At 34.3% G+C, this 230,686-nt stretch carries 227 protein-coding genes and 1 tRNA gene (2 of these 228 only partly in view); 135 read left to right on the top strand and 93 right to left on the bottom strand.

Translation table 11 applies throughout. The features are described 5' to 3' along the window. On the bottom strand, positions 1-674 hold the 5' portion of the coding sequence (locus tag SUDEN_RS08300) for an HsdM family class I SAM-dependent methyltransferase (RefSeq protein ID WP_011372330.1). 919 nt of this gene lie to the left of the window's left edge; the window shows 674 of its 1,593 coding nt (coding positions 1-674); it begins with the start codon at positions 672-674; its stop codon lies beyond the left edge, outside the window. A gap of 173 nt (positions 675-847) precedes the next feature. Between SUDEN_RS08300 and tnpA the strand changes: the two genes are divergently transcribed. Beyond that, on the top strand, positions 848-1,204 hold the full coding sequence (gene tnpA, locus SUDEN_RS08295) for an IS200/IS605 family transposase (RefSeq protein ID WP_011372329.1): 357 nt from the start codon (positions 848-850) through the stop codon (positions 1,202-1,204). A gap of 10 nt (positions 1,205-1,214) precedes the next feature. On the opposite strand, the gene SUDEN_RS08290 is transcribed toward tnpA, so the two are convergent. Genes SUDEN_RS08290 through SUDEN_RS11095 form a run of 4 tightly spaced genes read right to left on the bottom strand, consistent with a single transcriptional unit; the run spans position 1,215 to position 5,789 of the window. After that, a complete protein-coding gene (locus SUDEN_RS08290) occupies positions 1,215-2,351 on the bottom strand; it encodes a TniQ family protein (RefSeq protein WP_011372328.1) in 1,137 nt (378 codons plus the stop codon). Further along, positions 2,348-3,289, bottom strand: coding sequence for a TniB family NTP-binding protein (locus tag SUDEN_RS08285; protein ID WP_011372327.1), 942 nt, complete (start codon positions 3,287-3,289; stop codon positions 2,348-2,350). The genes SUDEN_RS08290 and SUDEN_RS08285 overlap by 4 nt, the downstream gene beginning before the upstream one ends. Positions 3,290-3,292: 3 nt before the next feature. Next, positions 3,293-5,149 (bottom strand): Mu transposase C-terminal domain-containing protein, encoded by a 1,857-nt coding sequence (locus tag SUDEN_RS08280; RefSeq protein WP_011372326.1) that lies wholly within the window; start codon positions 5,147-5,149, stop codon positions 3,293-3,295. After that, entirely contained in the window at positions 5,142-5,789 is a 648-nt protein-coding gene (locus SUDEN_RS11095; RefSeq protein ID WP_011372325.1) for a heteromeric transposase endonuclease subunit TnsA, read from the bottom strand. Before SUDEN_RS11095 ends, SUDEN_RS08280 begins: the two co-directional genes overlap by 8 nt. Positions 5,790-6,081: 292 nt before the next feature. Between SUDEN_RS11095 and SUDEN_RS08270 the strand changes: the two genes are divergently transcribed. The 8 genes from SUDEN_RS08270 (at position 6,082) to SUDEN_RS08235 (ending at position 15,040) form a co-directional block, all read left to right on the top strand. Beyond that, the gene (locus tag SUDEN_RS08270; RefSeq protein ID WP_011372324.1) at positions 6,082-7,479 is read left to right on the top strand and encodes a DUF262 domain-containing protein; all 1,398 of its coding nucleotides are present in this window, start codon (positions 6,082-6,084) and stop codon (positions 7,477-7,479) included. After that, positions 7,476-9,128 (top strand): hypothetical protein, encoded by a 1,653-nt coding sequence (locus SUDEN_RS08265; RefSeq protein ID WP_011372323.1) that lies wholly within the window; start codon positions 7,476-7,478, stop codon positions 9,126-9,128. Before SUDEN_RS08270 ends, SUDEN_RS08265 begins: the two co-directional genes overlap by 4 nt. 252 nt (positions 9,129-9,380) lie before the next feature. Beyond that, positions 9,381-10,196, top strand: coding sequence for an SDR family oxidoreductase (locus SUDEN_RS08260; protein WP_011373215.1), 816 nt, complete (start codon positions 9,381-9,383; stop codon positions 10,194-10,196). After that, positions 10,197-11,390, top strand: a complete 1,194-nt coding sequence (locus SUDEN_RS08255) for a cytochrome-c peroxidase (protein ID WP_011373214.1) — start codon at positions 10,197-10,199, stop codon at positions 11,388-11,390. Beyond that, positions 11,387-13,174, top strand: coding sequence for a multiheme c-type cytochrome (locus SUDEN_RS08250; RefSeq protein WP_011373213.1), 1,788 nt, complete (start codon positions 11,387-11,389; stop codon positions 13,172-13,174). The genes SUDEN_RS08255 and SUDEN_RS08250 overlap by 4 nt, the downstream gene beginning before the upstream one ends. Further along, on the top strand, positions 13,171-13,551 hold the full coding sequence (locus SUDEN_RS08245; protein ID WP_011373212.1) for a thioredoxin family protein: 381 nt from the start codon (positions 13,171-13,173) through the stop codon (positions 13,549-13,551). The genes SUDEN_RS08250 and SUDEN_RS08245 overlap by 4 nt, the downstream gene beginning before the upstream one ends. A 110-nt stretch (positions 13,552-13,661) precedes the next feature. After that, positions 13,662-13,826 (top strand): rubredoxin, encoded by a 165-nt coding sequence (gene rd, locus SUDEN_RS08240; RefSeq protein WP_011373211.1) that lies wholly within the window; start codon positions 13,662-13,664, stop codon positions 13,824-13,826. A gap of 8 nt (positions 13,827-13,834) precedes the next feature. Further along, complete coding sequence (locus tag SUDEN_RS08235; RefSeq protein WP_011373210.1) at positions 13,835-15,040, top strand: anaerobic nitric oxide reductase flavorubredoxin; 1,206 nt, start codon at positions 13,835-13,837, stop codon at positions 15,038-15,040. Here SUDEN_RS08235 and SUDEN_RS08230 read toward each other — a convergent pair. The 4 genes from SUDEN_RS08230 to SUDEN_RS08215 form a co-directional block, all read right to left on the bottom strand. After that, positions 15,032-15,643 carry a trimeric intracellular cation channel family protein gene (locus tag SUDEN_RS08230; protein ID WP_011373209.1) on the bottom strand — a complete coding sequence of 204 codons (612 nt, stop codon included), beginning with the start codon at positions 15,641-15,643 and terminating at the stop codon, positions 15,032-15,034. The two genes, SUDEN_RS08235 and SUDEN_RS08230, sit on opposite strands and share 9 nt — an antisense overlap. After that, positions 15,644-16,171 carry a gamma carbonic anhydrase family protein gene (locus tag SUDEN_RS08225; protein WP_011373208.1) on the bottom strand — a complete coding sequence of 176 codons (528 nt, stop codon included), beginning with the start codon at positions 16,169-16,171 and terminating at the stop codon, positions 15,644-15,646. 1 nt (position 16,172) lies between these two features. After that, positions 16,173-18,275, bottom strand: a complete 2,103-nt coding sequence (locus SUDEN_RS08220) for an RNA degradosome polyphosphate kinase (RefSeq protein ID WP_011373207.1) — start codon at positions 18,273-18,275, stop codon at positions 16,173-16,175. Between the two features lie 94 nt (positions 18,276-18,369). Further along, positions 18,370-19,608, bottom strand: coding sequence for an apolipoprotein N-acyltransferase (locus SUDEN_RS08215; protein ID WP_011373206.1), 1,239 nt, complete (start codon positions 19,606-19,608; stop codon positions 18,370-18,372). A 104-nt stretch (positions 19,609-19,712) separates the two neighbouring features. On the opposite strand from SUDEN_RS08215, the gene yajC reads away from it, so the two are divergent. From yajC to SUDEN_RS08135, 16 genes are all read left to right on the top strand, one after another. Continuing rightward, positions 19,713-19,979: a preprotein translocase subunit YajC gene (gene yajC / locus SUDEN_RS08210; RefSeq protein ID WP_011373205.1), complete on the top strand. Its 267-nt coding sequence runs from the start codon at positions 19,713-19,715 to the stop codon at positions 19,977-19,979. Further along, positions 19,969-21,534: a protein translocase subunit SecD gene (secD, locus tag SUDEN_RS08205; RefSeq protein WP_011373204.1), complete on the top strand. Its 1,566-nt coding sequence runs from the start codon at positions 19,969-19,971 to the stop codon at positions 21,532-21,534. The genes yajC and secD overlap by 11 nt, the downstream gene beginning before the upstream one ends. A gap of 2 nt (positions 21,535-21,536) precedes the next feature. Next, positions 21,537-22,508 (top strand): protein translocase subunit SecF, encoded by a 972-nt coding sequence (secF, locus tag SUDEN_RS08200; protein WP_011373203.1) that lies wholly within the window; start codon positions 21,537-21,539, stop codon positions 22,506-22,508. Between the two features lie 104 nt (positions 22,509-22,612). Continuing rightward, positions 22,613-22,951, top strand: a complete 339-nt coding sequence (locus tag SUDEN_RS08195; RefSeq protein WP_011373202.1) for a DUF6394 family protein — start codon at positions 22,613-22,615, stop codon at positions 22,949-22,951. A gap of 9 nt (positions 22,952-22,960) precedes the next feature. Then, positions 22,961-25,429 (top strand): leucine--tRNA ligase, encoded by a 2,469-nt coding sequence (leuS, locus tag SUDEN_RS08190; RefSeq protein WP_011373201.1) that lies wholly within the window; start codon positions 22,961-22,963, stop codon positions 25,427-25,429. Between the two features lie 2 nt (positions 25,430-25,431). Further along, entirely contained in the window at positions 25,432-25,956 is a 525-nt protein-coding gene (gene lptE, locus SUDEN_RS08185; protein WP_011373200.1) for an LPS assembly lipoprotein LptE, read from the top strand. A 9-nt stretch (positions 25,957-25,965) separates the two neighbouring features. After that, positions 25,966-27,516, top strand: a complete 1,551-nt coding sequence (locus tag SUDEN_RS08180) for a GGDEF domain-containing protein (protein WP_011373199.1) — start codon at positions 25,966-25,968, stop codon at positions 27,514-27,516. Further along, complete coding sequence (locus tag SUDEN_RS08175; protein ID WP_011373198.1) at positions 27,513-28,661, top strand: bifunctional folylpolyglutamate synthase/dihydrofolate synthase; 1,149 nt, start codon at positions 27,513-27,515, stop codon at positions 28,659-28,661. The genes SUDEN_RS08180 and SUDEN_RS08175 overlap by 4 nt, the downstream gene beginning before the upstream one ends. Beyond that, positions 28,654-29,607, top strand: coding sequence for a M23 family metallopeptidase (locus SUDEN_RS08170; protein ID WP_011373197.1), 954 nt, complete (start codon positions 28,654-28,656; stop codon positions 29,605-29,607). Before SUDEN_RS08175 ends, SUDEN_RS08170 begins: the two co-directional genes overlap by 8 nt. Continuing rightward, on the top strand, positions 29,607-29,963 hold the full coding sequence (locus SUDEN_RS11215; RefSeq protein WP_011373196.1) for a polymer-forming cytoskeletal protein: 357 nt from the start codon (positions 29,607-29,609) through the stop codon (positions 29,961-29,963). The genes SUDEN_RS08170 and SUDEN_RS11215 overlap by 1 nt, the downstream gene beginning before the upstream one ends. A 19-nt stretch (positions 29,964-29,982) precedes the next feature. Further along, positions 29,983-32,955 (top strand): DEAD/DEAH box helicase, encoded by a 2,973-nt coding sequence (locus tag SUDEN_RS08160; RefSeq protein ID WP_011373195.1) that lies wholly within the window; start codon positions 29,983-29,985, stop codon positions 32,953-32,955. A 114-nt stretch (positions 32,956-33,069) separates the two neighbouring features. Further along, on the top strand, positions 33,070-34,056 hold the full coding sequence (locus tag SUDEN_RS08155; protein WP_011373194.1) for a DNA cytosine methyltransferase: 987 nt from the start codon (positions 33,070-33,072) through the stop codon (positions 34,054-34,056). Then, positions 34,053-34,826 (top strand): DUF3883 domain-containing protein, encoded by a 774-nt coding sequence (locus SUDEN_RS08150; protein ID WP_011373193.1) that lies wholly within the window; start codon positions 34,053-34,055, stop codon positions 34,824-34,826. Before SUDEN_RS08155 ends, SUDEN_RS08150 begins: the two co-directional genes overlap by 4 nt. A gap of 141 nt (positions 34,827-34,967) precedes the next feature. Beyond that, positions 34,968-35,990: a hypothetical protein gene (locus tag SUDEN_RS08145; protein ID WP_011373192.1), complete on the top strand. Its 1,023-nt coding sequence runs from the start codon at positions 34,968-34,970 to the stop codon at positions 35,988-35,990. 280 nt (positions 35,991-36,270) lie between these two features. Further along, positions 36,271-36,942, top strand: a complete 672-nt coding sequence (gene ung, locus SUDEN_RS08140; protein WP_011373191.1) for a uracil-DNA glycosylase — start codon at positions 36,271-36,273, stop codon at positions 36,940-36,942. 28 nt (positions 36,943-36,970) lie between these two features. Beyond that, positions 36,971-37,780, top strand: coding sequence for a TIGR00282 family metallophosphoesterase (locus tag SUDEN_RS08135; RefSeq protein WP_011373190.1), 810 nt, complete (start codon positions 36,971-36,973; stop codon positions 37,778-37,780). Here the strand turns inward: SUDEN_RS08135 and SUDEN_RS08130 are convergent. After that, positions 37,777-38,235 (bottom strand): hypothetical protein, encoded by a 459-nt coding sequence (locus tag SUDEN_RS08130; protein WP_011373189.1) that lies wholly within the window; start codon positions 38,233-38,235, stop codon positions 37,777-37,779. The two genes, SUDEN_RS08135 and SUDEN_RS08130, sit on opposite strands and share 4 nt — an antisense overlap. A 99-nt stretch (positions 38,236-38,334) precedes the next feature. Between SUDEN_RS08130 and SUDEN_RS08125 the strand changes: the two genes are divergently transcribed. Both SUDEN_RS08125 and SUDEN_RS08120 read left to right on the top strand, forming a co-directional pair. After that, entirely contained in the window at positions 38,335-39,009 is a 675-nt protein-coding gene (locus tag SUDEN_RS08125; RefSeq protein WP_011373188.1) for a response regulator transcription factor, read from the top strand. Continuing rightward, positions 39,003-40,397 carry an ATP-binding protein gene (locus SUDEN_RS08120; protein WP_011373187.1) on the top strand — a complete coding sequence of 465 codons (1,395 nt, stop codon included), beginning with the start codon at positions 39,003-39,005 and terminating at the stop codon, positions 40,395-40,397. The genes SUDEN_RS08125 and SUDEN_RS08120 overlap by 7 nt, the downstream gene beginning before the upstream one ends. Here the strand turns inward: SUDEN_RS08120 and SUDEN_RS08115 are convergent. The 21 genes from SUDEN_RS08115 to SUDEN_RS08015 all read right to left on the bottom strand — a co-directional run bounded on the left by SUDEN_RS08115 (position 40,394) and on the right by SUDEN_RS08015 (position 62,753). After that, positions 40,394-42,025, bottom strand: coding sequence for a DNA polymerase III subunit gamma/tau (locus SUDEN_RS08115; RefSeq protein ID WP_011373186.1), 1,632 nt, complete (start codon positions 42,023-42,025; stop codon positions 40,394-40,396). The two genes, SUDEN_RS08120 and SUDEN_RS08115, sit on opposite strands and share 4 nt — an antisense overlap. 165 nt (positions 42,026-42,190) lie before the next feature. Then, a complete protein-coding gene (locus SUDEN_RS08110) occupies positions 42,191-42,568 on the bottom strand; it encodes a response regulator (protein ID WP_011373185.1) in 378 nt (125 codons plus the stop codon). Then, positions 42,565-45,030 (bottom strand): ATP-binding protein, encoded by a 2,466-nt coding sequence (locus tag SUDEN_RS08105; RefSeq protein ID WP_011373184.1) that lies wholly within the window; start codon positions 45,028-45,030, stop codon positions 42,565-42,567. The genes SUDEN_RS08110 and SUDEN_RS08105 overlap by 4 nt, the downstream gene beginning before the upstream one ends. Further along, positions 45,031-45,774 (bottom strand): glutamate racemase, encoded by a 744-nt coding sequence (murI, locus tag SUDEN_RS08100; RefSeq protein WP_011373183.1) that lies wholly within the window; start codon positions 45,772-45,774, stop codon positions 45,031-45,033. 93 nt (positions 45,775-45,867) lie between these two features. Then, complete coding sequence (gene rho, locus SUDEN_RS08095; RefSeq protein ID WP_011373182.1) at positions 45,868-47,211, bottom strand: transcription termination factor Rho; 1,344 nt, start codon at positions 47,209-47,211, stop codon at positions 45,868-45,870. A 615-nt stretch (positions 47,212-47,826) separates the two neighbouring features. Continuing rightward, entirely contained in the window at positions 47,827-48,525 is a 699-nt protein-coding gene (locus SUDEN_RS08090) for a nitrous oxide reductase accessory protein NosL (RefSeq protein ID WP_011373181.1), read from the bottom strand. Between the two features lie 163 nt (positions 48,526-48,688). Beyond that, positions 48,689-49,249 (bottom strand): hypothetical protein, encoded by a 561-nt coding sequence (locus SUDEN_RS08085; protein WP_011373180.1) that lies wholly within the window; start codon positions 49,247-49,249, stop codon positions 48,689-48,691. Between the two features lie 47 nt (positions 49,250-49,296). Next, the gene (locus SUDEN_RS08080; protein ID WP_011373179.1) at positions 49,297-50,124 is read right to left on the bottom strand and encodes a class I SAM-dependent methyltransferase; all 828 of its coding nucleotides are present in this window, start codon (positions 50,122-50,124) and stop codon (positions 49,297-49,299) included. A gap of 9 nt (positions 50,125-50,133) precedes the next feature. Beyond that, complete coding sequence (locus SUDEN_RS08075; RefSeq protein WP_011373178.1) at positions 50,134-52,104, bottom strand: TonB-dependent receptor plug domain-containing protein; 1,971 nt, start codon at positions 52,102-52,104, stop codon at positions 50,134-50,136. A 25-nt stretch (positions 52,105-52,129) separates the two neighbouring features. After that, on the bottom strand, positions 52,130-52,543 hold the full coding sequence (locus tag SUDEN_RS08070) for a TOBE domain-containing protein (RefSeq protein WP_011373177.1): 414 nt from the start codon (positions 52,541-52,543) through the stop codon (positions 52,130-52,132). Positions 52,544-52,629: 86 nt separating this feature from the next. Beyond that, positions 52,630-54,630 (bottom strand): TonB-dependent receptor, encoded by a 2,001-nt coding sequence (locus SUDEN_RS08065; protein ID WP_011373176.1) that lies wholly within the window; start codon positions 54,628-54,630, stop codon positions 52,630-52,632. Between the two features lie 14 nt (positions 54,631-54,644). Beyond that, complete coding sequence (locus SUDEN_RS08060) at positions 54,645-55,295, bottom strand: class I SAM-dependent methyltransferase (protein WP_011373175.1); 651 nt, start codon at positions 55,293-55,295, stop codon at positions 54,645-54,647. Positions 55,296-55,356: 61 nt separating this feature from the next. After that, positions 55,357-56,532 (bottom strand): DUF438 domain-containing protein, encoded by a 1,176-nt coding sequence (locus SUDEN_RS08055; protein ID WP_011373174.1) that lies wholly within the window; start codon positions 56,530-56,532, stop codon positions 55,357-55,359. A gap of 12 nt (positions 56,533-56,544) precedes the next feature. Further along, complete coding sequence (locus SUDEN_RS08050; RefSeq protein WP_011373173.1) at positions 56,545-57,291, bottom strand: TonB family protein; 747 nt, start codon at positions 57,289-57,291, stop codon at positions 56,545-56,547. Positions 57,292-57,293: 2 nt separating this feature from the next. Then, positions 57,294-57,701: an ExbD/TolR family protein gene (locus SUDEN_RS08045; RefSeq protein ID WP_011373172.1), complete on the bottom strand. Its 408-nt coding sequence runs from the start codon at positions 57,699-57,701 to the stop codon at positions 57,294-57,296. Beyond that, on the bottom strand, positions 57,698-58,138 hold the full coding sequence (locus tag SUDEN_RS08040; protein WP_011373171.1) for a MotA/TolQ/ExbB proton channel family protein: 441 nt from the start codon (positions 58,136-58,138) through the stop codon (positions 57,698-57,700). Before SUDEN_RS08040 ends, SUDEN_RS08045 begins: the two co-directional genes overlap by 4 nt. A gap of 1 nt (position 58,139) precedes the next feature. Then, on the bottom strand, positions 58,140-59,114 hold the full coding sequence (locus tag SUDEN_RS08035) for an ABC transporter substrate-binding protein (protein ID WP_011373170.1): 975 nt from the start codon (positions 59,112-59,114) through the stop codon (positions 58,140-58,142). Beyond that, positions 59,111-59,929, bottom strand: coding sequence for a ModD protein (modD, locus tag SUDEN_RS08030; RefSeq protein WP_041672287.1), 819 nt, complete (start codon positions 59,927-59,929; stop codon positions 59,111-59,113). The genes SUDEN_RS08035 and modD overlap by 4 nt, the downstream gene beginning before the upstream one ends. Positions 59,930-59,946: 17 nt before the next feature. Next, positions 59,947-60,732, bottom strand: a complete 786-nt coding sequence (locus SUDEN_RS08025) for an ABC transporter ATP-binding protein (protein ID WP_011373168.1) — start codon at positions 60,730-60,732, stop codon at positions 59,947-59,949. Further along, a complete protein-coding gene (locus SUDEN_RS08020) occupies positions 60,723-61,748 on the bottom strand; it encodes a FecCD family ABC transporter permease (RefSeq protein WP_011373167.1) in 1,026 nt (341 codons plus the stop codon). Before SUDEN_RS08020 ends, SUDEN_RS08025 begins: the two co-directional genes overlap by 10 nt. 228 nt (positions 61,749-61,976) lie before the next feature. Beyond that, positions 61,977-62,753: a TOBE domain-containing protein gene (locus tag SUDEN_RS08015; protein WP_011373166.1), complete on the bottom strand. Its 777-nt coding sequence runs from the start codon at positions 62,751-62,753 to the stop codon at positions 61,977-61,979. A gap of 243 nt (positions 62,754-62,996) precedes the next feature. On the opposite strand from SUDEN_RS08015, the gene surE reads away from it, so the two are divergent. The 13 genes from surE to SUDEN_RS07950 are packed head-to-tail and all read left to right on the top strand — an operon-like array spanning position 62,997 to position 75,517. After that, on the top strand, positions 62,997-63,791 hold the full coding sequence (gene surE / locus SUDEN_RS08010; protein WP_011373165.1) for a 5'/3'-nucleotidase SurE: 795 nt from the start codon (positions 62,997-62,999) through the stop codon (positions 63,789-63,791). 3 nt (positions 63,792-63,794) lie between these two features. Further along, positions 63,795-64,673 carry a tRNA threonylcarbamoyladenosine dehydratase gene (locus tag SUDEN_RS08005; RefSeq protein WP_011373164.1) on the top strand — a complete coding sequence of 293 codons (879 nt, stop codon included), beginning with the start codon at positions 63,795-63,797 and terminating at the stop codon, positions 64,671-64,673. 31 nt (positions 64,674-64,704) lie between these two features. After that, positions 64,705-65,202, top strand: a complete 498-nt coding sequence (gene greA / locus SUDEN_RS08000) for a transcription elongation factor GreA (RefSeq protein ID WP_011373163.1) — start codon at positions 64,705-64,707, stop codon at positions 65,200-65,202. Further along, on the top strand, positions 65,189-66,193 hold the full coding sequence (argC, locus tag SUDEN_RS07995; protein ID WP_011373162.1) for an N-acetyl-gamma-glutamyl-phosphate reductase: 1,005 nt from the start codon (positions 65,189-65,191) through the stop codon (positions 66,191-66,193). Before greA ends, argC begins: the two co-directional genes overlap by 14 nt. A 4-nt stretch (positions 66,194-66,197) precedes the next feature. Then, positions 66,198-66,935 carry a UDP-2,3-diacylglucosamine diphosphatase gene (locus SUDEN_RS07990; RefSeq protein ID WP_011373161.1) on the top strand — a complete coding sequence of 246 codons (738 nt, stop codon included), beginning with the start codon at positions 66,198-66,200 and terminating at the stop codon, positions 66,933-66,935. A 3-nt stretch (positions 66,936-66,938) separates the two neighbouring features. Next, positions 66,939-67,880 (top strand): chemotaxis protein, encoded by a 942-nt coding sequence (locus SUDEN_RS07985; protein ID WP_011373160.1) that lies wholly within the window; start codon positions 66,939-66,941, stop codon positions 67,878-67,880. 11 nt (positions 67,881-67,891) lie between these two features. Beyond that, positions 67,892-70,303 carry a hybrid sensor histidine kinase/response regulator gene (locus SUDEN_RS07980; protein WP_011373159.1) on the top strand — a complete coding sequence of 804 codons (2,412 nt, stop codon included), beginning with the start codon at positions 67,892-67,894 and terminating at the stop codon, positions 70,301-70,303. Next, positions 70,300-70,791 (top strand): chemotaxis protein CheW, encoded by a 492-nt coding sequence (locus SUDEN_RS07975; protein WP_011373158.1) that lies wholly within the window; start codon positions 70,300-70,302, stop codon positions 70,789-70,791. The genes SUDEN_RS07980 and SUDEN_RS07975 overlap by 4 nt, the downstream gene beginning before the upstream one ends. 9 nt (positions 70,792-70,800) lie before the next feature. Next, positions 70,801-71,922, top strand: coding sequence for an MlaE family lipid ABC transporter permease subunit (locus SUDEN_RS07970; RefSeq protein WP_011373157.1), 1,122 nt, complete (start codon positions 70,801-70,803; stop codon positions 71,920-71,922). Continuing rightward, on the top strand, positions 71,922-72,662 hold the full coding sequence (locus SUDEN_RS07965) for an ABC transporter ATP-binding protein (RefSeq protein ID WP_011373156.1): 741 nt from the start codon (positions 71,922-71,924) through the stop codon (positions 72,660-72,662). The genes SUDEN_RS07970 and SUDEN_RS07965 overlap by 1 nt, the downstream gene beginning before the upstream one ends. Positions 72,663-72,667: 5 nt before the next feature. After that, a complete protein-coding gene (locus SUDEN_RS07960) occupies positions 72,668-73,630 on the top strand; it encodes an MlaD family protein (protein WP_238374801.1) in 963 nt (320 codons plus the stop codon). 1 nt (position 73,631) lies between these two features. Further along, the gene (locus SUDEN_RS07955; RefSeq protein WP_011373154.1) at positions 73,632-74,228 is read left to right on the top strand and encodes an ABC-type transport auxiliary lipoprotein family protein; all 597 of its coding nucleotides are present in this window, start codon (positions 73,632-73,634) and stop codon (positions 74,226-74,228) included. Next, the gene (locus tag SUDEN_RS07950) at positions 74,225-75,517 is read left to right on the top strand and encodes an aminopeptidase P N-terminal domain-containing protein (RefSeq protein WP_011373153.1); all 1,293 of its coding nucleotides are present in this window, start codon (positions 74,225-74,227) and stop codon (positions 75,515-75,517) included. Before SUDEN_RS07955 ends, SUDEN_RS07950 begins: the two co-directional genes overlap by 4 nt. Positions 75,518-75,563: 46 nt before the next feature. Here SUDEN_RS07950 and SUDEN_RS07945 read toward each other — a convergent pair whose 3' ends face one another. The 12 genes from SUDEN_RS07945 to SUDEN_RS07890 all read right to left on the bottom strand — a co-directional run bounded on the left by SUDEN_RS07945 (position 75,564) and on the right by SUDEN_RS07890 (position 85,718). After that, positions 75,564-75,992: a hypothetical protein gene (locus tag SUDEN_RS07945; RefSeq protein WP_011373152.1), complete on the bottom strand. Its 429-nt coding sequence runs from the start codon at positions 75,990-75,992 to the stop codon at positions 75,564-75,566. A gap of 5 nt (positions 75,993-75,997) precedes the next feature. After that, the gene (locus SUDEN_RS07940) at positions 75,998-76,291 is read right to left on the bottom strand and encodes a hypothetical protein (protein ID WP_011373151.1); all 294 of its coding nucleotides are present in this window, start codon (positions 76,289-76,291) and stop codon (positions 75,998-76,000) included. A 3-nt stretch (positions 76,292-76,294) separates the two neighbouring features. Continuing rightward, positions 76,295-76,684, bottom strand: a complete 390-nt coding sequence (locus SUDEN_RS07935; RefSeq protein WP_011373150.1) for a chaperone NapD — start codon at positions 76,682-76,684, stop codon at positions 76,295-76,297. Between the two features lie 30 nt (positions 76,685-76,714). Next, positions 76,715-77,158: a PAS domain-containing protein gene (locus tag SUDEN_RS07930; RefSeq protein ID WP_011373149.1), complete on the bottom strand. Its 444-nt coding sequence runs from the start codon at positions 77,156-77,158 to the stop codon at positions 76,715-76,717. A 19-nt stretch (positions 77,159-77,177) separates the two neighbouring features. Further along, positions 77,178-78,128: a hypothetical protein gene (locus SUDEN_RS07925; RefSeq protein WP_011373148.1), complete on the bottom strand. Its 951-nt coding sequence runs from the start codon at positions 78,126-78,128 to the stop codon at positions 77,178-77,180. After that, positions 78,128-78,610 (bottom strand): ferredoxin-type protein NapF, encoded by a 483-nt coding sequence (locus tag SUDEN_RS07920; protein ID WP_011373147.1) that lies wholly within the window; start codon positions 78,608-78,610, stop codon positions 78,128-78,130. Before SUDEN_RS07920 ends, SUDEN_RS07925 begins: the two co-directional genes overlap by 1 nt. Beyond that, a complete protein-coding gene (locus tag SUDEN_RS07915; protein WP_238374800.1) occupies positions 78,610-79,311 on the bottom strand; it encodes a nitrate reductase cytochrome c-type subunit in 702 nt (233 codons plus the stop codon). The genes SUDEN_RS07920 and SUDEN_RS07915 overlap by 1 nt, the downstream gene beginning before the upstream one ends. Positions 79,312-79,321: 10 nt before the next feature. Continuing rightward, entirely contained in the window at positions 79,322-80,149 is an 828-nt protein-coding gene (napH, locus tag SUDEN_RS07910) for a quinol dehydrogenase ferredoxin subunit NapH (RefSeq protein ID WP_011373145.1), read from the bottom strand. Beyond that, entirely contained in the window at positions 80,146-80,970 is an 825-nt protein-coding gene (gene napG / locus SUDEN_RS07905) for a ferredoxin-type protein NapG (protein WP_011373144.1), read from the bottom strand. The genes napH and napG overlap by 4 nt, the downstream gene beginning before the upstream one ends. Positions 80,971-80,989: 19 nt before the next feature. Then, positions 80,990-83,812, bottom strand: a complete 2,823-nt coding sequence (gene napA / locus SUDEN_RS07900) for a nitrate reductase catalytic subunit NapA (RefSeq protein WP_011373143.1) — start codon at positions 83,810-83,812, stop codon at positions 80,990-80,992. Positions 83,813-84,044: 232 nt separating this feature from the next. Further along, entirely contained in the window at positions 84,045-85,052 is a 1,008-nt protein-coding gene (locus tag SUDEN_RS07895; RefSeq protein WP_011373142.1) for a type IV pili methyl-accepting chemotaxis transducer N-terminal domain-containing protein, read from the bottom strand. After that, the gene (locus tag SUDEN_RS07890; protein WP_011373141.1) at positions 85,053-85,718 is read right to left on the bottom strand and encodes a Crp/Fnr family transcriptional regulator; all 666 of its coding nucleotides are present in this window, start codon (positions 85,716-85,718) and stop codon (positions 85,053-85,055) included. A 120-nt stretch (positions 85,719-85,838) separates the two neighbouring features. Here SUDEN_RS07890 and SUDEN_RS07885 point away from each other — a divergent pair, with 120 nt between their 5' ends. Beyond that, entirely contained in the window at positions 85,839-87,089 is a 1,251-nt protein-coding gene (locus tag SUDEN_RS07885) for a GGDEF domain-containing protein (RefSeq protein ID WP_011373140.1), read from the top strand. Between the two features lie 3 nt (positions 87,090-87,092). Here SUDEN_RS07885 and gdhA read toward each other — a convergent pair whose 3' ends face one another. From gdhA to SUDEN_RS07860, 6 genes are all read right to left on the bottom strand, one after another. Further along, the gene (gene gdhA, locus SUDEN_RS07880) at positions 87,093-88,445 is read right to left on the bottom strand and encodes an NADP-specific glutamate dehydrogenase (RefSeq protein ID WP_011373139.1); all 1,353 of its coding nucleotides are present in this window, start codon (positions 88,443-88,445) and stop codon (positions 87,093-87,095) included. Between the two features lie 120 nt (positions 88,446-88,565). Beyond that, complete coding sequence (locus SUDEN_RS07875) at positions 88,566-88,904, bottom strand: translation initiation factor (protein ID WP_011373138.1); 339 nt, start codon at positions 88,902-88,904, stop codon at positions 88,566-88,568. Beyond that, positions 88,901-89,740, bottom strand: a complete 840-nt coding sequence (locus SUDEN_RS07870; RefSeq protein ID WP_011373137.1) for a DUF5718 family protein — start codon at positions 89,738-89,740, stop codon at positions 88,901-88,903. Before SUDEN_RS07870 ends, SUDEN_RS07875 begins: the two co-directional genes overlap by 4 nt. 50 nt (positions 89,741-89,790) lie before the next feature. Continuing rightward, positions 89,791-91,395 carry an ABC-F family ATP-binding cassette domain-containing protein gene (locus tag SUDEN_RS07865; protein ID WP_011373136.1) on the bottom strand — a complete coding sequence of 535 codons (1,605 nt, stop codon included), beginning with the start codon at positions 91,393-91,395 and terminating at the stop codon, positions 89,791-89,793. Between the two features lie 86 nt (positions 91,396-91,481). Further along, positions 91,482-91,622: a hypothetical protein gene (locus tag SUDEN_RS11335; protein ID WP_158301044.1), complete on the bottom strand. Its 141-nt coding sequence runs from the start codon at positions 91,620-91,622 to the stop codon at positions 91,482-91,484. A gap of 8 nt (positions 91,623-91,630) precedes the next feature. After that, a complete protein-coding gene (locus tag SUDEN_RS07860) occupies positions 91,631-93,127 on the bottom strand; it encodes an FAD-dependent oxidoreductase (protein WP_011373135.1) in 1,497 nt (498 codons plus the stop codon). 76 nt (positions 93,128-93,203) lie between these two features. Here SUDEN_RS07860 and SUDEN_RS07855 point away from each other — a divergent pair, with 76 nt between their 5' ends. Continuing rightward, positions 93,204-93,620, top strand: coding sequence for a GNAT family N-acetyltransferase (locus SUDEN_RS07855; protein WP_011373134.1), 417 nt, complete (start codon positions 93,204-93,206; stop codon positions 93,618-93,620). Between the two features lie 67 nt (positions 93,621-93,687). On the opposite strand, the gene SUDEN_RS07850 is transcribed toward SUDEN_RS07855, so the two are convergent. After that, positions 93,688-93,906: a cold-shock protein gene (locus tag SUDEN_RS07850; protein ID WP_011373133.1), complete on the bottom strand. Its 219-nt coding sequence runs from the start codon at positions 93,904-93,906 to the stop codon at positions 93,688-93,690. Between the two features lie 227 nt (positions 93,907-94,133). On the opposite strand from SUDEN_RS07850, the gene SUDEN_RS07845 reads away from it, so the two are divergent. Both SUDEN_RS07845 and SUDEN_RS07840 read left to right on the top strand, forming a co-directional pair. Then, complete coding sequence (locus SUDEN_RS07845) at positions 94,134-94,676, top strand: hypothetical protein (RefSeq protein ID WP_011373132.1); 543 nt, start codon at positions 94,134-94,136, stop codon at positions 94,674-94,676. 6 nt (positions 94,677-94,682) lie between these two features. Further along, the gene (locus SUDEN_RS07840; RefSeq protein WP_011373131.1) at positions 94,683-94,886 is read left to right on the top strand and encodes an RNA-binding S4 domain-containing protein; all 204 of its coding nucleotides are present in this window, start codon (positions 94,683-94,685) and stop codon (positions 94,884-94,886) included. On the opposite strand, the gene SUDEN_RS07835 is transcribed toward SUDEN_RS07840, so the two are convergent. Then, a complete protein-coding gene (locus SUDEN_RS07835; protein WP_011373130.1) occupies positions 94,883-95,593 on the bottom strand; it encodes a hypothetical protein in 711 nt (236 codons plus the stop codon). The two genes, SUDEN_RS07840 and SUDEN_RS07835, sit on opposite strands and share 4 nt — an antisense overlap. An 84-nt stretch (positions 95,594-95,677) precedes the next feature. On the opposite strand from SUDEN_RS07835, the gene SUDEN_RS07830 reads away from it, so the two are divergent. Together SUDEN_RS07830 and SUDEN_RS07825 are read left to right on the top strand one after the other, a co-directional pair. Continuing rightward, positions 95,678-96,151, top strand: a complete 474-nt coding sequence (locus SUDEN_RS07830) for a hypothetical protein (RefSeq protein WP_011373129.1) — start codon at positions 95,678-95,680, stop codon at positions 96,149-96,151. Positions 96,152-96,160: 9 nt separating this feature from the next. Further along, the gene (locus tag SUDEN_RS07825; protein ID WP_238374799.1) at positions 96,161-99,241 is read left to right on the top strand and encodes an efflux RND transporter permease subunit; all 3,081 of its coding nucleotides are present in this window, start codon (positions 96,161-96,163) and stop codon (positions 99,239-99,241) included. Here SUDEN_RS07825 and SUDEN_RS07820 read toward each other — a convergent pair. Then, positions 99,234-99,632: a rhodanese-like domain-containing protein gene (locus SUDEN_RS07820; protein ID WP_238374798.1), complete on the bottom strand. Its 399-nt coding sequence runs from the start codon at positions 99,630-99,632 to the stop codon at positions 99,234-99,236. The two genes, SUDEN_RS07825 and SUDEN_RS07820, sit on opposite strands and share 8 nt — an antisense overlap. 65 nt (positions 99,633-99,697) lie before the next feature. Here SUDEN_RS07820 and SUDEN_RS07815 point away from each other — a divergent pair, with 65 nt between their 5' ends. After that, positions 99,698-100,066 carry a hypothetical protein gene (locus SUDEN_RS07815; protein ID WP_011373126.1) on the top strand — a complete coding sequence of 123 codons (369 nt, stop codon included), beginning with the start codon at positions 99,698-99,700 and terminating at the stop codon, positions 100,064-100,066. Positions 100,067-100,076: 10 nt separating this feature from the next. Here SUDEN_RS07815 and SUDEN_RS07810 read toward each other — a convergent pair whose 3' ends face one another. Then, positions 100,077-101,975, bottom strand: coding sequence for a methyl-accepting chemotaxis protein (locus SUDEN_RS07810; protein ID WP_011373125.1), 1,899 nt, complete (start codon positions 101,973-101,975; stop codon positions 100,077-100,079). An 84-nt stretch (positions 101,976-102,059) separates the two neighbouring features. Next, positions 102,060-102,386 (bottom strand): hypothetical protein, encoded by a 327-nt coding sequence (locus SUDEN_RS07805; protein WP_011373124.1) that lies wholly within the window; start codon positions 102,384-102,386, stop codon positions 102,060-102,062. Positions 102,387-102,635: 249 nt separating this feature from the next. Here SUDEN_RS07805 and SUDEN_RS07800 point away from each other — a divergent pair, with 249 nt between their 5' ends. From SUDEN_RS07800 to SUDEN_RS07785, 4 genes are read left to right on the top strand one after another with little or no spacing between them, the layout of a single operon-like run. Continuing rightward, positions 102,636-103,253 (top strand): TorD/DmsD family molecular chaperone, encoded by a 618-nt coding sequence (locus SUDEN_RS07800; protein WP_011373123.1) that lies wholly within the window; start codon positions 102,636-102,638, stop codon positions 103,251-103,253. A 1-nt stretch (position 103,254) separates the two neighbouring features. Further along, positions 103,255-104,364 (top strand): 4Fe-4S binding protein, encoded by a 1,110-nt coding sequence (locus SUDEN_RS07795; RefSeq protein WP_011373122.1) that lies wholly within the window; start codon positions 103,255-103,257, stop codon positions 104,362-104,364. Further along, complete coding sequence (locus SUDEN_RS07790) at positions 104,361-105,158, top strand: hypothetical protein (RefSeq protein WP_011373121.1); 798 nt, start codon at positions 104,361-104,363, stop codon at positions 105,156-105,158. The genes SUDEN_RS07795 and SUDEN_RS07790 overlap by 4 nt, the downstream gene beginning before the upstream one ends. Positions 105,159-105,174: 16 nt before the next feature. Beyond that, entirely contained in the window at positions 105,175-105,678 is a 504-nt protein-coding gene (locus SUDEN_RS07785; protein ID WP_011373120.1) for a hypothetical protein, read from the top strand. A gap of 12 nt (positions 105,679-105,690) precedes the next feature. On the opposite strand, the gene SUDEN_RS07780 is transcribed toward SUDEN_RS07785, so the two are convergent. From SUDEN_RS07780 to SUDEN_RS07765, 4 genes are read right to left on the bottom strand one after another with little or no spacing between them, the layout of a single operon-like run. Next, positions 105,691-106,197, bottom strand: coding sequence for a phosphatidylglycerophosphatase A family protein (locus tag SUDEN_RS07780; RefSeq protein ID WP_011373119.1), 507 nt, complete (start codon positions 106,195-106,197; stop codon positions 105,691-105,693). Between the two features lie 7 nt (positions 106,198-106,204). After that, entirely contained in the window at positions 106,205-107,395 is a 1,191-nt protein-coding gene (locus SUDEN_RS07775) for a sulfate adenylyltransferase (RefSeq protein ID WP_041672285.1), read from the bottom strand. Then, positions 107,373-108,260 (bottom strand): response regulator, encoded by an 888-nt coding sequence (locus SUDEN_RS07770; protein WP_041672284.1) that lies wholly within the window; start codon positions 108,258-108,260, stop codon positions 107,373-107,375. The genes SUDEN_RS07775 and SUDEN_RS07770 overlap by 23 nt, the downstream gene beginning before the upstream one ends. After that, positions 108,257-109,378 carry a bifunctional 2-C-methyl-D-erythritol 4-phosphate cytidylyltransferase/2-C-methyl-D-erythritol 2,4-cyclodiphosphate synthase gene (locus SUDEN_RS07765; RefSeq protein ID WP_041672282.1) on the bottom strand — a complete coding sequence of 374 codons (1,122 nt, stop codon included), beginning with the start codon at positions 109,376-109,378 and terminating at the stop codon, positions 108,257-108,259. The genes SUDEN_RS07770 and SUDEN_RS07765 overlap by 4 nt, the downstream gene beginning before the upstream one ends. Positions 109,379-109,563: 185 nt before the next feature. On the opposite strand from SUDEN_RS07765, the gene thiC reads away from it, so the two are divergent. Beyond that, positions 109,564-110,946, top strand: coding sequence for a phosphomethylpyrimidine synthase ThiC (thiC, locus tag SUDEN_RS07760; RefSeq protein WP_011373115.1), 1,383 nt, complete (start codon positions 109,564-109,566; stop codon positions 110,944-110,946). A gap of 87 nt (positions 110,947-111,033) precedes the next feature. Next, positions 111,034-112,140, top strand: a complete 1,107-nt coding sequence (locus tag SUDEN_RS07755; protein WP_011373114.1) for an Mrp/NBP35 family ATP-binding protein — start codon at positions 111,034-111,036, stop codon at positions 112,138-112,140. A gap of 59 nt (positions 112,141-112,199) precedes the next feature. Here the strand turns inward: SUDEN_RS07755 and SUDEN_RS07750 are convergent, their stop codons facing one another. The 3 genes from SUDEN_RS07750 to SUDEN_RS07740 all read right to left on the bottom strand — a co-directional run bounded on the left by SUDEN_RS07750 (position 112,200) and on the right by SUDEN_RS07740 (position 118,471). Then, positions 112,200-114,047 carry a GGDEF domain-containing protein gene (locus SUDEN_RS07750; protein WP_011373113.1) on the bottom strand — a complete coding sequence of 616 codons (1,848 nt, stop codon included), beginning with the start codon at positions 114,045-114,047 and terminating at the stop codon, positions 112,200-112,202. A gap of 96 nt (positions 114,048-114,143) precedes the next feature. Further along, positions 114,144-115,958, bottom strand: coding sequence for a glutamine--fructose-6-phosphate transaminase (isomerizing) (gene glmS / locus SUDEN_RS07745; RefSeq protein ID WP_011373112.1), 1,815 nt, complete (start codon positions 115,956-115,958; stop codon positions 114,144-114,146). Continuing rightward, positions 115,958-118,471, bottom strand: coding sequence for an HD domain-containing protein (locus SUDEN_RS07740; RefSeq protein ID WP_011373111.1), 2,514 nt, complete (start codon positions 118,469-118,471; stop codon positions 115,958-115,960). Before SUDEN_RS07740 ends, glmS begins: the two co-directional genes overlap by 1 nt. An 86-nt stretch (positions 118,472-118,557) precedes the next feature. Between SUDEN_RS07740 and SUDEN_RS07735 the strand changes: the two genes are divergently transcribed. From SUDEN_RS07735 to SUDEN_RS07690, 10 genes are all read left to right on the top strand, one after another. After that, positions 118,558-118,845, top strand: coding sequence for a putative quinol monooxygenase (locus tag SUDEN_RS07735; protein ID WP_011373110.1), 288 nt, complete (start codon positions 118,558-118,560; stop codon positions 118,843-118,845). A 203-nt stretch (positions 118,846-119,048) separates the two neighbouring features. After that, on the top strand, positions 119,049-119,381 hold the full coding sequence (locus tag SUDEN_RS07730; RefSeq protein WP_011373109.1) for a hypothetical protein: 333 nt from the start codon (positions 119,049-119,051) through the stop codon (positions 119,379-119,381). A 198-nt stretch (positions 119,382-119,579) separates the two neighbouring features. Further along, on the top strand, positions 119,580-119,897 hold the full coding sequence (locus SUDEN_RS07725) for a BrnT family toxin (protein WP_011373108.1): 318 nt from the start codon (positions 119,580-119,582) through the stop codon (positions 119,895-119,897). After that, positions 119,875-120,129, top strand: coding sequence for a BrnA antitoxin family protein (locus SUDEN_RS07720; RefSeq protein ID WP_011373107.1), 255 nt, complete (start codon positions 119,875-119,877; stop codon positions 120,127-120,129). The genes SUDEN_RS07725 and SUDEN_RS07720 overlap by 23 nt, the downstream gene beginning before the upstream one ends. Before the next feature lie 16 nt (positions 120,130-120,145). After that, positions 120,146-121,708, top strand: coding sequence for an autoinducer-2 kinase (gene lsrK / locus SUDEN_RS07715; RefSeq protein ID WP_011373106.1), 1,563 nt, complete (start codon positions 120,146-120,148; stop codon positions 121,706-121,708). Positions 121,709-121,785: 77 nt separating this feature from the next. After that, complete coding sequence (gene metK, locus SUDEN_RS07710; RefSeq protein ID WP_011373105.1) at positions 121,786-122,985, top strand: methionine adenosyltransferase; 1,200 nt, start codon at positions 121,786-121,788, stop codon at positions 122,983-122,985. 2 nt (positions 122,986-122,987) lie between these two features. Then, positions 122,988-124,040, top strand: coding sequence for an aminofutalosine synthase MqnE (mqnE, locus tag SUDEN_RS07705; RefSeq protein WP_011373104.1), 1,053 nt, complete (start codon positions 122,988-122,990; stop codon positions 124,038-124,040). Between the two features lie 13 nt (positions 124,041-124,053). Further along, complete coding sequence (locus tag SUDEN_RS07700; protein ID WP_011373103.1) at positions 124,054-126,153, top strand: STT3 domain-containing protein; 2,100 nt, start codon at positions 124,054-124,056, stop codon at positions 126,151-126,153. A 16-nt stretch (positions 126,154-126,169) separates the two neighbouring features. Further along, positions 126,170-127,009, top strand: a complete 840-nt coding sequence (gene galU, locus SUDEN_RS07695) for a UTP--glucose-1-phosphate uridylyltransferase GalU (RefSeq protein WP_011373102.1) — start codon at positions 126,170-126,172, stop codon at positions 127,007-127,009. 2 nt (positions 127,010-127,011) lie between these two features. Next, positions 127,012-128,220, top strand: a complete 1,209-nt coding sequence (locus SUDEN_RS07690) for a glucose-6-phosphate isomerase (RefSeq protein ID WP_011373101.1) — start codon at positions 127,012-127,014, stop codon at positions 128,218-128,220. Positions 128,221-128,238: 18 nt separating this feature from the next. Here the strand turns inward: SUDEN_RS07690 and SUDEN_RS07685 are convergent, their stop codons facing one another. The 12 genes from SUDEN_RS07685 to SUDEN_RS07630 form a co-directional block, all read right to left on the bottom strand. Beyond that, the gene (locus SUDEN_RS07685; RefSeq protein WP_011373100.1) at positions 128,239-129,417 is read right to left on the bottom strand and encodes a glutathionylspermidine synthase family protein; all 1,179 of its coding nucleotides are present in this window, start codon (positions 129,415-129,417) and stop codon (positions 128,239-128,241) included. 3 nt (positions 129,418-129,420) lie between these two features. Next, positions 129,421-130,026, bottom strand: a complete 606-nt coding sequence (locus tag SUDEN_RS07680) for a hypothetical protein (RefSeq protein ID WP_011373099.1) — start codon at positions 130,024-130,026, stop codon at positions 129,421-129,423. After that, positions 130,026-130,466 carry a hypothetical protein gene (locus tag SUDEN_RS07675; RefSeq protein WP_011373098.1) on the bottom strand — a complete coding sequence of 147 codons (441 nt, stop codon included), beginning with the start codon at positions 130,464-130,466 and terminating at the stop codon, positions 130,026-130,028. Before SUDEN_RS07675 ends, SUDEN_RS07680 begins: the two co-directional genes overlap by 1 nt. Beyond that, positions 130,463-130,894, bottom strand: coding sequence for a Sua5/YciO/YrdC/YwlC family protein (locus SUDEN_RS07670; RefSeq protein ID WP_011373097.1), 432 nt, complete (start codon positions 130,892-130,894; stop codon positions 130,463-130,465). The genes SUDEN_RS07675 and SUDEN_RS07670 overlap by 4 nt, the downstream gene beginning before the upstream one ends. 3 nt (positions 130,895-130,897) lie before the next feature. Beyond that, positions 130,898-134,155, bottom strand: coding sequence for a carbamoyl-phosphate synthase large subunit (carB, locus tag SUDEN_RS07665; protein ID WP_011373096.1), 3,258 nt, complete (start codon positions 134,153-134,155; stop codon positions 130,898-130,900). A gap of 69 nt (positions 134,156-134,224) precedes the next feature. Continuing rightward, positions 134,225-134,986, bottom strand: a complete 762-nt coding sequence (gene mreC, locus SUDEN_RS07660) for a rod shape-determining protein MreC (RefSeq protein WP_011373095.1) — start codon at positions 134,984-134,986, stop codon at positions 134,225-134,227. Beyond that, entirely contained in the window at positions 134,979-136,016 is a 1,038-nt protein-coding gene (locus SUDEN_RS07655; RefSeq protein ID WP_011373094.1) for a rod shape-determining protein, read from the bottom strand. The genes mreC and SUDEN_RS07655 overlap by 8 nt, the downstream gene beginning before the upstream one ends. Before the next feature lie 9 nt (positions 136,017-136,025). Continuing rightward, a complete protein-coding gene (clpX, locus tag SUDEN_RS07650) occupies positions 136,026-137,270 on the bottom strand; it encodes an ATP-dependent Clp protease ATP-binding subunit ClpX (protein ID WP_011373093.1) in 1,245 nt (414 codons plus the stop codon). After that, positions 137,267-138,052, bottom strand: coding sequence for an acyl-ACP--UDP-N-acetylglucosamine O-acyltransferase (gene lpxA, locus SUDEN_RS07645; RefSeq protein ID WP_011373092.1), 786 nt, complete (start codon positions 138,050-138,052; stop codon positions 137,267-137,269). Before lpxA ends, clpX begins: the two co-directional genes overlap by 4 nt. Then, a complete protein-coding gene (gene fabZ / locus SUDEN_RS07640) occupies positions 138,052-138,498 on the bottom strand; it encodes a 3-hydroxyacyl-ACP dehydratase FabZ (protein ID WP_188085138.1) in 447 nt (148 codons plus the stop codon). Before fabZ ends, lpxA begins: the two co-directional genes overlap by 1 nt. Before the next feature lie 51 nt (positions 138,499-138,549). Next, entirely contained in the window at positions 138,550-139,632 is a 1,083-nt protein-coding gene (locus tag SUDEN_RS07635) for an epoxyqueuosine reductase QueH (RefSeq protein ID WP_011373090.1), read from the bottom strand. A 49-nt stretch (positions 139,633-139,681) separates the two neighbouring features. Then, positions 139,682-140,182 (bottom strand): peptidylprolyl isomerase, encoded by a 501-nt coding sequence (locus SUDEN_RS07630; protein ID WP_011373089.1) that lies wholly within the window; start codon positions 140,180-140,182, stop codon positions 139,682-139,684. 115 nt (positions 140,183-140,297) lie between these two features. On the opposite strand from SUDEN_RS07630, the gene SUDEN_RS07625 reads away from it, so the two are divergent. Both SUDEN_RS07625 and SUDEN_RS07620 read left to right on the top strand, forming a co-directional pair. Beyond that, the gene (locus SUDEN_RS07625) at positions 140,298-141,515 is read left to right on the top strand and encodes a sensor histidine kinase (protein ID WP_011373088.1); all 1,218 of its coding nucleotides are present in this window, start codon (positions 140,298-140,300) and stop codon (positions 141,513-141,515) included. Further along, a complete protein-coding gene (locus tag SUDEN_RS07620) occupies positions 141,515-142,171 on the top strand; it encodes a response regulator transcription factor (RefSeq protein ID WP_011373087.1) in 657 nt (218 codons plus the stop codon). Before SUDEN_RS07625 ends, SUDEN_RS07620 begins: the two co-directional genes overlap by 1 nt. On the opposite strand, the gene SUDEN_RS07615 is transcribed toward SUDEN_RS07620, so the two are convergent. Continuing rightward, positions 142,168-143,034, bottom strand: a complete 867-nt coding sequence (locus tag SUDEN_RS07615; protein ID WP_041672279.1) for a hypothetical protein — start codon at positions 143,032-143,034, stop codon at positions 142,168-142,170. The two genes, SUDEN_RS07620 and SUDEN_RS07615, sit on opposite strands and share 4 nt — an antisense overlap. Positions 143,035-143,274: 240 nt before the next feature. On the opposite strand from SUDEN_RS07615, the gene SUDEN_RS07610 reads away from it, so the two are divergent. From SUDEN_RS07610 to SUDEN_RS07575, 8 genes are all read left to right on the top strand, one after another. Then, positions 143,275-144,627, top strand: a complete 1,353-nt coding sequence (locus SUDEN_RS07610; RefSeq protein ID WP_011373085.1) for an OprD family outer membrane porin — start codon at positions 143,275-143,277, stop codon at positions 144,625-144,627. Positions 144,628-144,637: 10 nt separating this feature from the next. After that, on the top strand, positions 144,638-144,952 hold the full coding sequence (locus SUDEN_RS07605) for a DUF485 domain-containing protein (RefSeq protein WP_011373084.1): 315 nt from the start codon (positions 144,638-144,640) through the stop codon (positions 144,950-144,952). Continuing rightward, the gene (locus SUDEN_RS07600) at positions 144,952-146,616 is read left to right on the top strand and encodes a cation acetate symporter (protein ID WP_011373083.1); all 1,665 of its coding nucleotides are present in this window, start codon (positions 144,952-144,954) and stop codon (positions 146,614-146,616) included. The genes SUDEN_RS07605 and SUDEN_RS07600 overlap by 1 nt, the downstream gene beginning before the upstream one ends. Positions 146,617-146,660: 44 nt before the next feature. Beyond that, positions 146,661-148,475 (top strand): putative nucleotidyltransferase substrate binding domain-containing protein, encoded by a 1,815-nt coding sequence (locus SUDEN_RS07595; RefSeq protein WP_011373082.1) that lies wholly within the window; start codon positions 146,661-146,663, stop codon positions 148,473-148,475. Positions 148,476-148,477: 2 nt separating this feature from the next. Beyond that, entirely contained in the window at positions 148,478-149,095 is a 618-nt protein-coding gene (locus tag SUDEN_RS07590) for a 3'-5' exonuclease (RefSeq protein WP_011373081.1), read from the top strand. Then, positions 149,092-151,047 (top strand): acetate--CoA ligase, encoded by a 1,956-nt coding sequence (acs, locus tag SUDEN_RS07585; protein WP_011373080.1) that lies wholly within the window; start codon positions 149,092-149,094, stop codon positions 151,045-151,047. The genes SUDEN_RS07590 and acs overlap by 4 nt, the downstream gene beginning before the upstream one ends. A gap of 482 nt (positions 151,048-151,529) precedes the next feature. Continuing rightward, positions 151,530-153,047 carry a hypothetical protein gene (locus SUDEN_RS07580; protein ID WP_011373079.1) on the top strand — a complete coding sequence of 506 codons (1,518 nt, stop codon included), beginning with the start codon at positions 151,530-151,532 and terminating at the stop codon, positions 153,045-153,047. Beyond that, on the top strand, positions 153,048-153,653 hold the full coding sequence (locus SUDEN_RS07575; RefSeq protein WP_011373078.1) for a class I SAM-dependent DNA methyltransferase: 606 nt from the start codon (positions 153,048-153,050) through the stop codon (positions 153,651-153,653). 41 nt (positions 153,654-153,694) lie between these two features. Here the strand turns inward: SUDEN_RS07575 and SUDEN_RS07570 are convergent, their stop codons facing one another. Then, entirely contained in the window at positions 153,695-154,057 is a 363-nt protein-coding gene (locus tag SUDEN_RS07570; RefSeq protein WP_011373077.1) for a DUF488 domain-containing protein, read from the bottom strand. Positions 154,058-154,383: 326 nt separating this feature from the next. On the opposite strand from SUDEN_RS07570, the gene pyrF reads away from it, so the two are divergent. From pyrF to SUDEN_RS07275, 59 genes are all read left to right on the top strand, one after another. Beyond that, a complete protein-coding gene (pyrF, locus tag SUDEN_RS07565) occupies positions 154,384-155,067 on the top strand; it encodes an orotidine-5'-phosphate decarboxylase (RefSeq protein WP_011373076.1) in 684 nt (227 codons plus the stop codon). A gap of 61 nt (positions 155,068-155,128) precedes the next feature. Continuing rightward, positions 155,129-155,218, top strand: a tRNA-Ser gene (locus SUDEN_RS07560). A gap of 144 nt (positions 155,219-155,362) precedes the next feature. Continuing rightward, on the top strand, positions 155,363-158,371 hold the full coding sequence (locus SUDEN_RS07555; protein WP_011373075.1) for a MutS-related protein: 3,009 nt from the start codon (positions 155,363-155,365) through the stop codon (positions 158,369-158,371). A 60-nt stretch (positions 158,372-158,431) separates the two neighbouring features. Then, entirely contained in the window at positions 158,432-159,529 is a 1,098-nt protein-coding gene (gene dapE / locus SUDEN_RS07550) for a succinyl-diaminopimelate desuccinylase (RefSeq protein ID WP_011373074.1), read from the top strand. 9 nt (positions 159,530-159,538) lie between these two features. Continuing rightward, positions 159,539-159,931, top strand: a complete 393-nt coding sequence (locus SUDEN_RS07545) for a thioredoxin family protein (RefSeq protein ID WP_011373073.1) — start codon at positions 159,539-159,541, stop codon at positions 159,929-159,931. Between the two features lie 10 nt (positions 159,932-159,941). After that, a complete protein-coding gene (locus SUDEN_RS07540; RefSeq protein ID WP_011373072.1) occupies positions 159,942-160,316 on the top strand; it encodes a RidA family protein in 375 nt (124 codons plus the stop codon). Continuing rightward, positions 160,313-161,539, top strand: coding sequence for a TolC family protein (locus SUDEN_RS07535; protein ID WP_011373071.1), 1,227 nt, complete (start codon positions 160,313-160,315; stop codon positions 161,537-161,539). The genes SUDEN_RS07540 and SUDEN_RS07535 overlap by 4 nt, the downstream gene beginning before the upstream one ends. Beyond that, positions 161,536-162,288: an efflux RND transporter periplasmic adaptor subunit gene (locus SUDEN_RS07530; protein ID WP_011373070.1), complete on the top strand. Its 753-nt coding sequence runs from the start codon at positions 161,536-161,538 to the stop codon at positions 162,286-162,288. The genes SUDEN_RS07535 and SUDEN_RS07530 overlap by 4 nt, the downstream gene beginning before the upstream one ends. Positions 162,289-162,292: 4 nt before the next feature. Beyond that, on the top strand, positions 162,293-165,334 hold the full coding sequence (locus SUDEN_RS07525) for an efflux RND transporter permease subunit (RefSeq protein ID WP_011373069.1): 3,042 nt from the start codon (positions 162,293-162,295) through the stop codon (positions 165,332-165,334). Positions 165,335-165,494: 160 nt separating this feature from the next. Then, entirely contained in the window at positions 165,495-166,085 is a 591-nt protein-coding gene (locus SUDEN_RS07520; protein WP_011373068.1) for a TetR/AcrR family transcriptional regulator, read from the top strand. Between the two features lie 2 nt (positions 166,086-166,087). Further along, on the top strand, positions 166,088-166,969 hold the full coding sequence (locus tag SUDEN_RS07515; protein WP_011373067.1) for a hydrogenase: 882 nt from the start codon (positions 166,088-166,090) through the stop codon (positions 166,967-166,969). Further along, entirely contained in the window at positions 166,962-168,215 is a 1,254-nt protein-coding gene (locus SUDEN_RS07510) for a nickel-dependent hydrogenase large subunit (protein WP_011373066.1), read from the top strand. Before SUDEN_RS07515 ends, SUDEN_RS07510 begins: the two co-directional genes overlap by 8 nt. 113 nt (positions 168,216-168,328) lie before the next feature. Beyond that, complete coding sequence (locus tag SUDEN_RS07505; RefSeq protein WP_011373065.1) at positions 168,329-169,480, top strand: hydrogenase small subunit; 1,152 nt, start codon at positions 168,329-168,331, stop codon at positions 169,478-169,480. A 9-nt stretch (positions 169,481-169,489) separates the two neighbouring features. Continuing rightward, entirely contained in the window at positions 169,490-171,223 is a 1,734-nt protein-coding gene (locus SUDEN_RS07500; RefSeq protein ID WP_011373064.1) for a nickel-dependent hydrogenase large subunit, read from the top strand. Positions 171,224-171,233: 10 nt separating this feature from the next. After that, positions 171,234-171,935: a Ni/Fe-hydrogenase, b-type cytochrome subunit gene (cybH, locus tag SUDEN_RS07495; RefSeq protein ID WP_041672535.1), complete on the top strand. Its 702-nt coding sequence runs from the start codon at positions 171,234-171,236 to the stop codon at positions 171,933-171,935. A 167-nt stretch (positions 171,936-172,102) separates the two neighbouring features. Further along, the gene (locus tag SUDEN_RS07490; RefSeq protein WP_011373062.1) at positions 172,103-172,648 is read left to right on the top strand and encodes a HyaD/HybD family hydrogenase maturation endopeptidase; all 546 of its coding nucleotides are present in this window, start codon (positions 172,103-172,105) and stop codon (positions 172,646-172,648) included. Beyond that, positions 172,645-174,315, top strand: a complete 1,671-nt coding sequence (locus tag SUDEN_RS07485; protein ID WP_011373061.1) for a hypothetical protein — start codon at positions 172,645-172,647, stop codon at positions 174,313-174,315. The genes SUDEN_RS07490 and SUDEN_RS07485 overlap by 4 nt, the downstream gene beginning before the upstream one ends. Then, entirely contained in the window at positions 174,312-176,540 is a 2,229-nt protein-coding gene (hypF, locus tag SUDEN_RS07480) for a carbamoyltransferase HypF (RefSeq protein WP_011373060.1), read from the top strand. The genes SUDEN_RS07485 and hypF overlap by 4 nt, the downstream gene beginning before the upstream one ends. A gap of 281 nt (positions 176,541-176,821) precedes the next feature. Beyond that, positions 176,822-177,622: a hydrogenase nickel incorporation protein HypB gene (gene hypB / locus SUDEN_RS07475; protein WP_011373059.1), complete on the top strand. Its 801-nt coding sequence runs from the start codon at positions 176,822-176,824 to the stop codon at positions 177,620-177,622. Then, the gene (locus SUDEN_RS07470; RefSeq protein ID WP_011373058.1) at positions 177,622-177,912 is read left to right on the top strand and encodes a HypC/HybG/HupF family hydrogenase formation chaperone; all 291 of its coding nucleotides are present in this window, start codon (positions 177,622-177,624) and stop codon (positions 177,910-177,912) included. Before hypB ends, SUDEN_RS07470 begins: the two co-directional genes overlap by 1 nt. 1 nt (position 177,913) lies before the next feature. Then, positions 177,914-179,056, top strand: a complete 1,143-nt coding sequence (hypD, locus tag SUDEN_RS07465) for a hydrogenase formation protein HypD (RefSeq protein ID WP_011373057.1) — start codon at positions 177,914-177,916, stop codon at positions 179,054-179,056. A 1-nt stretch (position 179,057) separates the two neighbouring features. Then, positions 179,058-179,285: a hypothetical protein gene (locus SUDEN_RS07460; protein ID WP_148153550.1), complete on the top strand. Its 228-nt coding sequence runs from the start codon at positions 179,058-179,060 to the stop codon at positions 179,283-179,285. Next, entirely contained in the window at positions 179,282-180,631 is a 1,350-nt protein-coding gene (locus tag SUDEN_RS07455) for a P-loop NTPase fold protein (protein ID WP_011373056.1), read from the top strand. Before SUDEN_RS07460 ends, SUDEN_RS07455 begins: the two co-directional genes overlap by 4 nt. After that, on the top strand, positions 180,632-181,630 hold the full coding sequence (hypE, locus tag SUDEN_RS07450) for a hydrogenase expression/formation protein HypE (protein WP_011373055.1): 999 nt from the start codon (positions 180,632-180,634) through the stop codon (positions 181,628-181,630). It abuts the gene before it with no gap. Positions 181,631-181,634: 4 nt separating this feature from the next. Beyond that, entirely contained in the window at positions 181,635-183,275 is a 1,641-nt protein-coding gene (locus tag SUDEN_RS07445) for a hydrogenase maturation protein (RefSeq protein WP_011373054.1), read from the top strand. Between the two features lie 43 nt (positions 183,276-183,318). Further along, positions 183,319-183,660, top strand: coding sequence for a hydrogenase/urease nickel incorporation protein HypA (gene hypA, locus SUDEN_RS07440; RefSeq protein ID WP_011373053.1), 342 nt, complete (start codon positions 183,319-183,321; stop codon positions 183,658-183,660). 138 nt (positions 183,661-183,798) lie between these two features. After that, complete coding sequence (locus SUDEN_RS07435) at positions 183,799-185,064, top strand: nucleotide sugar dehydrogenase (protein WP_011373052.1); 1,266 nt, start codon at positions 183,799-183,801, stop codon at positions 185,062-185,064. 2 nt (positions 185,065-185,066) lie between these two features. After that, on the top strand, positions 185,067-186,035 hold the full coding sequence (locus SUDEN_RS07430; RefSeq protein ID WP_011373051.1) for a Gfo/Idh/MocA family protein: 969 nt from the start codon (positions 185,067-185,069) through the stop codon (positions 186,033-186,035). After that, complete coding sequence (locus SUDEN_RS07425) at positions 186,035-186,613, top strand: acyltransferase (protein ID WP_011373050.1); 579 nt, start codon at positions 186,035-186,037, stop codon at positions 186,611-186,613. The genes SUDEN_RS07430 and SUDEN_RS07425 overlap by 1 nt, the downstream gene beginning before the upstream one ends. Before the next feature lie 26 nt (positions 186,614-186,639). Beyond that, on the top strand, positions 186,640-187,911 hold the full coding sequence (locus SUDEN_RS07420) for a lipopolysaccharide biosynthesis protein (protein ID WP_041672277.1): 1,272 nt from the start codon (positions 186,640-186,642) through the stop codon (positions 187,909-187,911). After that, positions 187,908-189,005, top strand: a complete 1,098-nt coding sequence (locus tag SUDEN_RS07415; RefSeq protein ID WP_011373048.1) for a glycosyltransferase — start codon at positions 187,908-187,910, stop codon at positions 189,003-189,005. The genes SUDEN_RS07420 and SUDEN_RS07415 overlap by 4 nt, the downstream gene beginning before the upstream one ends. Then, complete coding sequence (gene wecB, locus SUDEN_RS07410; protein ID WP_011373047.1) at positions 189,002-190,069, top strand: non-hydrolyzing UDP-N-acetylglucosamine 2-epimerase; 1,068 nt, start codon at positions 189,002-189,004, stop codon at positions 190,067-190,069. Before SUDEN_RS07415 ends, wecB begins: the two co-directional genes overlap by 4 nt. Continuing rightward, entirely contained in the window at positions 190,062-191,288 is a 1,227-nt protein-coding gene (locus SUDEN_RS07405; RefSeq protein ID WP_011373046.1) for a glycosyltransferase family 4 protein, read from the top strand. The genes wecB and SUDEN_RS07405 overlap by 8 nt, the downstream gene beginning before the upstream one ends. Positions 191,289-191,431: 143 nt before the next feature. Beyond that, positions 191,432-191,740 (top strand): 50S ribosomal protein L21, encoded by a 309-nt coding sequence (gene rplU / locus SUDEN_RS07400; protein ID WP_011373045.1) that lies wholly within the window; start codon positions 191,432-191,434, stop codon positions 191,738-191,740. Between the two features lie 31 nt (positions 191,741-191,771). Further along, the gene (gene rpmA, locus SUDEN_RS07395) at positions 191,772-192,029 is read left to right on the top strand and encodes a 50S ribosomal protein L27 (protein ID WP_011373044.1); all 258 of its coding nucleotides are present in this window, start codon (positions 191,772-191,774) and stop codon (positions 192,027-192,029) included. A gap of 132 nt (positions 192,030-192,161) precedes the next feature. Then, positions 192,162-193,271 carry a GTPase ObgE gene (gene obgE, locus SUDEN_RS07390; RefSeq protein ID WP_011373043.1) on the top strand — a complete coding sequence of 370 codons (1,110 nt, stop codon included), beginning with the start codon at positions 192,162-192,164 and terminating at the stop codon, positions 193,269-193,271. Positions 193,272-193,299: 28 nt separating this feature from the next. Then, a complete protein-coding gene (proB, locus tag SUDEN_RS07385; RefSeq protein ID WP_011373042.1) occupies positions 193,300-194,064 on the top strand; it encodes a glutamate 5-kinase in 765 nt (254 codons plus the stop codon). Next, entirely contained in the window at positions 194,064-194,972 is a 909-nt protein-coding gene (gene fmt, locus SUDEN_RS07380) for a methionyl-tRNA formyltransferase (protein WP_011373041.1), read from the top strand. Before proB ends, fmt begins: the two co-directional genes overlap by 1 nt. Continuing rightward, the gene (locus tag SUDEN_RS07375) at positions 194,953-195,588 is read left to right on the top strand and encodes a biotin--[acetyl-CoA-carboxylase] ligase (protein WP_011373040.1); all 636 of its coding nucleotides are present in this window, start codon (positions 194,953-194,955) and stop codon (positions 195,586-195,588) included. Before fmt ends, SUDEN_RS07375 begins: the two co-directional genes overlap by 20 nt. Next, positions 195,585-196,370, top strand: coding sequence for a ParA family protein (locus tag SUDEN_RS07370; protein WP_011373039.1), 786 nt, complete (start codon positions 195,585-195,587; stop codon positions 196,368-196,370). The genes SUDEN_RS07375 and SUDEN_RS07370 overlap by 4 nt, the downstream gene beginning before the upstream one ends. Then, the gene (locus SUDEN_RS07365) at positions 196,367-197,209 is read left to right on the top strand and encodes a ParB/RepB/Spo0J family partition protein (RefSeq protein ID WP_011373038.1); all 843 of its coding nucleotides are present in this window, start codon (positions 196,367-196,369) and stop codon (positions 197,207-197,209) included. Before SUDEN_RS07370 ends, SUDEN_RS07365 begins: the two co-directional genes overlap by 4 nt. Positions 197,210-197,333: 124 nt before the next feature. Beyond that, the gene (locus tag SUDEN_RS07360) at positions 197,334-197,756 is read left to right on the top strand and encodes a FoF1 ATP synthase subunit B' (protein WP_011373037.1); all 423 of its coding nucleotides are present in this window, start codon (positions 197,334-197,336) and stop codon (positions 197,754-197,756) included. 9 nt (positions 197,757-197,765) lie between these two features. Then, complete coding sequence (locus SUDEN_RS07355) at positions 197,766-198,275, top strand: F0F1 ATP synthase subunit B (protein WP_011373036.1); 510 nt, start codon at positions 197,766-197,768, stop codon at positions 198,273-198,275. After that, complete coding sequence (locus SUDEN_RS07350; protein WP_011373035.1) at positions 198,275-198,808, top strand: F0F1 ATP synthase subunit delta; 534 nt, start codon at positions 198,275-198,277, stop codon at positions 198,806-198,808. Before SUDEN_RS07355 ends, SUDEN_RS07350 begins: the two co-directional genes overlap by 1 nt. Positions 198,809-198,831: 23 nt before the next feature. Beyond that, positions 198,832-200,349 carry a F0F1 ATP synthase subunit alpha gene (atpA, locus tag SUDEN_RS07345; protein WP_011373034.1) on the top strand — a complete coding sequence of 506 codons (1,518 nt, stop codon included), beginning with the start codon at positions 198,832-198,834 and terminating at the stop codon, positions 200,347-200,349. A 9-nt stretch (positions 200,350-200,358) separates the two neighbouring features. After that, positions 200,359-201,246 carry an ATP synthase F1 subunit gamma gene (gene atpG / locus SUDEN_RS07340; RefSeq protein WP_011373033.1) on the top strand — a complete coding sequence of 296 codons (888 nt, stop codon included), beginning with the start codon at positions 200,359-200,361 and terminating at the stop codon, positions 201,244-201,246. Between the two features lie 11 nt (positions 201,247-201,257). Beyond that, positions 201,258-202,652 carry a F0F1 ATP synthase subunit beta gene (atpD, locus tag SUDEN_RS07335; protein WP_041672276.1) on the top strand — a complete coding sequence of 465 codons (1,395 nt, stop codon included), beginning with the start codon at positions 201,258-201,260 and terminating at the stop codon, positions 202,650-202,652. 16 nt (positions 202,653-202,668) lie between these two features. After that, positions 202,669-203,061 (top strand): ATP synthase F1 subunit epsilon, encoded by a 393-nt coding sequence (gene atpC, locus SUDEN_RS07330; protein ID WP_011373031.1) that lies wholly within the window; start codon positions 202,669-202,671, stop codon positions 203,059-203,061. 5 nt (positions 203,062-203,066) lie between these two features. Next, positions 203,067-203,633: a MotA/TolQ/ExbB proton channel family protein gene (locus tag SUDEN_RS07325; protein ID WP_011373030.1), complete on the top strand. Its 567-nt coding sequence runs from the start codon at positions 203,067-203,069 to the stop codon at positions 203,631-203,633. Between the two features lie 3 nt (positions 203,634-203,636). Next, positions 203,637-204,029 (top strand): ExbD/TolR family protein, encoded by a 393-nt coding sequence (locus tag SUDEN_RS07320; RefSeq protein WP_011373029.1) that lies wholly within the window; start codon positions 203,637-203,639, stop codon positions 204,027-204,029. Between the two features lie 85 nt (positions 204,030-204,114). Continuing rightward, on the top strand, positions 204,115-204,789 hold the full coding sequence (locus SUDEN_RS07315) for a TonB C-terminal domain-containing protein (protein ID WP_238374796.1): 675 nt from the start codon (positions 204,115-204,117) through the stop codon (positions 204,787-204,789). Positions 204,790-204,792: 3 nt separating this feature from the next. Next, complete coding sequence (tolB, locus tag SUDEN_RS07310; RefSeq protein ID WP_011373027.1) at positions 204,793-206,046, top strand: Tol-Pal system protein TolB; 1,254 nt, start codon at positions 204,793-204,795, stop codon at positions 206,044-206,046. Between the two features lie 72 nt (positions 206,047-206,118). Continuing rightward, complete coding sequence (locus SUDEN_RS07305) at positions 206,119-206,649, top strand: OmpA family protein (RefSeq protein ID WP_011373026.1); 531 nt, start codon at positions 206,119-206,121, stop codon at positions 206,647-206,649. 30 nt (positions 206,650-206,679) lie between these two features. Continuing rightward, on the top strand, positions 206,680-207,582 hold the full coding sequence (locus tag SUDEN_RS07300) for a tetratricopeptide repeat protein (RefSeq protein ID WP_238374795.1): 903 nt from the start codon (positions 206,680-206,682) through the stop codon (positions 207,580-207,582). Positions 207,583-207,623: 41 nt separating this feature from the next. After that, a complete protein-coding gene (locus SUDEN_RS07295) occupies positions 207,624-208,136 on the top strand; it encodes an FKBP-type peptidyl-prolyl cis-trans isomerase (RefSeq protein ID WP_011373024.1) in 513 nt (170 codons plus the stop codon). Further along, positions 208,102-208,875, top strand: coding sequence for a Fis family transcriptional regulator (locus tag SUDEN_RS07290; protein WP_238374794.1), 774 nt, complete (start codon positions 208,102-208,104; stop codon positions 208,873-208,875). Before SUDEN_RS07295 ends, SUDEN_RS07290 begins: the two co-directional genes overlap by 35 nt. 9 nt (positions 208,876-208,884) lie before the next feature. Beyond that, positions 208,885-209,823 (top strand): ACP S-malonyltransferase, encoded by a 939-nt coding sequence (gene fabD / locus SUDEN_RS07285; protein ID WP_011373022.1) that lies wholly within the window; start codon positions 208,885-208,887, stop codon positions 209,821-209,823. A gap of 158 nt (positions 209,824-209,981) precedes the next feature. Continuing rightward, positions 209,982-210,695 carry a 5'-methylthioadenosine/adenosylhomocysteine nucleosidase gene (locus tag SUDEN_RS07280; protein WP_011373021.1) on the top strand — a complete coding sequence of 238 codons (714 nt, stop codon included), beginning with the start codon at positions 209,982-209,984 and terminating at the stop codon, positions 210,693-210,695. A 63-nt stretch (positions 210,696-210,758) separates the two neighbouring features. Then, complete coding sequence (locus SUDEN_RS07275; protein ID WP_041672534.1) at positions 210,759-211,517, top strand: tRNA 2-thiocytidine biosynthesis TtcA family protein; 759 nt, start codon at positions 210,759-210,761, stop codon at positions 211,515-211,517. On the opposite strand, the gene SUDEN_RS07270 is transcribed toward SUDEN_RS07275, so the two are convergent. Beyond that, positions 211,507-211,998 carry a hypothetical protein gene (locus tag SUDEN_RS07270; protein ID WP_011373019.1) on the bottom strand — a complete coding sequence of 164 codons (492 nt, stop codon included), beginning with the start codon at positions 211,996-211,998 and terminating at the stop codon, positions 211,507-211,509. The two genes, SUDEN_RS07275 and SUDEN_RS07270, sit on opposite strands and share 11 nt — an antisense overlap. 97 nt (positions 211,999-212,095) lie before the next feature. Between SUDEN_RS07270 and SUDEN_RS07265 the strand changes: the two genes are divergently transcribed. Then, complete coding sequence (locus SUDEN_RS07265; protein ID WP_011373018.1) at positions 212,096-212,806, top strand: YebC/PmpR family DNA-binding transcriptional regulator; 711 nt, start codon at positions 212,096-212,098, stop codon at positions 212,804-212,806. A gap of 27 nt (positions 212,807-212,833) precedes the next feature. On the opposite strand, the gene SUDEN_RS07260 is transcribed toward SUDEN_RS07265, so the two are convergent. From SUDEN_RS07260 to SUDEN_RS07180, 17 genes are all read right to left on the bottom strand, one after another. Further along, positions 212,834-214,078: a type II secretion system F family protein gene (locus SUDEN_RS07260; protein WP_011373017.1), complete on the bottom strand. Its 1,245-nt coding sequence runs from the start codon at positions 214,076-214,078 to the stop codon at positions 212,834-212,836. Next, on the bottom strand, positions 214,078-215,811 hold the full coding sequence (locus SUDEN_RS07255) for a GspE/PulE family protein (RefSeq protein ID WP_011373016.1): 1,734 nt from the start codon (positions 215,809-215,811) through the stop codon (positions 214,078-214,080). The genes SUDEN_RS07260 and SUDEN_RS07255 overlap by 1 nt, the downstream gene beginning before the upstream one ends. Before the next feature lie 8 nt (positions 215,812-215,819). Then, on the bottom strand, positions 215,820-216,137 hold the full coding sequence (locus tag SUDEN_RS07250; protein ID WP_011373015.1) for a hypothetical protein: 318 nt from the start codon (positions 216,135-216,137) through the stop codon (positions 215,820-215,822). Next, positions 216,134-216,910 carry a tetratricopeptide repeat protein gene (locus tag SUDEN_RS07245; RefSeq protein WP_011373014.1) on the bottom strand — a complete coding sequence of 259 codons (777 nt, stop codon included), beginning with the start codon at positions 216,908-216,910 and terminating at the stop codon, positions 216,134-216,136. The genes SUDEN_RS07250 and SUDEN_RS07245 overlap by 4 nt, the downstream gene beginning before the upstream one ends. Continuing rightward, positions 216,907-218,598, bottom strand: coding sequence for a pilus (MSHA type) biogenesis protein MshL (gene mshL / locus SUDEN_RS07240; protein WP_011373013.1), 1,692 nt, complete (start codon positions 218,596-218,598; stop codon positions 216,907-216,909). Before mshL ends, SUDEN_RS07245 begins: the two co-directional genes overlap by 4 nt. A gap of 10 nt (positions 218,599-218,608) precedes the next feature. Next, entirely contained in the window at positions 218,609-219,064 is a 456-nt protein-coding gene (locus SUDEN_RS07235; protein ID WP_011373012.1) for a hypothetical protein, read from the bottom strand. Next, the gene (locus tag SUDEN_RS07230) at positions 219,061-219,702 is read right to left on the bottom strand and encodes a hypothetical protein (RefSeq protein ID WP_011373011.1); all 642 of its coding nucleotides are present in this window, start codon (positions 219,700-219,702) and stop codon (positions 219,061-219,063) included. Before SUDEN_RS07230 ends, SUDEN_RS07235 begins: the two co-directional genes overlap by 4 nt. Continuing rightward, the gene (locus tag SUDEN_RS07225) at positions 219,699-221,252 is read right to left on the bottom strand and encodes a hypothetical protein (RefSeq protein ID WP_011373010.1); all 1,554 of its coding nucleotides are present in this window, start codon (positions 221,250-221,252) and stop codon (positions 219,699-219,701) included. The genes SUDEN_RS07230 and SUDEN_RS07225 overlap by 4 nt, the downstream gene beginning before the upstream one ends. Positions 221,253-221,263: 11 nt before the next feature. Continuing rightward, entirely contained in the window at positions 221,264-222,559 is a 1,296-nt protein-coding gene (locus SUDEN_RS07220) for a M99 family carboxypeptidase catalytic domain-containing protein (RefSeq protein WP_011373009.1), read from the bottom strand. Between the two features lie 12 nt (positions 222,560-222,571). Next, positions 222,572-223,537 carry a L,D-transpeptidase family protein gene (locus tag SUDEN_RS07215; RefSeq protein ID WP_011373008.1) on the bottom strand — a complete coding sequence of 322 codons (966 nt, stop codon included), beginning with the start codon at positions 223,535-223,537 and terminating at the stop codon, positions 222,572-222,574. Then, positions 223,534-224,436: a GTPase Era gene (era, locus tag SUDEN_RS07210; RefSeq protein WP_011373007.1), complete on the bottom strand. Its 903-nt coding sequence runs from the start codon at positions 224,434-224,436 to the stop codon at positions 223,534-223,536. Before era ends, SUDEN_RS07215 begins: the two co-directional genes overlap by 4 nt. Before the next feature lie 9 nt (positions 224,437-224,445). After that, the gene (hslU, locus tag SUDEN_RS07205) at positions 224,446-225,774 is read right to left on the bottom strand and encodes an HslU--HslV peptidase ATPase subunit (protein WP_011373006.1); all 1,329 of its coding nucleotides are present in this window, start codon (positions 225,772-225,774) and stop codon (positions 224,446-224,448) included. After that, positions 225,771-226,316, bottom strand: coding sequence for an ATP-dependent protease subunit HslV (hslV, locus tag SUDEN_RS07200; protein ID WP_011373005.1), 546 nt, complete (start codon positions 226,314-226,316; stop codon positions 225,771-225,773). The genes hslU and hslV overlap by 4 nt, the downstream gene beginning before the upstream one ends. Further along, entirely contained in the window at positions 226,316-226,762 is a 447-nt protein-coding gene (rplI, locus tag SUDEN_RS07195; RefSeq protein ID WP_011373004.1) for a 50S ribosomal protein L9, read from the bottom strand. The genes hslV and rplI overlap by 1 nt, the downstream gene beginning before the upstream one ends. 11 nt (positions 226,763-226,773) lie before the next feature. Then, positions 226,774-227,511 carry a ferredoxin-thioredoxin reductase catalytic domain-containing protein gene (locus SUDEN_RS07190; protein ID WP_011373003.1) on the bottom strand — a complete coding sequence of 246 codons (738 nt, stop codon included), beginning with the start codon at positions 227,509-227,511 and terminating at the stop codon, positions 226,774-226,776. Between the two features lie 18 nt (positions 227,512-227,529). Further along, positions 227,530-228,744: an argininosuccinate synthase gene (locus tag SUDEN_RS07185; protein WP_011373002.1), complete on the bottom strand. Its 1,215-nt coding sequence runs from the start codon at positions 228,742-228,744 to the stop codon at positions 227,530-227,532. 136 nt (positions 228,745-228,880) lie between these two features. Next, positions 228,881-229,261 (bottom strand): flagellar protein FlaG, encoded by a 381-nt coding sequence (locus tag SUDEN_RS07180; RefSeq protein ID WP_011373001.1) that lies wholly within the window; start codon positions 229,259-229,261, stop codon positions 228,881-228,883. 119 nt (positions 229,262-229,380) lie between these two features. On the opposite strand from SUDEN_RS07180, the gene SUDEN_RS07175 reads away from it, so the two are divergent. Together SUDEN_RS07175 and SUDEN_RS07170 are read left to right on the top strand one after the other, a co-directional pair. Beyond that, the gene (locus tag SUDEN_RS07175) at positions 229,381-230,589 is read left to right on the top strand and encodes an MFS transporter (RefSeq protein WP_011373000.1); all 1,209 of its coding nucleotides are present in this window, start codon (positions 229,381-229,383) and stop codon (positions 230,587-230,589) included. Between the two features lie 22 nt (positions 230,590-230,611). Beyond that, a protein-coding gene (locus SUDEN_RS07170; RefSeq protein WP_011372999.1) for a DUF808 domain-containing protein crosses the window boundary here: on the top strand, positions 230,612-230,686 show its beginning. Its footprint extends 774 nt past the window's final position; only the first 75 of its 849 coding nucleotides appear in the window; it begins with the start codon at positions 230,612-230,614; its stop codon lies off the right edge, out of view.

The following is a 230,686-nucleotide window of genomic DNA, read 5'->3' as shown; positions in this document are numbered from 1 at the left end:
TAGTGTGCAGATTCCATGAGCATACTGGCAGTTCCACAAGTTGGATCATAAATAGCAAGCTTATCATACCCCTCAGCTTCAAATTTAGAAACCTCACACATAAGATGTACAATAGATTTTTGAGTGAAATGTTGCCCTGTTAAATCACCACTAAGTTTTTTCATTCTTGAAATAGTAGCTTCATACAAGTCTTTGTACTGTTCTTTTGGATAGTCTCTAAAATTTGCCTTATATGTGTAAATGTCAAGTACATTTTCAAGATAATTATTAGGTAGCTCTTGAATGTATCTTTCAAGTTCAAATGTTTTAAAATGATTTAAATAGGTCAAAATATTTTTAGAGGTATCTGGATTATATTTGCTCTCTTGTGTGAAATAATTTAGATTTTGCCCAAGCTTTTCTATATTTTTTATAATATTTAGAAAAGTTTTTTTTGTTTCACCCAAGTCATATTTAGCAAATATTGCATGATCCAAGCCAAAATTATTATTATATTCAAAAGTGAACATAAGCTTGTCATTGTCAATTAGAAGTTTTAAAGCCATAAAAGCCATGATTCTTTGGTCATAAGTAGATTCATTAATCCCTATATCTCTAAGGATATCAGAATAAGCCCAGTAGTAATCGCATAGACTTTTTTCAAGAATTTTAGCTCTGTTTGGTATCATCGTCATCTTAACTCCTTTGGTATTCTATCCAAAAATATTTTATATAAAAGAAGAGTATAGAAAATATTTTAAAATTTAAAAATATATTGCAATTTGTCATATTTTTAAAACGCTTGACAAATCACACTAATATATAATATTATACAAAAAAAATAATTAGTTGTCAAGGAAAAATTATATTGTTAAATAGCGGATTTAAAAGGAATAGACACTCATTTTATAACCTAAACTATTATTTAGTTGTAAGTATATTTGAGGGCAAAAAAATTATATATGATACACTAGAAGAAAATCTAAAAAATATCATATTGCAAAATATCGATAAGCATAAATGTAAGCTTGTAGACATCACAATAGAGGAACAGTCAAAAGTAATAATTCATTTTAGTGCCCCGCCTCATATAAAGCTATCTTCATTTGTCAATAATCTAAAAACTGTGTCTAGTAGATTAATAAGGAAAGACTTTAAATCTTTGCTTGAAAGAAAAGATATGGGGAGTCATTTTTGGGCTATGGAATATTATATTTACACTTGAAGTAGTGGCATTATTGTTGAATGAAGTTTTTTAAATTATTATCATTACTACCAAAATTACACCCTAGTAATTTAGTAAGATTGGCTTTGTTTATTTCTTTGCGTATTGACTTTAAATATTGCTCTGCATGTTCTACTTCTTCTTTTGTGACTGTCATGCTATGCGGCAGATATCGCGGTGAAATGTCATTAACAATGCTCTCATACCAAAACGGTATATTATGTACCTTTGTCGTTAAATCGTAATAAGTAAGCCTGTTTGCTTGGATATAGGCTTTTAAATTGTGTGGAAAATCTTCAAATATATACATAATCAACCCAAAAAGTGCTGATTGTGCTTTTGCATCTACTTTTTTAAATATAGGATGATTCACATTTTGGTGTTTCGCATCTTTTATGAGTAAAAATAATGGATGTTTATCTATAAATTTATGCTTGTAATTAAGGAGTATAAGCTTGGATAGTTTTGAAAAAACTTCAAAAAATAAAAATGAGTAGACAGGAGTTTTGCCAAGCTGGATATAGCCGTTTTCTATAGTTTTAAAAATCTTGTTTTGATACTCAAGACTTGAAATATGCTTTTTATGAATCGGTAGTTTTCTTCCTTTTTTCAGTTCAAATCCGCAATGGTGGCAGTGTGTGTAAGGTAGCCTGTTTTCATACATTTGCGAGGTATCGAGTTTTGTTTTGCAAGAAGGACAATGCTCGTATAAGCGGCATTGGTGTTTATGACAAATATTGTAAAAAACAACCCGCCATTTTTTTCTAAAGTAGGGCACTTTGTCTTCTCGTAGACAGATAGGACAATATTTTTGATGGGTAAAAAATGTAGCTGGATTATTCTCATAGATATTTTCTTGAATATATCCTGAGTAGGTTGTTAGTATTAGGGAACGAATATCTATTTTGTGATGACTTTTTTCTTCGATGATTTTAATCATCTCTGGATCTAAAGTAAGATCGCTTTGAGCAAGAAAAAAAGAGTGCTGTCTGTAGTTTAGATATTGATTTGTAAAAGTATGTGGATGCGTCTTGTGGGCATATGCCGTGCGAACTATCCAGGAGGAAAGCAGTTCATCTTCAAGCGGTAGAGGGATGATTACAAAGTTTTCATTTTTTAGTTCCGGAAAGTTTATCTTTTTGATCATATATCTTTGAGATTCATAGTCTTATGAATATTTTGCAGAGTATTAAATCCACACTCTTTTATCTCGTTGATGGTAACTCTCTCGCTTCCTGTTTTTATGGCATATACGGCAGCTGCTTTAATCAAGTTCACAATCTCCCCAATATATCCGTTACATAGTTCAAGAATCTCTTGTGCATCATCCTTGTTGATAATTGTAGATTGTTTTTTTAGTGGCAGTTTGCTTATTGTGGTGGCTAAGAGACTGATGTAATCTTTATCCATCTTCCATTTTGTGAGATATTCCGGTCTGTATCTGCTGCTAATCTGATCTTCTGTGTTTACGGCACGTAAAGCTTCTTTGACTCCTGCTAAAATGACGGGCATTGTCAGTTTGCTGCTTAAATCTCTTATAGCACTCATAATCTGCTTTTGTCTTGCAGGGGAGCCGTTAAGAATGTTATGAATCTCATCGATGATAAGGACTCTGACATTAAGAGCTTTGAGGTAATACTCTACGAGTTTAGCTTTTACATCCAAGGAGTCACGTGTTTTATAGGGTATATTCAATTGCTCCAAGATAATACTGTAGAGTCTGCTCTCGCTTGGTTCTGTTGGTGAGATGACATATAAAACAGGTCTGCCAATACCGGTGTATTTATCAAAGAAGTCATCTGTGATCCAATCAGGCTGTTCGCCATCGATATTGTAATCGTAGGGCGGATGCTTCTCCAAAAACTGTTTGAGCAGAGATGTCTTTCCGTTGTTGCTTCCACCCACAAGCAAGATGCTGATATATCTGGTCTTGCCATAGCCGAAATTGTAAATATCTTCCATCTTTTCTAAGATATTTTGAGCGATAGGATAGTCAATCCAATACTCTTCGTTGATATATTTGATTCTCTCTTCATCAGAGCTGTCAAGTATTTTTTTTGTTTCTTCTGTTAGTTCAATATTCATACGCTACTCTTTAATGTGAAAAGTTTCTATGTTGTCAAAGAGGTCATGAAAAACATCATCAGCTTGTTTGGTCTCTTTCTCTTTTACAACTTGACTCTCTGTTTTGCTTTTTGACTTGATGTCGCTCATTTTAGGTGCTTTGCTTTTTCTTATTTTATGTTTGGCTGTTTTCTCTTTTGCCTGTTTTTCTATGTGTGTAAGCCGTTCGTAAGCATCAAAGAGGTCATCTTCATTTGTATCTTTGATACTATTCTCTTTTAGATATCTCTTTGCTGTATAGAGATCCCATACGGTCATATCTGGAGCATGAAGCTTTCTGTAGCTTAACTCAAAATACTCTTTGAGTTCCGGGTCAAAGAAGTAAAGCTTTTGGATACTCAGAGGGTCTCTTTTGACTTTAAACTTTAGCTTATTGCCTTGTTCATCATCCCTGTTTATCCAAGTTCTCAGAACATCCGAATAGTACGTAATACCATCAAGTGTGATGCCGTCTTTTTGAACGGTTCGGTAAAATGCAGGTAAGAGAGCGATTTTAATCGACTCCCTATCTTCTACAATTGGCGGCAAGCCTGTACCCGGATTCTCATCATCGCCAAAGATGCCTAAACTGTATTTTTGTCTCGGTGTCATGCCTATTCCATGATGTACACGGTTATGATAAACATTGACGATAAACTCCGTGAGCCACTTTGTTATCTCATCAAGGGTAAAAGTTGCGTTTTTGATGGAATCATACTCAGCTTTTTCGGCTATATTGGAAAATGTAGTACCTGGTAAATTATGAATTTCTTTATTTATAGTCAAAAAAATCCTCTCTACGTGGCTTCCGTATTGTGGTCTTCCAACGGGTCTTCGAACCATAGTCATGCCAAATTCATCGCATACTCTTTGCATATCAAGCCCTATTAGATCTTTGCCGTTATCGACTGCATATTTTGAAGGAATCCCGTATATTTCCCATTCGCCTTGAATATCGTATTTTTTTAGAAAATCATCCTTTGGCAAAAAAGCATTGTAGAGACACTGACTCACACTGAAATATCCGGGCGCTTGCAAGGAGAGATAAAATCCTGCAACCATTCTGGAATATACATCAATCGCCAGTGTTAAATAAGGTCTTCCTAGAGGTTTTCTTGAGTGAGAGTCAACAAGTATGATGTCAAGTGGAGTATGGTCTATCTGATACACTTCCAAAGGAAAGTTTCCCTCTGGATATTCTCCTTCAAAATTCCCATATTTTTCATTCGCTTTTTTTGCACTAAAACGTTTTTTCAGAGCGAATTTTGGATCGATTGTTTTTATTCTATTGCGGACAGTGTTCTCATGTGGAGGGATTATGTTGAGCTTCTTGCATTCTGCTTTAATGGTGTTGAAGATTTTCGGAAAACCGATTCTTTGTTTGGTAAGATAGAGTTCTTCTATAACATCTTCAATGACCTTATTTGTTAAAGGCTCTATGCGACTTCCTTTTTTGCCGCGTTTATGTTTGCTTGAGATTAGTGAACTGATTTTTTCTGATTCTTCATAGGTCTTTATCCAACGATAGACGGTCATAGCGGTCACTTTGTACTTAGCAGCTACCTCTTCAACTTCGTCACGTGACTTTTTTCTAAAGACGAGCTCTTTAATAGCATTGTATTTCTTTTTTGCTTCACTCCACTCCTCATCCGTATAGCTGTCTAGTTGCGTTTTTTCTTCTTGAGGCTTTGAAGATAAGTCTTGTATTTTTACATTGATGATTTCATTTTGATTATTTGTTGGAGCTATGGATAGGGTGTGAAAATTGACGGCTTTCAATATGATATGCTCAACGTTATTGTAGAAGACTTTGGAACCTATAGAAAGGTCTAGTTTACTCATGAATTTTTCCTTTAAGTATAAGAGAAGACATAGTAATCTTTGTGTGCATGTTTATCAGAGAAGGTTCCTTAAATATCTTATGCCAAAGATAGGGAAGTGTTTGCAATTGTTCAGTTTGATTGGTTGATAAAAGTTCTAAAAATGATTTGATAGAAATGGGCTCAGAAAGCTTATTGATATTCTCTAGTACTTTATTGGTCATAGTTTGACTTTCAGAGATAAAAGCATTTTTATAGAGAAAAACACAGTTTTTGAAATATATTTGGTCTATTTGTGCGTCTGTGAATGTTTCAAAAGGAAGTGACATTTGTCGGGCTATTTCTTCTTTTAAAACAGATATCTTATGTTGTAGTTTTGTATCGGAATCTATATCACTTTGGTATTTAACTTCAAAGATTTTTTTAGAGCCATCCTTATATATCACTAGTACATCAGGGGTATATCTTGTGTTTTTTGCTTTTAGCTTGTAATTGATTTTCAGTGGTTGTTCTTCAAACGAAACAACATCCTTATTAAATTCTAACAGCATAAAAAAATCTCTTTCCAAAATAGATTCAAAAGCTAATTGCTTGTTGTTCTTATAGCTTTTAAAATATCCGACACAAGAGATGTAGCTCTTCTTTATTTTTCTGACACTCATGAAATAATTATATCAAAATTAAAAATAATTTTAGATGTAAATTTAATAACATTAATTATTGTAAAAATAAATATATTAATTATTATAAATATATTTTGTAACATTAGTTTATATATTTTTTTGGAAATAATTTTTACCTGAAGCATAATATAAGTAGTTGCTAAATACCATTATGGTACAAATCAATACGGCAAATTCAAATAGTTTAAAAATTTTTATACCGTCTTTATATCAGTTTAGGTAAAATTAATTATAAAACATACCTTATTTCACCTATGTTCAAAGGATAAAAATGGCTTTACAACTCAATGCAGAACAAAAATATATATTAAAAATTTTTGGAGATAAAACCAAATATATAATTCCTCCATATCAAAGGGCCTATACTTGGACTGAAAGTGAATGTGAAGAACTTTTTGAGGATTTAAAAACCGCTTTTCAAAAAAATAAATCAGAAGGCTATTTTATTGGCAATCTTGTACTTGCAACATCTGCCAGAGATGAATTTGAGGTTATAGATGGGCAGCAACGTTTAACCACATTGATTATGCTTTTAAAAGTTTTATGGGCATTTGATGCAAAAAATAGAAAGCTCAAAAATACCATTTGGATATTAGATGATAGAACAGATGCAATCATAGAACAAAGAGTCATAACAAATATTTTTATTGAACGGGATTCCCTATCATTCAATGAAGTTTTAGACGAAAATTATCAATATGAAAAACCACAAAATAAAAAAGATAAATTTAAAACAAATATCTATTTTTTCTATGAAAAGATTAAAGATTTTATTGATCAAGATGGAAATGATATAAAAGATTTTATAGATTTTATTCTTTATGATGTTTCGTTACTCCCTATTTTCACAGAAGCTGAAAATACTGCTAAAGCCAGAGAAAAAGCGCTGAAGATTTTTGAGACAATGAATAACAGGGGAATGCCACTTGATGATAGTGATATTTTTAAATCAAACCTCTATTATATGGCTAACAGGCATAATGAGCAGGATACTTTTGTTGAACTCTGGAAATCCTTTGATGAGCGATGTGAAGCAATAGATGATAAACTAAAACTTAGAGCTTTTAAGATTTATTCTTATATGACTAGAGGAGAACAAGGGATAAAGAGCTCTGAGATAGGCCTGAGAGATTTTTTTGAAAAAACGGAATACTCACCATTTAAAAAAAAGACATATAGAGAAATTTTAGATGATTTAAATCGTATTGTAGATTCCGTTGAATATTTTGAAGAAACAAAACAACAATCTGATAATGAACTTGCTAAATGGTTTCAACTTATAGACTTGTACACCAACGCTTATCCAAAAGATACAGTCATAGTTTATTTGGTCAAAAATAATTTAAATGTAGGTAGTGACAATACTACAAAATTTGCCAAATCACTTGTGAGACAATCGTATGCAAAAGGCTCTACAACATATATCAAACATGACATGTATGACCTTGTTATTAAAATAATGCACGAAAAATGGGAAGTTTTTTACGATAAAAACTATACTTGTCCTTATGGTTTTGGTAGGCTATATAGAGGGTTTGAGCTTTTAGAAAAGTATTTAGATTCAAATCAACTTTCAGTATATCCTTATAAATTAAAACGCAGAATGTATGACATGCCAGGAAAAGCCACCCGTGAACTTTATGAACGGTTTTTTAGAGGTGAGCAGTGAGAGTTCAAAAAGCCGAGCTTAAATATTTTAAATTTCATAAAGATTTAACTGTTGATTTTAATGCTAAAAGCTTGCTGATCTATGGTGAAAATGGCACAGGTAAAAGTTCTATTTATGAAGCTTTATACTCAAATTTTTATCATCAAAAAAGGTTAGATAAAGATATTGCTTCAAAAGTTCAAGAAACATATAGGTCGCGTGGATGTGAAGCTGAGACTTTAAAAGTTAATATTATCCTAGATGAGGACAAGGTCTTAAACTGTAATGCAGATGAACTATCAGATTTTAGTGTATTAACTCGTAAAACACAACCCCAAAATATTATCGGAATTGATCCAAGCATCTATTTTGCGAATGAAAAAGTCCTGAATAGACTTACAAAAGAAAATTTTTATATTGCATTAAATGATACATTATTTGAGCATTTTCCCCAAATGAAAAGTCCTGTTACTGATAAGAATGAAAATTATCATTTTAAGCGTTTTGCTCAATTTGGCAATCTTGATACGTTAAAGAACAAGATAATTGATGAAATTGGCAATGACGATGCCACAGCGATTAGAGCAAAATTTGAAGAGATGCTCAAATTAGAAAACGATCTATTACAATTAGTTTTTGAAAATTATTTTCCTCTTAAAGAAATTAATGAAGTTATAGAAAAGTTTGATGAGTCCTTCAAGATTTCATTTTCAATTACTCCAGCACACTCAGGAAACAGCGATATTTTGGAATTTAACCCACCTGTCATAAAAATTAAGATTGATGATATAGAATGCAATGGAAAGCCATCCCAACACTTCAATGAAGCCAAATTAAAACTAATTAGCGTGGCTATCTATTTTGCACTTGCCAAAAAATATGAAGAAAAGCGTGATGGATTTAAACTTTTGGTATTAGATGATTTTTTGACGTCCCTTGATATGGCGAATCGAAAATTGATTATGAAGTATATTTTAGAAGAGTTCCAAGATTATCAAAAGCTTATTTTGACCCATAATTTACAGTTTTTTAATATGGCAAGAAAAATGATCAATTTAGATAGTGAAGAAGCTAATCAATGGAAAGTACAAAAACTTTTTGTACACGATCATCAAGCCTTTTTGTACGATAAAGATATTAGCTATTTAACAGATGCAAAGGGTAGCCTTTCAACGGGTGATGAATACTCTGCTGGGAATTTTATACGAAAAGAGTTTGAGAGAATTATTACAGAATTTGAACAACTTTTAGAGTTGGGGAGAGTGGAGGAGTTACAAAACATTATAGATACTTTAAAATCAGAAGACAAGCATTATATTCGGTCGCACAAAGTAACAAATCGTTTTTATCAGAGTGTGCAAAAAATTTTGGATGATTCCACAAAAAATGAACAAGTTAAAATTAATTGTATTAAATCTTCATTTAACCCATTAAACAAAACAGAAATTGAGTTTACTGAAAAAATTCAAAATGCTGACGGGACAATTTCTAACGAAACAATTAAAGCTCTAATTAAACGAGGTGAGTTTTATAAAAACTTCATCTTAAATCCAACATCACATGATGATGCTAATGCTGAGATATATAAAAAAGAGTGTGAAAATGCCATCAATATTTTACAGTTCTTAAACAAAATTATAACTAATTTAAAAGGTACAAAATATGAATAAATTTTGGCTTCTATGATTCTTTTTTTTTAATTAAGCCGAAAATGCTTAATTGTCTACGAGTAACATTAGTTTTTGTAAATGACAATAAATGTCATTTACAAGAACAAAAATTATTCTACAACAATAGAATCTTTGCCTCTCTCAAGCTCCATTATGGAGCTTATATTAAAATAAATTCCACTTATTGATAAAACCACTTGATTGATATTCATTTTTTTCATATACTAAGCTCTAAAATTAAAGGAGTTTCACATGTCAAAAGTAGTTTTAATAACAGGTGCTACATCTGGTATGGGTGAGCTTAGCGCTAAGCTTTTAGCTGATAGCGGATATATAGTTTATGCAGGTTCAAGAGATACAGGTGCAACAGGAAGTAGTGCGGGTAATATAAAAAATATTTATATAGATGTTACAAAAACGTCAACTATCAAAGATGCGGTTGCAACTATTATAAAAAATGAGGGAAAGATTGATGTTCTTGTCAATAATGCTGGGTATGGGCTCTTAGCAACTCTTGAAGATGGAACTGATGAGGAGATTTTTAATCAGTTTGATGTAAACGTTTTTGGAGTTATTAAAACCACAAGAGAAGTTCTTCCTTACATGAGAGAAGCAAAGAGCGGAGTTATTATCAACCTTAGCTCATTTTTAGGCAAAATGGGGCTTCCTCTGCTTTCACACTATAATGCTTCAAAGTACGCTGTTGAAGGGATTACAGATTCACTTAGATTCGAGACATTGCCTTTTGGAATCAGAGTTCACTCTGTTGAAGCTGGGCTTTTTGGTACAAACTTTGTAAAAAAAGGTTTAGTTGCAAATGCACAAACAACGTCTGAGAACTCTCCATATAAAGAGATAGTATCCCATTTTGTGCCAATAGTTGCAAAGGCTATAAATGAAGGACCCTCAGCGCAGCCAATTGCAGATGCCATAAAGATGATTATAGAAGATGAAAATGCTCCTATTGCTGTGCCAGTAGGTGCTGAAGCTGTGACATTTGTTCCACTTAGAAAAGAGTTAAGTGATGAAGCTTTTGAGAGCAAGATAAAAACTACTTTTGGAATTTAGATGAAAAGGTTACTCTTTTATACACTTATAATTGCTATTATGGTTCTAAGTGTGATTTTATCCATCGCTTATTTGACACCTCCAAAAGTGATACCACAATATAGTGATGATAAATTAAGAGAGTTAGCGCTATTTAAAGGTCTAAAATCTACCCCAAATACCTATGAAAAACTTTTAGAACTTGTTGATGACGCATCAAATCCTATGAGCGCTTCAAAAATAGTACTTGGAGAGAAGCTCTTTTTTGATGTTAATTTATCAAAAAATAGACAAACAAGCTGTTCTACATGTCACTCTTTTGATAGAGATCTAAAAAATAGAGGTGCAATGTCAAAGATGATAAATTCACCTAAAGAGCAGACGAATAACTGCGTTGCATGTCATCTAAGAGATCAAAGCGGAGTCGATAGATTTACCTTCTCTCAAGGGGATAATCAAGAGCCACACCCAAATCTTTTAAATACGCAGAGTATTTTAAATACGGCTTTTTCAAAACATTTTACATGGAGTGGCGAGGTAAGTAGTTTAAGGCAGCAGAGCGAAAACTCTTTTTTAGCATATCACAAGATGAATATAACAGCGGATGAACTGGTGTTAAGAGTTGGTAAAAGTGAAAAATACAGAGCGATGTTTAGCACTGCTTTTCAAGACGATATAACATTTGAAAATATCAACAAAGCCATTGAGGTTTATGTAAAAACTCTAGTAACTAGAGGTGCGTATGACAGATTTTTGGATGGCGATAACTCTGCTATAAGCAGTGACGCAAAAAGAGGTTTGGCAAACTTCATCGGTTTTGGCTGCAAAGGGTGTCATAGTGATATTTCGCTTGGCGGACAGAGTATTCAGAGATTTCCGCTTAGAGATTTTGCACAAGTTTATGACTTAAAACCAAACTTTGAACTTTTTCCAGAGTTTAAAAGGTTTGATGGCGAGTTTCCATTTGAGAATAGTGGTGGATTTTTAGGCAAAAACAAAGAGCATCTCTTTCGTGTTCCAATTTTGAGAAATGTTACTAAAACATCCCCTTATTTTCATAACGGAGCAGTACCAAAGATAAGAGAGGCGGTAAATGTTATGGCAAAGCATCAGCTAGGACGACATTTAACTCTTGAGCAGATTGATGAGATAGTTGCATTTTTAAGAACGCTAGAGGGCGATATTATAGAGTATGAGATAAGAGAGAACAGATGAGAATAGTAATAAAAATTTTAGTTTTTGTGATGTTTATCTCAGGAGTGCTTCAATGGAAGGCTATTGATATGTCATGGGAAAATTTTAGAGTTATTCAAGTTTTGCATATTTTAAGCTCAGTAGCTATTTTATCTCTGCTTGTTCCATTTATTTATAGACATATTCGTAGATACTATTTTATAAAAAAGGTAAACAGCATAAATGGTTGGGCACTTTTTGCTCTTTTTGTACTTTTAATTGCAAGCGGATTTTATCTGTTTTTAATAGGAAACAGAGGTGGAGACATGGTTGGAGAGCTCTCTTTTAATATCCACCTTTATGGCTCGTTTTTATTAATAGTTCTGTTTATATCACATGCCTTTTTTATAGATAAAAAGCTCATCGCCTCTGTTGGGCTTATCTTTCTTATAAATCCGCAACTCTCCTATTCTGCGCAGATACTCTCTAATATAGAAGTAAATAGCACGAGAAGTTACCATAGTGAAGATTGGACATCTTCTGCAAAATGTAAATCATGCCATAGTGAAATATTTAAGCAGTGGAGTAACTCTAACCATAAACATATGGTTGGCTCAAATCCATACTACATGTTAATGGAGACTTTAGCTGGAGAAGTCGAGGGTGAGGGTTTTCGTAAATGGTGTATGAGTTGTCATAACCCCAGCGCTCTCTTAAACGGGCATGACAAAACTACTCACGACATGGAGGGAAACTTCTTACGTGATGAGATTTTTGAAAAAGATGCAGAAAAACTGAGTAAAGATTTTAAAGAGCAAGACAACTTTAGGCTTGAAGAGGGTGTTTCATGTGTTACATGTCATAGAATTACAGATGCAAGCAGTAAGGGAAATGCCTCTTATACAGTTACGCTTGAGCGAAAAAAATATGCATTTGAAGATAGCAAGGCACCACTTGGACACTGGTTTAGCGAGAAACTTATCAACTCAAATCCAGAGGCGCATAAAAAAAGTTATATGGATCCACTCTATAAAGAGAGTAAGTATTGTGCCTCTTGCCATGATGAGTCTCATCCAATAAATGGCATTGCAATTGTGTCAACATTTAAAGAGTGGGAAAAATCTGAGTTTAACAACCCAAAAGATAAGAGTAAACATAAGAGTTGTATAGATTGTCACATGACAAATTTAAAAGATGCCAAACTCTCACCGTTGAGGGGAACTTCAACTGATGGCGGTGTTATAAAAGAGGATGTAAAAGTTCACTACTTTAGTGGCTCAAACCACTTTTTAGCGGGGCTAAAAGATAAGAAAAATGAGGAACAGACAATTGAACTGCTTAAGAGTTCTGCAAAACTTGATGTTGATGTGAAAGATAATATCTTAAGTGTTGGAGTTACAAATGTAGGCGCAGGGCATCATCTGCCAACAGGTGTTGCAGATTTTAGAGAACTCTGGCTTGATGTTGATGTAAAAGATAGAGATGGCAAAGTTGTATTCTCAAGCGGAAAACTAAAAGAGGATGGAAATATTGAAGATGGAAGCAGACTCTTTCAAAAAGTTTTTGGAGATGAAGAAGGCAAGAGAGTCGGACTTCTTTTTTGGAGATATAAAACACTTCTAAGTGACACTAGAATACCAGCTAAAGAGAGAAGAGTTGAGAGTTACACTCTGCAAAGAGATGTTAAATATCCTCTTAGTGTTGAGGTAAAACTAAACTTTAGAATTTACCCTCAGTGGACTACTGATGCTGTTAAAAAAGTTTTCCCCACACTTCCAAACCCGCCTGTGATAGAGCTTATGAAGATAAAAAAAGAGTTTAAATGAGGCTTAGTTTTATTTTAATGATTTTTGCATCGCTTCTCTTTGGTGAACATATAAGATGGCAGAGCGATTTTGAAAAAACTTTGATAGAAGCAAAAAAAGAGCAAAAAGATATTTTGCTCTTGGTATTAAAGAGGGATTGCAAAGATTGTAAAAATATCTTTAGAGATATATTTACGGACAAAGAAGTTACAAAGAGAGTAAATGATAAATATATCTCTATTGTAGTTTTTTTTGAAGCTAAAGATAGCTATCCTGTAGAACTTTTTTACACACAGCAGTTTCCAGCGCTCTTTTTTGTCTCAAGAAAAGATGAGCTGTTTTTAAATGCTCCCTTATTTGGAGCCTTCACAAAAGAGAGCCTCTTAAATAGTCTCTAGTTTTATAAGATAGCTTCTTATTCTCAAAATTTTTTTTAATGTTCAATTTTTATAGATAAGAAGCTCATTTACAAAGTTAAGATAGTATTTAACAAACAGAGGAGTTTATTATGAAAAAATATATTTGTACAGTATGTGATTATGTGTATGATCCAAAAATTGGTGATCCAGATTCGGGAGTTGCGCCAGGAACAGCGTTTGAAGATATTCCTGATGATTGGGTATGTCCAGATTGCGGAGTTGCAAAAGAGGACTTTGAAGTATTGGAAGATTAAGTATCAAGATGGGTTTTAATATAAAAAACAACATCTATCTTGTTGGTAATGTTGATTGGGAAATAGAGCACTATCAAGGGTATAAATACTCTACGCATAAAGGAACTTCTTATAATGCGTATCTAATAAAAGAGCAAAAAAATGTTTTGATAGATACTGTTGATGCACCTTTTACTGATGTATTTATTAGAAATCTCAAAAATGAGATTGATTTAAAGATGATAGATTATATAGTTATAAATCATGGAGAAAAAGACCATACTGGCGCACTCCCTGAACTTATGAAACTTATACCAGATACTCCAATTTATTGTACTAAAAACTGCGAAAAATCACTCAGAGGGCAATATCATCAAAATTGGAATTTCAATATTGTAAAAACAGGCGACAAGCTTGACTTAGGCGATAAAGAGTTGGTTTTTGTTGAGATGCCACTGCTTCATTGGCCAGATAGTATGCTCTGCTATTTAACAAAAGATAATATCTTGTTTAGTAATGATGCGTTTGGGCAACATTATGCTACCTCTGCTATTTATAATGATTTAGTTGATCAGTGTGAATTACATGTAGAGTGTTTGAAGTATTATTCAAATATTTTAACGCCTTATAACTCTAAAGTTATTAAAAAAATAGAAGAGATTTTAGCTATGAATCTTCCTCTTGATATGATTTGCCCCTCACACGGAGTTCTCTGGAGAGACAATCCCGCTCAGATAATAGAGTTGTATTTAAAATGGGCAGAGGATTATCAAGAGAATCAGATAACAATTTTATATGACACAATGTGGGAATCCACAACTGATATGGCGGAGGCGATAGCAGAGGGAATTAAAAAATCTCATAGCAAAACAGTTGTCAAACTAATGCATCTATCAAAAAAAGATAAAAATGATGTAATCTCTGAAGTCTTCAAATCAAAAGCTATACTTATTGGCTCTCCTACTGTAAACAGGGGAATTTTGACTTCAATCGCTTCAATATTTGAATTGATTAAATCTTTAGGATTTAAAAATAAAAAAGCAGCATCTTTTGGCTCTTATGGCTGGAGTGGAGAATCCACAAAAATTATAAATGCTAAACTGCTTGATAGTGGGTTTACTTTACTCAATGATGGACTTCAAATGATGTGGAAACCAGACGCAGATGCCATCAAAGAGTGTATAACATTTGGAGAAGAGTTTTCAAATAACCTAAGGGAGAACTCTCTAGTTTAGTTTTGGCAGATGCCACCCTTTTTTGTATGCGATAAGTCTTAACGCAACACTAAAGAGGGCAGTTGTGATGATGCTGAACTCATTTATAGCATTAAAAAAGTTTAAAGTGCCAAGCAGAAGAGCAACTATTACAGCTATCGAGCCATAAAAATCACTAATTAGTACGGTTGGGACTTCATTTATCATAATGTCTCTTGTAACTCCACCTCCAACTGCGGTTATAAAACTTAAAATTACTATGCCAAAAAAGTTATACTCAGCACTAATTGCTAGAAGTGCACCCGTGATACTAAAGGCTACAAGTCCGATAGTGTCGCTTATGACAAACATCCATTTTCTCTCAATTGAACTCTCTTTATAGAGCTTGAAGATGTAAGCTACAAAAATGGTTATTATGAGAGTAAGAGCAGGGTGGATATATGTAAAAGCGTAAGGTGGTGCGCTTAGAATTGCATCTCTAATTATGCCACCGCCAAGGGCTGTGAGCGTGGAGGCTATAAGAATGCCTAAGATATCAAGATTGTTTTTGATAGCGATTAAAAAACCGCTTATTGTAAAAGCTATGATGCCAATAATATCTGCAAATATAAAGTATTCAGGCATCTATTTTTGATAGTGAGATTTAAACTCTACATATCTTGAAGCAGAAGCGTAAAGCTCTTTTACTTCATCATCACTTAGCTCTCTTACAACTTTTGCAGGGCTTCCCATGATGAGTGAGCGAGGAGGAAAAACTTTGTTTTTTGTTACAAGTGCATCCGCTCCGACTATTGACTCCTTACCGATAACTGCGCCGTCAAGTATGGTCGCGCTCATTCCGATAAGACAAGCGTCTTCTATTGTACAACCGTGAAGCATTACTCGGTGTCCTATGGTTACATCATTACCGATTATTGTTGGATGACCATCGCTTCTATCAGCTTTTTTATGATGAGTTACATGCACCATACTTAAATCTTGTATGCTTACTCTATCGCCTATCTTTATGTAGTGAACATCGCCTCTGACAACCGTTCCAAACCAGATAGAGCAATCTTCTCCGCACTCAACATCACCAATAACATCAGCTGATGGTGCTATCCAGCTGTTTTTTCCAATCTTTGGTTCCATATCTTTAAAAGGGTAAAGCATATTATGCCTCCTCGCTAAATATATTTACAATTATCTGATCTATTGCGGAGCTGCTATCTTTTGCAACAGCCTTTGAGACCTTGTTTACATACTCTTCAAGCATAACGTGGTTATTTATCGCTTTAGTATCTTCTTGCTGTTTTACTTTTATATATGAGCCATCACTTTGCAACTCATGAGCTAAAGAGTTGTCAGCACATTGAAGTTTTAATATTTGAATAATTTTCTCTTTTGCTTTTGGGTCTTTAATCGCAGTAAGAAGCTCTATGCGTCTTGTTAAGTTTCTAGGCATCCAATCCGCACTTGAGATATAGACTCCAGCCTCATCATTTTTAAAATAAAATGCTCTTGCATGCTCTAGGTATTTGCCAAGAATAGAGATTACTCTAATATTTTCACTCACACCCTCAACCCCTGGCTTTAAACAGCAGATTCCACGAACAATTAAGTTAATCTTTACTCCAGCTTGACTCGCTTTATAAAGAGCACGAATCACATCATCATCAACTAAAGAGTTTAGTTTTACGATAATCTCTCCATCACTCTTCTTTCTTGTCTCGTTTTGGATAAGAGAGAGAATCTTTGGTTTGATTTGCGATGGTGACATGTAGAGTTCATTAAGCTTGCCTTTTTTGCTAAAACCTGTAAGAAAATGAAAAAATCTAGTCATATCGCTAGTTATCTCATCTTTACTTGTAAGATAACTCATATCTGTATATATTTTTGAAGTTGATGGGTTGTAGTTTCCAGTACCCAAATGAGCATATTGCTTTAGTTTGCCATTCTTCTTTTTTGTTATAAGTGTTGCTTTTGCATGAACTTTAAAACCTTTGATTCCATAGATTACATGTGCTCCAGCTTTCTCTAATGCTTTTGCCCAAATAAGGTTATTCTCCTCATCAAATCTAGCTTTTAACTCAACCATTACAGTTACTTGCTTTCCAGAATCACTCGCACTCATAAGAGCTTTAACTATAGGAGAATCTGTGCCTGAACGGTAAAGTGTCATTTTTATAGATACAACATCTGGGTCTTTTGAGGCACTCTGAATGAGCTTAACAACAGGATCAAAACTCTCATACGGATGGTAGAGTAAAATATCTTGCTTCTCAAGAGTATTAAAAATATTATCACTGCTATCGAGTGGTGGAAGAGTTTTTGTCTTAAAAGGCTCTGAGAGCAGATGTGCAAAATGTTTGTTTGAAACTATCTGCCAAAGACTTGAGAGATTTAGAAATGTATGAAACTTATATATGTCATCTTTATATACATTTGTGTGGCGGTTGAAGAAATTTATAATCTCATCATCGCCATCGCTTCCGACTTCAAGTCTAACCATAGCCCCTTTTCTGCGGAGTTTTAAACCCTCTTCTAGTATCTCTAAAAAGTCGTCAGCTTCCTCTTCTTCGATTTCAATATCAGCATTTCTAGTAACTCTAAATGATGCAAATTTTATCAAAGAGTAGCCTGGGAAAAGATCTTCTACATGTTGAGCAACAATGCTCTCAATTGGAACGTAAATATGATTTTCAAGCTCTATAAATCTCTCTATTACACGAGGAACACGGATAATCCCAAATCTCTCAATAGCTGCATTGTCGCTATCTCTTAGTTTTACAATAAGTCCGAAACTAAGATTATTTAAGTGTGGAAAAGGGTGCGTTGCATCCACAGCAATAGGAATTATAACAGGATAAATATTTTCATTAAAGTACCTATTTAGGTAGTTTCTTTGATGCTGATTTACCTCATGATACTCTTTTATACTTATCCCCTCAGGCTCAAGTTTTTTTAAAATACCGTTCATGCAGTGCTCAACAACCTGCTGCTCTTGATGAAGATACTTTCTGATTTCTCGCAACTGCTGCAGAGGGGTTAGTTTGTCTGCACTTGAAACTATGATGCCAGCGGCAAAGAGCTTTTTTAATCCAGCAATTCTTATCATATAGAACTCATCTAAATTTGTTCCATAAATTGCTAAAAATTTAAGTCTCTCTAAAAGCGGAAGAGACTCATCTTGAGCCTGTTTTAAAACTCTTGTATTAAATTGAAGCCATGAAATTTCGCGGTTGTTATAAAGGTCTGGATTTTTAAGATTTATCATTGAGAGAAAAACTCCATATAATTATTTTTTCTCATTATATCAAATAATCGTTACTCTGTTATTACAACGCATTTTTAAAGGAGTTATTAAAATTTTATTTTATAACTCCACTACCTTTGTAGTTTGCTGAGTGGTAGATGGTTGCACCATTTTTTCTTGCATAAAAACGCATCAAAAGTTTTTGAAGAGTAGGCTCAATTGATGGGTAAAACCAAGCGTTGTTGCTAGTTGCTAAGACAAACTTTACATCACCCTCAAATATCTCTGATCTTGTGGCTTCATAACAGATGGCATTTCTAAACTTTACACCTTTTATAACAAAGTCAGTAGGTGCTGGGGCTGTTTTAAAATCGCTTGCTCCTGCAAAAAAGAACTCATTTATAAAACCTTTTATAAATTCTGGAAGCGGTATATACTCGCCAAATGGAACAAGTATCATCTTCTTAGCAATGCTAAAGTTGCCATCTTCAAACATATATGTTACGTTGTAGTGATGTTCATCTTCTTTAAGAAGTGCCCCAGCAACGATAGAGATATCATAAGAGAGCTCTTTTAGCCTCTCTAAAACTAAAGGTGATTTGTTCATGTAAAAAGGAAAAACAGACTCAGGAAGAACGACTAACTCATACCCTTCATCTTTAGCTTTTTCTATCTCACTGTATATTAATCTAATTGTTGAACCTATATTTTCTCTCTTCCATTTTTCACCCTGCTTTATATCAGTTGCAACCATTTTTATCTTCAATGGAGCATCTAGCTGCACTTCTTGGCTAAAGTTTATGGCAAAAAATAGAAGCAAAAGAGGTGCATATTTGTAAGGTTTTTTAATATACTCTACTAAAGTAAAAGATATGAGAATAGTTGCAAACTGGTACTTATAAATACCAATATAGCTATCTACAAAAAGAACTTCTAACTGCAGCCAGTTAAAACCCATCGGTTCAAAAAAAGTAAGAGAAAATAGTAAAATTGCTCTAATGGCTACACTCTTAGTAAGTGCTAAAATACCAAAAAAAAGCATATAAATAATTGCAAAAGCAAATGTAATAAGTGGTGTTAAATAGCCAACACCGTTGTATTTGAAACTGTATCCAATCCAGTAAAACCACAAAAGACCTATAAAAAAACCAGCAACTAAAACAGCTCTTTTTGGGATATATAACAAAAGTGCAATAGCACAGAGTCCAAAGATTGTATTTAAAAATTTAAGAGTAATTTCAAAGTGTTCTAAGTATAGAAATGCACTAAATAAAAGGGCAGTTATAACTCCAAGATATAAATCAAATAACTTATGATTGTATCTATTTTTTAGTGTTTGTATCTTTTGTGTCATATCTTCTCTATTATATTTTTGGCGCAAATTATAGCAGTATTGTCTCTTTTGTTAATGTAATTTTTGTATAATCGTCGCAATTTATTCAAAGGAAGACCCCATTTATGGAAATATTAAGTCAATTATTACCGTTTGTATTTTTAATCGCAATCATGTATTTTGTGATTATCCGCCCGCAACAAAAAGAGTCAAAAGCACGTCAAGAGATGATAGTAGCGCTTAAAAAAGGCGATAAGGTAATTACCGCTGGAGGGCTTATAGTTGTTGTTTATAAAGTTGAAGAGTTATTCTTAAGTGTAAAGATAAATGAAGATAGCGTTGTAAAAATAACAAAAGATTCTGTGATTAGAAAGTTCGAGGATGAAGCTTAATTATCGCATAGTAATATTTGCTTTTGCAATAGTTTTTGGTCTTTTTTTCTCTCTTCCATCAATCCTTCAAACACAAGATGGTAAAAAAATAACATTAGGACTCGACCTTCAAGGCGGTCTGCATATGCTTCTTGGTGTAAAAACCGAGGAAGCTGTGAAATCTCGCATAAAATCAATTGCAGCTAGTGTTAAATACTATAGCGAAAAAGAGGAGATTCTTATAGATTCTCTCTCTTTTGATGAGAGTAGTATTTCGTTTTTACTTCTTGATAAAGATGACTTAAAGAAAATCAAATCTTTTTTGCATGAGATAAAAGGTGCAGTTGTTGTTGCTACTGGAGAGAGCATCTCTTTGACTCTAACTCCTGAGGAGATTGCTAGAACAGAAGAACAAGCAATTTCTCAAGCAATAGAGACAATAAGAAACAGACTAGATCAGTTTGGATTAACAGAGCCAATCGTTGCACGTCAAGGTGAGGAGAAGATACTTGTTCAATTAGCAGGCATTAAAACCGCAGAGGATGAACAACGTGCTCGTGAGCTTATCTCTCGTTCAGCAAAGTTAGAGCTTATGGCAGTTGATGAAGATAGAAATGCAAGAGTAAATAGCATGAGCAATAGCGATGCTGTCTCTTATGGAGATGTTATTTTAGAGGATGTAACAAATCCACATATGAAATATCTTGTTCGTGAAATTCCAATTCTTGATGGTGGAATGCTTACAGATGCAAACGTTGGTTTTGATCAAAATAATCGTCCTCTTATAACTTTTAAGTTAAATGCAGAGGGTGCTCAAATATTTGGAGATTTTACTGCAAAGAGTGTTGGAAAACGTTTGGCTGTTGTTCTTGATGGTAAAGTTTATTCAGCACCAGTAATCAATGAGAGAATCGGTGGCGGAAGTGGTCAAATCTCTGGAAACTATACAGTTATGGAAGCAAAAGATTTATCAATAGCTCTTCGTTCGGGCTCTCTTTTAGCTCCAATTTATCTGATGGAGAAGCGTTCAGTTGGTCCTAGTTTGGGTGCTGATAGCATTAAAGCAAGTATGATTGCACTTATTGGCGGGTTTGCTCTTGTTATAGGTTTTATGGTTGTATATTACAGAATGGCTGGAATAATCTCAAATATTGCATTGATTGTAAATATTTTGATAATACTCTCCGTCATGAGTCTCTTTGGAGCAACGCTTACTCTGCCTGGAATGGCTGGTATAGTTTTAACTGTCGGTATGGCAGTTGATGCAAATGTTATTATTAATGAGCGTATTCGAGAGCTTCTTCATCAGGGCTACTCTATACAAAAAGCCATAGAAGAGGGCTACGCAAATGCAATGCGTGCGATTTTGGATGCAAATATTACAACACTCATTGCAGCGGTAGTTTTATATGCTTATGGAACAGGGGCTATCAAGGGATTTGCTGTAACCATAAGTATAGGTATTTTGGCTTCAATGCTAACGGCAATATTAGGAACTCATGGAATCTATGAGATGCTTCAAAACAGAATCCAAAAAAGTAAAAACAACCTCTTTTGGTTTGGGATTAAGGGGTAAGAATGGAGTTTTTTAGACAAACAAGTGCTATGAATTTTATGGGCAAATCGAAAATTGCAATGATTTTATCCATAATAATGGTTTTAAGTTCACTTGCAATACTCTCGCTCAAAGGTCTTAATTACGGCGTTGACTTTGCTGGTGGAACAATCGTTCAGGTTAAGTACAAAGGCGATGCACCAATAGATATGATGCGAGAGAAATTAAGTACAAATCAGATTTTTGAGGGTGCTTCTATTACCGAATTTGGCTCTGCTGATGAAGTTGTAATTCGTATGAGAACAACAAGCAGTGACGTTGTAGTTGATGTTGGTGACGTTACAAAAGCTGCACTTGTTGGAACTGGAGAGTTTGAGATAAGACGTGTTGATATAGTTGGTCCAAAAGTTGGTAGTGAGCTAAAAGAGAAGGGGTTAATGTCTTTAATCTTAGCTGTTGCAGGGATTTTAATTTATGTTGCATTTCGATTTGAGTGGAGATTCGCACTATCTTCAGTTTTAGCTCTCGTTCATGACGTCTCTATTGCTCTTGGTGCAATCGCTCTTGTAGGATTAGAGGTGAATCTTGATGTACTGGCGGCACTTCTTACTATTTTGGGATACTCTTTAAATGATACAATCATTGTATTTGACCGTATTCGTGAGGGTATAACAAATACAAGAGATGGTGAGTTTGGAGATATTATTAATGAGTCTATTACTAGCACTCTCTCAAGAACTACACTTACTTCTTTAACTACGCTATTTGTTGTATTTACTCTCTTTATTTGGGGTGGTGAAATTATTCATGCATTTGCATTTACTCTTTTAGTTGGTATAGTTGTTGGAACATACTCATCTATTTTTGTTGCTTCTCCAACTCTGCTTACACTAGGATTTGATGTTAAAAAATATCATGTAAATCTCTCTGCAAAAGCTGCAAGAGAAGCTGAAAAAGAGAGAATGAGATCTCAGTTTGAATCTGGGGTTATGTAAATTTTTTTGAACTATGCTAAAGCGACTGAGAGAAGAGCTTCAGTCGCTCCTTAAGATACTTTTTGTATAATCCACACAATTTAATTTTAAACTAAGGCGTTAATATGGATTGGGGCAAAGTAATATATGTGTTTTTCTCATTAATGAGTTTAACATCGATAGCGGGTTTTTTATATGAACATAGCTCAGTAGCTCTCTTTGTTGCAGGTAGCTTGAATTTAGTCTCAACCTTTTTAAAAATAGGTGTTAGAAATCTTCTTTCAGCTGAACTTTTAGCTTCTTCTTTAGTTGCAGATTTACACCTTATACCAGCGTTTATATATCTTGAAGTAGTTGGAAATTTGGAGTGGGCGATAGCTTTGGCAATTGGAGCATTAATAGCAAATGTCTTCTCAGTTGGACTTGTTTATATCGAGAGCTCAAAAAATCGTGATGAGTATTAGGAGATAGGGTTGATTTACAATTCAAAAGAGTTAGAAAAAAAGTGGCAAGAGTATTGGGCAAAAAATAGAAGTTTTGAGCCAAGTGAAGATTTTACAAAAGAGACTGGGTGCCCTCGTGGTAAAAAGTATATCCTCAGTATGTTTCCTTTTCCAAGCGGAAGACTCCATATGGGGCATGTTAGAAACTACACAATCAGTGATGCATTTGCAAGATACTACCGTCAAGAGGGATTTAATGTTCTTCATCCAATAGGCTTTGACAGCTTTGGAATGCCAGCAGAAAACGCAGCTATAAAAAATGGTTCTCATCCAAAAAAGTGGACATACGACAATATAGACTATATGAAAGGCGAGTTTAAATCTCTTGGATTCTCTTTTTCAAAAGATAGAGAACTTGCAACAAGTGATGAACTATATACAAAGTTTGAGCAAGGTTTTATCATTGACATGTACGAAAAAGGGTTACTTTATCGTAAAAAAGGTTTTTTAAACTGGTGCCCAAGTTGTCATACAGTTTTAGCAAATGAACAGGTAATTGATGGCTCATGCTGGAGATGTGATAGCAGTGTAGTTAAAAAAGATATGAATCAATACTACTTTAAAATCACGCAATATGGTGATGAACTTTTAGCTGATTTGAGCAAGCTAGAGAGTGGCTGGCCAAAACAAGTTCTTACAATGCAGGAGAATTGGATAGGTAAATCAAACGGTTTGGAGTTTAAACTCTCTTTTGATGAAAAATCACTTGAAAAATTAGATAATAAATTTGATACCTTTAGTGTATTTACAACTCGTCCAGATACTATTTATGGTGTTAGCTATGCTGCTCTTGCCCCTGAGCATGAGATAGTAAGCTACATGATAGAAAACGCTCTCGTGGGTAGTGATACTATTGAGAAAATAAAAGAGATGAAAAATGCTTCATCTATAGAGAGACAAAAAGAGAAAAGCGGAATTGCTCTAAATTTACATGTAGTTCATCCTTTAACTAAAAAATTAATCCCTATTTGGGTTGCTAACTTTGTTTTGATGGATTATGGAAGCGGGGCAGTTATGGCAGTTCCTGCTCATGATGAGAGAGACTTTGATTTTGCAAAAAAATATAATCTTCCTATAAAAGCTGTTATAAAGCCTTTTGATGGAGAGTCTAGTATTGAGAGTGCATTTACAGAGGTTGGAGAACTTTTTGACTCTGAGATGTTTAATGGACTCAACTCAAAAGATGCACAATTAAAGATAATAGAGCATTTTGAAGAGAAAAAAATTGGCAAAAAAACTACTAACTATAAACTAAAAGATTGGGGAGTAAGCCGACAGAGATATTGGGGTGCGCCAATTCCTTTTGTTCATTGTGATTCATGCGGTATTGTAATGGAGAAAAAAGAGAACCTTCCAATAGCACTTCCTGAGGATATTGAGATTACAGGAGAGGGAAATCCTCTTGAAAAACATCCAACATGGAAATATTGCAAATGCCCTAAATGCGATAAAGATGCAATACGTGAAACAGATACGATGGATACATTTGTAGAGTCAAGTTGGTATTTTTTACGCTTTTGTGCGTCACCAAAAAACTGGTTAAATGAGGCTTTCTCAAAAGAGCAAATCAAGTACTGGATGGGTGTTGATCACTATATTGGTGGAATTGAACATGCAATTTTACATCTTTTGTATGCTAGATTTTTTACAAAAGTATTTCGTGATTTGGGATATTTAGAGTTTGATGAGCCATTTAACAAGCTTCTAACTCAAGGTATGGTTCTAAAAGATGGTGCGAAGATGAGCAAATCTAAAGGTAACACTGTTGACCCTGATGCCATTATTGAAAAATATGGTGCAGATACAGCAAGACTTTTTATACTCTTTGCAGCACCTCCAACACAAGAGCTTGAGTGGAATGATAACGCTGTTGAGGGCGCATTTAAGTTTATAAAAAGATTTTATGAGAGAAGTGTAAATGCCATTAAAACCAACACTATCCCTAAAATCAATCATGCTTCGCTAAGCAAAGAGGAGAAGTTTGCTAGAAAAAAAGTGTATGAAGCACTTGTCCGTTCTCGTGAAGTTTATGGAGAAAAATACACTTTCAACACTATGATAGCTGGTGTTATGGAGGCTATGAATGCGCTTAATCTGCAAACAAACAGTGATGTTTGGAGTGAAGCGTATTGGATTTTAACCTCTATTATGGAGCCTGTGATTCCTCATGTCTGCTCTGAGATTAGTTCTGTTAAATTCTCTCTTAAAAATTTAAGCTCACAAATTGTTGTGCAAGAGGTTTTTGTTGAAGACTCTTTAATGCTTGGCGTTACAGTCAATGGTAAGAGAAGATGTGAAATAGAAGTACCAACTGAGGCAACGCAAGATGAGATTTTACAAATAGCAAGGGAAAGTGCTTCAAAATGGCTTGAAGGGAAAACTATAATCAAAGAGATAGTTGTTCCCAAGAAGTTAGTAAATTTAGTTATTAAGGATTAGTTTTGATAAATCTAGCAAATGTAAAAACTATTTTTTTTGCTTTTATACTTCTTCTTATCCTTAGTGGTTGCGGCTATACTCCAAATGCGAAATTTTCACGTGATGTTCTTGGAGAGAAGATAAGTACGAGTGTAATAATATCCGCACAAGACCCACAAAATACAGTTGTGATGAAAGATGCGGTGGATAAAGCAATTATTGAAGTGTTCCATTCATCTTTAGTTTCCCAAGATAGGTCAGACTCACATCTTGTAATAAAAATGCTAACGCCTGTATATACCCCCATAGTTTATGATGAGAATGGCTTTGTTACTGGATATAGAATGAGTGTTTTTCTAAATATCACAAAACACTCAAAAGAGTCTTCAAAAAGTTATAATACAAAAGGATTTCATGATTTTTCGGTAGCCCCAAATGCTATTGTTACAGATCAAGATAGATTTAAAGCTATTAATTTTGCTGCGCAAAGAGCTATTAAAGCATTTGTAGCAAAAGTCTCCGCAGAGGGAGCAAGGGCTAAAAAATAAGGAGTTTTTATGAATATCCAAACAATTATAAAACAGAGTATTAAAAGATTAGAGCTAGAGGGCAAACTCTTAACCCCAGATTTTTATGCGGAAGCTTTTTGTAAAGAAGCTGCTAAAGCGGGTTACAATGTTGAGGATTGTACTAAATTAGATAAATTTAAGCTGATGTTAAATAAGGATTTGCAAGAGGAGCTTAAAAAATATCACACAAAAACAATCTCCGAATTTAGCCATTTTTTAATATCAAAGCTAAATAGAACAATTCCCTCTCACTGCTCAAATTTACTAGAGTCGCAAATACAATTTACAAAAAGAGTTCTTCAAACCATTGAAGTTTTACATAACAAGGAAGCATCAGAACTCTCAATAAAATGTTTTGATTTGCTTAGCCGTGAGCCTTCTCCAGCTGAGATAGACCAGTATAGACAGTTATGGGTAAATTTTTTAACAACTTATGATGACACTTTTTTGCAAAATTTAAAACCACTTGGCGATGTAGATAGTAAAGATTTAAAAAAAACTATTGAGAATTTAAATATTCAAAACCTACCTATTGGTAAATCTGAGACGTTTGAACTATCAAAAGTCGCTTCACTTTTGGTGGCATCGCTAGTTCCATCAATTGCTTCAGATGTTAATGAGAAGATAGCTGATATTAGTCAAAAAATTCAAAAAGACCCATCTCTTTTAGAGAGCAGCACTATTGAAAATGATATAAAATCTGCAATATTTTTAAGAATTGCACTCGATAAGCAGAGTGTTAAAGAGATGATTGAGTCAATAGATGGAGTTTTAGACAAACTCTCTTTAAGATTAATAGAGATGATTGAGAGTTCTGATAGCTCGACTGTAGAGATACAAAAGATAAAAAAAGAGCTTGAGAGCTATAACGAGAGTAGCAGTAGCAGTACAAATTTTGCACATGCACATAAAAAACTCTATACGATAGCCATTGCACTAGAAGAGAACACACAAGCACTTACAAAAGATCTTAAAAAACATAGCAGTGAAGTTGGCATACTTAGTAAAAAGATAGAGCATTTAGAACAAGAGTTAGCACGCGCTAGGGAGGAGTCAAAAGAGGACTTTTTAACAAAGCTATTCAATAAACGAGCATTAGAGGAGTTTATGAATATCAAAGAGGCTGAGTTTGAAAGATATGAAAAAAACTTTACCGTTGTATTTTTTGATCTTGACCACTTTAAAGCTGTAAATGACACCTATGGACATGATGCAGGTGATGCAGTTCTTGTTGCCTTTTCAAAAATACTTAAAAAAGATGCAAGAAATGTAGATATTGTAGGAAGATATGGTGGTGAAGAGTTTGTAGCAATTCTTAGCGAAACAGATACTGATGGAGGAATAGTTTTCGCTCAAAAGATTAGAAACAAAGTAAAAAATGCTCGTTTTATGTATAAAAGTAATCGCATAGAGCTTAGTGTGAGTGCGGGTGTTAGCGAGAGGAAGATTCATGCTTCACTTCAAAGCACGATGAAAGCAGCTGATGAAGCTCTTTACAAGGCAAAAGATAACGGTAGAGATAGGGTTGAGAGTAAATGAATTTTTTAGAGTATTTAAATGCTAAGCCGCTCTATTATGATGAGATTGACTATACTCGTATGCCACGTATTTACAAGAAGATAAAAGAGTCTTTAGTAACTCCAAAAATCATACATGTAATAGGAACAAATGCGAAAGGAACAACAGGGCGGTTTTTAGCAAATGCGCTACATGCAAAGGGTTTGAGTGTTGGGCACTACTCTTCACCGCATATTTTAAAATTTAATGAAAGAGTATGGGTTGATGGCGCAAATGCAACTGACGTGGAGCTAGAAGAGGCTCATAGAGAACTTCAAAAAATATTAACAATTGAAGATGCTGCTTCTCTTAGCTACTTTGAATATACAACGCTCCTCTCTATGATAATTTTTAAAGAGTGTGAGTATGTTGTTATGGAAGCAGGGCTTGGTGGAGAACACGATGCAACTGCTGTGTTTGATAAAGTTTTAACTCTAGTTACTCCAATAGCATACGACCATGAAGCCCTTTTAGGCTCAAGCATTGAGCAGATTGCGACTACTAAGCTTAATGCAATTCAAAACAGTGCCATAATAGCTACTCAAACCTATCCTCAAGTATATAGTATCGCAGAGCAGATTGCCTCTCAAAAAGGTTTAAATATCTATATGGTTAATGACTTTATAAAAGAGTTAGATAGAGAAAAAATCAATCATATAGCAAATACTCTATCACTTATCCCATATCTAAGAGATAATTTAACCTTAAGTATAGCAGCGTTAAAGTTTTTAAAAATAGAGTATGAAACTTATGATTTTAAAAATCCTCCTCTCTTTGGAAGAGTTAGTAAAATCAGTAAAAATATCACAGTTGATGTCGGACACAATGTTTTGGCGGCACAAGGCATACTCAAGGCGTTACATGGAGATAAATATATACTTGTTTATAACAGTTACAAAGATAAAAACTATAAAGAGATTCTATCAATCTTAAAACCAATAATCTTACATGTAGAGATAATAACTATAGATGAGCAGAGAATTGAATCGATAGAGACCATTAAAAGCACTTTAAAGAACTTAAAGATAAAATATAAGACATTTAAAGAGACAAAACCTGAGTATAAATATCTTGTTTTTGGCTCTTTTAGCGTTGTTGAGAGATTTTTAAGAGAGTATCATGAATAATCATTTCACACTGACAATAAACGATGATAACGGCGTTAGACAGTTCAAGCTGCATCAGATTATAAAAAAATCAATTTTATATATTCTCTTATTTGGTGGTGCTGTTACTCTTATAGCAGTTGGAACAATTTTATATTTAAACCATGCAGTTGATGCAATAGACAAAAAACGTCAAACTATGCAAAGAGCATACATGTTACAAAAAGAGAAAACCCAACAATTAGACGATAGTATAAAACAAGCAAACTTATCTCTTGAAGAAAAAAAAATAAAACTAGATGAAGTTTCTAAAACGCTCTCGGAGATAGAGACACTAATAGGCTTAGCTCCACAAGAAGAGATGACGTTAGAGCAAAGAGCAGATATAACAAAATTAAATTCCGAACATATGGCTACTCTTATGCAGTTTATTCCAAGTGGTTTCCCTATAGAAAACAGTGGCATTACAAGTGGTTTTGGCTATAGGGTACATCCAACACTAAACACTAGAGAGTTTCATGGAGGAGTTGACTTAAGAGCAAATATAGACACTCCTGTACATGCAACGGCTGATGGAATTGTTGAGTGGTCAGGCTTCCATCAGAAAAGCGGATATGGCAACCTAATAATTCTTCAACACAATTACGGCTTTAGATCCTATTTTGGACATCTCAATAAAATTGTTGTAGAGTCAGGCAAATTTGTAAAAAAGGGTGATTTGATTGCGTATAGTGGAAATACAGGTATGAGTAGCGGACCGCACCTTCATTATGAAATCAGATTTGTTCAAAGAGCAGTTGACTCTCTTGGATTTTTAGAGTGGAATGTTAAAAACTATAAAGAGATATTCAAAAAGGAGAAACAGATACCATGGCAATCTTTAATAAACGCGACAGCACACATCAAAGTACCCAAACCGACTCAAGCACCACAATTATCACAATTGGCTCTACAATCACAGGAGTGATGAATCTAACATGTAACCTTTATGTAGATGGAGAATTTGAGGGAACAATACACTCTAGCAAAGAGGTTAATATTGGTAAAAATGGACATATAAAAGGTGATATTTTTACAACTAGATTGGTAGTACAAGGTTATATAGAAGGGAAAATTAATGCTCAAAAAGTTGAGATTAAAGCGATGGGCAGAGTAAATGGCTCTATTGAGTCCGCAGAACTAGTTATTGAAGCAAAAGGTATTTTTGAAGGTAAGAGTAGTGTAAAAAATGTATCTGAACTTCCAAAGAAACCATCATTTGATAGTAGCAAGTTATCAGAAGTTTTTGAAGATGAAAATAGAGAAGAGGTGAAAGTATCTTAGTCCTTTCTTGTATAAACTAATGTCTCAAAGCAGACTATTTAACTACTATAAAACCACAAAAAAATCAGATTTAGAGATTCTTCTTTGTGAGGATGCAAAAGAGGCACAAGAGCTAAAGAGTGTAGCTCTGTTTTTTGGAAAAGAGGTTATTGTTTTTCCAGATTTTAGAGCAACGCACGGCGATGATTTGAGAGTTTACAAAGAGGAGTTGCACCAGCTCTTTAGCTCTTTGAGAAATTATTACAGCGCTAAAGTTAAGCCATTAATTATCTCTCCGCTAAAAACGCTACTCTTTGAGATGCCCCAAGAGTCTCTGCTTAAATCAAGAGTTATAGAGTTTGGAGAAAAAATAGAGTTTAGAGCCTTTCAACAACAGATGCTCCTTTGGGGATACAACTTTGTTGATATGGTTCAAGTTGAGGGCGAAATCTCTTTTAGAGGCGATATTATCGACATATATCCGCCATCAAGCAAAATGCCACTTAGAATTTCACTCTTTGATAATGAGATAGAGCAGATAAAGTATTTTGAGCTTGAGTCTCAAAGAACGCAAAAAGAGGAGTTAGAGAGTTTTGAACTTACTCCTGCTTTTTTCTCTTTGGATGAGAGCGAGTTTGATATGTTAAATGAGAGAGTGCAAAAAAGTGAATTTGACTCTCTTGTAAAAGATATAGCATCTCTTGGTCTATGGCACCTTGATGATAGTGGTGTAAACTTTTTAGAATCAAAAAATGTAAAGCTATCAAGAGAGCTAAATGCACCTCTTATAGACGCTTACGCACTAAATAAACCAACAATTTCAAGAGAGTGTTTTAATGTAGAGGTTTTAGAAGAGAGTGATGATTTTAAAGAGATTTCTGTCTCAGATTTGCACGCATTTTTAAAAGTTCATAAAGCTAAAAAAACTACTATTATCGCCTCAAATGAGGCAGTTATAAAACAAGCTGGGCTTTTTGATGTTAGTGGATTGAAAATCCTTTACGCTCCATATATCTTAAATATCATGGGCAAAGATGAACTTGTAATTTCACTAAATAAACAAACTAAAATTAAGCGAAGAAGAAAAAGCTCTATCTTGCTTGATGACCTTAAAGTAGGCGATTATGTTGTCCATGAAGATTATGGGGTTGGTATTTTTGAGGGGATTGAGCAGACAGAGATTCTTGGCGGGGTAAAGGATTTTATAGTTATAAAGTATATCGGTGATGATAAGATTTTGCTTCCAGTGGAAAATCTCGACGCCATTGACCGCTATATCGCTTCTGGTGGGTCTGTTCCTGTTTTAGACAAGCTTGGTAAAGGAAGTTTTGGCAAACTCAAAGAGAGCGTAAAAAAACGTCTCCTTGAGATAGCAGGGCAAATCGTAAATACAGCTGCTGCGAGAGAGCTTATCACTGCGCCAAAAATAAACGTTGATGAAGATGAGCTAAGAGCGTTTCAAAAGCTCTCAGGGTTTCTTTATACAGATGATCAGAGCCAATCAATCAACGAGATAATTACCCAGATGAGCTCAGGGCACATCATGGATAGACTTCTTAGCGGAGATGTTGGTTTTGGTAAGACAGAAGTTGCGATGAATACTATCTTTGCAGCCTATAAATCAGGCTTTCAATCGGCTCTTATAGTTCCCACAACACTTCTCTCAGCACAACACTACCGCTCGCTTCATGAGAGATTTGATGCACTTGGTATAAAGTGCTCAAAACTGGATAGATTTGTAAGTGCAAAAGATAAAACGAACATCATAAAAGCACTCTCAAGTGGAGATTTGGATGTAGTTGTTGGAACTCACACTCTCTTCGATCTTGATTTTAAAAAGCTCGGCGTGGTTATTATAGATGAAGAGCATAAGTTTGGGGTAAAGCAAAAAGAGAAGATTAAAGAGCTTTATCATAATGTTCATCTTCTCTCAATGAGCGCAACTCCAATCCCGCGTTCACTAAATCAAGCACTAAGCTCCATAAAGACGATGTCACAACTACTAACTCCGCCAAGCCAAAGACAGCCAGTTAGAACATTTGTAAAAGCGTATGAAGAGAAGCTCATAAAAGAGGTGCTACTTCGTGAGATACGCAGAGGTGGACAGATATTTTATGTGCATAACTCCATAGATCATATGCCTATAAAACTAGGCGAGTTAAAAGCACTTCTGCCATCACTAAGAGTTGTTATGCTTCACTCAAAAATCTCTGCAACAGATACAGAAAAAGAACTCTTAAAGTTTGAAGCAGGGGAGTATGACTTGATGCTTGCCACTTCAATCATAGAGTCAGGCATCCACATGCCACGAGTAAATACGATTATAGTAGATGGTGCAGATAGATTTGGTATGGCAGATTTGCATCAGCTTAGAGGGCGTGTTGGACGCTCAAATGTTGAGGGCTTTGCCTACTTTATAGTTAATGACAAAGAGACGCTAACGGATGAGGCAAAAAAAAGACTTTTAGCACTTGAATCAAACTCATTTTTGGGAAGCGGTTCTGTTTTGGCTTACCATGATTTAGAGATACGTGGCGGTGGAAATCTCGTCGGAGATGCACAAAGCGGACATATAAAAAATATAGGATATTCGCTCTATCTAAGGCTTCTTGAAGATGCTATCAAACTACTAAGCAATCAAATGGAAGTTGAAAAGGCAAAAGTAGATATAAAGCTCACCATCTCAGCTTTCGTCTCAGATGAAGTTGTAAAAGAGGATAGACTCCGTATAGATATATATAGAAGACTCTCCTCTTGCATAGATAGCGTTGAGATATATGAGATACAAGAAGAGGTAATTGACAGATTTGGCGCACTTGATGCTCCAACAAAACAGTTCTTTGAGTTAATGGTTATAAAAGTATTAAGTCTCTCAAAAGGGATAAAAAGTGTTTCAAACTATGGACAAAACATAACGATTACCTACATGGATGAGAAAAAAGAGAGCATAAAATCAGACTCAAAAGATGATGATGACATCATAAAAGCGGTGCTGAAGTATTTGAGAGCGTAAGGGTTGAGGATAAGAGTTTGAGATTAAAGTATTAAAAATATTGCAAAATGCAATATTTTTAATAGAAAAATTATTATTTTTATAATATTTCTTCAATTAAACTGGAGATATACAATGACATATATTATGGGAAGAAGTTTATTTAATATGGATATCAATAAAGAAGAGAGCTTTAGAGCCATTGACCTTTTTGCTGGAATTGGTGGCATTAGACTTGGATTTGAACAAGCTTTTGGTGAAAAAATAGAATTTGTTTTTGCTTCTGAGATAGATAAATATGCTCGAGAAACTTATTATGCAAATTTTGGAGAAACTCCACATGGAGATATTACACAGATAGATGAAAAAAACATCCCTCCTTTTGATATTTTATTGGCTGGATTTCCTTGTCAAGCTTTTAGTGTGGCTGGGCATCGAAAGGGTTTTGAAGATACGAGGGGAACACTGTTTTTTGATGTTATGCGTATTGCTGCGTATCATAAACCAAAGGTTATATTTTTAGAAAATGTGAAAGGCTTAGTTGGACATGATAAAGGAAAAACTTTTAAAGTTATTTTGGAAACTTTAAAAGAATTGGGCTATTATGTAGAATATCAAATCCTAAATGCAAAAGATTATGGTGTGCCACAAAATAGGGAGAGAATTTATATTGTTGGATTTTTAGATAATGAAGTAGAGTTTGAATTTCCAAAACCGATAGAAAAATATGTAAAAGTTGGTGATATTTTGGAAGATAAAGTTGATGAAAAATATACAATTTCAGATAAACTTTGGGCAGGACATCAAAGAAGAAAAATTGAGCATAAAGCTAAAGGAAATGGTTTTGGATACTCCATGTTTAATGAAAATTCAATATATACAAGTACGATAAGTGCAAGATATTATAAAGATGGTTCAGAAATTTTGATTGAGCAAAAGAATCAAAATCCTAGAAAATTAAGTCCAAGGGAAGCTGGAAGGCTTCAAGGTTTTCCAAATAGTTTTAATATAAAAGTCAGTGATGTTCAAGCTTATAAACAATTTGGTAACAGTGTGTCAGTTCCAGTAATTGAAGCTATTTCAAAAAATATTTTTAAAATAATAAATAATACAGATTTATGAAAATAGAAAAAAATAAGCATATAAATTATGAAATCTTAAATTTAATAGGTTATGGGCTTTCAAAATTTAATGATGATTTTATAAAAGAATTTGGATTTACAACAAAAACAGCTTTTTATGAATATTGTGTAATTCATAATATTGCCCAAACAGTTGGAACTGTAAAAAATCGGATGGATTTATTTGACCATTTTTTTCCAAATAATGGAAGAAAAGGTTGGTGGCAAAAAGGCGATGCATATATTCATCGAAAATTTTTAATAGATAATTTATTTGGGCTTGAAAATGTCAAAGGATATGCCAATATTGTAAAACTTTATATGAAAGAAAATTATGCAGTTGAAGATATTTCAATCAGTGTTAAACCAATAGTAAAATCAAGATTTAAAAAACTTCAAGAGACTGGTTTGGAAGCAGAAATTTATTTCATAAATAATTTTAATGCAATTACTATGTTTAATACAGGAAGTTTAGAAGATGCACGATTGTTTGGAGATGGGTATGATTTTCAAGTAAATGTAAATAATTCTACTTATTTAGCGGAAGTAAAAGGTATTCGAGAGAAAAAAGGAAAATTTAGGCTTACAGAAAATGAATATATAAAAGCACTTGAGTATCAAAATGATTACATTGTAACACTCGTGTTAAATATGAATGATTTACCTACTTTTTTAACTATTGAAAATCCAATCAGAAATTTGAAATTTGAAGAAAGAATCATAAACCCAAAAGTAATGAAAGAATATCACTTAGTTGGTGATATATGCTAACAAAAGAGTATAAAATAAATTATCTTGAGAATTTTCTATGGGATGAAAATAATCCAATGAAACATGAACACGAAGATGGCTTAGAAAACATAATAGAAAACTATTTATAAAATACTCAATGCTAAGTAAGGAAAAAAAATAATGGGAATTGAAAAATTAAAAATACAAAAGAATCAATTTGATATAAACTTAAAATTTTATTTTATTTTGAAATATCTTTTAAAAGCTGGTTTAAACGAAAAAGATATAAAAAAAATAATAGAAATTTATTCTTTAAATAAAGGGTTGTTTTTTAAAAATGCTTTGCTGAGTAGTATGAATGATTTATATGGGACATCCAAATCTGGTTTAAAAAAGAAAGATTTTTTAACAGATATCTTGGATCTATTTGAAACAGATTTGGATAGTGAACTTTTTATATTTGGACTTAAGCTAATTGCTATAAAGCCACTTTTACTACAAGAAGCTAAAACAAGGGATTTGCTAGATACTTCAAAACTGCCAACACTAAATCCTTTATCTCTTGCGTATGACAAAATAACCTTGTTTAGCCCTTATTCTACAAGAGTTAGTGGAGCTTTACTCTCTTTAATATTTTTTGATAAATTAGAAAATCAAGATACTGTTTTTATATCAAGTGATACAACGGAATTTTTAAAAGAGTTATCAAAAGATGCTATTGCACTAAAAAAGATTGGGGTAGAACCGAACCAAATTTTTATGCTCATGTTTAGTGAAAGTATAAATCAATCTATTATAAGTGATAGTGGTTCAAATTATGAAGATAGAATTTTATCTGTGCTAATGGTAATTGGAATAGATAAAGATAAAATATTAAAAATACATGATAAAGATGATATCTCAACAGAATTTGATTTTTTCTTTGAGCTTGATGGCAAAACATATGGAATTGGAGCCAAAAGAACTTTAAGAGAACGATATAAGCAGTTTATAAAAACAGCTCAAATGACAAAAATAGATATAATGATTGAGATAACTTTAGGGATTGATTTAACGGAAGAAAAAGTAAAAGCTATACGAAACCATAATGTGTTTTTGTTTATCTCAGATGAGATTTATAGTTCTAATAAATATTTGCAAAATATAAGTGGTGTTTACAGTTCAAAAGATTTAACGCTTCAAACATTAAAAACTTTGTTGTAAAGAAATATCAAAAATAAAAAATAACAAGTTAAAAGTACTACCCATGTTAGATGAAGATAAGCGACTTAAAGAGTATAAATTTTGGAATAGCTTAAATAAAGAAGAGTATCTCAAAAAAGCCTAGATAAGTCTTTATGGTACAAAAGCTTATAGTATTAATGAATTGGATGCCAGACTTGAAAAAATTTTGTATGAAGATAGAATTAGGATTTTTGCGATAACAAAAGATGAAGAGTTTAAAGCCTAATGAGAAATATTTAGATTTTACAACGGAGTAAAGATGATTGATCTTAAGATAGAGAGTAGCTGGAGAGAGGTTCTCTTAGATGAGTTTCAAAAGCCATATTTTAACTCGTTAAAAGAGTTTTTAGTTGGGGAGAAACAAAAATACACTCTATATCCTCACAGCTCAAATATTTTTGCTGCATTTGAGAGCACACCATTTGAGAGCGTAAAGGTTGTGATTTTAGGACAAGACCCATACCATGGGGTAAATCAAGCTCATGGACTTGCCTTTTCGGTAAATGATGGAGTGCCACCTCCGCCATCTTTGTGCAATATTTTTAAAGAGCTTCATGATGATATTGGGTGCGAAATACCTAAAAGTGGAAATTTAATGAGCTGGGCAAAAGAGGGTGTTTTTTTACTAAATACAGTGCTAAGCGTCAGAGCAAGTGAGGCAAATTCACACAAAAACAGAGGCTGGGAGGTATTTACCGATACTGTTATCAGACTACTTAGCGAGAAAAAAGAGAATCTGGTTTTTATACTTTGGGGTGCACCAGCAGGAGCAAAAGCATCTTTGATTGATGAGAAAAAACATCTCATCTTAAAAGCTCCGCACCCATCACCTCTATCATCATACAGAGGATTTTTTGGCTCAAAACCATTTTCAAAAACAGATGAGTATCTTATATCTAAGGGACTAAAACCAGTAGAGTGGTGTATCTGAAATAAAAGAAAAAAAAAGGAAAGCAAATTTGAGAGTAGCATTTATAGGCGATATAGTTGGAAGCCATGGAAGAGAGATGTTAAAGATACATCTAAAAAATCTAAGAAAAGAGCATGAGATAGATTTTGTAATTGCAAACTATGAAAATGCTTCTCATGGATTTGGGCTAACTGTAAAAAACGCAAATGAGATAGTTGGTTATGGGGTTGATTGTATGAGCGGCGGAAATCATACTTGGGATAAAAAAGAGATAACAGCGCTTTTTGATACTCATGAGATTTTAAGACCGCATAACTATCCTAGTGATGTTGGTGGAACGGGGTGCAAAGTATATGAAGTTGCAGAAGAGAAGTTAGGTGTCCTAAACCTTATGGGACACTACTCTATGCCATATACCGACAACGCTTTTCGATGTGCAACAAGTACAGTTGAATCACTGCGCTCAGAGGGTGTTAAAAATATCTTTGTAGATTTTCATGCCGAGGCAACTAGTGAAAAAAGAGCTATGATGATGTTGCTTCAAGGAAGTGTTAGTGCTATCATAGGAACTCATACACATGTAAGTACGGATGACTTTCAAATAGCAAATAACACCGCCTATCTAACAGATATAGGACTATCAGGGTGTAGAGACAATGTCATAGGAATGGATGAGGCTTCGCCTCTAAAGCAGTTTTTAACTGGCGTTAAAGGGCATTTTGATATTCCAAAAAAGTGTAAAAAAATTCTTCAAATTGCTATTATGGATTTTAGTGATGGAAAGTGTGAGAGTGCTTTTAAATTAAAGATATTTGATGATGGGCGAGTTATAAGAACAGATGCGTGGATAGAGGTTTAAGCTGCAGTTATGCGGTAGTAGTTGTCGTTTGAGATATATGTGTTTATCATGGAGTGTCTTAAACTCTTCTCTTTTGCTTTTTGTTCTTTAGGAGGTAGATTTTCATCTATTGTTGGAGTTTGGCTCAAAGAGATGGATGGTTTTTTTGCTAAAGAGAACATTTTAGAGTTCTCATCGTAAGCTACTTTTGCGTTATTTAGTGTACTAAGTTGTTTTAATTTATATTCGCTTTGGCTGGTTAATTGTTCTTGAAGTTTTTGATGGTTGTGAAATGATTTATAGTTTGACACATAGTTAATAGGAAGATTTTTATCAATATATGGTTTTACTATATTTAAGTCTGAGAGGCTTTTGCTAAAACTCTCTGATTTTTCTTTATCGTCACCTTTTTTAAAATCACCATTTTTGTTTATGTTAGTTGTATGAACATAAGTATTGAATGATGACACAAACATAAAGAGCCTCCAAAGTATTTGACTACATTATAGCTTGTATGTAATAAAAAAGAAATTCTTTTTTGATACAATAGTTAAAAATATACCTAAGGGAAGTTTATGAGTGCCAAGATTGTGGTTGTAGAGGATGAAGAGGATATTTTAGAACTTATAGAGTACAACTTGGCAAAAGAGGGGTATGAGGTTATCGGTTTTTTAAATACAAAAAATCTTCAACAACTTCTCTATGAAGAGAGGATTGACCTTCTTTTGATGGATAGAAACTTACCAAATGTCGAGGGGAGTGAATTTATATCTTTACTAAGAGAAAAAGGGTTTACTACACCTGTTATTTATCTAAGCGCGAAGAGCCTTGATTCTGAGATAGAAGAGGGATTTTTAAGAGGTGGTGATGATTATATTACTAAACCTTTTAACATGAGAGAACTACTTCTTCGCATAAAAGCTCTACTTAGAAGAACAACAAGAAATGTAGAAGATACAATCCTCTCTCATAGAGATTTAGTGCTTGAGAATAGAGAAAGAACTCTTAAAATTGATGGTAAAAATGTAGATATAACAAAGTTAGAGTTTGAGCTCCTAAGTGAATTTATTTTTAATAAAAACATTGTTTTAGATCGTGAGTATCTGCTAGAGCATGTATGGGATGGCGCAGAGGATTATCAATATCAGACTGTAAATGTTGCAATAAATCGCCTAAAAGAGAAGATAGATCCAGATAAAACAAAAGAGTACATACAAGCAGTACGTGGTGTGGGTTATAAATTGTGCTAAAAATACATCAAATTTTTATAATTAAGTTTTTACTTCTTCTTGCAGGTACACTTTTTATCACTTCTCTTATCAGTTACTTAGCTCTTAAGAGCAGTATAATTGAGCATAATAAAAATCATCTAAAACATGCCATAGAAATTTTAGATATAGAACTGAGTAAGATTGATAATCTTGATAAATATGTATCAGATATTCATAAAAAAACTTCTCTGCGTGCAACTATAATAGATGACAAAGGAGCTGTTTTAGCAGAGTCAAATGCCAATAGAACAGATATGGACAATCATGCCCAGAGATTTGAAATTATACAATCAAGTACAAAAGAGTATGCTTACACCATAAGATACTCAAATACAGTTGGAGCGGATTTTTTATATGTTGCAAAAAAAATTGTATATAAAAACAGAGAAGTTTACATAAGACTCTCCATGAGCTTAGCTCAAATAATGGAAGATTTTTACTCTTTATGGATAAAACTTCTTTTTGTGTTTTTGTCTATTTTAGTCATAGCACTTTTTGTGTCTCGAAAAATGAGCAAAAAGGTTGTGTACGATATAGAGCAGATTACAAACTATCTTGATGAAATTTCAAATAAGAACTACAAAGCAATCATAAAGACAAAATATTTTTATGAGTTTTTGCAAATATCACTGCTTCTTAAAAATCTCGTTAAAAAACTGAGTAAAAATGAGAAGAAAAAATCAAAATACATGGCAAAATTGAGACTTATTAATAGACAGAAAAATGATATTTTATCAGCCATTTCACATGAGTTTAAAAATCCAATAGCTTCAATAATGGGGTACGCTCAAACAATTCAAGATGACAATAACATGTCAAAGAGTGTACGTGATAAATTTTTGGACAAAATTAGCTCAAATGGTGAAAAAATTTCAAAAATGTTAGATCGACTTACTCTATCAGTAAAGCTTGAAAATGAAGAGCTTGAGATACATAAGAGCGAGTTTAACCTAAAAATTTTATGTGATGAGGTAGCATCAAGCTTAGAATTAAAATATAAAGATAGACAAATCTCATTGCATGTAGATAGTTTAACTCTCTTTAGTGATAAAACTATGTTGGAGTTAGTAGTTGTTAATCTTGTTGATAATGCTCTAAAATACTCAAGCTCTGATGTTTTAATAGAGTTTAAAGATGGCAAGCTTTTAGTAAAAGATAGTGGTGTCGGGATAAAAGAGGACGAACTTCAAAATGTTACAAAGAAGTTTTATAGGGTAGATAAAAATAGTTGGAATAATTCGATGGGATTGGGGCTTACAATGGTTGATTATGTTCTAAAATTTTTAGGTTCATCTCTTGAGATAGAGTCAAAGTTTGGGCATGGCTCAACATTTGGTTTTAGTGTTGAGAAAATGTTGAAGAGTTAGACTTTAGACTGGATTGTTATTTTTTTAGCCTCAAATAGCTCTATAGCTTTTTGAACCATTGGCTCATCTTTTATATCTGCACCGTTTATTTCACGTGAAGAGTCTGAACTTTGGCAGTTTGTTACGCAGCTTGCACTTCCACCAAACTCTGCTTCTTCAATCATAGAAGAGGGTTCATCTATCTTAGCCTCTGTGAGAGGTGTCTCTGGCTCTACATGTAAAGTACTTTCTTCTTTTGTACAAGCTTCATGTCTGATTTTTGTCTCAAACCCAAATATCTCTCGCACCAGCTGTTTGATAACTCCATAACCATGAGTTAGTACTTTTTTGCACTCTTCATCAGCGCAACTCTCCCATGTGAGCGTTATACCATCGTAAGAGATAAATGAGATGCTTTTAGCAAAACACTCTCCGAGTTCAAAATTTCTATCTTTTATTTTTAAGAGCAACTCATCAAACTCTACACTTTGAGAGAGGTTAGGGACGCTTTTTACTATATTTTGAACAGTCGTATTTAGCGGTAAATTCTCTGTAGGAGAGCATGAAATAGCAGGTCTATATATCTCTTTTTGAAGCGACTCTATCATCTGGTCAACCTCTTTTATGCGAAGAGCCTCAACCATTTTAAAAAATATTAAAGAGAGTACAAAAGAGCCATCGGCGTTTATGCTAAAGAGATATTTCGCATCGCTTAGTATTCTAAAAAATCTATCAAGTACAAGTGTTGAGTAAAGAGCATCAGAGGCGTACATACGCTCTTTTAAAAATGCAATTAACTCATCTAGTACCATCTGCGCTTCATAATCTTCAAGGCTCTTTACATGTTGTATAAGTTTTGCATAATCTTTTGCAAAAACCGCATTAAATAGCTCTTGCAAAAATTTTGGATCAACGAGTCCTAGCATATCTGTAACAGTGCGAACATCGACATAGTTTTTGGAGTAGATGATGGCTTGATCTAAAAGTGTCAGTGTATCTCTAAGGCTTCCGCTTCCGCTTCTTGCGATTATATCAAGAGCTTCACTCTCATATTTTATCCCCTCTAAATTAAGGATGTGAGAGAGGTGATCTGCTATCTTGTTTGTTGCGATAGATTTAAATCTAAAGTGTTGTGTACGGCTAAGTATGGTGGCAGGGAGTTTGAGTGGATCTGTAGTTGCTAAAATAAACTTCACATAAGATGGTGGTTCTTCAAGTGTTTTTAGCAGAGCATTAAATGCCTCTTTTGTTAACATGTGAACTTCATCTATGATAAAAATTTTAAATCTTGCAGTCGCTGGTTTATACTTTGTCTGCTCTATCAAATCTCTGATATCATCAATCTTTCTTGAAGATGCACCATCCATCTCTACAATGTCTATATGGCGATTCTCAAGAGCTAAAATGCAGTTTTGACAAACTCCACATGGCTTATGTGAGATACCTTTTTCACAAATAAGAGCTTTTGAAAAGATACGTGCAGTAGAGGTTTTTCCACTTCCACGGAGTCCTGAGAAGAGATAAGCGTGAGAGAGTCTGTTCGCATCAAGTGCTAGTGAGAGAGTTTGAGAGATACTCTCTTGACCGATAAGTTCATCAAAATTAATCGGTCTATATTTTCTAGCTAACACTTCTGAACTCTCTCTCATATAAACGCTCCATTTTAGATGAGAGATTTTAACATTTTAAGGGTTAAACTTTACTCATAAGAGAGGGTAGATAAATATTTACAAGTGAGAAGTATGTTATGGATTGTAACTGAGATAAAGTTTAAAATTTGTTTATATGTAAGAAAATAACTTTGTTAATTAACGCTACTGTTTTGTGGCTAACTCTGGAAAAACTTTATATATAGCTTGTTGAACATTCTCTAGCGTAATTGGTTTTAGCACATAACCTTTTGCTCCGCTTGAGATAGCCTCCATAACTAATCTCTCTTCTCCGTGAGAAGTTATCATTATCACTTTTGCGTCACTGAATTTACTTTTAATAGCCTTTAGAGAGTCTATTCCATTCATAATAGGCATGGTAATATCCATAGTTACTAAATCAGGTCTTAGCTCTTCATACAACTTTATAGCTTCTCTACCATCTTTTGCAACACCAACTACTTTATACCCCATTTTTTCTATGTGGTCTGAGAATATCTTTCTTATTATTGATGAATCGTCAACTATCAAGATATCTATCATGGTTTTTCCTTTTCAAATACTATATATACTATTTTGCCAGATGATGTCTCAATCTCTTGAATAAATTTATTTTTAGCATCTTTGAGTGCTTTTGTTAAATCAGTATTATCAAGATATAGAGGAGGAGTCATCTTCACATCTTTCAAGCTTTTATCAAAATATTGCAAAGAGAGACCTACTATCGTGTTTAAAACTTCGCTTGGAAGCTCTTTACTCATCCACGCTATGTCTGTTTTATCAAAATTTTTAGGTATTAAAGCAGAGCTCATAAACTCTATAATCTCATCTGAAAACAACATGATGACATTTCCATCAAAAGTATCATAAAGATCTATCTGAGCGTAGCTCTTATCTATTGACACATCTGTAATTTGCTTAATACTCTTAATCTCTAGTTTTAAGGAATTTTTTAAAAAAACTTCTATTTGCGTTAAAATATTATCACAAATATTTTCAATTTTTTTCTCATTTGAGATATCTTCATCTCTATTTATATTTAAAGGAATATAAAAAGTGAAAGTGACACCAGATTGAGGGATATTTTCAATAGTGTATTTAGCATCTAATTTTTCAAGATTTTCTTTAATGACACCCATTCCAATGCCAACGCCTGAAACCATTGATATATCTTCTTTTGTACTTAACTTATCTGTGAAAATAAGTTTGCACTTATCCTCTTGGCTCATAAGTTCAAGCTCTTCTTTAGTTTTTAAAGCTTTATTTATGGCGGTTAATGACAGCTCTTTGGTGTCAATACCACCTCCATCATCACTGATCTGTATGATTAACATGTTAGACACTATCTCAAAACTACACTTGATGGTTCCAACTTCATCTTTATTAAGCATAGCTCTGGTTTCAATATCTTCTATACCATGATCAGCGCAGTTATTAAAGAGATGCACTAATGATTTTATAAAAGGCTTGAATTTTGAATCTATTTTTATCTTCTCATCGCCTTTGATTTCTAAAGGGTATATCTCTTTTTCGAGTGCAGAAGATAGCTGTTTTATATGCGAGACAAAAGGATTTAGCATATGTTTAAGAGACTCATGTTTCAATCTTTGAACTTTAGTAAGAGTATTATTTAAGTTTTTCTGCTCATTTGCGCTTAGAGTTTTTTTTAGTGCTATTAAACTTGATTCTATATCATCTATGGAGTCTATATCCACATTTATTGACTTAGGTGATGTTAGGAAACCATCTCCTAAGATAGATCTTATGATAGTTAAATCTTCTTCAAAGACACTATGCAAATCTGCTTTGATTAGAGTAGATATGATATCTTCACCTGCGCAAAGATTGCGTATTTTTTTCTCCACTTCTAAAATATAAGCAGTAATATGAAGCATCTCTTTTTGTGCAAAAATGCCCTTAAAAGTATGTAACTCTCGTAAAATATCTCTTATTATAGTAAGTGAGTTGGTGTTGGATACATTTGAGATATTGTTTGTAAATTGTTCAAAGTCATCTTTTAGCTCAATAAAATCATTTTTATCAGATGCAATAGCTACTATCATTTTTTGTATTTGGTACTGATTTTCAAGCTTGGATGTTAAACCTTTTGTATTTGTGATATCACTAAGGATTACCATGTATCTATTTTTTTTAAGATTTTTATACTCTATTTTTATTGATTTATCCCCAATTATCTCCTCTTTTGGAAGTAGTGATAAAAACATCTCTTTAATATCTTCATCCTCTGAAGCGCACGCTCTTGAGATACCATCAATAAAAATCTCTCCATTTAGAGAATTTCCAGAAAAAAGTAAATTAGATATATCTAGCCCCTCGATATCTTCTATGCCAAATATTCTTTTACACTCTTGTGAATAACTGCTTTGACACTTTAGATTTTCATCAAATGACAAAAAGCCTTGCCCCGCATTGTCTAGTAAATCATGAACTTGCTTTTTTAGTTTAATCTCTTCTTTTAAAATACTAAACTGTTTATATCCATTTAATAAGATAAAAAATAGAAATACAACCACTAAGAGTACACTTAAATAAAATATATTTTGACCATTTAACAAAAATACGACAATAAGACCTACCATTTGAATGGTTACAAATAGCACAAAAATATGAAATATGCTCACAAGAGATATCATAGAAGCCGCAGCAACAGATGCTACAATCATGCCAGCTAAGAGCAGGTAGATATCATCTCCATAGGTGAAACTCATCCATGCAAAGAGTGCATATAAAACAGAAGAAAAAGAGATAAGAGATGAGTAAACATATAGATGAGAGGATATTTTTTTTCTAAAAATTATCCTAGCTAGAAATACAGATACATGTAAAGCAAACCAAATATAGAGCTGTGCAGCTGGAATAATGTTGTTAAAGGAGAATACAATTATTAAAGGAACAAGAATATTGCCAGTTATCGCTCCAGATACATTACCTTTTGAAAATTTACTTATTAGCTCTGAAGGGTAATGAATCAGGCAATTTTTCATTTAAATATTTAGCCACTTTTTTGATATGTTTTTTAGAGCTTCTGGACTTTCTGATGCAAAAAATTCTAGTTTTGTCTCTTTGTATTTTTTGCTAAATTCAAACCTTTTTTCCAAGTATTCCACTATTGCATCACCTGAGTGTATTAGTATGCTCTCTTTAGAGAAGTAGCTTTGAAGAGCATCTGAGATTAGAGGAAAGTGAGTACAACCAAGGATAATTGCATCAGGTTTTTGAATCTCTTTAAAATAGTGCTTCATAGTTGCATCCAAGATTTCACCACTATAAATCTCCTCTTCTACTATTGGTACAAAAAGACCAGTAGCTTTTGCTTGTAAATTTTTAAAGCCCTCGGCATTTAAGCCTATTTCATAAGCTTTTGAGTTAATGGTAGCTTTTGTTCCAAGGATTAATATATTAGAGTTTTTATCTTTTAGGGCATTAGCCGTCGCTAAGATACCAGCTTCAACAACGCCAATTACAGGGCAAGATGAAGCTTCCCTCATCTCGCTTAGTGCGTGAGCACTCACAGTATTACATGCAACTATAATGAGGTCAAGTTCAAAGTTTTTAAAAAACTCAACAGCCTCTATAGCGTAACGTATGATAGTTGATTTATCTTTTATACCATAAGGCACACGAGCTGTATCACCAAAGTAGATAATCTCTTCAAAGAGCTTATTCTCAAGAAGAGATTTTACAACTGTAAGTCCGCCAATTCCGCTGTCAAATACGCCAACTCGCATATTATTCTCCTTTGTCAAGGAAGTAAATTCCTTGGCAAATTTCTCTTCTTAAAGCTATGCCTAATGGCGAGAATGAATTTAAACAATTCATAGCTATTGGTTAGTATTCATACTTTCTAAAAATTCTTCATTTGTAGGTTTTTTACCCATTGTTGTGTAAACAAATTTGAGTGCTTCTATCTCATTGTCTTGTTTGTGAATCATTTGACGTAGAATAAATACTTTTTGTAGAACTTCAGGACCTATTAGAAGTTCATCTTTTCTCGTTCCAGATTTTAATATATCAATAGCTGGGAAGATTCTTCTATCGGCAATTTTACGGTCAAGAATTACCTCAGAGTTACCAGTACCTTTGAACTCTTCAAAGATAACTTCATCCATTCTGCTTCCTGTATCAACAAGTGCAGTTGCGATGATAGTTAAACTTCCACCATTTTCTATATTACGAGCAGCTCCAAAAAATCTCTTTGGTTTATGAAGAGCATTTGCATCAACACCACCGCTTAAGACTTTTCCGCTTGATGGAGTAACTGTGTTGTAAGCACGTGCAAGACGAGTGATAGAGTCAAGTAAAATCACAACGTTTTTACCTAGCTCAACGCGTCTTTTTGCTTTTTCTATAACCATTTCAGCCACTTTTACATGGTTTTTTGCAGGCATATCAAAAGTAGAGCTATAAACTTCACCCTTAACACTTCTCTCCATGTCAGTTACCTCTTCAGGTCTCTCATCAACAAGTAAAACCATCAAATCTATCTCTGGATGATTATGCGTGATACCATGAGCAATCTCTTTTAAAAGCTCTGTTTTACCACTTCTTGGAGGTGCAACGATAAGTCCACGCTGACCCTTTCCAATAGGAGCAAAAAGGTCCATCATACGGCCAGTTAGACCTTTTTCTCTATATTCTAGTTTGATTTGTTCTGTTGCATAAAGTGGAGTGAGGTTTTCAAAGAGAGGTCTTTTTTTACTCTCTTCAGGAGGAAGGCCATTAACGGCTTCTATCTTAATAAGTGCGTAGTACCTCTCTTGCTCTTTAGGAGGTCTAACTTGCCCTGTGACAACATCTCCGTTACGCAGAGCAAAGCGTTTGATTTGCGTATTTGATACATAGGCATCGTTTATACTCTCATCAAAACTCTTGTCAATAGAGCGGATAAAACCATAACCATCTTGCATAATCTCTAAAATACCGCTAAAGAGGATAAATCCGCCTTGTTCTGTTTGTGCTTTTAATATCTCAAAGATGAGGTCTTGGCGTTTTAGCTCATTTGGTTGTTCTATGTTTAGTTCAACAGCCATAGCTGTTAAATCTTCAATACTCTTGATGCGAAGATCTTCAACACTTACACCTTTTACTGGTTTGTGTGTTCTTGTCTTTGCGCTGCTTTTGTTGTTAATGCTTTTGCGAGGCTGCTGTGAATCGATTTCGCTCATAAAATGGCTACCTTAGTTTTTTAGATTTTGCACTGCGGGATATTTTTCTATAGTGCATTGGGAAAGTGTGTTTCAAATATTTTGATGACGCAATTTTACACTAATAAAAGTTCTATTGTCAAGTGCATATAGTCTCATTTAAATTTTTTTGTAGCTGATTTTGAATTTACAAGTTACATGTAGTTTATTTGTTGATTCTATTCTAGTGAAATCTTTCGTCTGCTCTGTATCTAGGCTTGTTTTGGGCAAATAACAAGAGATTAAAGAGAGGAGAGCTTTTTTTATCATTGCATACAAAACATTAAAAAATTTCACTAGATTTTTGAGGCGCAAACGCCTCAAAAGATAGCAAAGTTAATAATTTGCTATCTTTTGAAGAGTTATTTAACTATCTTTTATTCTTTATGTCTTTATTGATATAACGAATAATAAGCTAATAATTCTTAAAAATACTTTAATTGTAGTAAAAATTGAAGCATATAGTTTTTTATTGAATTTTTCAGATTTTTAGAGAGCTTTTCAAAGAGCTCACCATTAGTGAACTCTTTAGTTAAAGTTTGCAGTTCATAGGTGCAAACTGTTTGCGTTTTACTTCTAAAGTCAGGTTGTAAATATCTATCTTTGGTGTAAGTAAATTCCGACTGCTTGGAGTTGTACACCCTTCATCTCTTCACAAAGGTTCTCCGACATTATAAAAGCTTTAGCCTCTGCTGTTGAGCTAAATTTTTTATCTGTTTTTTTGCACATTTTATTATATAACATCTCGCCATTTTTAGCCATGTCAGCTTGTTTTTGAGCTATCATTTTCATCTCACCCTCAAGAGCCATAGATGCAACTTTATAAGTTTGTTCAAAATTCATGAGCTCTCCGCCAAACTCAGATATAAACGCTTTTGCATCCTCTGCTTTTTCAAACGCATATTTACTCACCATGCTCATAGTACCTTTTTTGCTACTTCCAACTACATAGTGAGCGCTTTTTGCATCTATAAATTTTAGACTCTTAGTATCTACAACTTTGATATCTTTTAGAGAGTTGTTATTTTCTGCGTTTGTCTCAACTAAACAGTGAAGTGAGCAATACTGCTCTGTATGATCACCATGTGTTGCCGCATGATTTGTTTTGTAAAACATAGGAAGTGTCATACCACATGTAGGGCAATACATCTTGGTTTCGCCATTTTGAAGAATTGTAGCCTTTTGCATCGGCACACTTTGAAACATCTCCATCTCTTTATTTTGAGGTTTTTCCTCACTCGTAGCTCCGAACAACATAGTGCCAAGCACTAAAAAACTCATAATAAACTTACTCATTTTTATATCTCCTATTCTTATGATATGTATAATCTTACAAAATAATTGTTAAGTAAGTGTTAAGTTTTAAAAGGAGTAGTGCTCTTATATAAAAAGTATTGTTACTTAAACTAAAGAGCATAAAAGAAATTTTAATGAATAAAGTGTAGGGATTTTTACTCTCTTAAGCGTATATTTTTTTATTGAACTCATTAAACTCTTGGAGCGTTTTTTCTAAAAGATTTTTTGCATTTTCAAAAATCTTCTCCATCATCTCATTAGCATCTGCTGTTTGTGAATCTTGTGGTAGTTTTAATTTTTGTAGGGAGTTGTCAAACATCTCTACTATATTTGTTTTGATGTAGTTTTTACTGTTTTCATCTCTTGCTTTATTTGGCTCAAATATAGAGGCTATATCATGTGCCAACTTTGTAACAGGAGAAGAGGGCGCTTCAGCGCTTAACTCCTCTAAAAAGCTATCTATGTAAGGTTGAGCTATTTTCATAAAAGCTTCAATCTCCTTTTTGTCCTGCTCATCTATGCCGTTAGATTTTATAGAGTAGTTAAAAGATTGCATTGAAGAGAAACTAAGCTCATCTTTTGAGCCTTGCGAATTTTTTTGAGAGTTCATGGAGAATGAACTCTCATTTGCAAAATCCATCTTTATGACATCGCCACTAGATGTTTTCATCGATATATTTAAATCATGAGATTTGTAAGCGTTAAGTGAGTATGAAGTGTTCATATAAAACTCCTAAATTTGTTTACAAATCGGCAAATAGTAAAATATTTTTAGTTATATGAACTGAGTTTGCACCCAATCATCTCTTGTTTATGGCTGCTCCATGCTATAAATGCCCACATAGAAGGTTTTGGTGCGTTGTTCTCTTTTACATGTAACTTATAGTACTCTCTTGCCTTTTGCTGTTGAATCTCATCCAAAGAGCCAATGCTCCAGATAAGAGATGTTACAAACTCCTCAGCGCTTGAGTATTTAACACTTCCATCTTTTGTTGGAATATAGTCGATATAAGGAAAATAACCATCTTTGTAGAGCAGCAGAGGTATATACCAAAAATCTGGTTTAGTGATAATTTTTTTACCTATAAAATCTAAAATTTCCATATCTACAAAACTTCCGCCAGTTTTATATGTCAAGTAAGAGGCTTTTTTCGCTTGAGAACTCATTTTTTGCAATGCTTTTTCAATATCTATTACTTCCATACTTCTTGATGCAACAGCGATATCAACTTGTGGCAAATGACTCCAGTCATCATCCCAGCCTATAAGATGGGTCTTGATATTTGTAATCCCCTCTCTTTTTGCGTAAGCCTGAAGCTCCTGTAGCATCTGAGCTGAAAAATCAATAGCTACAACCTCTTTTACCATTTTGGCAAGAGGAATGGCTAAAGTCCCTGGACCACAGCCAATGTCTAAAACAGTATCATCTTCAGATATATCCATTCTTGATATAAAATCCTCAACATAAGATGACTTCTGCATTCTAGGAGCCATCTCTTTTGATTTTTTGTCCCAATCTTCACTCTTTTTACCTTTAAAAATAGTACTGCTTTTATGTTTTTTATACATCGAAGCAAAATCTATAGGGTCTAGAAACATTTTTATCCTTTAAAATTTATAGTTCATTGTAGCAAAATATTCTCGCCCTGCCATTGGATATGCCATGTCATATCTTACAAGTTCGTCTGTCAAATTTTTTACACCAATCTCTGCTGTGATGGCTTTTGTTGGCTCATAAATCACTTTTAAATCAAATGTTGTAAAATTTGGATTTGTTACATAAGTGCCATTTAGTTTGTTTTCGTAAGCGCCATCTCTAAACTTCATGTTGGCATACAGCGATACATATTTTGCCACCTCTATTTGTGCAAAAGTAAAGAGTTGATGTTTTGGTACATCTATGATTTCTACACCGTTGTCGCCTCTGCTTTTAACACTTATATATGTGTAGTTCCCTCCAACTTCAAGAGTATCAGTTTTGTAATTTAGCTCCAGTTCAACGCCTCTGTGCTCGAATGTTCCTACATTTTTGTTTTGATTGTATGCAGGATTTGAAGCAAAAACTACACTTTGAATTGCATCTTCAACTCTTGTAAAAAATAGATTTACTCTTGATGTTAGCGCGTCATATTTTTTTAGATAACTAAGCTCATAGTTTGTAGCTGCCTCATTTTTAAGCTCTACATTTGGCACATAAGAGTTGAATTTTCTTGAGTATCTATCTTTCATGGTTGGCATATATGTTTTTCTTGAGATGCTCACCTTTACTTTTGAACTCTCATCAAGTGAGTAGATTAGAGCAGCTTGAGGTGCAAAAGAGTCCTCTACTTCAAGAGCTAACATATTCAGATAAGCGGTGTTTGTGTCATAAATCTCATCTGCTTCTTTTCTGTCATAACTCACACCCGCTAGAAATTCAAGCTTTGATGTGATTGAGTAAACATCCTCCAAGCCAAGAGAGATGGTGTTGTCTTCATATCTCTCAACTAAAGATTCAACATCTGTTGTTTTGTTTTTATCGTAAGCGCGGTGTACATCTTTTTTGTAGCTTGCTGCTGCTTTTAGGAAGTTATCTCCAAGTTCAACCCCATATTCTAAACGGGCTCCGTAACTATAATCATCATATCGGCTTTTAAACGCCCAGTTTTTTGTTATAGCGCTAAAAGTAGCGTTATCGTAAGAGTAAATTGAATTTTTGCTTTTATCAAAATATGCCAAGGCTTTTACATAACTTGAATTGAAGTTTTTTTGCCCTGTAATGGAGATAGTCTCTTTATCCCAATATGGCCAATCCCAATCTTTGTTTTTTGCAAAAGTCGTATCTGTCACTGGTGGCTGCTGTTTTTCTCCTTGTTGATTAGCATAAGAGATAGCGATCTCGCTACCATCATCTGCTACATATCCAGCTTTTAAGCTTACTTTTTTATCCTCTGCCTCAGAGCGAAGTCTGTCTCCTTCTGGTTGCGTTGGGGATGCTTCATAATCATCACTAAGCCTAAAATGGTCTTGTTTGCTATAGCTAGCACCTAGCTGCACGTAAAAGTTATTTTGTCTTGAACCAGCGTTTAGGCTCTCTACATGTCTTGCCATTTTGCCATCTGAATCTAAGACAATCTTGCCTTTAACACTCCCCTCAAACTCTTTTGTAGGCTTTTTTGAGACGATATTTACAACACCTCCCATATTTGCTCCTCCATAAACTACAGAGGAGTACCCTTTTGATACATCAATAGAGGCAATGTCTGTTGTTAAAAATCGTGCATAATCAAAGTTTCCATCATAAGGAACATAAACAGGAATACCATCTATAAAAACTCCAACTCTTTTTGCATCAAAACCTCTTATGTGCAGTGTTGATTCAGTGCGAGCACCTTGAGTATCTTGGGTTACACCGCTAATATTATCTAGTGCTTCTGAGACCGTATCTGAGCTGTTTTGTGAAATCACTTCAGATGAGATACTCTGCTCAAATAGATTTATATCTTTAATATTTTCAAACACACTCACTTGCCCAAGCGTAAAACTCTCCGCTAGGAGCATAGATGTCGCTATAGATATACCAATTACACTTTTTTTCATCTCTTATTCCTTTTTTAAATCTGTTTCAAGCTACTAAAATTACGCTTGAAGCTTTAAATATCGCATAAACTTCATCACCAACGGCTATTTTCAAGTCTGCAACTGCATCGTTTGTCACTATTGCACAAAGTGATTTTTCACCGACTGATAGTTTTATCTCGCTATTTACAGCACCTTTAATAACTTCTGTAACTTTTGTTAAGATATTATTTCTAGCCGTCGCTCTAAGTTTCTCTTTACTTAGGATAACTAGCGAAGATTTTATAAGCGCAGATGCTCTAGTGCCTATTTTAAGCTCTAGCGCATCTCTTGCATCATTTGTGATAGTCGCACAAATAGTTATATCATCAGATATTTTTACAGCAACTTCACTCATCACCCCACCACTCTTTAACTCCGTTACAGTTCCACTTAACTCATTTCTTGCACTTGTTTTCATCTTTTTTCCTTATATTTTTGGTTTTATCTGTTGGCTAAATATTTAGCGACTCTTTGGATGTAGTTATCTCCTTCTCTTAAAAATCTCTAAAACTTAAACTCATAAGATGCGCCTATTACTCTTCCTTGGTCTTCAAATCCAAAGATAGTCATGTAGTTCTCATCAAGTAGATTTCTGCTATAGAGTGAGAGTTTTGCATCATTTTGAAATAGTTTGTGGTTGTAATCTACAGAGAGATTGATGGAGATAAAATCGCCTACATCATGGTACTTTTTATCAATCGTAAAAAAGTTAGACTCATAAGTACTTAGGTATTTACCAGAGATATTAAGAGCATAATCTCCGATTTTCTTTTGCATCAGAGCAGAGATATTGTGTTTTGGTATCTCATTTTTTTTCGCATCAGCAGTTGCATAAGCGTAGCTAAATGAGTAGTAGAGTGAGTCTGCTCTACCATCAAAGCCAAACTCTCCTCCATATCTGTTTTGATTTATCTGGTTAAATACTATGTATGGATTTGCATTTGTTCCAAAATACAGGGGCGATTTTATGTTTTTATTGTCATACATAAAGAGATTTAGCGTAGGGTTAAAGTATTGATTTACTACTTTTTTTATCCCTAACTCATATCTGTAATTCTCTTCATCTTTCATAGCAGAGCCATCTGCACTCATGGCATCATCGGTACTCCCTGCTGTTAGATATGCAAACCTTGCACTAGCTTCTAGAGTGTCGCTAAATTTATAAAGAGCGCCAAGTGAAAAAGCCATAGAAGCTTTTGCCCATTTATCTTCAATTATGGAGAGTTTTTGGTTGTTGAGTTTTGTAACGCTTCTTGCTAGTACTGAGTTAGGGTCATACCTCTCAACAGAGGAATCGGTATGTTTTTTATCAACTCTTATGGACTCATCAACTATTAGTTTATTATCCAAAAAGGCATGAGAAGCATGTATAAAAGCACCGTAAATCTGCTCTTTCCTTTGAAATCCCTCATAAAAGAGCTCTCCATTTGGCGCATCATAATAGAGCGCTTGCGCACCGATTTTTACTATAGTGTTGTCTAATTTTGTTGCATGTCGTAAGTCGATAGAGTCCGTGGTTTGCGTCCCTTTAAAATATAAACCAGCTACCTTGGATGGGTTTGTTCTATCAAAATCTTGACTCCAGAGAGTTTTAGAGTGGGAGAGTTGTAGGGTAGTTCTGTTGTTGGCACTGAAATCTTTTTCAAAGATAGCCGAGACAAATTCATTCTCTGTTGGCTCATATTTCCAACGAGAATCGCTAACCATGCTGTTGCTGTTTGTTGCTCTTTGCGTCTCTTTATCTGCGTTTGAGTAGTAGGCACTCAGCGTAGCCGTGAAATCATCACCAACATATCCGCTTCTTAAAAACAGCGAACCTCTATCTTCAGCGGTGTTATAATCATCTCTTCCATCAGTGAACAAGCCGTTTATGCTTGCTAAATAAAAGATTTTATCATGAATGCCTCCATAGCTTAAATCTGCTTTTTTAGTATCAAAACTCTCATAAGAAAATTTTGCAGCGCCGCCATTGTCTTGTGGGAGTTTTGTTTTTATCACGATAAAACCTAGAGTAGGAGCACCATTTGGAGTTCCAAAACCAGCAATTGGTCCAAGCGTTAATGCACTGGCATCTCTTATGACCTCAATTGACTCTACAATATCAACGCTTAGGGATTCAAGGATTCTCAAAGAGGACATGGGCGAGAGCAGGGCACCGTCTAAAATTACTCCAAATGCGGCAGCACTATATATATTTGAGCTTCCTCTAAATGTTATGATGGCAGAGTTTTTTCGCCCTTGAAATTGAACATTTGCCCCTGCTGTTTGGTTGATAGCTTCAAATATATTTTTAGGATTGGCTATCTTTATCTCCTCCTCACTTAGCGTATCAATTGTTAGCTTTGAAGTCTCAGGTGCGCTAAATGCCTCGTTTTGAGAGAGTGTTCTTGGAGTTTGGCTCTCTCTCACACTAACTTTTTCCAGCTTATAATTGCTCTGCGCGTAAACGCTACATGTAGATAACATTGCAACAAGGCAAAGACTTAGTTTTATTTTACTTTTCATTTTTTAATCTCCTTTTATTTCGTTATAAAAACCCACCAACCGCTCTCATCGTCTATGATGGTGTGTTGTGTTGGGTTTAGTGAGTTTAGTATCTGTGGCAGGGCTTCTCGCTCCATTTTTACTCGCTCTTTAAAAGAGTCTCTCCAGTCGGGTTTCTCTTTGCTCATGTGAGCGGTTATCTGCTCCCTTAGCTCTTTTGTGCCAAATCCTCCGCCTATGTAAGCGTGTCCGCCGACTTTTAAGATTCTTAGTATTTCGCTATAAGCTCTTTGCCAATCATCCCAAAACGGCGAAGAGCCACGGCTTATGACTATGTCCATGCTCTCATCTTTTATACCTATGTTATGGATGTCGCCGTTTAAAAAATCACTTTTTTCTAAAATATTTTCACTCTTTGCATAATCTTTAGCGAGCAAGAGCATCTCAGGCGACTGGTCAAAAAAAGTTACATGTAAATCCGTAATACTTGCCATGGCCCGTCCAAGTGCTCCCGTGCCGCACCCTGCATCAAAACATCTGCCATATGTCACTCCAGTTTTTTCTTTTATCTGCTGCGCTATTACAGGATAGATTGGAGCAAACACCTCACGCACGATGCGGTCAAAACTTTGAGGATTTGATCCGCCTTTATGCTCTTTGTTTTCTATATTTTTATCTTTAACCATTCTATTAACCCCTTTTTTATGTTATATCTTTTTTCACATAACGATATATAAAAATATATCTCTATTCCCAATCCAGAAGGCGTCTCTCGCCCTCAATATTTTTTATGTCGGTAATATCTTGCGTTATCTCAACTACGCCTTTATAGTTTTTCTCACTATCTCTAAGTGCAAAGTATCTGATGTGAATCAATCTTCCACCAAAAGTTATCCAAAACTCAGCACTCTCTTTAGTTCCTGCCTTAAAAGCTTCTAATATTTTTAAAACTGCATCAACACTCTTTGGAGGGTGGCAAAACTTTACTTCTCTGCCTATTACACCAGCGCTTCTTAAAAAAGTTCTCTCACTTCCTTTGTTGAAAAATGCCACTCTATCATTCTCATCTACAAAAGTTACATCAAAAGGCAGATGACTAAAGAAGAGATTTAACTGCTCTTGCGAGAGAGAACCCTCTTGGAGAAATATTGAGCCAAGAGATGATGCCATATCTGGCTTATGGCTCTCATCTTCTGGCCACATTGGAGGGCTTTGAATGAAGACATAACCTATCTCTTGCTCCTCTTTTCTCATCTTTATCCACTCCTCATTTGAGAGCAGTTTTACAGATGTTGGAAGTAGCATCTTCTCTTCTCTGGTTGTCATGTCAAAAATATCTTTTACAACGTCACGCATAAGAGTCTGCATCTCTTTATTTAGCTCATTTTTCTCAAATGCTTTTATAACCATTTTTAAGTTTGCTCTTATCTCATCTTGGAATTTCCACATTCCTGTACTTGGATAAGTAAAGTTGTGTTTTTCTAAGTATGGAAATAGTTGATCCTCTTTTCTTAAGTAGTGTGTATGAATTTTAGAGAGTTCATACAAAAGATTGAGCGCTGCATCATAACTTGCTATCTCCTCTACGCAAAAAGTATCTGTTATCTTCTCGCAAAGTTTTCTTATGTGGATATTTTCTTGCAGATAGTTCGTTACAGGGTGTCCTTTTGGCTGTAAAAGAGGGTCTGATTTTACCCTGTTTTTAATCACATCCAAAAAGAAATCTCTTCTTGGGATGCTTCGCTCTCTAGGGCCATCTTCATCAAAAACTCTCTGATTTGCTTTAAAAAAATGCTCAATATTTATATCTCCCATCTCCTCGAGCCATGCTTGTCTTTGAGTTTGACTCATCTCATCAAAAGATCTATGAAACTTCACAATCTTCTCTATTTTCTCTTCATTTTTTGTTAAAAATTCACTCATTTTTTATCTCCTTTATCTATTTAAATTGAACGAAATTGGTAATATTATAGACATTACCTCTTTTGGCGGAGCATCAAAAGGCGAAACATCCTCAATGGTTTGCATCGCTTGTCTGTCTAAACTCTCATGTCCGCTTGACTTTTTTATCCCAATGGATGAGATATTTACACTCCCGTTGTTTGCTATATCAAAGCTAACAACACTCTCTCCCTCAATTTTAAGTCGTCTTGCAAGAGGCGGGTATCTTAGGTTTTCTTGAATTTTTGCTCTTATTTTAAAGAGGTACTGCTCTATCTCATTAGCCTTTTTTATGGATGAAGCCTTTTGCGCCTCTTGGCTCTTTTGAGTGGTTTTTATAGGCGTTGTTGGCTCAATATCTGCGTTATTTTTCGTATCTTCTTTTACCTCCATATTTTTTACCTCATTTTGAGCGACTAACAAAGGTTCTTTAAGAGGAATAGGGCTTTGCTCTACTATATGTTTTGGTTTTGCTACTGGCTCTGCTTTTACCACTGGTTCTAGTTTTAATTTTCGAACTGGTTTTGGCTCTTGTACTGTCTTTGGTAAGGGCTCTGGTTTTTGCTCTGCTACTGCAATTTTTTTCTCTTTTTTGAGACTCTCAATAGATGCAATCTCCACCACTCTTTGTGAGGGAGTGATATTTGGCTCTATCTCATTTAGGGTGTAAAATATTGAAGCATGTAAGAGAGTAGTGGATGCTACTGATATTATGGCTCTAGTGTAAAAGTTGTTTATCATAACTACTCCTGCGTCTGGATAGAAAACTTTGAGATGCTATTTTGTTTGCAGATATCGATGGCTTTTACAACATACTCAAATGATGTCTTTGCGTCACTGCGAAGAATAACGCCATCCTTTGAAGCTCTATCATAATTTTTTATGAGTGCATTATTAAGAGATTGTATCTCTACAAGATTCTCCTCAAAATAAAATTTTCCCTCTTTGTCTATGGTTATAATTATCGGTTTTGTCGGCTCAAGTGATTGCTCATTTTGCGTAGCTTTTGGAAGCGAGATAGCTATTTTGCCCTCTGCAACAAAAGTTGCCGTTGCCATGAAAATAACTAAAATAACAAGAACAATATCCACAAATGGAGTCATGTTTATCTCCGATATTTCGCTATCTTCATAGGCATTATCCATCTTCATGACGCTTTTGCCCCCATGTCTAGAAGTATCATCTTTATTTTTCTTACAAAGTAGTTGTAGGCTATGACGCTTGGAATCGCCACAAAAAGCCCAGTAGCAGTTGCAACAAGCGCTTCTGAGATGCCACCCATAACTGCATTTACACCAAATTCACTTCCCCTTGAGAGCGTGTGAAAAGCGTTGATGATTCCAAGAACAGTTCCAAAAAGTCCAATAAAAGGAGCGTTATTTCCAAATGTTGCAAGTACTCCCAACCTTTTTTCAAGTAAGATTCTCACCTCTATCATAGAGAGTTCATGAACTCTTTTTTTAACATATCCAAATACAAGTGCTCTCTCCATAATCACTCCAAAGGAGATAACGCTCATAAAAAGCAATATCCATAAGACTGGGTCAACCCCGATAATGGCAACTCCTAAAAGTTTCTCAACAAGCATTTCAACTCTCCTTTAGCTGGGGAAAAAAGAGCTTTTCAAACTCTTTTTTCTCTTCTTCAAAGGATTTTGTTCTAAGCGATGAATAAAAAGAGTCTATAAGCCATCTGATGCCAAGAAGTCGCATAAAAGAGGGAGGTCTTGAGATGTAGTTGAATGGATGTGAGGGCACGAGAAAAAGTTTTGCATCTTTTATAGCTCTGAGGCTTTTAAATCTTTGATTTTTGCCAATCTCCTCTACAAAAACGCTCTCCATAGCAACAATCACATCAGGGTCGCTTAAAAGAATAGTCTCAAAAGCTATCTTCTCCATGCCATAGTTTGAACTCATTTTACAATCAAGTGCGTTTTTAGCTCCTGCATATTTAAACGGCTCAAGATGAAAAGAACCTTCGCATTCACTGCTAAGCCCATCTAAGCCTTGTGCAAAGTAGTAGCGTATCTGTTCTTGCTTTTTGAGCCTCTCTTGGAGTTGCTCCACGAGAGAGAGACTCTTTTTGGTGTATGCTATAAGCTCATCTGCTCTTGTGCGCTCTCCTGTTAGTGTTGCAAATAGTTCAAATTGAGTGATAAGGTCATAGATGGATTCGTTGTTTACAAGTAAAACAGGGATGCCAAGTTTTTCAAGTTTTGCCAATATCTTTTCGTACCCTCTCATCCTAGTCCATATGAGTGCAACGTCAGGCTTCACGCTGGCTAAAATCTCAAAATTTGGAGTGTTTCCCTGTCCCATAAAACCGCCCACAATAGGCTTGTCATAAGCACTTCCCACATACTTTTTTTGAACCTCGTTAAACGGGGAGTTAAGCCCTGCAACCAAATCAGGATTAAATGCCAAAAGAGACATGCTAAGAGGTGGGGAAGCTGCGTAAATTTTGGTTATGTTATCAGGAACCACGACAACTCGTCCGCTATCATCGGTGATAGTTCTTGCATGTAGAGAAAAAACTATAAAAAAGATTAAAATTAAAACTCTCATAGTGCCTCTTTTATAGTGACTTTAATATCAAGAGGTTTTGCATGGTAAGGTGAGGAAGTAACGATAAAATCAACTCCGCATTTTGCAAACTCGGCAATGTTTGACTCATTTATACCGCCAGTTGCCGAGAGTAAAAGGTGTGGATATTGCTCTTTTAAAGTTATACACTTTTTAAGAGTTTCATACTCCATTTTTTCGCACTGAAGTATGTCAGCACCTAGAGATGCAAAGTAAAGCGCTTGTTCAAAACTCTCAACTTCAACGGCGACCTTTTTCTCAATAAAGGCATACTTTAATTTTTTGAAGCTTTTTTCTAACTCCGCTTTATCGCTAAAGAAGTTTAGATGCTGTTCAAATATCAAAATAGAGTCAAAAAGCCCAATTCTATGGGGCGCTCCACCACCGCATATGACAGCTTTTAGCATCAACTCTTTGGCTGTAGGGAAATTTTTTCTAGTAGTTGAGACGCTTATATTTGGGTTTACCTCTTTAGCTAGAGTAACCATTTTGTGAGTATAGGTTGCGATACCGCTCATGTACTCAAAAATATTTTGAGAGATTTTCCACGCTTTATGAAGTTTTGAAGCCTCTGCTTTGCACTCTAAGATAACCTCTTGAGCCATAACTTTTTCACCGTTTTTTTTGAAAAAAGTGTGTTGTATCTCAAGATTATTTAAGATAGTTCTAACTTCATCTACTCCACAAAGCACAATCTCTGCTTTTGGTGCAAAGCTCATGACACCCTTTTTCTCGCCAATGCCAAGCCCGTATGTTGTTAAGTCAAAATAACCTGCATCTTCAAATAGTAAATCCATTTTTAAATCCTCTGTTTTTATATAGTTTTTTGAAAAATCGGAACACATCTTTTGTGTGAATCGTGTGTGATAATGTCTGTGTTTATGGAGTAAACATCTTGAATCATCTCTTTTGTGATTACCTCTGCTGGCGCACCATCTGCTATGATTTTTCCGCCATCCATAACGACAACACGGCTTGAAATCAAAAGTGCATGGTCAGGGTAGTGCGTGGTTTTTAAAAATGTATATCCCTGCGCACTTAACTCGCTAATAAGCTCTAAGAGTCTTATCTGGTTGCCATAATCAAGCCCTGCAACAGGCTCATCCATGATAAAAATATTGACCTCTTGAGCAATGGAGCGAGCAAGTAAAACCATCTGTTTTTGTCCGCCACTGAGCTGTCCAAAAGCTTTATCTCTAAGATGCTCGATGCCTATTTTTTGGAGTGCTTTGTTTGCTACTTCATAATCATTTGCACTAGCAATGGCGAAAAAGCCAAGCTTTGAGACTCTTCCCATAAGCACCATCTCAAGCACGGAGTAGTTAAAAGGCGTGTTGTTATACTGCGGAATATAGGCTACATGTGAGGCTATCTCTTTGTGTGAATAACTCTCTAGCGCTTTATTAGCTATCGCTATCTCGCCTCTGCCTTTTATAAGCTTCAAGATGAGTTTGATAAGCGTACTTTTTCCACATCCATTTGGTCCAAGCAAGGAGACGACTTCTCCTTTGTAGAGTTTTAAATCCACACCTGATAAAACATTGTGATTTTTGTATGAGAAGTGAAGGTTATTTACTTCTATGACAGGTTTTAGTTCCATGCCGCCCTCGCATTTTTTAAAACTAGTATGAAGATAGGAATGCCTATGAGTGAAGTGAGTATCCCAATTGGTATCTCAATACTAAGAGCTAGCCTTGAAATGGCATCAGCAAGAAGCAAAAAAGCTCCTCCCAATATCGCTGAGAGGGGAATAAGTAAGCGGTGCGAAGGACCAAATGCCATGCGGATAATGTGTGGAATGATAAGTCCAACCCAGCCAATAATTCCAGCCATAACTACACTAAGTGAACTAGCAAGTGTAGCAAGGATGATAGCTAGGATGCGGATAAGTTTTACATTTACACCAAGTGCTTTTGCCTCCTCATCGCCAAGGCTCATTAAATCAAAATATTTACTCATAAATATCATCCCAGCAATGCTTATCAAAATAGGAATTGCTACAAGAAAAACCTCGTCTAACTGCGCCATAGAGAGTGAACCCATAAGCCAGTAAACTATGGCAGGAAGAGTGCTGTAAGGGTCTGCAACATATTTGATGATAGAGAGCAAGGAGGTAAATAAAGAGCCGCTGATAACACCGCCAAGAACCAGCATCACAGTTGAGCGGGAGGAGGTTACCATAGAGCCAATAAGCACGGCAAAACCTACAGATATAAACCCAAAAATAAACGCCATAATTTGAACAATATACCAATGCTCAGAGATAAGCATCCCTAAAGCTGCCCCAAAAGATGCCCCAGCGAGAACTCCTAAAATGCCGGGAGAGACAAGAGGATTTACAAACATCGCTTGAAAAACTGCTCCACTCGTTGCAAGTGCAGCACCTATGAGAACCGCCAAAATTACACGAGGGAGGCGAATCTCTAAGATAATGTTGTCTATTAGAGCAAACGTCTGAGCGTCAATTTCTCCTTTGGAGAAGAATTTGTAATTTATATACTGAGCAAATGTGCTCATATCTATCTGATACTGCCCCCACAAAAGAGACAACAACGCAATAAGAGTTAAAATAACTGTTGCAAGGAGTAGATATTTAGCCTCTTTTTTATATTGCATCTAAACTCCTAATACTCTTTTGCTTGTTTCCAAGCATAGTGCAAGAGCAAAAAAAGTTTTGTATCTTTTGTGACATAACGGTAGATGTAAAAGCCATAGCCAACCACTTCTTTTAATAATTTTTTAAATTTTTCAAACACTATTCTTAGTGCTAAAGACATTCGTTATGTCTGTAAAAACATAACGAATGTTAATCAAATAATTCTTAAAGTTTTATTTAATAGTAGGCTATAAGCCTATTATTATATTGTTGGTATTTATAAGAGCATAAGCTTTAGCGCCTTTTTTTAGTGAAGCGGCACTCTCTTTATCTAAGAGAGCAATAAGAAGTATGTTCTCATTTATTCTAAATGCTACCTCAAGTGAGTCTTGAGAAATCTCTATGGACTCTATAACTCCCTCGATAATATTTATGTTTTTATTAGGGCTTGGAGCTTCATTTAAGATGTTTATGTCGCTTGATTTTATGATTGCATATACTTTGCTATCGGTGTGAAGTAGCATATTTTTTGTAGATTTTTCAGTAATAGTAGAGGTTATGGAGCACTCTTTAAACATTGCGAGCTCAATATCTGCGTTTAAACCATTAATCTTTATGCTATTGATGGTGGAGGGAATCTGATTTCTAGCACTTGTTGTTAAAAATGTTCTGTTTAATATTTTAGCAAGATGCTCAGCATCATCACCAGCTTCGGCAAAACGGTCTATAAATTGGCGATGCACTTCGTTTAGGCGGTCATAAGTTTTTATAAGTTCATACGCATAAGGAGTAAGAGTTGTTCCACCTCCGCCTTTTCCTCCAGTAGTTCTTGTGATGAGCGGCTCATCTGCTAACTTATTCATAGAGTTTATCCGCTCCCAAGCGGCTTTGTAGCTCATCTTCATCTCTTTAGCAGCAGCGTTTATGGAACCAGTATTTTCTATTTTCTTTAAAAGTTCAATTCTGCCGGAACCTAAAAAACTCTCATTATCTTTCGTTAGCCAAAAACGACCATCTATCTTCATCTAAAACACCTCTTAAAATAGTGTAGCTGCTTAAAAAAGCGATTTTGTTATAGTATCAAAATTAACTTTTGTAAACATTCAAACTTAAATTAAAAAAAAGAGTAAAGGGAGAAAAATATCTTCTCACTTCCAAGTTCCCAACTTTAACAAACTAGAGCAACGAGAGTGTACAATTTTATTTTTTGATAAGTGATGTTAGAATATCGACACACAATAATTTTTTAACAAATTTAAGGATTTTTTTTGAGATATAAAATTTTAGTAACAAACGATGATGGTTATGAAGCAAAAGGGTTACGTGCTTTAGTAAAAGCACTCAAGGAACTTGAGGATGTTGAGGTTATGGTAGTAGCGCCTGCAAGTGAGAAATCAGCATGTGGGCACTCTTTAACGCTTGTACGACCTTTGCGTTTTGTTGGAGTTGATGATAACTTTTTTAAGCTTGATGATGGGACTCCAAGTGACTGCGTGTATCTCGCACTTAGTACAATATATGTGGATTCAAAACCAGATTTGCTTATCAGCGGAATAAATAGAGGCTCAAATATGGGCGAGGATATTACATACTCAGGAACAGCAGCGGGTGCTATGGAGGGAGTTCTTCATGACGTTCCTTCTATCGCTATCTCTCAAGTTATGGATTTTAGTGACCCTCAGGGCGATTTTACTCTGGCGCAAAAGGTTATAAAAGAGCTTGTTATAAAGATAAAAAATGGCTCTTTTCCTCTGCCACAAAGAGAGTTTTTAAATGTAAATATTCCGCCAGACCTTGATTCTACTGACAATAGAGATGCAAAGATGGTTGTAACTTATGCTGGATATAGATTTTATGCAAATGATTCACACATACATAGAAATCCAAGAGGCGAGGAGTTCTACTGGCTAGGGCTTCATCCTCTGGATTTTTTACCAAGAGAAGGAATTAAGGGCATTAGCGATTATGAGGCTATTGAAGCTGGAAATATCTCTATAACTCCTATACAGCTTGACATGAGTGCATACAAAAGTATGAATAAACTTAAAGAGTGGATAGAGTAAAAAATGAGATATGAGCGCATAAAATCTCTCTTAGGAGATGACTTTCTTAAACTTCAAAATGCAAAAATTTTGCTCTTAGGCGTTGGTGGGGTTGGCGGACACTGTCTTGATTGTCTATGCAGAAGTGGCGTGAGTGATATAACAATAGTAGATTTTGACACTTATGATGTGAGTAACCAAAATCGCCAACTCTGGTCTGAACTGCATGAGGGTGAGATAAAAGTTGAAGCTCTAAAAAAACACTATCCAGATGTAGAGATAATAAATGCTCGTATAGATGAAGAGTGGATAAAAAACTTTAACTTTGATGAGTATGACGTTGTTCTTGATGCTATTGATGATATAAAAGCGAAATTAGCTCTTGCTCAAAAATGCTATAAAAAGCTTATATCTTCTCTTGGAAGTGCCAAAAGATTAGACCCAACAAAGGTACATGTAGATGATATTTTTAAAAGCTATGGCGATAAGTTTGGTTCAAAAATCCGCTATGAGTTGAGAAAAAGAGGATTTAAAAAAAAGTACAAAGTTGTATTTTCTTCTGAAGAAGCACAAGTAAAAGATAAAGGAAGCTTTGTCGGAGTAACTGCTACTTTTGGACTTGTAATGTGCAGCGAGGCTGTAAAGATGATACAAGAAAAAAAAGAGAATCCGCTTAAATGCAGAGGCATTATAGGCGATGGTTGTGGTGGCGGGCGAGATTTTTTTATAAAAAATGAGACACTTTTTGCGTATGATGAGAGTTCAAAAGAGAGCATAACGCTTTTAGAAGAGATAAAAAATGCGAAAAAGATAAGCAAAAGTGGATGCATAATAACTATTGAGTGCAAAAACCAAAAGATAGAGTTTGACCTCTCGCAAATGAGAGTGATAAGTTTGCTATAATTTGCAGAAAATATAAGAAAGAGAATAGTTTATGCAAAAAATAGAGCCAATGACACTGTTTGGATATAACAAACTCCAAGCTGAAGTAAAAAATATAAAAGAGGTTAAGAGACCTCGTGTTGTTAAAGATATAGAAGAGGCACTTGAACACGGTGACTTAAAAGAAAATGCTGAGTATCACGCAGCAAAAGAGCAGCAAAAGATTTTAGATAACCGTTTAGCTGAACTAGCAGAACTAATTGGTTCTTCAAAGATAGTAGATCCAACTGAGCTTGAACATACTAAAGTCAGCTTTGGTTCAACTGTTGTTGTTTGTGATGTAATCAGCGAGATAGAATATACATATACAATAGTAGGTGGATGTGAATCAAACCCAGATATAGGGCTTATTTCGTTTAACTCTCCTTTAGCAAAACAGCTTCTTGGACGAGAAGAGGGCGATGATGTAAAAGTTCAACTTCCAAATGGTCAAAAAGAGTTTGAAATAATTGAAGTTACTTATAAGGAGATAGTCTTTGAGTGCCATTGATGTAGGCGTTATCGGAGCTAGTGGATATACTGGACTTGAACTTATTAAAATTCTTCTCAAGCATCCAAAGTTTAACCTCTCTTATGTTGCAAATACAGAAGGAGGAGCAACTCTAAGCGAATTGCACCCATCACTAAAGGGTGCTTTTGAGTGCAATGTTGTAAAAGTAGATATTGATGAATTAGCAAAAAAGTGCGAACTTGTCTTTTTGGCAGTTCCTCATCAAGCGGCTATGGCGTATGTTAAACCATTAATAGAAAAAGGGTTAAAAGTAGTTGATTTATCGGCTGATTATAGACTCTCTAAAGATATTTATGAAGAGTTTTACTGTCCTCATACAGATGTAGAGAATCTCTTACATGCAGTATATGGGCTTCCTGAACTATTTGCTCAAAAGATTAAAAAGGCGAAACTTGTAGCAAATCCTGGATGTTTTCCAACTTCTGCTATTTTGGGTCTGTTGCCATTTATGGATAAGCGTGTAGCGCATACGCCAATTATTGTTGACTCAAAAACTGGAGTAAGTGGAGCTGGTAAAAAGTTAAGTGATGTAACACATTTCGTAAATGTAAATGAGAATCTATTTGCTTATAATCCACTCCTTCACAGACATGCACCAGAGATTGCTCAAAAGCTTGGAGTTGATTTTGATGAGGTGCATTTTGTTCCTCATTTAGTGCCTGTTACTCGTGGGATGTTGAGTTCTATCTATATTCAAGTTGAGGGTGATTTTGATGCATTTTCAATTTTGAGTGAGTTTTACAAAGATGCAAAACATGTAAGAGTTAGTAAAAATCCAGTAGATATGAAGAGCGTAGCAGGAACTAACTTTTGTGATATTTATGTCAAGCAGAAGAACAACATACTATTTATCTCAAGTGCGATAGACAATCTGATGAGAGGCGCATCTTCTGCTGCTGTTGTAAATGCAAACTTGATGATGGGGTTTGATGAAGAGCTTGGAATTCCAAATATAGCGTATGTGCCTTAAGTAGATGCAAAAAGAGCCAGAGATATTAGAGGGCGCATTTGTAGTTGCAGATGCTCATTTTTCTTATGAGCGTCCACTCTTTTTAGATTTTTTAAAAGAGATTAACTCTCAAACATTGCGCCCAACTCAATTAATACTTATGGGCGATATTTTTGATTCACTTTTTGGTGAAATTCCCTCTACACATGTATTTAATCAAGAAGCAATAGCGTTGATAAATAAGATATCAAATGAGATAGAAGTTCTCTACTTTGAGGGAAATCATGATTTTAATCTCTCTGAGGTTTTTCCAAATGTAAAAATTTTTCCAATCTCATCTCAACCACTTACATGTAACTATAAAGATAAGAGAGTTCTTCTTTGTCATGGGGATATAGAGGGTGCGATTGGTTATAAAATTTATACAAAAATTATTAGAAATCACTATGTACTCATAATACTTAGAGTGATTGACACACTTTTAAATAATGGTATTTTAAAGCGTTTGGATAAATATTTAAGTCAAAAAAATGATTGTAAAGAATTTATTGGTTTAGAGAGTTTTATGTTGCGAAGATTAGAGGGTAAATATAGGTGTGACTATTTTGTTGAGGGGCATTTTCATCAAAATAAAATGATAAAAATGAGAGATTTTATATATATTAATCTTGGTGCTTTTGCTTGCAATCAAAGATACTTTATAGTAAAATCAACGCAACATATAGAGTTATTTGAAGAGAAAATTTTCTCAAAAGGGATTTAGCATATGAATATAGACAACTCATTGAAAGTTGGCTCAAATGAGATGGAGCTTGTTGATTTTCGCATCTTTAAACAAGAAGAAGATAGAGTTTATGAGGGAATTTATGGGATAAACGTCTCTAAAGTTCGTGAAATAATAAAGTTGCCAAAACTAACAGAGCTTCCAGGAACACCAGAGTTTATAGAGGGTATATTTGATTTAAGGAGTATTGTTATTCCAGTTGTAAATCTCGCAAAATGGATGAAGATAAAACAGCCCCAAGCGATGGAAAAAAATTCAAGAGTTATTATTACTGAGTTTAATAATGTGCTTATAGGTTTTATAGTTCATGAAGCAAAAAGAATTAGACGTATTAGTTGGTCAGATATAGAGCCCGCATCTTTTATGAGCAATAGTGCATCAATTGAGGGAAGCAAAATAACTGGAGTTACGAAGATAGAAGGCGATAACGTTCTTCTTATATTGGACCTAGAGAGCGTCGTTCAAGACCTTGGTCTTTATGAGCCAGATACTCAGTTTAACAATACTGAAATCGAGAGTTTTTCAGGTTTAGCACTTGTTTTAGATGATAGCTCAACGGCTAGAAAAATAGTCAAAGAGGCACTTGTAAATATGGGCTTTGATGTACTAGAGGCGATAGATGGTGAAGAGGGACTTGAGAAGTTAGATGAACTTTATGAGCTCTATGGAGATAAAATATCAAAAAACTTAAAGATAATAGTTTCAGACGTTGAAATGCCCAGAATGGATGGCTTTCACTTTGCGGCAAATGTTAAAGAAGATGCGCGTTTTAGCACTATTCCAATCGTCTTTAACTCTTCAATTAGTGATCATTTTAGTGAAGATAGAGGTGTTGAGGCTGGCGGTGAAGCTTACCTAGTTAAGTTTAAAGCAAGTTCATTTTATAATGAAGTAGCACGTATTGTTCGTGCTCATATGAAGTAGGGAGTATAGATATGGATGAATTTCAAGAGATATTACAAGATTTTTTAGTTGAATCTTTCGAGCTTATAGAGCAGCTAGATCAGGATTTAGTTGAGTTAGAAACAAGACCAGATGATTTAGAACTCTTAAATAGAATATTTCGTGTAGCACATACCGTAAAAGGCGCTTCATCATTTTTAAATTTTGATGTTTTAACTCATTTAACTCACCATATGGAAGATGTATTAAACAGAGCTAGACATGGGGAACTTGTCATTCTTCCAGCTATTATGGATGTTATCTTAGAGTCTATTGATTTGATGAAAGCTCTCTTGCATACTATTCGTGATACAAGTGCAGATAGCGGAATTGATGTCTCTGGCTGTGTTTCAAGACTTGACAAATGTGCTAAAGGAGAGACAAATATAGAAGTTCCACAGACAACTATATCTACACCTAAGGCGACGCAAAGTGAGCCAAAAGAGGTTAAAAAAGAAGTTGTAGTTGAGACGCAAGAGAGTGATGAACTTGATTATGATAATATGGATGCAGATGAGTTGGAAGCGGAGATTGAGAGGCTTCTGAAGCAGAGACAAGAAGAAGACAAGATAAAAAGAGAACAAAAAGCTACTAATGAAGATGGTGCAACATCAGAGACAAATGGCACTGAAGATGAATATGTGCCTGTAGCAAAAGCTCCAGCAGTAGTTACTCCAGCAAGAAGACCTTCTTCTCTTGGTGATGATTCTGATTCAAATGATGATGCAAGAGCTGCCTCTCCAGCGAAAAAACAATCTAATGTTGAACAGACTATTCGTGTTGATGTTAAGAGGCTTGACCATCTGATGAACCTTATTGGAGAGCTTGTTCTTGCTAAGAATAGACTTATTAAAATAAACGATGATGTTGAAGAACGTTATGAGGGTGAGAGCTTTTTAGAAGAGCTAAACCAAGTTGTTTCTATTGTTTCTATTGTTACGACTGACTTACAAATCGCAGTTATGAAAACAAGAATGCTTCCAATTGGCAAAGTATTTAACAAATTCCCTAGAATGATTAGAGATTTAAGTAGAGAACTTAACAAAAAAATAGAGCTTGAGATATCTGGTGAAGATACAGAACTTGATAAATCTATTGTAGAAGAGATAGGCGACCCTTTAGTTCACATTATCAGAAATTCGTGTGATCATGGTGTTGAAATGCCTAAAATCCGTCTTGAACAAGGCAAAAGTGAAACAGGTACTATTAAGTTAAAAGCTTATAATGAAGGCAACCAAATCGTTATTCAGATTGATGATGATGGAAAAGGTCTTGATGTTGACATGTTAAAGAGAAAATCTTTAGAAAGAGGGCTTATAACAGAAAAAGAAGCTGATAATATGAGCGATAAAGAGGCATTTGCCCTTATCTTTAAGCCAGGCTTCTCAACAGCGACTGTTGTCACAAACGTCTCAGGGCGTGGTGTTGGCATGGACGTTGTAAAAACAAATATAGAAAAAGTAAACGGAATCATAGATATAGATAGCGAACTTGGTATTGGAACTTCTATGAAGTTAAAGATACCACTTACTCTAGCTATTATTCAAGCACTTTTAGTTGGTGTTCAAGAGGAACACTATGCTATTCCTCTTGCTTCAGTTTTAGAGACTGTAAGAATATCAAAAGATGAAGTTTATACGGTTGAGGGACGCTCTGTTATGAGACTTCGTGAAGATGTTCTTTCTCTTGTTCACATTGGCGATATTTTTGAAGTTGAGCGTATTTTAGACTCAAGTGAATATGCTTATGTTGTTGTTCTTGGTTTAGGAGCAAGTAAGCTAGGATTAATAGTCGATACTCTTGTTGGGCAAGAGGAGATAGTTATTAAATCTTTAGGAGAGTTCTTAAAAGGAATAGAAGGCATTGCAGGAGCTACAATACGTGGAGACGGCGGTGTGACACTTATAGTTGATGTTGTAGCGATTATGGATATGGCAAAACATGTAAAAGCTAGTGCAATTATTGATAGTACTTCTGATGCAGCAATGTTAACACTCGAAAAAACAAAAGCTAGTGATTATAAAATAATGATAGTAGATGACTCAAAAACTGATAGAACTATTATGAGAAAAGCACTTGAGCCACTTGGAGTAACATTGGTTGAAGCTGGTGATGGACAAGAAGCTCTTGCTATCTTAAAGCAGGGTGATCATAATTTTGATGCGATGCTTGTTGATATTGAGATGCCGAGAATGGATGGATATTCACTAGCAATAGAGATTAAAAAATATAACCGTTACAAAAATCTGCCTCTAATTGCGGTAACATCTCGTACTGGCAAATCTGATAGAATGCGCGGTGTTGAGTCTGGAATGGTTGAGTACATTACTAAGCCATACTCTGCGGATTACTTAATGAGTGTAGTTCAAAGAAACATTAATTTTAGATCGGAGTTTTTAAAATGAGCGATAAATTAAAACAGATTATCAAAAAACAAAATCAAAAAGATACCAATCAGGAACACGTAGATAATGTTGTTCAGCTAGTTGGTTTCGTAATTGGAGACGAAGAGTACGCTGTTCCAATTTTATCTATTCAAGAAATTATCAAGCCATTTCCATGGACTAGAGTGCCACAAGTGCCGAAGTATGTTGTTGGTGTGTTTAATATGCGCGGTGCTGTTATTCCTCTTATTGATTTACGCCTCAAATTTGGACTTAGTCCTAAAAAACATAACGAAGAGACAAGATTTATCGTTATGAGAGATGGGGATGATGTTGCTGGATTTGTAATTGATAGACTTACAATGGCGATAAGAATTAAAAAGTCAAATATTGGACCAGCACCAGATACAGCAAGCGGTGATAATACTGTAATTGATGGTGTTGGTAAACAAGAAGATAGAATCATAACTATCTTAAAGGTTAAAAAACTTCTACAAAGAGATTTTTAAACTCTCTGCATGAACTACTCCTCTTTTAAAACTATTTATAGTGATAATAAGCTCTCTTTAAAATTTAAAGGGGAGCTTACTCTTTACAATCTTATGAAATATAAAAAAGAGATAGATAAGATAGCTTTTTCAAAAGAAAATGCTGTAGTTATCGATCTTCTTGAACTATCGTTTTTGGATAGCGCAGGCTCTATTTTTTTAAATAACTTACAAAAAGAGCTTGAGCTCAAAGAGTTAAAAGTAGATATTACATGTCACAATAGAGATGTTCTTGACATGTTGGAATTAATTAGAGTTCAAAAAATAACACTCAAGAAAATAGCAAAAAAAAAGAAGAGAAACAGAGTTGAGAAAATAGGTGAAAAAAGCTATAAAGCCTATCTAGGAATACTCTCTTTTATGGCATTTATGGGCGAACTATTTAGTCATAAACTCCGCTATCTTATCTCTTTTAAAAATATTCGCCACAAAGAGATAGCTTTTGAGATGAATGAGTGTGCCATAAAAGCATTAGGAATCATCTCTCTTACTAGTTTCTTGATTGGTGTGGTTGTGGCTTACCAATCTGCGTATCAATTAAAACTTTATGGTGCAAATATATTTATAGTTGACATGTTAGGACTCTCAATACTCAGAGAACTCTCTCCGTTGATAACTGCTATAGTAATAGCTGGGCGAAGTGGTTCTGCTTTTACGGCACAAATTGGTGCGATGAAGATAACTCAAGAGCTTGATGCAATGCAGACAATGGGATTTGATCCATATAGATTTTTGGTTGTTCCAAAAATAATAGCCCTTATGATAACGATGCCACTTCTTATATTTGTCTCAGATATCATGGCGATAATTGGTGGAATGATTGTTGCAAATCTTGATTTAAATATAACCGTTGATATGTTTTTGGATAGATTTAATGAGGTTATAAATATAAAGCATTTTATAGTAGGTATAAGCAAAGGACCTTTCTTTGCATTTTTAATTGCAACTATTGCAATCTATCAAGGTTTGCTTGTTAAAGATGATACGCAAAGCATAGGGTTAAACACAACAAAGAGTGTAGTTGAGTCAATCTTCGCGGTAATTATATGTGATGCTATTTTCTCAATAGCTTTTACAAACTTGGGGATATAATGAATAGCATAATTAAACTACGAAATGTAAGAACTGCATTTGGCGAAAAAGTAGTTCATGAGAGTGTAAATCTTAGTGTGCCAGAGGGAAGTATATATGGCATATTGGGTCCAAGTGGATGCGGTAAAACAACTATACTTAGAGAGATGGTAATGCTTCAAGAGTTTCATGGAGGAGAGATTGAAGTTCTTGGACATAATTTAAAAAAAATCAGGTACAAAGATGCAATGGAGCTTAGACGCAGTTGGGGTGTTTTGTTCCAATATGGAGCACTTTTTTCATCTCTAAATCTGCGTGATAACATAGCCCTTCCACTTGTAGAGTATAGCGATCTCTCAGAAGCTATGATTGATGAAATTGTCTCTTTTAAGATAAATATAGTCGGATTAAAAGCTGAGGATGCGTACCTTTTCCCATCACAAATAAGTGGTGGTATGAAAAAAAAAGCAGGTCTTGCACGTGCGCTTGCCATGGACCCCAAACTTCTTTTTTTAGATGAACCAACAAGTGGACTTGATCCAATATCAGCTAGAGAGTTTGACTCTTTGATAGTTAAATTAAGGGATTTGTTAGGGCTTAGTATTGTAATGGTGTCGCACGATTTACGCTCAATCTATGATACACTTGATTATGTTGCCATAATCGATAATAAAAAAGTGGTCTATGAGGGTAATTTAGATAATATATTTAGCGTTAAAAATGACTTTATTGAGACTTTTTTTAATGGTATTAAGAGGTAGGGGCTGTGAATAATAGAGCAAATTATAGTTTAATTGGTTTTTTAATGATTGTGGGGATATTTTTAATGCTTGGATTTGGGTATTGGCTACTTAAACCATCCCAAGATATTGAAATGAAGACATACGCAATATATTTTGAAGAGTCTGTTTTGGGTTTAAATCTTGATGCTCCTGTAAAATTTAGAGGGATAAGTGTTGGTAAAGTAACAAGTCTTAGCATAAATCCAAATAACTCTGAAGAGGTAGTAGTTTTAGTCAGTGTACTAAAATCAACACCAATAAAATCCTCAACAATGGCGCAGCTTACATCACAAGGGATAACAGGGTTAAGTTATATAAACCTAAGTTATGGGGATGATAGCGCACCACTTTTAAAAAAAGAGGATGCAGAAGCGTACCCTGTTATAAAAACTATTCCATCTCTTTTGATAAAACTTGAAAATACGCTTGGCGATATTACTCTAAATTTATCAGATACGCTTCAACGTCTTAGTGGCGCATTAAGAGATGAAAATCAAAAAGAGATAACTCTTCTTTTGAGAAATAGCAATATTTTTATCTCAAAATTAAACAAAACCTTAGATGATGAGACAATTGAGAACTTTCAAGAAACTATGAAAAATCTAAATAGTGCTTCTGAAAAACTCGATGAAATGCTTCCACGAATTGCAAAATTTATAGATAGCAGCATAGTTTGGGAAGACAAAATATCGAGTTCATTTGGTTCAATTTCAAATAGTTATTTAGGAATTAAAGAGTCTATGGACGCATTTAAAAGTGCAGTGAAGAGTGGAGATTTTAATATTAAAGAGATTACAAATGATATTTTACCAACTTTAAACAATACACTCATAGAGATGCAAAACCTTATAATTAAAATGGAAGAGACTCTAAGAGACCATGATAGAAGTCCAGCTGATGTACTCTTTATGCAAGAACAGATTAAAAAAGGACCAGGGGAGAAGTAATATGAAGATTTTTTTTGCACTAATAACGATTTTTTTATTTGTCGGATGCACAACTATAAAACCACATGTAAGTGAGTTTAGAGTTATCACTAAAGATACTCAGATAAAGAGCAGCGCCAGCGGTTGTAGAGATAAATCGTTAAAAATCTCTCAAGCATTTAGCACTCCCTCTTTGCTCTCTTTGGATATGGACTATACAGAATCAGATAACAAGATATTTTCATATTCACAGTCACAGTGGCAAGAGTCGCCAAATAGCTCTATAACCTCAGAACTATTTAAAAGCATAAGAGACTCTGACATATTTAAGAGTGTTCACTCTTTTAAATCAAGAGTTAAGAGCGAATATATTTTAGAGATAGATATTGAGGAGTTTATGCAGTTTTATACAAAAAATATGAGTAGCTCACATGTAAATATAGTAGTTAACCTATCTTTAGTTGATGCAAAAACAAACAACACTCTCTCTACAAATAAATTTACTTCAAAAGTTGATGCCAAAACAGCAGATGCCTCAGGTGGAGCAGAAGCTCTAAGTATAGCTCTTGATGAGATAATTTCAAAAAATATAGAGTGGCTTGAGGGGGCTTGCAAGTGATAAAAGAGAGTGAATATAAAAAAAGAAGAGACACTCTAGCAAAGAGTTTTTTAAACGACTCTATCGCAGTTATCTTCAGTGCAAAAGAGGCTGTTCGTTCTCATGATACACATCATCCATATAGACAAGATAGTAACTTCTACTACCTGTGTGGCTTTAAAGAGGATAATTCTGCGCTTATGTTTATTAAAACAAAAAAGGGAGTAAAAACAGCTCTTTTTGTCCAAAAAAAAGATAAGTCCTTAGAGTTATGGAATGGAAAAAGGTTAGGTGTTAAAGAGGCAAAAAAAATATTTTTGGTAGATGAAGTGTATGAGATAGATGAGTTTAAAAAGATTTTTAAAGCCTCAATAAAAGGTAAAAAAAATATCTATTTTGAGATAAATTCAAAAAAAAGTGATATAAAAAAGATTTTAAAACATACAAAACTTTTTGAAAAAAAACTAGACATAATTCCACATGTACAAAAAATGAGGCTTATAAAATCTGCCTCTGAGATAGAGCTAATACGTGAATCAATCGCAATTACAGCAAAAGCGCATCATAGAGTCATGCACATGAACAAAGAGGGTAAGAGCGAGTATCATCTTCAATCTGAAATAGAGCATGAGTTTAAGAGTAATGCAGCTTATAGCGATGCATATACCTCGATAGTTGCATGTGGAAACAGCGCAAATACTCTTCACTATATACAAAATGACAAACCTCTTGTTAGTGGCGAGCTTATTTTGATTGATGCTGGGTGTGAGCATAACTACTATGCAAGTGATATCACAAGAACCATTCCAGTAGATGCGAAGTTTAGTGAGCCTCAAAGTGAGCTCTATAACTTGGTTTTGGATACTCAATTAAAAGTTATTAGCATGATAAAACCACATGTAATGAGAAGCAAACTTCAAGAGAGTGCAGAGAGGCTCTTATGCGAGGGCTTGATAAAGCTTAAAATTTTAAAAGGCAGTCTAAAAAAAGCTATAAAAGAGAAAAAGCATAAGAAGTATTACCCACATGGAATAGGGCACTGGATGGGCATAGATGTACATGACCCAGCGCCATATAGAGATAAAAACAATAAAGAGATAGCTCTAAGAGAGGGAATGGTTTTAACAATTGAGCCAGGACTATATATTGATAAAGATGATAAAGGTGTTCCAAAGAGATACAGAGGGATTGGTATCAGGATAGAAGATGATATCTTAGTAACAGAGAGTGGATATGAAAATCTATCTTCTAATATCGCTAAGAGCATAGATGAGATAGAAGCTATTTGCAATACCAATAAAGCACATTGAGTGGTTCTAATCCGAACATGACTTTATTTACTCTGTTTTAAACAGATTAGTTGTAGCTGTAGCTCCACCCAGTTAAACTCTTCTCTTTAGTCTCACTAAAGTTCTCAGAATCTGCTAAAAAATCCATCACAAACATAGTTTTATGCGGGATTGAGTTTACATCTTCATGCTTAATTAAAAGAAGTGGCATATGGGTTTCATGCACACCAGTTGAAAAACCAACGGGCATAAGTTGACTCATGATTTCTTGAGGATTTTTTATACCGTTTTCAATTAAAAATTTTCCAAAAATCGCCTCTTGAATCTCTTGTGAAAAGTTCTGTGTAGTGTTTAAAAATATAGTAAAGTGAATTGGAGTTTGGATGAAACGCTCAGGAGATGGAGCAGCCATGATGATATATTCAACATTCTCTAAATGTTTATCAATGGCATCAACATCAAGATACTCTAATGATTTTATAGCTTTTGCTTCCAAATTAATTAAGCCTTATCTTTGATGAGACTCTCGCCTGTCTCTTCTTCAATCTCTCTTTGAAGTTGTGACATCTCAAATCTTATGGTATCCATAACAAATGGTGGCACATTCATATCTTTGCTCCATTTTACTTCAATATTTCCACCATAAAGAGCTCCTAGCTCTTCTATTTTTTTTGAGTACTCTTGCAAATCTGCACATATTTCAGTTGTATCTTCAAGAGTATCTCTTAGTTCAATATACCAATCTGCCCTGCTGTCTTGCGCCATTTTTATAGTTGATTCAAATATTGCAGACAAAATTTACCTCTGTGTCTCATCAAATTTTTTAGTAAAAGTAGCTAAATCATCTTTTTTCTTTAAATCACCGTTATACATAATCTTGTTAATATCCATACTATCATCATTTAACATTTTAGGCACAGCATTCCCACCTTTAATAACTTCCATGTGGGCATCTAGTTCGTCTTCACTATAAGCCATCTGCATATCAGCTGTTACTACATGTGGAATCGCTTCAATGATTCTAAGCTTCTCAAGCTCTTCAGACACTCCCTCACCCTCAATCGTAATAATGATTCTGCCCAATCCATCATGCATATGATAATCACATGCTTCACAATCTTTTAGACTTTGAACTACTTCATCTATATATTTTGGAGCGGTTTTTACTACTATACTTGATATATTCATCTTTTTTCCTTTTTAATTAAACTATAAATCTTATTCGTAAACTACTCTTCTTGATTTTTCGCCATTTTCTTTGCGTATTTTATCATATAGTTTTTGATGTTGAAGTTTTTCACCATAACTTATTGGAGCTCTTAGTGATTTGTACTCAACTAGTTCTCCATCTTTATAAACTCCAGAAACTATGGCTTTTACCCAGTAAAATCCTCTATCTTTACGAAGATTTTTTACTACTCCTACCCACTGTTTTTCATCTTTGAGCGTCTGCCACAAATCTTTATAAATACTATGTGGCATATCAGGATGCCTTACAACATTGTGAGATTTTGTAAGAAGTTCTTCAAGTGTGTAACCACTTATTTCACAAAAAAGTTCATTAGCGTAGGTAATATTGCCCTTTAAATCAGTTCTAGAGATAATAACTTCATCACTTGGAACCTTGGTTTCTATTAAAAACTCACTCTCATTATACTCCATGGCATCTCTCCTTTATTGATTATTTTATACTATATTGATTAATGACTTTATCATCACTTGCAACTAAAAAATCATTTTCATTGATAAATAGTATCTTGGAGAGAGTCATTTTACTCCCTGTAAATTTCCCAAGATTTGCTTTTGTTATGGTATTTAAAAGAGTAACATTATTGTTTTCATCAGAAGCATATCCGACAATCTTTCCACTTGGCGAGAGACCCACGCTATAAATTAAGAATTTTGATTCCGTATAGTATGCTGAATCAAATTTTGGAACATAAACAACCATTCGTCTATCTTGCCCAGCAGTTGCTATAACACCTTTTTTATAATCCACTTGAAAAACATTATCTAGATTTTGATCAGCTAAAAGTTTTAAAAACTTTCCATCTTTTGTACCATGTATTTTTAAATTTCCACTCTCATCTGCAACTACAACTTCACTCTTTTCTTCATTTAAAACAAAATCTGAAAATTTTGCACCTGAAACTTGCACAGACCAATTTTGTGAGTTTTTTGCTATATTATAAGAGATTAACTCATTACTTAGAAGTCCTAAGAGTATGGTGTTAGCATCTAAAAATTTAGCTTTTGCAACAGTGAGTGATTTTGAGTAATCAAATAAAGGTTTTGTAACACCGTTTTGATGAATATGAACTCTTCTAAAACCTTTTTTATCTTGTGAAAGTATAAGTACTTTGTCCTCTATAACATCAACTGAATAGACTTTTGAATCTATTGTGTCACCCATAAAATCTAAAATCTGCGCAACTTCTATTTTGTTGAGTAGTTTTTTTGTTTCAAAATCAAATATATCTACAGCACTTGCAGCTGTTGCGCAGTAAAGCTTACCATCTTTATATACTAAATCTACAACAGAACCGCTTGCGCTAAAGTGCGCTAGAGGCTCTTTCATAGCAGCTGAGAAAAGTGAAGAGAGTAGAAGCGTTAAAATTAGAAATAGTCTCATTAGAGCACCTTTATATCAATCGCATCAGTAGGGCATCTGCTTATACAAAACCCACATGATGTACATTTATTGTTTATCTCTGGCATAAACATAGCCTTAAAATCTATGGCATTGTCTAAACAGGGATCTTTACATGAAAAACACATGGTATGACTCCAACTTAAACATTTGTCTCTGTTTATGGTAATTATAGCGTTTAAGTATTTTTTATCTTCTAATTTTAAAACGCCAAACTCACAAACATCAGTACACTTGTCGCAGTAGGTACAACCATTATAAGAAAATAGTATATACGGAGTTTTGTCATCTGCTATTTTAATTATATCTTCTTCACAAACAGTGGCGCATACTCCATCACATCTGTTACACTCATTATGAAAAAGAGATTCATCACCAAAATAAGGCGGTCTTAACTGCTTCTCTTGCTTTTTTTCACCCTTTAGTGAAGAAGCAAGAGAGCTAAATAGCTCTCTTCTTTGCATTAATGAGCTGAACCTTCTAGGCTGCCAGCTTTAGAATTTTTATTTGCTAAGTCACCCTCTGTTACAAAACTTGGACCACCAATAACTGTATCTAATGATTTAGTATATTTACTCTCATCCCAACTTGATTTATTTGCACCATCTTTTGAAGTATATACTGGTTCAAAAGTGTTCTCTACAAGTAAATTTCCTTGAGATTGTGGAGCATGACACTGATTACAGTTAAATCTAGCATTTTGTAAATCACTTTTTTTAACAATTTGTGTCTCATTCTTATACGTATCAGTTGCAATAACTACCTCATTATTTACAAGTTTAGCTCTTGGTCTAAAATCTGTAAAGTGTGAAACAGGAATTGGAGTAGCACCCATTGCTCCAGCGATTTCAGGCATGTGACATGTTACACATCTATTATCTTCCGATTTTATTGGAAGCATTCCAACTGTATCGTGAGGAATCATAGGTGGAGCATCTTGAAATGCTCTTTTTATCTTCGTACTTGTAGTAGCTTGAGCTGATCTATACTCAGTTTTAGAAGCAACCGTAGCATCTTCGGTATATAAGTCAGTTTTTCTTAAGCCCAAAGACTCTTCAGTTACAGTTTTATCCACAGCTTTTTGTGGAGTAGATTTAGCGCTCTCACTTACACAACCAACCATTAGTAGTGCAGCAGTAACTAAACCAATCGTTATTTTACCCATTGCTTTCATTTTACTCTCCCGATTTATTATTTTTTACTAGTTTTCTGATTGAAAAATTAAGAGCATCATCATCACAAACTTCTATACATCTAGCACAGTTTGTACACTCTCCTGAAAGAACAGGAATAGTCTCTTTGCCTATCATGTAAAGAACTTGCCCCTCTGGACAAACAACTTTACATTTCATACAAAGCGTGCAGTTTTCTTGTGTGTGATGTACTCTAATCAAACTAAATTTACCAACAAGTGAATAAAATCCACCAAGCGGACATATATGCCCACACCAACCATTTTTTAAAACTAAAAGGTCAAAAAGAAAAATAATGAGCACTGCTGCCCATCCAAAACCAATACCAAATATAATGCCTCTGTGAAGCATAGATATTGGTGATATAAACTCAAATGCTGCTACACCCATAGCAAATGATATAATTAAACTAAGAGCTAAAACCCAATAGCGCATATTACGCGTTGCGGGCTGTTTTTTTGCAAAACTATCAACACCAATTTGTCTTCTTAAAAGTGCGGCTGCGTCGGTTACTAAGTTAATTGGGCAAACCCAACTACAAAAAGCACGACCTCCAACTATAAGATAGAAAATAGTTATAATAAGAGCTCCTATTACCAAGTCAGTAGCTATAATAGCACCTGCTGCAATCATCTGTAGCACAGCGTATGGATCGCTTAGAGGAACTGTTTTAAGCAGCGACGATGAGCTAAGATTCCCCATTAGAAGAGTCCAACCCCAAGCATTTGCACCAAAATATAAAAACAGTAGAGATATTTGAGTTGTTCTTCTAAAAAATAGATAACGGTATTTATTCCAAAGCATACTCATTTGTATAAACCTCCCGTATCATTTAAAGAGTCAATCGCACTCTCTTTGCTTATTTCTGTTTTTGTTTTTATCTCAGTAGCATCTTCTAAACGTTTCTCATCGTTTTTATCCCAGCCTTTGATGTAATAGTTTCCAGCTTTACCCATTGCAACCTCTTTTGGAAGTACAAAAATAGAAGCTTTCTCAGTTACACAAGCTTTTTCACAAAGTCCACAGCCAGTACATGCATCAGCATGAACAACAGGTGTTAAGTATGCATGTTTTCCAGTTCTTTCGTTTTTGTTGTATTCAACACTTATAGCATGACCCAAAATTGGACATGCTCTATAACATGCATCACACTGAATTCCCCAAAAAGCAATACATGTCTCTCTGTCAATTACTGCAAGTCCCATCTCTGATATATTTATGTCTAGTTTGCCATTAGTTGTAACACTAGCTTCATCAAGTGCACCTGTAGGACATACAGGAACACAAGGAATATCTGGGCACATATAACAAGGAACATCTCTAGGAATAAAATATGGAGTCCCTAGAGGTTTATGATCACCTGGTTTTGCAAGCAATAGAGTATTATAAGGACAAGCTTCAACACAAAGCCCACACTTTATACATGTTTTTAAAAAATCTTCCTCTTTTATGGCACCAGGTGGACGAAGCAAGAGCTGTGATGCTGTTACTTCATCAACATACGCACTCCATACAAATCCACCTAAAGCAGCAATACCAGCTCCTCTAGCCATTCTAAGAATAAATTTTCTTCTATCACTTTGCATTTTGTTATTCATCTTCTTTAGATGGCTTTTAGTCAAAATAGCCATCTCTCCTTTAATTTATTGGTTACGCTTTATAGATTTTTACAGCACATTTTTTAAAGTCTGTCTGTTTTGACATTGGACATGTTGCATCAAGACAAACTTTGTTGATAAATACTTTTTCATCAAACCATGGAACAAAGACCAATCCTCTTGGAGGTCTGTTTCTACCACGAGTCTCTACCCTAGCTTTAACTTTACCACGGCGAGATTCAATCCAGCATAGAGCACCTTGTTTAAGGTCTTTAGCTTCAGCATCTTTTGGATTCATATAACATAGAGCTTCTGGAACTGCACGATATAGTTCAGGTACACGCATAGTCATTGTTCCTGAGTGCCAGTGTTCTAGTACACGACCTGTACATAACCAAACATCGTAGTTGTCATCTGGCATTTCTGGTGGATCCATGTATGGACGAGCAAAGATTTTAGCTTTGTTAGCTAATGATTTTTGTTCAGTATTTTTATCCATACCTTTTAAATCTCCGCTCTTTAGAGCTTTTGCAATAGTTCCGTAGAATGCATGTGAGTTACCACTCTCTTTTGTAGCTTTTGCAGCATAAGGATCGTACTTAGCGTTAAATCTCCACTGAGTCTCTTTACCATCAACAACTGGCCACTTAAGACCACGAACTTTATGGTACATGTCAAATGGTGCAAGGTCATGCCCGTGTCCACGTGTAAATGCAGCATACTCTTCAAAAAGATATTTTTGAATAAAGAAGCCATAACCTTCAAATACTTTTCCATCACTTCCAACAACTTTTCTGCTGTCTCCGTAACCTTCTGTATTATCATAACCTTTTTGAATTGGATCATTTTGATCAAGTTTGTAAGATTTTGCAATATCATTAGCAAAAAGAATTTCAAACATAGTTGTATTTTCGTTATACCCCATAGCTTTAGCTTTTTCTATAACGCTAGGAAGAGCTTCTTTTCTAGAGCCAGATGGTGCCCATTCGCCCCATACTTCTTTTACTGTAAATCTTTTTGAAAGCTCAATCCACTGCCATGTATCACTCATCGCATCACCAACTGGAAGAACTTGTTGTCTCCAATGTTGTGTACGACGCTCAGCATTTCCATAAGCTCCCCACTTCTCATAAATCATAGCAGAAGGCAAGATAAGGTCTGAAACTTTTGCAGAGATACCTGGGTATCCATCAGAAGTAACAATAAAGTTGTCCATCTCACGAGCTGCTTTAATCCAGTGACTAGCACTTGCAGTGTCATGGTAAGGATTACAAACATTTACCCATGCAAATTTGATTAGACCATCTTCAATATCGCGGTGGATTCTCATGATATCTTGAGTTCCAACAGGATTTATTGTTCCCTCAGGAACCATCCACTTGTTCTCAGCGATTTTTCTGTGCGCAGGATTTGCAACCATCATATCAGCTGGAAGTCTGTGTGTAAATGTACCAACTTCACGAGCAGTACCACAAGCTGATGGTTGTCCTGTTAAAGAGAACGCTCCAGAACCTGGAACAGCTTGTTTGTTTAGCATAAAGTGAACATTATATGAAAGTGTATTTACCCAAGTACCACGTGTATGTTGATTCATACCCATTGTCCAGAAAGATACAACTTTTCTATTTTTTTCAATATAAAGATTTGCTAATGCTTGAAGTTTGTTTTGGAAAAGCTCCATATTTTCATCAGGGTCACCCTTTACAATTGCTGCAGTATATTCTAGTGTATATGGCTCAAGAGATTTTTTATAATCTTCAAATGAGATTTCCCAGTGTCCTAAAGTTCCAGCAGTATGCTCCATTGTGTCACCAGCTTTATAACCATATGGTTCTAGCGCAGGACCCTCTTTTTTAGAAACAGTAGTTTTCATCTCTTTAGAGATAATCTCCATCTCAAGCGGAGTATATTTACCATCTGTTAGAGATTTTTCACCAGCTCTTCTCATACCATAACCAATATTTACTGGTCCAGCTGTAAAGATAGTATGTTTTTTTATGAAATCCCAGTCAATAATTCCCTCAGCCGCATCTCTATAAACTATCTCTCTAGCGATATAGTTCCAAAGTGCAAGGTCAGTATTTGGAGAGAATATAATCTCAATATCTGCAATATCTGAAGTTCTGTGTGTATAAGTTTGGATAGATACGACCTTTACACGATCTGGGTCTGATAATTTTCTATCAGTTACACGAGACCATAAAATCGGGTGCATCTCAGCCATGTTTGAACCCCAAGATACAATAGTATCTGTTAATTCAATATCGTCGTAACAGCCAGAAGGTTCATCAACACCAAATGTTTGATAAAAACCAACAACCGCAGATGCCATACAGTGACGAGCATTTGGATCAAATGCGTTTGAGCGGAATCCACCCTTCATCATCTTTTGAGCTGCATAGCCCTCCATAATTGTATATTGCCCTGAAGCAAAAATACCAACTGATTCTGGACCGCCATGCTTGAGTGCTTTTTTGATATTGATTTCCATCTCATCAAAAGCTCTCTTCCAAGATACTGGAGCAAATTTACCCTGCTTATCAAATTTTCCATTCGCATCAACCCTAAGTAATGGCTGAGTTAATCTATCTGCACCATACATAATCTTAGCATTAAAGTAACCCTTAATACAGTTAAGACCACGATTTACTGGAGCCGCTGGATCCCCCTTAACAGCAACAATTTTACCGTTTTTTGTTGCCATCATAATTCCACAACCTGTACCGCAGAAACGACAAGCTGCCTTGTCCCATCTCCAGTCGCCCTCAGCCGTAGCCGCTGCTGCCTCTAGCTCTGCTGGTACACTCATACCAATCGCTGCTGCTGCAGATGCTGCCGCTGAACTTTTAAGAAATTCTCTTCTCGAAAGTGACATATTTTCTCCTCTTAAATGATTTTAGAAACACGAATTTTGTAAGTTAATAAACCTTACTTTTTTGTTAAGGTGCCCATTAACATAATAAATAGTAGCATTTTAGGATGATAAAATCTTTGACTTTAGTCATAGAAGTAGTTTTTTTAATTAAGATTTGTTTAATATTTATAATAGTGTAAATATAAGTAACAGTAAGAATGAAGATAAGAGATAGAAATGACTTTTTTTAAGATTACTTTAATTCTTGGCAACTTTTGATAAGCTTATCGAGCTCTGCTTTAAGGTTTGTCAATTTTTTTGTTGAACTAATTAGCACTTCAGTAGATTCTATAACCATATCCTCGCTATTATTTAGATGTGTTGAAGCGGATGAATTACCCTTGATTTCTGCTAAAATAGTATCAAATTCATCTGTGAGCTCTTCTAGTTTTGATGAAGCTTTTTGAGATTGAAGAAGTGCTTCATTAGAGTACTCAACTGCTGAGTTTATCTTGCTTATGAAACAGTTTATGGTGTCACTTACCTCTTTAATCTCAACTTCGCTCTCCGCTTCTAGTTTTATAGGTGAGAGACTAGATATATCTTCATTTCCAACTAACATTTTAGAGTACTGCATAAATGAATCTACATGTGATTCGATAGATTTTAGTTGAGCAAGAGAGTATAAAAATAGTACAAAGAGAATAAACGCCGATGTGTATTGAAAGTTTTTAATAAAATTGGTTTTCTCTTCACTATGATTTGTATATAGCGTAACTAATTTATCAACATTTTTTAGAAGCACACTATTCTCTTTATAAATAGATGCAACGATACTATTTATACTGTTCTCATCCTTGATTTGCGCATTTTTTAAAAGTTTAAAACTCTGTACATTTTTATAAAACTGACCCCATAATTTATCAACTTCTGAAATTTGTATAGAGATTTCATATGTATGAAAAGGAGAGATTTGCTTGTCAAAATTCCCAAATTTTAAAGTATTTAATCCATCTACAAACTCATTACAAGCATCATCTAGTTCACTAAAATCATGTGAAGATTGATAATGAATATAAAAGATATTTTTTGAAATTTTTTGTGTTAACATCCTCTGTTTTCCAGCAATATTTATTACAAGAGCATCTTTGATATTTTGATGGTTTAGATATATGGTTGTTCCGATAACAGAAGCAATTAGAAATATAAGAAGCGCACCGATGAACTTTATTTTTGTACTAATTTTATTTGATTTTATCATTTACATATTACCTTTATATGCGCTCTTTAACATCTCTTTATTTAGGATTATAACATTTGAATTTTCAATGTCAATGATAGAGTTTCTTTTAAGCTTGTTTAAAACTCTTGATAGAGTCTCAGGTTGAATATGAAGCATAAAAGAGATTTCATGTCGTTTTAGAGAGTTAAACATTTTTAAGTCATTACAGAGAGTAAATGCCACTTTAGCGGTGGCATCAAAAACAAGTTCTCTGTTTACAACGCAGTGAAGCTGATGAGTTTTTGTCAAAATTTCATTTATAAACTCATTATTTAGTATGTTTTTTGATAAAAACTCTTTTTTGAACTCTGAAAAATCGACCTCTAAAATAATACTTTCCTCTACAGGTTCGGCATTTGAAAAGCAGTAAATCATATCGCTGCTAAGTGTTGTAAGTTCTGAGATTAGAGAATCTTTATAGATATAGTAAAGAAAGATCTCATTTCCAAATTTATCAATCTTATATACTTTTATAAGACCTGAAACTAAAAAAAATATTTTATTGTTAGTATCATTTTCATAGTAAAGTATAGAGTTTTTTGCGTAGGTGGTTATTTTTGAAATAGAGTCGATGATTTTTAATTTTTCATCATCAAGAGAGTTAAAAAACGACAGCTCTTTGATGTAATTTAACTTTTCATTCATATTTATTTTGCTCTTGTTTCATAGATTTTGAATTTTAACATAAAAGAGTTTTATTTTAGACAAATAATAGCTAATTGGTATAGCGTTTGCTTTAGTTAAATGATGTTTATAGGGAGTTAAATGAATTTTATTGATACACTAAAATTAAGAAGTAAACTTTTTTCTATATTTATCATTCTCTCTATATCTTTGCTGCTCATTGGAATAATGGGTGCAATAAATATAAACTCAATGAAAAAAAAATTTGATGCACTCTATTTTGGCTCATTTGTGCCAGTAAATGAGCTAAATATAATCCTTCAAACATATCATGATAACCTAGGCACAGCATACAAAGCAAAAGAGATGAAAATACCTTTAGATGAAATTCGCTCAGAGATTAAACTCTCAGTAGAGAGAATTGAGAACGAATGGAAAAGTTATAAATCTCACTTTAAAAGAGACGAAGAGATTGCTTATGTAGAGTACGTCTCAGGTGAGATTAAAAATACAAATGACTTTTTCTTAAATATATATACGGCATTAGATAGTGCAGATGATATAAAAAATTTACCCTTTGATAAGATAGAAAAAAGAGTAACAGATGTACATAAAGTAATAAAAAAACTTATTAATTATGAGATAGATTTAGCAAAGTATGAGCGAAAAAACTTTTTACTCATTTATGACTCCTCTTTGTATAAAATAGGAACTTTTTTATTGATTATTATTTTTGGTGTTATGGTCATCTCATACTATGTGCTCAAAAGTATTCAAAGTGATCAAAATGCTCTTGAGATAGCTAGTAAAAAACTTAAAATCGCAAACAAAAGGCTTGAGAGCGCTTCATATACAGATTCATTAACATCTTTGCATAACAGAAGATATTTTAATATGGTTTATGAGAGAGAGATAAAAAGAGCAAAAAGAAACTATACCTATATTACTTTTATGATGCTTGATATTGACTATTTTAAACAATACAATGATACTTATGGACACGTAAAAGGAGATGTTGCACTAAAGAGTGTAGCTTCTGTTTTTAAAGAACTCTTAAAACGTCCTGGTGATTTTGTCTTTAGATTAGGTGGTGAGGAGTTTGGAATTTTACTTACAGACACTTCAGAGGTAAACACAATAACAACCGCCCAAAATATTTGCAACGCAGTCAAAGAGCTTAAGATAGAGCATGAAGCATCTAAAATAGATACATTTTTGACAATTTCAATAGGTGTAGCATGTTGTGTAGCCGATAGCGCTTTGGATGAAGAGGTTCTAATAAATAAAGCTGATGAGATGCTATATAGTGCAAAAGAGGGCGGGAGAAATAGATATAGCGTTACCACACATGTAAGTGTGGCAACACCACTCAAGTTAGAAGAGATTGCTTAAGAATTAAACTAACCCTTGCTCAATCATAGCATCTGCTACTTTTCTAAATCCTGCGATATTTGCACCTAAAACTAAGTTTGTAGGTTCGCCAAATTCAGCTGCTGTTGTACTTGCACTTACATAGATATTTTTCATAATTTGAGCTAATTTTGCATCAACTTCTTCAAATGTCCAGTTTACCATAGAAGCATTTTGTGCCATCTCAAGTTGGCTGGTTGCAACACCACCAGCATTTGCAGCTTTTCCTGGGCCATAGCAGATTTTTGATTCCACAAAAAGATCTACAGCATCGGGAGTTGAAGGCATATTAGCACCCTCACTGATACAGACACAACCATTTGCTAGAAGGTTTTTTGCATCAGCTAAATTTAGTTCATTTTGTGTCGCACTTGGAAATGCTGCAAAACAAGGTATAGCGTAAACACCATTTGTTCCCTCAGGATACCCTTCTATTGGTGTATATTTTGCAGTAGGAACATATTTTACATATTCGCTTAGTCTTACGCGTTTTACCTCTTTTAAATCTTTTAAAAGCTCTAAATCAATACCAGCTTCATCATAAATCATTCCGTTTGAGTCACTACATGTAACAGGAATTGCGCCTAGTTGGTAGAGTTTTTCAATAGTGTATATAGATACGTTTCCGCTTCCAGAAACTACACATCTCTTACCTTCTAAAGTTTCGCCTCTATCTTCTAACATGTATTTAGCAAAGTAAACAGCACCATAGCCAGTAGCTTCAGTTCTTACAAGTGAACCACCCCATTTAAGTGATTTTCCTGTTAGTACGCCCTCATATTTGTTAGCAAGCTTTTTGTACATACCAAACATATACCCGATTTCTCGCCCACCAACACCGATATCTCCAGCTGGAACGTCTGTATTTGCGCCGATATGTCTAAATAGTTCGCTCATAAATGCTTGACAAAATCTCATTATTTCATTGTCAGATTTGCCCTTTGGATTAAAGTCACTTCCACCTTTTCCACCGCCGATTTGAAGACCAGTTAAAGAATTTTTGAAAATTTGCTCAAACCCTAAAAACTTGATAACACCAGCATTTACGCTTGGGTGAAATCTCAAACCGCCTTTATATGGTCCAAGGGCTGAGTTGAACTCTATTCTAAACCCCTTGTTTACTTGAATAACCCCATTATCATCTAACCAGTTTACACGAAAAAGTATCTGTCTCTCTGGTTCAACAATTCTTTCTATAATTTTATGTTGTCTATATTTTGGATATTTAATCATTAAAGGTCTAAGAGACTCTAAAACCTCTTGAGCAGCTTGGTAAAATTCTGTTTGTGATGGACTTGTTCTTTTTAGGTATTCGAATACCTCATTAACGTATGGCATGATTTTCCTTTGGTTTAAAATTGGTGGAGACATTGCTCCGTTGTAAAGCTTAAAACCAAATAATATCTTAAAAGTTATAGAAATATTTTAAAAAACTGATTAAATTTTAGGCAGTTGTAACTATTTTTTAAATCTAAAGTTCTCTTCTTCAAGCAATATTTTTAGTTTATCTTTTAGTTCGCCTTGAAATTCCATCCATCCATCCCTACATGTACCGCCGCATCCGAGCTTTTTCTTTAGATTTTTTAAGACTCTCTCTTGCTCATCAATACTCAAGTGAAACTCTCCAACTAAAGTAACAGTTTTTCCTCTTCTTTTCTCTTTTTTAAAGAGTAAAAAATGTTTTGATGGGGCTAAAGGCTCATTTGATATTTCTGATTTTCTAGCATCTTTAAGCTCCGCCCAGCCATCTTCTATCTCTGCACCAATAAATAGGTCTAGTTTCTTCCCTCTATTCATCTCACTACTTTTTGTCTTAAGAGGCTTATTTGTAAAGCCTCAAGAGTGTTATTTTTGATGCTCTCTATGATTTTTTCTAAAGATAAAATTGTGTGATTGTAAAGAATCACAAAAAGTTCATCACTCTCTTTTAAAAAAGTGCTCTCGCCATAAGGGGTATATCTAGTAGCCCCTATGCTAATTATGGCTTTATTTGGATTTTGGCACTCTAAAATATATTGGCTCAAAGGCTCTAGTGGTCCAAAATCTTCTTGAGTGTTTATCTGCTTTAGCATCCAATCAAGTAATTTTTCATAAAAGTAGCTATAACCCAACAGCTCCACATTTTCTCCATAAGCATGTAACTCATCATCTCTTTTTAAAAAAGAGCAAATTGAGTAATTGTCCATTATGCTACCATTTGTAAAAGAGTCTATGTTGATTAGATTTTCACTTATGCCCTTAGAGTCTGCACCCCAGTTTTTCTTATCACTTATTTTAGCGGCTCCTGCTACTCTAATAGAGCAGTCGTTGTAAGCGCCAAAGTGAGTTGGTGTAATTTTTGAGACTCTGTTATTCTCATACTCCAAGTCGCAAATAAGTGCCACTTCAGGCTCAGCTTGAATGTTTACATGTTGAGATGGCAGTTTTATTGTAGTACTTGAGAGAGGGTAGGTGGATAAAATATATTTTGCGTTATTTACAAAAGATGGAAGATAAAAAGGAAACATCCCCTTAGGGGCTGCTTCATCGGTTGTAATGATATTTTTAAAATCTTCAAGCTCCCCAGCTTGAGCTAAGTGAAGAGCAAAGTTTCCAGCGATTCCCAGCCCTAAAAAATCTCTATATTTTTGCATTTAAATCTCCTTTTTTAGGCGGTGGTTTAAGTTAGAAAAAGCTTAAATTATTAGATTAGACCTTTCTCTTTTGCCTCTGCAAACTCTTCATAACTTCCCTTGAAGTCAACATAGCTTCCATCTTCTCTTAGCTCAATAATGCGATTTGCAAAAGCATCTAAAAGTTCACGGTCATGTGAAACACAAATAACATTGCCTTTAAAGTTAAAAAGTGCTTCTCCAAGTGCAATGATTGCCTCTAAGTCAAGGTGGTTTGATGGCTCATCTAAAACCAAAAAGTTTCCGCCCTCAAGCATCATTTTACTAAGCATCATTCTATGTTTTTCACCACCTGAGATGCTTATAACTGATTTTTCTTGCTGTTCGCCCGAGAAAAGCATTCTTCCTAAACAGTTTCTAATCTCTGAGATATCACGTTTTGGGTCAAAGCCTCTTAACCAATCATAAAGAGTGCCATCGCCTTTGATTATATCAGCTGTATCTTGAGGAAAATAACTACTCTCAATAGTAGCTCCCCAATGGATTGTTCCACTTGCTGGTTTCATCTCTTCCATTATTATTTTTAAAAGAGTGGTTTTACCAACACCGTTTGGTCCAATAAGTGCGACTTTTTCATCTGGTTCAAACTTCAGAGTTATATTTTTTAAAACTTCATTATCGCCATAAGAGTGATTGATGTCTTTTACATGTAGCGCTTCATCGCCCATAACTCTTTTTGCTTTGAACACAATACTTGGGTCTCTTCTTGAAGATGGCTTTATGTCATCAATTACAAGCTTGTCAAGTTTTTTCTGTCTTGAAGTTGCCTGTTTTGCTTTTGAAGCATTTGCGCTAAAGCGACGAACGAAAGCCTCAAGCTCCTCTTTCTCTTTCTCTTTTTTTGCATTTCCAAGCTCTTGTTGTTTTGCTATAACATTTGCAGCGATATACCAATCATCATAAGTACCAGTAAATTCACGAATTTTTTGATAATCTACATCGAGTATATTTGTAACAACTGCATTTAAGAAGTGTCTATCGTGTGAGATTACAACCATTGTTCCTTCATGGCGCTGAAGCTCATCTTCTAACCAGCTAATAGTTTGAATATCAAGGTTGTTCGTAGGCTCATCAAGGAAAAGTACGTCAGGTTTAGGATAAAGAACTTGAGCTAAAAGAACTTTAAATTTATCAGCACTATCAAGTGAACTCATAAGGTCGTTGTGCTGACTTGCAGGGATACCTACATTTTCTAGGATTTTTGCAATATTTACATCATACTCATAAGTAGGGTCTTCTTCAACACAGATTGTCTCAAGCTCTGCAAGACGCTCATTTACTGCGTCATCTTCAAAGTCACCTGTTGCGTAAATTATCTCTTTCTCTTTGATTGCATCATAGAGTCTTTTGTTTCCATAAAGAACTGCATCTGCTATAGTAAAATCTTCATAAGCGTACTGATTTTGTCCTAAAACACCAACTTTATTCGCCTTTGGAATTATTACCTCACCCTCATACTCTTTAATTTGACCACAAAGTATCTTTAAAAAAGTTGTTTTTCCTGCACCATTTGCGCCGATAAGTCCATATCTTTTGTGACGGTCAAGTTTAAGGTTTATATCTTGAAATAGAACTCTATTTCCATAACGCATTATTAAATTTTGTACTGTTACCATTGTTTTCTCTTGTTTAGGCAGAGATTTTACCCTGCTCACTGTTTTTTTGCGATTATAGCTAATCGTTGTTTAAAAGCCAATTATTACTATTGAGCAGATTTGTCTTTTGAACCCTCAAAAGCGTTTGTTATATCGCTAGTTATGCTCTTGACTCCAGAATTAAACTCTTTTGTACTGCATCCAAGTAGAAGCAAACTTAAAACACCCATTAAAAATAAATTTTTCATAATTTTTCCTATATTTTACTATGTGGTCTATCCCAAAAACTCTCATCAGGCTTGCCTACATGTAACTCTTTGAGATACTTCTCTTCAGTTCTTTTTATCTCTGCTCTTATTAGATTTACTACTGCTTTTTGTGACTCTATTGGTGCGCTAAGTACGCAGTAATCGCCATCTGTAAGTTCATCGTTGAATTTTTTTTCATTAAAATTTTTGCCTAAATATTTTACAATATACTTTAAATCCCTCTCTGCATTACCAAGACATGACGTTGCCCCTGGAGAAGGCGTCATGTTAAAAATCAGTCCCTCTCCTGTACATATTGAAGCTTCTCCTAGTAGAAGTTTTTGTTGCTCTTTATCTAGTACTTGAGGACGAACTCCACCAAAACCTTTAGCATATTTAAACTCACTTACTCTAAGAGATGGAACAATTTTTCTAGCGTCTCTTAAAAATAGATATTTATTGATAAATGGAATCTCAAAGAGAAAATTTTTAAATATATAGTTGCGAATATCACGCTCTCTTAAGAGTTTGTAAAGAGCAATTGCTATATTTTTATCAAGCCTAAGAGTCTTCCAAAAATCTAAAAATGTCCCTTTTTTGTATCGCTCTAACTTTGGAAGCATAAGCGCAGTTGGACCAAAACGTGTGTATCCATTAGCTAAGATATCAGGGTCTCCATGAAGAGCAGCAAAGGGGAGTTTTGGATTTTGGATCATATAGACCTTGCCATTTAGCATCTTCTCATTTGTCATGTAAAAGCTTCCAGCCACTGGTAAGCATCCAAGATTTAAACCAAATCCCATTTTATGCGCTAAATAAAGAGAGTGCGCTCCAGCATCAGTAACCACAAAATCAGCATAAAAAGTGCCTTTTTCGCTCTTTACAACATAACCTCTTTTTTTACTCTTTTTAATCTCATCAACTCTTGTGTTTAAAAAAAGCTCAATATTTGTATCTGGCTCTTTTTTCGCATTTTGTAAAAACGAGTGTGAGAGCTTTTGATAATCAACTGTTGTCCATTGATCCCTCGTTCCTATGCCAACTATCTCCTCTTTACGCTCATTTCCATCTACATCAAATACAACGCGAGGCTCAAGCTCTTTTAATCGCTCTTTGTCCCACACTTCAAGATATGGAAAAAGCTCAGAAAACTCCTCATATCTATGAAGTAAAAATTCCACCTCTTTCTTACCAACGCCAAGTGCCATTTTTTGATGAGAGAAGATTATCTTGTTTTGATATTGGTGTTGCAGACAATACTTCTCAACCATTTTCGCAGTACGTTTAGTTATAGCAGCCTTTTGAAGAGTATAGTTTGTTTCAATATCGCCTACATGTATAGTTTGAGAGTTGCTTGTTCCACAAGAGTTTAATGTAGCAATATCACTATATTTTTCTATAATTCCAATAGAATTAATATCTGTATATCTAGAGAGTTCATAAGCTAAAGCGGTGCCTGAAATACCAGCACCAATAATCACAACTTCAAAGTTTTTAGTAGCCATTGATATCCCATACCTGTTTTATATGGGCGTATTGTATCAAATTAGTTATAATTCTTACTATTTATAAGGGGTTTGAGTGCAGATAAGAGAGCTTGATTTAAAAGAGTTACAGATGGCATACGATGTTCTTTGCCAACTTCGTACAACACTCTCGTATAATGAGTTTGAAGACTTGATATATGAGATGAGAAGTATAGAATATAAGATGTTTGGAATTATGGATGGAGAAAAACTTATAACTTATGCAGGCGCTGCAATACAGACTAATTTGTATGACAAAAGGCATCTTTTTTTATTTGATTTGGTAACATGTAAAGATTATAGGGGAATGGGTTATGGAAAAATGATGCTTGAATTTCTGGCTGATTATGCAAAAATGGGGATGTGCCAAAATATAGTATTATCATCAGGATTTCAAAGAGAAGATGCTCATAGATTTTATGAAAAAAGTGGTTTTTTTAAAAAGAGTTTTGTTTTTATAAAGGGAGTTTGAATTTACTTGAAATAGATAGTTGGAAAATAGTTTAGAAGTTTGCGGGATAAACCCGCAAAGTAACGTCCTATAAAGGAGTTACATTCTCAGCTTGAGGACCTTTTTGACCTTCTCCTAGTTCAAAAGTTACCTTTTGACCTTCAGATAATGAAACACGACCTGGTCCTGTTCTGTTTACTTGGCGAAAGTGTACAAATACGTCTTTACCGCCATTTTCTTGTTGAATGAAACCATAACCTTTTTCTTCATTGAACCATTTAACTGATCCGTCTAGCAATTCTGCCATGTGTAGTACCTCTTTGGTAAAAATTCACTTTCGTTAAAAAGTGGAGTCAAGTTATAGGGAGAGTCGTTTGTCTAGCAGAATATACTATAGATGAACTCGCACACAAAAATCTTTCATCGAGCAGAATTATAGCTGAAATTTTAAGTTTTGCGTTTAAAATTGAAAACTTTAATAAAGCTATAAATAAGTCGATATTGTGTTATGTAAATTAAATTAAAGGCTATGACATGCAAATATCATCAAATACAACTCTTCCAAGTGCGCTAAAAAGTGCAACGCCAATTAAAACGCTCTACACTGAAAAAATCTCAAAAGATGAGGCGATGGAGATAAGAGAGCAGATTAAACAAAATGCTAACGCAATGGCTTTTAACTCCGCAACAGTTCAAAACACGCTCCTTGGTGGTGGTAACACATCAAAAGACGATTATGCGTCGTTTCAAAGTTTTTTAAAAGATATAGGATATAACGGAAAACCAATAGCATCTCTGTCTAAAGATGAAGCGAGTGAATTGGTTAGCAAAGATGGTTTTTTTGGAGTAGATCAAACATCAAAAAGAATATCTGATTTTGTTATAAATGGGGCAGGTGGAGATGAAAAACTGCTTCGTGCTGGCAGAGAAGGAATGCTTAGAGGATTCAAAGAAGCTGAAGAGATGTGGGGAGGCAAACTTCCAGAGATATCTCAAGAGACTATGAAAAGAGCTACTGAGATGGTAGATAAGGCTATGTACGATTTAGGTTTTTCAGTTTTAGACAAAGAAGCATAAAAAGAGATGAAGTATGAGCTAAAAGATGAGTATATAGAGCTTTTTAAGCTTTTAAAAGTTTTAGATTTAGTTGATAGTGGAGCTGAAGCAAAGCTGATTGTTGCAGATGGTCATGTAAGAAGAAATGGCGAAATTGAGCTTAGAAAAAGAGCAAAAATTCGCCAAGGTGATGTTATAGAAGTTGCGGATGTAACTATAGAGGTCTCTTAAAATAAAAATGAGCTGACTACTCCTATAATTCCGCCAAAAACTCCACCCCAAACAACTAGCCAAGAGAGATGTTCATGAATTATTTTTTGAATCATCTCTTTTACCATGTTGGGAGTAAGTTCATTTAGCCTTGTGTCTATGATGTTCTCTATAGATTTGAGTGTATCTTTGCTTAGTGATGAGTTTTGAAGATGATACTGTAGTGTTTCATTAAAGCTTTGAGTATTTACAATTTTTACAATAGCGTTCTTCATCTTTAAAGAAAAAGGCTCACGTAAGTTCTCTAAAACACTAGCTCCTCCAAACATTCCTAGCATTCCTCCAAAAGATGACTCCATTACTGTTTTGCTTAGTGCATCAAAGGCTGGTGAGAAATCTGTTTTCTCAATTATAGGTGTTAAATCTAGCTTCTTCTCTTCATTTTTAAAGAAATTATCAAGTTGCTCCTCTGTAAAAAATTGAGTCATCATAAGAGTTTTGATAGACTCTTTAAAAGCTTCGAATTTAAGTGCAATAACCCCAGAGCCATAAAGAAATGGTACTTTTTCAAACAACATGTGGATTGCAAGTTGATTTGTAAGTGCACCTGAGAGTGCAAAAAGACCTCCATACAGAGCCAAAGAGCCAATGGTGCCTTCAAATAAAAAAGATAAAAGAACAAGTGTTAATGCAAAAGCGTTTGTTAGAAACGTTTTAGATATATTCAATTTAAGCTCCTAGTAATTAATAAAAGCAAAATTATACTAAAAAGATTTTATAATGGCACGGATTTAAAATAGAATGGAAAAATTATGAAGCAAGAGAGTTATACACTATTTAAGAGTGCAGATATGAAAACAATTTTAGAAGTTTTAGAAAATGAGTTACAAAAGAGAAATGAATCTCCATTTTGGAGAGGCAGAGTTGTACCTTTTAGCGAGGCGATTTTGAGTGTCTTAATCCCATTAAGAGATGCAAATATGCTTTTTAATCCAGAGGGCAAAGCAGAGAATGAGCTAACACCTGAACTTTTTTTTAGATGGAATGATTTTGTGAGTCTAAAGAGTTTGGCATTTACAATTCAAAAATCAAATGAAGCGGGTATTTTGCTAAGAACGAAGCTTTCAAGCGCTACATGTAGTAATTATAAAGAGATAGACCTTACTCTCTTGGGAGCTTACCTATCAAAAAATAGTGTAAATCTTCAAGATGAAGCTATCGATTTTCCAATCTCAAACTATAACTTGCACCAAGGTGTAAGCAATGTTATAAAATCTCTTTTATAAGCAAAGAAATTGATAGAATATTTTATAAAAAACAGTAGGCTTAACCATGCGCTATTAGCGTTTGTTATATTTATGGGGATTAACTCATATATAAATATTCCTAAAGAGATGTTTCCAGATATGGAGCTCGATAAGATAAGTGTTATGGGCTCGTATAAGGGTGCAAGTGCCAACACAATGGATAAGATGGCAGTTCGCGATATAGAAGATTCTCTTAGTGACATAAACGGGATAGATAAGAGTGAAACCACGATTTCACCAGGTGCATTTGCGATAGTTTTAACATTAAGTAAAGGTGCAAACAGAGAGCTAACTCTTAGCCGTGTAAAGGATTCGGTAGCACTTAGCAGACAAAATTTACCAAGTGATATGAATGAGCCGCTCACCACACTTTTAGAAAAATCTAAACCGCTCATAAAACTAGCTATCTCATCTTCAGTGTTATCTATTGGTCAATTGAGTGTAATTGCGCAAGATATGAAATCAAAAGCTGCAAAGGTGCCTGGAGTTAGTGAAATTTTGATTCGCGGTGATTCTGATGAACAAGTAACAATCAAAATCAACTCTGAAGCGCTTTTAGCTTATGGCTTAAATCATGGGGCAGTTTTGGGGGCTATTTCAAATCTCTCATATATATTTCCAATTGGAGATATTGAACAAAGAGGGAACTTCGTATTTATCTCAACAGCAAACGGCAAAGCTGATGTCAATGGATATAGAGATGCTATTTTAAATATTGATAACAGATACGTAAAACTCTCAGATATTGCAGAAATCAGCATAGAGTATCCGCAAATTGACACGTTAGCTACATATAATGGTAAAAAAACTATCTCCTTAAATATATCAAAAGGAGTAAGTGGTGATGCTATAGTTTTGTCTAAAAGACTCCAAGAGTATGTTTTAGCTCAACAAAAAAACTATAAAGATGTAGATTTTACATTTTATGAAGATAGTTCAAAACCGATTAAAGATAGACTTGACATTATTATCTCAAACCTCATGCTCGGTCTTATTTTGGTTTTTTTATCTTTGTATATTCTTATAAATCTAAGAATTGCTATTATTGTAGCACTTGGAATCCCATTTTCATTTCTTATTGGAATCACTTTTATTTACTATATGGGTTACTCAATAAATGTTGTCTCACTCTTAGGAGCGCTCATAGTTATAGGAATAGTTGTTGATGATGCGATTGTTGTAAGTGAAAATATACAGCGATATATAGATGAAGGAGTGGATAGATTAGAGGCTACTATAAGAGGAACAAAAGAGATGCTCTTGCCTGTTACTCTTGCCACTTTAACAACCGTTGTAGCATTTTTACCTATCTTTATGATGCAAGGAGAGACCGCACTTTTTATCCTGCTTATACCGATTACTGTAATTATAATGTTGCTTGGCTCACTTATAGAGAGCTTTTTGTTTTTACCGCTACATGCAAATGAATATTTAAGAAAGAGTAACAATAGAGTAAATTGGATTCCATTACAAAATATGTATGAGAGAGTCATTTTACGCTTTTTGCATTTTAAAAAAATATCACTTTTTTTCTTTTTAGTTCTAATTCCTATAATCTCTATATACATGGCAAGTAGTATGAAATTTCAATTTTTCCCAAATTTTGATGGAAATTTTCTCTACATATCTGGAAAGGTAGATATAAATACTCCACTTGAAGAGACATATAAAATCTCACAAGAGATAGAAGATGAGTTGGTAAAACATAAAGAGGAGTTCTCACTAAAAGCAATCTCCAATATTATTGGATATAGAAGAAGTCTCTCTGGAGAGACACAAAGAAATAGTGGTGTTTTTATGATAACGATGGAACTACATGATAGAGCAAGCACTAATTTTGTAGATAGTTATATAACCCCTATTTTAAATCTGAATTTCAATTTCAATGATCCATTAAAGATACGCAAAGAACAGACGTATGAGCTCTCTCCAAGGGCAAGAGATATTATTAAAGAGTTTAAAAACAGATACAACATGGAAGATTTGGGCGTTATGGAAGATAAGCCTGGGTTAATAAGAAGCGATATTGAGATAAGTTTATCTGGAATGAATGATGAGCTACTCCAAGATGGGATAAAAAAGTTAGAAGAGAAGATAGAATCAGTTGAGGGAATTAGAAATTTTAGTGATAATATAAAATTAGGAAAGATGGAGTATAAGATAAAGATAAACTCTTATGGGGAGAGTTTAGGGCTTAGTGAAGCTAGCATCGCTAGAACACTTAGTGCATATTTTTTAGAGCAAAAACAGTCAACAACTTTCAATGAAAGAGGTGTGATGGAGATAAAAACAGAGGATATTAAAAAAGATAGTATTGATACTTTTTTAAATTTTAGTATTCCTTTTGGCGAGGGTAAGTCTGTAAAATTAACACAAGTTGCAGATATTATTGAGATAAGAGATTATGAGAAGATAAATAAACTAAATGGAAGTATTATAAAAACCTTTTTTGCAACTATTGATAAGAGAAAAACAACCTCACAAGAGGTGCTCGACAAGCTTGAACCAACTCTAGATGAGCTAAGAGCGAGTGGTATAGATGTTATGTTATTGGGTGAAAAAGAGAAGAAAGAGCAATTAAGAAACGATATGCAAAAGGCTATATTTTTGGCACTGTTTTTGATTTTCTTATCTCTTTTGTTGATATTTTCAAAGGTAAAATATGCGCTTATGGTTATGAGTGTTATTCCGCTCTCGGTTTTAGGTGCGCTAGTTGGACATAAAATTTTAGGTATAAATCTCTCAATGACTTCTATTATAGGGATATTAGGACTTGCTGGAGTCGTTGTCAATGATGGAATAATAATGTTAGATTTTTTACATGGCACTCATAAATTAGAAGAGTTTTTACTAAGGGCTAAACTTAGACTTCGTCCAATTATTATAACAACGCTTACCACATTTTTAGGACTTTTTACTCTTATTTTTTACGCAACAGGGCAAGCCGTAATACTTCAACCAATCGCTATTTCTATAGGTTTTGGTCTTATTTGGGGAACAATTTTAAATCTTGTCTATCTACCAACGCTCTATGCGTTAGTAAATAAGATAGAAAAAAAAGCTATTTAGCAGAGTATGGTTCTATAGGAAGTTTTATAAATTTGGCATATAGTATGCCACTTTTTATATTTATTACATCATAGTTTAATTTTTGTGATAAAAATGGTGCTAAAACTCTAGTCCTGCTCCCTGTTCGGCAAATTATTGCAAACTGTTTTTTTGTATCTACTGCATTATTTAATTTATCTATAAAATCTTTTAAGTCGTAGTTGCCTTTTTCATCAAAAAGCATAATTGGGATAGACCCTTTTAAAAGACCTGTCTCTTTCCATTCAGCGGGTGTTCTTATATCTACTATCGGAGTTTTAGAATCGATTAGTTGTTGTGAGGCTTCTTCATTTATAACGGTTGCTAAGAGTGAAGCGGACAGAAGTAGAAACGATATTAAGATTTTTTTCAAGTAATTGTTCTCCATGGTTTGTTATTAAGTTATAATTGTATCAATAAATAAATAATAGGTTAGAGATGGCATCGCAAAAAGCTATAGACAATTCACTTAGACTCCGATACATAAGAGCATTGGAGCGATTTCATAAGAGCATTCTATCTTATCTTTTAACTACTCAAAATATCACAAAAGAGAGTTACTCTAAAAAGGTACAAAATAGTCAAAAAGTGCTAAATAGAGTTGAAGAGATAGATATTTACAAAGGGGATTTGCAAGATCTTCAAAAAATTGTAAAAAAGATTATCTCTTATCAAGATAGTGATAAAGAGATAGAAGAGATTAAAGATGATATTTTATACATCTCAAATCAGTTAGAAAAAACTAAAAACTCAAGACGTTACAAAAAAGAGAAACACTCCAGCTCAATTTATGATGAGTGGGAGTAGGGATTTTTAGCTATTTTGACTCTTGAAGCATTGTGTCAAGGAGTGCAAATAGCTCTTCAGAAGCTTTTTCCATATTATCAAAGTTATTAATAATATTTTGAGAATTTTTCAGAGTCTCCTCATCAGCTCTTTGATCTAAATAAAATAGATTAGCGTTTGCATTTTTATGAACTATCTCATGAGGAGTTGATAATTTGTTAAATGATGAAGTTTCAGCAAATCTTCTCTTGCCCTCATCATCGTACCAAATACCAAGTGCGCACTGGTGAGTATCTTGTTGTTCAAACATTTTTTTAAGTGAAACAATAGAGTTATAAACACGTGATTTGTATAAAATATGTTCTAACTTTGCAAGAACTATAAATATGCTGTTCTCCATTCCATAAGAGTAGTCAACCATTTTAAGTGAGTTATTGCTAAGTTCAATTAGAGCACTCTCAAACCCATTCATTTTTTGAGTAGAGTCTTCAACTGTTGCTTTCATCATCTCGGAGCTTGTTTGTATCTCATTCATATCTTGTTGTAATGATTTTATAGATACTGAAATCTCACCTGTTGCTTTATGTGTTCTCTCAGCTAGTTTACGTACTTCATCCGCAACAACTGCAAACCCACGACCATGTTCACCTGCACGAGCAGCTTCAATCGCAGCGTTGAGAGCTAGAAGGTTTGTTTGGTCTGCTATATCTGTAATCAACTGAATTACAGAGGTTATCTCATTTGCTTGGTTTGTAATTTCTAAGATACTGTGGTTGTTTGTATTTACCTGCTCTGTTAATGCGTTTAACTCTCGTGTGATATTTAAAATATCATTTTTTGAGTTCATAGCAGATTCTGATGCTTCTTTTGTAGCGGATGTTATAGTTTTTAAATCATTGATATTTGAACTTAAATCAGAGATTATTAGTGAGAGTGACTCTGAAACATTTACACTCTTTGTGCTGATTTTTGAGTTAAAAACATCTCTTTGTGCTTTTGCATGTTGAGTCTTCATGAACTCAATGCTTTTCTCAACACTCTCTATAGCATCTACAAACTCTCCGCTCATGCCATCAGATGAGATTTTATGAGAAAAGATACCTTTTGAAGCATCTGTAATTGTTGTATTTATCTCATGAATAAGATTTTGTGTATGTTCTATAAGCTTAGAGAGTTCATGTCCCATAATTCCAAGTTCTGTATTTCTATCATTTTCACTGCCCTTATGACTAAAATCGCCTTTAGCAACATAGCTTATAAGAGATGTGAAATTATTTATTCCAGAAGTTATCGATTTTCTAATAATTGTTGCGAGTATTAAAACAATAAGACCAACAGCAATACCAGCAACAAGAGCTAAGTATTTAAAAACATTTAACACTTTAGCTAGTGAAGAAGAGGCATCCTCAAGCTCTTTTGATTTAAATTCTACAAGTTTTTTAAATGAATCTCTTGATGTGTTTGCAAAAGGAGTAAGTTCTTCAGAGTAGTTAGCATAGATTTGAGTTTTGTTATCTTTTATGTCTTGGGCATCAAGAGACTTCATCATTTTAAGTGTATTATTTAAAAATAGCATTGTTGATGTTTTTGCCTCTTTAACCATATTAAGAGAGTCATCTTTTGCCATAAGTATCTCAAGAGAATTAAATCCATCTTCTATGTTGTGTAGAGTTTTTTCGAGGTTTGCTAAATTTTTTTCATAATCTCCGCCAAGCATAATATCTCTTGAGAGTCTGCTTACATAATTTAGGTTTTTTTCTATTTTCAGTGTTGTTAATCCACCAATCATAGAGTTTTCATGTAGATGTTCATACTGAGAATCTACATATCCCATAGCTATAAATATAGATATAGCTGCTGAGAATACAGAGACAGTTACCATCGCTATAAAATAGTTCATCTTCTTATGAATACTTAAATTTTTAAACATTAACGAGCCTTTATTACATTATTTAAATGAATCATAGCATATTTTAAAAGATATTATTATGAATTTATCTTATTTTTCTTTTATCTATAAATACATAAATTGTGATAATAAGATAATGATGACAACGAGGCTAAAGGGGAAAAAGTGATTTTTAAATACCCACGGATTTATCTTGAAAAGTTTTTGGTTTATTCCTCTAAATCCTAACCACAATCCAAAAAAAGCTTTAATGCTAAGGAGTGTTTGAAAGTAAGAGAGTGAGCCATTTTCAATTTTTCCAAAAACTTGAGAAAAAAGAAAGAGACCACTAGCAACAGCTACCATTAGAGCATAAGGGACAACTTTTCTTACATGTACCATAATCGCTTCTCTAGCTTTAGTGTGCTCTTCTTGATTAAGTGTTTGATTCATTTTTGATAAAAAGAGAATGTCAACAAATAAAAAACCGCCATATATAAAAACTGAAAAAATATGAATGGTATGAATGAGTGTGTAAGTGATAGGAAATCCTTTTTTTAGGTGAATTTTAACACATGTAATAGCTAATAAATTTGTTTTAAATCAATTGCAAGAGAGCATATAAATTTTAAACTCATAATCCTAAATTTAGACTTTTTGGATAGAATCATAAACTAAAAAATCAAAATAAAGAAAAAAAGAATGCAAAACAGCAAAGCAAGAGCAAATATTTATGCACTTTTATCTCGTGTGTTACTTCAAGAGTTAGATGAAGGGGTGTTGCGTATGATAAGAAATGATGAGAATATTTTAGATTTTTTCCCAACACTTAAAACTTGGGAACCTTTTTTAGAGATTGAAGATAAAAAACTCTTAGAGGAGTATTTAAATCCAGATTTTGTAAATTTATCTATACTGCACCTTATCCCTTATGAAACTTTTTACACACGTGAAGACCAAAAGATTGAAACAGGCGGAGCAAATCCTGTGACTGATATGTACAGTGCGTTTAACTTTGTGGTTGATTATGAAGCTGCAAGAGCTGTATCTGCTGATCACATTGGAGTTGAGCTGGAGTTTATGCATCATCTTGTCGAGGCTGAGGTAAAGGCTCTTGAAGCAAATGATAAAGAGTCAATTAAAGTCTTAAGAGAGACACAGAGTGAATTTTTAAATAAACATCTACTCAGATGGGCTCCAATGTATCTTATAAATGTAAAGTATGAAGCAAGAACGCCTCTTTACTATGATGCCTCTGATTTGGCATTAGAATTTATTCTTAGTGACAATGAGTATTTGACAAAAGAGCAAAAAGCTTAAGATGATACAGCTAAGGACAAGCCGTTGCGTAAGGTCACTCTCAAAGGAGAGTGAGTGTAACAGATGTGAAATTGTCTGCCCAACTGAGGCGATAGTTGTTGGAGGTAACCCTTTGCCATCAATCAACTTTTCAGCGTGTGTAGGTTGTGGAGCTTGTGATAGTGTCTGTCCAAATGAAGCACTATATTTGGATGATTTTAGTACAACGGATTTCTTTTTTAACTATATAGAAGATAGCGACAACCTTATATCATGTAGAAAAAATGTACCATGTATTGCGGCACTAAACATAGAAAATATTATCTCTATGGCTCTTCTTAAAAAAGAGATGATTTTTGATATGGGGCATTGTGATGAGTGCGCTATTGCACACAAGTGCAAGCCTCAAATAGAGAAAAATTATGAAGAGGCTTCTTATATACTTGAAGCTATGGAGAGTGACTCGGTTATAAAACTTGAGTATATCAAGTATGAAAAAGAGGCAGATTTAAAAGAGCAGAGTTCAAGAAGAGAGTTTTTCTCTAAGGTAAATCTCAAGGGTATAGTTAAATCAAAGATAGAGTTTGAAAAAGAGATACAAAAAGCAACAGATGAGTTGGTTGAGCATACTCTCAAAAAGAGCGATATAGCACTGCTAAAGCAAAAACGTATAACAGATAGAAGAAAGCTCTTCTTTACGGCTCTAAAGCGTGTAGAGAAACCATCAATCTATCATATAATAGAATCAGATGAGCTCACATTCACATCCATGAAAATGGTGAATGAGACTACATGTACTGCATGTCAGATGTGCTATAGAGTCTGTCCAAGTGGAGCGTTAAGTTCTGATATTAAAAATTCTAAGATAGAGTTTGATCCGTTTTTGTGTATTAAGTGCCATATTTGTCATGATGTTTGTGAGCCAGAGGCTATTACACTCTCGCCTACATATAGAGTAAAGGAGTTTTTTGAACCAACAGTTCAAAATTTAATCACTTTTAAGGTGAGAAGATGTGATGAGTGTAATGTTATTTTTAGTACAAATTCTAGCGATAAACTCTGTTACAGATGCAAAGCTGAAGATGAAGAAGCAAGAGAACTTTGGGGAATAAAAGGAGGTTATGTAACATGATGAATGATGCAAATGAGATATCACATCACACACAGCTTTATGGTTTTATAGGAGAATTTGCTGGACAAAATAGCATCTCTGCAACACTAAATAAGCTATTTAAAGCAAGAAACAAAAATGCAATGATGATTCCTATGAATATACGGGAGGATGATTTTTTCTTTACGCTCTCAAATATGAAAAACTCACATGTAAATGGTGCTTTAATCTCAAATGAGTATATGAAAAATGTCTTAGAGACTCTTAGCCAAAAGAGTGAAGCTGTAGAATTTAGCGGGTTGTGTGATATTGTCATAAGAGATGAAAACAGGCTTGTCGGAGATGTTTTGCTATACAAAACTCTTGTAAAATTTTTAAAAGATAAAGGTGTTAAAAAAGTAGCACTTCTTGGGGTTGATGAGAGAGCTAGAGCATTTCTCTTTTTTGCAAAAGAGTTTAATATAAGTTTTTATTTTGATGAGATAGAGCAGTTAATGCTCTTTTGCGAGGAAATAGGCGAGAAGAGTGCGGACATAAATCGTCTTGCAGATAACATGGAAGTAGATTTGTCTTTATATGATGCTGTTATCGATTTTTCTGATTTTAACTCTCTTTCTATGGTTAGCAAATTAAGCCCCATTAATCTTGATATGAAACAAAAAAAAGAGTTCTCAGCACTCAAAGTAAGAGCACTTGAAGTAGGAGCTCCTTATCTGGGTTTTGATGATATGTTGGATGTGATAAGTCAAGCTACTTTTGAGTTTTTGGAAGATAAAAAACATCTAGAGCATGATAAAAGTGATATGAAATTTTAATAAAATAGGAGAAGTGATGAATAGAGAAGATTTAAGTGATTTAAGAGCAGAGTTTGATAAATTTGTAAAAAGTAGTTGTTCAATAGATTCAGAAGGCTCACAAAATGGTGATGAAACTACTGATAAAGAGGATGAGGTTCCCGTTCCTCAGTTTGTAGATGCCTTAAGTACAAAACTTTTAGCTCCAGCAATTAGTGGAGTTTATCTATCAAGACTTGATATAAAAAGAATCGCAGAAGCGATAGATGAGTCTATCCCTATAAAAGAGCGTGTTAAAATGGTTAGAGCACTATTTAGACATACAAATTCAAAAGAGTTTTTAAGAGGTGCTTTTAGTGAGATAAACAGACACATAAATGGGCGTATTTTAATCTATGAGGAGTTAGCAGAAGCATTCCCAGCTTCAAGTTCAATCTTTGAAGAGCAGATAGTAAAAGCAAAAAACAGTATGAAAATGTTTGATCAGATAATAGAAGACTTTGAAGAGATAGAGCCATCAGACGACCCGCTATCTATATAAAGCTGTACGCTTTTAGAGCATCTTTTGGAGCTCTAAAAAACCTTGCCAAATAAGAGCACTTAAAATACCTGCTACAAAACCAGCTACTACGTCATCGGCAACAACACCAAGCCCGCCTTTAGCTTCTCTGTCTAATCTCCCTATGATAGATGGTTTGGTTATATCAAAGTATCTAAATAGTGCAAAAGATAAGAGACTTTGAATAAGAAATCCATTTTCCAAGTCAGCTACTTCGCCAAAACTCACACTTATGGCAGGTGCAACACTTAGGGCAAACCACATTCCAGCGAGTTCATCTATAACTATACGCTTGTCGTCATGGATACCGCTTTTTGCTTCATATTTATTTATCTCACGAACTGCGATAATTGAGATAAGTATAGTTGCCAAAAATAGAGTCTGTGCATCAAAATAGATAAGAATCAGCATCCCAAGAGGAAGTGAGAGGAGTGTTCCAACTGTTCCAGGGGCTTTTGGAGCAAGCCCGCTATATCCTAGCGTTATAAAAAACCAGTTCATATATATCCTAAGTTAATGATGTTGTTTGGTAGAGTTTCATAAGTTCAAGATAAAAATCTGTCTCAGTATGCTCTTCTAAGAGACCCTCTGTTGGTAAAATATCATAATATAGTTTTCCAAGATTTTTAAATCTTTTTTGATGAAGTTTTGAGAGAATTACAGCGGAAATCTCTTTTCTTATAAGAATAGTTGGTGGCAAAATACCAAGCTCAAGAAGCTCTAAAATTGAAGTGGCACTATATGAGATTTGGTGATGTTGTCCATGAGGGCATGTGTTTTTACTGACTAATGTTGTGCAAATATCGCAATAAACATACTCGCTTGCAACAGTAATTTCTATATCTATACCAACAACTTTATCAACTATGGATTTATTTGAATTACAATCATAAAACATCCCAAGACCTGCATGATTTCGCCCAATTGTTAGCTTATCGCAACCATAATTTTTAGCAACAATCGCATCAATGATTATCTCATTGTAACCAGCAAATATATAGCTATTTTCCAAAGGAACAATAACTACATGATTTTTTGTAAGAAAATTATTTATAAAATAGTCAAGCGTTTCTTTTCTGATGTTGTAGTTTAGATTTGATTCTGTATATGGTTTTAACAAAAAGATAACAAGCAAATCTGTATGCTCTAATGTTTGTCGAATCAGCTTCTCGTGAGCACGGTGGAGAGGATTTGCAGCCATTACAAGAGCAGTTGTATGTTTTGCATCTATTAGTTTTTTAGCTTCTTCTATTGCCTGTTTGTTGTTATTGCTAGATTTATTTACTAGTGTATATTCTCCACAAACTGCTAGAGAGCCAATTCTCTTAAGTGTAGTAAAAACTCCAGGATGAGATATGTCATCAGTTCCATATATCTGCTTTATTCTCTCACTTGGATCTATATGAAAAACTTCATCAACTCTTAGTTCTGCAAATGGTTTGTTATTAAAAAGAATAGTAACCTCTTCATTTGGTTCAAGTGAAGATAAAACCTCTGAATTCATCTTTCCAGAAGGCGCTAAAATAAAAGGAAAAGGAAATGATTTGCCATTAAAGAGTCCTGTTTTTAGAACACTTTTGCTCTGCTCTTCATTCATCAGTGATTCAACGGGAGACAAAAGCCCATCTTTTAATAGTTCAAGCGCAGAGGCTGCTTCTTTGTCTATAAGAAGTGTTTTATTTTTTCTTAACAATGTCATACTTCTTTCGCTTTTCCCATAAACTTTTACGACTAATGCCGAGTTTTTTTGATAATTCTGTATCTGGAAATTTATGCTGATAATTTAAAACTATAAACTTTACATACTCTTCAATTGGTAAAATTTCACCTTGATCAAAAATATTATTTTCACTCTTCATCTCTATGATAGAGAACTCATCATCTTCTATTTTATCACTGCTTGATAGAATCGCTTTTTTGTTTTCAAGTAGAGCATAGAGGGCTTTTCTCTCTGCTTTTTTAAATATTTGTAAATCTATTATGTAAATAAGAGAGTTCTCTGTAATAGACTCAATCTCACTCATGGCTTTAGAATCACTTAGAGTTATGAAATGAAGTGGAAGATTTTTTTTCTTTGCATATTCAAAAGCAAAAGAGTCTGCATGTTTTTGATAAGTACTTGAGATAAACAGAGGAAGTTCTATGTTTTCAAAGTTGTGCTCAGTAGAAATTGATGAGAAATTATGTGTTAAATATCTGTCATATGCAATATTTCTCTTTTTTAATTTTTCATAATCTTGATAATGGTTTATCTTTCTAATTAGCTCTTCAATCATAAAAGGTTTAAGAATATAATCTTTAGCTCCAGCAGAGAGTGGTTTTGAGACAGTGTCGTTGCTTATATAAGAAACCATTAAAATAATGATAGATTTCTTAAAAGTCTCTATTACAGGGTTGAAATCTTGACCATTTATATTTGTTGAAAGAAGTACGACATCGTAGTTGTTACTTTTTATTGCATCTCTTGTAGATGTACACATTTCACATACATGACCTAATTCGCTTAGCTTAGTAGCAATGCTCTGGGCTAAATAAACTTCATTTTCTATTATAAGTATCTTCAAATCTTTGTCCAATCAAAATATTTTAAATTTGCATTTGCAATAACGCCCACACCTTCACCTCTACCGATAAAACCGAGTTTCTCTGTTGTTGTAGCTTTAATGTTTACTCTTTGAGCATCAATGCCCAAAATGGAGCTAATTTTCTTTCTCATTGCCATTTTATAATTGCCAATCCTTGGTTTCTCTGCTGCAATAGTTATATCTACATTTACTATAACAAATCCAAAATGGCGAAGTTTTGTAACAAGAGTTCCTAAGAGTTCTTTAGAATCTGCCCCTTTGTATTTTACATCATTGTCTGGAAACATCATACCGATATCTCCCATGCCAGCAGCACCAAGAAGTGCGTCGATTAGAGCATGAATAGCCACATCTCCATCACTATGAGCCAGAAAGCCATACTCAGAATCTATCTTTATGCCACCTAAAAACATCTCACCTTTATCATCAAAGGCGTGGACATCAAAACCAACACCACTTAATGTGTCGCTTGATGGCGCACTAAGGCATGAGAGTTTTTTTAAATCCTCTATATGAGTTATTTTATGGGCACTCTCTTGCCCTAAAATAAACTCTCTACTTCCTCCATTTGCCACTATGGCACTGCTCTCATCTGTAAACTCTTCTTCTCTTAAGAGTGCTGATTTTAGAGCTGTTGTTAGTGAGAGTTGAGGGGTTTGAACTCTTTTCACACGCTCTCTATCTATTGTTTTATCGTCATATACGATAGTGTCTGTGATGTTTAGATAAGGAACAACAGCGTCACTCTTGCCTACATGTGAAATTATTTTTTTTAAAAAAGCTTCATCTATGCAAGAGCGAGCTACATCGCTTACAAGTACATACTCAGTATCTACATGTAAAAGAGAGTTTTTTAGGGATTGTTGTCTTGTTTGTCCACCCTCAACAAATGTATAGTCCGCATAATTTTTCATAAATTCTATATCATCAAGAGAAGAAGTGATAATAATTTTATCAAAGTAGCCTGTTTTTTCGCATCTATCTGCTACAAAATGCCACAATGGTCTATCGCCAACTCTTAGCCACTGTTTCTTTATATCTAGTTCAAAACGTGAAGAGCTACCCGCTGCGAGTAAAATAAGTGTAATAGTATGCAAATAGGCTCCTAAAATAGAAAGTGTTACGAAATTATACACATCAAAAGCTTGTTTTTATCTTGCAATACTCAATTGTTACTATAAATTATTAAATCAAATAATAGAGTTAATATTAGATTAACTTTATTTGATTATATTTCCAATGACTTAACATACGATATATATAATTTTTTAAGGAGAGAACCATGAGATCATTGTGGGTAGAGAAGCGTAAAGACGATCCAGTAAAGACGCAAATGTATTACGCAAAGCAAGGGATTATCACACAAGAGATGGAGTATGTTGCTAAAATTGAAAAACTCTCCCCTGAGTTAATTCGCAGTGAAATCGCACGAGGAAGATTGATTATTCCAGCAAATGTAAATCATACAACGCTTGAGCCCATGGCAATAGGAATAGCTGCTACATGTAAGATAAATGCCAATATCGGCTCATCTGCTATAGCTTCTGATGTTCAAGGTGAAGTTGAAAAAATGCAAGTTTCTCAACATTATAAAGCTGATACCGCTATGGATTTATCTACTGGCGGTGATTTAGACGAGATAAGAAAAGCAGTAATTGCTTCTTCAAAGATTCCAATTGGAACAGTACCAATCTATCAAATTTTACATGATGTAGGAAACAAGATAGAGGATTTAAGCATAGAAGTTATGCTTGAAGTTCTAGAGCGTCAAGCAAAACAGGGTGTTAGTTACTTTACCATACATGCTGGTTTTTTGTTAGAAACTATGCCAAAAATCGCTAAAAGAAAGATGGGAATTGTAAGCCGTGGCGGAAGTTTGATGGCTGCATGGATGATGCACTATCATAGAGAAAACCCATTTTATACAGCGTACGATGAAATCTTAGACATCTGTGCAAGATATGATGTTGCACTCTCTTTGGGTGACTCTCTTCGCCCAGGATGCTTAGCTGATGCTAGCGATGATGCGCAGTTAGGCGAGCTTAAAGTTTTGGGTGAGCTTACACTTAGAGCATGGGAGAAAAATGTTCAAGTTATGATTGAGGGACCAGGTCATGTTCCACTAAATCAGATTGAGCGTAATATGAAGCTCCAGCGTGAGCTTTGTCATGAAGCACCTTTTTATATATTAGGTCCCTTAGTTACAGATATTGCAGCTGGATATGATCATATCAGTTCAGCTATTGGAGCGGCTGTTGGCGGATGGCATGGTGCAAGTATGCTATGTTATGTTACACCAAAAGAGCATTTAGGACTTCCAAATGCAAATGATGTAAGAGAGGGAATAATCGCTTATAAAATCGCAGCCCATGCAGCTGATATAGCACGTGGACGTAAAGGTGCTAGAGACATAGATGATGAGATGAGTGATGCAAGGTATCGTTTTGACTGGAATAGACAATTTGAATTAGCGCTTGATAGCGAGAGAGCTAGAGAGTACCATGATGAAACACTTCCACAAGACGTATTTAAAGAAGCTGAGTTTTGTTCGATGTGTGGACCTAAATTTTGTTCATACAAAATAACTCAAAGTATTATGGATAACCCTGAAGCGATAGAGCAAATTGCCAGAGAAGTTAAAGAGAGAGAAGCTCTTGGAGCTTAAAAAACATCATTATTGATATAGGATAATTTTTGTCTTATTTAATTATGGTAGAGTTATAAAAAATAAAATATAAGGAAAATATGAGATATGACTAAAGATATTGTAAATTCAGCACTCTCAAAAGTTTTATATCCTGGTTTTACTAAGGATATCGTTACTTTTGGATTTGTAAATAGCATAGAGATAAATGGCAGTGATGTAAGTTTTAATGTAGAGATTACATCTAGTGCACCAGAAGTTGCACAGCAAATTACGGATGATGCAACGAAAGAGCTAAAAGCAGTTGGCGCAGGGGCTGTTGTAGTAAATGTTAAAGCTCCAAAAATGCCTGAGGCTCAAAAGCCGAAAAATAAAAATATCGCTCCACACATCAAAAACTTTTTAATGGTAAGTTCTGGTAAAGGTGGTGTTGGAAAATCAACTACTTCTGTAAATATAGCTATTGCTCTTGCTGCTCAAGGCAAAAAAGTAGGTCTTTTAGATGCGGATATTTACGGTCCAAATATCCCTCGTATGATGGGTATTGAAGATCAAAAACCTGAGGTTACCGGAAATAAAGTTCTTCCTATGAAGGCTTATGGCATTGAAGTTATGTCAATGGGTTCACTTATGGAGCCAGGACAATCACTTATGTGGCGTGGTGCTATGATTATGAAGGCAATTGAGCAGTTCTTAAGAGATATTCTTTGGAGTGACTTAGATGTTTTAGTTATCGATATGCCTCCAGGAACTGGTGATGCACAACTAACACTGGCTCAAAGCGTGCCTGTAACTGCTGGTCTTACTGTTACAACACCACAAACTGTTTCTCTTGATGACTCTCGTCGTTCATTAGATATGTTTAAAAAATTAAATATTCCAATAGCTGGTATAGTTGAAAATATGAGTGGTTTTATCGCTCCAGATACTGGTGTAGAGTATGATATCTTTGGAAAAGGAACATCTGGTCCTATGGCTAAAGAGTTTGATACAAAGATAATTGCAGAGATTCCAATTGAGCCTAGTATTAGAACTGGCGGGGATGAGGGTAAACCTATCACTTTTGTAAATCCAACAAGTGAGAGTGCAAAACGTTATATGGCTGCTGCTGCTTCTGTATGGGCAACTATTGAAGAGGTAAATGCAAAAGGTGGAGCGAGCAATGAGAGCGTTCAGCCAACAACTCCTCCAGGTGTATCTGCTTGTAGCGTGTAAGCTACAAGTTCAGATAAACTTAAAAATTAGCAATGCAATTTAACTTGCATTGCTAAAAATTAAAACTCATCCCCGCTTTTAAACATATCTTTCTTAAACTCTACTATCTTGTTTCTTCCTGTATTTTTTGCTTCATATAGTGCTGTGTCCGCATATTTTATACATTTCCAGATAGTGTCTCCATCTGTTGGGAATTTTGATATTCCTATGCTTATGGTTTTTTTGAGCGTCTCTGACGTTCCAACATCAAAAGAGAGCGCAGCAAAGTTAGAGTGTATTTTATTTGCAACTTGCATAATTCCCTCATCTGTTGCATTGCTAAGAAGAATAAGAAACTCCTCTCCTCCATAACGAATAGCTAAATCAGACTCACGGATAGAATTTTTTAATATTTTTGAGAGGGCAACTATTACCTTGTCTCCCACATCATGCCCATAAGTATCGTTTACCATTTTAAAAAAGTCAACATCGAGCATAAGAACTGCATATGTCTCTTTATTTCTGTTTGCTTGACTCATGATTTTATCGATTATCTCTTCTAAAAATCTTCTATTATAAAGTCCTGTCATTCCATCACGAAGAGAAGTGTCTCTTAGTTTTTCCATCAATATTTGACTCTCAATAACAGGTTTTGCAGCTTCAAGATAGTGTCTGATACTTGAGATATTTTTCTTCATAAGATCAACTTCATCTCTATTTCCAGATGTCATAGAGACCGTTAGGGATATATCGTGATTTATGTTAAAAGGGATACAAACATAGTCTAGGTTTTGACTTACACATGCACGACAAAGATTTGGGAATTCTGTTGAGATTGTAACACTATTGGTTCTGTGCGCTCTGCACTCCATCGCATTTTTATTAGTTTTTTCAAAACAGATAGTTTCTTCTTCAGTACTGTATATCAATTTTCTCTCAGATGTAACATTGTTGACTTCATAAAAAGCAAAATGACCTACATGGTATTTTAGTTTAAGAATGTCAATTATTCTTATATATACATCACTTTTTGAAGCATCAAGTTCGATAGTCTTTTTAAATTTATAAATATCAGACAACTCACTGATGATAGTTTTTGCTTCATGTAGTGGATCACTTATTGATACGCTTCCCTGAGGTATAAAAGTAGCAAGATTAAACTTTATATCCCCAAATGTTTCTTGCATTTTGCTAAATAAAGAGTTCATCTGTTTTACTACATTTTTAGCATCGCCGCCTACATTTGATACAAATTCATGAGAGAAATCCCCGCTGTAAGCTTTTTTAATTCCCTCTTGAAGATTTGAAAAAAGTTTCATATATGGGGTTACAAAGTAATTCATTAATAGTAAAACAACGAAAATAAATAGAAGATTTATTCCAAGAATTTTTAGTACAGTCATCATTCCGCTGTTTCTAGTTTCTGTAATATCAAACTCCATACTTATTACGCCTAAGACATCTCCCTTGTTTACATTATGACAGTTTAAACAGCTTGCTACTGTATTGTCAGAAGTTGCCTTGTAAGGTATAGTAACTCTAAGTTTTGTACTAGTTGCAGTTTCGGTAATCTTCTCTACAGGCTCACCTGTTTTTAAAACCTCTTCATCAATGGTATCTTTAGTATTTTCTTTATCTAAGCCGTCTCCATACTGCTTTATAACACCCTGACTTCTTATGAGTCTTAAGAACTCTACACTTCCAGTGCTTGATATTTGGTTTAAAAAATACTCTCTTTTATCCATTATTCCATTAACCATATGAGCCGTGATGCCATCTTTAACTATATTTGCAGCCATCTCAGCTTTATCTGTAGCACTTTTTATGCTGTACTCTCTAAAATTAAGGGCTATATTTACAATTGTAGCTGCGGTAAGCCCCAATAGCATTATGGTTACGACTAAAAGAAGCTTTGATTTTGTTGTCATGTGAAATCACTTTATAATAATTTAATCTAATATTTTGCTAAATAATAGCTAAGAAAGTATAAATTTTATATGAAAATAAGAAATAATTATTATCAATTATTCTACAGTAACACTTTTCGCTAGATTTCTAGGCATATCAACGTCATTTCCCAATCTTATAGAAATTTCTAATGAGAGAAGTTGGACAACTACCATCATCTCAAAAAACTCAAGCATATAACTCTCACATGTAGTAATCTCTATAAAATCATCCGCTTTATCAAATGGAATCTGACTAATTGCACAGATAGTAGAATCTCTAGCACTTAACTCTTCAACATTGCTTTTTGATTTTTCATAGTGAAGATGTTTTGGCAGTAGCGCAATAGTAAAAAGCTCAGGATCAGCTAGTGCAATAGGACCATGCTTCATCTCTCCAGCAGGATAACCCTCTGCGTGGAGATATGAAATCTCTTTTAATTTTAGAGCACCCTCTAAGGCTAAGGGATAAAATATATCTCTACCGATAAAGAAAAATCCATGCCCATGAAGATATCTTTTAGAAACCCTTTTGATGCGCTCATGCATCTCATCATCCACTTTTACATGTGAGGGGACTTCTCTAAGAGTTGAGATGTGTGCAGCAATCTCCATTTTTGTAAGTGAACCTTTGAGTTTGGCTACATATAAAGAGAGCATCCAAAAAACAACTACTTGAGTTGCAAATGCTTTTGTCGAAGCTACACCTTTTTCTATTCCAGCACGAGTAAGAATTGCAGCATCAGCGACTCTTACCATAGAGGAGTTATCAACGTTGCAGATTACAAGAGTTTTAAGCCCAGCTGCTTTTGCCATCTTTAACGTTTCAAGTGTATCGGCAGTTTCACCGCTTTGAGAGATTGCTACAAAGAGCGTATCTTTTGTCATAATTGGTTCTCTGTATCTAAACTCACTTGCAATCTCTAGTGATGTTTTTATCTTTGAATAACGCTCAAACAGATAAGAAGCACTCATAGCCGAGTGGTAAGAAGTTCCACATGCACAAAGTTTTATCTCATTTATGCCATCAAAGAGAGTAGAGTCAAGCTCATCAAAAACAACTTCATCTTCTCTTAATCTTCCCATGAGTGTGTCTGAGATAACAACGCTCTGCTCATAAATCTCTTTTTCCATAAAAAATCTAAAACCATCTTTTTGAGCAAGAAGTTTGTTTTGTGAGAGAGCAGAAAATTTAGCCTCTTTTTTTATATCAAGTGCATTAAAAATGGTTATCTCATCAGAAGTTACATACCCATAGTCTCCATCTTCAAAATAAGAGACACTTTTGCAATGCCCAATTAGAGGAGTGTCAGAAGAGGCAAAATACTTCTCATCTTCATCATTTATACCAACAAGCATAGGTGAGCCATGTTTTGCAAAAAAGATTGTCTCAGGATTTGACTTTGTTACAAGCAAGATAGCATAAGCACCATGTAGCTCTTTTATAGTTTTAGCAAAAGCTTCAAAACTATCTTTGCATAATTTGAGATTCTTCTCAAATTGATGAACGATTACCTCTGTATCTGTTTGACTTAAAAATGTTATTCCACTATTTTGAAGCTCTTTTTTAAGAGTTGCGTAGTTCTCTATAATTCCGTTATGAACTACATAAGAGCTCTCCCCCAAATGCGGATGAGCGTTTAACTCTGTTGGTTTTCCATGTGTTGCCCATCTTGTATGACCAATGCCAATTGCAAAACCATCTGTTTTAAAATTTTTAGTTTTTTCTTCAAGGTTTATGAGTTTGCCTACTGCTTTGAAGTTTGAGAAGTGCCCATTTTCTAAAACTGCTATTCCAGCTGAGTCATACCCACGATATTCAAGCTCTCTAAGCCCATCCAATAAAATCTCTTTAGTCTCTTTTTTGCCTAAATATCCAACAATTCCGCACATTACTTGCCTTTAGTTATCAATGTTTTATATATTTTCTCGACATTATTGCATATATCGTTTTGTTTCTCGATTAAGAAGCTATCTCTTACTTTATGCTTTGTACTGTGTATTTTTGCAGTTACAATATTTATGTTTAACTCCTCAAAACACTCCATTATATAAGCTAAGAGCCCTTTTTGATTTTGTGTGTTAACTGTGATTTCAGCGTAAGTGAGTGAGTGTTCACAATCTATTTGTATCTCTTTTGGATAAATCTTTACGTTTTTTAGTCTGACATGTCTGTTCATGTCAAAAGCATTGTTTATAATCTCTTCTATATGAAAGGCATCGCTCTCATCAACATGCTCTATAAACTCTATCTTAAAGTATTTCAAATCATCAAAAAGTGTGAAAATCTCCATTGAAGCTACATCAAGGTGGCTAAGCATTGCTAGAAGATAGCCGATGTTTAGGGGTATTTTTCTATAAATCTCTATGCTTAGTGATTTTTGGGTATTGATTGAGAAGTTATATCTTTGAGTCTCTTTTGCAATAGTTGCAATTTTTATAATATCAAGTGGTAAGTGTTTAAAAAAGAAGAGTTCAGACTCTACATGTAGGAGTTTATTTCTCAAAACTCTAGGGAGTTTTAGAAATTCTGGAAGCTTTGCTAAGCGTTTTTCTATATTTATTCTCTTTGTTGCATCATTTATTCTTCCAAAATTCTCAGCGGCTTCAAGTGTATTTATGTAAAGTTCATAAAGAAGATTTGAGTTAAAAGAGTTAAAAACTCCTTCTCCAACACCATTTATATCAGCATAAGTTAGGATATAAAGAAGTTTTAGATTTTTTACATCTTCTATATTTGACATAAATTTATATAGAGTTTTTTCATTGTGGATATTTTCTTTAAAAGCGATGTTGCTCATAGTTACATGATGTTTTACAAGTGTAATGCACCTTTGGATATCTTCATCTTTGAGCTTTATTTTTTTTGCAAATAGCGCTACTAGTTTTGCGCCAACTTCGCTATGGTCTTGATTTCTGCCTTTTCCGCTATCATGAAAAAAAGTTATAATTTTTAGAAGAAATTTATCGTTTTCACTAAGAGAGTCATAAATATTTTTTATAAAAGAGTCTTGAATGTTTTCTAAGGCTTGAACTGATTTTATGGAGTGAATATCTACAGGGTAGTGATGATATCCGTCAAACTGCGGTAGATGATGCACTTTTTTAAAACTGTGAAATAGATGATGAAGAACTCCTGCGTCATAAAAAAGCTTTAAGAATTCATACATGTAGTTTTTCTTAAAAAATTCTCTTAAAATGCTATAGCTCTTTGATGTGAGTGGGTATTGTATCTTTGCGTATGTTAGTTGATTTAAAAATCCAGCGTCAAATTTATATGGTTTGTCTTCAAGCATAACTAAAATTTCAAGTAGTCTATTTAGTGGTAAAATTGGTATGTTGTAAGAGGCATAAACTACATCATCAATGAGATAAATACCTCTACAAATCCGCCCTTTTTTTATTTTTGCAAATTGTGACATGTCAGTTATAAACTCTCTTGCCATTTTTTTTACAAAAATCTGAGTAAAGTTGCTTATACGCCACTGCGCTTCAAGAACTTTAGTTACCATTTTTGTATGGTTTTTAAATCCAAGCATAGCACTTACTTCAGGTACAAGCTCAAGCAAAAGCCTATCTTCATGTTTTTTTGTAATTAGATGAAGAGCGCTTCTAACACGAAAGAGCAGCTCTAAGGCAATCCTATAATCTTTATACTCCTCATCTAAAAATAGCGAGCCAGTTAAATCTTTTAACGTTTTAACGCCATAAATGGTTTGTGCTATCCAAAAGAGAAGATTTGAGTCTCTAAGTCCTCCTGCACTCTCTTTTATATTTGGTTGCATCGATTGTGGGTACTTTTTATGTCTTAGCTGAGATTCGTTTATCTTTGCTAGTATAAACTCTCTTTGGTTGTGCAGACGTATCTTAGTTAGTACATTTGTAGTGCTGTGCCATGTTAGAGTTGAACCTGTTATAAACCTCGCTTCCATTAAAGCTGTTCTAATAGTAATTTCCTCTTTACTTGAGAGAAAGAGGTCATCTACTACATGTACTCTATGTCCTAACTTAAGCCCAGCATCAAGAGCAAGATAGAAAAATTTCTCTATGATAAGTTCGCTATTAAACCCATCAATTTTCTCATAAACTATAAGTAAATCTATATCGCTATGAACACACAACTGCTCTCTGCCATAACTTCCAAGAGCTACAATAGCTATGGGAATAGAGCTTCTCATAGGTATATAATTGCCAAATATACGTCTTAAGATTGTTTTGTACATCAAAGAGATAATAGAGTCGAGTTGTTTTGTATGACGAACTAAAAAATCTTTTCCTTGACTCTTTTTAAAAAGCTCAGACAAAGAGTTTTTATACTCATTTATATATATTTTAAAAAGTTTAGAGAGCTCAAAATCACTTCCATTTTGCTCTATAATATTTTCAATATCTAAAACTATATCCAAATCAATAACCTTAACTTTTTTCCTATTATAATCAAATTCGATATAATCCTCTGATTAAAAATCAATCAAGCAATAAGAGAGAAGAGATGACAATTACTAAAAAAGTGACATTTATAGCAAAAAAAGATGGTGTAAAAAAGATGAAAGAGCTTTTAACTGCTATGGTAAAACCTTCTAAAGCGGAAGACGGCTGCATATTTTACGATATTTTTCAATGCAAAGACAGACCTGAGAAGTTTTTTGCGGTTGAGACATGGAGAGATGAAGCGGCACTTGACGGGCATAGAAATTCTGAGCACTATAAAGTTTATAAATCAAGCTACGAGCAGTACTGCGAAGACAAATACAGCGACGAGTTAGAGGTTTTGGGGTAAGCTAAATTTACTTCATTTGCATTCGCAATGACCGTCATTGCGAATGCACCTAACATGCTTTAACATGTGGTCACAAAAGCTCTTGCAAAAGCTCTTGATGAAATGGTGGCTGACACTCAAATTAATACACAAAACAAAATAAAATATTATACAATTACAATATATTAATTATCACGACATCGTGATAGAAAAAAGGACACGATATGGAAAAGCTAACTGAAAACAGCGAGAACTTAAAGAGTGATAAGGTTTGGCACGATGGTAAACTAATAAGCAAAGAAGAGAAGAGAAAAAAAGAAATAAGAGACCATATTAAAGGCCCATTTGTGATATTGTTTTTCCTTGCAGTAATGTTGGCTATTTTTGGAAAAGCAGCTAATCCATTGGCTTTAATTATCATATCAGGAGCAGGAGCTATAGTAATATATGGCGCGCTTAAAGAAGAAAATAAATTTATAAAAATTTGGTGGCTATTGTGGGGTGTGATATTTTCTATTCCAGCAGCAGCAAATGTTTTGGCTTTTTTTGGATTTTAACCCAACTATGAGAGTCTAAACTCTCATAGAATGTTTCTCATTCACGCTTTGTAGCGTCTCTCCTACACTATCGCTAACGCTACAAAATGGTGGCTGACACCAAAAATGTTGATGAGGCTGTGCAATGGTTGGAGATAAAATTTATTTTGACAATTTATTTTTAAATGTATATAATCACAATATACACAAAGGGAATCTATGGCGTTTGAATGTTTAGACTTAGATGAGTTGGTCGGCTTTGAGTGGGATGATGGAAATATTCTTAAAAATGAGATAAAACATGGTTTAAAATGGCAAATCATAGAGGAGATTTTCTTTAATGAGCCATTGGTTTTGCTTGAAGATAAAAGCCATTCATCTGATGATGAGTGTAGATGTGTAGTGCTTGGATATACCAATGAGAAACAGCTTGCGACGGTTATATTTACAAAACGAAAAAATAAAATAAGGGTCATATCTGCAAGACCTATGAGCAAAAAGGAGAAAATTTTATATGAAAACTTTACCAAAATTTAAAGACCAAAACGAAGAGATGGCATTTTGGGAAAAAAATGATGTCACTGATTTTTTTGATGTCAAAAGTGCAAAAGTTGTACGCTTTAGCAAGCTTAAAAAAAGTACAAAAACTATATCGCTAAGACTTCCTGAAGATATGCTTGAGACCATAAAAGTAAGAGCAAATGCACTGGATATTCCTTATCAGTCATTTATAAAAATGTTACTTCAAAAAGAACTCTCTGTATCTTAGATATTAGGAAAAAAATATGCAATATTTAATGGCAATAGACGCAGGAACGGGGAGTGTTAGAGCAGTTATATTTGACATGTCGGGAAATCAGATAAGTGTTGCACAAAAAGAGTGGACGCATTTGGAAGAAGAGGGCGTACCAAACTCCATGAGTTTTGATTTTAAAGCAAACTGGACTCTTACATGTCAGTGCATAAGAGACTCTTTAGAGCGTGCAAATCTAAGCGGAGATGATATAGCGGCTTTGAGTGCTACAAGTATGCGCGAGGGGATAGTGCTTTACGACAAAGACGGAGATGAACTTTGGGCAGTTGCAAATGTTGACGCAAGAGCGGACAAAGAGGTACGCTATTTAAAAGAGAATTTTGGAGTAATTGAAGAGGAGTTTTACGCAGAGTCGGGACAGACTTTTGCTCTGGGTGCGCTTCCTCGCATCATGTGGCTTAAAAACAACAGACCTGACATGTACGAAAAAGTAGCTAAAGTTTCCATGATAGGCGACTGGATATTGGCACGACTTTGTGGAGTTATAGCAACTGATCCTAGTAACGGTGGAACTACCGGGATATTCTCTTTAAAAAACCGTGATTGGGCAAGTGACATGTCAAAAAAAGTCGGTTTAAAAGACGATATTTTTCCAAAAGTTTTAGAAGTAGGAACTCTTATGGGAAGCGTTACAGACAAGGCATCAAAAGAGAGCGGATTGTCGGTAAATACAAAAGTGGTTATGGGCGGCGGCGATGTTCAGCTAGGTTCAGCTGGTTTAGGCGTTGTGGATGTCGGACAAGCCGCTATTTTAGGCGGTTCTTTTTGGCAGCAGGTTGTAAATATAGATAAAAATACGCCTCCGCCGCTTGACATGGGCATAAGAGTAAATCCACATGTAGTCTCAAATCAATCACAAGCAGAAGGCATTACCTTTTTTAGCGGTCTTGTTATGAGATGGTTTAGAGATGCGTTTTGTGACATGGAGAAGCTTGAAGCTAAAGAGAAGGGCGTTGACGTTTACGCACTTCTAGAAGAAAAAGCTTCAAGGGTTCCCGTTGGCTCTTATGGAATTTTGCCTATATTTTCAGACTCCATGAAGTATGGTAAATGGTACCATGCGGCTCCAAGCTTTTTAAACCTTAATATAAACCCAGAACTTTGTAATCGAGCCTCTATGTTTAGAAGTTTGCAAGAAAATGCCGCTATAGTCTCATCCATAAATCTTGATAAAATTAGAGATTTTACAGGCGTAGAACTTGATACTATAGTTTTTGCAGGAGGAGCTTCTAAGGGTTTGCTTTGGCCTCAAATCCTCTCTGATGTAACTGGATGTAGAGTGAAAATTCCTCGTGTTACAGAAGCAACAGCGCTTGGCGGTGCCATGGCTGCTGGAGTTGGGATTGGAATATACAAAGATATAACAGAGGCGGCAAAAAAGCTAGTTGTCTGGGATAGAGTATATGAGCCAAATATGGAAAATAAAAAAATTTATGATGAGATAAAAATCAAGTTTGAAAAAGCGTATGCAGTACAATTAAAGTTAGTAGATGATAGTATTACGACTTCAATGTGGAGAGCACCTGGCCTTTAGGTCAATATCAAAAGGGGCTTTGCAAACTAGTGTACAAAGAGACATCTCTGTATGCTGATAATAATTCAAGGAAATGTATGTATTTATTTACGAGTGAAGTAGTTAGCCCTGGACATCCAGATAAGTGTGCGGATATTATTGCAGATAGCATAGTTGATAGGCTCATTATTGGTGATCCAAAATCAAGAGTTGCGTCAGAAGTTTTTGTTGCTGGAAAACATATAATTATTGGTGGCGAAGTTACCTCAAAGACTAGAGTAACAACAGAAGAGTACAAAAAAATTGTTCATGACGCACTTGTTGGCATCGGTTATGATGGCAATCCATACTTTACAAAAGAGGAGTGTCTTCACCCAGAAGAGGTAGAGCTTCAAGTTCTTCTAAACTCCCAATCTCCAGATATAAATCAAGGTGTTGATAAAGAAGATGGTGAAGTTGGAGCAGGGGATCAAGGAATTATGTTTGGTTATGCGGACATTGAGACTGGGAACTATATGCCAAGTGCTATAACTTATGCAAGAGTTTTGATGGAGAAAGTTTATAATTTTGCAAAAGAAAATCCTTCAAAATTGGGTGTTGATATAAAGACTCAGGTGACTATGGATTATGGTAAAAAAGAGAATTTTGAGAATTGTAAACCACAGAAAATTCACACTATTGTAGTCTCTGCTCCATGTGTAAACACTATGGATATAAAAACAGTTAGAACCTTGATTCAAAGTTTGATTGATGAAGCTGGACTCCCAAGTGAGCTTTATAACAAAAATGATTGTATTGTCCACATAAACCCAACTGGCAAGTATGTCTCTCACTCATCACTGCATGATTCTGGACTTACGGGAAGAAAACTTATAGTTGACAGTTTTGGTGGATATGCACCAATTGGTGGTGGAGCGCAGAGCTCAAAAGATTATACAAAAGTTGATAGAAGCGGGCTTTACGCTGCTAGATGGATTGCTAAACATATAGTTGCTGCTGGACTTGCAAAAAAAGCACTTGTTCAAATCTCTTATGCCATAGGTGTAGCACGCCCTACTTCTATTGCGGTTGATACTTATGGAACGGCTATAAAAGGGGTTGATGATGATAAACTCTCAGAATTTGTACTACAAAATTTTCCATTAACTCCAAATTGGATTACTCGTAAATTTTCCCTTGATTATCCATCTAAAGAGACCTTTCTTTATGCAGATGTTGCGGCTCGTGGACAAGTTGGTCAAAGTGACTATCCGTGGGAAAAGTTAGATGAGTTAGATAAATTTGAGGCATTAAAATAGTCATGAGTTTAAGAGATAAGATTACAAGAGGTGAGCGAATCGACTTTGATGAAGCTCTCTTGCTTTATGAGATGGATTTTTTTGAACTTGGGGATTTAGCAGATTCCATTCGTAAAAAAAAGCATGGAAAAAAGAGTTATTACAATATTAACCGTCATATAAATCCTACCAATGTTTGCGCTGATGTTTGCAAGTTTTGTGCATACTCAGCAACTAGAAAAAATCCAAACCAATACACAATGACGCATAATCAAATCATGGAAATTGTTAAAGATATTGACTCTCGTGGTGCAACAGAGGTTCATATAGTTTCAGCTCATAATCCAAATACTGGAATGGATTGGTACTTAGAGATTTTCAAAAAAATCAAAACAGCTTATCCGCATCTACATGTAAAAGCTTTAACTGCTGCTGAGGTCGATTTTTTATCTCGTCAATATGGTAAAAGTTATGATGAGATTCTTGATTTGATGGTTGAAAACGGTGTTGATTCAATGCCTGGTGGCGGGGCTGAAATATTTGATGAGAAGGTAAGAGATTTTATCTGCAAGGGTAAAGTTACATCTGATCAATGGTTTGAGATTCATAGAAAATGGCATGAGAGAGGCAAAAAAAGCAATGTTACTATGCTCTTTGGGCACATAGAGAGTCGTGCCCATCGCATAGATCATATGATGCGAATAAGAGAACTTCAAGACAAGACAGGCGGTTTTAACTGCTTTATCCCACTTGTATATCAAACTGAGAATAACTACTTAAATATAAAAGAGCCAATAACTGCAAATGAGATATTAAAAACTATGGCGATAAGCCGCATAGTTTTAGATAATGTTGCTAATTTAAAAGCATATTGGGTTACTTCAACTGTAAATTTAGCCCTCGTTGCTCAAGAGTTTGGTGCAAATGATTTAGATGGTACGATAGAAAAAGAGTCCATAAACTCCGCAGCAGGGGCAAAGAGCGCAAATGGCGTAAAGCTTGAAGATTTTAGAGCGCTTATAAAAAACAGTGGTTTTATACCTGTTGAGAGAGATAGCCTTTATAACGAAATATAATCAAGGATAGAGTGTGCTAACATTTACAAAAGAGACAAAAGTTACACTTCTATATATAGCTTTAGCTTTTCTTTTTTCTGTTGCAATTAGGATGATTTGGTTTTATCAGTTCGTAGATTATGAGCCTTTTAGATTTAATGCTCAGCTTATGATAAACACAAATGATGGCTATTACTGGGCAGAGGGTGCTAGAGATATTTTAGCTGGAGTTCATCAAGATAACGATCTCTCTGCAGTCGATCTTGCAGCATCACAGTTGAGCGCTCTTTTTGCATACATCTTGCCTTTTTCTTTTGAGAGCGTTATCCTCTTTATGCCTGTTTTTCTTGGTTCACTTATAGTTATTCCTATAATTCTAATAGCTAAGAGTATAGATAATTTGGAGATGGGATTTATAGCTGCACTTCTAGCTAGCATCGCTCATAGTTACTACAATAGAACTATGATAGGCTACTATGATACAGACATGCTAAACATTGTACTTCCTATGTTTTTGCTATGGTCTATTATCTGGGCAGTTAGAACAAATCAAGATAAATATTTATTAATCACAGCAGTTGATATTTTAATTTACAGATGGTGGTATCCACAAAGTTATTCGCTTGAGAGCGCATTTTTTGCTCTTATACTTCTTTACACTCTTTTATATGAGAGAAAAAATAGTTACAACTATAAACTGCTAGCTATTATGATGTTTGCAATGGTTGGTTTTGAGGGGTATATAAGAGCCATTTTTGTTCTAATAGCCTTTTACATGTATAAGCAAGAGAAGTATGATAGATATGTGCACTCAGTTTTGGCGTTCTCTATTGTTCTGTTTTTTGTCTCTGGCGGGTTTAATCCAATATGGGAACAACTTAGTGGATATGTCTTTAAAGATGCGATAAGTGTGGGACAAGAGGGTCTTAAGCTTCACTTTTACTCTGTAAAGCAGACAATTAGAGAGGCTGCAAATATACCTTTTATAACTTTCGCAAATCGTATCAGCGGGCATGTTATAACATTTTTAGCTTCCATTATTGGATATATCTATCTGGTATATAAACACAAAGTGATGCTCTTTGGACTTCCATTAATTGGACTTGGATTTTTAGCTTATGTGGGAGGGCTTAGATTTACTATCTATGCGGTTCCAGTCTTGGCCTTTGGAGTCGCCTTTTTGATTAGCGAGATTGCTAGATTTATGCCAAATAGAAGAGTCAAAGTTTTCTCCATGAGTGCTCTTACACTCCTCATTTTACTTCCAAACATAGTTCACATTGAGGCATACAGAGTTCCAACTGTTTTTAATGCAGATGAGGTAAAAGTGCTAGATATGCTAAGAGGAAAAGCTAATAGAGAAGATTATGTTGTTGCATGGTGGGATTATGGGTATCCAATAAGATACTATAGCGATGTAAAGACTCTAATAGATGGGGGAAAACATAGAGGAGATGTAAATTTTCCTGTTAGTTTTATGCTTACAAATCCTCAAGATGTATCAGCAAAACTTGCCAGACTTGATGTTGAGTATAGTGAGAACTCTTTTGAAGATAAAAATCCAACGATGTTTTCAAATATAGAAAAAATGACAAAAGAGTATGGTTTTAGTGATACAAATGACTTTTTACTCTCTCTTGAAGGAGAGATTGAACTTCCTAAAAAAACAAGAGATATCTACTTTTATCTTCCACATAGAATGCTAGATATATACCCAACTGTTGAAATTTTCTCAAATCTTGATTTAATGAATGGAAATATGAAAAATCGCTCTTTTTTTTACGCAACAAAACAGTTTAGGCAAGAACAAAATATATTAAATCTTTCTCAGGGTGTAGTAGTCGATTTAAAAGAGTTTAGTGTAAATATTAATAACAACAAAGTGCCCATAAAAAGGGTAATCCAGAGTGCTTATGATAAAAATATGAAGTTTACAAAAGAGGTAGAACTTGTAAATCCAAATGGTGAATTAAACCTAATTTTTATGTCAAGTTACAACACTTTTTTAGTTGTTGATGAGAAAACTTACAACTCTGTGTATATTCAGTTATCTGTTTTGCAAGAGTATGATAAAATGCTATTCGAAGAGGTTATTATAACCCCTCATGCAAAAGTATATAAGTTAAAAATTTAATTATAGAGGCTAAAATATGCCAAAAGAGAATATGAAAATAAGAAAATGCCTTTTCCCAGCAGCGGGTTATGGAACAAGGTTCCTTCCAGCTACAAAGGCAATCCCAAAAGAGATGCTTCCTATCCTTACAAAACCGCTTTTACAATATGGTGTGGAAGAGGCTAGAGAAGCAGGAATAGATACCATGGCAATAGTAACAGGTCGTGGAAAAAGAGCAATTGAAGATCACTTTGACAGATCGTTTGAACTTGAGCATCAGATAGATGGAACTTCTAAAGAGATACTGATGAAAGAGATACGTGATATTGTTAAAAATTGTACTATCAGTTACACAAGACAAGGCGAAATGAAAGGGTTGGGTCATGCTATTTGGACAGGACAAACACTTATTGGAGATGAACCTTTTGCAGTAATTTTAGCAGATGACTTGTGTGATAATGATGGTGAGGCTGTTTTGACACAAATGGTAAAATTGTATGAAAAATATAGATGCTCTATTGTAGCTGTTGAAGAGATTCCGCTAGAACATAGTAATAAATATGGAGTAATTGCGGGACATGAAGAAGAAGATGGCGTTATTAGAGTAACGAATATGGTTGAAAAACCAGAGAGTAAAGATGCTCCTTCAAACTTAGCGATAATTGGAAGATATATATTGACACCTGATATTTTTGATATTCTAGAAGATACTAAACCTGGAAAAGGTGGAGAGATTCAGATAACTGATGCACTTTTAACGCAAGCAAAAACGGGTGGAGTAATAGCATATAAATTTAAAGGAAAAAGATTTGATTGTGGAAGTGTGGATGGTTTTGTAAAGGCTACAAACTTTTTTTACAATAAAACTCAAGAGTAGAGATGCAATATCAACACAACTTTAACCCCTCTATTTCAGATGAGGATGTATTTACTCAGATACAAGCAGAGAGAGAACATATAGGTTACTATAATCTTGTTCATCAAGAGACCTCTGCACTAAAAGAGTACGCTTCAAGCGTTAATCAAAAAAATATTGTAGTAATTGGAATAGGTGGAAGTACGCTTGGAACTTATGCAATCTATAAATTTTTAAAATACTCTAAAAATCTAACAAAAAAGCTCCACTTTTTAGAGACAACAGACCCAATAGATATACAATCAAAGATAAAAAATATAGATTTAGAAGATACTCTCTTTATTGTTATATCAAAGTCTGGAACTACAATAGAGACTGTATCTATTTTTAAATATATAAACTCTTTAGTTACATGTGATAAAAATAATAGCGTTGTAATAACAGAGAGTGATTCAAAGTTAAATGAGTATGCAAAAGCAAATAATATAAAAAGTTTTGAGATACCAAAAAATGTAGGTGGAAGATTCTCAGTATTTAGTGCTGTTGGACTTCTTCCTTTAGCTATTGTTGGCATAGATATTGATGAGCTTTTATTTGGTGCAAAAACTGCTTATGACTCATTTTTCAACAAAGAAGATACATACGAGAGGATAGTAAAGAAGGCTAGATTTTTTGTAGAGTATAAAAACAGTTTCAATATAAATGTACTTTTTTCTTATTCATCAAGACTTGATGGTTTTAATAACTGGTATATACAACTTTGGGGTGAGAGTTTGGGCAAAGTTGATATAAACTCTACAAGACAGGGACTTACTCCAATCGGAATTATTGGCCCCATTGATCAGCACTCTTTTTTACAGCTCATTGTTGAGGGGAGACGTGATAAGACAGTCACTGTTATAAAAGTTAATGATTTTGAAAATAACCTAAAAATTCCTCAAGTTGAGCTAAGGGGTCTAGAAGAGTTAAACTATATAGATAATATAGAGTTCGCATATCTTATAAACAAACAAGCAGATGCGACAATAGAGTCTATAAGAAATTTGGGTGATATTCCATGTGATGTTATAACGATAGATAGAGTGAGCGAGAGAAGCATAGCAGCACTTATGTATGAGTATGAACTGCTTACTTCTGTTTGTGCTAAGTTTATGTATATAGATGCTTATAACCAACCTGGTGTTGAGGCTGGAAAAGTTATACTTAAAGAGAAGCTCCAAACAGGTAGATAAGAAAAAAAATGGGTATGTTTAGACTAAAACATGCCCTACAAATTTGCTCATATTGTTTAAAATCTCATCTCCTTTTCTAAAACCAACTCCAGCTCCCTCATAAGCAAAGAAAACTCCAGCTTGGTATTTTGCTCCGCTAGAATCTCTGTTTAGTTCAACATACTCTTGATATATCTTTTTATGATTTTTATATGGACCATCTTGCTCTTGAAGCACTGTTCCATCTATATCTATTATTGCTATGTTTGCTCCCTCTCTTCCAAAAACACTTTTTTGAACCTGTTTTACTCCTCTAAGAGGCTCAAAGGAGCTCTTTAGAAGATAAGGCGAATCAGGAAAAAGATCGTATAAAATTTTCAACATCCCTTTTGATTGAAAAAGAAGAGTATATGCAGGGTTTAATATGATTGCGCTTTGATTTTGCATAATAGTTGTTAGCATTGTAGCAAGCTCAGGCTCATCAGTTGCGATATCTTCCCAAGGGTAGAGTTTAAACCAGTACTCATACTGGTTGTCATCTCTATCATAGATTCCATCTTCATCAAACTTAACATCTCCAAGATACTCAAAACCAGTATTAAATCCAGCGTCTGTCGCAATCTGTTGAAGCAACCTTGTAGTTGCCTCTTCCTCGTCATTGCCAGCTATTGAAGAGAATAGTATTTTCCAGCCATCATATCTCTCATCAAAAAGCTCTGTATCTTCAAAAAGGGTAACAAGGCGCTTAAAATTCTCTTTTATAGCTTCATATACATTGTTGAACTGCTCTGATTCGTCCATATTGTTGCTCTTTAGTAAACCCCACTGTAAGAGTGCGGTCTCAAAGAGTGATGTTGGTGTGTCTGCATTAAACTCTAAGAGTTTTATTTGCGCTCCATCAACTCCTCCAGCGAAGTCAAATCTAGAGTAGATATGCCAATGAACATCATTTTCCCAACTCTTCTTAATCGCCTCTATCAGATTAAAAGGAATCCCTAGTTCAAAAAAAAGATTATTTTCTATAACATATTCGGCTGCTTTTGCGTACATGTCATATATCTCATTTGCAGCTTCATAGTAAGCCTCAGCTTCATCATGTGTTATGTTTACAAGAGTGTCACTTATATAGTTGCTCTCATCGCTATCAGTATGCCATGTAAATCCTAACTCTTCTAGTTGTGCTGGTTTTAGAGGTTTGATTTTAGTTAAATTTATCAAAAGTTAGCTCCCGTATGATTGATTAGAAGGTGTTGAACTGCTAGAGCCACCAAAGTAGCTCTTTTTAGCAGAGGATGAGCCACTCTTTGAGTCGCCACTAGCTGGACGAGAATAAGCGCTTTTATTTACAGAGGATGATTTTGATGCAAAATTTTTGTTATTCATCAAAGCATTTCCTATCATATTTCCCAAAAGTGAACCCGCAGCAACTGCAAGGATAGTTCCCGCTAGTCCCATTCCAGCACTTCCTTCGTTACTGCTTAGTGTCTCGGATGTACCATCTTGAACTTTTTTATACTCCTGTTCTGCTAGAGCTTTCATCTCTTCTTCACTCATAAAGCGCTCAGTTTTATTTCCATTTGCATCTAACTCACGAATAATTGCTCTACTTGGACCCTCAGTTGGCATCTCCTCAATCACAACATATTTTCCATCCGCTTGTTGCTCAATGACTAGAAATTTATTTTGTTGTTGCCCTTGCTGTTGTTGTTGCCCTTGCTGCTGCTCTTGTTGTTGGCTGCTTGATTCACATCCGCTTAGAACGCTCATCATAGCTATACCAGCACTTCCAAGTGCTACACCATTTGTTATTGAGTATATATGTTTCATTAAATCAAATCCTTTTTCTTTAAAGTTACTATTTTAGAAATATCACTACGATAGAAAGTAATCTCTTCTCTTCCCTCATAGATAATATTGCCTATATATGTAAATTTTGCACTACGCAGAGTAATGTTTTCTTTCATAAACATCATCTCTCCCACCATATAACCAAAATCTTCAAATAATGTAACAAAAGTAAATATAGATATTATGACTATTGGTATGAGAGAAACTTTGTAGTTTTTTATATAGATAACCATCCATCCAAAAATTATAGAGAGTGAGAAAAATAGATACCAGTTTTGGTTATCTACAAATAAAATATTGTAATAGAGGTCTATTTTATAAAATTCTATATAGTGAAGCAAAACTCCTAAAAAAAGAAAAAAATCTAGTATGAAAGTGATAAACATACCTGTCAATAGTGCTTGAAATGCTTTGCTCATCTTAACCTTCTTAGTTTTTTAGAGTTGATTCTTAGAAGTTTTGAAGAGGCGTTTTCAACTAAGAGCTCTATGTTTTCTACTATTATATCAGCTTTTGATTCACAAAAATCTCTATCAAATCTCTCGCCGCTTCTATTTGCAGAAGTTGAATAAAACCATGGAGCATCTCTTAATATCTGAGAATTTAGAGGCAAAAGAGCTACTCTAAATGAGAAGTTATTAATAATAAATGATGTTTTTTTTGAGCGGCGAACTAAATTTTTTCTGCTATTTGGCACCCTTTTAAAATCATTTATAAAACTCTTAAAATCTCTAAAAACTTTTATAAATGGTTTTGTTTGAGGGCGGGATTTTATCTCATACAATTCTCGTGAATTTTGTGAGAGAAAACCGACAGTAGTGTCGGTTTGGGTAAGTATTACACTCATCTTTTATGCTAAAAAATCTTGCAGAGCCCTTGAAGAAGTCCAAGAGTCATTTTTCATCTCATCAAGAGCTAAAATAAGTGCTCTTGCTGCGCTTAGTGTTGTAAAGTAAGGTATGTTTCTCTTTAGAACTTCTTGGCGAATAACAATAGCATCTTTTTTTGAAGTATTGTTATCAGATGTATTAATCGCCATATCGATTGCATCATTCTTCATGCTATCTTCAATATTTGGACGACCCTCCGAAATCTTTAAAACTACTTCACAAGGAATCCCAGCTTCTTCAATTGATGCTTGTGTCCCTTTTGTAGCAAGAAGTTTAAAGCCATGTCTATGAAGAGCGCTTGCGATTTCAGAAGCATATTTTTTATCTGTATCTACAAAAGATAAAAAGCAGGTTCCCTCTGTAACAATTCTGTTTCCAGCAGCTATTTGAGCCTTTGCAAAACTGATTCCAAAGTTAGAGCTAATGCCCATAACTTCACCAGTTGATTTCATTTCAGGTCCTAGAACTAAATCTGCGCCATATAGTTTATGGAAAGGAAATACTGCCTCTTTAACAGAGATATGACCTTTTAATCGAGGTTTTAAGAGTCCATTTTCTTCCATAACAATGTTGTACTTGTCATAGTAGTTCAGAGCATTTTTTAGAGTTTCTCCAACCATTACACGAGTTGCAACTTTTGCAAGAGGCATACCAGTTGCCTTGCTAACAAAAGGAACAGTTCTACTAGCTCTAGGATTTACTTCTATGAGATAAATTTCATCTTGATAGATTGCGTACTGAACATTCATGAGACCACGAACACCAAGACCAAGTGCTATAGTTTTTGTCTGTGCTTCAACTTGATCTATTAGCTCTTTTGAGAGACTGACAGGAGGGAGTGAGCATGCACTGTCCCCTGAGTGAATACCAGCTTCTTCAATATGCTGCATAACAGAACCGATGTAAACATCTACGCCATCACAAATTGCATCAACATCAAGTTCAATTGCCTGATCTAAAAATTTATCTACAAGTACTGGAGCATCGTTACTAACAAGTACAGCTAAGTCCATATATTGGCGCAGTTCTTCTTGTGAATAGACGATTCTCATGCCACGCCCGCCAAGAACATAAGATGGGCGAACTAAAACAGGAAAACCAAGTCTTAATGCTATATCATGAGCTTCATCTTTTGTACGAGCAAGACCATTTGCAGGCTGTTTTAATCCATGAGAGTTTACAAAGTTGGAAAACTGCTCTCTATCTTCTGCTAAATCAATTACATGTGATGGAGTTCCAGCTATATTTGCTCCTATTTTAGTAAGAGCATTTGCTAACTTTAGAGGAGTTTGTCCGCCAAAATGGACTATTACACCATCTGGTTTCTCATTTTCAATGACTTCTCTAACATGTTCAAAATCGATAGGTTCAAAATAGAGTACATCTGAAGTATCATAATCTGTTGATACAGTTTCAGGATTACAGTTGTACATGATAGTCTCAATGCCCATCTCTTTGAGCGCAAATGCAGCATGAACACAACAGTAGTCAAACTCAATGCCTTGTCCTATTCTGTTAGGTCCACCGCCTAAAATTAGAACTTTTTTCGCCTCGCTTACTCTGTTTTTTACATTTGGAAGCTTTGTTATGTTAGTCGTTGAGTAGAGGTATGGAGTAAGCGCTTCAAACTCTGCAGCACATGTGTCAACCTCGTTATACTCTAAGTTTACGCCTAAAGTTTTTTTAGCTTTATAGACATCATCTTCCGTTATCTTTGTTTCTGATTTTTGACTTATTAATTGAGCTATTCTTTTATCTGAAAAACCGTCAACTTTTACACTTCGCATAAATGTCTCATCGCTTAATATTTTTTTATCAATGATTGATTCTACTTTTATCATCTCTTCAATTTGATACAAAAACCACGGGTCTATATTACATGTGTCAAACATCTCTTCTATGCTCATTCCACGACGGAATCCCTCTGCAACATATAAAATTCTATCTGCATTTGGACGGCGAATTTCATGCTTAATAAAATCAAAATCAGCGTCAATCGGGTCAAAACCACAAAGTCCAGTCTCAAGTGAACATAGAGCTTTTTGGATAGATTCTTTAAAAGTTCTCCCTATCGCCATAACTTCGCCAACACTCTTCATGCTTGTGCTTAGAGTGCTTTGTGCTTCTGGGAATTTCTCAAAAGTGAAGCGAGGTATCTTTGTAACAACATAGTCAATTACAGGTTCAAATGACGCAGGAGTGCCTGTAATGTCGTTTGTAATTTCATCAAGAGTAAAACCAACAGCTAAAAGTGTTGCTACTTTTGCGATTGGATAGCCAGTAGCTTTAGAAGCAAGAGCAGAAGAGCGAGAAACACGAGGGTTCATCTCAATAACAATCATACGTCCAGTTTTAGGGTCAATTGAAAATTGAACGTTACTTCCACCAGTATCAACACCAATCTCTCTTAAAATATCAAAAGAGGCATCACGCATTCTTTGGTACTCTTTATCTGTTAGAGTAAGTGCAGGCGCAACAGTTATGCTATCGCCAGTGTGAACGCCCATTGGGTCAAAATTCTCAATTGAGCAGACGATAATACAGTTATCCGCTTTATCTCGGATAACCTCCATCTCGTACTCTTTCCAACCGAGCATTGACTCCATAATCTCTATTTCACTAACTGGAGATGCAGAGATACCTTCTTGTGCCAGTATTTTGAACTCTTCCATGTTGTATGCCACACCGCTTCCGCCACCAGCTAGTGTAAACGAGGCTCTGCTTATAACTGGAAAACCTATCTCAAGTGCAACTTCCAAAGCCTCCTCAACACTATAAGCGTTACGGCTTTTTGGTAAATCCATACCTATTTTAATCATAGCTTTGTTAAAAGCTGAGCGGTCTTCACCTTTATGAATAGCCTCTGGAGATGCACCTAAGAACTCCACACCCTCTAACATACCTTTTTTATACATGCTAGTGGCAACATTAAGTGCAGTTTGTCCACCCATTGTAGGTAAAACAGCATCAACTTTTTCATCTTTTATGATTTTAGCAATTATATCTTCTCTGATAGGCTCTATATATGTTCTATCTGCAAATTCAGGGTCTGTCATAATAGTTGCAGGATTTGAATTGATAAGAACCACACGGTAACCTAACTCTTTTAGAGTTTTAACAGCTTGCGTTCCAGAGTAGTCAAATTCACAAGCTTGACCGATAATAATCGGACCTGAACCAATAAGTAAAATAGTATGAATGTCAGTGCGTTTTGGCATTGTTTACCTTTAATATTTGTACATAAAAATTTGTTTATTATAGGTAAAGGGCACTTAAAATTTGATGAGTTATTTGACTTTTTTAATCATATGAAAGTAGTTTGGAGCATTTGCTTTATAGAAAGGTTCAACAACCGCACTCTGATACCCTTGCGATTTCGTAACAGAGACCACAATACCAACACCTAAACCCTCAAAAAAAATCTCATCTAGTCCAGAAGTTATAACTTTATCACCTTTATTTATTAAAAACCATGCAGGTATAAATTTTACAATAAGATGGTTTGAATTATTTCCATGAACTATACCTGGGGCTTTTTGTTCTCCAACATAAACAGCATAAGAACTTTTTAAATCGCTGTTTAAAAGCCCAAGCGGTCTTCCATTTTGGGAGATAACAATTCCAGCAACAAGATTGTTATATACAAGACCGTGAATTTTTGAAGCGTTATAATCGTTTATTTCAAGCCATACTCTATTCAAATCGCCAAATTTTTGATATGAGATTGTTCTAACTAGCTCTACATTTGGTTCAACTTTTAGCTCTGAGTGACTCTCTAAAAAAAGATTGTTAAGATCGTATGACAACTGCTCAATTACAAGACAATTATTTTCATATTTTTTTACCTTTTCACTAAGTTCTACGATATGTTCTGCCTGAAAAAAGTGTTTTTTTACTTGAATTTCTATAAATTCACTAGAGGTGTGATAGTTGGTTTTGATTTTATTTAATACAGATATAAAAGGAGATTGTATAACATCAGTATAATAGAGTGCACCCATTATGAGTGCAGTAAAGATTAAAAAAAAGCTAAGAAGCCCCTTATTCATTTTCAAAAAGTTCTTGTAGTAAATCTATCTCTTCTAATGCGCGTCCAGTTCCTCTTGCAACAGCAAGCAGAGGCTCATCTGCAACATATACAGGGATTTTGATAATATCTGAGAGATACTTATCTAGTTGACGGATAAGTGCTCCACCTCCTGTTAAGATTATCCCATGATTTACTATATCACCTGCCAAATCTGGAGGCATCTGCTCTAGCACGTCACGAAGTGCTTCTGCAACCTCTTTGAGAGGCTCTTTCATCGCTTCTCTAGCATCTTCACTTGTTAGCTCAACAGAACTTAAAAGCCCTTCAACTTGATCTCTGCCAGTAATTACCATCTTTAGCTCTTCATCAAGGGTAACTGCTGTTCCAATATTTATCTTTATCTCTTCAGCGATTCTCTCGCCTATTAAAAGATTATATTTTCTTCTTACATAGTTTACAATTGCCTGATCGATCTTGTCACCTGCTGTTCTAATTGATTTTGAGAGAACTAAACCACCAAGTGAGACAACACCTATCTCTGTAGTACCACCACCGATGTCAACGACTAAGTTTCCTTGAGGTTCACGTATATCTATTCCAGCTCCAATTGCTGCAGCCATTGGCTCTTCTATAAGAAAAACTTCACGAGCACCTGCGCTAAGAGCAGATTCACGTACAGCTTTTCTCTCAACTTGAGTTAATCCATAAGGAACACAGATAATAATTCTAGGACTTATAAGAGAGCTTCTTCCATGCGCTTTTTCGATAAATTTTCTAATCATTTTTTCAGTCATATCAAAATCTGCTATGACACCATCACGCATAGGACGAATAGCTTTTATATTTCCAGGAGTTTTGCCAACCATCTCTTTTGCTTCATGACCAACTGCTAAAACTCTTTGATGTCCAAACTTTCCAGTTTTTACAGCAACTACTGAGGGCTCATTTATTATTATGCCTCTGCCTTTAGCAATTACAATCGTATTTGCTGTTCCTAAGTCGATGGATAAATCATTTGAAAAAAGACCAATTAGTTTGTTAAATATCATTATTTTACCTTATGCAATTTGTTTTGAGTTCTTTTTGATATAGACAGGAGCCTCAGCGTTGTCTATGACGGCTTTTGTTACTAAAACTTCATAGCCACCATACTCTGGGAGTTCATACATAATATCTATCATATTCTCTTCTAAAATTGCACGAAGTCCACGAGCACCAGTTTTTCTTTTTATAGATTTTGTAGCAATTGCTCTTAGAGCATCTTCTTCAAAATTTAGTTCAACATTGTCTATAGAGAAGAGTTTTTTATATTGCTTGATAATTGAATTTTTAGGTTCAGTAAGTATGCGAACCATATCATCTTCTGTAATCTCATTTAATGATGCAATAATTGGAAGACGCCCAACAAGCTCAGGAATAAGACCATAATTTACTAAATCATCAGGCTCAACTGCATCATAACTCATTTTTTGCTCTTTTTTGCTCTTCTTTTCATGACCAAAACCTAAAACATTTTCACCCTGTTTTTTCTTTAAAATCTCATCAAGACCATCAAACGCACCACCACAGATAAACAAAATTCCTGTTGTGTCAATCGCAATAAACTCTTGATTTGGATGTTTTCTTCCACCTTTTGGTGGAATATTTACAACAGCACCCTCTATGATTTTTAAAAGAGCTTGTTGAACACCCTCCCCAGATACATCACGGGTAATAGAGCGGTTTTCACTCATACGAGAAATTTTATCAATCTCATCTATGAAGACTATTCCTCTTTGTGCTCTCTCAACGTCTCCGTCTGCTGCTTGAAGAAGTTTTGTTAAAATGTTCTCAACATCTTCTCCAACATATCCAGCTTCTGTTAAACTTGTAGCATCAGCAATAGCAATAGGAACATTTAAAACTCTAGCAATTGTTTGAGCCATAAGTGTTTTTCCGCTTCCAGTTGGTCCTATAAGAAGTACGTTTGATTTTGCTATTTCAGTATCATCATCTTTTGTTGTATGTGTTTTGAAAATTCTTTTATAGTGGTTATATACAGCTACGCTTAGAAGTTTTCTAGCTCTCTCTTGCCCAATAATATAATCAGCCAAAAACAAATTTAGCTCTTTTGGAGTCATAAGAGTGCTGTTTTCATCAGTTAAATTAGCATCTTTAGATGAGTTTAAAAATTTGTCATCACCAAACATAATTTTATATGCAGAAACAACACAATTTTTACATATATAGACACCACTCCCTGCGATTAGTGGGTTTTCATCACTCTCTAGTGCATTACAAAAGCTACATGTTCTTATTATCATAGATGTTTCCTTTCATACGGAATACCGCGTTTAGTTTTAAGAACAAAATTACAAAGAGATTGTACATGATGGCTTGAAGTATGTTCAAGTATCTCATTTGCAACATCTTTGAGAGGTTTTCCTGCTTCAAAAAGCTCTTTGTAGGCTGATTTTATCTCATCAATCTCTTCACGCTCTATGTTTCTTCTAAGACCTGTTAAGTTAAGTCCTCTAAGTGTTGCACGATTTCCCTCTGCCATACAAAATGGAGGTACATCTTGAGCAAGTGCTGATGCACCAGCTACCATAGCATATTCACCGATATGAACAAACTGATGAATAGGAGTCATTCCGCCAATTACTGCATAATCACCCATCTCAACGTGCCCTGCAAGAGTTGCAGCATTTGCCAAGATGCAGTGGTTTCCAATGATAACATCGTGTCCTATGTGAACATAACCCATAAAAAGATTGTGTGAGCCGATGATAGTCTTTCCTCCACCGCCTTTTGTCCCAGGATTAAAGAGTGTAAACTCTCTGATTTTATTGTTATCGCCGATGATTAGTTCAACATCTTCACCAGCAAATTTAAGATCTTGTGGAGCTGAGCCAATAACTGCATGTGAAAAAATATGATTATTTTTGCCTATAGTTGTTTTGCCGTAAATACAGCTGTTTTGTTCTATCTTTGTTCCATCGCCGATAGTTGAGTCAGAAGAGATAATACAATAAGCTCCTATCTCAACATCTTTCCCAATAACTGCACCATCTTCTATGATTGCTAGTGGAGAAATTTTACTCATTATTTATCTACAATCATAGCTTTTAGTTCTGCTTCTGAAACTAAAACATCATCAACATAAGCTTTGCCATCAAGTACCCAGATTTGACCTTTATTTTTTATAACACTTATTCGGTACTCAAGTCTGTCTCCTGGTTTTACAGGAGCGCGAAATTTTGCTCTGTCAATACTCATAAAATATACAACTTTGGAAGCGGCCTCTTCTTCAGTCATGTTGCCCATGCTTTTAAATGCAAGTATGCCGCCAGCTTGCGCCATCCCTTCTAAAATCATAACGCCTGGATAGATTGGATGACCTGGAAAGTGACCTTGAAATACGTTGTCTCCGATTGTTATGTTTTTATAACCGATAAGTGATTCATTCTCTTTAATTTGCGTAACTCTGTCTAAAAGTAAAAATGGGTAGCGATGAGGAATAATTTTTTGAATTTCAATAACGTCCATAATCATATACAAACAGCCTTTATAATAATTTTGGCTATTTTAGCTAAAGAAACATTATATAATGATTAGTTTTTCTCTGACATCTTCATAAATTTTTGCATCAAGCTCTATAAAGAGCTTTGTTTTTGGAATTTCATCAACGATAATTATAGGGCTTAAATCGTAACTTGAAGTGAGTAAAGTATCCCTAAAAGCCATCTCTTCTTTAACGCTTGGAGGGTTAAATATAAGCTCTTTTGTGTTTTTGTACATAAAATTACATGTAGAGTTGAAAAACTCTAATGTTACAAATTTTATCTCTTCACGATTAAAATAGTGAATATTTTTAGAGCTAAATTCTATATTTCCCTGTGCTTTTTTTCGTTGAAGTGTTGAGTAAAAAAGAGCATAAGCGTTGATGATTTTATCTCCGCTTTCATATAGTTTAAAACTAAATTGGCGATAGTTTAAAAACTTCTCTCTTATAATTTTGTAAGCTATACCTTTATCTTCAAGTTCATCTCTTTGATGATACATCTCAAGTCTCTCTTCAATGCTGGAGGGCTGAGTTTGGTTTGATACGTGAGAGAACATCTCATCCATGAGGCGGTCTTGTTGCTCTCGCTGCATAGTTAGTCCATATATACATCCGCAGTAGTCTTGGCGGTAGAGTTGCTCATCTTTTGTAACACGGCTCTGCTGTGCAGTACCGCCATCTTTTCTATAATCATAAAATATAAACTCAACACCATGCTCTTTGAAAAATTTATCACCGCTTAATTTAAGCTGTTCTTGAGATTTTAGTGGACTAACCAGCAGAGTGGTTGTAATGCTTTTTTCTCCAAGCAGGAGAGCTTTTTTTGCACTTACATCAAAGCGTTTATCAAAGCATACTTCACATCTTTTGCCTTTTTCAGGCTCATTTTCTAAACCTCGTACAGCTTGCATCCACGCTTCAAAATCATACTCTCCCTCAAGGAGTTCAATGCCTAGTTTTTTGCATGAGCGTTTTACATCAAGAAGACGGAGTTGATATTCTGAGTATGGATGAATATTTGGGTCATAAAAAAAACCTATAAGTTTTTCATTTGGATAGTCATGTTGGAGTTTTTCTAAGAAAAAGTGTGAATCTACACTACAACAGATATGTACTAACATGCAGTTTTTTTAAGAGGCGAAAATATCGCCCCTTTGGAGTATATTTTCATTAACGAGTTTCAAAAATCTCAATTGAGCTAATCGTATCTTGACCTTTTATGCTGTCTAGCGTAGAGAAACTCTCATTGTCATCTTTCTCGATTGCTCCAAAAACAGTGTGTACACCATCTAAATGTGGAGTAGCAACAAAAGTGATGAAAAACTGACTTCCACCCGTATTTGGTCCAGCGTGAGCCATAGATAGTGCGCCTCTTTTGTGTTTTGTAACATTTGTTTTTGTTTCACAAGGAATTGCCCAATCAGGTCCGCCTGTTCCTGTTCCACTTGGGCAACCGCCTTGAGCCATAAAGCCTGGAATTACACGATGAAAATTGAGATTGTTATAAAAACCTGACTCCGCTAAGTGTGCAAAATTTGCAACAGTATTTGGAGCCTCTTCTGGTAGAAGTTTTATCCAGATATCTCCTTTACTTGTTGTGATTTTTGCCCATTGGAGTTTAGCTAATTCATCAGCGCTTAAGTCGTATTTTTTTAGAGTTCTTCCAAACATGTATAACCTTTATGTAAATATTTTTTTGAAATTATAGTCTAAGTATTTTAAACAGATATTTTTGTTTAAAGTTTTAGTGGGATTACATCAGATAAGTAAGTGTATAATTCTACTCATGAGAATAAAATCACGATTTCAAAATATCAGCATAAAGCAAGCAGATGTCTTTACTATTTTGGTTGTATTTTTCTTTACTCTTGTATTTGTTGGACTGCTTGTTGAAGAGCTTTATAAAGAGTATGAAATAGCGCTAGAACAGAGCCATGTAGTAAAAAACCCGCTTATTTCCGATAGTACTATTTTAAAGCAAAATCAAAAAAAGTTAAAAGCACTTCTAATAAAAACAGTCTTAGCAATAGTGACTCTCTCTTTTATAATATTTGCAATATTTTTAGGTCTAAATACACTCTTTAACAAACTACTTCAAAGAGATACACAGACATTTTTAGATGCTTTTAAAACTGCTATTGATAAAGAAAAAACCATAGATTCAAAGAGTATATTTTTTCAAGATTTCAAGATGATGGTTGGTTATGCAAATGAGATGGTTAGTAAAATCAATGAGCAAAAGAAGAACTTAAAAGAGCTTAATCTTGGGCTTGAAGAGAGAGTAAAGAAAAAAACGGCAGCTCTTTTGGAGATAAATAAAAACTTAGAAGAAGAGAAGACATTTTCACAAGATTTATTAAAGTCACAAAAAGAGTTTCTGCGTTATACAGTTCATGAAACAAACACGCCTCTTAGCGTTATTTTGACAAGTATTGAGCTATATCTTATGAAAAACCCAAAAGATAGACAACTCTCAAAAATTGAGGCTGCTACAAAAAATATATTTAGTATCTATGATGATTTGAGTTATCTTGTAAAAAAAGATCATGTAGAGTACACAAAGAGTGTAATAAATTTGAATAATTTTTTAAGCAGCAGGATAGATTTTTTTAGAGAAGTTGCAGAATTTTCTCTTATAACTTTTAATTACAATTCGCCAAAATATGAAAAACATGTCCATTTTAATGAGACAAAACTCCAAAGAATCATAGATAATACTCTTACAAATGCAATAAAATATACACTACCAAATGAGAGCGTAGAGGTGTCACTAAAAAAAATTGGCTCATATATAGAGTTTATAGTGAGCAGTAAATCAAAAACGATTCAAGATACAGATAAAGTTTTTGAAGCTTATTATAGAGAAGAGAAGGGCAGAGATGGTTTTGGACTTGGACTTAGACTTGTAAAGAGTATATGCGATGCAGAGGGAGTCAATATTAACGTCTCATCTGATGAGGCTTCAACAACATTTAGATATAAGTTCAAAGCGATGGGAGATTGATGAAGATACTCCTTTTAGAAGATGAAGTTATGTTAAATGAATCAATCTGCGAATACCTTGACTCAGAGGGTCATCATGTAGAGAGTTTTTTTAATGGACTGGCGGCACTCGAAGCAATAAAAGAGAACTCTTATGATCTTCTTGTTTTAGATATCAACGTTCCTGGGATTGATGGACTCTCTTTTTTAGAGAAAATCCATGAGCTTAAAATACATGTAAGTGTTATCTATATAAGTGCATTGGTTGATATTGAAGATATTTCACGTGCATATACTCTTGGATGTCATGACTATTTAAAGAAGCCCTTTCATCTAAAAGAGCTATCTTTGCGAGTTGATAGAATAAAGCTCTCAAGCGTTGTTCCACGAGTTCATTTAAGGCTTTGTAAAAACTATAGTTATGATCAAGAAAATAGCACACTTCTTTTTAATCAAGAGGTTCAGATACTAACCAAACGCCAAGCTCAGATAATAGATTTACTCTCAAGAAACAGAGGTAGAATAGTTGACTTTGAACAGTTTCAAACCTATGTTTGGAGTGAGCAGATAGTTGATAATGCAACTATTAGAGCCGAAATTAATCGACTCAAAAAAAATTTAAAAGAGGATTTTGTAATCAATGTCAGAGGCATGGGCTATATGATAGACAAGCCTTAGCAATCATCCTTGGGCGTTGACTCTTGAATAGTTCTATAAAAGTAACCAAGCCCTATTAACATAATAGTTGTTCCTATTAAAAGATAAAATGCAGATAACATTTTGGATGCATCATCAAGAGCAATTTTAAATACCACCATGAGCGTTTCAATAGATAGTGCAATAATTATCGAGATTAAAAACTTCCCTAAAACTTTATACTGTTTATCCTCGGTTTGATGAAATGACTGATATATAACTTCATGCTCAAAAATCTGCTTTGCAAGGTCATAAATGGCTAATCCTAAAGTCATTGATATAATTGATTTGAATATATCATGTAAAAAATCAGAACTAGACAAAGAGAATATTAGAGCAAAAAATACATAACCGCCATATACAATTAGTGCAATAGCAACAATTGCCAACATGGTAGAGCCAAAGAAATATATAGTGCGTTTTATTTTATCGTGAAAACTGTTGTACTCAATGAGTTTTAAATCTTCCAACAGATGTATAAGATTAACGTCAAATACATAGTAGGTTGAGTCTATAAAGTGAACAACACTAAGACTTGCTCTTCCTGTTTTATGATGAATGTATGGGTTTGAGATATATACATCATCTTCATCAAGTTGAAGTTTAAGGAAGTAGTGGCTCTTGTTACCTCCGATTTGAGATAAGTCGGACTCTTTTTTCGAGATAACAGGTGTTGATTGTTTGAACTCTGAATCAACACCATACATCAACTGTATAAACCTATACTGTTTTAAAATACTCAAAGATTGATCAATATAATTTTTAGGAAGACTCTTTATAAATGTTTTTAAAAAAGAGTCAACATTTATTTTTTGCGCTCTATACGCATTTATAACTTCTTTCATAACTTTATCCATTACATAAATTTTCTATATTAGTGAAGATTATAATGTAGTTTATTTAGATTATAAGATAAAGAAATAGAATGCTTATTTGTTTAAGGTAAATTAAATATTAAAAAAAGTTACTTTTTTACACATATTTTTTTATAAGTTTATCTCAAAATAATTTTTTTTATCAATGCTATGTTCATGCTATTTTTTTATTTTAGGATTAGAGAGTTTAATTTATAAAAAGGAAAAAGTATGAAAAAACAGGTAATACTTAGTATTGTGGCTATTAGCTTTGTATCGGCAGCTTCACTTAATGCAGCAGAAGATATTAACACTATGTTTAGTGAAGGTAAGGTAAGTGGACAAGCTCGCATGTTTTACATAGATAGAGAGTATCAAGGGAGTGCAGGAACTACAACTCACCGAGGTTCAACGGCTATTGGTGGATATTTAAAGTATGAAACAGCTTCATTAAGTGGTTTTAGCTTGGGTACTGCATTTTATACAACAAATAAGATTGACTCAAGAAAGATTGAAGATCAAACACTTCTTGGGCAAGATAATGATAACTATACAATGCTTGGAGAAGCATACCTTGGGTATAAATATCAAAACACTACATTTAAAGGCGGACGTCAAAAGTTATCAACACCAATGCTAGGTGACGATGATGCTAGAATGATACCAAATCTTTTTGAGGCGTATGTTTTAACAAACAAAGATATTTCAAACACTACATTAACACTAGGACATGTAACAAAATTTGCTCAAGGAACATTTGGTAGAGCATATAGTGCAACACCAACTGCCTCAAATGCAAATAAGTTACTTTCTGCTACATCTGGATACTCTTATGTTGATAGTTTAAATCAAACTGGAGATTTTAGAAATGTAGGGAGTTACGCATTTGGCAACTCAACAGATGGTATTACAATGGCATCTATAACATATACAGGGGTAGAGAACCTAAAGTTAAGCCTTTGGGATTATTATGCGCATGATATTATGAATATGGTTTATGGTGAGGCAAATTTCTCATGGAAATGTCTGATAACAGATATGATTAAGCCTTACGCTGGAGTTCAAGTTATAAAAGAGGATTCAGTAGGTGATGAGTTTGGCGGTGAGATAGATAGTACATATATAGCAGCAAAGCTTGGCTTTAAAATAGAAAACCTTGATTTATCTTTTGCTTATTCTAAAACAGGCGATAATAGCGCTGCTGAAGCAGCTGCTGGTGGTCTTGCAAATGCTACTGTTTCTCCATGGGGTGGAATGAGCGCATATACTCAAGGTATGGTAACTCGTCATATGTTTATGGCTGGAACAGCAGCAAGTAAGGTTGCAGCTGCTTATAACTTTAAAGATATGGGTGCAAACTTAACAACAGCCGCTTACTACACAGAGTTTGATATGGATAAAAATAGTGGATATGGCATAGAGAGAACTGCAAATGAAGCAGGATTTGATGCTATCTACAATCCACAAGCTATAAAAAACTTACAACTTCGTCTTCGTGGAAATTTTCCAAGAGGATTTGCAGAGAGTAACGCTGGTAAAACTGGCTGGAACGAGTACAGATTTATCGCAAATTATAATTTCTAAGGAGAAATAGATGAACAAAGAAACGATTGAAAAAATAAAAAACGATCCTAACTATAAAGAGCTGATTTCTAAGAGAAATGGCTTTGCTGTAAAGCTATCTATCTGGATGTTGGCTGTCTATTTTGCTTTTATATTAACAATAGCATTTGACCCATCATTTTTAGGTACGCCAATCTCTTCGGATTCGGTAACAACTATTGGTATTCCTATTGGGATGGCGGTTATTATTTTTGCGTTTGTTTTGACTGGTATTTATACTAAGCGAGCAAATGGCGAATTTGATGATTTAAACAATAAAATTAAAAATTCAATAAAGGAGAACTAATGAATAGAATACTTACTTTCTTAATTCTTGGTTTTATTGCTGTTTTTGCTTCAGACGCAATTACTGGTCAGGTACAAAAACAAGATCTTAATGTCTCTGCAATAGTTATGTTTCTTATATTTGTTGCGGGAACTTTAGGTATCACTTATTGGGCCGCAAAGCGTACTAAGAGTGCTAAAGATTTCTATACAGCAGGTGGTGGAATTACAGGTTTTCAAAATGGTATGGCAATCGCAGGTGATTACATGTCAGCTGCGTCATTCTTGGGAATTTCTGGTCTTGTATATATGAAAGGGTACGATGGTCTTATCTACTCTATTGGGTTTTTAGTTGGTTGGCCAATAATTTTATTTATGATTGCAGAGCCACTTCGTAACTTAGGAAAATATACATTTGCTGACGTTGCTTCATATAGATTAAAGCAGACACCAATTCGTACACTTGCAGCTTCAGGCTCAATTGCAACAGTTGTTCTCTATCTTATCGCTCAAATGGTAGGTTCTGGAAAATTAATCCAACTTCTTTTTGGACTCTCTTATGAGATGGCAGTTATTTTAGTTGGTATTTTGATGATTCTTTACGTTGTATTTGGCGGTATGCTTGCAACTACTTGGGTACAAATTATTAAAGCATTTTTACTTCTCTCAGGTGCTTCATTTATGGCAATAGCTGTTATGGCACACTATGACTTTAGTTTTGGCGCACTGTTTTCACATGCAACAGAGCTCAAAGGTATTGAAATCATGAGCCCAGGTGGACTTGTGAGTGACCCTATTTCTGCTATCTCTCTAGCAGTTGCTTTAATGTTTGGAACAGCTGGTCTTCCACATATCCTTATGAGATTTTTTACTGTAAGTGATGCAAAAGAGGCAAGAAAATCAGTATTTTATGCGACTGGATTTATCGGGTATTTCTATATTTTAACTTTTATCATCGGTTTTGGTGCTATCGTTATGGTATTTAAAAATCCTCAATACCTTGATGTTGTTAAAGATGCAGCAAGTGGCGGCTCACCAATTTTAGGTGGTAGCAACATGGCGGCAATTCACTTAAGTCATGCAGTGGGCGGAGACTTCTTCTTAGGATTTATTTCAGCAGTTGCGTTTGCTACTATCTTAGCGGTTGTTTCTGGTCTTACACTAGCTGGTGCATCTGCAATCAGCCATGACCTTTACGCTTCTGTATTTAGAAAAGGCAGAGTTGACTCTATGACAGAGATGAGAGTTTCTAAAATAGCGACAGTTGCTCTTGGTGTAGTTGCTATTTTTATGGGAATTGCGTTTGAGAATCAAAATATTGCGTTTGTTGTTGGTCTTGCGTTTGCAATCGCTGCATCTGCAAACTTTCCAATTCTTGTACTCTCAATGTACTGGAGAAAACTTACAACTCGCGGTGCTGTAATTGGTGGAACATTAGGTCTTGCTAGTGCGGTTATACTTGTGATACTTAGTCCAGTTGTTTGGGTTGATATTATGCATAATGCACAAGCAATTTTCCCTTATAAGTATCCAGCTCTGTTCTCTGTATCTGTTGCATTTATCGCTACGTGGTTCTTCTCAGTTACAGATAAATCTCAAGATGCTAAAGATGAGCAAGAGAGATTTGATGCTCAGTTTATCAGAGCGCAAACTGGTATCGGTGCGGAGGGTGCAAGTAGTCATTAATCTCTCTCTTGTGAGAGAGTATTTTTAAGTATTTGGAAAATAAAATGAGTATTTTAGATCAAAGAAAACTTATCGAGTCAATCCATCCATTTGAGCTACTAAGCTCTAATGCCATGGATGGACTGATGAAAAAAATCGACATAGCTTACTACCCAAACCAAACTCTTCTTGTATCTCCTACAATATCTTCTATAGCTTTTTACATTATCATCAAAGGCTCTGTTACAGAGTATATTGATGAGGAGATTCATAATGTTTATGGAGCAGGAGATAGTTTTGATGCAGATGCGCTTATATATGGAAAGACAAAAGCAAAGTTTGTTGTTGATGAAGATCTTATCTGTTATGAGATCAAGAAAGAAGATTTCCTTGATTTGATGCAGGATAAGGAGATTCAAGGCTATTTTTTGCAAGACTTTATAACTCGTCATAAACAGTTAAAAGATTACGATACCCAAAGTGAACTCTCACCTTTTCTTATCTCTAGAGTTTCAGATATTTTTCTTCATACTGCATGTATAGTTGAAGAAGATGAGACTATATACAATGCTCTTATAAAACAGGAAAAACTTCAATCAAAAGTAATACTTGTAAAAGAGCAGAAAAGTTACTCAATAGTCACAGATACAGATTTGAGAAAAAAACTGCTTTTAGGCGACAACGATTTGAGTAAAAAAATCTCTTCAATATCTTCAAAAAAGATTATTAGCATAGATATAAATGATTTTTTATTTAATGCACTTCTGATGATGACGCACAATGCAATAAAAAGAGTGGTAGTTGTTGATGGTGAAAAAATAGTTGGTATTTTGGAGCAGTTAGACCTGCTTAGCTATTTTGCAAGTCACTCCCATCTGGTAGCTGTTCAAATTGACAAGGCACAAAATATTGATGATTTAAAAGCACTTGGGCATGATTTTAAAAGTCTAATCATTACCCTAAGAGCAAAGGGTGTAAAGGTAAGATACATCACAAAACTCATAGCAACTCTAAATGACAAAATCTACAATAAACTCTTTGAGATGTGTGTAGAACCTTCTCTTAGAGAGAAATGTGCGCTTATAGTTATGGGAAGTGAAGGGCGAGAAGAGCAGACTCTAAAGAGTGACCAAGATAATGCACTTATCATTCAAAATAGTGTAGATGTAGAACTTTTTCATGAACCGATGATGCGGTTAAATGGATATCTTCTTGAGCTTGGATTTCCTAAATGCAGCGGTGATGTCATGGTAAGTAATGAGTTTTGGCGTAAAAACTCAAGCGCATATAAAGATTTAATCACAAAATGGACTTATGATATGAGTGATGAGAGCGTTAAAAATATGAGTATTTTTTTAGATGCAAAATGTATTGCGGGAGATTGCTCGCTGCTTGATGAATTAAAAGAGTATCTCCATAGTAGTTTTCACTCAAGAGATGATGTTTTAGCGCATATTGCAAAAGCAGTTTTGAGTTTTGAGACACCGCTATCTCTCTTCTCTGGATTTGTGCTTCAAAAAGAGCGTAAAGACAAGTTAGATCTTAAAAAAGGTGGTATTTTTGCCCTAGTTCATGGCATAAGAACACTTTGTCTTCAATATGAGATAAAAGAGACAAATACGGTAGAGAGAATCAAAGAGTTAAATAACATTGGAGTAGTAGATAAAACATTTGCAACTGAACTTATAGAGAGTTTTGACACACTAAGCTCAATAAGATTAAAAGCGATGTTAGAGGCTAAAAACATAGATGAAGCAAACTATATAAATCCTCTGAATTTAGAGAAAAACCAGAGAGATTTATTAAAAGATAGTTTTAAAGTCATAAATAAGTTTAAAAAATTTATGAGCTTCCATTTTCACTTAAATATGGTTGTTTAAGAATGTTCTCTTTTATAACAAATTTTAAAAAAAATGCAAATCGTAAAAAGCTAAAAGATAGTGCATTTGAATTTTTGTTTGATGATGATAAGAGTGGGGAATATGTTGTTTTTGATACAGAGACAACAGGATTAAATCCCAAAGTTGATGAAATACTTTCAATAGGAGCTGTTAAAATAAAAGATAATAGAGTTTTAACATCTCAAACATTTGAAGTTTTTTTGCAAAATTCTAAAGAGATAAGTTCAAATAGCATCAAAATTCATGGTATTAGACCATTTGACTTAAAAGATGCAAAAACAACAAAGGAGGGTATTGTAGAATTTTTAAATTTTATTGGTTCAAGACCACTTATTGGGTATTATTTAGAGTTTGATGTAGCTATGATAAACAGATACACAAAGCCTCTTCTTGGTATAAATTTACCAAATAAAATGATTGAAGTATCTGAAATATATTTCGATAAAACAATTTCATTAATTCCGCAAGGAAATATTGATTTACGATTTGATACAATCCTAAAAAACTGTTCCATACCTAATATGGGAGCGCACAATGCTGTAAATGATGCAATCATGACAGCGATGATATATTTAAAATTAACAAAGGAAAAAGAATGAATAGAGAAGTTTTTAAACCAAATAAAGAGTTTAGCAAGAGTGCTAGAATTAAAAATATGTGTGAATATCAAGATTTGCAAGAGTATGCACTTGAGGATTATGAGGGATTTTGGGGGAGTTACGCAAAAGAGAAACTAGAGTGGATGCAGCCTTTTACAAATGTTATGAATGAGAGTAATTTTCCATTTGTAAAGTGGTTTGAGGGTGGAAAACTAAATGTTTCAGTTCAATGTATAGATCGTCACTTAAAAAGCCGTAAAAACAAAGCTGCGATTATTTTTGAAGGAGATAGAGGCGATAAGCAAATTATCACATACTTAGAACTTTACTACAACGTAAACAAGTTTGCAAATCTACTTAAAAATGAGTTTGACGTAAAAAAAGGCGATAGAGTTATCATCTATATGCCAATGATTCCTGAAGCTGCTTATGCAATGCTTGCTTGTGCTAGAATAGGGGCTATTCACTCTATCGTATTTGGTGGTTTCTCTGCTGAAGCTCTAAAAGATAGAGTTATAGATGCAGGGGCAAAAGTTGTCATCACTGCTGATGGTGCATATAGAAAAGATAAGCCTTACATGTTAAAGCCAGTTGTAGATGAGGCGCTTCGCGGCGAGACTCCAGTGAAAAAAGTTTTAGTTGTTGAGAGAAATGGAGAAGATGTTACTTGGGTTGCAGGTCGTGATTACTCTTACAATGAGCTAATAAAGCATCAAAGTGGAAAGTGCGAACCAGAAGTTATGGACTCTGAAGACCCGCTTTTCCTTCTTTATACGTCAGGAAGTACTGGAAAGCCAAAAGGTGTTCAACACAACTCAGCAGGATACATCCTCTGGGCGCAGATGACTATGGAGTGGGTATTTGATGTAAAAGAGAACGATACTTACTGGTGTACAGCCGATGTTGGTTGGATTACAGGGCATACTTACATAGTTTATGGACCACTTGCGATGGGTGCTACAACAATTATGTTTGAGGGTGTTCCAACTTATCCAGACGCTGGTCGTCCATGGAAAATGGTTGAAGAGTATAAAGTAAATCAGTTCTATACCGCTCCAACTGCTATCCGTGTACTGCATAAAACAGGTGAGAATGAACCAGCAAAATATGATTTATCAAGCTTAAAAGTACTAGGAACTGTTGGAGAGCCAATCGATCCACCAGCATGGAAATGGTACTATGAGGCTATTGGTGGAAGCAAATGTGCTATCGTTGATACTTACTGGCAAACAGAAACGGGTGGACATATCGTATCTCCACTTCCAGGGGCTACTCCTATAAAACCAGCTTGTGCAACATTTCCGCTTCCAGGAATTATGGCAGAGATTTTAGATGAAAATGGTAATAGAGCCGAAGTAGGAGAAAAAGGTCTTATGTGTGTGACTCGTCCTTGGCCAGCTATGATTAGAGGTGTTTGGGGTGATGAAGAGAGATTTGTAAAATCATATTTTGGTGATGTTAAAAAAGATGGCAAACCAGTTTATTTTACAGGTGATGGCGCTATTTATGATGAAGATGGTTATATCACTATCACAGGTAGAACTGATGACGTTATTAATGTTTCAGGTCATAGAATGGGAACAGCTGAAGTTGAAGCAGCTATCAAAAAACACCCTAATGTTGCAGAAGTTGCAGTTGTAGGAAAACCACATGAGATAAAAGGTGAGGGCATTTTTGCGTACATCGTTTTAAAATCAGATAGTGGTATAGCGGATGAGGTTGAAGAGGTAAAAGCTATCAATAAAGTTATCCAAAAAGAGATAGGAAACATCGCTCTTTGTGATGATGTAGTTTTTGTTGTAGGACTTCCAAAAACTCGCTCTGGAAAAATTATGAGAAGAATCCTGCGCTCAATAGCAAAAGGAGAAGAGATTACTCAAGATATCTCAACGCTAGAAGACCCATCAATTGTAGCAACAATTGCATCAGCGGTTCAATCTTGTAGATTATAAAAATTCCACCTCTTTATAGAGGTAGAATTTATACTCTTAAAAGAGTACAAAATAAGCCATATAGGCACATATTTAATCCTCTTTTTATTCAATCCATAGCTAATTTATTTAGCCAGCGATAAAAAACAGTCTATACACTAAAAATTTATCTCTTTTAGCTAATTTATGATGTCTGCGCCATTACTGATTTATCAAATTTTAATAATGTAGTTGTTGTAAAAAGATTAGACAAAATAACAAAATAGATATTTTTTATGAGTTTTTTTAAAAGAAGAGTCTCAGTTAATTTTTTTGATTTGTGGCTAAAAAACGGCACAGAAAACAATTTTTTAATAATAGAGAAGAAATAATAATTTTAGAAAACAAATAAAAACATTAACAATTCTAGTTTGAAAAAAATATCAATTTTATAAGTTGCGTTTAAATTTTAAACAGTAGAATTGCTTAAAAAAAACTTTTATAAAAGAGCTAACTTTAAAAATATGATATTATCTAAACTAAAATTATACTTAAAAACAATAGTTGGTGAACCATCTATCCATTTTGTTTGGAATGATGAACATAATGAAAAGTTATTTTCATATTTAAATGAACATCTCGATGATGAAACCATAGACACGCTAACGGTACAAGCAACCATAAAAAAAGCGCTAAGAGAGCATTTTGAATCACTTGGCAATGTGCTTTTTAAGATTTCATCATCACAGCTCCGCATGAAACTTTTCCCATATAAAATAGAACCAAAAGATAGTATAAATTTGGAGTATATTTTTAATATAATAGATGAAAATAGTGAGTGTATAGAGTATGAATATAATGATAAAAAAGATTTAATTTGTCTAAATGAAGATATAACGATTAAACTAAAATCCTTTGTAAATCATATAACAAATGAAGAGATAAATAAGAAAGAGCTTTTAAAATATGCGATAAGAGAAGCGCTTGAGCTTAAAAGTAGCGATATCATTATTATTAAAAATAGTCAGATTTTTATAAAAATATTTGACACATCTAGTTGTCGTGAAATAGCAGATAGTGAAAAAAACACTATAGCCCAGAGATATAATGGTATAGAGGATGAGCATCTTATCTCATTTTATAAAAACTTTTTTGCAAAAGATGAATATAAGAACTTTTTTTATGAAGTTGCAGAACAGTTTGTTGAGATATATATGCTTGAGAAAAAAATAGACAATGTGACTTATGAGAAGTACGTATTCTCTTATATACAATCCATCATAATTGAACATTTAGAGAGATTGTTTGAGCATAATCAAGAGTTTTTTAAGGGCTTCTCTGGATATATTTTTAGAATACACTTTAAAGAAGTGTTTGGATATATAGCAAACATGATACTCTCTGAGATTAGTGCTTCAAACAAATATATGATTAATTTTTTAAAATATTACTCACTAAATGTTATTGTTATAGATTCTCAGAAGTATAAAGTTCCAGAGATAGAGGCTGAAAATGGTCTAAAATGGAGTGTCTCTTCTATGATGTCTATAGTTAAAATATATATCAAAACAGATCAATCTATAGATAGCATACTTAATAAAAAAGAGGAGCTTCAAGATAGCATAAATGATCTCTATGTAAATGGTCTCTCTCCTATGGAATATAAAAGTATCATAACAAAAGAGAGTGATAAGATTTCTCTGGAGATAGCTTACTTAGCAAAAAAATTAAATCTTTATACAGATTCGTTATATTTATCAAAAAATGAGCAGGAGAAAGAGCGTTTAAAAAGTGATATAAAAGATATAAGGCTAGAGATGCAACTCAAAAGAGAAGAGCATAATAAATTACTTTCAAAAATGATAAATAAGGCTGATTTACATCGATACAACAATGTAAAAAGAGAGATAGACGCACTAACTAGACAAGAGAAGAGAGAAGAGAAAATTCTTGAGCAAAATGAGGATGCGTTTTTTTCAATAACAAACTCTCTAGTAAAAGCCTTAACTTCTAAAAAGATACTTTTAGAGGGGTTAAATTAAGTGTCAGAAAAAATGCCAAATGACAACTTCAAAGATAAAGCAAAAAATTGGGATAAAAATAGCAATACTAATACAAAAACAGTTGGCGGGGCTATTTTAGAAAAAATTGCTCTTAATAGTGATATGGAACTTCTGGATTTTGGTACTGGAACTGGACTTTTAGGCTTTGAGATAGCACTACATGTAAAGAAAGTTTACGGAGTAGATACATCATTTAGTATGTTAGAAGAGCTTAAGGCTAAAAACACCCCTGAACTAAGTATTGAGGCGCTCCACCAAGATATAATCGCATTGCCATTAGATAGAAATTTTGATGGACTTATAAGCTCTATGACGCTTCATCACATAGAAAATTTAGACTCTTTTTTCTCAACAATATATAAAAATATAGAAGATGGCGGGTTTATTGCTATTGCAGACCTTGAACTTGAAGATGGAAGCTTTCACTCAGATAACAGTGGAGTATTTCACTTTGGTTTTGACACAACTAAGCTCTGCAACATAGTAAAGAGCTGTGGGTTTAAAGATATAGAGTGTGTAGAAGTAAATAGAATTAAAAAACCGCATAAAGAGTATGGAGTTTTTTTACTTACTGCTACAAAATAATTTTGAACACAACAATTTTTCTAAAGTTTTAAAGAGTACTTCTATGACTCTTCTAATCTGTTTTGAATGTACTCTTGGAGTATGAGTGCATGAGTATGTTTTGTATCTTTTGCGCCATACACAAAAGTAACATTTTCATGTTCTCTTAGCAGATGCAAAAACTCATCCACCGCATCAGGAGCATTTTCCAGCTCTGCTATATAGTTTTTTTTAAACTCTTCCCATTTTAGTGGGTCATGGGAGAACCATTTTCTAAGAGAGGTAGTTGGTGTAACATCTTTTGCCCAAAAATCAATGTTGGCAAAATCTTTACTTACTCCTCTTGGCCAAATTCTATCTACCAAAATCCTAAATCCATCATGCTCTTCCGCAGCTTCATAAGCTCTTTTGAGTAAAATAGTCATATATATTTCCCCTAAAGTGTAGAATAAAATAATCTTAACAACCAAAATCTAAAAATATAGTATATGCAGAGTCCAAAGTGTATATTATAGTATTACTATTTGGTTTTGCCAAGAAAAACTACAACACAATGTTTTTAGTAAAACTCTTATCGGTGTTAGGTGTCATAAAAAAATTGAAGAAAATTAATAACTACTAACTTTAAAAACCCTTTGAGGGAGCATAAGTTAAACGTTATACAAAATGGTGCAAAATAGCACGCTTTGGATTTTATATCTATTGGAAAAATGTTATAATTTCATATAAAATAGAATAAAAAAGAGAAGCAATGCAACTTTGTGTAGCCCTTGATTTGCCAACTAAAGAGGAAAATTTAGAACTTATTGGCAAGATAAAAGATTATGACGTTTGGTTAAAAGTGGGTTTGCGCTCTTACATAAGAGATGGCGAAGATTTTTTAAAAGATATCAAAAAAATAAACCCTGATTTTAAAATATTTTTAGATCTAAAACTATATGACATACCAAACACAATGGCTGATGCGGCAGAGTCTATCATCTCTCTTGGTGTTGATATGTTCAATGTTCATGCGAGTGCTGGAAAAAGAGCGATGAGAGAGGTTATGGTTAGACTTGAGCGATATGAAAAGCGCCCAATAGTTCTGGCAGTTACTGCTCTTACCTCATTCAATGAAGATGAGTTTGGCAAAATATATGGAGATAGCATCTCAAAAAAAGCTGATCAGTTTGCAAAAGATGCTTACGAGAGCGGGCTTGATGGAGTGGTATGTTCAGCTTATGAGAGCAGTTCTATAAAAAACATTACAAATAGAGATTTTATGACACTCACCCCTGGGATTCGTCCTTTTGGAGAAGATTCAGGTGATCAACAAAGAGTAGCTGATGTAGCATTTGCAAAAAATGCACATGTAGATTTTATAGTAGTAGGTCGCCCAATCTATAACTCTAAAAATCCAGCAGAAGTAATAAGAAGAATATTAGAGCAAATTTAAAACATTTGGCTTACTTAAGCTCTATATTATGTATATATGATTATAATCTCGGTCTTCAAATGGACGAGTGGGTGAGCGGCTGAAACCACATCCCTGCTAAGGATGCGTACGGGTAACTGTACCGAGGGTTCAAATCCCTCCTCGTCCACCACTTTTTTAAATAATAACTGCCTTTAAAATACCTAAATTTTTTATTTTATTTTTATCTAAAATAGCGTTGTCACTCACCTTCTAAAATATTAAATACTCTTTGTGATATAATCTTTATCTTAAAAATACAACATAAAAGTAATCAATGTTCTCATCAGATATAGACTCTATTTTAAACAATAAAGATAAATTACTAACGCAGACATACTTTGAGTTGCAAAGATATTTTGAAAAAAAATATGGAAAAGATACAGTCGTTTTTATAGAGATTGGAACTTTTTTTGAAGTTTATGAAGTAAATAATGATGAAGAGCAGGTTGGTAAAGCCAAAGAGATAGCAGAACTCCTAAATATCCAACTCACTAAAAAAAATAAGAACATAGTAGAAAACAGTGATAGAAATCCTCTCTTAGCAGGTGTTCCAGCACTATCGTTTGATAGATATTTAAGCCGTTTAATCGCAGAGCAGAAATATACAGTTATCGTTGTAAAGCAGAGGGGAACTCCCCCAAAAATAAGTCGCTATATCTCTCAAATAGTCTCTCCAGGAACTAATTTTGATTATATAGTTGATAATGATGATAACTACATAGTCTCGATTTTGATTGACAAACATAGAGATATTTATGAAGTCGGATATAGCGCCATAGACGTAACAACAGGCAAAACTTGGCTTTATGAGAGTCATGGAACAAGTGAAGACCCATCTTATGCGTTAGATGAAATTTTCAATCTTTTAAATGTTTATCGCACCTCTGAGATTGTTGTCACATTTTTAGATGGAGTTGAAGATCAGCGTCACGCTATGCAATATCTTGAAATCGCCCAGCACTACCACTACAGCATAAATAACCAAAGACCTCGTGTAGAGTTTCAAAACAGGCTCTTTTGCGAGGTTTATCAGATAAAATCTCTTCTCTCAGCTATTGAGCATCTCGACTTAGAGAGAAGCCCAATGATAAGCGAATCTTTGGCTACTCTTATCCATTTTGTAATTGAGCATGATATACATATAGTTCAAAAACTTGACTTACCAAAAATCATAGATAACAGACGCTACATGTACCTTGGAAATAGCGCCTTAGAGCAGATGGGCGTAATATCAAAAGATAGAAATGAGTTTACACTCTTAAAGCTCCTTGATAAGAGCGCTACGGCAATCGGGCGCAGACTTTTAAAAGAGAGACTCTTAAACCCTATCATACAAAAAGAGGAGCTTGAACGTCGCTATAACCTCATAGATAAAGTCTCTTTACATGTAAGATATTTAGATGAAGTTATGCGTGGGATTTATGACTTAGAGAGGTTATCAAGAAGGCTCTACCTTGGGAGGCTTCACCCTTTTGAGATGAACCATATATATGACTCAATGCTTAGCGTAAAAGAGTTGGTTGGGTATGCAAAGAAGCACAAGATACAAAAGACGCCATTTAGTGAGAGCGAAGTTGATGAATTTTTAAGAGATATTTCAAAGAGCGTAGATTTGGATGTTTCAAGACGTTTTACTACAAATAGTGTTGATGAAAACTTTCTTATGAATGGTGTAGATGAGGCGATTGATACTTTAGTCAAAGAGAACCAAACTATGCTTATTGCGTTTGAAGATATTATGGCAAAAATTGAGCTTCTTGTTGGTAACTCAAACTCAAATAGCTCAAATGTAGCACTCGGTCTTTTAGAGAAAGAGGGTTATTATATCTCTCTTAGCAAAAATAGATTTTCTATGATAGAAAAAGAGTTTTATAAAGATGAAGATTTTAAAAAATTTAGTGTTAAAAAACTAACAAACAATGTAAAAATAACCTCTGCCTTTACTGATAATCTCTCTGATTTGATTATGAAAAACCGCCGTAAAATTGTGGTTTTGGCAAAAGAGAGATTTATACAGTTGCAGACTCTTTACGAAAAACGTTACGCTCTTCTTTTTGACAGAATTATAAGTTATGTAGCTGACTTGGATGTTGGTGTGAGCTCATCAAAAGTTGCACAGATGTATAAACACTCAAGACCAACCATTGTTGAAGTTGAGCGTGAAGAGAACTTTATCCAAATCATGCAACTCCGCCATCCACTCATAGAGATACAAGAGAGAAGCGGTATATATGTTGTAAATGATGTAGTTATGGGAAATCGCGCATATCTTGACCTGCCTCATCCAAAAACAGTTATGCTTGATTTGAGTGTTCATGATGGACATGAGATAAATGGTGTACTGCTTTATGGGATAAACTCAAGCGGTAAATCTTCACTTATGAAAAGTATTGGTTTGGCAACACTGATGGCACAGGCTGGTTTTTATGTAAGTGCTTCAGCTATGAGATTTTCACTCTTTGACTCTCTTTTTACAAGAATAGTCTCAAGAGACAATCTGGCAAAAGGGTTATCCACATTTGCAGTTGAGATGCTTGAACTTAAAAACATCTTCAATCGTGCAACTCTGCGCTCTTTGATTTTAGGAGATGAGATAAGTCATGGAACTGAGACTCTCTCTGGAGTTGCCATAGTTTCAAGTGCAATCATAAAGCTCTCAAAACTGCGCTCAATCTTTCTTTTTGCAACACATCTTCATCAACTCTCAACTATGAAAGAGATAAGAGCTTTGAAAAATGTAGTGGATTTGCATCTTAGTGTTGAGTATGATGAAGTAGAGGACAAACTGCTCTTCAACAGAGTTCTTCAGAGTGGAAGCGGGAGTAGTATCTATGGTTTGGAGTTTGCAAAATCGCTTCACATGGATAGTGATTTTTTAGATATTGCAAACAGCATTAGAAAAAGATTGGCTAAAGATTTTGATGAACTGGAGCTGCTCGTTAAGAAAAAAAGCTCAAAGTACAATAAAGAGTTATATGTTACAAAATGCGTAATTTGTGGCGATATGGCAGAAGATGTGCATCACATAAAACATAAATCTTTAGCAGATGAAGATGGTTTTATCGGACATTTTCATAAAAACACAAAACATAATCTCATCCCTTTATGTAAAGAGCATCATAAAAAGATTCATGAGGGCAAGATAAGAGTAGATGGTTTTGTGATGACTAGCAACGGTTTGGAGCTGAAGTTTGAAGAACAATTAAGCAAAGCAGAGCCAAAAAAAGAGACAACGCCAGAGATAAATGAGCCAAAAAAATTTATACTAGATGATTGGGAATAGCTTAATAGAGAATGCAAAAAAACAGTATAATTAACACTTTAAAAAAAGAGTTAGGTAGATATGAAAACAATTGAACTTTTTAAATTTATGATAAGCGCAAAGAGCCAAACTCCAGATGATGGCGGACTTTTAGATTTTATACAAAACTATTTAGATGATTTTGAAGCGATTAGAGTTGATGTTGAGGGTGTTAAAAACCTCTTTTTATATAAAAAATTCTCACAAGGAGATCACCTCTGTTTCGCTGGACATGTAGATGTTGTTCCTGCTGGTGATGGATGGGATAGCGACCCATATATTGCAACAGAGAGAGATGGTTATATATATGGACGTGGTGCGCAAGATATGAAGAGTGGCGTCGCAGCATTTGTTCAAGCTATAAAAGATACTAAACATTTTAATGGAACTCTATCCTTACTACTAACTTCAGACGAAGAGGGAGAGGGAACATACGGCACAATCGAGGTTTTAAACTACCTTAGGGATAAAAGTATGCTCCCAGATTTTGCAGTTGTTGCAGAGCCTACATGTGAGATGGTTTTTGGTGATGCTATAAAAGTAGGGCGCAGAGGTTCAATCAATGGCTATATAACTCTAAGAGGGAAGCAAGGACACGCCGCATACCCCGAAAAATCTATAAACCCTATAAATCTAATCGCACCAAAACTTGCAAATATGGCTGGTGTAGATTTGGATAACGGTGATGAGTTTTTTTCTCCAAGCAAATTTGTTATAACAGATATTAGAGCTGGGATGCAGGTTACAAATGTAACTCCAAATGAACTTAAGATGATGTTTAATGTAAGAAATACTACTCTTACTTCTCAAAAAGAGATTAGAGAGTTTGTTGAGAAAAACTTAGAAGATTTAGATTATGATTTGCGCCTTACTCAAGGCTCTTATCCTTTTAAAACAGATACTAAAACAAAGCTTGTTAAAAATATTGATGCCTCCATTGAGCAAATCAGTGGCATAAAACCAAAACACTCAACCGCTGGGGGAACTTCAGACGCAAGACATATGGCTCCGCTTGGCATAGACGTTATAGAATTTGGCGTAATAAATGATACAATTCACGCTATAAATGAGCGAACCACAAAAGATGAGGTTAAGAAACTTTATGAAGTTTTTAAGCATCTTATAGATACGTGGAAATAAGGATAGAAAATGAAATTTTTATTATCAATAGTTATGCTAATAGCTACACTGAGTGCTAATTTTAACTGGCCAAGCGACTATGAAGCAGCCCTAAGCCAAGCAAAAGCGCAAAAGAAGGATGTTTATCTTTTTTTAGGTTCTGAGTATTGTAAATATTGCGAGAAATTTGAAAATGAGATTTTATCTCGCGAGGATGTCTTAAAAAAGCTAAAAAAGAAGTATGTTCTGATTTATCTCTCAAGAGACATAGACGACATTCCTTCTCACTTAGAGACAAAGCCTGTTCCCCGCCACTATTTTTTGAATTATAAAGGGGAGATAATCTATACAACAATAGGTTATAGAAGTTTTGAGGGTTTTAATGAGCTCTTAAATGAAGTAGATGAAGCAAAAAAAGATTAAGGAGATATATATGAAATTCGTACAAACAAACAGAGCGCCATCGGCAATAGGTCCATATTCACAAGCAGTTGTCGCAAATGGAATGGTTTTTACATCTGGACAGATTGCACTTACAGCTGAGGGCGTTATGCTTGAGGATGATGTAGTAGTACAGACAAAACAGGTTTTAAAAAACTTACAAGCTGTTTTAGAAGAAGCTGGAGCTTCAATGTCAAGTGTTATAAAAACTACAATATTTTTAGCTTCTATGGATGATTTTGCAACTGTAAACGAGATATACGCAGAGGCTTTTGGCTCTCATAAACCATCTCGCTCAACTGTAGCGGTTAAAACGTTGCCAAAAAATGCTCTTGTTGAGATAGACGCAGTAGCACTTGTAAAATGAAAAAAGCACTTTTTTTACTCCTGCCAATGTTTATACATGCAGAGAGTTTAAAAGATATCTTAGAATTTGCACATCAAAATAACTCCATTTTAGAATCAAAAAAATATATAAAAAACGCAAAAGAGAGTGAAGTTGCTTCAAAAAAAAGTGCTTACTATCCAAAGATAGGCATAGGCGCTTCATACAGAAATATAAGTGACGCATCTCTTTTTCAGATAGAAGAGACTTATGCTCTTTATGGCAAATTTGAAGTAGATATCTATGATGGCGGTCTTAAATCTGCACTACATGACAAAGCAAAAAATGAACTTTTATCAACTGCTCACGATGAGTTATCTACAAAAGAGAGCCTATCTCTTGAAATCACAAAGAATTTTTACACTATCTTAAGTCTAAAATCCCGCATGAAAGCTCTGCTTGATGCAAAAGCCTCTTTAGGTGAGCAGTTACAAAGAGTTAAGCAGTTTTATGAGGCAAGGTTAGCGACACAAGATGATGTACAACGACTTCAGGCTGCTTTTGATAAAAGTAGCTATGAGATAGAGTCTCTTAACTTTGAGATGATAAGCGTTAAAAAATATCTAGAATTAAAAGTTGGCAAAAGCATAGATACTCTTGAGGTATCAAATTTTAAAGAGGTTGCCTCTTTGGAGTATGAGCAGAGTGACTCTATAAAGTCGTTAACATATCAAGAGAGAGCTATAAAAAAGGGTGCAGAGGCACAAGATGCTATCTACTACCCAAATATAAAGTTAGAAGATATCTATACTAAGTATGAGTATGGAACTACAACGCCAAACAATCCTCTTGCAATAGATAAACAAAATGTAGCAATGATAAGTTTAAATATGACCATCTATGATAACAGCGCTTCAGGCAAAGCAAGAGAGGCTCTTATTCTAAATGCAAAAGCTCTAAATGAGGAGATAAAATACCTCACAAATGAGCAAAAAGTAGAGCAGGAGATAGCGCTTCAAAGGATTAAGAGTCAGAAGTTAAAGATAAAGAGTGCAAAGAGTTCTTCAGTTGCCTCAAGTAGTGCATTTGCTACAATAGATGAGAAGTACAAGGCTAGAGTTGTTGATTATGTGACTTATCTTGATGGGCTGAGTGCTAAAACAGAAGCAAAAGCTATTTATGAGAGTTCGTTAAACGAACTTCAAATAGCTTATGCAATCTACTACTTTTACAGTGGTAAAAAAATAGAGGAGTTTATAGAGTGAGAAAAATATACTTAGCACTACTGCTTTTAGCGTTTAATCTATCTGCACAAGAGGTTTATGCTAGTTTTTTTGTAAAAGCAATCCAAGATGCAACTCTAGCTTTTAATGCTGGAGGAGTAATAAAAAAGATGGATGTTGATGTCTCAAGCAGAGTTAAAAAAGGCGCTCTATTGGCAGAACTTTACAATGAAGATTCACGTGCGCTTTTGAGTCTCGCAAAAGCTGATGTTGACAAAGCAGAAGTTACTCTAAAATACGCCCAAAGAGATTATGAAAGAGAAGAAAAAGTCAAACATCTTGTTGATGAAGCTAGGTTTGATAAATTTGCACTTGCGTATGAGAGTGCAAAAACTTCACTCCAAAGCGCAAAAGCAAATTTAACATACAGAGAGGCTCTTTATAAAAAAACAGCTCTTTATGCCCCATTTGATGGTGTTATTTATGAAAAAAATGCAGAAGTTGGAGATGTGGTAACGGAGATGCAGCCAAAGAGTGTGTTTAAAATTCAGAGCCAAGAGAGAAGAAAACTCATCCTTGAATTTGATCAAAAGTATTGGAGCATAGTTAAAGTTGATCAGACGTTTAAGTATAAGATAGATGGAGATGTGAGAGAATACTCAGGAGTTATCTCAAAAATATATCCACATGTAAATGAGCAAAACCGAAAACTCATAGCTGAAGTTGAGGTTAAAGAGTTTTTAGTTGGACTCTTTGGCGATGGCTATATTCTAACAGACTCAAAAAAGTAGTTACATGTACAAACTATCAATCAAAAGACCAATTTCGACACTTATGTATGTTCTTACACTCGTTATTTTTGGGTATATGAGTTTCAAAGCAATGCCCTCAGCCCTCTTTCCAAATGTCGATTTTCCAATAGTAACCATTCAGACAAACTATGCAGGAGCAGAAGCCTCAACAATAGAGTCGCAGATAACAGATAAAGTCGAAGAGGCAATCTCAAGAATTGGCGGGATTGATAGCGTAATTTCAAGTAGCAGCGATGGTGTTAGCATTGTAACTGTGAAGTTTTTTTTAGAACGAAATATCGATGAAGCTACAAACGATGTTCGTGATAAAGTTGCTTCCATCAGGCTTCCAAGCGATGCTGAGGTACCCCTTGTCAGTAAACTAGATATTGGTGGGGCATCTATTATAAACATATTTTTAACAGCAAAATCAGACACTCTTCAAAACCTAATGCTCTTTGCAGACGAGAAGGTAAAACCAGCAGTGCAGAAGATTAATGATGTTGGTGCTATAAATATCATCGGATTTAGAGATAGAGAGATAAAGATATTTCCAAATCCACAAGCTCTTAACAAATATGAGATTACCATAGCAGAGCTAAACAACGCAATCACAGAAGAAAATGTAAAAATCGGCGGTGGTAAGCTTATAACTAAAACTAAAGAGTTTATTTTAAAGACAAAAGCTGATGCTCTAAGTATTGATGAGCTCAAAGATATAAAGATAAAAGACAACATAAAGCTAAGAGATATAGCAGCTGTTGAAGACTCTTTGAGTGATGCAAAAAGTTACGCTTCATATAATGGAGTTGAGGGTGTTATGCTTGAAGTTCAAAAAATTTCAGGGACAAATACTATAGAGATAATAGAACATGTAAAGAAAATTGTTCCGAGTCTTCAAGTAATGGCAGGAGATAAGTTTGGAGTTGAGGTTTTAAATGACACATCTACATTTATCGTTAATTCTCTAAGTGACGTTGAATTTGACCTTATTTATGGTGCGATTTTAGCTTCAATTATTGTTTTTATTTTTTTAAGAAATCTTACAATTACGCTAGTCTCAGCACTTACTATCCCATCTTCTATTTTTGGCACATTTGCTTTGATGGACTACATGGGATTTGAGCTAAATAAGATGACGCTGATAGGACTTACTTTAGCAATCGGAATAATTATAGATGACGCTATTGTTGTAATTGAGAACATATATAAAAAGATGGAAGAGGGCTTAGGAAAATATGAAGCAGCGTATGAGGGCACAAAAGAGATGGCTTTTACAATCCTAGCAATCTCTGCCATGCTTCTTGCTGTATTTGTTCCTGTGTCGTTTATGAGCGGGATTGTTGGAAAGTTTTTTGAGAGTTTTGCTATGACGGTCGGATTTGCTATCATCATCTCTTACACTATAGCACTAAGCTTCATTCCAAGCTTGAGCGCTAGAGTTTTACGTAAAGATGAGAGTAAGTTCTACAACATGACTGAGCCGTTCTTTAGAGCAATAGAGCGCCTTTATGAAGCTATACTAAAAAAGGTTTTAAGGTTTAAGTATTTGGTTCTTTTTGGAGTCTTTTTACTATTTTTTGCTTCTCTTAGCCTCTTTCCAAAAATAGGTATGGATTTTATACCAAAAGAGGATAAATCAGAGTTTGAGATAAAAATCAAAGCTGATGCCTCGATTTCACTTGAAGAGATGGTAAAAAAATCAAAAACAGTTGAAGATTTGGTTAGAAAAAATCCTAATGTTGAGTACACAACTCTAAGTGTGGGTTATAACACCACAAAAGAGAAACATAAAGCGCTCATCTACATAAAGCTTACCCCAAAAGATAAAAGAGAGTTAAAACAAGAACAAATTATTCAAGAGTTTAGAAAAAATCTAGAACCTTTTAAAGCCGATATGTTAATAACTGCTTCAGAGATACCAAATATAAAAGGTGCAGGAGCGAGTGTTCCTTATCAGATAGTTTTAAAATCTGATTCTTTTGAAGATTTAGAGCGTGGTAAAGAAAATCTTATTGAGCATCTACGCAAAAAAGATGGATTTATGGACATAGATACAGATTTGGATGACCAAAAACAGCAGATTGACATAAATATATTAAGAGAAAATGCTTCACTTTATGGTGTTATGGCTTCACAAATTGCAGAAGCTATAGCGATTGCATTCTCAAGTGATTTGGAAATTTCATACTTTGAAGAGAGCGGCAAACAGTACAATATAACGCTTAGATTTAGCGATGAGAGCAGAGTCTCAATTGCTGATATAAAAAAGCTACATGTAAGAACAAAAGATGGCAAACTAATCTATCTTGATGGTTTGGTTGAGTTTAAAGACTCATACGCTCTTGGAGCGATAAACCACTTTGATAGACAAAGAGAAGTTACAATCTTTGCTGATTTATTTGGGCTTGATTTAGGTAGCTCTATTGAATATACAAAAGAGAAGATAGATTCACTTTTACCCTCAGGTGTAGAGTATAGATTTACAGGATTTGCTGAAGAGATGGGCAAAACCGCAGATGCGTTTGGAGTGGCGATTGGTCTTAGTGTTATTTTGATGTTTATCATACTTGCAATCTTATACGAATCACTTATCCAACCACTGATAATAATGGTTGCACTTCCTCTTAGTATCATAGGCGTGATATTGGCTCTTTATATCTCAGGTCTGCAATTTTCTCTTTTTGTAATGATTGGATTTATGCTTCTTATGGGAATGGTTGGAAAAAATGCGGTTTTACTAGTTGACTTTGCAAACCACGCACAAGAGCATGGCAAAGGTACGGATGAAGCTCTCCTTGAAGCTGGACGCAAAAGAGTCCGCCCAATCCTTATGACTACTCTTGCAATGGTCTTTGCAATGCTACCTTTAGCAATTAGTTCTGGACTTGGCAGTGAAATCAAAGCACCTATGGCAATCTCTATCATAGGTGGGCTATTGAGTTCAATGTTTTTAACACTCTTGGTTGTTCCAGTGATGTATAAGATAATAAGCCCACTTGATATATGGCTTAGAAAGTTTTATGAAACAAAGATGATAGCTTAAGAGATAAAATTAAGTTATATTAAATTGTTCTAATTGTAAAACGAAGCAAAATTAAAAAGTGTAAATATGATTTTGAATAGTTTAATCTAATAATAGTACACTCTTCATTACTATTAAAATCGCTTTATAGTATAATTTACTCTTAATACAGGAGAGGGAATTGCTTAAGAAAAAAGAGAATAAAAAAGAACTTATAATGCAAGCAGCGTTGGAACTCTTTGCTTCAAAAGGGTTTTATACTACTACTATCCCAGATATTGCTGCTTCTTTGAAGATGAGTGTTGGCAACATGTATAACTATTTTAAATCAAAAGATATTCTTGCTAGAGAAATTATAAAATATATCTCTGTATATCTGGGTCAACAATTAAGAGAGATTAATGAACAAGATATATCAACTAAAGAAAAAACAAGAAAAATAATCGAGATTTATTTTAAAACTGCCTCCCTAAAACCTGAGATGATAGACTACTTTTTACGCATATATCTCTCAAACCGTGAAGTTTTTAAAGATAGTTGCGAGGGGATGCTCTGCGTAAATGAGTTTGTAACTGAAATTATGATTTACTTTGAAGAGGGCGTTAAATGTGGAGATTTAAGAGAGCAGGATTTTTTCAGTGCTTTTGGACTTTTTATGGGTTATCTTGGTGGAATGGTTTTTTTAAATGGTGAAAATATTTTGCCAAAAGATTTAAATGAATATGTAGATGATATATCTTTTAACATATACAAAGCCTTGTGCTCGGAGTAGTTATGGAAAAGAAAATGAGGATTTTATGGCTTAGTGCAATTACATGTAATGGCAATACACACTCATTTTTAAATTATCCGCATATGGAGCAGTTTTTAGATGACTTTGAGTTTATCTATCATCCTGTTATAGATTCAAAGTATTCATTACAAGAGATAGTTTCAAACGAGATTGAATGTGAAGTTTTGATTATTGAGGGTGCTATTTCAGAGGAGTTTCAAAGAGGTGGAGTTCCAATCTTTGAGATAATAAAAAACTACTCTAAAAGAGTTCAAAAAATTCTAACGGTTGGTACGTGTGCTACTTTTGGGGGGATTTTTAGGGAGAGTGATTATAAAGATACAGCAGGAATGCACTTTGATCAAGATAGAGCACTTCATAATTTTTCAGATTTTCTAGATAAAACCATATCTATCTCAGGCTGCCCCATTCACCCCGAAGTTTTGGTAAACACTCTTTATGCAATTAAAAAAAGCGTTCTCTTAAGAGTTGATAATTTTTTAAGACCAAAAGAGTTTTATGCTTATACAGTGCATAATGGCTGTACAAGAAATGAGTATTTTGAGTATAAGGTTGATAACCATAAATTTGGAGAGCTTGAGGGTTGTATGTTTTACGACCATGGGTGTCAAGCGCCCTTTACTCACGGAAGCTGCAATAAAATACTCTGGAATGAAGTAAACTCAAAAACCAGAGCAGGAGTTCCATGTTTTGGTTGTACAGAGCCATCTTTTCCAAGAGATAACCTCTTTAATACTAAAAAAAATATGGCGATACCTGAGCATCTTCCCCTTGGGGTTAATAAAAGAGTTTATCTTACTCTAGCAGGTATTACCAAGGCGTTTAAAATTGATAGATTTCAAAAGAAGATATTAGATGATTAAAATTATAGAGAAGATAGAGGGAGAAGCCAAACTAAACTTCAACTTCAAAGAGAATAAAATTGATTTTGTAGATGTTGAGTTTATGTCAACTAGAAATATAGAGAATATATTAAAAGGCAAAAGAGCCTTTGACGCACTTGTGATAAACCCAAGAGTATGCGGAATATGTGGACATGCTCATCTTATGGCAACAGTACAGGCGCTAGAGAGCTGTTATGATAATCTTATACTCTCAGATAAAGCAAAAATCATAAGAGAGCTTACGCTAAATTTTGAGCTTATTCAAAATCACTTTAAATGGTTCTATCTTACTCTTTACCCTCTGTTTGGAAAAAAACAGCAGATATTAAAAGCAACTTACCCATCGCAGCTTATGAGCAAAGCTATAGCAGTTATTGGAGGTCAATATCCACACACCTCTTACGCGATAGTAGGCGGAGTAGCTTGTGAGATAACAGAGATAGACCTCATAAAAGTCCAACACTACATAGCTCAAACACTTAAATTTGTAGAGCAAAATCTTCTAAAAGTAGAGAGTGAAGTTTTTTTAAAAACTGAAGATGCAAATAGTCTTTATGATGGGGATCTCACAGAGATATTAGATGAGATAAAAAACTCAGAACTTTTGGGATATGGAAAGAGCTATGATAGATTTATCTCTTTTGGAGAAAATAGTTTTTTTAAAAAAGGTAAATCAGTAAAAACAAAAGTGACTCATAATATCTCTCTTGTGGATGTAAAAGAGTCTCAAATTACATCTTCATTTGCAAAAAATGTGAGTTTTAAAGATAAGTATTATGAAGTAGGACCGCTCTCTCGTGCTATGATAAATAAAACTCCACTTATCATAGATGTTCATAAAAAATATGGCGATAGTATCTTTAGTAGAATCTTAGCAAGGATTTATGAGATATCACAACTTTTAGAACACTCAAGAGGGTTGATAAAAAAGATAGATTTATCTCAGCCATCATATATAGAGCCATCTATAGATATTTCAAAATTAAGCGGAAGCGGCTATAGTGCTGTTGAAGCTGCTAGAGGAACTCTTATACACAGGGTGGAGCTTGAGAGCGGAATTATAAAAAACTATGAGATTATTACTCCAACGCAGTGGAATCTAAGTGGTGGAACAAGAGAGAATCATGGTGTATCACAAAGAGCTATGGTTGGTTTAAGTGATGTAAAAATTGCTGAACTAGTTTTTAAAAGTTTTGATGTTTGTTCGGTCTGTACTACCCATTGACATATAAAAAATAATTATATTTAAGAGATTAATTTTCATTTAAGTTTTTTTCATATACTATTACTGAATGAGTATTCATTTTGTGGATATAACTAAAATTTAGGGAGTGTATCATGGAAAATAGTAGTCTGTTTGATAAGTTGTCTTCAAGGCTTGACGAATTGTCAAATTTACCAAAACTTGATGATGAAGTATCAATATCAAAACTGATTGAAGAGAAGGGCTTTTCAAGAAGAGAGTTTATGACTTGGGCAGGGGCTATGACATCTATGTTGATGTTGCCTGCTAGTTTTACCCCACTAGTTGCACAAGCAGCTGAAATAGCTGATAGGCTACCGTTAGTTTGGTTACACATGGCGGAGTGTACAGGGTGTAGTGAGTCATTGCTACGCTCTGCTACTCCTAGTATAGACTCTCTTATATTTGACTATATTTCACTAGAGTATCATGAAACGATTATGGCAGCAGCTGGCTGGCAAGCTGAACAAAATCTTCATAACGCTATGCAGAAGTATAAAGGTAGATATATCTTGATGGTAGAGGGTGGCATACCTCACGCAGAGAGTGATTACTTTTTAACTATTGGAGCTCATGGTAAAACAGGGCAAGAGAGTGCGCAAGAAGCATGTGCAGATGCTGCTGCTATTTTTGCAATAGGTTCATGTTCATCTTTTGGAGGTGTTCAAGCAGCATATCCAAATCCAACAAATGCTACAGCGCTTAGCAATATTACAAATAAAACTGTAATAAATGTTCCTGGATGCCCACCTAGTGAGAGCAACATTGTTGGAACACTTCTACATTTTATCCTATATGGAACTCTTCCTGCACTCGATGTTTACAATAGACCAAAATGGGCTTATGGACTTAGAATCCATGACGCTTGTGAGAGAAGAGGGCGATTTGATGCTGGTGAGTTTGTAGAGCAGTTTGGTGATGAGGGTGCGAAAAATGGTTATTGTCTCTATAAAGTAGGATGTAAAGGACCATATACATTTAACAACTGCTCAAAACAGAAGTTTAATCAAGGTACATCTTGGCCAGTTCAAGCAGGACATGGCTGTATGGGATGTAGTGAACCTGACTTTTGGGACAAAATGGGAATTGTTCACGAACCGCTTGGAGATAGACTTTATCATACAGTATTTGGTGGATTAGGTGCTGATGCAACAGCGGATAAAATTGGTGTTGGAATTTTAACTGTTACTGCAATTGGAATAGCTGCTCATGCTGCTATATCATTAGTTAAAAAACCAAAAGAATAGGGAGATTACATGTCAAAAAGAGTAATAGTAGATCCAATAACAAGGATAGAAGGGCATCTAAGAGCTGAGGTAATAGTTGGAGATGATGGAGTTGTTCAAGACGCATTTGTATCTTCAACTCTATGGAGAGGTTTAGAGGTAATCGCCAAAGGTAGGGATCCAAGAAATATACCGCTTATGATGCAGAGAATTTGTGGAGTTTGTACCTACTCCCACTATCTAAAGAGCACAATGGCAGTAGAGGATGCACTGGGAATTAAAATTCCTTACAATGCAGAACTTGTAAGAACTTTGATGAATGCGGCACTTTTTATGCATGACCATGTTGTGCATTTTTATCATCTACATGGTGTTGACTGGGTTGATATAGTCTCAGCACTCTCTGCGGATGAAGAAAAGGCTAGTAAATTAGCTTTTAAATATAGTGACAATCCAATCGGAACTGGTGAGAATGAGCTTAAAAAAGTAAAAGAAAAAATTGCAAAATTTGCTAAAAATCCTCAAGGACTTGGACCTTTTGCTAACGCATATTGGGGGCATAAAACATTTAGATTTACACCTGAACAAAATCTTATTGCACTTTCGCACTACTTAAAAGCTCTTGAAATTCAAAGAATAATAGCGCAGATGATGGCAATCTTTGGTGGTAAAAATCCACATCCTCAGAGTTTGGCAGTAGGTGGAGTTACTTGTGTTATGGATATTCTTAACCCTGCTAGAATGGGTGAGTATTTAGTTAAATATCAGACTATTGCAGACTTTGTAAATAATGCTTACTATGCAGATATCGTAATGGCGGCAGAGATGTACAAAACTGAGCCTTCTGTTATGAAACCTATGGGTGTTAAAAACTTTATGGCACATCAAGACATGATGGTTGGCAGAAATGATTATCTTTTTGAGAGTGGCGTTATCATGAACGGGGATCTTAGTAAAGTATTTGAGATTGATGAAGATATGATAACTGAAGAAGCAACTCACTCATGGTATAAAGATGATGCACCGCAACACCCTTATGATGGAACAACAAATCCAAACTATACTGGTTTTGTAGATGGCGATACTGTTGGACCTGATGGAAAAATGATTAGCTCTAAAATGATAAATGAAAAAGAGAAGTACAGCTGGATTAAATCGCCAAGATATAAAGGTGAGCCTATGGAAGTTGGTCCTTTAGCATGTATGTTAGTCGGTTATGCAAAAGGAAACAAAAAAACAGTAAAAGTAGTAAATGATTTCTTAGCTAAAACAGGTGTTCCAGCAGCTGCTCTTTTTTCAACACTTGGAAGAACAGCAGGGCGAATGTTGCAGGCAAAACTAATTGCAGATAACGCTCTAGTTGCTTTTAATAACTTAATAGAAAATCTCAAAGTTGACCAAGAGACTTGTGCAACTTACACTATAGACAAAAACAGAGAGTACAAAGGAAGAGGTATGGGTGATGTACCTCGTGGAATGCTTAGTCACTGGATTAGAATTAAAAATGGTGTTGTTGAAAACTATCAAGCAGTAGTTCCATCAACTTGGAATGCAGGACCAATGGACTCTAAAGGTGCAAAAGGACCTTATGAAGCTGACTTAATCGGTCTAAAAATAGAGGATTTAACACAGCCAATAGAGATAATTAGAATTATTCATTCTTATGATCCGTGTATCGCATGTGCAGTACATGTAATGGATACAAAAGGCAAAATACTAAGCCAGTATAAGGTGGACCCGCTTTATGGCGGATGCACTATTTAAGGGAGCCATTATGCAAAGTATTAAAAAGAAAGAAAAAGATGTAGATGAGCATATTCAGATGGAGTTAGAGTTTACTACATTTTATAGATGGCACCACTGGATAAGAGTTCTTAGTATAACTGTTTTGATTATAACTGGGTTTTATCTCTCAGTTCCATATATAATTCCAGCAGTAAATGCCGAGCCTACAAATTTTATAAATGCAGAGTATAGAGCGGTGCATCAGGTGTTTGGATTTATTATGATTTCCATGTTTATAGGAAAGACGTACTATTTCTTTTTTTCTGCAAAAGATAAAATGGAGATTACCTCTTTTAGAGATTTATTTAATCTTAAAAATTGGATGAGTCAGGTAGGTTACTATCTCTTTTTAACAAAGCATCCTAAACTAACTGGCGCATATAATGTTGTTCAGTTGATGGCATATTTGATATTTTATATAGCTACAAGCGGTCTGATATTAACTGGTCTTATCTTGTACGTTCATAACTATCATGATGGTATAGGTGGAGCGCTTTATGGTAGCATGAGATATGTTGAAGCTATGTTTGGCGGTATGGCTGCTATTAGAGAGCTGCACCATGTACTTATGTGGGGAGTTATTCTTTTCATAGTTGGACACATCTATATGGTTGTTTTTAACGCTGTTTATGGAAAAGAGGGAACGGTTGACTCTATATTTAGTGGATATAGATGGAAAAGAAAACACTAGACACTGATGTTATGCATTAAAACGGACTAGTCCATTTTAATGCCAGGGACAAATGTCCCTACAACCCCATAAAGCTACGAAAAACTTTGTTTTTCGAGAACGACACTGTGCTTTATGCATTTTTATGAAAAGTGCTTAGAATCAGTTAGTCATAATAAGGACTCTTATTGAAGATTTTAATATTAGGTATAGGCAATATCCTCTTTGGCGATGAGGGGATAGGTGCTCATTTAGCAAATTTCCTTGATGAGAAGTATGAATTTAGCTCAGATGAGCATACAGTTGATATTCTTGATGGTGGGACATTGGCTCAAAGATTGATACCAATTATCACTCAGTATGATGCTGTTTTGCTTATTGATTGCGTTAATGTTGCCGATGCAAAGATTGGGGATGTTTATAGTTTTGATTTTAACGATGTTCCAGATTTTATAACTTGGAATGGAAGTGCTCATGAAGTTGAAATGCTCCAAACTCTGCAGATGATAGAGATGTTAGGAGATTTGCCTCCAACTAAAATAGTAGGAGTTATCCCTTTTGTGATAGGGGAAAACAGCACCTTTAGCATGACTGATGAAGTTTTAAAAGCTGCGGTGCTAATGGAGAGAGTAATTATAAAATACATAGAAGATTTTGGAGTGAGCGCTTCGATAAAAAGCGATATAACTTTAGAAGAAGCTTCAAAATATACATACATAAAGGGCGTTTTATGATATTGAAATTTTCATTTAGGTATCTCTCATCCTCTTTAATTTATGAGAAGATAATCCTAAGAACTCTAAAACTATTTTTACTAGACTCTACTCTAGTAAAAAATAGAGACGAGTTGCTCTTGTATGTAAAATCAGAAGATAGTGATGAGTTAGGAGCGTTTGCTCAGAGGCTCTCATTAGAACTTCCGCACTCTATATTTTTACATGCAACTGACGCTGTAGTGGTTGATGAGATGCCCACAGAGAGCTCTACTCTTGATGAAACTTCAAAACTCTCAATGCCATTTTGCCCCAAGTGTTTGGCTGAAGTTATGGATGAGACAGACGAGAACTACTACAATATTTTTCATGAATGTGAAGTTTGTGGATATGGTTTAGATGGAGAAAAAAAGAGCTATAAAGAGCAGATAACAGAGATTGCCAAAGCAGTTAATGAAGGTTTGGTAGTTGGTATAGATACATTTTATGGAAGAGTTTTTGTTGGAAAAATAGGCAAAGTGTGTAGTGATAAAGAGTTTGATATTATCAGTTATGATTTATCAACAATAGCGCACTACACAAACGCTACAAATAGTGAAATAGCCGCTATTGGAGCAATTGAGAAACCTTTTGTAAGGCTAAAAACAAATATCAAATTTAAGATGGATTTTGAAGATATAGAGAGTGAACTTATTCGTTTTAAATTGCCCGATGATTTTATTTTACATCTTCTGCTTTGCGAACTTCATAAAGTGGGAATTAACCTTATTTTTATAACAAAAGAGAAGATTTTACATGAGAGAGTATTTGAGTTAGTAAAAGGCGCAATAGAGCAAGAGCCAATAGAGATTGTAGTTGGCGATAATCATTTGGCAATACTTAGCGGTCAAAAAGGTCTCCCTTATGAAAATTTGGAAGAGAAAAAAGGTTTGATTCCTCATCTGGGTGCTTTTTTCTCAGTTATAAAAGAGCATGGTTTAGAGGATAAAACTGTAGCTGGTATAAATATAAGCAAAGAGTACCACAACAATATTTTAATCTACTCTAAAAAATTTGGAACAATTGAGTATCTCTCATTTGAGTTTAAATTTGACTCCATGAAAGAGCTACTCAAAGCAATAATGGCTACTAATGAGAGCGGTGAGAAGTTAGTGAAAAACTTTAAAAACAGCGATCCTGAACATTTTGCAGAGATATCGGAAATAGTTTTTGACGAAAAAGAGCTCAATGTTTATAAATTATGGGGCATAGTGTCCATAGTTTTGGGTTACTCAAAAGAGGCAAACCTATCAATAGCTGCAAAAGCTATAGAGGAGAATGCAACTCTGTTTTTAGGTACAAAAGGTCCCAGAATAGACTATAAACTAAAAAGAGTTGGCTCAAAAGTTTACTTAGATCCTCTTATGTGCATCAGAACTGCTATGAGTTTTAAACTTGCAAAAGTTGATAAACTAACCCTTAGTTATGGAGTTATAGAGAGTTTTGTAGAGTTTCTCTCATCTACCCTTGATGAGATAAAAGAGGAGATGAAGAGTGATGCAGTGGTTGCTACAGGCTCGCTTCTTCAAAATAGACCTATCTTTAGCAAACTCTCAAAAGAGGTCTCAGTAAATCATAATTTATTCTTTAACAAAGAGTTGCCTATTGATGGCAGAAATATCTTGTATGGTGGAAATGAGCTTTTTTGAAAAGAGTTGCTTATAGTATAAAAGGGCAGGTTCAAGGTGTTGGATTTCGCCCTTTTGTCTATAAAATGGCATTAGAGTTAGACCTAGTAGGCTTTGTAAAAAACAGCCAGAGTGGTGTAGAGATAGAAGTAGAGGGGAGGGAACAACAGCTAAATGTGTTTAATGCCTCTCTTAGTCTAAAACTCCCACCGCTAGCTAGAATTGATACCATTGTTACTAAAGATATAAAACCTCTGCAAGAAAAAAGTTTTAAAATAGTGCAAAGCTCACAAAATTCAATAAATCAAAAAACAGCTTTAATCTCCAGTGATATAGCCACATGTAAAGAGTGCTTGGATGATGTGAAAAAAGAGGGTAGATACCACAACTACTTTGCAACAAACTGTACAAACTGCGGACCTAGATACTCCATTATAAAGAGTGTCCCATATGATAGAAAAAATAGTTCTATGGATGTGTTTGAGATGTGTAGTGAGTGCAAAGAAGCGTACGAAAACCCACATGACAGAAGATACCATGCGCAGCCGATTTCATGTAATGAGTGTGGACCCTCTTTGTCTCTTTTTAAGGGGAATCAAAAAGTAGAAATAGATAAAAAAAACATTATTGAAAAGGTCGCATCTCTTATAAAGAACGGAAAAATTCTAGCCATCAAAGGTATAGGCGGCTTTCATATAGTCTGTGATGCAAATAGTGATGAGGCTCTAAAAAACTTAAGAGAGTTTAAACATAGACCGACAAAGCCTTTTGCCATCATGTGCAAAGATTTACAGCAGATAAAGGCTCTCGCAGAGGTAAGCGAGAAAGAGGAACAACTTTTGACATGTAAAGAAGCTCCCATAGTTATACTAAAAAAGCGTACATGTAATCATATCTCATCTCTTTTAGCTCCAAACATCGATAGAATCGGCTGTTTTTTACCTTACACTGCTCTTCATCATCTTCTCTTTGCTCATCTGCAAAATCCAATAGTTGCCACTAGTGCAAACCTTGGTGATGAGCCTATCATCATAAAAGCAGAAGATATCTTTAAAAAGCTCCCCTTTGTTGAATTTACGCTAGATTTTGAGCGAGAGATAATTAATGGAGTTGATGATAGTTTAGTTCAAGTTGTAGATGAAAATATGCAGGTTTTAAGGCTATCAAGAGGATACGCTCCAAAGGTAATAAAACTCCCATTTAAGAGTCAAAATATGATTTTAGCAGTCGGAGCAAATCAAAAAAACTCTGTAGCTTTTGTAATGGATGACAATATTATACTCTCTCCTCATATCGGAGATTTAAACTCTTTGGAAGCTTTTGGGTTTTTTGAGAGAACACTAGAGAGTTTTAAAAGGTTTTACGACTTTGAACCAGATATTATAGTTCATGATAGACACCCAAACTATGAAACGACAAAATGGGCTAAAAAACAGAACAAAAAGTTGGTAGAAATCGGGCATCATTTGGCTCATATTTACGCTTGTAAGGCGGAATTTGGTCTTAGCGGAGATTATGTCGGGTTTAGTTTTGATGGAACTGGCTACGGCGATGATAGCACACTTTGGGGCGGAGAGATTTTTGTAGGAGATGAACGCAAATACAGTTTCAAACAGATTAAACTCTTAGGTGGTGAGAGAGCCATAAAAGAGCCTAGACGAGTAGCACTTAGTATGCTTTTTGATGAACTCTCTTTAGAAGAGGTTTTAAAACTTGAACTAGATGTTGTAAAATCTTTTTCACATGTAGAGATAAAAATGCTGCATCAAAGCTATCTGAAAAATCTAAACGCACCAAAAAGCTCATCGGTGGGAAGGCTCTTTGATGCTATCGCTTCATTTTCAAATATCGCTCAGACAATAAGTTATGAGGGCGAGAGCGGACTTTTGTGTGAGAGCTATTATGATAAAAGCATAAAAAAATGTTTTGATTATATAGTAGAAAACGGCGTGATTGATATGAAAATAGTAGAGTACATGTTAAAGAATAAGCCAGATAAAAAAGAGTTAATCTCTACATTTATAAACACGCTTATAAAAATCATCTTAGACATTTCAAAAATCGAAAAACTAGAAGTGATTTTAAGCGGAGGAGTGTTTCAAAACAAAACACTTCTTGAGCTTACATGTAAAGAGTTAAAAGAGGAGAAAATCAAACACTATTACCAACGCCAGAGCGCTATTAATGATGGTGGCATTGCTTTGGGGCAAGCTTATTATGTTTTATCATATAATAAAAAAATATAAAATTTATATTAGATTTATATTAAAAACATATAATATGAATGCCTATTCAGAATAATGATAGAGAAATATTTTTTTTAGGATAAAAGAGGCACGGGTGCTGATGGTTTTTTTTAAAACAAACTAAATGCGCCTGAGTAAAGTGCCCTTGAGATATGAGCGTAGGTATCAGAATTTAGTCGCCATTGGGGGCATACTTCTGATACCACAATAAACAGATGAAGAGATTCCTCCATTTTACTAGGTACCCCTTGAGGGTGTAAAAAAAATTAAGGATATAAAATATGTGTAAAGATTGCGGTTGTTCTATAGTAGAACAAAGAGAGAGTCACTCTCACGAACATCACCACCATGAAGATTCTCATCACGAACATCATCATGGAGACGAACACCATGGGTCTCATAAACATCTGCATGACAATCCGCAGTTAAATGATCCAAAAACGATTTCAATAATTTCAAAAATATTAGATAAAAATGATCACGAAGCTGGGCACAATAGAGCGCATTTCAACTCGCATAATGTTTTGTCTATAAACCTTATGAGCTCTCCTGGAAGCGGAAAAACTGCACTCCTAGAGGCTTTAGTTGATGTTGCTGATTTTAAATTTAGTGTAATTGAGGGAGACCTTGAGACTAGCCGTGATGCCGATAGACTAAAGGCTAAAGGGATAGAAGCACATCAGATTCAAACAGGCTCAGCTTGTCATTTGGATGCGTTTATGGTTCATAAAGCTCTTCATCACATGGACTTAGATAGTGTGGATGTCTGTTTTGTGGAGAATGTAGGAAACTTAGTTTGTCCTGCTAGTTATGATGTAGGAAGTCACTTAAACATAGTTCTAGTAAGTATTCCAGAGGGCGAAGACAAGATCGCAAAATATCCTGTTATGTTTCGCCAAGCTGATTTGATTCTTTTTACCAAAACAGACCTGCTCCCATATTTTGAGTATGACATGCAAAAAGAGAAAGAGATGGCAAGAAAGCTAAAGCCGAGTGTTGACATACTTGAAGTGAGCACCAAAGATGAAGAGAGTATCAAGAGAGTTGCTTCTTGGATTAAGTTTAAAATGGAGATGAGATAATGTGCCTTTCAATACCATCAAAAGTAGTAAAAATCGATAGAGAAAATGAAGTGGCAACAGTCGATACTATGGGCGTGCAAAGAGAAGCCTCTTTGTCGCTTATGAGTGAAGAGGAGATTAGTATAGGCGATTATGTACTTCTGCATATCGGTTTTGTGATGAATAAGATTGATGAAGCAGAGGCGCTTGATAGTTTGGCACTTTATAGAGAAATTATAGATGCTATGAATGAAGAAGATAGGCAGTTGGCAATTTTAGAAGCAGATGAGTGTCCAAGCAGAGGAAACTAACATGGAGCTAGAACTTAAAAATTTATATGATGATTTTAGAGACGCTGACACCATAAAAGCTTATGCAAAAATCATAAACGAAGATGCAGCAAAGCTTAAAAACCCCATAAATATCATGGAAGTCTGCGGTGGACATACGCATACCATTATGAAGTACGGACTTCCTCAACTACTACCATCAAACATCAAGTTTATCCATGGTCCCGGTTGTCCTGTTTGCATCATGCCAAAAGAGAGAATTGATCACGCTTATGTTTTAAGTATGCAGCCGGAAGTTATACTTGTGACTCTAGGCGATATGATAAAAGTCCCAGGAAGCAACGGAAGCCTTCAAGATGCAAGAAGCAGAGGTGCTGATGTTCGTTTTGTTTACTCTCCTTTAGAGTGCCTAAAAATCGCAAAAGAGAATCCGACTAAAAAAATCATCTTTTTTGCTATAGGTTTTGAGACGACCACTCCAATGACGGCAGCACTTCTTGACGCGGTTATAAAAATGGGCATTAAAAATATCTACTTTCACATAAACCACGTAACTGTTCCCGAAGTAATGCGTGAGCTTATAGACTCCAGAGATATACATGTAGATAGTTACAACAACAAAATTGATGCATTTTTAGGACCCTCACATGTAAGCGTTATAAGCGGAAGCAAAATCTATGAAGAGTTCCCAAGAGACTACAATCGTCCAGTAGTTGTCGCAGGATTTGAGCCGGTTGATGTCATGCAGGCGATTAGCATGGTGGTAAAACAGTTTATAGAGGGCAGATGTGAGCTTGAGATAGAGTACAAAAGGCTAGTAACTTACGATGGAAATCTAAAAGCACAAGAGCTTATGAGTAGATATTTTGACAAAGCAGACCTCTTTAAGTGGCGAGGTTTGGGAAACATACCAAAAAGCGGACTAAAACTAAAGCTTGAATTTAAAGAGTATGATGCAGAGGTTATCTACAAAGATGTCTTGCCAATCGGCGAGATAGAAGACCATAAACTCTGCATCTGCGGAGACATTTTAAGAGGCATGGCAAGCCCTCCAGAGTGTACTATTTTTGGAACTGCATGTAAACCGACTTCACCGATAGGAAGCTGTATGGTAAGCAGCGAGGGGGCTTGCGCGGCTTATTATAAGTATGGGAATTTGGTATAAAATGAAAGAAAAAACCTACTTCGGATTGAGTGTACATATTAATAATGAAAGATATGTGTTAGAAAGTGATATTAAAAATTTACCATTTTACACTTTTTGGAAAGAGAGTGCGAGAGGTACAACTTGTTTGCTGTTAGATGGCGATAATGGAATTTACTTGCATGATTGGGAAAACTTTTGTAAGCTGTTTATAGAGACGGGAAAAATAGATTTGAAGGATAATAATTGAAGAATACAGAAAAATTAAAAAACTATTTAGTTGACAAAGATGATGCCTATTTACTAAACAAAAACAATAATGGTAACGTGATAATGATTTCTGGAAAATGGGGTAGTGGTAAAACCCATTTTTGGCAAAATGAAATAGAAACAAGCTTAAAAAAAGAACAAAAAAATAAGAAGAAAGCTTATTCTTATGTGAGTCTTTATGGTAAAACAAATATAGAATCAATAGAGATGGACTTGTTTATGAATGCTTATAACAGTGTGATTGGCGATGCTGATATTGTGAGTAAGATGTGCTCTACATCCTTATCTTACGGAAAAAAAATGGGTTCAATATTTTCTACGGTTGTTACTGCAGTTACAGCAGGAGCGGTAAAATTTGATTCAGGAAAAGTGTTTAAGGAAGTAGAAAATTTAATAGATGATGATAAGTTTACAAAAGCTGGAGAATTTTTAAATGATGGCGGAGTCGTTTGTTTCGATGATTTTGAAAGAAAATCAAAAGAGATAGATTTAAATGACTTATTCGGCTTTATTACTCAATTAACTCTTAATTTTAAATGCAAAGTAGTAATCATATTAAACAGTGATGTATTTGAAGGAAAAGAGAAGGAAATTTTTACAACCGTAAAAGAAAAAACTGTTTCAAAATATCTTATGTTTAATCCTACATGTGAAGAGCTGTTTGACATGATTTTTAAAGAGGAGAAATATAAATCTTTAAAAAATGATTCTGAAACACGAGATGAAGAAAAAATTGAAATAGTTTTGAAAAATACTTTTTGTAAAGTTGGAATTGTTAATGCAAGAATTTTAATACAAGTTTTAGATAATGTTTTAGAATGGTATAGTAAACATAGAGTTTGTACACCCTTTTATTTAGAATATTTTATTTTAGTAAATATAAATTTTATACTCAATCATCATATATTTGTAGCTACATTAGATAAAGAGGATATTAGCAAAACATTTCAATATAAGTTTGGTGAAATAGAGAGACATGAATCTAATTATAAAGATGCAACAAATTCAAGAATTAAGAGTGATGTTGAATATTTATCTACTGAGATTATGGCTTATATCTCAGATAGCAAGATGATATATAATCAAAAGGTTATAGAAAATCTTAAGACAGAAGCTTTGTTATATGAAAAGAATAATGGGACAAAATCCAAAGAAGCTGATTATGGGACAATACTATTAGATTTTATAAATAGTAATGAATCATTAATTAAAAGTTTACATTTTATGAATTATTTTAACATAGATATACACAGAGAAAGTAATAATCAGGCTGAAGTTGATATTTTAAATGAAATAAATAATTTTATCGAAACAGGAATATTATAGATGACTAAAACAATAAGCCTGGCATGCGGCAACGGCGGAGAAGAGAACAATGAACTTATCTCTAAGGTTTTTTATAAAGCCTTTAAAAATGAGATACTTGACAAAAGCGAAGATGCGGCCATCATCCATAACGGAGAGTTGGCATTTTCTACTGACAGTTTTACGGTTTCGCCTCTTTTTTTTGCGGGTGCAGACATCGGCAAGCTGGCAGTCTGCGGTACATGTAACGATCTTGCAATGATGGGTGCGAAGCCGAAGTATTTGACATGTAGTGTTATCATCGAAGAGGGTTTTGAGACTAGAGAGCTTGAGCGTATTGTGCGAAGTATGAAAAAAGAGCTTGAGATTAACGGGGCTATTGTTGTGAGTGGCGATACTAAAGTTGTGCCTCGTGGAAGTGTCGATAAGATTTTCATAAACACTAGCGGAATAGGCGAAGTTATAAAAAAAGGCATCAGCTCCAACAACATAACTAAGGATGATGTCATCATCATAAACCGTGATGTCGGCTGTCACGGGGCGGCTATTTTTGTTGCTCGTGAGGGTATTGAGATGAGCAGTTCACTCAAAAGCGATTGCGAGTCGCTTTATCCTCAGGTGAAGGCTCTGTTGGATGCAGGCATAAAGATAACAGCCATGAGAGATGCGACAAGAGGCGGAGTAAGTGCGGTTTTAAACGAGTGGTCAAGACAGTCAAATGTCTGCATCGAGGTTGAAGAGGAGAGTATTCCAGTTAGCGATGAGGTAAAAGGTATCTGCGAGATGCTGGGTTTTGAAGCAGCATCTTTAGCCAATGAGGGTACTTTTGTATTGGCGGTAAACCATGAAGATGCACCAAGAGCGGTGGAGATTTTAAAAACATTTGAGAGCTGTTCAAGAGCCACAATTATCGCCAAAGTGACGGATACGCATCCCAAAAAAGTGGTTTTAAACAGCAGTTGGGGAACTTCAAGATTTTTAGACACTCCAAGCGGCGAACTGCTTCCTAGAATCTGCTAAAGAGATGAAAATACTTCTAATCGTATCGGCATTTAACTCTCTTACCCAAAGAGTGTTTTGTGAGCTTCAAGATATGAATCACGAGGTTTCTGTGCAGTATGCGATAAGCAATGAGGCGATGATGCAGAGTGTTGAAGAGTTTGCGCCAGATATTATCTTTTGTCCTTACTTGAAAAAGTATCTCCCATGTGAGATTTTTTTAAACACTCCGACTTACATACTTCATCCCGGTATCAGAGGCGACAGAGGGCATAATTCGCTAGACCATGCCCTCAAAGAGGATAAAAAAGAGTGGGGAGTCGTAATCCTTAGAGCAAACGAAGAGCTTGATGGCGGAGATATTTACGCAGAAGTCAGATTTCTTATGCGAGAGAGTTACAAGGCTTCCATATATAGAAATGAAGTAGCATCTGCCGCTTCAAAAGCTCTTAAAATTTTTCTAAAAAATCTACATGATAAAGATTATAAACCTACTCCTCAGTTAAAATCGCCTATACATCCGTATCTTACTCAACAAGAGAGAGCTATTGATTGGCAAAAAGAGACTACAAAAGAGATTATAAAAAAGATACATGTAAGCGATAGTTACCCTGGTGTTAAGGATGAATTTTTGGGAGTTGAGTGCTATCTTTTTGGTGCGTGGCAAGAGAGTAGTTTAAAAGGAGAGCCAAAGGAGATAATCGCAAAAAGAGATGGTGCGGTTTGTGTTGGAACTATTGATGGCGCTCTTTGGATAAGCCACATGTTAGAAGTAGGAAAGTTTAAACTCCCCTCGACCTATATTTTAAAAGAGAAGATAAAGGGTGTTAAAGAGGTGCGAATACCTTTGATTAGTGAAGTCGGAGAGATCACTTTTCATGAGATAAGCTCTAAAGTGATGGGTGAAGTTGGGTATTTGTACTTTAATTTTCACAATGGCGCCATGCACTCTGAGCAGTGCATAAGGCTAAAATATGCGTTTGAGTATCTAAGGGAGAGCTGCAAGGTTGTAGTTCTGATGGGCGGAGCGGATTTTTTTAGCAACGGGATTCATCTAAACATACTCCAAGACTCCAAAAAGCAGGGGGAAGATGGTTGGAGTAACATCAACGCTATGAATGATGTCGTAAAATCAATACTTTTTGCAGATGATGTTGTCACGGTTGCGTCTTTAGGCAAAAATGCAGGGGCAGGTGGAGTTTTTTTGGCTCTTGCATGTGATTACGCCGTTGCACGAGAAGGAGTCGTTTTAAATCCGCACTATAAAACTTTGGGGCTTAGCGGTAGCGAATACCACACCTATACGCTAGAAAAAAGAGTTGGTAAAGTAAAAGCTGATGAGCTTTTAACAAAGTGCCTACCTCTAAGTGCAAACAAAGCTAAGAAAATCGGTATGATTGATGAAGTTTTTGAAGAGAATAACTACTTTGATTCTTTAGATGAGTTTGCTCAAAAATTATGCGAAGACGGCGATAAATATAGTGATTTTTTATATGATAAAGAGGATTTTTTGTCTAAAAATGGTTATATGATAGAGCAGAAAAAAGAGCAAGAGTTGAAAATCATGTATCCAGAGTTTTGGGATAAAGATAGCTCTTTTCATAAACTAAGATATGATTTTGTCTATAAAGTGTGTTCCATTGAAACACCTAAAAGACTAAAATAAGAGGCACTAGTGCGTGACAAAATAAAATCAAGGAATAATAATAATGCATGAATATAGTATAGTCCAATCACTTTTAGACTCATGTGAAGAGAACGCTTCAAAAAACAGTGCTACAAAAGTAACCAAGGTTGTTATAAAAATAGGCGTTATGAGCGGGGTTGAACCTGAACTACTAAGAACTGCATTTGAGACTTTCAAAGAGAAAACTATCTGCGAAGAGGCTGAGTTTATCATAAACATTCAACCAGTTATCATAAAGTGCAATAGCTGTTTAAATGAGGCAACGATAGAGGGCATCGAGTACCTCTGCCCAAAATGCAAAAGTGCAGATTTAAGAGTTCTTGATGGAGAAGATATGTACCTGATGCAATTAGAGCTTGAGTAGAAATTTTTAAAAAAAAAGAGAGTTATTTTGGAGATATTTCGCCAAATAATTTGAAAAAAGATATAATCAAAAGCTTAAAATAGATGAGTGTTAAGTGAGTGAACTTGTGTCCAATAAATAAGGAGCATTCCAGAGTATATGAGCAAGATATGTATTATAGGACTTGGCTATGTTGGGCTTCCATTGGCTCATGCATTTAGTAAAAAGTATGAAGTGGTTGGGTTTGATATAAATAAATCAAGAGTAGATGAGCTAAATAGTGGGTTTGATAGAACATTAGAGCTCTCACAAACTCAAATTAAATCATCTCTTGATAATGGTATGAAAGTTACTTTAAACATTGAAGATATCAAAGACTCTAACATTTATATAGTAACTGTCCCAACCCCAATAGATCAGACCAATCAGCCAGATTTAACTCCCATCATAAGATCAACTCAGAGTGTTGGTGAAGTGCTTAAAGAGGGTGATATAGTTATTTATGAATCTACTGTTTATCCAGGTGTTACAGAAGAGATTTGTGTGCCGATACTAGAAGAGTTTAGTGGACTCAAATTTAATAAAACATTTTTTTGTGGCTACTCTCCAGAGAGAATTAATCCTGGAGATAAAGAGCATACAGTTGAAAATATATTAAAAATAACCTCAGGTTCTACCCCAGAGATAGCCAAAAAAGTAGATGACTTATATAAATCTATAATAAGAGCAGGCACACATCTAGCTCCTACAATCAAGGTGGCAGAAGCTGCAAAAGTGGTAGAAAACACTCAACGAGATGTAAACATAGCTCTTATAAATGAGCTTGCCATGATATTTGACTTAATGAATATCAATACTTATGATGTAATAGAAGCAGCAGCAACTAAATGGAACTTTATCAAGCTTTTCCCAGGGCTTGTAGGCGGGCATTGTATAGGTGTTGATCCATATTATCTTACACATAAAGCACAATCTTTGGGATATATGCCAAATTTAATTTTGGGTGCAAGACAGATAAATAACGGTATGAGTAAGCTCATAGCGGATAAAACTATTAAACTTATGGTTAAATTTGATAAGAAGTTAAAAAATGCAAAAATCTTAATTTTGGGTGTTACATTTAAAGAGAATTGCCCAGATATGAGAAACTCTAAAGTACTCGATATCATAAAAGAGCTACAAGAGTTTGAATGCTATGTTGAAGTGTATGATTATTGGGTTGATAAAAGTGATAGAGAAACAAAAAAATTAAATTTTATAGATGAATTACCGCTCAATAGCAAAAAATATGACTCAATTATTGTAGCAGTTGGACATGATAAATTTAAAGAAATTTCTACAGACGATTATGCAAATATGTCAAATGCAGAACCTATAATAGTAGATGTTAAAGGTTTGGTAGAAAAGCCAACATGGAGACTCTAGAGATGTCAAAGAAAAAGAATTTTGCTCTAATTGGTGCCAGTGGATATATAGCTCCAAGGCACATGAGGGCTATAAAAGAGACAGGACATGAACTCCTTGTTGCACTTGACCCATATGATGGAATAGGAATCATAGATAGTAACTTTGCAGAAGCTGATTTTTTCACAGAATTTGAGTGCTTTGCAAGCTTTATCGACCAATGGCATAGAGATAAAAAACAGAGTATCGAGTACATAACCATAGCATCGCCAAACTATCTTCATAGCTCCCATATACGATTTGCTTTGCTTAATGGCGCACATGCTATATGTGAAAAACCACTAGTTTTAAATCCTAAAGAGATAGATGAACTCTTAGCAATTGAGGCGCAAAGAGGGAAGAGAGTTTATACTATTTTGCAATTAAGATTGCATGACTCTATCATTGCACTTAAAAATAAAATAACCAAAGAGTTAGAGAAAAACCCTTCTAAAGTTTATGATATTGATTTGACATATTTAACGAGTAGAGGAAAATGGTATTTTGCCTCATGGAAAGGGGATGAAGCAAAAAGTGGCGGCATAGCTTCAAATATTGGAGTTCATTTCTTTGATATGCTCTCTTGGATATTTGGTGATGTTGAAGAAAATATTGTTCATGTAAAACAAGCAGATACAAATGCAGGGTTTATAAAACTAAGCCATGCAAATGTTAGATGGTTTTTGAGTGTAAATTATAACTATATTCCAGATGAAGTAAAAGCGACAGGAAAGAGAACTTTTAGAAGTATCAAAGTTGACTCTGAAGAGTTTGAGTTTAGTGATGGTTTTGCAGATTTGCATACTATTAGTTATAAAGATATACTAAATGGTGGTGGATTTGGATTAGAGGATGCAAGAAATTCTATAAATATAGTTTCAGAGATTCGAAGCCTCACTCCTCTTGGACTTCAAGGTGATTATCATCCATTTTGTAAAAAGGTACTAATATAATGACCTCTTTTTTTGCTCACGAATCTTGCTATATAGATAGCAGTGTAAAAATAGGCGAAAAGACGAAAATTTGGCATTTTTCACATATATTAAGTGGCAGTGAGATTGGTAAAAACTGCTCTTTTGGACAGAACTGTGTAGTGGGACCAAATGTTAAAATAGGCTCTGGGGTAAAAGCCCAAAATAATATCTCGATATATGAGGGTGTAGAGATAGAGGATGATGTTTTTTTAGGTCCTTCTTGCGTGTTTACAAATGTAACCAACCCAAGAGCTTTCATAAGTAGAAAACAGGAATTTAAAAAGACACTACTTAAGCGTGGCTGTACTATTGGAGCAAATGCAACCATAATCTGCGGAGTTACTATAGGCGAATATGCGCTTATAGGAAGCGGAACAGTTGTAAATAGAGATGTAAAACCTTACGCTCTTATGGTTGGCGTTCCTGCAAAACAGATAGGTTGGGTTAGTAAGGCGGCAAATACGCTGAAGTTTGATGAAGATGGCATAGCAACTGATAGCTTTGATAGCAGTAGGTACAAAATACAAAACAGTAATTTAATTTTGATAGAAGAGTGAAAATGAAGATTGTAGAGAGATTGTAGTTGATAAACAAACTTAGACCAAAATCAGAGTTTCGCCGTAATATTTTAACGCTCATGATGGGCACAACTATAGCTCAATCCATCCCCATAGCCATAAGTCCGATACTCACTCGAATCTATACACCTGAAGATTTTGGAGTCTTTGCGCTCTACATGGCGATAGCAGCAATTCTATCTGTTATCGCAACAGGACGATATGAGATGGCTATAATGCTTCCAAAAAAAGATGAAGATGCTATAAATATTGTCGCACTATCTCTTATCATATCTTTTTTTGTAAGTTTTATATCTTTTGTCATAGTGTTTGTCTTCAATGTTCAAATCACAAACGTACTAAAAAATCCTGAAATATCAAATTGGCTCTATTTTATCCCTATCACAGTGCTACTTACAGGAATTTATCAAAGTTTTAATTACTGGTCAAATAGAAAAAAAGAGTACAAGCGGCTTGCAATCAGCAAAGTGGTGCAAAGCAGTTCAAGTGCTACAGTAAATCTTGGTATGGGATTTAATGGTTTTGGAAGTAGTGGACTTATACTAGGCGGAGTTTTTGGACAGAGTATAGCTACTGCTTTTTTGATAAAGATGGTTTGGAAAATTGATAAAAGTAAAATGGAGTATATTAAAAAAATAAAAATATTTGCATTACTAAAAAAATATATCAAACAACCAAAATATGCTTTGCCAACGACCCTGCTAGACACTATCTCTTTGAAAATACCTACATTAGCCATCTCATCACTATATCAAAGTTTAACATTGGTTGGGCATTACATGTTGGTAGAGCGAATGCTCTCAGTACCCGCTGGGCTAATTGGCGGAGCTATCGGGCAAAATTTTTATCAAGAATTTTCTAATAGGATAAATAGCAATAAAAAAGAGTCGGCAAAATTACTTTTATTAAAAGTTTGGACTCTTTTATTTGCTATTGGCATTGTTCCAACGATTTTGATATTTTTTTACGCAGAAGAACTATTCTCTTTTCTTTTTGGAGAAAACTGGAAAGAAGCGGGTGTAATAGCTGCTGTTTTAGTTTGGATGTACCTATTTTCATTTATATCCTCACCAACAAGTGGTGCTTATTTAGTTTTAGGACTTCAAAATATAGGATTTTATTTTGGAGTAGCTCAATTAATTGGTAAAGTTATTAGTGTTAGCGTATTAGTAATGTCAAATAATATATTGCTATTTTTTTACTCTTTAGCGGGCATAGAGATATTTTTAATTTTTTTATACAACATAGTTATATTGAATAAGATATATAAAAAATGAAGCTACTCTTACTCTCAGATTCTAACTCTGTGCACACCATAAAGTGGGCTACATCTTTAGCTAAAAGCGGCATAGATATTATTATTTTTTCTTTAGCAGAGCTGAGTGTAAAAGATTATGACAATATTAAAAATATCAACATAAAAACATTAGGCGAAATTCTCAGTAGAGATGAGAGCACTTTATCAAAGCTTAAATATTTAAAAGCTCTGTCTGCTATAAAAGAGATAATCAAAGAGTTTCAACCCGATATTCTTCATGCACATTATGCTTCTAGCTATGGATTACTTGGGGCTTTGAGCGGTTTTTCTCCCTTTGTTTTGTCTGTATGGGGTAGTGATGTATTTAGTTTTCCTTTAAAATCACCTCTGCATAAGTTCATACTAAAATACAATCTAAAAAAAGCAGATAAGATTTTATCTACTTCACATGTAATGGCAAAAGAGACAAAATTATATACAAACAAAGAGATAGAAGTGACTCCATTTGGGGTAGATATGGAACAATTTAAGCCAATGGAAGTTAAAAGTTTATTTGAAAAAGATAACATAGTTATTGGTACGCTAAAAGCGCTTGAGACAAAATATGGAATTGAGTACTTAATAAGAGCATTTAAAATTGTTAGTGAGAAGTATTCAAACCTTCCTCTAAAGCTTTTAATTGTAGGTGGTGGAAGTTTAGAGTTAGAGCTCAAGCAGTTGGTAAAAGATTTAAAAATTGATAATAAGACAATATTTACTGGAAAAATACCATTTGTAGAAGTTCCAATATATCATAATATGCTATCACTATTTGTATCGGTGTCACAGAGTGAAAGCTTTGGAGTTGCAATAATAGAAGCTTCCTCTTGTGCTAAACCTGTTGTTGTATCAAATGTGGGCGGACTTCCTGAAGTAGTAGAAGATGGAGTGAGTGGCTTTGTGGTACCTCCTAAAAATCCGCAAGAGACGGCAGAAGCTATAGAAAAGTTAGCCTTAGATAAAAATCTAAGAGAACGTATTGGTAAAAATGGCAGAGAAAGGGTAAAAAACCTCTATAATTGGAGTGATAATGTAAGGCAGATGATAGGAATATATGAGGAGTTGTTAAAATGAAAATACTCACAATATTGGGAGCGCGTCCTCAGTTTATAAAAGCTGGTAGCGTTTCAAGAGAAATTGCAAAGCATAAAGAGATAAAAGAGATTATAGTCCATACTGGGCAGCACTATGATGCAAATATGAGTGATATTTTTTTTAAAGAGATGCAGATACCCAAACCTGAGTATTTTTTAGGCATTGGTGGGAAGTCTCATGGCGCTATGACTGGGCAGATGATAGAGAAGATAGAGGAAGTTGCACTTGAAGTAAAACCTGATTGGATAATGGTTTATGGCGATACAAACTCCACACTAGCAGGTGCCATAGTAGCTTCAAAACTTCATATAAAACTAGCACATGTAGAAGCTGGTCTGAGAAGTTTCAATATGAAAATGCCAGAAGAGATAAACAGAATACTCACAGATAGAGTAAGCAACATTCTGTTTTGCCCAACAGACATAGCAGTGCAAAATCTTAAAAATGAAGGGTTCGAGAACTTTACATGTAAGATAGTAAAAAGTGGTGATGTTATGCAAGATGGAGCAATTTTTTATAAAAATCTTGCAGTTAAACCAGTATGCGATATAAAAGATGATTTTATACTTTGCACTATTCATAGAGCTGAGAATACAGATGATGAAACAAGATTAAAGAGCATCTTTGAAGCTCTAAGCGAAATAGCAAAAGAGAGACAAATCATTTTACCACTTCATCCAAGAACAAAAAAGATAGTTGAAGATTTAAAATTAAACACTCAAAATTTAACATTACTAGACCCAGTTGGCTATCTTGAGATGGTATGGCTCATAGATAATTGTAGCTTAGTCATGACAGATAGCGGTGGAGTACAAAAAGAGGCATATTTTTTTGAGAAGCCCTGCATCACACTAAGAGATGAGACGGAATGGCTTGAGTTAGTAGAGTGTGGAGTAAATACTTTAGCAGGTGCAGATAAAGAGAAGATAGTAGAAGCCTACAAGAGCAATTTAAAATTTAAAATTATTTATCCTCAAAAATTAGATTTATACGGTAGTTGCGCTAGTGAGAAAATTATAATAGAACTATTGTCTTATGAATAAAAAAATTTTAATTATTAATGAATATGCAGGCAGCCCAAGATATGGTATGACATTTAGGCACTATTATCTTGCTAAAGAGTTCATCAATAAAGGTTATAAAACTACAATAATCACTGCTTCGTACTCTCACTTTTTAAAAAAGTTTCCAAATATGCAAAACAGTTCATATAAAAATGAAAATATTGATGGTGTAGATTATCTTTGGGTAAAAGTTATGAAATATTCTAAATCATTTGATAAAAAAAGAGCATTAAAGTGGTTTGAATTTGCTTATAAACTTTTTTTTGTTACTAAATATTTAGATGAAAAGCCAGATATAATAATCTGCTCAACAACTGCACCTTTTGCAATTATTCCAGCATATTATTTATCAAAAAAATTTAATGCAAAGCTAGTATTTGAAGTAAGAGATATCTGGCCTATGACTCTTGTTGAGATTGGTGGTTTTTCAAAAAATAATCTATTTATAAAATTTATGGGTTTATTTGAGAAGTTTGCATTAAAAAAGTCCGATATTTTAGTCTCAAATCTTCAAAATTATACAGAACATGTAAAAGAGCTGGGTATCAATAGAGAAGCTAACTGGGTTTCAAATGGAATTTTTTTACAAGAGATGAAAAATATAAAAAAGTTGGATGTATCTATTTCAGATTTAATTCCCAAAAATAGATTTATTATTGGATACACAGGTAAATTAGGCATCTCAAATGCTATTACTTATCTAATAGAAGCTGCAGAGATTTTAGCAAAACATAGTGACATTTACTTTGTGATTGTAGGCGATGGGCAAGAGAAAGAAAATTTAATAAAAAAAGCAGAAGCTTTATCAAATGTTATTTTTATTGATTCAATAGAAAAATTGGAAATTCACTCAATGCTTGAGCTGTTTGATGTCTGTTATATAGGACTCCAAAAAGAAAAACTTTTTAAATACGGAGTCTCTCCAAACAAGTTATACGATTACATGTATAGTGCTAAACCAATCTTACACTCTATTGATACGTCAAATAATATCGTTGGCTTGTCTAATTGTGGTATATCTGTTGAGGCTGAAAATTCAAAAGAGATAGCTACTGCCATATTGAAATTTTATAATATGGACAAAACAGAAAGGGACAATTTTGGGGGAAATGCAAAATCTTATGTACTTGAACATTTTACTTATGATAAGCTAGCTGAAAAATTTATAAGAATACTCAATTGTGAAATTTATAAGTAGTAAAAAGTTTTTATTGTAAGTTAAACAAAACTTAAAGCTACTAAGAGTATAATTCCGAACTTTTTGTAGAAACGAAATCGATAAAAGCATTAGATTTATGTTTTTTGAGAGCTATAAGTATTTAAAGATTTAAGGAATTGTATATGTACGCAATTATCAAAAACGGTGGCAAGCAGTATAAAGTTCAAGAAGGCGACATTTTATTATTTGATAGAATGACTCTTGAGCCTAAAGCTACTTTTGAAATCAAAGAAGTTCTAGCTGTTAACGCAGGCGAACTTAAAATGGGAGCACCTTTTTTAGAAGGCGCTGTTGTAACTGCTGAGGTTATTAATGAGGGTCGTGATAAGAAAGTTATAACTTTTAAAAAGCGTCGTCGTAAAGATTCTAAAGTTAAAAGAGGCTTTAGAAGAGATTATACACGCGTTCGTATCACTAAAATAGCGGCATAATAGAGCTGTAAATTAACTAAGGAGAATTAAGATGGCACATAAAAAAGGTCAAGGTAGTACACAGAATAATCGTGACTCGGCTGGTAGAAGACTTGGTGTAAAAAAATATGGTGGAGAGGTTGTAATACCTGGTAACATCATCATTCGCCAAAGAGGAACTAAAATTCATCCAGGTAAAAATGTTGGTATGGGAAAAGACCATACAATTTTTGCTCTAGTTGCTGGTGTTGTAACTTTTCACAGAAAAGATAAAAAACGCCAACAAGTTTCAATCGTTCCTGCTGCATAATTTATAATATTTGGGCTTTTGCCCATATATTTCTCTTCAAATATTAGGTTTTTACGCCTAGATAATTTAAATATTTAACAATTTACTCTTTTGATATAGTTTATTTTTAAGTATTAACACTCAAGGATTTTCATGTTTACAGATGTCGTAGAACTTACAGTTTCTTCAGGAAAAGGCGGGCAAGGATGCGTCTCTTTTCGTCGTGAAAAATTTGTTGTTAATGGTGGCCCAAATGGCGGTGATGGTGGAAAAGGTGGTGACATTTGGTTTAAATGTGACAACAACACTCATACACTCTCGCATTTTCAAAAGAAAATGCATATAAAAGCAGATAATGGTGCTCCAGGCGAGAGCTCAAATATGTCTGGAAAATCAGGTGTTAAAAAAGTAATTATTGTTCCACCTGGTACACAGATTATAGATATGGACAGTGAAGAAGTTTTGTTTGATATGCTCATAGACGGGCAAGAAGAACTTTTCATTAGCGGCGGAAGAGGTGGGCTTGGAAACACTCACTTTAAGTCATCTACAAACCAAAGACCAACATACGCTCAACCTGGCGAAAAAGGCGAGACTAGAAGAATAAAATTAGACCTTAAGCTTATAGCGGATGTTGGATTGGTTGGTTTTCCAAACGTAGGAAAATCAACACTTATCTCAACAGTATCAAATGCGCGTCCAGAGATTGCAAACTATGAATTTACAACACTTACTCCAAAGTTAGGTCAAGTTAACATAGGTGATTTTGAATCATTTATTATGGCAGATATTCCTGGAATTATTGGCGGAGCTCATGAGGGCAAAGGTCTTGGTATAGAGTTTTTAAGACATATTGAGAGAACTCAGATACTACTCTTTATGGTAGATTTAGCTTCATATAGAGATTTAAAAGAGCAGATAGAAACACTAAAAGCAGAAGTCGGAGCATTTTCAGATAAACTTGGAAGTAGCAAATATGCAATCGCATTAACAAGAGCAGATGCTGTTGCTCAAGATGAAATTAATGATTTGGTAAATAGTTTTATGGAAATTGTAGGAGTAAAGGCTACTAGCAACAGTAATCTTAATTTTGATAAAAATCTTCCATATTTTATTCAAGATAGTGCAGATGAGACTCTTGGATATGACAGAGAGATTCCATATTTTGTTATGCCAATCTCATCTGCGACAAACAAAAATATTGACCCTCTAAAACATGCACTATTTAACCTAGTTCAAACAAATAGAATTTATAGTAAGTAGTTGATTTTTAAAATATAGAGATAAAAAAATGAAAAGAGTTGTTGTTAAAGTTGGAAGCGCAGTACTAACAGAAAATGATGCGATAGCATTACAGAGGATGAGAAATTTAGTTGATTTCTTGGTTGAACTTAGAAAAAGCTCTGAAGTGATACTTGTTTCATCTGGTGCCGTTGCTGCTGGATATACAGCACTAAAGTTAGATAGAAGTATATTACAAAATAAACAAGCACTAGCCTCTATCGGACAACCAATACTTATGAAAAAATACGCTAAAAAATTTGCTACGCATGGTATTTTAACAGCTCAGGTTTTAGTAACTGCAGCAAATTTTAAAATGGAAGATGAGAGCAGAAAAATCAAAGATACAGTTGATACACTTTTATCAAATGGAGTTATTCCCATTATAAACGAGAATGATGCGACAACTACAAAAGAGTTAGTAGTTGGAGATAATGATCAACTATCAGCCTATGTAGCAAAATATACAGATTCAGATTTGCTGATAATTCTCTCCGACATAGATGCTTACTATGATAAAGATCCAAGAAAATTCTCAGATGCAAAGGCTTTAAAAACTGTAAATAGTGTTGATGCAGATGAGCTTGAAAAAGATGCAACTCCTCATGGAGCTTTTGCAACGGGTGGAATTTTAACAAAGCTAAAAGCCGCTAACTATCTTTTGAATAATAAAATAGATATGGTTCTTACAAGCGGATACAATTTAGATGATATAAAAAGCTTGATGTTAGAGGGCAATCACACAGGCGGAACTCTCTTTACATGTAGTAATTAATGAAAATCATTTTCATGGGGACACCCGATTATGCAGCTCATATATTAGAAAAATTATTAAATACAAAAAATATAGAAGTAGTAGCTCTTTACACACAGCCTGATAAGCCAGTAGGGCGCAAAAAAATCTTAACTCCTCCAGCTGCAAAAAATATAGCACTCAAATATGGTATTGCAATTTCTCAGCCAAGCAGACTTAGAGATAAAGAGACTGTAGCAGAGGTTACAAGCATAGAGTGTGATTATATAGTTGTAGCTGCTTATGGTCAGATACTACCACTTGAGATACTAAAACACGCTCCTTGCATAAATCTACATGCATCTATTTTGCCTCATTACAGAGGCGCAAGTCCAATCCAGCAAACTCTCCTCCATGGCGATGTTAAAACAGGTGTAACTGCAATGCTTATGAATGAGGGGCTTGATACTGGTGATATTTTAAAAATCAAAGAGATAGAGGTAGATGCAGATGAGATGTCAGAATCCCTTTTTTCAAGACTTACTGAAGTTGCATCTGATTTGACTATAGATGTACTAGAAAACTTTGTGCAATATACGCCAAAAATACAAGATGATTCACTATCTTCACATTGTAAAAAAATAACCAAACAAGATGGTGAGGTAGAGTTTGATAACGCTACTGCTATATTTAATAAATATCGCGCATTTACTCCATGGCCAGGTATCTATTTGACATCAGGATTAAAGTTAAAAAAGATTGAGTTGTTCGAAAAAGAGAGTCAAAATGAGTCTGGTAGAATCTTAGATATTCAAAAAGATAGCATTATAGTTGGATGTAAAAAAGGGAGTATAAAAGTGATAACGCTACAGCCAGAGTCAAAAAATGAGATGTCAGCGCTCTCTTATATAAATGGAAAAAGATTAAATATTGCAGATACTCTATCTTGAGTGCGTTGATTCAACGCAGAAATATTTAAAAGAGTTAATTTTAAAAGAAGAGGTTTCTCTTCCTTATGCTGTTGTAGCTGATGTTCAAACAGATGGCGTTGGTAGTAGAGATAATAAGTGGGACTCTATAAAAAACAATCTTTTTTTATCATTTGCAATTCCATTTAGCGAATTGCCAACAGATTTGAAATTAGAGTCGGCATCTATATATTTTTCCTATATACTAAAAGAGACATTAGAAGAACTTGGCTCAAAAATTTGGCTTAAATGGCCAAATGATTTATATATATGTGAAAAGAAAATTGGCGGCATGATTACAAATATAGTTAAAGATAACGTCGTTTGTGGCGTCGGATTGAATATAGTTGAATCACCAGAAGGTTTTACAAAGTTAGATATTGTTTTAAAAAGAGATTTTCTTTTAGAGAGATATTTTATTAATATCAAAAAAAAGAGCTTATGGAAGCAAGTTTTTAGTAAATATAAGTTAGAATTTGACAAGAATCAAAACTTTTACACGCATGATAAAAATTTAATAATTTCTTTAGGTAATGTCACATTGCAAGATGATGGCTCAATTGTAATCAACGGCGAGAGGATATATAGCAGACGATGAGTGAAGTGATTGTAATTGCAAACCAAAAGGGCGGCGTTGGTAAAACGACTACTGCTGTAAACTTAGCTGCATCACTTGCCGTAGCAGAAAAAAAAGTGCTTTTAATTGACTCAGACCCTCAGGCAAATGCTACAACTTCATTAGGTTTTCACAGAAATGATTATGAGTTTAATATATACCATGTACTAATAGGCACAAAAAAATTAAAAGATATTATCTTAAAATCAGAACTTCCAACTCTGCACTTAGCACCATCAAATATTGGTTTGGTTGGTATAGAAAAAGAGTATTATGATGCGCAAAATTCAAAAGGTCGTGAGCTGTTACTAAAAAAAGCAATATCTAGTGTTTTAAAAGATTATGACTATATTATTATAGATTCTCCACCAGCATTGGGTCCAATGACAATAAATGCGCTCTCAGCTTCAAATTCTGTAATCATTCCAATTCAATGCGAATTTTTTGCACTTGAAGGATTAGCACAGCTTTTAAATACTGTAAAGTTAGTTAGAAAATCAATCAATCAGAAGTTAGTTATTAGAGGTTTCCTACCAACCATGTTTAGTGCTCAAAACAATCTATCAAAGCAAGTTTTTGCTGATTTAAGACAACATTTTAGCGCTAAACTTTTTAAAGATATGGATGGAGAGATTATAGTAGTTCCTAGAAATGTTAAGTTAGCAGAATCTCCATCATTTGGGAAACCTGCAATTTTATATGATGTAAAATCGATGGGATCTGTCTCTTATCAAAATTTAGCACAAGCGATTATGAAAGTATGAAGACACAAAGATTAGGCAGAGGATTGGGTGAACTTTTAGGTGAAATTGATGAAGCTTATGAAAATGAGGTTCCTCAAAAGGACTCAATTGTAGAAATCCCTCTTAAAGATATAAGACCAAATCCATATCAACCAAGAAAACACTTTGAAGAGAGTTCACTTTTTGAACTTGGAGAGTCTATAAAAAATGATGGACTTATCCAACCAATTATAGTAACTGAAGATGTTGATGGCTATGTTTTAATTGCTGGAGAGAGAAGACTTCGTGCATCAAAATTGGCAAAATTAAAAACAATTCGTGCGATTGTTTTAAACAGTGATGAACAGAAGATGAGACAGTTTGCACTTATTGAAAATATTCAAAGAGATGAGCTTAACTCTATTGAACTCGCACATGCATATGGTGAACTTATTAAACTTCACAACATTACACAAGAAGAGCTATCTACAAAAATACATAAAAGTAGAACGCACATTACAAATACCATCAGACTTCTGCAACTTTCGCAAAAAACTCAAAGAGCTCTTATTGAGAAAAAAATCACAACAGGCCACGCAAAAGTTTTAGTTGGACTTGATGAAAAGCAGCAGCAACTTATCGTAAACTCTATTATTGGACAAAAACTAAGTGTTAGAGAAGTTGAAACGGTTATTAAGAGTATGAAAAATAATAATAATGAAACAAAAAAAGAAAGTGAAGTAACTTTATATGATTTTAAAGCTATAAAAGATAGATTGCTTCAGCTTGGATTTATAGCAAAAAGTTCAAATAAAAATTTAACAATTGAGTTTAAGAACGAACTACAATTGGAGCTATTTCTACAAAACATATCAAAATAAATTTATGTTGTAGAATATTTTAAACATTATTAATAAATAATATAAAAATAATTTAAAAATTTTATCAGTTTAACAATTCTTTTAATTTTAAAATAGTATAATCACGCAACTTTTAGGAGGTGCTATGTTAGATATAAATCCGATACTGCTTGTAGCTACATTAATCGTGTTTCTTACTCTTATTGCCGTTCTAAACAGTTGGCTTTACAATCCATTATTTGCTTACATGAATAAAAGAGATGAAGACATCAAAAAAGACCTAGAAAAAGTAGGTTCTAATGATGATGAAATCAATGAACTTGAATCAAAAGCTAAATCAATAATTGTAAGTGCTAAATTGGAAGCTTCGGCCCTGAGAGAAAAAGTTATTGCGGATGCTAAAGAGTTGGCAGAGAGTAAATTAGAAGCAAAACGTGCTGAATTAGCTAGTCAGTATTTAGAATTTGAGCAGTTACTAGCTCGTACTCGTGAGCAGTTAAGTGGTGATTTAAAATCACAAATGCCACTGTTCAAAGAAGCTGTAAAAGCTAAATTTAGTCAAATATAAGGATGTCGTGTGAGTAGAATTTTAGTATTTATGCTAATGATATCAACATATGCATTGGCATCTAGTGGTAATGCAGAGACTGATATTGTCCAAAGAACGGTTAACTTTTTACTGTTTGCTGGACTTATCTGGTATCTAGTTGCAGAACCGGCGAAGAACTATTTTGCATCAAGAAGCAACTCTATTGCCGATGAGATGAAAAAAGTTCAAGATAAGTTAAAAGAGTCTGCTTCTCTTAAAAAAGAAGTACTTTCTAAAGTGGTAGCGGCTGAAAAATTTGCTACTGATTTAGTAGTAAGTTCAAAAAAAGAGAACAAAGTTTTAAATGACACAATTATGGCACAGTGTGATGATGATATCGAAGTAATGATAAAACAGCAAGCTGCGCTTATGGAATTTGAACAGAGAAAAATGGTTAGAAGTGTCGTTGAAAACATACTTGGTGAAGTCTTAAGTCAGAGTGATGACTCTTTTGACAAAGAAGCTATGGCTAATGTTATCTTAAAGAAGGTGGCATAATGGAAGAGTTGATTGCAAAGAGATATCTCAAAGCTATTAAGCAAGGGTCTAATGCAGAATCAATGCGAGAAATAGCTTTGATATTCTCTATATTGTCTGAAGCTTTTAATGATAAGAAATTTATTCAAATTATTAATAACCCAGATGTAAGTAGAGATCAAAAATCAGAAATTTTATTAGCAGCAGTTAAGTCGGCTGGTTATAAAGAAGTTGAAAATTTAATTAAACTACTTGCTGAGCATAATCGTATCGAAATAATACCTGCAATTGCAGAAGTTATGAGAAAAGATATAGCAAAAACGAACAGAGTTTACAGCGGAGTCGTATATAGTGACAGCGTTGTTGATTCAAAAGTTATGGAAGATTTAGGCAATGGATTAGGTAGTAGATTTAATTCTAAAATATCATTGAAATTTGTAAAAGATAATTTCAATGGTATTAAAGTAGATGTTGAAGATCTTGGTGTTGAGATTAGTTTCTCAAAAGCAAGAATCAATACTCAAATGATAGAACATATTATAAAAGCAATTTAACTTTCAACGAGAGGAGACGTGTAGTGGTAGCAAAAATTCAAGCTGATGAAATCAGCTCAATAATCAAAGAGCGTATTGACAACTTTGAACTAAGTGTTGATATAAACGAGACAGGTAAAATCGTTTCATATGCAGATGGTGTTGCGCAAGTTTACGGACTAAGCAATGTTATGGCAGGAGAAATGGTAGAGTTTGAGGAGGGAACGAGAGGTTTAGTTATGAACCTTGAGGAAAGCACTGTAGGTGTTGTTATCCTTGGACCAGGCCCATTATTAAAAGAGGGTATGTCTGTAAAAAGATTAGGTCGACTTCTTCGTGTTCCAGTTGGTGACGCACTCCTTGGGCGTGTTGTAAATGCACTTGGTGAGCCAATTGACGGAAAAGGTCCGATTGAAACAACTGAAACTCGTTTCGTTGAAGAGAAAGCTCCTGGTATTATGGCACGTAAATCAGTTCATGAACCTTTAGCAACGGGTATTAAAGCTATTGATGCTCTAGTTCCAATCGGTAGAGGTCAAAGAGAGCTTATTATTGGTGATAGACAAACTGGTAAAACAACTGTTGCTCTTGATGCTATTATTAATCAAAAAGGTAATGGTGTTGTGTGTATTTATGTTGCTGTTGGACAAAAAGAGTCAACTGTTGCACAAATAATCCGTCGTTTAGAAGATCATGGCGCAATGGAGTACACAATTGTTGTGTCTTCAACGGCTGCTGAAGCTGCTGCTCTTCAATTTTTAGCTCCTTATACGGGTGTTACAATGGGTGAGTACTTCCGTGATAATGCAAGACATGGTTTAATCGTTTATGACGATTTAAGTAAACATGCAGTTGCTTACCGTGAGATGTCGCTTATTCTTCGTCGCCCTCCAGGTCGTGAAGCTTATCCTGGCGACGTTTTTTATATCCACTCTCGTCTATTAGAGAGAGCTGCAAAAGTTTCTGATGAGAGAGGTGCTGGTTCTTTAACTGCGCTACCAATCATCGAAACACAAGCTGGTGACGTTTCTGCTTATATTCCAACAAACGTAATTTCTATTACTGATGGTCAGATATTTTTAGAGACTGAACTATTTAACTCAGGTGTGCGTCCAGCGATTAACGTTGGTCTTTCTGTATCTCGTGTTGGTGGTGCTGCTCAAATTAAAGCTACTAAACAAGTTGCAGGAACACTTAGACTTGACCTTGCTCAATATCGTGAATTACAAGCATTTGCTCAGTTTGCATCTGACCTTGATGAGACATCACGTAAGCAGCTTGAGCGTGGACAAAGAATGGTTGAAGTTCTAAAACAACCACCTTTTTCTCCACTATCTGTTGAGAAACAAGTGTTGATTATTTTTGCAGGTAATGAAGGTTTCTTTGATGATATGGCACCATCAAACGTTGTTCGTTTTGAAGCTGAGTTGTATCCATTTATTGAAGCATCTTATCCTCAAATCTTTGAAAATATTAGAAGTACTTCTAAAGTAGATGATAATACTAACGCATTAATGAAAAAAGCACTTGAAGAGTTCAAAGCTAGCTTTATAGTAGCTTAAGGATAATTTATGGCAAACTTGAAAGATATTCAAAGACAGATTAAGAGTGTTTCTAACACTCAAAAGACGACTCGCGCAATGAAGCTTGTATCAACTGCAAAGCTTCGTCGTGCTGAGGAGCTTGCTAAACGCTCTCGTCTGTATGCTGCAAAAATGAATCAGGTAATTGCCGAAATTGCTGGACGTATTAGATGTAATAAAGTTGGAGGAATTGACAATCGTTGTTTTAGCAAGATTGAAGACCCAAAAACTGTTGACATTATTTTTGTAACTGCTGATAAAGGTTTGTGCGGTGGATTTAATATTCAAACTATTAAAGCTGTTAAAAAATTATTATCAGAGTATAAAGCAAAAAATGTAAAAGTACGTTTACGTGGAATCGGTAAAAAAGGTGTTGAATTTTTTAAATACAATGAGGTAGAACTTTTTGATTCAGTCTCAAATCTTAGTTCAAAGCCTGATAAAGAGAAATCTGATGAGTTCATCTTATCTTCTATAGAAGATTTTAAAGATGGAAAAATAGATGCTCTTTACCTTGTTTATAATGGTTATAAAAACATGATAACGCAAGAGTTACATGTAAGTAAAATATTTCCTGTAGATGCAACTCTATACGAATGTGATGAACCAGAAAAATCAATGTTAGAAGTTGAAGCTCAAGATGAAGAGAAGATGCTGGATTCTTTGGTGAATAGATATGCGCAATATGCTATGTATTATTCATTAATTGATTCTGTTGCAGCTGAGCATAGTGCTAGAATGCAAGCAATGGATACAGCAACAAATAATGCTAAAGAGATGGTTAAGTCATTAAATGTACAATTTAATAAAGCTAGACAAGCAGCTATTACTACTGAGCTTATTGAGATAATAAGTGGTGTGGAGTCTATGAAATAATGGAGAAGAATATGATTGGTAAAATTAGCCAGGTTATGGGCCCGGTTGTTGACGTTGATTTTGATGGTTATCTTCCGATAATTAATGAAGCAATTGAAGTTAATATAAATTTAGAAGGTACACAAACACGTTTAGTACTTGAAGTTGCAGCACACTTAGGTGATGGTCGTGTTAGAACGATAGCAATGGATATGAGTGAAGGTTTAGTTCGTGGAATGAATGCAACTGCTACAGGTTCTCCTATAAAAGTCCCAGTTGGAGAGAAAGTGCTTGGACGTATTTTCAATGTAATTGGTGAAACTATTGATGATGGTGAACAAGTAACTGATGCTCCAATGTGGTCAATCCACCGTCAGCCTCCCGCTTTAGTTGAGCAATCAACTACAACAGAGATGTTTGAAACAGGTATCAAAGTTGTTGACTTGTTAGCACCTTACTCAAAAGGTGGTAAAGTTGGACTATTTGGCGGTGCTGGTGTTGGTAAAACAGTTATTATAATGGAACTTATCCACAACGTTGCAATGGGTCATGATGGTCTATCTGTATTTGCTGGTGTTGGTGAGAGAACTCGTGAAGGTAATGACCTTTATCATGAGATGAAGGACTCTAACGTACTTGACAAAGTTGCACTCTGCTATGGTCAAATGAGTGAGCCTCCAGGAGCACGTAACCGTATTGCATTGACTGGTCTTACAATGGCTGAATACTTTAGAGATGAAAAAGGTCTAGATGTATTAATGTTCGTTGATAATATCTTCCGTTTTGCTCAATCAGGTTCAGAGATGTCTGCGCTTCTTGGTCGTATCCCTTCAGCTGTTGGTTACCAACCAACACTAGCTCGTGAAATGGGTGCTTTGCAAGATAGAATTACATCGACTAAAAATGGTTCAATTACTTCTGTTCAAGCTGTTTATGTACCAGCGGATGACTTAACTGACCCTGCTCCAGCTTCTGTTTTTGCTCATTTAGATGCAACAACAGTTCTTAACCGTAAAATTGCTGAAAAAGGTATCTATCCTGCAGTTGATCCGCTGGATTCATCTTCAAGATTACTTGATCCGCAAATTTTGGGTGAGGAGCATTATAATGTCGCACGTGGAGTTCAACAAACACTTCAAAAATATAAAGATTTACAAGATATTATTGCAATTCTTGGTATGGATGAGCTTAGTGAAGATGATAAAAACATTGTAGAACGCGCTCGTAAAATTGAGAAGTTCTTATCGCAACCTTTCTTTGTTGCTGAAGTTTTCACTGGTTCTCCAGGTAAATACGTTTCTTTAGCTGATACTATTAAGGGTTTTAAAATGATTCTTAGTGGTGAGTGCGACCACATGCCAGAAGGTTCTTTCTACATGGTTGGTGGTATTGATGAGGCGATTGAAAAAGCTCAGAAAATGAAGTAATTCATAAAGGACTGATATGAGTAAGTTAAAACTTGAAATCCTAACTCCTAATGGCGTAATCTATAATGGTGAAGCCCTTAGCGTAACTCTTCCTGGAGAAGAGGGTGAGTTTGGTGTTCTAGCAGAACACTCTTCATTAATTACACTGCTTGAAGCTGGTGTAATTGATATAGAGAAAGAAGATAAATCAGTCGAATCAGTTCTTATCAACTGGGGCGTAGTCGAAGTTGATGAGAAAAAAGTCATAGTATTAGTTGAGGGTGCAGTAGCAATTCGTGGTGATAGCGAAAGCGCCGTTGCAAAAGCTCTGAACGATGCTAAAGAACTTATTGAATCTATAAAAGATAATAACCCTGCAATAGCTACTGTTACTGCAAGATTAGAGTCGGCTGCTCAAAATTTACTGTAAATACAATGATTAACGAAATTATTGATTTTTATATAAAAAGCCATCCAGTTACGCTGGGTGTTTTAGCCCTTTTAGCTATATATTTTATAGTCTTAAATTGGGTATTTTTCTACAGATACCTATCTATTAATAGTTGGCTTGAAATTGAGAATAGATCTCTTGAGAGTCTTCTTATGGGAGCTTCTGTTGTAAGTCCGCAATCATACTTAAATAATTTTTTGAGATCTAGTTCAAATATTAATAAAGATATATTGTCATTAGGATTGCAAGCTGCAACAAAAGAGGCAACAAAAGGACTCTCAGTTCTTTCTGTATTCGCATCTACTACTCCTTTTATTGGGCTCTTTGGAACTGTTGTTTCAATTTTGGATACATTCACGCACATTGGGCAAAGTAGTGGCGGCATGTCAGTTATTGCAGCTGGAGTCTCCGATGCACTTGTAGCAACAGCTGCAGGTATTTTTGTTGCTATTTTTTCATATACATATCATCAGATACTTAAGAGAAAATCTTTTGAATTAATTAGCTTTCTTGAGATGCAAAGCGATGCTATTCTTGCAAGAAAAGTGTAATACATGGCATATAATTGGGATGAAAAACCTGAATTAAACATTACTCCTTTGGTGGACGTAATGTTAGTACTCTTGGCTATCATGATGGTAATAGCGCCAAATATGATATATGAAGAAAAAATAAACCTTCCTCAGAGTTCAAAAACAAAATCATTATCAAAAATACCGCCTGTTCACATTACTATAGATAAAGATAAAAATTTAAAAGTAAATAAAGATAATTTTCAATTCAATGCTTTTTTAGATAATTTTTTTCTATATTCGAAACAGTTAGATTTAAAAGCCACTGTTTTAATAAGTGCGGATAAGAGTTTGGATTATGGTGTTGTAATGTCTGTTCTTGCAGCTGTAAAACAAGCTGGTTTTATTGAGGTTTCATTAGCAACTAATGGTTAATAAAGACTCCTATTTTTATATTAGTGGTTTTATATCACTATCTCTTTTTACTTTTTTTATAGCTATTTTTTTTATAGCTATAATTATGTCAAAAGATGTAAAAAGTTACGCACTGAAAAAAGATGATTTTGTATCTGTCTCTTTAGATATGGTAAATGTTCAATCAACTAATGTAAAAAAAGCTGTTGATGCGCCTATTGTAAAAGAGATTGAAAAGCCAGTTGTAAAAGAAGAAGAACAAGAAAAAACGGAAATGACACCTCAAAAAAAAGAGATAAATATAGATAATTTATTTAGCCAGATATGGACTAAAGATATAAAAAAAGAGGACAAAAAAATAGAAAAAGAGATAGACAAAAGAGTTATGCAAGAGTTGTCCAAAAAAAGTTTAAAATCTACAGAAAATAAAGTTGAATCAGTTAGTAGTAAAATTGAAAAAGTAAATAGTAAAGATAAAGCCGAAAAAGATTCTAAAAGTTCGACTGGATCGGAAGTAAATGAATATTTTGCTAAAATTCAAGCAATTGTTTATCAATATTTTACGCCGCCAGAGAACTCTCAAGGTAAGATGGTAAAAGCTGTCATAGAACTTGATTCATTTGGGAAAGTTATTGATTTTAGAATACTTACATATTCTGATAGTGATAGTTTTAATAGTGAATGTGACAAAATAAAAGGAAGATTAACAAACGTTCTTTTTCCAAAAAATCCTGATAATAAATCTGGTACTTATAAAATAAATTTAATTTCACAGGAGTAAGCTTTGAAAATTATTGTTTCAATTCTATTTGTTATTGTCTCTATGTTTGCGAATGATGCAACTATAGATGTTGTAAAAAAAGCTGACACTCTACCTTCCATTGCTCTTGAAGATGCATCTGTAAGCTATGATTCAACTTTTAAGGCTAAATTTTTTAAAACAGTTGTTGCTGACTTAAACGTTCTTTCAATTTTTAATGTAGATAAAGTTCAAAGAGATGTTAATTTTGATGCAAGTAGTGTTCTTGTTGAAAATAAAAATATGAATTATGTACTAAGATACAAGTTAAGTCAAGATGATAACAGCGCTTTAAATGTTGATATAAAACTTTTTAATAAAGAAGGCAGTATTGTTTTTAACAAAAATTATAAAGTAAACAGTTCAGACATATACATGTTTGTGGCTCACACAATTGCGTATGATATAAATAGTTTTATGGGAGAGAGTCCAATTGAATGGATAAAAAGAAAAGTAATTTTTTCAAGAATGTTATCTCCACAAAGAAGTGAACTAGTTGTGACAGATTACACTTTAACATATCAACATGTAATAGTAAAGGGTGGATTTAATCTTTTTCCTAAATGGGCAAACAAGGAGCAAAGCGCTTTTTATTACACTTCTCTTAATGAAACTAAACCAACACTAAAATATCTAGATTTAAAAACTGGAAAAAGCAAAGTCATAAAATCATCAGATGGAATGATGATATGTTCTGATATAAATGAAGATGGATCAAAACTACTATTTACTATGGCACCAAATGGTCAACCAGATATTTTTTTATATGATATTAAAACACAAAATACAAAAAAACTGACTAATTATGGTGGAATAGATGTTGGTGGACAATTTATGGGTGATGATAGTGTGATTTTTGTTTCAGATAGATTAGGGTATCCAAATGTATTTTCTTTAAATATAAAATCTGGTAGTGTTGAGCAGATAGTTTATTATGGAAAAAGCAATTCAGCATGTAGTGTTCATGGTAAATATGTGGTTTATAAAGCAAGAGAGAGTTCCGACTCTTTTTCAAACAATACATTTAATTTACACTTAGTTTCAATGGAGAGTGACTTTGTAAGAAGGCTTACCGCTGTTGGTGTAAATGAGTTTCCAAAATTTTCTGTAGATGGTGATGCAGTTATTTTTGTAAAGAATTATCAATCACAAAGTTCGGTAGGGATTATAAGATTGAACCACAATAAGAACTATCTTTTTCCGTTACAATTTGGAAAAATCCAATCAATTGATTGGTAATTATATTTATTATATATAAAATTTAATTTTATTTTGGTATAATTGCGCAAATATAACATAAGGTAGTAAAAAATGAAAAGTATAGTTTTAGCAAGTGCCGTTGCGGCTCTTTTGGTTTTAAGTGGATGTGGAGATAAAGATCCTCAAGTTGATGCAAATGATGGTGCTGTTGCTGAACAAGCTGCTCCAGCAAAATCTGCTTCGTCTGTAAAGGCTCCAACTTCTAGTAATACAGAAACTGCAGCTGAATATATGGCAAGAATTGAAAAAGAGTTAAAAACAATCTATTTCGATTTTGACAAGTTTAATATTAAAGCTGATATGCAAGCAAATCTTTCAACAGATGCATCAGTTGCAAAATCAAGTGCAAGTAAATTTCAACTGAAACTTGAAGGCAATTGTGATGAGTGGGGCAGTGATGAGTATAACTTCGCTTTAGGTTTAAAAAGAGCAGAGAGCGTTAAAAAAGCTTTAGTTGCAGAGGGCGTTGATGCAAATCGTATTTCTATGGTAAGTTTTGGTGAGAGCAATCCTACTTGTACAGATAAAACAAAAGAGTGCTGGGCAGAAAATCGTAGAGTTGACTTTAAACTTTTACCTTAATAGATGAATAATAGTAAAATAGTTGCTTTATTGGCAATAGTCTTACAAGCACACTTGTTTAGTGCCGAACCATCTGCGTTCGGTGCTGGCGACTTAAATAATCCAAATCCTTATGGCCTCTCTTCTACTGAGGCAACACTACTTGAAACAAAAAAAAATCTTCAAAAAGTTGTTGTAAAAAGCAATAATCAAGCGAATGAAGTTGATTCTTTAAGAGAAAGAATTGATGGACTTCAAACTATTATTGAAGCAATTAGTGCAGCAAGTCGTGAAAATAAACTAAAACTTAAGTCATATGAAGAGGAGTCACTTCTTCAAAGAGATAATAAAAGTGAATACGATAAACGAGTCATAGACTCAATTCAAGTAAACGCTAAAGATATTGAAAAAATAAATCTTCAACTCGCTGAGATCTCTAAGCTTATTGATGTAATTAATAAAACATACGTTACTAAAAATGAGTTCAATTCATTGGTAAGTGATGTTAATAAGTTTAAAGATCTTATAGCAAAAGAGCTAAATGCAACGACAATAACAACAAAACCAAAAGCTACACAAAATAAAGAACTCTCTAATACAGAGATAGATACAAAAGCAAAAGAGTTTTATGATAAAAAGCTATATAAAGAGTCAAGTGAACTCTATAAAGAACTTATTTCAAAAAACTATAAACCAGCTTATTCTCACTATATGGTTGGAGAGATTGAGTATTATCAAAACAACTATTCCGAGGCATTAGCTTACTTTAAAAAAAGTGCTACCCTTTATGACAAAGCCTCTTACATGCCTACACTGCTTCTTCATACCGCAATATCTATGGAGAAAAGTGGAGATAAAAAAAATGCTGAAATATTTTATAATGCTGTGAAAAGTCAATATCCAGATAGTTCTCAAGCAGGTATCGCAAAAAAGAAATTAAGCTCAATAAAATAATAGTTAGATAAAATCTACAAAACAAATTAAAGGCACATGGTATGGCAATACAAAAAGATCAAATCGTATCGATAGAGTACGAAGTAAATGATGGAACTAAAGTAGTAGATAGTAATATTGGTGGGTTACCACTTGTTTTTATGTATGGAAGAGGTCAAATTATTCCTGGTTTAGAAAGCGCAATAACTAATATGTCTATTGGTGATAAAGCAGATGTGGTGGTAAAAGCTGAAGATGCTTATGGCGAATATGACGCAGCAGCAAAGCAAGAAGTTCCAAAAGATCAATTTGCAGGAATTGATTTAGAAGTTGGAATGACTCTTTATGGGCAAGGCGAGGATGGTGGTACTGTTCAAGTTGTAGTCCAAGAGATAGGAAATGAAAATGTTATTATAGATTTTAATCATCCTTTGGCTGGAAAAGAGTTGTCTTTTCTTGTTATAGTAAATAACATAAGAGAGGCGTCTGCAGAAGAGTTGATGAGTGGTATTCCAGCAGAAAATCAACATGATGATTGTTGTGGCACTGACAGTGGCACTGGTTGTGGATGCTAAAAATATAGCAACGTCTGCTTCATGGGCACAAGCGTTTAAAACAGCTACTCTTTTAAAAACACTTAGTGTTAACGCTCTTGTTATTGGAGAAATAGGCGTTGGAAAAAAGACATTAGCAAGCTATATACTTCCAGAAGCACCTGTTTTTGATGCATCAGATTATGATGCATTGCTAATTGCTCTTGAGAGTGTAGATAGTGTTATCATTGCTAATTTGGAAAATTCACCAAATATCAAAAAAATTTTAGAGCTTATTATAATTAACAATATTAGAGTAATTGCGACTGCGTCAAGCTCATTTAAGAACGATATAATAGATAAAATTTTTAGTATTAAACTTGATATTCCCTCATTAAGAGAGAGACCAGAAGATGTTGCTTTTTTAATAAATAGATATATTAATGAGGCAACTTCTCTTTTTGGCTTATCTAAAACATTAAATATAAATGATATTAAACCTGATTTAAGTAGAAATTCATACTCATTGAAAAAGCAGATAATGATACAATATTTGCTTCAAAACATTAATGAGAATGAATTGATGAATATAATAGAGAACTATTTTTTTGAAAAACTTGGTTCAAATAGTGACTATAAAAACTTTTTACACATTTATGAAGTACCGCTTATTAAAGCAGGACTTCATAAATTTAAATCACAACTACAGCTCTCAGATAAGCTTGGTTTAAATAGAAATACATTGAGAAAAAAAATATCTGAAAATAGTAAATACTTATAAAGGGTACATATGAAAAAAATAGCTATGATTTTTGCGGGTCAGGGGTCTCAAGCCACTGGAATGGGTAAGGATTTTTATGAAAATTCGGAGTTAGCAAAAGAGATGTTTGAGGAAGCTGGAAAAAGAGTTGGTCTTAATTTCGATGAGTTAATATTTGGCGAACATGATTTACTTGGACAGACTGCTTATACACAGCCAGCTATACTTCTTATTCAAATGATAGCTTATCGTCTATTTAAAGATAAGTGTCCAGATATCAAAGCAGAGTTATTTTTAGGGCACTCACTAGGTGAATTTTCAGCACTATGTGCAAGTGGGGCGATAGAATATGTAGATGCTGTTGAGCTTGTACATAGACGTGGGCAGCTTATGCAAGACGCATGTACAGATATTGAAGCTGGGATGATGGTTGTTATGGGTCTTGATGATAAAAGTGTTGAGACAATTTGCAGTGATGCTCAAAAAGATGGCAAAAAAGTTTGGCCAGCAAACTATAATCAAGATGGACAGCTTGTCGTAGCTGGCATGAAAAATGATTTAGCTTCACTAGAGCAGACATTTAAGGATGCTGGTGCAAAAAGAGCACTATTATTAAACATGTCAGTAGCAAGTCATTGCGAACTTCTCTCACCTGCACAAATTCCTCTAGAGAGCTTGATGCAGAGCATGATACATGATAATTTTGAAGCTCCAGTTATCTCAAATGTTACAACAAAACCTTACAGCACTAAAGATGAAGCAATAAAACTTTTAACAGAACAGTTGATAAAACCAGTTATGTATAAGCAATCAATTTTAGAGATAGTTTCCAAGGTTGATATTGCTATAGAATTTGGAAATGGCGCTACTCTAAAAGGGTTAAATAAAAGAATTGCACCAGATCTTGAGACATATACCATTTCAGATATGAAATCTTTACTTGAAGTAGTTGAGCAAATTTCTAAATAACACCTAAATTAAATCATTCAAATTTGCAGTATATTACCCTGTTATGCTACATGTAAATATAAAAAATTGGGATTGAGTGTCGTATGGTTAATAAGAGTAGAAAGATTTTGCATAAACTATCATGATATAAAAAATACTCAAGACATTTAAGGATAAATATGAAAATAGCGATAATGGGCGCAATGCCTGAGGAAATTTCTCCGATATTAGAAAAAATAGGTTCGTACAAGAGTACATCTTATGCAGGAAATAAGTACTATGAAGCAACATACCAAGGAGTTGAACTTGTTATTGCTTATAGTAAAATTGGAAAGGTCTTCTCAGCGCTCAGTGCAGCAACAATGATAGAACATTTTGGAGCTACAAAGTTACTTTTTTCAGGAGTTGCTGGAGCAATATCAACTAATTTAAAAGTTGGAGATCTTATAGTTGCTACAAAACTGTCTCAACATGATTTAGATATCACTGCTTTTGGGCATCCTTATGGTTATGTGCCTGAGGGATCTGTGTTTGTTGAAGCTGATAAAGATATGATTGAACTAAGTAAAAAGGTTGCCCTAGAGATGGGTAAGAGCGTTCAAGAGGGAATTATTGCAACTGGAGATCAGTTTGTAGCAAACGAGGAGCGAAAAAATTGGATAGGAACAACATTTGGTGCAGATGCTCTTGAAATGGAAGGCGGAAGTGTTGGGGTTGTCTGTAACGCACTAAATATTCCTTTTTTTATTCTTCGATCAATTAGTGATGCTGCTGATATGGATGCTAGTTTTAGTTTTGATGAGTTTTTAGAGAGTAGTGCAAAAGAGAGTGCAGAGTTTATTATGAAAATGGTTGATGAGCTTGTGGCTCTTCCATTACAAGATATAAAATGAACAAACTCTTAATCCTAAACTCCTCTAAGCATAGAGTTCATGCTCAAAAAAAGTGAGCTTAATATGTCAATAATAATATCTAAAAAAATTATGTCAAAACTTGGTAAGACAAATGCTCTGTTTAACTTAATAGAAGAGGGCGATAAGATTTTAGTTGGTCTAAGTGGTGGTAAAGATTCACTTACACTTATACATGCATTAAAAGAGCAGCAACGCCGCGCCCCATTTAAATTTGAGTTTATTGCAGTTACAATCTCTTATGGGATGGGTGAAAACTATGAGAAATTAAAAGCTCACTGTAAAGAACATAAGATTGATTATGAGGTTTACGATACAAATATTTATGATATTGCAGAGGATAAGATAAGAAAAAATTCATCTTTTTGCAGTTTTTTCTCAAGAATGAGAAGAGGCTCACTCTATAGTGCAGCCCAAAAATATGGATGTAATAAAGTAGCACTTGGTCACCATATGGATGATGCAGCTGAGAGTTTTTTTATGAACTTTATCTATAATGGTCAGCTTAGAAGCCTTGCTCCAAAGTATAAGGCAGATAGAGGAGTGATTGTTATTCGTCCTCTTATTGAGATGAGAGAACGCCAGTTAGAGGCGTTTGTTCGTGAAAATAATATAGAGACGATTGGTGATGAGGCATGTCCATCAATGAGATTTGATATAAAAATGCCCCATGCAAGAGCTAGTACAAAAGATATGCTCTTAAAAATGGAACAAGAGTTCCCAACTCTCTTCAAAAGTTTAAATGCCTCATTTAAAAATATCTCAAAAGAGAGTTTTTTTGATAAAGATTTATTTAATATTTAGATTCAATATTCTCTTCATCTTGCGCTATTTGTGATTTTTTCTCAGAAAGCGTCTCCTCTTTTATAGATTTTAAAAACGCTACCATACTTTTTTGATAAGCAAGAGTATCGCTATTGTGTGAAATATTTAATAGTGCTTCAAGAGAATCCACATCTATTTTCTTAGCGTATCTAGGTGTTAATTTCAGCTCTTTTTGAATGTTTGCAATTAGTGTGTCTATGTCTAAGCTATTATGCTCCTTAACTCTTGAAACAACTTCTTTTGTTGAGAGCAGAAGCAAATTTGCCCTCTCCTCATCATTTTTATATATACTCATGCCTATATTTTTAACAATGGTATAGTTGTCTGGTTTAATCTCATCATTTGCTAAAATAATAAGTGCAAATATTTTTGCTCTAAAATCTAGTGAGCCATGATGATGAACAAAAAGTTCACGAAAAGCATTAAAAAAATGATTTTTAATCTTAAAATTTGAGAGCATTTAAATTCCTACTGGATTGTATTATGCTATTATACATTTTTGATTTTAAAATCAGTCTAAATAGATTAAAGCATATATAATAGTCAGGGGAAAGCGTATGGGAAGAGCTTTTGAGTATAGAAAAGCATCGAAATTAAAAAGATGGGGAGCAATGTCAAAATTGTTTCCAAAACTTGGAAAAATTATTACAATGGCAGCAAAAGAGGGCGGAAGCGACCCTGATATGAATGCTAGATTAAGAACAGCAATCATTAATGCAAAAGCTGAAAATATGCCAAAAGACAATATTGAAGCAGCCATTAAAAGAGCAACTTCAAAAGATACAGCAAGTATGTTAGAGGTTAGTTTTGAAGCAAAAGCTCCACATGGAGCTCAATTTTTTATAGAGTGTATGACTGATAATAATACAAGAACAGTTGCAAATGTAAAAAATATATTAACAAAACATGGTGCAGAGATGCTTACAAAAGGCTCATTGGAGTTTATGTTTGATAGAAAAGCAATTTTTGAATTTGCATTAAAAGATAATATGGACCTTGAAGAGTTAGAGTTGGAGTTGATTGATGCTGGATTAGAAGAGATAGAAGAGGAAGATGGCGTAGTAATCATCTCTACTGACTACAAAAACTTTGGCTCACTTAATAGTGCGTTAGAAGATATGAAGATTGAGATTATAAAAGCAAATTTGGAAAGAATGGCAACTTCTCCAATATCGCTCACAGAGCAGCAGCAAGCAGATATTGAGAGAATAATAGATAAGCTAGAAGATGATGAAGATGTTCAAAAAGTATTTACAAATATAGCATAGAAGCTGTGTTTGCAAATACAGGATTCTCTATCTACCCATAACAACATTTCCTATATCCCACATCGGTAGAAATATTCCAAGAGCAAGCAAGAGAACCATGCTTGCTATGAAAAAGAGCATAACTGGCTCAATTGATTCTGATAAACCATTAATTACTGCATCAAATCTCATCTTATAATACTCCGCAACTTTTCCTGTCATGGTATCTAATGTGCCACTATCCTCTGCAGCGCTTATCATTTGGATAATTATATTTTCAAAAAGTTTTGTATCTTCTAAACCTACATGTAAAGAAGAACCCTTCTCTACAGCAAATCTTACAGAAGCGAGCTTGTTTTTTAGAGGGAGATTCTCTACCATAGATACTGAGGTCTCAAGCGCTTGAGTTATTGGAATGCCAGCACGAATTAATTCTGATAAGATAAGTGTAAATCTACTTAATGTAGCAAACATTATGACGTTTTTTATAAAATATATTTTTAGTAAAACTTTATGCCAACCATATCTTATATTGTAATTGTTATTAATTAAATATTTAAAAATAACAGATGATATAGATAAAAAAATCAATATATAGAGCCCATAATTATTAAATAGATACTCTAGTTTTAGTAAAATTTTTGTTGGAATGGGAAGTTGTGTATTTAGCTTTTCAAACATATTTTTAAAATTAGGAACAACATAAGATATTAAGATGCTAAAAGCAACTGCCATGGCTATCATTACATTTTTAGGGTATGACATAGCCTTTTTAAACTTGATAATATTCGCACGAACATCTTCAAGCATATTTGCAAGAGAGAAGAGTGCATCATCAATTTTACCTGTTTTTTCTCCAAGTTGAACCATGGCAATGCAAAGGTTTCCTAATTCATAACGAAAATTATTCATCGGTTTTGAGAGTGAATGTCCAGAGTTAATATCTTCTGATAATTTTTTAAATACAAGTTTTAGAGTTTTATCTGTTGTTGATTTTGATATTTCATTAAGTGAATCATAGATAGAAATACCAGCATTTGTCATAACTGCTAGCTGTCTTATAGAAGCGATTAGAGAATCTTGTTCTATTTTTCTTTTTTTTATATTGCTTAAGAAAGTTGTTTTAAATCTTTTAAATTGTGCTTCAAGAGGTTCCCTCTCTTGTGATATTTTTAAGATAATTCCAGAGTGTTTTAATTTTACAAGCTCATTAACCTCTTTTCTATCCTCAGCATACATTCCAATCTGCTCTTTTTTACCTTTATTTAGGATAGTTGTTACAAAGTATTTCATTATTTAGCCACCCTTAAAACTTCTTCTAAAGTAGTAATTCCAAAAAGAGCTTTGTCAATACCGTTTTGAAGTAGGTCTATAAATCCATCTTCAAGAGCTTGAGCATGTATGAGTTGTGCAGATGCGTTTTTTGCGATTAGGGATGATATTTTCTCATTGATGACTAAAACTTCACAAATCATCTCTCGCCCAAGATACCCACTCCCTCTACACTCTTTACACCCTTTGCCAATATAAAATTTGCTATGAGCTGGAGCTAAATTTTTTACTTCTTCAAAGGCAGATGATGAAACTTTATCTTCTACTTTACAATTAAGGCAGATTTTTCTAACAAGCCTTTGCGCTTGTATGGCTACTAAAGAGCCACTGATAAGATAGGGAGCAATACCCATATCTACCATGCGAGTAACTGCACTTATTGAGTTGTTTGTATGAAGGGTTGATAATACCAAGTGACCAGTTAATGAAGCTTTTATAGCGATTTCTAACGTTTCTGAATCACGAATTTCGCCAATCATTATCTTATTAGGATCTTGTCTTAGAATAGAACGAAGAGCTGTTGCAAATGTAAGACCTACTTTTGGGTTTACTTGTACTTGTTGGATTAGGTTCATCCTATATTCAACTGGGTCTTCAACAGTTATTATTTTATCTTCAATATTTCTAAGCTCATTTAAAGCACCATAAAGTGTAGTTGTTTTTCCACTTCCAGTTGGACCAGTTACAAGTATGAGTCCGTAAGGAATTTGTAGTGATTTTAAAAATTTTTGATAACTAAGAGAATCCATGCCAGCATCTTCAAGCCTTACAAGAGCTTTTTGTTTATCTAAAACCCTCATAACAATTGATTCACCATACAAAATCGGTAGTGTTGAGATACGAAAGTCATAATCTCTTGTACCAACCATTATAGAGAAGCGTCCATCTTGAGGTTTTCTTTTCTCTGCAATATCTAGATTTGCTAAGAGCTTAAGTCTGGAAGCAAGAGGTGGAAATATATCTTTTTCGAAAATAAATATCTCCACTAATTTACCATCAATGCGTGTTCTTATAACACAGTTTTTTTCTGTCGGCTCAATATGCACGTCACTAGAGCGATCTTTTATACATGTGCTTAAGATAACATCAATTAATAGAAGTATAGATGAAGACTTTTGCTGCTCATCTAATGAACTAATAGAGTTAAGTTCGTCACTGATTTTTTTTACAAGCTCTTTAATGCTATCTTTTAACTCTGCTTTAAAAAGGTAAGAATCAATCTGCTCTTTAGTCGCAACAGTGATTTTTATAGGTTTTTTTGCAAAGAGTCTCTGCACTGACTCTTTTGCTTCTATATTTAGTGGATCACAAAAAGCTACAGTTATACTTAGTTCATCCTCAGAGATAGGAAACGCATAATATTTTTTTAGTTGTGTAAGTGAAATCTTCTCAACAACTCTATAATCCATATCTATTGAGTCTAAATCTAGAAATGTAAGATTTAAATTTTGAGCTAATTTTATAAGAACATCTTTTTCTTGAATATAATCATAGTTATTTACTATAGATAAACGATACTCTCCATCTTGAATTTTATCAACGATAAATCCTATAAGTCTATCCATTGTCATAAACCCAGATATGGTGATGTCTCTTAAAATTAAGTTACTATCAATACCCTTAGCTACTAATCTATCAACTTGGTTCTTGGTAATAGAGCCATTTGCCACTAAGTCAGATGTAATTCTGTCCATAATATCCCCTACCAATAAATATGTTTTTTTATGCTCTTAGAGTTATAAAACTCTTTAATTACAATCTTGTCTATCAAAATATAGAGTTTATACTTCAAGGCGCTATTTTCCTCATCAATCATTGCATAATAGAGAAGTTTTTTTTGTAAAAGTATTGTTGAAAAGTAAGTTGCGTTTGTTCGCGCTTCTTTTGAGTTAGCATTAAAGTTTTTAAAGCCAAGATTACAAACCTCTTCAAAATTTTTATTTTGATAAAGATGGAGCATCTCTTGTTTAATATCTGCACTTAGGATAACCACAGTTAAAATTATTAATAAAATCTTCATTTAAATTCTCCTGAAGTGATTTCATCTAAGAGCTGTTTTGCTTGCGATGAGTTAGAGTAAGAGATATATTTTTTAAGAGTCTCCACCGCCAACTCTTTTTTATTTAGTTTAAAAAGTGATTTTGAGAAGACAATCCAACTCCATTGCATATTGTTATTTATATTATTTGTCATTAGAGCATAGTTATAAGCTTGCTCATAATTGCCTAGATGATAATATTTTTTTGCAATAAAGAGGCTAAGTTCTGGGTTATGGCTTATGTTAAATCTTTTTATAACATCTTCAATAGCGCTCTGTTCATCTTTTCTCTGTATGTTTATAAAACTTTTTTCCTCTTCTACATGTAGAGTATTTTTTTCTATGTTTTCTATATTAATTTCGGTTGTTTTTGAAGTTATAATTGCGTGATGTTCGACATTACTCTTTGAATTTATTTGATCTATGAAGTTGAATGATGGAGTAAGAAGCACTCTGTTTTGTTCCATAATCGCCACACCATTATTTGCTCTCATTAAAAGAGTCTCATCTGCTTTTTCAGATTTAGGAGTTGTTAGTGTTTCGTGTTTTATATTTTCAGCTTTAAGTTCTAGATTTTGAGAGAAAATAGTAGATATTAGTATGATAATTAAATACGGATAGTAAGAATTTATTTTAGTTTTGAACTCTAGTAAAGATTGATAAATATTTGAAATTCTCTCAAGTTTGATATAATCCTTAACATGAAGTGTATCTAAAGAAGTACTTTTAGAGTTTTCATAGATACTTGGTTTCAATCATTCTCTCTTATGCCATTTGTTGTTGCATCAAGTCCGTTTTTTGTACTATTTAAGAGATCGCTTGAGAGTGTTTGGTATCCAAGCTCTGATAGAGATAAATTATTTTTTCTCTTTGTGACAATATGAGGTTCAATTACTATAACCAACTCTTGGGTTGTTTTTAATCTGTTTTCATATTTAAAAAGATAGTTAAGTATAGGAATATCACCTAAAATAGGAACTTTATTTACATCTATGCTGTTACTTGTGTTAATTAATCCACCTAAGATAATTCGCTCTCCATCCCTGAGCGTCACAACAGATGAGAGCTGGCGGCGACGGAGGTCTGGAGGCATTGTTCTCTCTACTCCAGGAGTTATTGATATATCAGTTGTAGTTTCTGATAGAGAAGGGTTGATTTTTAGTGTTATCATATTATCATCTGAGATTTCTGGCGTGATATCTAGAAGGACTCCTGCAAACACTGATTGTAAATCTTGATTTTGTGTCGTCACTGAACCACCTGTTCCAGCTGTTGAGAGTGAATCTGATATAATTTTATAAAAATATTCTGTTCCTGCTGTGATTAGTGCTGGCTGATTGTTTAGCGTTAAAACTTTAGGGTTTGATATAGAAGATACATCACCTTGAGTTTTAAGAAATTTGATAATATTGTTGATAGTAAAGTTACTGCTAATAGTTAATAATTTTGAAGTTGCATCAACTGGTGTGCGTACCCCAGCCAAATCTTCTAGCCCGTAAGTTTCTATGTTGCTTTGAGCCGCTTCAACTCTTTTATCTCTTAAGAGTAGTCCTTCAACAGTGTCTCCTTCATAAGCACTATCCCAAGTAGCGCCATGTACGTTAGTTCTTTTTGCTTTATTAAAAGTTAAATTCATATTTTGTAAATTATATAATTGACTCCAATCAACGCCAGTAGTTTTACCATCACTTAGAGTAACTGAGAGCAGTTGAACATCTATAAGAACTTGAAGCTGAACTTTATCTTGAAGTTTTTTTAGATACTCTTCAAACCTTTGCATCTGTTTTAGAGTGGCTGTAACAGTTATAATTCCAGCATTTTTATTTATAATAGGAGGTTGTGCAATATAAATATCTTGAGGTCTATTTAATACATGTTGAAACTCAATATCTAGTTCGTGCCAGAATAAAACTTTATCAGAGCTATTTACATTCATTCCAGATTTACCAGCAGAGCTACCGCTAGTGTTTATCTCCTCTGTCTCTGATTTTTGAATAGTCGAAGACCTTGACCCTTTTTTAGAATAGATTGTTGCTCCATCTGAAGAGAGAGTAATATCTGTTTTAGATGAGCTTTCTCTCTCTGAGAGAATATAGTCAATATCAAACATCTTAGTTTGAAGATATGAGATTCTTAGTAGATTATTTTGAAGAGTATATGTTAGATTATTCTCTTTTAAAACAATATTTAAGACTTCATCTATTGTAAGGTTGTTTAAGTTTGTTTTGTTTAAATTTGTATTCAAAAAATTTTGTGTATTTGGATCAGTGACTATAATGCTGAAATTACACTCGTCGCTAAGCTGTTCAACGAAGTCAATTATTTTAGTGTTTTTTTTGGAGTTGATGCTAAAGAGTTCATAAGAACAATCTGCTGCATAAACACTGCTTGAGATGAGGAGTGTTAGAAGTGTAGAATAGATTGCTGTTTTTACGGGTTTCATAATATCTCTCCTAATTATTTTTGAATTTTAAAGCCTCTTTTTTTGTTGCTGTTGATAAGAGAATAAGGTTGTCGCCTTGTTTTAAAATTACACTATCTTTGTCTATTTCAAAGAGTGTATAGCCCTTTAAAACATCGTTTATCTTGTGCCAATTGCCATTAATCATGGCTGAAGAGTTTATAATCGCACTCAAATCAAAACTAGAAGCGTCAATAATCTCTTTTTTTGGTTTTTCTATGCCAGTAATGTCTGCTTTTTGAAGTGATAATATAGTGCTATTTTTACTATCTTGCTCTTTTGAGCTGTTTTTCTTTAAAAATACAAAAGGGCTTATTGCATCTGAAGCAACCACACCTTTTCTTGGTAGCTTAATAGTTTCTATTTGCTCATCAATCCAGCCTAGTTCAGAGGCAAAGAGACTCTTTGATAGCAGAAATGCAAGCAGTATGATTAATGTTATTTTCATTGGTGAGTAATCCCCCAAACCGAGAGATTAATTTTTGTGTTGAGTCTATTTTGAGCCTTGATATCTAAGTCATAAATATCAACTACTAATTCACTCTGCTCTAGTGAATTTATAAATTTTATGATATTTAAATAATCACCAGTAACATTAAGGGAGATATCAAGAACATGTCCAAAAGAGGCTCTATTATAGAGCGAATATGTGTTTAAAAAATTGACAATCATAATATTATGATTTTTAGCATGAATAGAGATAGAGTTTAAATACTCACCCCAAGTCTCCTCATGATATATGAGTGATGAGATAGCCTCTATTTTCTCTTTTATATAACTGTTTTGATTTTTTAAAATAATCAGTTCTTTATCAAGAGTAGCAATCTCTTCGCTCAGTTTAAAGAGTACCTCCTCTCTATTTACGCTAAGATAACTATTATCAGCAGCTATTTTTGATGTTACTTGAGCTACTTTATCTTTAACACTTTTAAATTCATTGACTGAGCTCTCATAAAATGGGTAAGCTAAAGCAAAAAGAACAACAATTATCATAATATACACCATGTAGATATCTTTTTGGGATTTTTGCTTAAAAAAGAAGTCCACTCTCTCTAAGCTCTCCTCAATCATTAATTTAAAATTCATATTAAATTCACTTTTAATTCGCCAAAGTATAACTTCTCTTCTGAGTCATATACTATTTCTGTTAAAGAGAAGTGAAATTTCTCGCCATATATTTTTGTTAAGTATTTGATTAAATCAGTTATCTTTTTATCATTCACAGAGACTAAGCCAAATTTGAACTCTTTGGAAGCTTCCACCTCTTGGCTCTTTTGTACTTCAGTATAAAAAATGCTCTCTAGGTTGAGGCTAAATTTGTTAAAGTCTTTTGTGAAAATCTGCAATAAATCAGCTTTCATCGGATAGCTCACTTTAACATCATGAATTTTTACAAGAGTATTTTTCCTATTTAGATACTCCTCTTTTTCATCATTTACAAGTTTAAAAACTTTATCTTTCCCCTCTTCTTTACTCTTTATAAGTGCCTCTCTTGTCGTTTTTAAATTATGTAAATTTGTGTATTCTTCTTCAAGTAGCTTGTATTGGAGTGACTTAGTATATGTTAGTGTCCAGTATGAAACAGGATACAAAAAGGCAAGAGTTAGTGTTGCAACAAAGAGTAGTATAGTGCGACCGCTATATCTTTGCATAAATTTTGCAGGACGATGATATATAGTAAAATTACACTTGTATCTATCCTCCTCCAAGAGAGTTGAATAGATATGCATTAATGCATGGATATGATCTGTATGAGCATCGTGGTTTATAAATCCATAGTTAAAATTAAAATTAGAGCACTTAATTCCAAGTTCAGCTTCTGCCATCTCATCTATTTTTGTAATAGAGGGAAGTTGAGTATCTACATATAGAGTCTCAAACTTTCCTAAATTCAAAGCTCTTTTTACATAAGTCAAAATATCGTTTATGTTTGCGAAAACTTCTTTATATAGCTTTATAATAGATGTTTTATAGATACTCTGAGTAGTTTTTAAATCTTCATAAGACAGAAAATATATAAAATCTTCATATTCAACCATCTCACCATATAATTGACAAAATCTCTCATGCATCTCTATAAATGAGTAGTTTATAGACTTTGTATAGAGAAACTCTTTCTCATTATATATTGCTATAAAGGTCTCATTTTCTTGAAAATAGATAAAACAGTGCAGACCACTCTTTTCTATCAAGTTTTTGGAATATAGAGCTTTAATTAAAAGAGGAGAGGGAGTAATATAATCAATATATTTAATTGTCTCAACTGCACTTTTAAAAAGATGTTCAACCGTTAAAGGGTCAATTATAAATATATGAAAATTTCTATGATTTTCGTCCAATTTATTAAAAATCTCAATATACTCTATTTGGTACATAGTTGTTTGATCGAGACCAAGTTCATCATACGCTTTATTGTAGATAGCATCATATAGATGCTCTTGAGGTATGTTTTTGCTAATTTCTATATGAGTATTGATAAATTTATTTATATTAAGGTAAGAGATTACATATTGCTCTTTAGTGTACGATGTGGAGGTTATTGAATTTAACTTATTTTCAATATTTAAAATGTAACTGTTTTTATAAGGATTAATTGAGAGTACGCTGCAAAAGGATGGGTATTCTTTTTTACCCATTTTGAATAATCCTATCTAAAATGAACCTCTGACATAGAACAAAATTCACTGTTTTTATAAAACTCAATTCTATAAACTTTTTCATCAGCATCTATTGAGAATCTTTTGTCAAAATCTTTAAGCGAAACATTTATATCACTCTCATCAATCTGGCCAACTGCTTTGTAGCCAATAATATTAACACGATATTCATCGTCTTTAATAATTTTAAAATTGTCATTAACAAAAATATTTGAAACACTTTTTAAAGAGATTCTCTCGCCATCAACAACTGCCTCAAACTCTTCTTTACAAGAATCTCCAATTTTAAAATATTGTGGAGAAAGAGTAGTTATCATCTTATTGCCTATATAAACAACAAAATTTTGACCTTCTTTCACAATGTTGCCTAATGTGTTTGAAAATTTAAACTTGTTATTTTCTGATTTTATCGGAATAAAGCTTAAAGTTTTTTTTATATTTGTTAAATTTATTGAAATATTGTTATTTATACTCAAAGTACCATTATCTTTTAGGATCTCATCTATATTTTTTTCGTTTAGCTCAAACTCTCTTTTAAAAGAGATATTCATAATATTCATAAATTCTTCTATTGCTAAGAGATGATAAAAAACTTTTTGAGATAGCGAAGGTAGATTTTTACTACTCTCTATCGCAAAAGCTGGCTTGTTATTTGTAACTGCAAAATATGTAAGAGAGAGCTTCATCGCTTCATCTTCAAACTTAGTATTTGTATTTTTTACATCAAAAGTGTGGTGCTCTTCAATGAGTTTTTTATTAATTGCCTCTTTTATATCAAGAGCAATTTTATTTAAATTGCCAAAGGGCTGATCAATATTTAGACTGCATTGATCAATAACACATGTTTGACCCCACGCATTTGGATTAAATATATTTCCTTTGTTTGTTTTTCTATAAAATCCATTTCCATCATGAAGGTTTAAAACCAAAGAGACTTTGTTTTGTAAAATTATCTCTTTTATATCCTCTACGGTTTGCATATCTTTGTCATGTTGTTCTATTATAGAGAATTTTCTATTCATATCTCCATTTATGCCTCTGTTATCCTTGATGATACTATCTTTGTTTAGGTTTGGAACAACCCATAAGTTATTTGAATTTATTTTGTAGTGTGTTGTTAAAAGTGATGCGGCGAAATATCCACCAGGTTCATCGCCGTGTATCCCACCAATGACTAGAAGAGTTGTGTTTGAATCGCTGTTTTCTTTTTTAATTAGTTGAATCTCTCCAAAGAGAGGAGAGAGAAGAATTAAAAATAAAGAGAGCTTTAGTGAAATATTTTTCATAAATATACTCTTTTATTTTTCTGTTAATATTTTCATTTTTTTGTTTTCATCGAGTTCAATTACTAAAGTTTTGTCTCCATTGAACTCAAAACTAGCAGATTTATAGTGCTCTTGAAATGTTATTTCATAAATATTGGGGCTGTTTGGGTAAGGAAGAACGTTTATATTGTTGAAAATAATAGTTTTTTTCTCATTTTTTTGAAAAACTCTTGTTTTATAACTTCTGAATTTTTCGATATCCATTCCATCAAACCTAACAAAGTTAGGAGAGTAAAAACTTAAATAATTTTTTATATCATCGTATAGCCATGCATGTCTCCAAGCATATAATTGTGCTAGTATAGAGACTAGACTCTCTTTTGCAACATTTTGTTTAACTTCAGAATCGTTAATGATAAGAAGTGTTTTAGATATGTCAATATTTTTATTTAAACACTCAATACTTGAATTGTTTATTGCAATACAACCCCTTGTAAACTCATCTCTATCTTCCGCTGGAAGTCCATGTATCCATATTCCAGAACCATTTTTTCCTTTGTATGTGTCGTAAACATTTGGATATGATGTAACAAAAGCAAATGGTCCATAGAATGGGTCTAGTTTAGTCTCTTTTGAGAGTTTTTGAGTGATTTGATATATTCCTGTTGGAGTTCTTAAATCTCCCTCTTTTATTTTATCACCTTTCATTTTTCCAGTAAATGCACTATATTTTTTTTTAAATTTAAAATTCTGATTTTCATCAAGTGAATATAAATTTAGAGACGATAGTGATTTATCACATGTAAGAATATTTTCATACGATTCGATAAATCCAAAATTTATATCCCCATCTTTTATTTGAGTTTTCCAATATTGCTCAGTTGATAGCTCCAAATCCATCTGCTTCTCGATGTCAGCAGTACCATTATTTCTGTAGCTTGTTAATATATCAACAGCGTAAACATTTAAACTCAGTAGTATAAGTAGTAGTAGTTTCATGATGTGTAACCTATCTCTTGTAAATATGATTTATCTTTACTCCAACCCTTTTTTACAACAACTTGTAAATCAAGGTATGCTTTTTTCCCACTTAGCATCTCTATCTTTTCTCTTGAGTATTTGCCTATTCTTTTTATGCCTTCCCCGCCTCTGCCGATAATGATTCCCTTTTGAGACTCTTTTTCTACAATTATGGTTGCAATGATTCTATCTACATTTTTCTCTTCATATATTTTTTCTATTAATACATCAGACTCATAAGGGATTTCATCACTTACATTTTGAAAAACTCCCTCTCTGATAAATCCAGCATATATATCACGCACTAATTCGCTTGTCAAATCCTCTGGATCAAAAAGAAACGGAGATGCAGGAAGCATTTTTGAGATAGTCTCAAGCAAATCTTTATGTCCAATTTTTTTTGGAATTGCCATTGGGATTAATGCTTCAAAGTTATCTGAGAATTGATTGTATTGCAATATTTTTTTAAAGAGTTTATCTTGTGAGACTTGATCTATCTTGCTTAAGACTATGATATGTTTTACTTTTGAGTTGTTAAGTTTTAAAAATTTTTCATAGTTTTCAATACTATCGGTAATTGGAGCTAGATAAACTATTAAATCACAATCCCCCATGGCTTTGAGTGCTTCATCAAGCATAAACTGATTTAACACTTTTTCTCTCTCATGTAACCCTGGCGTATCAACAAAGATAATTTGAGTATCATTGTGCATAACTATTGCATTTGATCTTTTTCTTGTTGCATTTGCCTTTTGGCTAACCATGGCAATGTTTTCACCCAAAAGAGAGTTCATTAAAGTGCTCTTTCCTGCGTTTGGACGACCTATTAGTGAAACAAAACCAGCTTTGGTTTCTTTAGTTGAGGCGTGATTTGCCATGTTTTTTTCCTATAAGATATATCTAGAGAGATCGTCATTCTCAACTATTGTGTCTAACTTTTCATGTACTAATTTTGAAGTAACTATAAACTCTTTATCTTTATACTCGTTTGCACTGAAGCTAACATCTTCTAAGATTTTCTCTATAACGGTATGAAGTCTTCTAGCTCCTATATCCTCGGCTATCTCATTTGCACGATGTGCTAATTTAGCGATGGCTTTTATAGCTTCATCTTCAAATGTCAGCTTCATTCCCTCAACGCTAAGAAGAGCTTCATACTGTCTTAGAAGAGAGTTCTTTGTTTGAGTTAATATCTTGTACAGAGTCTCTTCATTTAAAGATTCAAGCTCAACTCTAAGAGGAAATCTTCCTTGAAGTTCTGGAATCAAATCGCTTGGTTTGCATAGATGAAAAGCACCAGCTGCGATAAATAGAATATGGTCTGTATTTATTGTTCCATATTTTGTAGAAACGCTACTTCCCTCAACGATAGGCAACAAATCTCTTTGAACTCCCTCTTTACTTGGATCATTTCTACCTTGAGACTTTTCGCTTATAGCTATTTTATCTATCTCATCAAGAAAAATAATTCCACCATTTTCAGCACGTCTTAGGGCTTCAACATTTATATGAGTTGAGTCTATGAGTTTTGCGCTCGCTTCATCTCTTAAGATGATTTTGGCATCTTTTACGCTTAGCTCTTTTTTGTTGTCCTCTTTGTTCATTTGAGAAAATACACGAGAAAATGACTCTTGTACTTTTGCCATCTCTGGAGGAAGATTTGTATCATTGAATTCTACATGTATCTTTTGAACTTCAAGTTGTATGATTTTATCATCCATCTCTCCAGATAAAACTCTCTCTTCCATAACACTCAGAAGCCTTTGATAGTCATCTTTTTTACTCTCACTAGCACCAAGTGGAAGAGGTGGAAGAAGTTTCTCAACTATTTTATTTAAAATATAGTTGTCAATTTTTTCTCTATTTTCTTCCTCTTTTTCTGCTTTAACAATAGCAATAGAGGCAACAACCAAATCTCTAATCATAGACTCAACATCACGTCCAACAAAGCCAACTTCTGTATATTTACTAGCTTCAACTTTGATAAAAGGAACTTTCATCATCTTTGCCAAACGTCTTGAAATCTCTGTTTTACCAACTCCAGTTGAGCCTATCATAAGGATATTTTTTGGTGTTATATCGCTTTGAAGCTCAGGGCTTAGCTGCATTCTTCTATATCTAGTTCTAAGAGCAAGAGCGATAGTTTTTTTGGCATTTTGCTGAGATATTACATACTCATCTAGATACTCAACAATCTCTTTTGGCGTTAAATTCACTTCTTTTCTCCATCTAATGAAAGAACTTTGATATTGTGATTTGTATATATACACAAATCGGCTGCTATGCTTAAGCTCTCTCTAACTAGAGCTTCTTCATCAAGCGAAGAGTGCTTTTTAAGTGCTCGTGCAGCTGAAATAGCAAAGTTTCCGCCGCTCCCAATAGAAGCAATCTCCCCATCTTCAGGCTCTACAACATCGCCATTTCCTGTAAGTATGAAAATATGTTCACTATTTAAAACTATCATCATAGCTTCAAGACGGCGAAGAACTTTATCTTTTCTCCAAGCTTTTGAAAACTCAACAACAGACTTTAAGATATCGCCTTTTTTTGCCTCTAAAAACTCTTCAAACATATCAAAAAGGTTAAAAGCATCTGCAGTGCTTCCTGCAAAACCAGCTAAGATTTTGCCATTATAGAGAGTACGAATTTTTGTAGCATTGCCTTTTAATACGCTGTTGCCAAAGGTAACTTGACCGTCACCGCCTATTACAGCTCTATTTTTACCTTTGTATGCAAGTATGGTAGTAGCGTCAAACATTATTCGCCTACAACATCCACATGTAATGTAGCGTGAATACCGTGACCTAATCTTAAGTCTAAGTCATGTTTACCAGCAGTTTTAATAGATAATTTATCTGTAATATGCTTTTTATCAATTTCTACATTGTGCTGCTCTAAGAGAGCATGAGCAACTTCATCTTTTGTAATTGAGCCAAATAGATGTCCATTTTGTCCTAGTTTTTTAGTGATAACAATCTCTGCTTTATCAAGCTTTGTAGCTAAATCTTTAAGAGACACTATCTCCTTAGCTAAGTTTTCTGCTGCAATTCTCTCATCTTCTTTGTGTTGTGCTAAAATCTCAGCTGTTGCATGTTTTGCAAAACCTTTTGCTATTAAAAAGTTTTGACCATAGCCATCTTTTACCTCTTTAACTTCACCTGCTTTTCCAAGTGTTTTTACATCTTTTATTAAAAGTATTTTCATTGTTTTTTTCCTTATCTCTCTATTTCGCCGCCATAAGATACGATTCCATAAGTTAAATTTCCTATTTTTGTGTATCCCATATCACTTAAAATTCTAGCACAGTGAGCACTTCTGCTTCCTACATGACAGTAGAGAATTATATTTTCTTCTTTATTTAGCTTAGCGTCATCAAGTGCAGCAAAAAAACTACTTGTTGGAACAAGTTTATTTGCACCTTTAATATGACCCATCTGCCACTCCATGTGCTCACGAACATCAACAAGCGTGAAAGTTACCATGCCAAGTTCTCTTGCTTCAAGAAGGGAGACTACTTCATCACCATCTAGCTCTCTTTGATTTAGTAAAAGGGTTGCTTCTTCTTTAGTTAAGCCACGAGAGTGCGTATGAACTGCTTCTTCCATGCCCATTTCAGCTCTTTTATTCGCAGCGTACTCAGGTGTACAGTAGATTCCACAGTGACAAACACCATCTTCTGGAATCTCTTGTTCAATTGCTGGTTTACATGGACAGATTCTATCATCTACGCTTCTTGGTTTTTCATCTACAACTTCAACCATAAAACATGGACAAAAGCGCTTACCATACATCATCTTGTTTCTAGCAAGACCCATTTGTACGCCTTCGTTTACCTCTTCTTGAGGATTGTAAACCCAACCAAATTGGTGATTTACTTTATCTGTAAATTTTATAGTTTTTTGTAACTCTTCTTGAAATTCAGGTGAATTCATATCTATTTTTATAATACTCATGTTTATCTCCTGCGGGTTCTATTTTTTTCTTGCTTTGCCAGCAATAATAAATCTTAGCGCATTAAGTTTGATAAACCCTGCTGCATCTTTTTGGTCATATACCGCATCTTCTTCAAATGTACAATATTCTGGATTAAATAGTGAAAACTCAGAAGAGCGTCCAACAACCATTACAGAACCTTTGTATAGTTTTAGTTTTACACTACCTTTTACATTTTTTTGTGTTGTATCGATTGCTGCTTGAAGCATTTCACGCTCAGGTGAGAACCAAAAACCGTTATAGATGAGTTTTGCATAACGAGGCATTAATTCATCTTTTAAGTGAGCTTCTTCGCGGTCTAATGTGATAGACTCAATTGCGCGGTGTCCTTTTAACATGATAGTTCCACCTGGTGTTTCATAACATCCACGGCTTTTCATACCAACATATCTGTTCTCTACAATATCTGCACGCCCAATACCATGTTTGCCAGCTATTTTATTGAGTGTTTCTAACATAGTTGCAGGAGTTAATTTTTCGCCGTTTAAAGAGACAGGGTCTCCATTTTCATAGCCTATTGTGATGTATTCTGGGGTGTTTGGGGCATCTTCAGGTTTTGTAGTCCATAACCACATGCTATCTTCTGGCTCCGCGTTAGGATCTTCTAAAATTCCACCTTCGTATGATATATGTAGTAGATTTGCATCCATAGAGTAAGGAGATTTTTTACCTTTTTTCTCTATTTGTATGCCATGCTCTTCAGCATAAGCTAAAAGTTTTTCTCTTGAGTTTAAATCCCATTCTCTCCATGGAGCGATAACAGTAAGAGTTGAGTCTTTGCTCAAGTAACCCATCTCAAATCTAACTTGATCGTTCCCTTTTCCTGTTGCGCCATGGCTCACTCCATCTGCATTAGTTAAGTGAGCGATTTCAACTTGTCTTTTTGCGATGAGTGGTCTTGCTATTGAAGTTCCAAGAAGATATTCGCCCTCATAAATAGCATTTGCTCTAAACATAGGGAAAACATAATCTTTTACAAACTCTTCTCTTAAGTCATCAATAAAAATATTTTCAGGTTTTATTCCTAAGGCTAATGCTTTAGCACGAGCTGGTTCAACCTCTTCGCCTTGACCGATATCAGCAGTAAAAGTAACAACTTCGCACTTATACTCATCTTGAAGCCATTTTAAAATAACACTAGTATCAAGTCCGCCAGAATATGCCAAAACTACTTTTTTAACTTCTCTTTTCATAGTAAAAACCCTTATAAGCAAAATAATTGGCGCGATTTTACTACAAAAGATATTAAACAAGGGTTAGCAAAATAAGATAAAGAGTGTAGATAAAAATTAGAAGCAGAGATTAAAGCTGATTCAAAAGGGTTTTTGACTACCCTTTTGAATCAAAGAGAATTCCAGTAACTTCGCGCATCTTTGGTAAAAAATCTGCCGCTTGCTCAGCTGGGAATCTTCTTATCATCTTGCTTGTTTCAGACTCTATAACTGAAACGTAAAATATATCTTGTTGATCAACACCAAATTTAATATTCGTATTCATTGGAGCAAGTGCTTTGTTTAGTTGATTTACTAAATCTTGAACTTGCTCTTTAGAATCTATCTTTTTTGGAGCATCCGTGCTCTCTTTTTGCATCTCTTTAACCAAATCAACTTGCTTTGGTTGTTGAACTTGCGTCTGCTGTAGATGAGTCTGCTCTTGAGCAGATCTCATTTGAGTTTGTTGTTGTTTTGCAACATTTGCTATGCCATCCATGACTTACTCCTTATTTTTATAACATTACTAGACTCCAAATCGGCATAAAAAAAAAATACTTTAATTTAAAGATATTTTTTTTTATTTTTTTTACATAATTTTATGATACCCTTGCATTTATGAATGAGTACATTAAGCTATTACAATCCCAACCTACTTTAAAACGCCTATCTATAGTGCAGTTAATAGCTTATTTTGGCGCTTGGTTTAGCAATGTGGCTATCTATACTTTGCTCTTAAAAATGGATGTATCTGCCGAGGTTATTGCTTTTACTGCTATGCTTCATTTTCTCTCAGGAATTATTCAAGCTCCATTTTCAGGCTCTATTATTGATAGTGTAAAACCAAAAAAACTTCTTTTATCTCTGCTTGTATTTGAGATATTTACAACTCTTTTTCTTGTTTTTGTAAATAATATTTCAGATTTATGGCTTTTGTACATGTTAGTCTTTTTAAAGATGTCAGCAGCTAGTTTTTATTTCACTACAGAGATGTCTCTTCTGCCAAAAATTCTAGATGGCAAAAAACTGCAAAAAGCTAATGAGATACACTCAATAATTTGGTCATTCTCCTACACTTTAGGAATGGCACTTAGCGGCTTTGTTGTCTATCTATTTGGAGTAAAAGTAGCATTTATTCTTGATGCACTTATGTTTGTTGTTGCCTTTTATATTCTCTATAAGACAAAAATAGATATAGAGTTTATAAAAAGCAAAGAGAGTTTTATAGAGATGATGCATGACACTTTTAGATATCTTAAGCGAACACCAAGTGCCCTGCATCTGATGATGCTTCATGCTTTTGTAGGTTTTACTGCCTTTGATGCTTTGGTTGCTTTGATGGTAGATAAATATTATGCTTCTATAATTGCTACCTCTTTGGCGCTTGGAATGATGCACACTTCAAGGGCAATTGGTCTGGTAATAGGACCTATACTTTTATCAAAATGGGTAAATAATAAAAGATTCTCTTACTTCTTTTTATTTCAAGCTTTGGCAATTTGGCTATGGGCTTATTTGATGAAGGATTTCTACATGTCACTAGTTGCTAGTGTTTTTGTTGGGCTTTTTACTACAACGTTGTGGTCATATACATATACGCTTTTGCAACAAAATATAGACTCTAAATACTATGGACGAATTGTTGCGTATAACGACATGTTATTTTTGCTATCGGCGGCTTTTACATCTTACATGATAGGATTTTTGGCTACAAAAGGCTTCTCTTTAGAGTTTATAACATCGCTCATTGGCGTTATGTTTATAGTTGGTGCGCTCTATTTTAGATGGGTAATAAAGAGTCAAAATATAAAAGATGTAAAAATTTAAAACTCAAGGAAAAACACAAAAGATGGCATCGGGGATTTTTTTACTTTTAGATGATATTGCAATGCTCGCTGATGATGTGGCGGTTGCTAGCAAAGTT

The sequence above is a fragment of the Sulfurimonas denitrificans DSM 1251 genome, from assembly GCF_000012965.1.
Classification (GTDB): domain Bacteria; phylum Campylobacterota; class Campylobacteria; order Campylobacterales; family Sulfurimonadaceae; genus Sulfurimonas; species Sulfurimonas denitrificans.
Note: the sequence above shows the minus strand (reverse complement) of the source record. Positions and strands in the feature narration are given on the sequence as shown.

Excerpts from the sequence above, each read along its gene's own strand:
- SUDEN_RS07350 (WP_011373035.1), top strand. The coding sequence starts at position 198,275 with ATGGAAGAGTTGATTGCAAAGAGATATCTCAAAGCTATTAAGCAAGGG.
- SUDEN_RS08105 (WP_011373184.1), bottom strand. The coding sequence starts at position 45,030 with ATGAAAAATTGCCTGATTCATTACCCTTCAGAGCTAATAAGTAAATTT.
- SUDEN_RS07870 (WP_011373137.1), bottom strand. The coding sequence starts at position 89,740 with ATGCAAAAATATAGAGATTTTTTAGGGCTGGGAATCGCTGGAAACTTT.
- SUDEN_RS07540 (WP_011373072.1), top strand. The coding sequence starts at position 159,942 with ATGAAATTCGTACAAACAAACAGAGCGCCATCGGCAATAGGTCCATAT.
- SUDEN_RS07180 (WP_011373001.1), bottom strand. The coding sequence starts at position 229,261 with ATGGATGGCATAGCAAATGTTGCAAAACAACAACAAACTCAAATGAGA.
- SUDEN_RS07815 (WP_011373126.1), top strand. The coding sequence starts at position 99,698 with ATGGCATCGCAAAAAGCTATAGACAATTCACTTAGACTCCGATACATA.
- greA (WP_011373163.1), top strand. The coding sequence starts at position 64,705 with ATGCAAAAAATAGAGCCAATGACACTGTTTGGATATAACAAACTCCAA.
- SUDEN_RS07810 (WP_011373125.1), bottom strand. The coding sequence starts at position 101,975 with ATGTTTAAAAATTTAAGTATTCATAAGAAGATGAACTATTTTATAGCG.
- SUDEN_RS07865 (WP_011373136.1), bottom strand. The coding sequence starts at position 91,395 with ATGGTAACAGTACAAAATTTAATAATGCGTTATGGAAATAGAGTTCTA.
- SUDEN_RS07175 (WP_011373000.1), top strand. The coding sequence starts at position 229,381 with ATGAATGAGTACATTAAGCTATTACAATCCCAACCTACTTTAAAACGC.
- yajC (WP_011373205.1), top strand. The coding sequence starts at position 19,713 with ATGGAAATATTAAGTCAATTATTACCGTTTGTATTTTTAATCGCAATC.
- dapE (WP_011373074.1), top strand. The coding sequence starts at position 158,432 with ATGAAAACAATTGAACTTTTTAAATTTATGATAAGCGCAAAGAGCCAA.
- SUDEN_RS07790 (WP_011373121.1), top strand. The coding sequence starts at position 104,361 with ATGATGAATGATGCAAATGAGATATCACATCACACACAGCTTTATGGT.
- SUDEN_RS07370 (WP_011373039.1), top strand. The coding sequence starts at position 195,585 with ATGAGTGAAGTGATTGTAATTGCAAACCAAAAGGGCGGCGTTGGTAAA.
- atpG (WP_011373033.1), top strand. The coding sequence starts at position 200,359 with ATGGCAAACTTGAAAGATATTCAAAGACAGATTAAGAGTGTTTCTAAC.
- wecB (WP_011373047.1), top strand. The coding sequence starts at position 189,002 with ATGAAAATACTCACAATATTGGGAGCGCGTCCTCAGTTTATAAAAGCT.
- SUDEN_RS07500 (WP_011373064.1), top strand. The coding sequence starts at position 169,490 with ATGTCAAAAAGAGTAATAGTAGATCCAATAACAAGGATAGAAGGGCAT.
- SUDEN_RS07235 (WP_011373012.1), bottom strand. The coding sequence starts at position 219,064 with ATGAAAATAACATTAATCATACTGCTTGCATTTCTGCTATCAAAGAGT.
- SUDEN_RS07780 (WP_011373119.1), bottom strand. The coding sequence starts at position 106,197 with ATGAACTGGTTTTTTATAACGCTAGGATATAGCGGGCTTGCTCCAAAA.
- SUDEN_RS08125 (WP_011373188.1), top strand. The coding sequence starts at position 38,335 with ATGAGTGCCAAGATTGTGGTTGTAGAGGATGAAGAGGATATTTTAGAA.
- lpxA (WP_011373092.1), bottom strand. The coding sequence starts at position 138,052 with ATGAGTAAAATTTCTCCACTAGCAATCATAGAAGATGGTGCAGTTATT.
- SUDEN_RS08155 (WP_011373194.1), top strand. The coding sequence starts at position 33,070 with ATGACATATATTATGGGAAGAAGTTTATTTAATATGGATATCAATAAA.
- SUDEN_RS07365 (WP_011373038.1), top strand. The coding sequence starts at position 196,367 with ATGAAGACACAAAGATTAGGCAGAGGATTGGGTGAACTTTTAGGTGAA.
- SUDEN_RS07955 (WP_011373154.1), top strand. The coding sequence starts at position 73,632 with ATGAAGATTTTTTTTGCACTAATAACGATTTTTTTATTTGTCGGATGC.
- mreC (WP_011373095.1), bottom strand. The coding sequence starts at position 134,986 with ATGAATAAGGGGCTTCTTAGCTTTTTTTTAATCTTTACTGCACTCATA.
- SUDEN_RS07430 (WP_011373051.1), top strand. The coding sequence starts at position 185,067 with ATGTCAAAGAAAAAGAATTTTGCTCTAATTGGTGCCAGTGGATATATA.
- SUDEN_RS08255 (WP_011373214.1), top strand. The coding sequence starts at position 10,197 with ATGAAAAGGTTACTCTTTTATACACTTATAATTGCTATTATGGTTCTA.
- SUDEN_RS07840 (WP_011373131.1), top strand. The coding sequence starts at position 94,683 with ATGAAGTATGAGCTAAAAGATGAGTATATAGAGCTTTTTAAGCTTTTA.
- SUDEN_RS07805 (WP_011373124.1), bottom strand. The coding sequence starts at position 102,386 with ATGAATCAAACACTTAATCAAGAAGAGCACACTAAAGCTAGAGAAGCG.
- SUDEN_RS07280 (WP_011373021.1), top strand. The coding sequence starts at position 209,982 with ATGAAAATAGCGATAATGGGCGCAATGCCTGAGGAAATTTCTCCGATA.
- SUDEN_RS07750 (WP_011373113.1), bottom strand. The coding sequence starts at position 114,047 with ATGACAACAAAATCAAAGCTTCTTTTAGTCGTAACCATAATGCTATTG.
- SUDEN_RS07915 (WP_238374800.1), bottom strand. The coding sequence starts at position 79,311 with ATGGGTAAAATAACGATTGGTTTAGTTACTGCTGCACTACTAATGGTT.
- SUDEN_RS07670 (WP_011373097.1), bottom strand. The coding sequence starts at position 130,894 with ATGAGTGTAATACTTACCCAAACCGACACTACTGTCGGTTTTCTCTCA.
- SUDEN_RS07190 (WP_011373003.1), bottom strand. The coding sequence starts at position 227,511 with ATGAGTATTATAAAAATAGATATGAATTCACCTGAATTTCAAGAAGAG.
- lsrK (WP_011373106.1), top strand. The coding sequence starts at position 120,146 with ATGCAATATTTAATGGCAATAGACGCAGGAACGGGGAGTGTTAGAGCA.
- SUDEN_RS07545 (WP_011373073.1), top strand. The coding sequence starts at position 159,539 with ATGAAATTTTTATTATCAATAGTTATGCTAATAGCTACACTGAGTGCT.
- SUDEN_RS07415 (WP_011373048.1), top strand. The coding sequence starts at position 187,908 with ATGAAGCTACTCTTACTCTCAGATTCTAACTCTGTGCACACCATAAAG.
- SUDEN_RS08145 (WP_011373192.1), top strand. The coding sequence starts at position 34,968 with ATGGGAATTGAAAAATTAAAAATACAAAAGAATCAATTTGATATAAAC.
- SUDEN_RS07255 (WP_011373016.1), bottom strand. The coding sequence starts at position 215,811 with ATGGACAGAATTACATCTGACTTAGTGGCAAATGGCTCTATTACCAAG.
- SUDEN_RS08045 (WP_011373172.1), bottom strand. The coding sequence starts at position 57,701 with ATGAAGATGGATAATGCCTATGAAGATAGCGAAATATCGGAGATAAAC.
- SUDEN_RS07755 (WP_011373114.1), top strand. The coding sequence starts at position 111,034 with ATGACTAAAGATATTGTAAATTCAGCACTCTCAAAAGTTTTATATCCT.
- SUDEN_RS07405 (WP_011373046.1), top strand. The coding sequence starts at position 190,062 with ATGAATAAAAAAATTTTAATTATTAATGAATATGCAGGCAGCCCAAGA.
- SUDEN_RS08215 (WP_011373206.1), bottom strand. The coding sequence starts at position 19,608 with ATGACACAAAAGATACAAACACTAAAAAATAGATACAATCATAAGTTA.
- SUDEN_RS08180 (WP_011373199.1), top strand. The coding sequence starts at position 25,966 with ATGAATATCCAAACAATTATAAAACAGAGTATTAAAAGATTAGAGCTA.
- SUDEN_RS08225 (WP_011373208.1), bottom strand. The coding sequence starts at position 16,171 with ATGCTTTACCCTTTTAAAGATATGGAACCAAAGATTGGAAAAAACAGC.
- glmS (WP_011373112.1), bottom strand. The coding sequence starts at position 115,958 with ATGTGCGGAATTGTTGGATATTTAGGCAAAAAAGAGACTAAAGAGATT.
- SUDEN_RS08245 (WP_011373212.1), top strand. The coding sequence starts at position 13,171 with ATGAGGCTTAGTTTTATTTTAATGATTTTTGCATCGCTTCTCTTTGGT.
- SUDEN_RS11095 (WP_011372325.1), bottom strand. The coding sequence starts at position 5,789 with ATGAGTGTCAGAAAAATAAAGAAGAGCTACATCTCTTGTGTCGGATAT.
- SUDEN_RS07515 (WP_011373067.1), top strand. The coding sequence starts at position 166,088 with ATGGAAAAGAAAATGAGGATTTTATGGCTTAGTGCAATTACATGTAAT.
- SUDEN_RS07845 (WP_011373132.1), top strand. The coding sequence starts at position 94,134 with ATGCAAATATCATCAAATACAACTCTTCCAAGTGCGCTAAAAAGTGCA.
- obgE (WP_011373043.1), top strand. The coding sequence starts at position 192,162 with ATGTTTACAGATGTCGTAGAACTTACAGTTTCTTCAGGAAAAGGCGGG.
- SUDEN_RS08040 (WP_011373171.1), bottom strand. The coding sequence starts at position 58,138 with ATGCTTGTTGAGAAACTTTTAGGAGTTGCCATTATCGGGGTTGACCCA.
- mqnE (WP_011373104.1), top strand. The coding sequence starts at position 122,988 with ATGAGTTTAAGAGATAAGATTACAAGAGGTGAGCGAATCGACTTTGAT.
- SUDEN_RS08175 (WP_011373198.1), top strand. The coding sequence starts at position 27,513 with ATGAATTTTTTAGAGTATTTAAATGCTAAGCCGCTCTATTATGATGAG.
- secF (WP_011373203.1), top strand. The coding sequence starts at position 21,537 with ATGGAGTTTTTTAGACAAACAAGTGCTATGAATTTTATGGGCAAATCG.
- SUDEN_RS07505 (WP_011373065.1), top strand. The coding sequence starts at position 168,329 with ATGGAAAATAGTAGTCTGTTTGATAAGTTGTCTTCAAGGCTTGACGAA.
- SUDEN_RS07885 (WP_011373140.1), top strand. The coding sequence starts at position 85,839 with ATGAATTTTATTGATACACTAAAATTAAGAAGTAAACTTTTTTCTATA.
- SUDEN_RS07635 (WP_011373090.1), bottom strand. The coding sequence starts at position 139,632 with ATGTTAGTACATATCTGTTGTAGTGTAGATTCACACTTTTTCTTAGAA.
- hypA (WP_011373053.1), top strand. The coding sequence starts at position 183,319 with ATGCATGAATATAGTATAGTCCAATCACTTTTAGACTCATGTGAAGAG.
- napA (WP_011373143.1), bottom strand. The coding sequence starts at position 83,812 with ATGTCACTTTCGAGAAGAGAATTTCTTAAAAGTTCAGCGGCAGCATCT.
- SUDEN_RS07220 (WP_011373009.1), bottom strand. The coding sequence starts at position 222,559 with ATGAAAAATATTTCACTAAAGCTCTCTTTATTTTTAATTCTTCTCTCT.
- SUDEN_RS07970 (WP_011373157.1), top strand. The coding sequence starts at position 70,801 with ATGAACTACTCCTCTTTTAAAACTATTTATAGTGATAATAAGCTCTCT.
- SUDEN_RS07680 (WP_011373099.1), bottom strand. The coding sequence starts at position 130,026 with ATGAAACATATATACTCAATAACAAATGGTGTAGCACTTGGAAGTGCT.
- SUDEN_RS11335 (WP_158301044.1), bottom strand. The coding sequence starts at position 91,622 with ATGAAAAATTTATTTTTAATGGGTGTTTTAAGTTTGCTTCTACTTGGA.
- atpC (WP_011373031.1), top strand. The coding sequence starts at position 202,669 with ATGAGTAAGTTAAAACTTGAAATCCTAACTCCTAATGGCGTAATCTAT.
- SUDEN_RS08065 (WP_011373176.1), bottom strand. The coding sequence starts at position 54,630 with ATGAAAAGTAAAATAAAACTAAGTCTTTGCCTTGTTGCAATGTTATCT.
- cybH (WP_041672535.1), top strand. The coding sequence starts at position 171,234 with ATGCAAAGTATTAAAAAGAAAGAAAAAGATGTAGATGAGCATATTCAG.
- hypD (WP_011373057.1), top strand. The coding sequence starts at position 177,914 with ATGGAGCTAGAACTTAAAAATTTATATGATGATTTTAGAGACGCTGAC.
- era (WP_011373007.1), bottom strand. The coding sequence starts at position 224,436 with ATGGCAAATCACGCCTCAACTAAAGAAACCAAAGCTGGTTTTGTTTCA.
- SUDEN_RS07895 (WP_011373142.1), bottom strand. The coding sequence starts at position 85,052 with ATGATAAAATCAAATAAAATTAGTACAAAAATAAAGTTCATCGGTGCG.
- SUDEN_RS07850 (WP_011373133.1), bottom strand. The coding sequence starts at position 93,906 with ATGGCAGAATTGCTAGACGGATCAGTTAAATGGTTCAATGAAGAAAAA.
- SUDEN_RS07525 (WP_011373069.1), top strand. The coding sequence starts at position 162,293 with ATGTACAAACTATCAATCAAAAGACCAATTTCGACACTTATGTATGTT.
- SUDEN_RS07735 (WP_011373110.1), top strand. The coding sequence starts at position 118,558 with ATGACAATTACTAAAAAAGTGACATTTATAGCAAAAAAAGATGGTGTA.
- napH (WP_011373145.1), bottom strand. The coding sequence starts at position 80,149 with ATGAGTATGCTTTGGAATAAATACCGTTATCTATTTTTTAGAAGAACA.
- rd (WP_011373211.1), top strand. The coding sequence starts at position 13,662 with ATGAAAAAATATATTTGTACAGTATGTGATTATGTGTATGATCCAAAA.
- SUDEN_RS08055 (WP_011373174.1), bottom strand. The coding sequence starts at position 56,532 with ATGAGTGAATTTTTAACAAAAAATGAAGAGAAAATAGAGAAGATTGTG.
- SUDEN_RS07775 (WP_041672285.1), bottom strand. The coding sequence starts at position 107,395 with ATGACATTGTTAAGAAAAAATAAAACACTTCTTATAGACAAAGAAGCA.
- SUDEN_RS08015 (WP_011373166.1), bottom strand. The coding sequence starts at position 62,753 with ATGAAGATAGATGGTCGTTTTTGGCTAACGAAAGATAATGAGAGTTTT.
- SUDEN_RS07535 (WP_011373071.1), top strand. The coding sequence starts at position 160,313 with ATGAAAAAAGCACTTTTTTTACTCCTGCCAATGTTTATACATGCAGAG.
- SUDEN_RS07730 (WP_011373109.1), top strand. The coding sequence starts at position 119,049 with ATGGAAAAGCTAACTGAAAACAGCGAGAACTTAAAGAGTGATAAGGTT.
- SUDEN_RS07860 (WP_011373135.1), bottom strand. The coding sequence starts at position 93,127 with ATGGCTACTAAAAACTTTGAAGTTGTGATTATTGGTGCTGGTATTTCA.
- SUDEN_RS07595 (WP_011373082.1), top strand. The coding sequence starts at position 146,661 with ATGAGTATTTTAGATCAAAGAAAACTTATCGAGTCAATCCATCCATTT.
- SUDEN_RS08005 (WP_011373164.1), top strand. The coding sequence starts at position 63,795 with ATGAGATATGAGCGCATAAAATCTCTCTTAGGAGATGACTTTCTTAAA.
- SUDEN_RS07980 (WP_011373159.1), top strand. The coding sequence starts at position 67,892 with ATGGATGAATTTCAAGAGATATTACAAGATTTTTTAGTTGAATCTTTC.
- SUDEN_RS07875 (WP_011373138.1), bottom strand. The coding sequence starts at position 88,904 with ATGAATAGAGGGAAGAAACTAGACCTATTTATTGGTGCAGAGATAGAA.
- SUDEN_RS08050 (WP_011373173.1), bottom strand. The coding sequence starts at position 57,291 with ATGATAAACAACTTTTACACTAGAGCCATAATATCAGTAGCATCCACT.
- SUDEN_RS08130 (WP_011373189.1), bottom strand. The coding sequence starts at position 38,235 with ATGTTTGTGTCATCATTCAATACTTATGTTCATACAACTAACATAAAC.
- SUDEN_RS08280 (WP_011372326.1), bottom strand. The coding sequence starts at position 5,149 with ATGAGTAAACTAGACCTTTCTATAGGTTCCAAAGTCTTCTACAATAAC.
- SUDEN_RS07830 (WP_011373129.1), top strand. The coding sequence starts at position 95,678 with ATGAAGCAAGAGAGTTATACACTATTTAAGAGTGCAGATATGAAAACA.
- SUDEN_RS08260 (WP_011373215.1), top strand. The coding sequence starts at position 9,381 with ATGTCAAAAGTAGTTTTAATAACAGGTGCTACATCTGGTATGGGTGAG.
- SUDEN_RS07890 (WP_011373141.1), bottom strand. The coding sequence starts at position 85,718 with ATGAATGAAAAGTTAAATTACATCAAAGAGCTGTCGTTTTTTAACTCT.
- SUDEN_RS07990 (WP_011373161.1), top strand. The coding sequence starts at position 66,198 with ATGCAAAAAGAGCCAGAGATATTAGAGGGCGCATTTGTAGTTGCAGAT.
- SUDEN_RS08235 (WP_011373210.1), top strand. The coding sequence starts at position 13,835 with ATGGGTTTTAATATAAAAAACAACATCTATCTTGTTGGTAATGTTGAT.
- fabD (WP_011373022.1), top strand. The coding sequence starts at position 208,885 with ATGAAAAAAATAGCTATGATTTTTGCGGGTCAGGGGTCTCAAGCCACT.
- fmt (WP_011373041.1), top strand. The coding sequence starts at position 194,064 with ATGAAAATCATTTTCATGGGGACACCCGATTATGCAGCTCATATATTA.
- SUDEN_RS08115 (WP_011373186.1), bottom strand. The coding sequence starts at position 42,025 with ATGAGAGAGAGTTCAGAAGTGTTAGCTAGAAAATATAGACCGATTAAT.
- SUDEN_RS07610 (WP_011373085.1), top strand. The coding sequence starts at position 143,275 with ATGAAAAAACAGGTAATACTTAGTATTGTGGCTATTAGCTTTGTATCG.
- hypB (WP_011373059.1), top strand. The coding sequence starts at position 176,822 with ATGTGTAAAGATTGCGGTTGTTCTATAGTAGAACAAAGAGAGAGTCAC.
- SUDEN_RS08070 (WP_011373177.1), bottom strand. The coding sequence starts at position 52,543 with ATGAAAACAAGTGCAAGAAATGAGTTAAGTGGAACTGTAACGGAGTTA.
- SUDEN_RS07555 (WP_011373075.1), top strand. The coding sequence starts at position 155,363 with ATGTTCTCATCAGATATAGACTCTATTTTAAACAATAAAGATAAATTA.
- napG (WP_011373144.1), bottom strand. The coding sequence starts at position 80,970 with ATGGCTATTTTGACTAAAAGCCATCTAAAGAAGATGAATAACAAAATG.
- SUDEN_RS08035 (WP_011373170.1), bottom strand. The coding sequence starts at position 59,114 with ATGAGAGTTTTAATTTTAATCTTTTTTATAGTTTTTTCTCTACATGCA.
- SUDEN_RS08160 (WP_011373195.1), top strand. The coding sequence starts at position 29,983 with ATGTCTCAAAGCAGACTATTTAACTACTATAAAACCACAAAAAAATCA.
- rho (WP_011373182.1), bottom strand. The coding sequence starts at position 47,211 with ATGAGCGAAATCGATTCACAGCAGCCTCGCAAAAGCATTAACAACAAA.
- SUDEN_RS08060 (WP_011373175.1), bottom strand. The coding sequence starts at position 55,295 with ATGGTTAAAGATAAAAATATAGAAAACAAAGAGCATAAAGGCGGATCA.
- clpX (WP_011373093.1), bottom strand. The coding sequence starts at position 137,270 with ATGATAATAAGAACATGTAGCTTTTGTAATGCACTAGAGAGTGATGAA.
- SUDEN_RS08020 (WP_011373167.1), bottom strand. The coding sequence starts at position 61,748 with ATGCAATATAAAAAAGAGGCTAAATATCTACTCCTTGCAACAGTTATT.
- SUDEN_RS08090 (WP_011373181.1), bottom strand. The coding sequence starts at position 48,525 with ATGAGTAAGTTTATTATGAGTTTTTTAGTGCTTGGCACTATGTTGTTC.
- SUDEN_RS07265 (WP_011373018.1), top strand. The coding sequence starts at position 212,096 with ATGGGAAGAGCTTTTGAGTATAGAAAAGCATCGAAATTAAAAAGATGG.
- SUDEN_RS08075 (WP_011373178.1), bottom strand. The coding sequence starts at position 52,104 with ATGAAAAAAAGTGTAATTGGTATATCTATAGCGACATCTATGCTCCTA.
- SUDEN_RS07250 (WP_011373015.1), bottom strand. The coding sequence starts at position 216,137 with ATGAAGATTTTATTAATAATTTTAACTGTGGTTATCCTAAGTGCAGAT.
- SUDEN_RS07445 (WP_011373054.1), top strand. The coding sequence starts at position 181,635 with ATGAAAATACTTCTAATCGTATCGGCATTTAACTCTCTTACCCAAAGA.
- SUDEN_RS07185 (WP_011373002.1), bottom strand. The coding sequence starts at position 228,744 with ATGAAAAGAGAAGTTAAAAAAGTAGTTTTGGCATATTCTGGCGGACTT.
- SUDEN_RS07320 (WP_011373029.1), top strand. The coding sequence starts at position 203,637 with ATGGCATATAATTGGGATGAAAAACCTGAATTAAACATTACTCCTTTG.
- SUDEN_RS07615 (WP_041672279.1), bottom strand. The coding sequence starts at position 143,034 with ATGAAAGAAGTTATAAATGCGTATAGAGCGCAAAAAATAAATGTTGAC.
- murI (WP_011373183.1), bottom strand. The coding sequence starts at position 45,774 with ATGCGAGTTGGCGTATTTGACAGCGGAATTGGCGGACTTACAGTTGTA.
- SUDEN_RS07510 (WP_011373066.1), top strand. The coding sequence starts at position 166,962 with ATGATTAAAATTATAGAGAAGATAGAGGGAGAAGCCAAACTAAACTTC.
- hslV (WP_011373005.1), bottom strand. The coding sequence starts at position 226,316 with ATGTTTGACGCTACTACCATACTTGCATACAAAGGTAAAAATAGAGCT.
- SUDEN_RS07720 (WP_011373107.1), top strand. The coding sequence starts at position 119,875 with ATGAAAACTTTACCAAAATTTAAAGACCAAAACGAAGAGATGGCATTT.
- SUDEN_RS07605 (WP_011373084.1), top strand. The coding sequence starts at position 144,638 with ATGAACAAAGAAACGATTGAAAAAATAAAAAACGATCCTAACTATAAA.
- SUDEN_RS07230 (WP_011373011.1), bottom strand. The coding sequence starts at position 219,702 with ATGAATTTTAAATTAATGATTGAGGAGAGCTTAGAGAGAGTGGACTTC.
- SUDEN_RS08290 (WP_011372328.1), bottom strand. The coding sequence starts at position 2,351 with ATGATCAAAAAGATAAACTTTCCGGAACTAAAAAATGAAAACTTTGTA.
- SUDEN_RS07675 (WP_011373098.1), bottom strand. The coding sequence starts at position 130,466 with ATGAGCAAAGCATTTCAAGCACTATTGACAGGTATGTTTATCACTTTC.
- rplI (WP_011373004.1), bottom strand. The coding sequence starts at position 226,762 with ATGAAAATACTTTTAATAAAAGATGTAAAAACACTTGGAAAAGCAGGT.
- SUDEN_RS07975 (WP_011373158.1), top strand. The coding sequence starts at position 70,300 with ATGAGCGATAAATTAAAACAGATTATCAAAAAACAAAATCAAAAAGAT.
- atpD (WP_041672276.1), top strand. The coding sequence starts at position 201,258 with ATGATTGGTAAAATTAGCCAGGTTATGGGCCCGGTTGTTGACGTTGAT.
- SUDEN_RS07260 (WP_011373017.1), bottom strand. The coding sequence starts at position 214,078 with ATGAAATACTTTGTAACAACTATCCTAAATAAAGGTAAAAAAGAGCAG.
- SUDEN_RS08220 (WP_011373207.1), bottom strand. The coding sequence starts at position 18,275 with ATGATAAATCTTAAAAATCCAGACCTTTATAACAACCGCGAAATTTCA.
- SUDEN_RS07225 (WP_011373010.1), bottom strand. The coding sequence starts at position 221,252 with ATGGGTAAAAAAGAATACCCATCCTTTTGCAGCGTACTCTCAATTAAT.
- thiC (WP_011373115.1), top strand. The coding sequence starts at position 109,564 with ATGAGATCATTGTGGGTAGAGAAGCGTAAAGACGATCCAGTAAAGACG.
- hypE (WP_011373055.1), top strand. The coding sequence starts at position 180,632 with ATGACTAAAACAATAAGCCTGGCATGCGGCAACGGCGGAGAAGAGAAC.
- SUDEN_RS07435 (WP_011373052.1), top strand. The coding sequence starts at position 183,799 with ATGAGCAAGATATGTATTATAGGACTTGGCTATGTTGGGCTTCCATTG.
- SUDEN_RS08150 (WP_011373193.1), top strand. The coding sequence starts at position 34,053 with ATGAAAATAGAAAAAAATAAGCATATAAATTATGAAATCTTAAATTTA.
- SUDEN_RS07690 (WP_011373101.1), top strand. The coding sequence starts at position 127,012 with ATGCAATATCAACACAACTTTAACCCCTCTATTTCAGATGAGGATGTA.
- SUDEN_RS07800 (WP_011373123.1), top strand. The coding sequence starts at position 102,636 with ATGCAAAACAGCAAAGCAAGAGCAAATATTTATGCACTTTTATCTCGT.
- SUDEN_RS07485 (WP_011373061.1), top strand. The coding sequence starts at position 172,645 with ATGATATTGAAATTTTCATTTAGGTATCTCTCATCCTCTTTAATTTAT.
- SUDEN_RS07625 (WP_011373088.1), top strand. The coding sequence starts at position 140,298 with ATGAGAATAAAATCACGATTTCAAAATATCAGCATAAAGCAAGCAGAT.
- pyrF (WP_011373076.1), top strand. The coding sequence starts at position 154,384 with ATGCAACTTTGTGTAGCCCTTGATTTGCCAACTAAAGAGGAAAATTTA.
- SUDEN_RS08025 (WP_011373168.1), bottom strand. The coding sequence starts at position 60,732 with ATGGAACTAAAACCTGTCATAGAAGTAAATAACCTTCACTTCTCATAC.
- acs (WP_011373080.1), top strand. The coding sequence starts at position 149,092 with ATGAATAGAGAAGTTTTTAAACCAAATAAAGAGTTTAGCAAGAGTGCT.
- SUDEN_RS08285 (WP_011372327.1), bottom strand. The coding sequence starts at position 3,289 with ATGAATATTGAACTAACAGAAGAAACAAAAAAAATACTTGACAGCTCT.
- SUDEN_RS07460 (WP_148153550.1), top strand. The coding sequence starts at position 179,058 with ATGAAAGAAAAAACCTACTTCGGATTGAGTGTACATATTAATAATGAA.
- SUDEN_RS07630 (WP_011373089.1), bottom strand. The coding sequence starts at position 140,182 with ATGTTTGGAAGAACTCTAAAAAAATACGACTTAAGCGCTGATGAATTA.
- ung (WP_011373191.1), top strand. The coding sequence starts at position 36,271 with ATGATTGATCTTAAGATAGAGAGTAGCTGGAGAGAGGTTCTCTTAGAT.
- SUDEN_RS08195 (WP_011373202.1), top strand. The coding sequence starts at position 22,613 with ATGGATTGGGGCAAAGTAATATATGTGTTTTTCTCATTAATGAGTTTA.
- SUDEN_RS07215 (WP_011373008.1), bottom strand. The coding sequence starts at position 223,537 with ATGAAACTACTACTACTTATACTACTGAGTTTAAATGTTTACGCTGTT.
- galU (WP_011373102.1), top strand. The coding sequence starts at position 126,170 with ATGCCAAAAGAGAATATGAAAATAAGAAAATGCCTTTTCCCAGCAGCG.
- SUDEN_RS07985 (WP_011373160.1), top strand. The coding sequence starts at position 66,939 with ATGAATATAGACAACTCATTGAAAGTTGGCTCAAATGAGATGGAGCTT.
- SUDEN_RS07305 (WP_011373026.1), top strand. The coding sequence starts at position 206,119 with ATGAAAAGTATAGTTTTAGCAAGTGCCGTTGCGGCTCTTTTGGTTTTA.
- SUDEN_RS07600 (WP_011373083.1), top strand. The coding sequence starts at position 144,952 with ATGAATAGAATACTTACTTTCTTAATTCTTGGTTTTATTGCTGTTTTT.
- SUDEN_RS08110 (WP_011373185.1), bottom strand. The coding sequence starts at position 42,568 with ATGATAGATATCTTGATAGTTGACGATTCATCAATAATAAGAAAGATA.
- SUDEN_RS07620 (WP_011373087.1), top strand. The coding sequence starts at position 141,515 with ATGAAGATACTCCTTTTAGAAGATGAAGTTATGTTAAATGAATCAATC.
- SUDEN_RS08170 (WP_011373197.1), top strand. The coding sequence starts at position 28,654 with ATGAATAATCATTTCACACTGACAATAAACGATGATAACGGCGTTAGA.
- SUDEN_RS07470 (WP_011373058.1), top strand. The coding sequence starts at position 177,622 with ATGTGCCTTTCAATACCATCAAAAGTAGTAAAAATCGATAGAGAAAAT.
- SUDEN_RS07360 (WP_011373037.1), top strand. The coding sequence starts at position 197,334 with ATGTTAGATATAAATCCGATACTGCTTGTAGCTACATTAATCGTGTTT.
- rpmA (WP_011373044.1), top strand. The coding sequence starts at position 191,772 with ATGGCACATAAAAAAGGTCAAGGTAGTACACAGAATAATCGTGACTCG.
- secD (WP_011373204.1), top strand. The coding sequence starts at position 19,969 with ATGAAGCTTAATTATCGCATAGTAATATTTGCTTTTGCAATAGTTTTT.
- SUDEN_RS07270 (WP_011373019.1), bottom strand. The coding sequence starts at position 211,998 with ATGCTCTCAAATTTTAAGATTAAAAATCATTTTTTTAATGCTTTTCGT.
- SUDEN_RS07930 (WP_011373149.1), bottom strand. The coding sequence starts at position 77,158 with ATGGAGTATAATGAGAGTGAGTTTTTAATAGAAACCAAGGTTCCAAGT.
- SUDEN_RS07315 (WP_238374796.1), top strand. The coding sequence starts at position 204,115 with ATGTCAAAAGATGTAAAAAGTTACGCACTGAAAAAAGATGATTTTGTA.
- rplU (WP_011373045.1), top strand. The coding sequence starts at position 191,432 with ATGTACGCAATTATCAAAAACGGTGGCAAGCAGTATAAAGTTCAAGAA.
- SUDEN_RS07925 (WP_011373148.1), bottom strand. The coding sequence starts at position 78,128 with ATGAGACTATTTCTAATTTTAACGCTTCTACTCTCTTCACTTTTCTCA.
- SUDEN_RS08270 (WP_011372324.1), top strand. The coding sequence starts at position 6,082 with ATGGCTTTACAACTCAATGCAGAACAAAAATATATATTAAAAATTTTT.
- gdhA (WP_011373139.1), bottom strand. The coding sequence starts at position 88,445 with ATGCCATACGTTAATGAGGTATTCGAATACCTAAAAAGAACAAGTCCA.
- modD (WP_041672287.1), bottom strand. The coding sequence starts at position 59,929 with ATGGATTTACTATTTGAAGATGCAGGTTATTTTGACTTAACAACATAC.
- SUDEN_RS07935 (WP_011373150.1), bottom strand. The coding sequence starts at position 76,684 with ATGAATATATCAAGTATAGTAGTAAAAACCGCTCCAAAATATATAGAT.
- SUDEN_RS08250 (WP_011373213.1), top strand. The coding sequence starts at position 11,387 with ATGAGAATAGTAATAAAAATTTTAGTTTTTGTGATGTTTATCTCAGGA.
- SUDEN_RS07295 (WP_011373024.1), top strand. The coding sequence starts at position 207,624 with ATGGCAATACAAAAAGATCAAATCGTATCGATAGAGTACGAAGTAAAT.
- carB (WP_011373096.1), bottom strand. The coding sequence starts at position 134,155 with ATGCCAAAACGCACTGACATTCATACTATTTTACTTATTGGTTCAGGT.
- SUDEN_RS08080 (WP_011373179.1), bottom strand. The coding sequence starts at position 50,124 with ATGTTTCTAGACCCTATAGATTTTGCTTCGATGTATAAAAAACATAAA.
- SUDEN_RS07920 (WP_011373147.1), bottom strand. The coding sequence starts at position 78,610 with ATGCAAAGAAGAGAGCTATTTAGCTCTCTTGCTTCTTCACTAAAGGGT.
- mshL (WP_011373013.1), bottom strand. The coding sequence starts at position 218,598 with ATGAAACCCGTAAAAACAGCAATCTATTCTACACTTCTAACACTCCTC.
- proB (WP_011373042.1), top strand. The coding sequence starts at position 193,300 with ATGAAAAGAGTTGTTGTTAAAGTTGGAAGCGCAGTACTAACAGAAAAT.
- SUDEN_RS08085 (WP_011373180.1), bottom strand. The coding sequence starts at position 49,249 with ATGAACACTTCATACTCACTTAACGCTTACAAATCTCATGATTTAAAT.
- SUDEN_RS07425 (WP_011373050.1), top strand. The coding sequence starts at position 186,035 with ATGACCTCTTTTTTTGCTCACGAATCTTGCTATATAGATAGCAGTGTA.
- SUDEN_RS07590 (WP_011373081.1), top strand. The coding sequence starts at position 148,478 with ATGTTCTCTTTTATAACAAATTTTAAAAAAAATGCAAATCGTAAAAAG.
- SUDEN_RS07580 (WP_011373079.1), top strand. The coding sequence starts at position 151,530 with ATGATATTATCTAAACTAAAATTATACTTAAAAACAATAGTTGGTGAA.
- SUDEN_RS08230 (WP_011373209.1), bottom strand. The coding sequence starts at position 15,643 with ATGCCTGAATACTTTATATTTGCAGATATTATTGGCATCATAGCTTTT.
- SUDEN_RS07570 (WP_011373077.1), bottom strand. The coding sequence starts at position 154,057 with ATGACTATTTTACTCAAAAGAGCTTATGAAGCTGCGGAAGAGCATGAT.
- SUDEN_RS07965 (WP_011373156.1), top strand. The coding sequence starts at position 71,922 with ATGAATAGCATAATTAAACTACGAAATGTAAGAACTGCATTTGGCGAA.
- SUDEN_RS07795 (WP_011373122.1), top strand. The coding sequence starts at position 103,255 with ATGATACAGCTAAGGACAAGCCGTTGCGTAAGGTCACTCTCAAAGGAG.
- SUDEN_RS07655 (WP_011373094.1), bottom strand. The coding sequence starts at position 136,016 with ATGATATTTAACAAACTAATTGGTCTTTTTTCAAATGATTTATCCATC.
- SUDEN_RS07325 (WP_011373030.1), top strand. The coding sequence starts at position 203,067 with ATGATTAACGAAATTATTGATTTTTATATAAAAAGCCATCCAGTTACG.
- metK (WP_011373105.1), top strand. The coding sequence starts at position 121,786 with ATGTATTTATTTACGAGTGAAGTAGTTAGCCCTGGACATCCAGATAAG.
- SUDEN_RS11215 (WP_011373196.1), top strand. The coding sequence starts at position 29,607 with ATGAATCTAACATGTAACCTTTATGTAGATGGAGAATTTGAGGGAACA.
- SUDEN_RS07785 (WP_011373120.1), top strand. The coding sequence starts at position 105,175 with ATGAATAGAGAAGATTTAAGTGATTTAAGAGCAGAGTTTGATAAATTT.
- SUDEN_RS07275 (WP_041672534.1), top strand. The coding sequence starts at position 210,759 with ATGTCAATAATAATATCTAAAAAAATTATGTCAAAACTTGGTAAGACA.
- SUDEN_RS07725 (WP_011373108.1), top strand. The coding sequence starts at position 119,580 with ATGGCGTTTGAATGTTTAGACTTAGATGAGTTGGTCGGCTTTGAGTGG.